This is a genomic window from Paenibacillus solanacearum (genome assembly GCF_910593845.1).
GTDB lineage: Bacteria > Bacillota > Bacilli > Paenibacillales > NBRC-103111 > Paenibacillus_G > Paenibacillus_G solanacearum.
On record NZ_CAJVAS010000011.1, the window covers coordinates 1 to 211303 of the forward strand.

Annotated in this window: 189 protein-coding genes and 1 riboswitch; of the genes, 128 read left to right on the forward strand and 61 right to left on the reverse strand. The window is 56.0% G+C overall.

What is annotated here, in order from left to right:
* Window positions 1-276: 276 nt before the first annotated feature.
* Window positions 277-2046: a B12-binding domain-containing radical SAM protein gene (locus tag KXG62_RS14010; RefSeq protein ID WP_218092606.1), complete on the forward strand. Its 1770-nt coding sequence runs from the start codon at window positions 277-279 to the stop codon at window positions 2044-2046.
* 61 nt (window positions 2047-2107) lie between these two features.
* Here KXG62_RS14010 and KXG62_RS14015 read toward each other — a convergent pair whose 3' ends face one another.
* The 4 genes from KXG62_RS14015 to mnmL form a co-directional block, all read right to left on the reverse strand.
* Window positions 2108-3073 carry a type I phosphomannose isomerase catalytic subunit gene (locus tag KXG62_RS14015; protein ID WP_218092607.1) on the reverse strand — a complete coding sequence of 322 codons (966 nt, stop codon included), beginning with the start codon at window positions 3071-3073 and terminating at the stop codon, window positions 2108-2110.
* A gap of 106 nt (window positions 3074-3179) precedes the next feature.
* Window positions 3180-3758: a tRNA 5-(aminomethyl)-2-thiouridylate-methyltransferase MnmM gene (mnmM, locus tag KXG62_RS14020; protein WP_218092608.1), complete on the reverse strand. Its 579-nt coding sequence runs from the start codon at window positions 3756-3758 to the stop codon at window positions 3180-3182.
* Window positions 3759-4021: 263 nt separating this feature from the next.
* The gene (locus KXG62_RS14025; protein WP_218092609.1) at window positions 4022-4606 is read right to left on the reverse strand and encodes a hypothetical protein; all 585 of its coding nucleotides are present in this window, start codon (window positions 4604-4606) and stop codon (window positions 4022-4024) included.
* Window positions 4607-4645: 39 nt separating this feature from the next.
* Window positions 4646-5611, reverse strand: coding sequence for a tRNA modification radical SAM protein MnmL/YtqA (mnmL, locus tag KXG62_RS14030; RefSeq protein ID WP_218092610.1), 966 nt, complete (start codon window positions 5609-5611; stop codon window positions 4646-4648).
* Window positions 5612-5812: 201 nt separating this feature from the next.
* Between mnmL and KXG62_RS14035 the strand changes: the two genes are divergently transcribed.
* The 3 genes from KXG62_RS14035 to trmB all read left to right on the forward strand — a co-directional run bounded on the left by KXG62_RS14035 (window position 5813) and on the right by trmB (window position 7451).
* The gene (locus tag KXG62_RS14035) at window positions 5813-6355 is read left to right on the forward strand and encodes a WGxxGxxG-CTERM domain-containing protein (RefSeq protein WP_218092611.1); all 543 of its coding nucleotides are present in this window, start codon (window positions 5813-5815) and stop codon (window positions 6353-6355) included.
* A gap of 51 nt (window positions 6356-6406) precedes the next feature.
* Window positions 6407-6610 carry a hypothetical protein gene (locus KXG62_RS14040; protein WP_218092612.1) on the forward strand — a complete coding sequence of 68 codons (204 nt, stop codon included), beginning with the start codon at window positions 6407-6409 and terminating at the stop codon, window positions 6608-6610.
* A gap of 130 nt (window positions 6611-6740) precedes the next feature.
* Window positions 6741-7451: a tRNA (guanosine(46)-N7)-methyltransferase TrmB gene (trmB, locus tag KXG62_RS14045; RefSeq protein WP_218092613.1), complete on the forward strand. Its 711-nt coding sequence runs from the start codon at window positions 6741-6743 to the stop codon at window positions 7449-7451.
* Window positions 7452-7591: 140 nt separating this feature from the next.
* Here trmB and KXG62_RS14050 read toward each other — a convergent pair whose 3' ends face one another.
* Together KXG62_RS14050 and KXG62_RS14055 are read right to left on the reverse strand one after the other, a co-directional pair.
* Window positions 7592-8725: an MGDG synthase family glycosyltransferase gene (locus tag KXG62_RS14050; protein WP_218092614.1), complete on the reverse strand. Its 1134-nt coding sequence runs from the start codon at window positions 8723-8725 to the stop codon at window positions 7592-7594.
* Between the two features lie 56 nt (window positions 8726-8781).
* Window positions 8782-9309: a phosphatase PAP2 family protein gene (locus KXG62_RS14055; protein WP_218092615.1), complete on the reverse strand. Its 528-nt coding sequence runs from the start codon at window positions 9307-9309 to the stop codon at window positions 8782-8784.
* Window positions 9310-10073: 764 nt separating this feature from the next.
* Here KXG62_RS14055 and KXG62_RS14060 point away from each other — a divergent pair.
* The 13 genes from KXG62_RS14060 (at window position 10074) to ilvC (ending at window position 23981) form a co-directional block, all read left to right on the forward strand.
* On the forward strand, window positions 10074-11309 hold the full coding sequence (locus tag KXG62_RS14060) for a glycosyltransferase family 2 protein (protein WP_218092616.1): 1236 nt from the start codon (window positions 10074-10076) through the stop codon (window positions 11307-11309).
* A gap of 289 nt (window positions 11310-11598) precedes the next feature.
* Complete coding sequence (infC, locus tag KXG62_RS14065) at window positions 11599-12099, forward strand: translation initiation factor IF-3 (protein ID WP_218092617.1); 501 nt, start codon at window positions 11599-11601, stop codon at window positions 12097-12099.
* Between the two features lie 26 nt (window positions 12100-12125).
* Window positions 12126-12326, forward strand: a complete 201-nt coding sequence (gene rpmI / locus KXG62_RS14070; protein ID WP_218092618.1) for a 50S ribosomal protein L35 — start codon at window positions 12126-12128, stop codon at window positions 12324-12326.
* 45 nt (window positions 12327-12371) lie between these two features.
* The gene (rplT, locus tag KXG62_RS14075) at window positions 12372-12731 is read left to right on the forward strand and encodes a 50S ribosomal protein L20 (protein ID WP_218092619.1); all 360 of its coding nucleotides are present in this window, start codon (window positions 12372-12374) and stop codon (window positions 12729-12731) included.
* Window positions 12732-13084: 353 nt separating this feature from the next.
* Entirely contained in the window at window positions 13085-14395 is a 1311-nt protein-coding gene (locus KXG62_RS14080) for a sugar phosphate nucleotidyltransferase (RefSeq protein WP_218092620.1), read from the forward strand.
* Between the two features lie 13 nt (window positions 14396-14408).
* Window positions 14409-14663, forward strand: coding sequence for a hypothetical protein (locus KXG62_RS14085; RefSeq protein WP_218092621.1), 255 nt, complete (start codon window positions 14409-14411; stop codon window positions 14661-14663).
* Window positions 14636-16996 carry a cyclic di-GMP-binding domain-containing protein, MshE-related gene (locus KXG62_RS14090; RefSeq protein ID WP_218092622.1) on the forward strand — a complete coding sequence of 787 codons (2361 nt, stop codon included), beginning with the start codon at window positions 14636-14638 and terminating at the stop codon, window positions 16994-16996. Before KXG62_RS14085 ends, KXG62_RS14090 begins: the two co-directional genes overlap by 28 nt.
* A gap of 7 nt (window positions 16997-17003) precedes the next feature.
* Window positions 17004-18647 (forward strand): ArnT family glycosyltransferase, encoded by a 1644-nt coding sequence (locus KXG62_RS14095; protein ID WP_218092623.1) that lies wholly within the window; start codon window positions 17004-17006, stop codon window positions 18645-18647.
* A complete protein-coding gene (locus KXG62_RS14100; protein WP_218092624.1) occupies window positions 18598-19608 on the forward strand; it encodes a glycosyltransferase family 2 protein in 1011 nt (336 codons plus the stop codon). Before KXG62_RS14095 ends, KXG62_RS14100 begins: the two co-directional genes overlap by 50 nt.
* Window positions 19605-20018, forward strand: coding sequence for a GtrA family protein (locus KXG62_RS14105; protein WP_218092625.1), 414 nt, complete (start codon window positions 19605-19607; stop codon window positions 20016-20018). Before KXG62_RS14100 ends, KXG62_RS14105 begins: the two co-directional genes overlap by 4 nt.
* Window positions 20019-20625: 607 nt before the next feature.
* Window positions 20626-22368, forward strand: a complete 1743-nt coding sequence (ilvB, locus tag KXG62_RS14110; RefSeq protein WP_218092626.1) for a biosynthetic-type acetolactate synthase large subunit — start codon at window positions 20626-20628, stop codon at window positions 22366-22368.
* Window positions 22365-22853, forward strand: a complete 489-nt coding sequence (gene ilvN, locus KXG62_RS14115) for an acetolactate synthase small subunit (RefSeq protein WP_218092627.1) — start codon at window positions 22365-22367, stop codon at window positions 22851-22853. The genes ilvB and ilvN overlap by 4 nt, the downstream gene beginning before the upstream one ends.
* 135 nt (window positions 22854-22988) lie before the next feature.
* Window positions 22989-23981, forward strand: a complete 993-nt coding sequence (gene ilvC / locus KXG62_RS14120; protein WP_218092628.1) for a ketol-acid reductoisomerase — start codon at window positions 22989-22991, stop codon at window positions 23979-23981.
* 233 nt (window positions 23982-24214) lie between these two features.
* Here ilvC and KXG62_RS14125 read toward each other — a convergent pair whose 3' ends face one another.
* Complete coding sequence (locus tag KXG62_RS14125; protein WP_218092629.1) at window positions 24215-25423, reverse strand: aminotransferase-like domain-containing protein; 1209 nt, start codon at window positions 25421-25423, stop codon at window positions 24215-24217.
* A 214-nt stretch (window positions 25424-25637) separates the two neighbouring features.
* The gene (locus KXG62_RS14130) at window positions 25638-26654 is read right to left on the reverse strand and encodes a sialidase family protein (protein WP_218092630.1); all 1017 of its coding nucleotides are present in this window, start codon (window positions 26652-26654) and stop codon (window positions 25638-25640) included.
* A gap of 602 nt (window positions 26655-27256) precedes the next feature.
* Here KXG62_RS14130 and leuB point away from each other — a divergent pair.
* The 4 genes from leuB (at window position 27257) to KXG62_RS14150 (ending at window position 30674) form a co-directional block, all read left to right on the forward strand.
* The gene (leuB, locus tag KXG62_RS14135; protein ID WP_218092631.1) at window positions 27257-28336 is read left to right on the forward strand and encodes a 3-isopropylmalate dehydrogenase; all 1080 of its coding nucleotides are present in this window, start codon (window positions 27257-27259) and stop codon (window positions 28334-28336) included.
* A 429-nt stretch (window positions 28337-28765) separates the two neighbouring features.
* Window positions 28766-29149, forward strand: coding sequence for a glycine cleavage system protein GcvH (gene gcvH / locus KXG62_RS14140; RefSeq protein ID WP_218092632.1), 384 nt, complete (start codon window positions 28766-28768; stop codon window positions 29147-29149).
* A gap of 117 nt (window positions 29150-29266) precedes the next feature.
* On the forward strand, window positions 29267-29848 hold the full coding sequence (locus KXG62_RS14145; RefSeq protein ID WP_218092633.1) for an RNA polymerase sigma factor: 582 nt from the start codon (window positions 29267-29269) through the stop codon (window positions 29846-29848).
* Entirely contained in the window at window positions 29841-30674 is an 834-nt protein-coding gene (locus tag KXG62_RS14150; protein WP_218092634.1) for a DUF4367 domain-containing protein, read from the forward strand. Before KXG62_RS14145 ends, KXG62_RS14150 begins: the two co-directional genes overlap by 8 nt.
* Before the next feature lie 103 nt (window positions 30675-30777).
* Here the strand turns inward: KXG62_RS14150 and KXG62_RS14155 are convergent, their stop codons facing one another.
* Window positions 30778-31251, reverse strand: a complete 474-nt coding sequence (locus KXG62_RS14155; RefSeq protein ID WP_218092635.1) for a hypothetical protein — start codon at window positions 31249-31251, stop codon at window positions 30778-30780.
* 245 nt (window positions 31252-31496) lie between these two features.
* Between KXG62_RS14155 and KXG62_RS14160 the strand changes: the two genes are divergently transcribed.
* Window positions 31497-31760: a hypothetical protein gene (locus tag KXG62_RS14160; RefSeq protein ID WP_218092636.1), complete on the forward strand. Its 264-nt coding sequence runs from the start codon at window positions 31497-31499 to the stop codon at window positions 31758-31760.
* A 100-nt stretch (window positions 31761-31860) separates the two neighbouring features.
* Here KXG62_RS14160 and KXG62_RS14165 read toward each other — a convergent pair whose 3' ends face one another.
* The 5 genes from KXG62_RS14165 to KXG62_RS14185 all read right to left on the reverse strand — a co-directional run bounded on the left by KXG62_RS14165 (window position 31861) and on the right by KXG62_RS14185 (window position 40348).
* Entirely contained in the window at window positions 31861-33837 is a 1977-nt protein-coding gene (locus tag KXG62_RS14165) for a glycoside hydrolase family 15 protein (protein ID WP_218092637.1), read from the reverse strand.
* Between the two features lie 281 nt (window positions 33838-34118).
* Window positions 34119-34331 carry a KTSC domain-containing protein gene (locus tag KXG62_RS14170; protein WP_218092638.1) on the reverse strand — a complete coding sequence of 71 codons (213 nt, stop codon included), beginning with the start codon at window positions 34329-34331 and terminating at the stop codon, window positions 34119-34121.
* Between the two features lie 106 nt (window positions 34332-34437).
* Entirely contained in the window at window positions 34438-36837 is a 2400-nt protein-coding gene (locus KXG62_RS14175; protein ID WP_218092639.1) for a sugar phosphate nucleotidyltransferase, read from the reverse strand.
* 64 nt (window positions 36838-36901) lie between these two features.
* Window positions 36902-39832, reverse strand: coding sequence for a 1,4-alpha-glucan branching protein domain-containing protein (locus KXG62_RS14180; protein ID WP_218092640.1), 2931 nt, complete (start codon window positions 39830-39832; stop codon window positions 36902-36904).
* A gap of 12 nt (window positions 39833-39844) precedes the next feature.
* Entirely contained in the window at window positions 39845-40348 is a 504-nt protein-coding gene (locus KXG62_RS14185) for a DUF4912 domain-containing protein (RefSeq protein WP_218092641.1), read from the reverse strand.
* 252 nt (window positions 40349-40600) lie between these two features.
* On the opposite strand from KXG62_RS14185, the gene KXG62_RS14190 reads away from it, so the two are divergent.
* The 4 genes from KXG62_RS14190 to KXG62_RS14205 all read left to right on the forward strand — a co-directional run bounded on the left by KXG62_RS14190 (window position 40601) and on the right by KXG62_RS14205 (window position 44930).
* On the forward strand, window positions 40601-41026 hold the full coding sequence (locus KXG62_RS14190; RefSeq protein WP_218092642.1) for a hypothetical protein: 426 nt from the start codon (window positions 40601-40603) through the stop codon (window positions 41024-41026).
* A 300-nt stretch (window positions 41027-41326) separates the two neighbouring features.
* Window positions 41327-42136 (forward strand): RNA polymerase sigma factor SigI, encoded by an 810-nt coding sequence (gene sigI, locus KXG62_RS14195; RefSeq protein ID WP_218092643.1) that lies wholly within the window; start codon window positions 41327-41329, stop codon window positions 42134-42136.
* On the forward strand, window positions 42129-43697 hold the full coding sequence (locus KXG62_RS14200) for an anti-sigma-I factor RsgI family protein (protein WP_218092644.1): 1569 nt from the start codon (window positions 42129-42131) through the stop codon (window positions 43695-43697). Before sigI ends, KXG62_RS14200 begins: the two co-directional genes overlap by 8 nt.
* Window positions 43698-43907: 210 nt before the next feature.
* The gene (locus tag KXG62_RS14205) at window positions 43908-44930 is read left to right on the forward strand and encodes an aldo/keto reductase (protein ID WP_218092645.1); all 1023 of its coding nucleotides are present in this window, start codon (window positions 43908-43910) and stop codon (window positions 44928-44930) included.
* An 81-nt stretch (window positions 44931-45011) separates the two neighbouring features.
* On the opposite strand, the gene KXG62_RS14210 is transcribed toward KXG62_RS14205, so the two are convergent.
* Window positions 45012-45587: a hypothetical protein gene (locus KXG62_RS14210; RefSeq protein ID WP_218092646.1), complete on the reverse strand. Its 576-nt coding sequence runs from the start codon at window positions 45585-45587 to the stop codon at window positions 45012-45014.
* A 239-nt stretch (window positions 45588-45826) separates the two neighbouring features.
* Between KXG62_RS14210 and KXG62_RS14215 the strand changes: the two genes are divergently transcribed.
* The 4 genes from KXG62_RS14215 to KXG62_RS14230 all read left to right on the forward strand — a co-directional run bounded on the left by KXG62_RS14215 (window position 45827) and on the right by KXG62_RS14230 (window position 53566).
* The gene (locus KXG62_RS14215) at window positions 45827-46420 is read left to right on the forward strand and encodes a sulfite oxidase-like oxidoreductase (protein WP_218092647.1); all 594 of its coding nucleotides are present in this window, start codon (window positions 45827-45829) and stop codon (window positions 46418-46420) included.
* Between the two features lie 298 nt (window positions 46421-46718).
* Entirely contained in the window at window positions 46719-50534 is a 3816-nt protein-coding gene (locus tag KXG62_RS14220) for an S-layer homology domain-containing protein (RefSeq protein WP_218092648.1), read from the forward strand.
* Window positions 50535-50721: 187 nt separating this feature from the next.
* Window positions 50722-52470: a sensor histidine kinase gene (locus tag KXG62_RS14225; RefSeq protein WP_218092649.1), complete on the forward strand. Its 1749-nt coding sequence runs from the start codon at window positions 50722-50724 to the stop codon at window positions 52468-52470.
* Window positions 52451-53566 carry a response regulator gene (locus KXG62_RS14230; protein WP_218092650.1) on the forward strand — a complete coding sequence of 372 codons (1116 nt, stop codon included), beginning with the start codon at window positions 52451-52453 and terminating at the stop codon, window positions 53564-53566. Before KXG62_RS14225 ends, KXG62_RS14230 begins: the two co-directional genes overlap by 20 nt.
* Window positions 53567-53613: 47 nt before the next feature.
* On the opposite strand, the gene KXG62_RS14235 is transcribed toward KXG62_RS14230, so the two are convergent.
* Window positions 53614-54162, reverse strand: a complete 549-nt coding sequence (locus KXG62_RS14235) for a hypothetical protein (protein ID WP_218092651.1) — start codon at window positions 54160-54162, stop codon at window positions 53614-53616.
* A gap of 226 nt (window positions 54163-54388) precedes the next feature.
* Here KXG62_RS14235 and KXG62_RS14240 point away from each other — a divergent pair, with 226 nt between their 5' ends.
* Together KXG62_RS14240 and KXG62_RS14245 are read left to right on the forward strand one after the other, a co-directional pair.
* Entirely contained in the window at window positions 54389-56584 is a 2196-nt protein-coding gene (locus KXG62_RS14240) for a sensor histidine kinase (RefSeq protein ID WP_218092652.1), read from the forward strand.
* Between the two features lie 5 nt (window positions 56585-56589).
* The gene (locus KXG62_RS14245) at window positions 56590-57219 is read left to right on the forward strand and encodes a response regulator transcription factor (protein WP_246627455.1); all 630 of its coding nucleotides are present in this window, start codon (window positions 56590-56592) and stop codon (window positions 57217-57219) included.
* 151 nt (window positions 57220-57370) lie between these two features.
* Here KXG62_RS14245 and KXG62_RS14250 read toward each other — a convergent pair whose 3' ends face one another.
* The 4 genes from KXG62_RS14250 to KXG62_RS14265 form a co-directional block, all read right to left on the reverse strand.
* Window positions 57371-57541, reverse strand: a complete 171-nt coding sequence (locus KXG62_RS14250) for a hypothetical protein (protein WP_218092654.1) — start codon at window positions 57539-57541, stop codon at window positions 57371-57373.
* Window positions 57542-57786: 245 nt separating this feature from the next.
* The gene (locus tag KXG62_RS14255) at window positions 57787-59028 is read right to left on the reverse strand and encodes an MFS transporter (protein WP_218092655.1); all 1242 of its coding nucleotides are present in this window, start codon (window positions 59026-59028) and stop codon (window positions 57787-57789) included.
* A 14-nt stretch (window positions 59029-59042) separates the two neighbouring features.
* Window positions 59043-59504 carry a MarR family winged helix-turn-helix transcriptional regulator gene (locus tag KXG62_RS14260; RefSeq protein ID WP_218092656.1) on the reverse strand — a complete coding sequence of 154 codons (462 nt, stop codon included), beginning with the start codon at window positions 59502-59504 and terminating at the stop codon, window positions 59043-59045.
* A 471-nt stretch (window positions 59505-59975) separates the two neighbouring features.
* Window positions 59976-61202 (reverse strand): MFS transporter, encoded by a 1227-nt coding sequence (locus tag KXG62_RS14265; RefSeq protein ID WP_218092657.1) that lies wholly within the window; start codon window positions 61200-61202, stop codon window positions 59976-59978.
* A gap of 302 nt (window positions 61203-61504) precedes the next feature.
* Here KXG62_RS14265 and KXG62_RS14270 point away from each other — a divergent pair, with 302 nt between their 5' ends.
* From KXG62_RS14270 to KXG62_RS14285, 4 genes are all read left to right on the forward strand, one after another.
* On the forward strand, window positions 61505-63550 hold the full coding sequence (locus tag KXG62_RS14270) for a molybdopterin-containing oxidoreductase family protein (protein ID WP_218092658.1): 2046 nt from the start codon (window positions 61505-61507) through the stop codon (window positions 63548-63550).
* Between the two features lie 185 nt (window positions 63551-63735).
* Entirely contained in the window at window positions 63736-63951 is a 216-nt protein-coding gene (locus KXG62_RS14275; protein ID WP_218092659.1) for a hypothetical protein, read from the forward strand.
* Window positions 63952-64006: 55 nt separating this feature from the next.
* Window positions 64007-66682, forward strand: a complete 2676-nt coding sequence (locus tag KXG62_RS14280; RefSeq protein WP_218092660.1) for a YhgE/Pip domain-containing protein — start codon at window positions 64007-64009, stop codon at window positions 66680-66682.
* A 168-nt stretch (window positions 66683-66850) separates the two neighbouring features.
* Window positions 66851-67306, forward strand: coding sequence for an NUDIX domain-containing protein (locus KXG62_RS14285; RefSeq protein ID WP_218092661.1), 456 nt, complete (start codon window positions 66851-66853; stop codon window positions 67304-67306).
* A 115-nt stretch (window positions 67307-67421) separates the two neighbouring features.
* Here KXG62_RS14285 and KXG62_RS14290 read toward each other — a convergent pair whose 3' ends face one another.
* The 3 genes from KXG62_RS14290 to KXG62_RS14300 are packed head-to-tail and all read right to left on the reverse strand — an operon-like array spanning window position 67422 to window position 68905.
* The gene (locus KXG62_RS14290) at window positions 67422-67940 is read right to left on the reverse strand and encodes an SRPBCC family protein (protein ID WP_218092662.1); all 519 of its coding nucleotides are present in this window, start codon (window positions 67938-67940) and stop codon (window positions 67422-67424) included.
* A 17-nt stretch (window positions 67941-67957) separates the two neighbouring features.
* Window positions 67958-68380, reverse strand: coding sequence for a DoxX family protein (locus tag KXG62_RS14295; RefSeq protein WP_218092663.1), 423 nt, complete (start codon window positions 68378-68380; stop codon window positions 67958-67960).
* Between the two features lie 42 nt (window positions 68381-68422).
* Window positions 68423-68905 carry an SRPBCC family protein gene (locus tag KXG62_RS14300; protein ID WP_218092664.1) on the reverse strand — a complete coding sequence of 161 codons (483 nt, stop codon included), beginning with the start codon at window positions 68903-68905 and terminating at the stop codon, window positions 68423-68425.
* A 353-nt stretch (window positions 68906-69258) separates the two neighbouring features.
* Between KXG62_RS14300 and KXG62_RS14305 the strand changes: the two genes are divergently transcribed.
* Complete coding sequence (locus KXG62_RS14305; RefSeq protein ID WP_218092665.1) at window positions 69259-70116, forward strand: hypothetical protein; 858 nt, start codon at window positions 69259-69261, stop codon at window positions 70114-70116.
* 201 nt (window positions 70117-70317) lie between these two features.
* Here the strand turns inward: KXG62_RS14305 and KXG62_RS14310 are convergent, their stop codons facing one another.
* A complete protein-coding gene (locus tag KXG62_RS14310; RefSeq protein ID WP_218092666.1) occupies window positions 70318-72525 on the reverse strand; it encodes an Ig-like domain-containing protein in 2208 nt (735 codons plus the stop codon).
* 214 nt (window positions 72526-72739) lie between these two features.
* Here KXG62_RS14310 and KXG62_RS14315 point away from each other — a divergent pair, with 214 nt between their 5' ends.
* The 3 genes from KXG62_RS14315 to KXG62_RS14325 all read left to right on the forward strand — a co-directional run bounded on the left by KXG62_RS14315 (window position 72740) and on the right by KXG62_RS14325 (window position 74763).
* Window positions 72740-73225 (forward strand): GNAT family N-acetyltransferase, encoded by a 486-nt coding sequence (locus KXG62_RS14315; protein ID WP_246627447.1) that lies wholly within the window; start codon window positions 72740-72742, stop codon window positions 73223-73225.
* Window positions 73226-73391: 166 nt separating this feature from the next.
* Window positions 73392-73907: an NUDIX domain-containing protein gene (locus KXG62_RS14320; protein WP_246627448.1), complete on the forward strand. Its 516-nt coding sequence runs from the start codon at window positions 73392-73394 to the stop codon at window positions 73905-73907.
* A gap of 100 nt (window positions 73908-74007) precedes the next feature.
* Window positions 74008-74763 carry a metallophosphoesterase family protein gene (locus KXG62_RS14325; RefSeq protein WP_218092667.1) on the forward strand — a complete coding sequence of 252 codons (756 nt, stop codon included), beginning with the start codon at window positions 74008-74010 and terminating at the stop codon, window positions 74761-74763.
* 76 nt (window positions 74764-74839) lie between these two features.
* On the opposite strand, the gene KXG62_RS14330 is transcribed toward KXG62_RS14325, so the two are convergent.
* On the reverse strand, window positions 74840-75598 hold the full coding sequence (locus KXG62_RS14330) for an IclR family transcriptional regulator (RefSeq protein WP_218092668.1): 759 nt from the start codon (window positions 75596-75598) through the stop codon (window positions 74840-74842).
* Between the two features lie 241 nt (window positions 75599-75839).
* Between KXG62_RS14330 and KXG62_RS14335 the strand changes: the two genes are divergently transcribed.
* The 5 genes from KXG62_RS14335 to KXG62_RS14355 are packed head-to-tail and all read left to right on the forward strand — an operon-like array spanning window position 75840 to window position 80876.
* Window positions 75840-76946, forward strand: a complete 1107-nt coding sequence (locus tag KXG62_RS14335) for an ABC transporter substrate-binding protein (RefSeq protein WP_218092669.1) — start codon at window positions 75840-75842, stop codon at window positions 76944-76946.
* An 11-nt stretch (window positions 76947-76957) separates the two neighbouring features.
* Window positions 76958-78061: an ABC transporter ATP-binding protein gene (locus KXG62_RS14340; RefSeq protein ID WP_218092670.1), complete on the forward strand. Its 1104-nt coding sequence runs from the start codon at window positions 76958-76960 to the stop codon at window positions 78059-78061.
* The gene (locus tag KXG62_RS14345) at window positions 78058-78915 is read left to right on the forward strand and encodes an ABC transporter permease (protein ID WP_218092671.1); all 858 of its coding nucleotides are present in this window, start codon (window positions 78058-78060) and stop codon (window positions 78913-78915) included. Before KXG62_RS14340 ends, KXG62_RS14345 begins: the two co-directional genes overlap by 4 nt.
* Window positions 78912-79715, forward strand: coding sequence for an ABC transporter permease (locus KXG62_RS14350; protein ID WP_218092672.1), 804 nt, complete (start codon window positions 78912-78914; stop codon window positions 79713-79715). The genes KXG62_RS14345 and KXG62_RS14350 overlap by 4 nt, the downstream gene beginning before the upstream one ends.
* 18 nt (window positions 79716-79733) lie before the next feature.
* Complete coding sequence (locus KXG62_RS14355) at window positions 79734-80876, forward strand: M20 family metallopeptidase (RefSeq protein ID WP_218092673.1); 1143 nt, start codon at window positions 79734-79736, stop codon at window positions 80874-80876.
* A 187-nt stretch (window positions 80877-81063) separates the two neighbouring features.
* Here KXG62_RS14355 and panD read toward each other — a convergent pair whose 3' ends face one another.
* The gene (gene panD / locus KXG62_RS14360; RefSeq protein ID WP_218092674.1) at window positions 81064-81471 is read right to left on the reverse strand and encodes an aspartate 1-decarboxylase; all 408 of its coding nucleotides are present in this window, start codon (window positions 81469-81471) and stop codon (window positions 81064-81066) included.
* Window positions 81472-81652: 181 nt separating this feature from the next.
* On the opposite strand from panD, the gene KXG62_RS14365 reads away from it, so the two are divergent.
* On the forward strand, window positions 81653-82876 hold the full coding sequence (locus KXG62_RS14365; RefSeq protein ID WP_218092675.1) for a threonine synthase: 1224 nt from the start codon (window positions 81653-81655) through the stop codon (window positions 82874-82876).
* A 144-nt stretch (window positions 82877-83020) separates the two neighbouring features.
* Here the strand turns inward: KXG62_RS14365 and KXG62_RS14370 are convergent, their stop codons facing one another.
* Genes KXG62_RS14370 through KXG62_RS14385 form a run of 4 tightly spaced genes read right to left on the reverse strand, consistent with a single transcriptional unit; the run spans window position 83021 to window position 87260 of the window.
* Window positions 83021-83230, reverse strand: coding sequence for a CLC_0170 family protein (locus tag KXG62_RS14370; protein ID WP_218092676.1), 210 nt, complete (start codon window positions 83228-83230; stop codon window positions 83021-83023).
* Between the two features lie 44 nt (window positions 83231-83274).
* Complete coding sequence (locus KXG62_RS14375) at window positions 83275-84519, reverse strand: Ger(x)C family spore germination protein (RefSeq protein ID WP_218092677.1); 1245 nt, start codon at window positions 84517-84519, stop codon at window positions 83275-83277.
* A 4-nt stretch (window positions 84520-84523) separates the two neighbouring features.
* On the reverse strand, window positions 84524-85609 hold the full coding sequence (locus KXG62_RS14380) for a GerAB/ArcD/ProY family transporter (RefSeq protein WP_218092678.1): 1086 nt from the start codon (window positions 85607-85609) through the stop codon (window positions 84524-84526).
* On the reverse strand, window positions 85557-87260 hold the full coding sequence (locus KXG62_RS14385) for a spore germination protein (RefSeq protein WP_218092679.1): 1704 nt from the start codon (window positions 87258-87260) through the stop codon (window positions 85557-85559). The genes KXG62_RS14380 and KXG62_RS14385 overlap by 53 nt, the downstream gene beginning before the upstream one ends.
* A gap of 209 nt (window positions 87261-87469) precedes the next feature.
* Here KXG62_RS14385 and KXG62_RS14390 point away from each other — a divergent pair, with 209 nt between their 5' ends.
* The 5 genes from KXG62_RS14390 (at window position 87470) to KXG62_RS14410 (ending at window position 93977) form a co-directional block, all read left to right on the forward strand.
* Window positions 87470-89233 (forward strand): sensor histidine kinase, encoded by a 1764-nt coding sequence (locus KXG62_RS14390; RefSeq protein WP_218092680.1) that lies wholly within the window; start codon window positions 87470-87472, stop codon window positions 89231-89233.
* Window positions 89234-89235: 2 nt separating this feature from the next.
* Window positions 89236-90804 (forward strand): response regulator transcription factor, encoded by a 1569-nt coding sequence (locus tag KXG62_RS14395; RefSeq protein WP_246627456.1) that lies wholly within the window; start codon window positions 89236-89238, stop codon window positions 90802-90804.
* Between the two features lie 101 nt (window positions 90805-90905).
* Window positions 90906-92186: an ABC transporter substrate-binding protein gene (locus KXG62_RS14400; RefSeq protein ID WP_218092682.1), complete on the forward strand. Its 1281-nt coding sequence runs from the start codon at window positions 90906-90908 to the stop codon at window positions 92184-92186.
* Window positions 92187-92268: 82 nt separating this feature from the next.
* Entirely contained in the window at window positions 92269-93147 is an 879-nt protein-coding gene (locus KXG62_RS14405; protein ID WP_218092683.1) for a carbohydrate ABC transporter permease, read from the forward strand.
* Window positions 93144-93977: a carbohydrate ABC transporter permease gene (locus tag KXG62_RS14410; protein ID WP_246627449.1), complete on the forward strand. Its 834-nt coding sequence runs from the start codon at window positions 93144-93146 to the stop codon at window positions 93975-93977. Before KXG62_RS14405 ends, KXG62_RS14410 begins: the two co-directional genes overlap by 4 nt.
* A gap of 32 nt (window positions 93978-94009) precedes the next feature.
* Here the strand turns inward: KXG62_RS14410 and KXG62_RS14415 are convergent, their stop codons facing one another.
* Window positions 94010-94762, reverse strand: a complete 753-nt coding sequence (locus KXG62_RS14415) for a 3'-5' exonuclease (RefSeq protein ID WP_218092684.1) — start codon at window positions 94760-94762, stop codon at window positions 94010-94012.
* 115 nt (window positions 94763-94877) lie between these two features.
* Here KXG62_RS14415 and pdaA point away from each other — a divergent pair, with 115 nt between their 5' ends.
* The 3 genes from pdaA to KXG62_RS14430 all read left to right on the forward strand — a co-directional run bounded on the left by pdaA (window position 94878) and on the right by KXG62_RS14430 (window position 97246).
* Window positions 94878-95666, forward strand: a complete 789-nt coding sequence (pdaA, locus tag KXG62_RS14420) for a delta-lactam-biosynthetic de-N-acetylase (RefSeq protein ID WP_218092685.1) — start codon at window positions 94878-94880, stop codon at window positions 95664-95666.
* 241 nt (window positions 95667-95907) lie between these two features.
* Window positions 95908-96750: a helix-turn-helix transcriptional regulator gene (locus KXG62_RS14425; RefSeq protein WP_218092686.1), complete on the forward strand. Its 843-nt coding sequence runs from the start codon at window positions 95908-95910 to the stop codon at window positions 96748-96750.
* Window positions 96751-96952: 202 nt separating this feature from the next.
* Window positions 96953-97246, forward strand: a complete 294-nt coding sequence (locus KXG62_RS14430; protein WP_218092687.1) for a DUF3817 domain-containing protein — start codon at window positions 96953-96955, stop codon at window positions 97244-97246.
* Between the two features lie 159 nt (window positions 97247-97405).
* Here the strand turns inward: KXG62_RS14430 and KXG62_RS14435 are convergent, their stop codons facing one another.
* Window positions 97406-98788, reverse strand: coding sequence for a dipeptidase (locus KXG62_RS14435; RefSeq protein ID WP_218092688.1), 1383 nt, complete (start codon window positions 98786-98788; stop codon window positions 97406-97408).
* 226 nt (window positions 98789-99014) lie between these two features.
* Here KXG62_RS14435 and KXG62_RS14440 point away from each other — a divergent pair, with 226 nt between their 5' ends.
* A complete protein-coding gene (locus tag KXG62_RS14440; protein ID WP_218092689.1) occupies window positions 99015-99449 on the forward strand; it encodes an NUDIX hydrolase in 435 nt (144 codons plus the stop codon).
* Between the two features lie 123 nt (window positions 99450-99572).
* Here KXG62_RS14440 and KXG62_RS14445 read toward each other — a convergent pair whose 3' ends face one another.
* Window positions 99573-101540: an ABC transporter ATP-binding protein gene (locus tag KXG62_RS14445; RefSeq protein ID WP_218092690.1), complete on the reverse strand. Its 1968-nt coding sequence runs from the start codon at window positions 101538-101540 to the stop codon at window positions 99573-99575.
* Between the two features lie 213 nt (window positions 101541-101753).
* Between KXG62_RS14445 and KXG62_RS14450 the strand changes: the two genes are divergently transcribed.
* The 13 genes from KXG62_RS14450 (at window position 101754) to KXG62_RS14510 (ending at window position 118884) form a co-directional block, all read left to right on the forward strand.
* A complete protein-coding gene (locus KXG62_RS14450) occupies window positions 101754-102875 on the forward strand; it encodes an ABC transporter ATP-binding protein (protein WP_218092691.1) in 1122 nt (373 codons plus the stop codon).
* 29 nt (window positions 102876-102904) lie between these two features.
* Window positions 102905-105901, forward strand: a complete 2997-nt coding sequence (locus KXG62_RS14455; protein WP_218092692.1) for an extracellular solute-binding protein — start codon at window positions 102905-102907, stop codon at window positions 105899-105901.
* Window positions 105891-106880, forward strand: a complete 990-nt coding sequence (locus KXG62_RS14460) for a carbohydrate ABC transporter permease (protein ID WP_218092693.1) — start codon at window positions 105891-105893, stop codon at window positions 106878-106880. The genes KXG62_RS14455 and KXG62_RS14460 overlap by 11 nt, the downstream gene beginning before the upstream one ends.
* Complete coding sequence (locus KXG62_RS14465) at window positions 106880-107782, forward strand: carbohydrate ABC transporter permease (protein ID WP_218092694.1); 903 nt, start codon at window positions 106880-106882, stop codon at window positions 107780-107782. Before KXG62_RS14460 ends, KXG62_RS14465 begins: the two co-directional genes overlap by 1 nt.
* 17 nt (window positions 107783-107799) lie before the next feature.
* Window positions 107800-109944, forward strand: coding sequence for an SMP-30/gluconolactonase/LRE family protein (locus KXG62_RS14470; RefSeq protein WP_246627450.1), 2145 nt, complete (start codon window positions 107800-107802; stop codon window positions 109942-109944).
* On the forward strand, window positions 109941-112262 hold the full coding sequence (locus tag KXG62_RS14475) for a DUF5696 domain-containing protein (protein WP_218092695.1): 2322 nt from the start codon (window positions 109941-109943) through the stop codon (window positions 112260-112262). The genes KXG62_RS14470 and KXG62_RS14475 overlap by 4 nt, the downstream gene beginning before the upstream one ends.
* Window positions 112259-113128, forward strand: coding sequence for a carbohydrate ABC transporter permease (locus KXG62_RS14480; protein WP_218092696.1), 870 nt, complete (start codon window positions 112259-112261; stop codon window positions 113126-113128). Before KXG62_RS14475 ends, KXG62_RS14480 begins: the two co-directional genes overlap by 4 nt.
* 18 nt (window positions 113129-113146) lie before the next feature.
* Entirely contained in the window at window positions 113147-114118 is a 972-nt protein-coding gene (locus KXG62_RS14485; protein ID WP_218092697.1) for a carbohydrate ABC transporter permease, read from the forward strand.
* Window positions 114119-114351: 233 nt separating this feature from the next.
* Entirely contained in the window at window positions 114352-115059 is a 708-nt protein-coding gene (locus tag KXG62_RS14490) for a response regulator transcription factor (RefSeq protein WP_218092698.1), read from the forward strand.
* Between the two features lie 6 nt (window positions 115060-115065).
* Complete coding sequence (locus tag KXG62_RS14495) at window positions 115066-116433, forward strand: sensor histidine kinase (RefSeq protein WP_218092699.1); 1368 nt, start codon at window positions 115066-115068, stop codon at window positions 116431-116433.
* A 227-nt stretch (window positions 116434-116660) separates the two neighbouring features.
* A complete protein-coding gene (locus tag KXG62_RS14500; RefSeq protein WP_218092700.1) occupies window positions 116661-116888 on the forward strand; it encodes a 3-dehydroquinate dehydratase in 228 nt (75 codons plus the stop codon).
* Window positions 116889-117012: 124 nt separating this feature from the next.
* Window positions 117013-117786: a sugar phosphate isomerase/epimerase family protein gene (locus KXG62_RS14505; protein ID WP_218092701.1), complete on the forward strand. Its 774-nt coding sequence runs from the start codon at window positions 117013-117015 to the stop codon at window positions 117784-117786.
* 78 nt (window positions 117787-117864) lie between these two features.
* Window positions 117865-118884: a Gfo/Idh/MocA family protein gene (locus tag KXG62_RS14510; RefSeq protein WP_218092702.1), complete on the forward strand. Its 1020-nt coding sequence runs from the start codon at window positions 117865-117867 to the stop codon at window positions 118882-118884.
* 147 nt (window positions 118885-119031) lie between these two features.
* Here the strand turns inward: KXG62_RS14510 and KXG62_RS14515 are convergent, their stop codons facing one another.
* Complete coding sequence (locus KXG62_RS14515; protein ID WP_218092703.1) at window positions 119032-119523, reverse strand: CcdC family protein; 492 nt, start codon at window positions 119521-119523, stop codon at window positions 119032-119034.
* 129 nt (window positions 119524-119652) lie between these two features.
* Between KXG62_RS14515 and KXG62_RS14520 the strand changes: the two genes are divergently transcribed.
* Window positions 119653-119817 (forward strand): hypothetical protein, encoded by a 165-nt coding sequence (locus KXG62_RS14520; protein ID WP_218092704.1) that lies wholly within the window; start codon window positions 119653-119655, stop codon window positions 119815-119817.
* Between the two features lie 134 nt (window positions 119818-119951).
* Complete coding sequence (locus KXG62_RS14525) at window positions 119952-121400, forward strand: ATP-binding protein (protein WP_218092705.1); 1449 nt, start codon at window positions 119952-119954, stop codon at window positions 121398-121400.
* Here the strand turns inward: KXG62_RS14525 and KXG62_RS14530 are convergent.
* From KXG62_RS14530 to KXG62_RS14540, 3 genes are all read right to left on the reverse strand, one after another.
* Window positions 121397-122197: a nucleotidyltransferase domain-containing protein gene (locus tag KXG62_RS14530; RefSeq protein ID WP_246627451.1), complete on the reverse strand. Its 801-nt coding sequence runs from the start codon at window positions 122195-122197 to the stop codon at window positions 121397-121399. The genes KXG62_RS14525 and KXG62_RS14530 overlap by 4 nt on opposite strands.
* Before the next feature lie 108 nt (window positions 122198-122305).
* A complete protein-coding gene (locus KXG62_RS14535) occupies window positions 122306-123031 on the reverse strand; it encodes a class I SAM-dependent methyltransferase (RefSeq protein WP_218092706.1) in 726 nt (241 codons plus the stop codon).
* A 73-nt stretch (window positions 123032-123104) separates the two neighbouring features.
* Window positions 123105-123860 (reverse strand): polysaccharide deacetylase family protein, encoded by a 756-nt coding sequence (locus KXG62_RS14540; protein WP_218092785.1) that lies wholly within the window; start codon window positions 123858-123860, stop codon window positions 123105-123107.
* Window positions 123861-124038: 178 nt separating this feature from the next.
* Between KXG62_RS14540 and KXG62_RS14545 the strand changes: the two genes are divergently transcribed.
* Window positions 124039-125169, forward strand: coding sequence for a hypothetical protein (locus tag KXG62_RS14545; RefSeq protein ID WP_218092707.1), 1131 nt, complete (start codon window positions 124039-124041; stop codon window positions 125167-125169).
* A 9-nt stretch (window positions 125170-125178) separates the two neighbouring features.
* On the opposite strand, the gene KXG62_RS14550 is transcribed toward KXG62_RS14545, so the two are convergent.
* The 3 genes from KXG62_RS14550 to KXG62_RS14560 are packed head-to-tail and all read right to left on the reverse strand — an operon-like array spanning window position 125179 to window position 128716.
* On the reverse strand, window positions 125179-126270 hold the full coding sequence (locus KXG62_RS14550) for a Ger(x)C family spore germination protein (RefSeq protein ID WP_218092708.1): 1092 nt from the start codon (window positions 126268-126270) through the stop codon (window positions 125179-125181).
* On the reverse strand, window positions 126240-127361 hold the full coding sequence (locus KXG62_RS14555) for a GerAB/ArcD/ProY family transporter (RefSeq protein ID WP_218092709.1): 1122 nt from the start codon (window positions 127359-127361) through the stop codon (window positions 126240-126242). Before KXG62_RS14555 ends, KXG62_RS14550 begins: the two co-directional genes overlap by 31 nt.
* Window positions 127358-128716, reverse strand: a complete 1359-nt coding sequence (locus tag KXG62_RS14560) for a spore germination protein (RefSeq protein WP_218092710.1) — start codon at window positions 128714-128716, stop codon at window positions 127358-127360. Before KXG62_RS14560 ends, KXG62_RS14555 begins: the two co-directional genes overlap by 4 nt.
* Before the next feature lie 201 nt (window positions 128717-128917).
* On the opposite strand from KXG62_RS14560, the gene KXG62_RS14565 reads away from it, so the two are divergent.
* Genes KXG62_RS14565 through KXG62_RS14580 form a run of 4 tightly spaced genes read left to right on the forward strand, consistent with a single transcriptional unit; the run spans window position 128918 to window position 132979 of the window.
* Entirely contained in the window at window positions 128918-130465 is a 1548-nt protein-coding gene (locus tag KXG62_RS14565; protein WP_218092786.1) for a spore germination protein, read from the forward strand.
* Window positions 130466-130474: 9 nt separating this feature from the next.
* Window positions 130475-131587, forward strand: coding sequence for a GerAB/ArcD/ProY family transporter (locus KXG62_RS14570; protein WP_218092711.1), 1113 nt, complete (start codon window positions 130475-130477; stop codon window positions 131585-131587).
* Window positions 131574-132803: a Ger(x)C family spore germination protein gene (locus KXG62_RS14575; protein WP_218092712.1), complete on the forward strand. Its 1230-nt coding sequence runs from the start codon at window positions 131574-131576 to the stop codon at window positions 132801-132803. The genes KXG62_RS14570 and KXG62_RS14575 overlap by 14 nt, the downstream gene beginning before the upstream one ends.
* 17 nt (window positions 132804-132820) lie before the next feature.
* Window positions 132821-132979: a hypothetical protein gene (locus KXG62_RS14580; RefSeq protein WP_218092713.1), complete on the forward strand. Its 159-nt coding sequence runs from the start codon at window positions 132821-132823 to the stop codon at window positions 132977-132979.
* 116 nt (window positions 132980-133095) lie between these two features.
* On the opposite strand, the gene KXG62_RS14585 is transcribed toward KXG62_RS14580, so the two are convergent.
* A complete protein-coding gene (locus tag KXG62_RS14585) occupies window positions 133096-133776 on the reverse strand; it encodes a hypothetical protein (protein ID WP_246627453.1) in 681 nt (226 codons plus the stop codon).
* 417 nt (window positions 133777-134193) lie between these two features.
* On the opposite strand from KXG62_RS14585, the gene KXG62_RS14590 reads away from it, so the two are divergent.
* Window positions 134194-135666: a protein adenylyltransferase SelO gene (locus tag KXG62_RS14590; protein ID WP_218092714.1), complete on the forward strand. Its 1473-nt coding sequence runs from the start codon at window positions 134194-134196 to the stop codon at window positions 135664-135666.
* Between the two features lie 189 nt (window positions 135667-135855).
* Here the strand turns inward: KXG62_RS14590 and KXG62_RS14595 are convergent, their stop codons facing one another.
* From KXG62_RS14595 to KXG62_RS14610, 4 genes are all read right to left on the reverse strand, one after another.
* Window positions 135856-137271: a hypothetical protein gene (locus tag KXG62_RS14595; RefSeq protein WP_218092715.1), complete on the reverse strand. Its 1416-nt coding sequence runs from the start codon at window positions 137269-137271 to the stop codon at window positions 135856-135858.
* A 260-nt stretch (window positions 137272-137531) separates the two neighbouring features.
* A complete protein-coding gene (locus tag KXG62_RS14600) occupies window positions 137532-138332 on the reverse strand; it encodes a Cof-type HAD-IIB family hydrolase (protein WP_218092716.1) in 801 nt (266 codons plus the stop codon).
* Window positions 138333-138389: 57 nt separating this feature from the next.
* Complete coding sequence (locus KXG62_RS14605; protein ID WP_218092717.1) at window positions 138390-140144, reverse strand: methyl-accepting chemotaxis protein; 1755 nt, start codon at window positions 140142-140144, stop codon at window positions 138390-138392.
* Window positions 140145-140163: 19 nt separating this feature from the next.
* Entirely contained in the window at window positions 140164-142308 is a 2145-nt protein-coding gene (locus KXG62_RS14610) for a sensor domain-containing protein (RefSeq protein ID WP_218092718.1), read from the reverse strand.
* A gap of 285 nt (window positions 142309-142593) precedes the next feature.
* On the opposite strand from KXG62_RS14610, the gene KXG62_RS14615 reads away from it, so the two are divergent.
* From KXG62_RS14615 to KXG62_RS14665, 11 genes are all read left to right on the forward strand, one after another.
* A complete protein-coding gene (locus KXG62_RS14615) occupies window positions 142594-144051 on the forward strand; it encodes an MDR family MFS transporter (protein WP_246627454.1) in 1458 nt (485 codons plus the stop codon).
* Between the two features lie 81 nt (window positions 144052-144132).
* Window positions 144133-144807, forward strand: a complete 675-nt coding sequence (locus KXG62_RS14620) for a response regulator transcription factor (RefSeq protein ID WP_218092720.1) — start codon at window positions 144133-144135, stop codon at window positions 144805-144807.
* Window positions 144804-146627 carry a sensor histidine kinase gene (locus KXG62_RS14625; protein ID WP_218092721.1) on the forward strand — a complete coding sequence of 608 codons (1824 nt, stop codon included), beginning with the start codon at window positions 144804-144806 and terminating at the stop codon, window positions 146625-146627. The genes KXG62_RS14620 and KXG62_RS14625 overlap by 4 nt, the downstream gene beginning before the upstream one ends.
* A 102-nt stretch (window positions 146628-146729) precedes the next feature.
* Complete coding sequence (locus KXG62_RS14630) at window positions 146730-147404, forward strand: GDSL-type esterase/lipase family protein (RefSeq protein ID WP_218092722.1); 675 nt, start codon at window positions 146730-146732, stop codon at window positions 147402-147404.
* Window positions 147405-147440: 36 nt separating this feature from the next.
* Complete coding sequence (locus KXG62_RS14635) at window positions 147441-148847, forward strand: MBOAT family O-acyltransferase (protein WP_218092723.1); 1407 nt, start codon at window positions 147441-147443, stop codon at window positions 148845-148847.
* Window positions 148848-148863: 16 nt separating this feature from the next.
* Complete coding sequence (locus KXG62_RS14640) at window positions 148864-150003, forward strand: DHHW family protein (protein ID WP_218092724.1); 1140 nt, start codon at window positions 148864-148866, stop codon at window positions 150001-150003.
* Between the two features lie 5 nt (window positions 150004-150008).
* Window positions 150009-150485, forward strand: coding sequence for a DUF4358 domain-containing protein (locus KXG62_RS14645; protein ID WP_343223476.1), 477 nt, complete (start codon window positions 150009-150011; stop codon window positions 150483-150485).
* A gap of 65 nt (window positions 150486-150550) precedes the next feature.
* Entirely contained in the window at window positions 150551-151345 is a 795-nt protein-coding gene (gene thyA / locus KXG62_RS14650) for a thymidylate synthase (protein ID WP_218092725.1), read from the forward strand.
* Window positions 151346-151395: 50 nt separating this feature from the next.
* Entirely contained in the window at window positions 151396-151902 is a 507-nt protein-coding gene (locus KXG62_RS14655) for a dihydrofolate reductase (protein WP_218092726.1), read from the forward strand.
* Window positions 151903-151995: 93 nt separating this feature from the next.
* Window positions 151996-152316 carry a hypothetical protein gene (locus KXG62_RS14660; protein WP_218092727.1) on the forward strand — a complete coding sequence of 107 codons (321 nt, stop codon included), beginning with the start codon at window positions 151996-151998 and terminating at the stop codon, window positions 152314-152316.
* Between the two features lie 188 nt (window positions 152317-152504).
* A complete protein-coding gene (locus KXG62_RS14665; protein ID WP_218092728.1) occupies window positions 152505-153932 on the forward strand; it encodes an MATE family efflux transporter in 1428 nt (475 codons plus the stop codon).
* An 86-nt stretch (window positions 153933-154018) separates the two neighbouring features.
* Here the strand turns inward: KXG62_RS14665 and KXG62_RS14670 are convergent, their stop codons facing one another.
* Complete coding sequence (locus KXG62_RS14670; protein WP_218092729.1) at window positions 154019-154321, reverse strand: hypothetical protein; 303 nt, start codon at window positions 154319-154321, stop codon at window positions 154019-154021.
* 134 nt (window positions 154322-154455) lie between these two features.
* Between KXG62_RS14670 and KXG62_RS14675 the strand changes: the two genes are divergently transcribed.
* The 4 genes from KXG62_RS14675 to KXG62_RS14690 all read left to right on the forward strand — a co-directional run bounded on the left by KXG62_RS14675 (window position 154456) and on the right by KXG62_RS14690 (window position 157727).
* Entirely contained in the window at window positions 154456-154950 is a 495-nt protein-coding gene (locus KXG62_RS14675; RefSeq protein ID WP_218092730.1) for a DinB family protein, read from the forward strand.
* Window positions 154951-155092: 142 nt separating this feature from the next.
* A complete protein-coding gene (locus KXG62_RS14680; protein ID WP_218092731.1) occupies window positions 155093-156151 on the forward strand; it encodes an ABC transporter substrate-binding protein in 1059 nt (352 codons plus the stop codon).
* 4 nt (window positions 156152-156155) lie between these two features.
* The gene (locus KXG62_RS14685) at window positions 156156-156932 is read left to right on the forward strand and encodes an ABC transporter ATP-binding protein (protein WP_218092732.1); all 777 of its coding nucleotides are present in this window, start codon (window positions 156156-156158) and stop codon (window positions 156930-156932) included.
* 3 nt (window positions 156933-156935) lie between these two features.
* Complete coding sequence (locus tag KXG62_RS14690) at window positions 156936-157727, forward strand: ABC transporter permease (RefSeq protein ID WP_218092733.1); 792 nt, start codon at window positions 156936-156938, stop codon at window positions 157725-157727.
* Between the two features lie 188 nt (window positions 157728-157915).
* On the opposite strand, the gene KXG62_RS14695 is transcribed toward KXG62_RS14690, so the two are convergent.
* Window positions 157916-158857 (reverse strand): aldo/keto reductase family protein, encoded by a 942-nt coding sequence (locus KXG62_RS14695; RefSeq protein WP_218092734.1) that lies wholly within the window; start codon window positions 158855-158857, stop codon window positions 157916-157918.
* 231 nt (window positions 158858-159088) lie between these two features.
* On the opposite strand from KXG62_RS14695, the gene KXG62_RS14700 reads away from it, so the two are divergent.
* Window positions 159089-160534: a PAS domain-containing sensor histidine kinase gene (locus KXG62_RS14700; RefSeq protein WP_218092735.1), complete on the forward strand. Its 1446-nt coding sequence runs from the start codon at window positions 159089-159091 to the stop codon at window positions 160532-160534.
* 22 nt (window positions 160535-160556) lie between these two features.
* Here the strand turns inward: KXG62_RS14700 and KXG62_RS14705 are convergent, their stop codons facing one another.
* The 3 genes from KXG62_RS14705 to KXG62_RS14715 all read right to left on the reverse strand — a co-directional run bounded on the left by KXG62_RS14705 (window position 160557) and on the right by KXG62_RS14715 (window position 164549).
* The gene (locus tag KXG62_RS14705) at window positions 160557-160835 is read right to left on the reverse strand and encodes a YkgJ family cysteine cluster protein (protein WP_218092736.1); all 279 of its coding nucleotides are present in this window, start codon (window positions 160833-160835) and stop codon (window positions 160557-160559) included.
* 183 nt (window positions 160836-161018) lie between these two features.
* Window positions 161019-162737, reverse strand: a complete 1719-nt coding sequence (locus tag KXG62_RS14710) for an ABC transporter ATP-binding protein (protein ID WP_218092737.1) — start codon at window positions 162735-162737, stop codon at window positions 161019-161021.
* 21 nt (window positions 162738-162758) lie between these two features.
* Window positions 162759-164549 (reverse strand): ABC transporter ATP-binding protein, encoded by a 1791-nt coding sequence (locus tag KXG62_RS14715; protein ID WP_218092738.1) that lies wholly within the window; start codon window positions 164547-164549, stop codon window positions 162759-162761.
* A gap of 314 nt (window positions 164550-164863) precedes the next feature.
* Between KXG62_RS14715 and KXG62_RS14720 the strand changes: the two genes are divergently transcribed.
* Both KXG62_RS14720 and KXG62_RS14725 read left to right on the forward strand, forming a co-directional pair.
* Entirely contained in the window at window positions 164864-165049 is a 186-nt protein-coding gene (locus KXG62_RS14720; protein WP_218092739.1) for a hypothetical protein, read from the forward strand.
* A gap of 172 nt (window positions 165050-165221) precedes the next feature.
* On the forward strand, window positions 165222-167216 hold the full coding sequence (locus tag KXG62_RS14725; RefSeq protein WP_218092740.1) for a Na+/H+ antiporter: 1995 nt from the start codon (window positions 165222-165224) through the stop codon (window positions 167214-167216).
* 107 nt (window positions 167217-167323) lie between these two features.
* Here the strand turns inward: KXG62_RS14725 and KXG62_RS14730 are convergent, their stop codons facing one another.
* Window positions 167324-168055: an HNH endonuclease gene (locus tag KXG62_RS14730; protein ID WP_218092741.1), complete on the reverse strand. Its 732-nt coding sequence runs from the start codon at window positions 168053-168055 to the stop codon at window positions 167324-167326.
* Window positions 168056-168260: 205 nt separating this feature from the next.
* Window positions 168261-169097 carry a phytanoyl-CoA dioxygenase family protein gene (locus KXG62_RS14735; RefSeq protein ID WP_218092742.1) on the reverse strand — a complete coding sequence of 279 codons (837 nt, stop codon included), beginning with the start codon at window positions 169095-169097 and terminating at the stop codon, window positions 168261-168263.
* A 139-nt stretch (window positions 169098-169236) separates the two neighbouring features.
* Between KXG62_RS14735 and KXG62_RS14740 the strand changes: the two genes are divergently transcribed.
* Window positions 169237-170127 carry a helix-turn-helix transcriptional regulator gene (locus KXG62_RS14740; RefSeq protein WP_218092743.1) on the forward strand — a complete coding sequence of 297 codons (891 nt, stop codon included), beginning with the start codon at window positions 169237-169239 and terminating at the stop codon, window positions 170125-170127.
* A gap of 270 nt (window positions 170128-170397) precedes the next feature.
* Here the strand turns inward: KXG62_RS14740 and KXG62_RS14745 are convergent, their stop codons facing one another.
* A complete protein-coding gene (locus KXG62_RS14745) occupies window positions 170398-171615 on the reverse strand; it encodes a glycosyltransferase family 2 protein (RefSeq protein ID WP_218092744.1) in 1218 nt (405 codons plus the stop codon).
* A 165-nt stretch (window positions 171616-171780) separates the two neighbouring features.
* Here KXG62_RS14745 and yyaC point away from each other — a divergent pair, with 165 nt between their 5' ends.
* The 3 genes from yyaC to KXG62_RS14760 all read left to right on the forward strand — a co-directional run bounded on the left by yyaC (window position 171781) and on the right by KXG62_RS14760 (window position 174941).
* Window positions 171781-172359 (forward strand): spore protease YyaC, encoded by a 579-nt coding sequence (gene yyaC, locus KXG62_RS14750; RefSeq protein ID WP_218092745.1) that lies wholly within the window; start codon window positions 171781-171783, stop codon window positions 172357-172359.
* A 32-nt stretch (window positions 172360-172391) separates the two neighbouring features.
* Complete coding sequence (locus KXG62_RS14755; protein ID WP_425517344.1) at window positions 172392-174296, forward strand: ABC transporter ATP-binding protein; 1905 nt, start codon at window positions 172392-172394, stop codon at window positions 174294-174296.
* 357 nt (window positions 174297-174653) lie between these two features.
* On the forward strand, window positions 174654-174941 hold the full coding sequence (locus tag KXG62_RS14760; RefSeq protein ID WP_218092746.1) for a hypothetical protein: 288 nt from the start codon (window positions 174654-174656) through the stop codon (window positions 174939-174941).
* 141 nt (window positions 174942-175082) lie between these two features.
* Here the strand turns inward: KXG62_RS14760 and KXG62_RS14765 are convergent, their stop codons facing one another.
* Window positions 175083-175850: a sulfite exporter TauE/SafE family protein gene (locus tag KXG62_RS14765; RefSeq protein ID WP_218092747.1), complete on the reverse strand. Its 768-nt coding sequence runs from the start codon at window positions 175848-175850 to the stop codon at window positions 175083-175085.
* A 200-nt stretch (window positions 175851-176050) separates the two neighbouring features.
* On the opposite strand from KXG62_RS14765, the gene KXG62_RS14770 reads away from it, so the two are divergent.
* The 4 genes from KXG62_RS14770 (at window position 176051) to KXG62_RS14785 (ending at window position 178953) form a co-directional block, all read left to right on the forward strand.
* The gene (locus KXG62_RS14770; RefSeq protein ID WP_218092748.1) at window positions 176051-176437 is read left to right on the forward strand and encodes a VOC family protein; all 387 of its coding nucleotides are present in this window, start codon (window positions 176051-176053) and stop codon (window positions 176435-176437) included.
* A 171-nt stretch (window positions 176438-176608) separates the two neighbouring features.
* Window positions 176609-177244: a DUF3298 and DUF4163 domain-containing protein gene (locus tag KXG62_RS14775; RefSeq protein WP_218092749.1), complete on the forward strand. Its 636-nt coding sequence runs from the start codon at window positions 176609-176611 to the stop codon at window positions 177242-177244.
* Window positions 177245-177356: 112 nt separating this feature from the next.
* Window positions 177357-178028 (forward strand): Rossmann-fold NAD(P)-binding domain-containing protein, encoded by a 672-nt coding sequence (locus KXG62_RS14780; RefSeq protein ID WP_218092750.1) that lies wholly within the window; start codon window positions 177357-177359, stop codon window positions 178026-178028.
* A gap of 49 nt (window positions 178029-178077) precedes the next feature.
* Window positions 178078-178953 (forward strand): phosphotransferase family protein, encoded by an 876-nt coding sequence (locus KXG62_RS14785; protein ID WP_218092751.1) that lies wholly within the window; start codon window positions 178078-178080, stop codon window positions 178951-178953.
* A 175-nt stretch (window positions 178954-179128) separates the two neighbouring features.
* On the opposite strand, the gene KXG62_RS14790 is transcribed toward KXG62_RS14785, so the two are convergent.
* From KXG62_RS14790 to KXG62_RS14805, 4 genes are all read right to left on the reverse strand, one after another.
* Complete coding sequence (locus KXG62_RS14790; RefSeq protein WP_218092752.1) at window positions 179129-179824, reverse strand: class I SAM-dependent methyltransferase; 696 nt, start codon at window positions 179822-179824, stop codon at window positions 179129-179131.
* A gap of 79 nt (window positions 179825-179903) precedes the next feature.
* Window positions 179904-180218 carry a dehydrogenase gene (locus tag KXG62_RS14795; RefSeq protein ID WP_218092753.1) on the reverse strand — a complete coding sequence of 105 codons (315 nt, stop codon included), beginning with the start codon at window positions 180216-180218 and terminating at the stop codon, window positions 179904-179906.
* Window positions 180219-180290: 72 nt separating this feature from the next.
* Window positions 180291-180752 (reverse strand): cupredoxin domain-containing protein, encoded by a 462-nt coding sequence (locus KXG62_RS14800; RefSeq protein WP_218092754.1) that lies wholly within the window; start codon window positions 180750-180752, stop codon window positions 180291-180293.
* A 190-nt stretch (window positions 180753-180942) separates the two neighbouring features.
* On the reverse strand, window positions 180943-181425 hold the full coding sequence (locus tag KXG62_RS14805; protein ID WP_218092755.1) for an HPP family protein: 483 nt from the start codon (window positions 181423-181425) through the stop codon (window positions 180943-180945).
* 182 nt (window positions 181426-181607) lie between these two features.
* On the opposite strand from KXG62_RS14805, the gene KXG62_RS14810 reads away from it, so the two are divergent.
* From KXG62_RS14810 to KXG62_RS14825, 4 genes are all read left to right on the forward strand, one after another.
* Window positions 181608-182525, forward strand: a complete 918-nt coding sequence (locus tag KXG62_RS14810) for a LysR family transcriptional regulator (RefSeq protein ID WP_218092756.1) — start codon at window positions 181608-181610, stop codon at window positions 182523-182525.
* Window positions 182526-182588: 63 nt separating this feature from the next.
* Window positions 182589-183200: an undecaprenyl phosphate transporter UptA gene (uptA, locus tag KXG62_RS14815; protein ID WP_425517345.1), complete on the forward strand. Its 612-nt coding sequence runs from the start codon at window positions 182589-182591 to the stop codon at window positions 183198-183200.
* Between the two features lie 156 nt (window positions 183201-183356).
* Window positions 183357-183923 carry a thioredoxin family protein gene (locus tag KXG62_RS14820; protein ID WP_218092757.1) on the forward strand — a complete coding sequence of 189 codons (567 nt, stop codon included), beginning with the start codon at window positions 183357-183359 and terminating at the stop codon, window positions 183921-183923.
* A gap of 40 nt (window positions 183924-183963) precedes the next feature.
* Window positions 183964-184602: an MBL fold metallo-hydrolase gene (locus tag KXG62_RS14825; RefSeq protein ID WP_218092758.1), complete on the forward strand. Its 639-nt coding sequence runs from the start codon at window positions 183964-183966 to the stop codon at window positions 184600-184602.
* Between the two features lie 203 nt (window positions 184603-184805).
* Here KXG62_RS14825 and KXG62_RS14830 read toward each other — a convergent pair whose 3' ends face one another.
* Window positions 184806-186134, reverse strand: a complete 1329-nt coding sequence (locus KXG62_RS14830) for an ABC transporter substrate-binding protein (protein ID WP_218092759.1) — start codon at window positions 186132-186134, stop codon at window positions 184806-184808.
* 216 nt (window positions 186135-186350) lie between these two features.
* On the opposite strand from KXG62_RS14830, the gene KXG62_RS14835 reads away from it, so the two are divergent.
* The 9 genes from KXG62_RS14835 to KXG62_RS14875 all read left to right on the forward strand — a co-directional run bounded on the left by KXG62_RS14835 (window position 186351) and on the right by KXG62_RS14875 (window position 196935).
* Window positions 186351-187247 carry an AraC family transcriptional regulator gene (locus KXG62_RS14835; protein WP_218092760.1) on the forward strand — a complete coding sequence of 299 codons (897 nt, stop codon included), beginning with the start codon at window positions 186351-186353 and terminating at the stop codon, window positions 187245-187247.
* Between the two features lie 230 nt (window positions 187248-187477).
* Window positions 187478-187744 (forward strand): hypothetical protein, encoded by a 267-nt coding sequence (locus KXG62_RS14840; RefSeq protein ID WP_218092793.1) that lies wholly within the window; start codon window positions 187478-187480, stop codon window positions 187742-187744.
* A gap of 761 nt (window positions 187745-188505) precedes the next feature.
* Window positions 188506-188775, forward strand: a complete 270-nt coding sequence (locus KXG62_RS14845) for a hypothetical protein (RefSeq protein WP_218092761.1) — start codon at window positions 188506-188508, stop codon at window positions 188773-188775.
* Between the two features lie 259 nt (window positions 188776-189034).
* Window positions 189035-189123: riboswitch (cyclic di-GMP riboswitch) on the forward strand.
* A gap of 409 nt (window positions 189124-189532) precedes the next feature.
* Window positions 189533-191632, forward strand: a complete 2100-nt coding sequence (locus KXG62_RS14850; protein ID WP_218092762.1) for a methyl-accepting chemotaxis protein — start codon at window positions 189533-189535, stop codon at window positions 191630-191632.
* Window positions 191633-191683: 51 nt separating this feature from the next.
* A complete protein-coding gene (locus KXG62_RS14855) occupies window positions 191684-192736 on the forward strand; it encodes an ABC transporter substrate-binding protein (RefSeq protein ID WP_218092763.1) in 1053 nt (350 codons plus the stop codon).
* 19 nt (window positions 192737-192755) lie between these two features.
* Window positions 192756-193580, forward strand: coding sequence for an ABC transporter ATP-binding protein (locus KXG62_RS14860; RefSeq protein ID WP_218092764.1), 825 nt, complete (start codon window positions 192756-192758; stop codon window positions 193578-193580).
* A complete protein-coding gene (locus tag KXG62_RS14865) occupies window positions 193577-194413 on the forward strand; it encodes an ABC transporter permease (RefSeq protein WP_218092765.1) in 837 nt (278 codons plus the stop codon). Before KXG62_RS14860 ends, KXG62_RS14865 begins: the two co-directional genes overlap by 4 nt.
* A 55-nt stretch (window positions 194414-194468) precedes the next feature.
* Complete coding sequence (locus tag KXG62_RS14870) at window positions 194469-195806, forward strand: UbiD family decarboxylase (RefSeq protein WP_218092766.1); 1338 nt, start codon at window positions 194469-194471, stop codon at window positions 195804-195806.
* 343 nt (window positions 195807-196149) lie between these two features.
* Window positions 196150-196935 carry an alpha/beta hydrolase gene (locus tag KXG62_RS14875; RefSeq protein ID WP_218092767.1) on the forward strand — a complete coding sequence of 262 codons (786 nt, stop codon included), beginning with the start codon at window positions 196150-196152 and terminating at the stop codon, window positions 196933-196935.
* Window positions 196936-197158: 223 nt separating this feature from the next.
* Here the strand turns inward: KXG62_RS14875 and KXG62_RS14880 are convergent, their stop codons facing one another.
* A complete protein-coding gene (locus tag KXG62_RS14880; protein WP_218092768.1) occupies window positions 197159-198445 on the reverse strand; it encodes a glycoside hydrolase family 18 protein in 1287 nt (428 codons plus the stop codon).
* A 575-nt stretch (window positions 198446-199020) separates the two neighbouring features.
* On the opposite strand from KXG62_RS14880, the gene KXG62_RS14885 reads away from it, so the two are divergent.
* The 11 genes from KXG62_RS14885 to KXG62_RS14935 all read left to right on the forward strand — a co-directional run bounded on the left by KXG62_RS14885 (window position 199021) and on the right by KXG62_RS14935 (window position 208187).
* Window positions 199021-200745 carry a serine/threonine-protein kinase gene (locus KXG62_RS14885; protein WP_218092769.1) on the forward strand — a complete coding sequence of 575 codons (1725 nt, stop codon included), beginning with the start codon at window positions 199021-199023 and terminating at the stop codon, window positions 200743-200745.
* 336 nt (window positions 200746-201081) lie between these two features.
* The gene (locus tag KXG62_RS14890) at window positions 201082-201972 is read left to right on the forward strand and encodes a CpaB family protein (protein ID WP_218092770.1); all 891 of its coding nucleotides are present in this window, start codon (window positions 201082-201084) and stop codon (window positions 201970-201972) included.
* 3 nt (window positions 201973-201975) lie between these two features.
* The gene (locus KXG62_RS14895) at window positions 201976-203220 is read left to right on the forward strand and encodes a CpaE/TadZ family protein (protein ID WP_218092771.1); all 1245 of its coding nucleotides are present in this window, start codon (window positions 201976-201978) and stop codon (window positions 203218-203220) included.
* A gap of 24 nt (window positions 203221-203244) precedes the next feature.
* Window positions 203245-204657 (forward strand): ATPase, T2SS/T4P/T4SS family, encoded by a 1413-nt coding sequence (locus KXG62_RS14900; RefSeq protein WP_246627458.1) that lies wholly within the window; start codon window positions 203245-203247, stop codon window positions 204655-204657.
* 7 nt (window positions 204658-204664) lie between these two features.
* Window positions 204665-205645 carry a type II secretion system F family protein gene (locus KXG62_RS14905; protein WP_218092792.1) on the forward strand — a complete coding sequence of 327 codons (981 nt, stop codon included), beginning with the start codon at window positions 204665-204667 and terminating at the stop codon, window positions 205643-205645.
* 24 nt (window positions 205646-205669) lie between these two features.
* Complete coding sequence (locus KXG62_RS14910; RefSeq protein ID WP_218092772.1) at window positions 205670-206548, forward strand: hypothetical protein; 879 nt, start codon at window positions 205670-205672, stop codon at window positions 206546-206548.
* Window positions 206549-206574: 26 nt separating this feature from the next.
* Window positions 206575-206715 carry a hypothetical protein gene (locus tag KXG62_RS14915; protein WP_218092773.1) on the forward strand — a complete coding sequence of 47 codons (141 nt, stop codon included), beginning with the start codon at window positions 206575-206577 and terminating at the stop codon, window positions 206713-206715.
* A gap of 30 nt (window positions 206716-206745) precedes the next feature.
* Window positions 206746-206922 carry a hypothetical protein gene (locus KXG62_RS14920; protein WP_218092774.1) on the forward strand — a complete coding sequence of 59 codons (177 nt, stop codon included), beginning with the start codon at window positions 206746-206748 and terminating at the stop codon, window positions 206920-206922.
* A gap of 11 nt (window positions 206923-206933) precedes the next feature.
* Entirely contained in the window at window positions 206934-207095 is a 162-nt protein-coding gene (locus tag KXG62_RS14925; RefSeq protein WP_218092775.1) for a hypothetical protein, read from the forward strand.
* Window positions 207096-207106: 11 nt separating this feature from the next.
* Window positions 207107-207571: a hypothetical protein gene (locus KXG62_RS14930; protein ID WP_218092776.1), complete on the forward strand. Its 465-nt coding sequence runs from the start codon at window positions 207107-207109 to the stop codon at window positions 207569-207571.
* 61 nt (window positions 207572-207632) lie between these two features.
* Window positions 207633-208187 carry a hypothetical protein gene (locus KXG62_RS14935; protein ID WP_218092777.1) on the forward strand — a complete coding sequence of 185 codons (555 nt, stop codon included), beginning with the start codon at window positions 207633-207635 and terminating at the stop codon, window positions 208185-208187.
* A 201-nt stretch (window positions 208188-208388) separates the two neighbouring features.
* Here the strand turns inward: KXG62_RS14935 and KXG62_RS14940 are convergent, their stop codons facing one another.
* Complete coding sequence (locus KXG62_RS14940) at window positions 208389-208793, reverse strand: DUF6223 family protein (protein ID WP_218092778.1); 405 nt, start codon at window positions 208791-208793, stop codon at window positions 208389-208391.
* A 329-nt stretch (window positions 208794-209122) separates the two neighbouring features.
* Here KXG62_RS14940 and KXG62_RS14945 point away from each other — a divergent pair, with 329 nt between their 5' ends.
* Both KXG62_RS14945 and KXG62_RS14950 read left to right on the forward strand, forming a co-directional pair.
* Window positions 209123-209809, forward strand: coding sequence for a response regulator transcription factor (locus tag KXG62_RS14945; RefSeq protein WP_218092779.1), 687 nt, complete (start codon window positions 209123-209125; stop codon window positions 209807-209809).
* Window positions 209806-211155 (forward strand): sensor histidine kinase, encoded by a 1350-nt coding sequence (locus tag KXG62_RS14950; protein WP_218092780.1) that lies wholly within the window; start codon window positions 209806-209808, stop codon window positions 211153-211155. The genes KXG62_RS14945 and KXG62_RS14950 overlap by 4 nt, the downstream gene beginning before the upstream one ends.
* Window positions 211156-211303 lie beyond the last annotated feature (148 nt).

The following is a 211303-nucleotide window of genomic DNA, read 5'->3' on the forward strand; positions in this document are numbered from 1 at the left end:
ACATTTTGCAGAGGCTCACGAGATGGTATGCCAAGAAGAGGCAACGCGCAAGATGGATGAGTTCGCTACAAGAAGTGAGGTTCCTAGCTAGTCAATATGGACTTAAAACGCTCTTGTAATCTGCATGCACATGAATGACGAACATCGGAAAGCCGTATGAGGGAAAACCTCACGTACGGTTTGATGAGGAGGGGCAGAAATTCTCTGCCCTTTACTCTAGATTCGGTTTCCGTGTAGAATAGGGTTATTATTTTGCATAAAGAAGGGTTTCACCGGATGAACAATATTGTACTGTCTACGTTAAACGCCAAATACATCCACACGTCGCTGGGGCTTCGCTACTTGAAAAGCTACAGCGAGCGGGATTTTCGCAACATCCAGATTGCGGAGTATACGATCAAGGACCCGGTGATGAACATCGTATCCGATTTGTACCAGCGGAAACCGGAGCTGGTCGGTTTTTCGTGCTATATCTGGAACATCGAAGAGACGATCGTTGTGATCGGCATGCTCAAGAAGATCATGCCCGAGCTGATCATTGTGCTTGGTGGGCCCGAAGTGTCCTATGACACCGAATATTGGATGAACCGGCTGCCTGAAGTCGATTACATCGTTATGGGCGAAGGGGAGGAGACGTTCCACCATCTGCTGACGGAGCTGAAGGGCGACCGGGCGCTGTACAGCGTGTTTGGGGTCGCGTACCGCAAAGAAGGCCGCGTCATTCTCAACCCGCCGAGGCCGAAGCTGAATTTGAACGACATTCCGACGCCGCACCGGTTTGCCGAGGACGTGCCGAGTCTCGCCAACCGGGTTGTCTATTTCGAGACGAGCCGGGGCTGTCCGTTCAGCTGCCAATTTTGTCTTTCTTCTATAGAAGTAGGCGTGCGTTACTTCGATATGGAGCGGACGAAGAGCGACCTGCTCTACTTGATCGACTCCGGCGCCAAGCTGATCAAATTCGTCGACCGGACGTTCAATATCAAGCGCGATTATGCGATGGAAATCTTCGAATTTCTCATTCAGAACCATGGCGGGTGCGTGTTTCAATTTGAGATCACGGCCGACATTATGCGGCCGGAGGTGCTCGATTACCTTGCGGAGAACGCACCGCCGGGCATATTCCGGTTCGAGATCGGCGTACAGTCGACCAACGATTTGACGAACAGCCTTGTGAAGCGCCGGCAAAATTTTGCCAAGCTGACGCGGACGGTAACGAAGGTGAAGGAAAGCGGCAAAATCGACCAGCATCTCGATTTGATCGCTGGGCTGCCGGAGGAAGATTACCATTCGTTCCGCCAAACCTTCAATGACGTGTTCGCGCTGGGGCCGGAGGAATTGCAGCTCGGCTTCCTGAAAATGCTGCGCGGTACCGGGATGCGTCACGACGCGGAGAAGTACGGCTATATTTACATGGATCATGCGCCTTACGAAATTCTCGGTAACCGGATTTTGCCGTTCTCCGACTTGGTGCGCATCAAGCGGGTGGAGGATGTGCTGGAGAAATATTGGAATGCCCATCGGATGGACCATACGGTGAGCTATCTCATCAAGCGGGAGTTTGCGTCGGCGTTCGATTTTTTCCAGGAGTTCGGCGATTATTGGGAAGAGCGGGGCTGGCAAAAGATCGGCCATCAGCTTGAGGATTTGTTTACCCGGCTGCATGCCTTTCTGAAGCACAGGGAGACGGAGGGCATGCAAGTGATCGAGGGGCTGATGAAGCTCGATTATTTCATGAACCACAAGTACAAGCCCCGCAAAATTTGGTGGGACTTCACCCTGGACAAGCAGCAGCAAGGGAGCTATATGCGCCACTTGGCAGAGCGGCCGGAGGACGTGTCACTGCAGTTCGCCGCGCTCGGCATCGGAGAGAAGGAGCTGCATAAGCATGCGATGATCGACGTCGTCCCGTTCCGGCTGGATCATTACCTGCAGACAGGAGAAGTCGATGCGGCGGGCGAGCAGCTGCTCATCGTCTATTTCTCCCCGGATGCGTCCGGTGCACGTCCGGCTCCGTTCACGATGGCGTTGGAAGCAAGCCAAGTATAGTGCGAAGCAAAAAAAGCAGGCATCCGATGGATTCGGAATGCCTGCTTTTTTGAAGTTGGAACTAAGGCAAGTAGCTGCGGAGCACGGTCATGCGGCCCGTTAGCTCATAGCTGCCCAGATGGGCCGGCAGCAGGTAGCATTCGCCCGGCTTCACCGGAAGCTCGCCGTCCGCGTAACGGATCGACCCGGTCCCTTCGCAAATAATATGTATAACGAAGCTATCGGCATTCGTACTCAAGCTCCACTTGCCGTCGACTTCGCCTTTCTCCGTAACGAAGAAGGGGGAGCGGGCAAGCGTCAGCCATTCGCCTGCACGGGGAAGATCCGTCTTCATATAAGTAGCGCCCGAGCCCTCATAGGCGATGACGTTGAGCGAATCTTCGATGTGCAGCTCGCGGGGCTTCCCGTCCAGACCGAGCCGGTCGTAATCGTACAGACGGTAGGTGCTGTCGGAGTTTTGCTGAATTTCGGCGACGAGGATGCCTGCGCCGAGGGCGTGGACCGTTCCCGCCGGAATGTAGAACGAATCGCCGGGCACCACTTCAATCTCGTTCAAGCAATCCATGATCCGGTTCTGTTCGATGGCGGCGGCAAGCTGCTCGCGGTCGACGCCGTCTTTGAGACCGTAAATGATTTTGGCGCCAGGCTTGGCGTCCAGCACGTACCACATTTCCGTCTTCCCCAGCTCGCCCTCCGGCAGCCGGTCGTAATGATCGTTCGGATGAACCTGCACCGATAGATCGTCCTGGCAATCGAGCAGCTTGATCAGCAGCGGGAACCGGCCGTTTTTCTTGGAAAAGCCTTTGCTGCCGAAAAAGGTTTCGCCGTACTGCTCGCGAATTTGGTCGAGCCCCATGCCGGCCAGCTCGCCGTTCACGACCGAAGTTGTGCCGTTCGGATGATCGCCGATCATCCAGCCTTCCCCAATCTGTCCTCCGGGCAAATTCAGTCCGAACCGTTCCAGGGCTCTGCCGCCCCAGACGCGTTCTTTAAACTCGGGTTTGCATTGCAGCGGATATGGTTTCAACGTCTTCCCTGCTTCCTTGGTTGATTTTGCGCTCCGCGCGCCTGTCCCATCTACAGTGGATTATAGCAAGCCGGTCTCTGTATTTCTATAGCGGAACGAAGCGGTGCTACAGTCTTTTCTCAATGGCGAGCAAATAAGGCGGACTGTTTTTTTGATTGAAAAATCGATACTGGAGCACCTGGTAACGATTTTGCGGCAGTGCGGCCGCCCACGCCTCCACCGCATCCGCTTCTTCCCGGCCGCCAGGGTGGCCGGTGTACAGCACGATCGTGATGATCCCGCCGGGCCGGATCGCTTCCGCCGCAGCCGCCAGTGCGGTGAGCGTGGATTCGGTCAGTGTGACGGTGGCGTGGTCGTCTCCCGGCAAGTAGCCAAGATTGAACATGACGGCCGCTACTTGTCCCCACTGGTCAGCCGGTACGATGTCCGCCAGCTCGGCATGACTGCGGTGATGCAGCACCGTCCGATGGGCCGCCGGCAGCGCCGCATCCAGCCGCGCGGCGGTATTCCGCAGCGCCTGCTCCTGAATATCGACGGCATGCACGGTACCGTTCTCGCCGACGAGCTTGGCGAGGAACAGCGTGTCCACGCCGTTGCCCGCCGTCGCGTCGACGGCGGGGTCTCCGGGCTGAACGCGCTCTTTCACGAGTTGATGCGTGAAGCTTAAGATCGATACGAATCCCACAGCGATGTTCCTTTCCTTTATGAAGAGAGATTGAGAGGTACAGTCGGCAAAACCGTAGAGGCGATCAATAAAGAACCGCCGGATATCCGGCGGTATAACAAGCGTGTCATATACCCGCGCTTTCCACAGCGCGGGAGGTCCGAAGGTTTCGACCGGTTGCGGCGCTGGAGTGAAAGTCACACCAGTATGGCAAAGCGCGTCTGGATTCACGCGCGCCGGAAAGCTTGTGTCGGCGCGGGACAGCGGTCTTACACACGGCACGGCTAAGGGCGGGGCGGCTTGCCGCCTTCGAGCTTTCCACCCTGGCACACCGCGCAGGTCGATTCGAACAGCGCGGCCGCATCGGACGAAGAAGCGGCGCTTGACGATTCGAGCTTCGGCGGCGCGATCAGATCGCCTGGCATCGGCGCTACCGCTCCGCCGCCGCTGTCCTCCGGCTTCGCCGCCGCGGGAGGCGCCGGGGTGACAGCCGCGGGCTCCTGCAGCTGCGGCGCGCTGCTCGTGGGCGCTTGTGGCGCCGTGGGCGACTCCGCGGCGGGCGCTTTCGGCGTCGTCACCGCCGGTGCCTGCGTCTGCTGCTGCGTCTGCGGGGCTGCCGCCACCGGCGCCGTCGGCTTCGCCGCCGGTGGCGAAGCCTCGCTGCCGCGTCCGGCTTCGCTGCTTGCACCGCTCTCCGGCGCGGAAGCGGCCGCTTTGGAAGCGTCCGCCTCCGCTTGAGGCGGCACGCCCAGCCCGACCGGCTCCGTCGCGGCGACGACGGGCTTCTCCGGCGCCGGGTTCGGTGCCGCCGGCCGATTGCCGCAGCCGGCGGCAATCAGCAGCGCAGCTACGATCAACATTCGTTTCACCCGTCATCCCTCCTTGAATTCAGCCGTGATTGTAAACGTCTATCCGTTGTGGGACTGCGGTGTCCAGCGCTTGCCCTGCCATGTATTTCTTCGTTTCAGCTCCGCATCGAAGGCATTCAGCACTTCCCACTTCTTTAAGCTCCACATGGGTCCGATCAGCGAGTCGCGGGGCGCGTCGCCCGTCAGCCGGTGAACGATCATCTCCGGCGGAAGAAACTCCAGCGTATCGACGACCAGATTGACGTACTCGTCCTTCTCCAGAAATTGGAGCAGACCGGCTTCGTACTGTTTGACCATCGGCGTCTTCCGCATGAGATGCAGCAGATGGATCTTGATCCCCTGCACGTCCATCGCCGCGACGGCCCGGCCGGTCGCCAGCATCATGTCATGGGTTTCCTGCGGGAGCCCGTAAATGATGTGGGCGCATACGCGAATGCCGCGCGCTCTCAGCCTCGCCACGGCATCCGTATAGCAGGCCGTGTCATGCGCCCGGTTGATCAGGGTGGAGGTGCTTTCGTGAATCGTCTGCATGCCCATCTCCACCCACAAATACGTGCGCTCGTTCAGCTCGGCCAAATAATCGACCACGTCGTCCGGTAAGCAGTCCGGCCGGGTGGCGATCGAGAGACCAACGACGCCGGGCTGCTGCAGGATCGCTTCATAATATTCGCGAAGCTCTTCGACGGGCGCATACGTGTTGGTATACGCTTGAAAATAACCTATATATTGCGCTTCCGGCCATTTCTGATGCTGCAGGTCGCGAATTTTGTTGAATTGGGTTACGAGGTCGTCCCGGCGGCTTCCCGCGAAATCCCCGGAGCCCCGCGCGCTGCAAAAGGTGCAGCCGCCCGTCGCAATTTTACCGTCGCGGTTCGGGCAAGTAAACCCGGCGTCCAGCATCACTTTGAACACCTTGGCGCCGAACTGTTCCCTCATTTCGTAATTCCAGGTATGAAACCGTTTATCTCCCCACAGGCGGGGGGAAGCTGTATCCAGCAGTTGCATGCGAATTCCTCTTTTCAAAAAGGCGAATATGCTACTATTTTACCGAAAAATCGCGATAAAAGCGAACTTTTGTCTCTAACAAAACCCTCCAGAACGTGCACGGGATAAGAACTTCCTACGGAGATCATGCTATGACTGCAAGCCGCTGCATTTATTACATTGCACCATCATAACAGGATCCGAAAGGAGAAACTTCAACCCATGAATAAGTTTGCAAAATCGGTTCTGGCATTGGCGTTAACGGCGACGATCGGTTTTAGCGGTCAGGCATTGGCCGAGACGACGGCTACGGCAGGTACTATGGGGGCAACGTACGGCACGACAACCGGTAACACGGGAACGACCGCTGCCGGTACGACGGGGACGGGCACCGGAACGGTCGGCAACTACGGAACGTATGGAACCGGCGCCGGCACGTACGGGAATACGTACGGTACGGGCACTTACGGCACGACGACCGGTACCGCCACCGGCGGGTACAATGCCACGACAACCGGTACGACGGGAACAACGGCGGGCAATACGGTCCGCAACTACAGCGACCATATGCTTGACCGGATGAACACTTATACGAACGCCAACGACAGAACAGGCTATGGCTATGGCGGCAACTACCATACGACGTCTTACCGGACCAATGCTGCGACCACGACCGGTTCGAACTGGGGATGGCTTGGTCTGATCGGGCTGCTTGGTCTTGCAGGCATGCGCGGACGCAACCGGGACGAGCGCGAAGTAAGATAACATGGCCTTGTGGCCGAGACCCGGGCATTTGATTGGATGAGGTGATGTGCGATGAATGACATGACACTTCGTCATGGCGAAGAGAAAGTGATGCTGGAGCTTTCATTAAAAGAAGCGATGGCGCTGGCAGCCGGCGTTCGCTTCAATAATGACCTGCGCATCGCTGCGGAGGCCAGAAAGAAAGTACGGAAGACCATCGAGACGATGCTTCTTCCGGAAACGGGAAAAATCCATTATCAACTGCTCGAAGCCTGACCGAGAAGTCGAGCCGGCTGATCGCGCCTTTGCGGGCGGTTAGCCGGTTCTTTTCTTTCGATCCGATTCAGAGTATAATCAAAGCCTGAAGCGGTACGAAAATCGGTTAAAGGAAGGTTTGCGTGTTATTATGCGTTTAAGAGGTCGGAAAGGGATTCTGGAAGCGCTGGAGGCGCAGCCGGAACTTGCAATTTTACAGCCTGAACAATTTAAAGGAAAGTGGTCGAGCGTATTCGGCAATGACCGTCCCATTCATGTAGAGCTCGGAATGGGGAAAGGGCGCTTTATAAGCCAGCTCAGCGCGCTCAATCCGGATATCAATTACATAGGCGTCGATATGTACGATGAGCTGATCCGCCGCGGCTGCGAGAAAGCCAGAGAGTCGCGGGAAGAGCACGGAGGAGATCTGAGTAATTTGCGTCTTGTCCGGTACAATATCGAATCGATCGAGAACATGTTTGGCGACAATGAGATCGAGCGGATTTATTTGAATTTCAGCGATCCGTGGCCGAAGAAGAAGCATGCCCGCCGCCGGTTGACCCACGGCGGATTTGTGAAGAAATATGAGGACATTCTGAACGATAACGGGCAAATTCATTTTAAGACGGATTCCCGTTCTTTATTTGAGTTTTCACTCAACTCGTTCGCCGATCTTGGGCTGCGCATGCGCAACATTTCACTCGACCTGCATGCGGAAGGGCCGAGAACCGATCTGATCATGACGGAATACGAGACGAAGTTTTCCGAGAAGGGCATGCCGATTCACCGCATGGAAGTGGTTATTGGCAAGCAGGCGTTGGCCGACCATTTGCAGGCGCTGGCGAATACCGAAGACAAGTAACGCAAATAAAAACACAAATAAAACCATGGAACCGCCTGCGGGACGGACCATGGTTTTATTTTTTTTCACACGCGCCAATTCCGTGCCGCGGCTGGCGGCATCTCGCTCTGGGCCGCGGACACTTACCTCGACGCAGGCTGCTAAGCCTTCGCGCCGATTTGCTGGAGCACCTCGACGATCGCCTGCGAGCAATGGGCCGGATTATACGGTGCGATGCCGCGGCTTAGCTCTTCCCGCCGCTGAAGAACATCGGGGTAATGATCGATCAGCAACTGGAACCAGTGATCGATCGTTTCCGCCGATTTGATTTGCTCCCCGAGCCCGTGCTGGGCAAAGTACTGCAGGTTCTCCTCTTCCTGGCCGGGAATCGGCTTATAGAACAGCATCGGAATGCCTTTTGCCAGCCCTTCCGTGCAGGTCATCCCGCCGGGCTTGGTGATCAGCAGATCGGAGACGTCCATCCATTTGTCGATCTCCTTCGTAAATCCGAGCAGCCGAATATGCGGGTGCCGGAAGCGCTCGTCCTCCGCAAGCTCAAGCATCGCCTTGTCGTTATGCCCGAGACAGATCGTAAGCTGTATCTTCTCCCGCCAGCGGGTCAGGTGGCCGAGAAACGATTCGTCGTCCACAAGCCCGAAGCCGCCGCCCATAACGAGCACCGCCGGAATCGGCTTCAGGCCGAAGCGGGCGCGAAGCTCCTCGCGGTTATGCGCCTGCCAGAAGTTCGGGTGGACCGGGATGCCGGTCACTTTGACCGCATCGGACGGCACGCCGCGGTCAAGCAGCTTCTCCTTGACGTCGGCCGTGGAGACGAGATACGTATTGACCTCCGGGCTGACCCAAGCGCCATGCGCGTCATAATCGGTAATGACCGTGCACAGCGGCACGTTCAGCCCGGAGCGCTTCAGTCTGGAAATGACGGCGCTTGGGAACGGGTGCGTGCACACGATGGTGTCGGGGCGAAGCTGCCGGATGACCTCGGCGGCTTGCGCATAAAAAATGCGGTGAAGCGCCAGCCGGGCGAAACGGTTAATCGATTTTTTATATTGAGACCGATAAACGATGCCGTATAATTTCGGTTGATTGGATACCGTCTTGCGGTATGCGGTAAAAATCCATCTGGCCAGCGTCGGATGCAGGAAGCTCCCGAGCTCGAGCACGCGCGTCTGGACTTCGGGAGAGATGATGCGGAGGCTTTCGGACAGGGCATGAGCCGCTTGCGTATGGCCCGCGCCGAAGCCCTCGGATAGCAACAAGACTCTCTTCTTACGCATGGGCGGTTCACCACACCTTGTACCGAGTGAATTGCACAAATTTAACATTAATGCTTTTATCCAAAAAATGCAACGGCCGATAGGCCCGTCACGGCGCCGATCACGCAGCCGGCGAGGCAGTCGGACGGATAGTGCAGTCCTAAATATATACGCGACAAGGCGACCAGACATGCCAGCGGAATCATTACGGCGGCCAGGAGCGGATGAATCAGTGCCAGCGGCACGGCGATTGAGAAGATGGCGGTTGTATGGCCGGACGGAAACGAGGGATCGGTCAGCGGATTTTTGCACGTATGGGCGTCAGGAACGACGAGATAAGGACGAAGCCGCGGAAATTTCTTCTTCATGACGGCGACGGGAACATGGCTTGCGGCCAGCGCTACGCAGCTTTGGATGCCGGCCTGGCGCAGACTGCCTTCGGCAAATACGGCGCAGCAGAGCGCCAGCATGATGCTGAGCGCGGCGCCTCCCAAATGCGTCACGGTGCCGAACAAATAATCGAGAGTCCGGTGGTGTATCTTTTGGTTGAAGAAGCAAAACAAACGTCTTTCATGCAGCAGCAGCCATGCCGCGACACGGTTCAATGCGGATGCACCTCCTTGCCGGGAATATACAATTCCGGCGATCTGCTTCTAACTATAACACGGTTTTGTTACAGCCGTATCAACGCCGTATGAACGCTATGTTTAAGCGGCTGTTTCAATGCGTGCATTCATGTTTATTTACTTATTACATCACGCTGCAGTCCTGTTACCATTGTATCACCATTGTATCCGGTGGGGCTGCCGCCTAATCCGGCTTTCGCGCCGGGCGCGGCTGGCCGCTTCGTTCGGCCGTCATCGGCTTGTGCTGCGCAAGCGCGCAGCGGCGCAGCATGTCTACTCAAGATACGTCTCCCGGAGGGCGAATTGCGGCATGTGCAACCTTTTGAGCCGGCGTTACGTTTATTACGGTGTATGCCGGGAAACATTTACCGGTGCGTGTCACGCTTCGTGTCGGATTTTGTGGAATGGTACATCCGGTTGTATAATAGGCTACGTCGGCGGGCGCGGACAGTAGAAAGTTTTTTCCAGTCGGAACTTATAAAAGTTGTGAAAAACGATGAAAATAAGACTTAAAAAGATGGATGATGAGAGTCCGAGTGTTATTGCCGCCGTTTTCCCGAGAAAAACGTTCGTTCTGGCACAACAGTGAGCTTTGGCGCTTTTGACAAAACGGAGCAAAGAGAGGAAAATCATATTCGGCTACCCTCGCAATCCAATTCACACCATCGAATCAGATTTTATGAGGACAATAAGATACGCTAGAGAGACAACCAGGGGTACATACAAAAAAAGGGGGATGTTTCATGCTGGACAATATCCTGTTAGGCCTCCAGATCATTATTGCTTTGATCGGCGCCTATCAGTTGGTTCTAACATTTTTTGGTTGGTACCGCCGCAAGAACCGAGTTAATCACGCACCGCAAAAAACGTTCGCCGTCCTCGTAGCCGCGCATAACGAAGAACAAGTGGTCGGGGCGCTCATCGATAATTTGAAAAATCTCGATTATCCGAAAGAACTTTACGATATTTTCGTCATATGCGACAACTGCAGCGATCAGACGGCGCAAATCGCGCGCGATATGGGCGTTCACGCCTGCGAGCGCCATAATCCGAAACTGAGAGGCAAAGGCCACGCCATCGAGTGGATGCTCAAGGAATTGTGGAAGATGCCGCGCCAGTACGACGCGGTCGTCATGTTCGACGCCGACAATCTGGTCAGTCCCGATTACTTGAAGCATATGAACAACGATCTGTGCAATGGCTCGAAAGTGATCCAGGCTTACCTGGATACAAAGAATCCGCACGACTCCTGGATTACCGCCGCCTATGCGGTGACTTACTGGTACTGTAACCGTCTGTGGCAGCTGCCGAGAACGAACCTCGGGCTGGCGAACTATCTCGGGGGAACCGGGATGTGCTTCGACACGGACCTGCTCAAGGATATGGGTTGGGGCGCAACAAGCCTCGTGGAAGACTTGGAGTTTACGATGCGCTGCGTGATGCGCGGCATCAATCCGACTTTCAACTATGACGCCAAAGTATTCGACGAGAAGCCGCTCACGTTCAAAGCATCGGCACGGCAGCGTTTGAGATGGATGCAGGGCCATTTTAACGTGGCCAGACGCTACTTCTTCCCTTTACTCTGGAAAGGGCTGAAGGAAGGCAACTGGGCCAAGATTGATACCGCGATCTATGCAGCCAACGTCTACAACCTGTTTATCGGCTCGATTCTGACGGTCGTGCTGTGGATCGACTTATCGATTCCGGGCGTTCCGAAGTTTACGTCGCTGTTCCAGATTTCGCCGAACTTCTTCGCTGTCTTCTCCGTGCTGACGTACGCGCAGTTCGTCATCGCACTGGTATTGGAAAAGGCGCCGTGGCGTTCGTACAAATATTTGGTCACATTCCCGCTGTTCCTGCTGTCGTGGTGGCCGATCACGTTCTACGCTTTCTTTACGCAGAACAACAAGCAGTGGAGCCATACGGAGCATACGCGCGTCATTCGGCTCGAAGACGTGCAGAGCAAGCAGGCCAGTTGATCGCTTGATTTTGAAAGCAGTTGACATCGACTTGGAAAACATGTATATTAGTTTGGTGCGAAAGAAGAAGCGCCCGCTTCTCACCTGACCGACCTTGGGTTGGCTGGTTACGAACTTGAGTGAACGAGCAACGATTTCTGATACGATATCAGAATCTGTGATTATCACTTGGACTAACGGACGTGGGCGTTTCGCGCCTACGTCTTTTTTTGTTGATAAGAACTATAAGTTCTTGGAAACTTACTTGGTTACAATCCTTTGGAGGTGGCAGGTCATAAGTACAGAGCACATGATTAATGATGAAATTCGGGCGAGGGAAGTTCGTTTGATTGGTGCGGACGGAGAGCAACTCGGGATTAAGCCGATTCGCGAAGCGCTGCAAATTGCGCTCGATCTGAATCTGGATTTGGTCAATGTGGCTCCGACGGCGAAACCGCCGGTCTGCCGTGTTATGGATTACGGGAAATTCCGTTACGAAACGCAGAAGAAGGAAAAGGAAGCCCGTAAAAATCAGAAGATTGTGGAACTCAAGGAAATTCGCCTTAGTGCGACCATTGACGAGCATGATTTTCAAACGAAGCTTCGCAACGCTCAGAAATTTTTAGGCGAAGGCGACAAAGTGAAGCTGTCGGTACGATTCCGCGGACGGGAAATCGCCCATGCCGAGATCGGGCAGCGCGTATTGGAGCGTATGGCCGCTGAAGTGGAGGAGCTGTGCGTCGTAGAACGCAAGCCGAAGCTGGAAGGCCGCAGCATGATCATGATCTTGTCTCCGAAGCAGCAGCAATAATTCAATTCTAAAGGAGGAACCATTCCATGCCTAAAATGAAAACACACAGCAGCTTGAAAGACCGTTTCAAAATTACAGGTACCGGTAAAGTAAAACGTTACAAAGCATATAAAAACCACCTGCTGTCCCATAAATCCGCTCGTGCGAAGCGCGTACTCGGCACGAACCCGGTTATGGCTCCCGGCGATGTAAGACGCCTGAAGCAGCAGCTCGCCAACATCAAGTAATCACCGTTCACGCGATATACTTAACATTTTTGGAGGTAGATACTCATGGCAAGAGTGAAAGGCGGTTTCATCCGCACGCATCGTCGCAAGAAAGTATTGAAGCTTGCTAAAGGTTATTTCGGTTCGAAACATAGATTATTCAAAACAGCAAAAGAACAAGTAATGAAGTCCCTGATGTACGCGTATCGTGACCGTCGTCAGAAAAAACGCGACTTCCGCAAATTGTGGATCGTACGGATTAACGCGGCTGCCCGTCAAAACGGCTTGTCCTACAGCAAGCTGATGCACGGCCTTAAGCTTGCAGGCGTAGAAGTAAACCGCAAAATGCTGGCCGATCTGGCTGTGAACGACATCAGCGCGTTCAACTCCTTGGCGGCTGCGGCAAAAGAAAAAGTAAACGCCTAATCCATCAAAGCAATCGCGAAACCGTCGGTGACCCGGCGGTTTTTTGTTTATACTCGCAAGGCTCGCGTATGCGCGGGTGGTTTTGAATATTTCCGCATAGAATTCGACACCATTCGACGAAATTTCAGAAATTGTTGAGAAGCAGGCTTTATAATAGAGATAGGCAGCTATGTTGCTAACACCGTCTTAACAATTCCACAGAACCGGGCCGTAACCTGACAAATCGCTAATATTAACCAAAGAGAATTATAAAAGCGTTGTGGTATGCTTGAACCAAATAAAGCCTTTATATTGGGGCAGTGCTAGTAGGCGGCGTTTATAATTTGATCATACACATAGGTCGGGTGAGCGAGATGAACATCATTGTATTATCCGGAGGATCGGGAACAAGGTTATGGCCTTTATCGACGGAAGCGAAGCCGAAGCAGTTTCTGCAAATATTTGCCGATGAAACGGGCGAACCGATCTCCATGCTGCAAAATGTATGGCATCAGCTTACCCGGCGAGGTTTGCATACGCGTACGGTTATTGCTACCTCGGCAAGCCAAAGGGAATTGATTCTCGACCAGATCGGACCGGCAGCGGATTTGGTGCTGGAGCCGGAGAAGCGGGACACGTTTCCTGCCATCTTGCTGTCCGTCGCTTATCTGGTAACGCACCGCGGCATGTCGCGGGAAGAGCCTGTCGTCGTTCTGCCAGTGGATAGCCGGGCGGAAGACCGGTTTTACGACTTGCTGGAGCAGTTGCCGGATGTCCTGGAGCAATCGGGAGCGAACTTGTCGCTGATCGGGGTGAGGCCGACCAAGCCGTCGGATAAATACGGATATATGCTGCCCAAGGGGCCGGCCTTACCTGGAGAAGCGGTCGGCATAGACCGGTTTCACGAGAAGCCGTCCTTTGAAGAAAGCGCACAGCTTATGGCGCAGGGTGCTTTATGGAACTGCGGCGTTTTTTGCTTTCGCGCAGGATATTTGCTCGATATGCTACAGCAGATGGGCATTGCGGGCACGACGTATGAAGAGCTGCTGCTATCCTACCATCGGCTCGATCCCCGCAGCTTCGATTATGCCGTAACCGAGCGCGAGCCGCGCGTCACGGCGATTGTCTACGAAGGCCGATGGAAAGATCTCGGCACGTGGTGCGCGTTGACGGAAGAGATGAAGGAGCCCGGGCCGGGCCCCGTATATATATCGGAAGGAAGCCGTAATGTGCATGTCGTCAACGAGCTTGATATTCCCGCCGTCGTTGTCGGCTTGTCCGATGTGGTTGTCGCGGCCAGCCGGGAAGGTATTCTCGTTACACGCAAGGATGCCGGAGCGGAGTTGAAGGAGACGCTGCGGACGATGGCCGGCAAGGAGCTGCGCGGCGGTTCATCCGAACAGTGGTCCCGTCCGCTGGATAGCGCCGTGTTTGCCGACGGCGTCGAGGTCGAGACACGCCGCCTTCATATGAGCAAAGGGCAGGAGACGGTCATCGATGCTTCGGAAGCCAGCGGCCGCAAGGTGACCTGGATGGTTCTTCACGGCTCGGCGTTCGTTCGTAAGAATGAGGAAACGTTTACGGCTGCGGCGGGCCAGACATTTCTGCTGCAGCAGCCAGATCGGGCCGTCGTTTGTGCGCTGGAGCCGCTGGATGCGATCGAAATTACTACAGAGTTCCGGTAAGGAGGGTATTTGCTTGAGAGTCAGGAAAAAGTCGAAGACGAGAGACGTGCTATTCGGGTATGACGCAAGAGAAGCTCGCCGATACTTTTCCGAACTGGATGAGCAACTGGAGCAGACGGCACGGCAGCGGGAGCAGCAGCGCATGCATTGCGAGCGGGAGCAGGCGCGGCTGATGCAAGAGGTGGCGGCGATCCAGACCGAACTGGCGGAAACGGAGAAACTGGAAGCGGGATTGAAGCAATGGATTCGAAGAAACCGGAATCCGTAGTCCCGTTCCGCCGCGCCTTGTTCGGCTATCCGCTGCAGTGGACCCGGCAGCAGGCCGCCGAGCGGGAAGAACGGCTGAACCGTGAACGGGAGCTGCTGCTCCGGGAAGAACGGGAAGGGCAGAACCGCGTTCGCGAGCTGGAGGAGCAGCTCCGCTATCTGAAGGAACAGCTGGAGCAAACGAACCGCTCCGTCGATTTGCTGCTGAATCAAAAAATGCTCATTATGAACCGGGAAGACTACCGTATGCGGCTGGATGACCCGGTGGATAACGGCAAAATCAAATTAGGCGACCTGCTGCTGACGGAAGGCCTGCTCACCGAGGAGCAGTTAAACCAGGCTATCCAATACCAGGAGAAAGTCGGCGGCCGGCTCGGGGATATCGTCGTTGATCTGGGCTTAGTGACGAAGGAACGGCTCGAGCCTGTTGTTGGCCGGCAGAACGAGAAGGGCCGTCTCGGGGACCTCTTGGTTGAAGCCGGGGCGATCACTCCCGAACAGCTGGAAACGGCGCTCGAGTTTCAGCGCAAAAGCGGCGGTTTGCTTGGAGATATTTTGACCTCGCTGCGCTTCATTGAGCCGGAGCTGCTGTACCGGTATATCGCGAATCAGAACAATCTGGGCCGAATCGGCAACGAGCTGTCATTCGACGATTTGATCAAGCTGCCCGAGTATTTGGCCCGGGAACTGAACGCCGTCGTCATCAATCAGGATATGAACCGCTTCTTGGTCGCCGTGGGCAACCCGCTGACGGATCGGGCGCTGAAAGAGATCGAGCATCACCTTGGGATGCCCGTTGAGCAGGTCATGGCGACACATGAGGAAATGGAGTTTTTCTGGAAAAGGGTTTACCCGGCCGAGCTAATGGAGGAGAGCACGCAAAAGCTGGTGAACGAGCAGCCGCAAAACTCGGCGCACGTCACTTTTACGACGCCCCAGCTGGCCGTCGCCGGCATATGCGCCTTTCTGTTTGTCGTCGCGCTGGGACTGGACTGGTTTCACACGCTGATCGTAGTCAACATAGCAATCCAGCTTTTTTACTTTGCCATGACCCTGTTCAAATTTATGATCGTCATGTACGGTACGCGCGATTTTGCGCAATTCCGGTTCAAGCAGGAAGAGGTTGACGCGGTTGATGAGCGGACGCTTCCGGTGTACACGATCCTCGTGCCGATGTATAAGGAGAGCGAGGTCATTCCGTACCTGCTCGGCAACATTGAGCAGCTCGATTACCCGAAAGCGAAGCTGGACGTGCGGCTGCTGATCGAAGAAGACGATACGGAGGCTCAGGAACTGTTGGGCAAGATGAAGCTGCCCCCGTATTACACCACGATCGTGGTCCCGCATTCGCTGCCGAAGACGAAGCCGAAGGCTTGCAATTACGGGCTCATCCGCGCGCGGGGGGAATATGTCGTCATCTACGATGCGGAGGATCGCCCGGACCCGGACCAGTTGAAAAAGGTGCATTTGACGTTTTTGAAAAGTCCGAAGGAGTGCGCCTGCGTTCAAGCGAAGCTGAACTACTTCAACAGCGAGCAAAATTTGCTGACCCGCTGGTTCACGCATGAATACAGCATGTGGTTCGAGCTGCTGCTGCCGGGCGTCATGCAGCTCGACATTCCGATTCCGCTCGGCGGCACGTCGAATCATTTTAAAATGGCGATTTTAAAAGAAATCAATGCGTGGGACCCGTATAACGTTACGGAGGATGCGGATTTGGGCATTCGGCTGTACAAATCGGGCTATTCCACGGCAATCGTTGACTCCCGCACGTGGGAGGAGGCGAACAGCCGAGTAGGCAACTGGATTCGTCAGCGGTCCCGCTGGATCAAGGGATACATGCAAACCTGGCTCGTGCATATGCGCAACCCGGTGCAGCTGTACCGTGAACTGGGCTTGAAAGGCTTCCTCGGCTTTCAGGTGATGGTGCTGTCCACGCCGCTGCTGCCGCTGCTGAACCCGTTTTACTGGGTCATGCTTGTGTTGTGGTACGGATGGAAAATGCACTGGATTCCGCAATTTTTCCCCGGCGTCATTTATTATTTGGCCGCGGTTGAATTTTTGATCGGCAATTTTTTGTTCGTATTCAGCAATGTGGCTGGCGTGTATTGGGTCATTCACGATCTGGAGAAGCGCAAGGAAAATGTATTCTCTTACGGTTTGGTCAAATACGCCTTGCTGACGCCAATCTACTGGGTCATGATGAGCATTGCCGCTGTGAAAGCGGCCTGGCAGCTGATCACCAAGCCGTTTTATTGGGAAAAAACGACGCATGGACTGGCGAAGCACAAACCGCCATCAACAGGGGGAGAAACGATTCAGGAGGGAGGATAGGACGCAGATGGCTAAGCTTCACCGGAGCATCTACTGGATGCTGTTTCTGCTGCTGTTCGGGATGGAATTTGCGGCCGGCTATTATGTCAGCCACGTGATCGGCTACGTTCACTCCGACACGATGAGCCGGGTCGCCAATGCGTTCTACGTCCTGTACAGCCGGGACCCCCACCTGGCGGCGATCGGTTTCGTCTGGAATCCGCTGCCGAGCTTGATCGAGCTGGTGTTTCTGCTCCCGTACCGCTGGTTTCCGGCGCTGGCCTCCTCCGCGCTCGCGGGCGTGCTGATGAGCAGCCTGTTTGCCGGCATGACGGCGGTCACGCTCGCGCGGGCCGCCGTCCAGTTCGGTCTGTCGCGGTGGTTTGCGGTCTTGTTCAGCCTGGCGTTCAGCTGCAATCCGTTTATGTTTCTGTTCGGAGCCAACGGGCTAAGCGATGCGCCGTTTATTTTCTTTACGATGTATGCGGTCGTGCATCTATCGCTTTGGGTGCGCAGCCGGAGGGTCGGAAGCCTCATCAAGCTCAGCTTTGCGCTGGCGATGGCGTTCTGGACGCGTTATGAGGCGGTGCCGTTCGGAGCCGCCGTTGCGCTCGGCATCATCCTCATCGTCATGCTAATCCCGCCGAGCGATCCCGACATCGAGCCGCTGCCGCGGCGCAATTTCGCGTTTCGCTGGTTTCAGATCGAGGGGACCTGGGCGCTCGCACTGTCGCCGGTCATCTACTCGGGGCTGCTGTGGATCTGGTTTAACGCCTTGATTATGGGCGATCCGCTTTATTTTCTGCGCGGAGAATATTCCAATGTGGCGCAGGCGGAGGGGCTGGCGAATGAGCAGCAGTTCGTGGAGATGATCGGCAATCCGCTGCTCGGGCTGCTGTTCGTCGCCAAGAAAACGGCGTATTATTCGATCCCGCTCGCTTCGGTGCTGCTGCTCCGGCTGTGGAACCGCCGGTTTTTCGTGTGGGACCTTATCGTGCTGCTGTTCCTGTTCGTGTCGATTCTGGCATTGCAGTTCCTCATGCTGATGAAAGGCTCGTCATACGGATGGTTCCGCTATTTCATGTACGTCTTCCCGATTACGGTGGCATGGCTGCCTTATGAGCTGTCGCGGGTGAAACGATCTGTGATCAACTACGCTATAGTGCTCGTCGGCATGGCGATGAGCGCCGTCATCCTGACCCAAGCGCTGCTTGATCCGGTGATCGCACCGGACGAGAACAAGTTTTTGCATGCGAGGCAATATGCGGCGTCGCAGCAGATCGAGAAGGAAGTAGCCCGTTACTTGGATACGGAGCTCAGTGGGCAGCAAATTTTGATGGATTCATACTCCGCCTACTCGGTCATTCTGAACAGCCGCCATCCCGAGAAGTTTCTGATTACGAGTGATTTGGAATTCGCCGATGCGCTGAAAGAGCCGGTAGAAAGCGGCATCGATTATATTTTAAGCCCGAAGCCCGACAAGAGCTCGGCCAAGAGCGCCGAAGAACGCACGTACCCCGGGTTTTACGAGCACGGGACGTCATGGGCCGTTCTTGATAAAGAATTTGGCGGCAAATGGCGCCTGTACAAAGTGATACGCACGCCCAAGGAGGTGAACGCCGGTGGAACGAACGCAGCCCGAAATATCGATCGTCATTCCGGTGTACAATGAAGAGAAGCATATCGCCGATTCGCTTCGCCAAATCGAGGAAGAGCTCCGCTCGCTCGTGTCCTCGTACGAGATAATCGTCATTGACGACGGTTCGAAGGACGGCACATGGGAACAGCTTGCATTGACGGCGCGGCGGTCGGGCTCTTTCACGGCGTTGAAGCTCAGCCGCAATTTCGGCAAGGAGCTTGCGCTGTGCGCAGGCCTCGAGCACGCCCGCGGCCGCGCGGTCGTCATTATGGACTCCGATCTGCAGCATCCGCCGGCCCTGCTGCGGGAGATGATCCGGCTGTGGCGCGAGGACGGCAAGGAAATCGTGGAATGTGTGAAGGAAGACCGGGGCAGAGAGCCGGCTAACAAAGCGCTCGGCTCGGCGATGTTTTACAGCATCCTGAACCGGCTGTCCGGGTATGATCTGCAAGGCGCCTCCGACTTCAAGCTGCTCGATCAGCGGGTCGTGCAGGCATGGCGCGAGATGCCGGAACGCAACACGTTTTTCCGCGGCATGACGGCATGGCTCGGCTTCGACCGGGCGCAAGTATCGTTTGAGGTGCCGGAGCGTGCGGGCGGCACAAGCCAGTGGAGCTTTCTCAGCCTGCTGAAGCTGGCGGTGAATGCGATCGTCGCCTTTTCGACCATTCCGCTTCGCTTCGTCAGCCTGTTCGGCCTGATCTTCTTCTTCGGCGCGGTGCTGCTCGGGATCCAGACGCTTTACCTGAAGCTCACGGGCAGCGCCGTTACCGGGTTCACCACCGTCATCTTGCTGCTGCTCATCGTCGGGAGCGTCATTATGATATCGCTGGGCATTATCGGGGAGTACATCGCCTCGATCTATAACGAGGTCAAAGGGCGGCCGCGGTATTTGGTCAGCCGCCGTCTGGAGAGCCAGGCGGCGCCGGCTGCGGCGGCAGACCGTCAGAACGCCCGCTCCGCGCTGCCGTTTCACCCGGGAGAAGTTTCATGATCCGGCTGATGGTCAAGTACGGCGTTGTCGGCGCGCTCGGCACCGTGCTTCACTTTGCCTCCTTGTATGCGCTGGTCGAATGGTTGAACGTGCCGCCGGTCGCCGCTTCGGCGCTCGGCTTCCTGCTCGTGCTGCTCGTATCATACGTGCTGAACAAGCGATGGACGTTCCAATCGACGCCGTCCGGCTGGGGGCCGCTGCTCAAATATTGCGTCGTGTCCGTCACAGGGCTCGGCCTGAACGTTGCCCTCATGTACGTATCGGTCGAGCTCTTGCACTGGCATTACCTGATCGGCCAATGCACGGTCGTCGTTGCCGTGCCGCTGTCCAATTTTATTTTGAACTATTACTGGACGTTCCGTCCGGTTCCCGCATCCGAGTCCGGGCAGGCCGATCCGGGCCGCAGCTAGGCATCGGCTCAGCGGAGAGGATCACCGCGAGCGCGTTGTAATTCGCGGTGGGACCGGCGGCCTTCGGCGCTGCCAGCAGGAACGATCCGGTCGGAACGGACGGACCGGATTAACGCTTGACTAACGCTCCGATTCGGCATATAATAGCTAAAAAGTACAACAGATGTTAACGGCTGTGATGAGGACGAAGTTATAGGGGCTCTTATGAACCAGAGAGCAGCGGAGATGCTGAAACCAATGCCTTAATCCCTTATGAACGAGCTCACCTCGGAGCTGTTTTCCTGAAAAGTATGGTTGCACAAGCATCGGTTTTATCGCTTGAACGCACCATAGCTAGTAGGGAGAATCGGAATGGCACACGTTAATGTGCCGAAGGTAATCGTCACGTTATTGTGGAATTACGGACATCGTCGCTAGCCGATGCAGCCGTCTCCATAATGCTAGCGGCGTACGTTACCTGCTAAGGTTATTTGCCGCGAGGCATTTAACAAATCTGGGTGGTACCACGGAAGCATAACCCCTTTCGTCCCGTCAGACGCATTCCATGCGTCGGGGATGAAAGGGGTTTTTTGGTATATTCCCGAGCTTTGAGAGGAGGCCCATCGAAATGATCGTTCAAACTCAACAAAAATCAAAAGAACAGCTTCGCCAGGAGCTGCTGAAGCCGGACGTCATTACCGGTTCGGAAGCACTGCTGAGAAGCTTGCTGCTGGAGGATGTGGATTGCGTCTTCGGTTATCCGGGCGGAGCGGTTTTATATATTTACGATGCGATGCATGGCAATCCGGATTTCAACCATTTGCTGACCCGGCATGAGCAAGGCGCCATTCACGCGGCGGACGGCTATGCGCGCTCAACCGGCAAAGTCGGCGTCTGTATTGCCACTTCCGGGCCGGGAGCGACGAATCTGGTCACCGGCATCGCGACGGCTTACATGGATTCGGTACCGCTCGTCGTCATTACCGGCAACGTAGCGAGCACGCTGATCGGAACGGATGCGTTCCAGGAGGCGGACATTACGGGTATTACAATGCCGATCACGAAACACAGCTACCTGGTGCGCGACGTGAAGGACCTTCCACGGATGATCAAAGAAGCGTTCCATATCGCATCGACCGGCCGCAAAGGACCCGTATTGATCGATATTCCGAAGGACGTGTCCAACACGAAAGAAGCGTTCGTTTACCCGGATAAAGTGGACATTCGCGGATACAACCCGACGGTGCAGCCGAACAAGCTGCAGGTCGACCGACTGCTCGAGGCAATTGCCGAAGCGGAGAAGCCGGTCATTCTCGCCGGCGGCGGCGTCGTATACGCCGACGCGTCGAAAGAGCTGATCGAGTTCGTTGAGAAGACGCGCATACCGGTCACGACGACGCTGCTCGGACTCGGGGGATTCCCGAGCGCGCATGAGCTGTGGATGGGCATGCCGGGCATGCACGGCACGTACACGGCGAACCACGCGCTGCAAAACTGCGATTTGCTGATCAGCATCGGCGCCCGCTTTGACGACCGCGTCACCGGCCGCGTCAGCAGCTTTGCCCGCAGCGCGAAGAAGATCGTTCACATCGACGTCGATCCTGCCGAAATCGGCAAGATCGTTCCGACGGCCATCCCGGTTGTCGGCGACGTGAAAGCGGTGCTGCAGATCGCGAACCAGAAGGCGAAACCGGCGAAGTCGGAGGCTTGGATTCAGTGGGTGCAGGAGAGCTGCCGCAATAACCCGCTCGGCTACAAGGATTCGGAGACAGAGCTGAAGCCGCAGTACGTGATCGAGATGATTCACGAGACGACGAATGGCGATGCGATCGTAACGACGGACGTAGGCCAGCATCAAATGTGGGCGGCGCAGTATTACAAGTTCAACAAGCCGCGTTCGTGGATCACTTCCGGCGGACTTGGAACGATGGGCTTCGGCTTCCCGTCGGCCATCGGGGCGCAGGTAGCCAACCCGGACCGTCTGGTCGTTTCCATCAATGGCGACGGCGGCATGCAAATGTGCTCGCAGGAGCTGGCCATTTGCGCAATCAATAACATTCCGGTCAAAATCGTCGTAATCAACAACCAAGTGCTCGGCATGGTGCGCCAGTGGCAGGAGCTCATTTACGACAACCGTTACAGCCATATCGACCTGGCGGGCAGCCCCGACTTCGTCAAGCTGGCGGACGCTTACGGCGTGAAAGGACTGCGGGCTACCAATAAGGAAGAAGCGCGCAGCGCATGGCAGGAAGCGTTGGATACGCCGGGCCCGGTACTCGTCGAGTTCGTTGTCCGCAAGCACGAGAACGTGTTCCCGATGGTGCAGCAAGGCGCGGCCTTAGATGAAATGTTAATGGGGGATTCGGAATGAACCGCAAACACACCATTTCCGTTCTAGTCAATAACCAGCCCGGTGTGCTGCAGCGCGTGTCCGGCCTGTTCGGACGCCGGGGCTTCAACATTGAAAGCATCACCGTCGGCGAATCGGAGGAGAAAGGATTGTCCCGGATGGTCATCGTGACAACCGGAGACGATAATACGCTTGAGCAAATTTCCAAGCAGCTCTACAAATTGATCGACGTGATCAAAGTCGTCGATTTGAGCGCCAATCCGATGGTCGCCCGCGAGCTTGCGCTGATCAAGGTGAGCGCCGAACCGAGCGCGCGCCCGGAAATTCTCGGCATCGTCGAGACGTTCCGCGCCGCTGTCGTCGACATCGGACCGAACTCGCTGATCGTGCAGGTCGTCGGCGATTCGGACAAAATCGACGCCATGACGGAGCTTCTCAAACCATACGGCATCAAAGAACTGTCCCGCACGGGCGTCACCGCCATGATTCGCGGCGCAGTGAAATAAACGTTTATAGATGGATGGAATCGTAGTAAAATGAACCTGTGAGCGGGAGTTCAAGCGGATTCGAACAGGACGTAAGCGCAGTCCGTTTGAACACCCGCTCACAGGGTTTTAAATCAAAGGAGGAGCTATTATACCATGGCAGTAACAATGTACTATGAAAAAGACGCTGATTTGAACGTATTGAAGGGCAAAACGATCGCAATTATCGGGTATGGCAGCCAAGGTCACGCGCAAGCGCAAAACCTTCGCGACAGCGGCTTGAAAGTGGTTATCGGTCTTCGTCAAGGCCGTTCCTTCGAGCAAGCGAAAAACGACGGTTTCGAAGTGTTCTCCGTTGCGGAAGCGACGAAGCTTGCTGACGTGGTTCAAATCCTGATGCCGGATGAAACGCAAGCCCGCGTATATAATGAAGAAATCGAACCGAACCTGAAGCAAGGCGCAACAATCATGTTCTCCCACGGCTTCAACGTTCACTTCGGCCAAATTACGCCTTCTGCGGACAAAGACGTATTGCTCGTCGCTCCGAAATCGCCGGGCCACATGGTTCGCCGCGTATACGTTGAAGGCTTCGGCGTACCTGGACTGATCGCCGTAGCGCAAGACGCTACGGGCAAAGCCAAAGAAATCGGCCTTGCTTATGCGAAAGGGATTGGCTGCACGCGCGCAGGGGTTATCGAAACTTCGTTCCGCGAAGAAACAGAAACCGACTTGTTCGGTGAGCAAGCTGTACTGTGCGGCGGCGCTTCCGCTCTCGTCAAAGCCGGCTTCGAAACGCTCGTGGAAGCGGGCTATGCACCGGAAATGGCTTACTTCGAGTGCTTGCATGAGCTGAAACTGATCGTCGACCTGATGTATGAAGGCGGTCTGGCGAGCATGAGACATTCCATCTCCAACACGGCGGAGTATGGCGACTATGTCACAGGCCCTCGCATCATCACCGACGAAACGAAGAAAGAAATGAAAAAAGTGCTTGAAGATATCCAACAAGGTAAATTCGCTCGCGACTTCATCTTGGAAAACCAATCGGGCCGCGCCTTCCTGACGGCTACTCGCCGCCTCGAAGCCGAGCATCCGCTGGAGCAAGTCGGTTCCCAACTTCGCGAACTGATGCACTGGATCAAGAAGTAATACACAGCAACTGTAGAGTTGATGCGCATAAGGTCGGTTTGAAGACGCGCGCAGGCGGACGGGTTTCCCGTTCGTCTTGTGCGCCTCGCTTCGGACCGTACCTTTTTGTGCTTTATGCAGCACGCGGACGAGATAACGTGACGTTGATTTAATATAAAGCGAAAGCTCCCTGAGGCTCGTGATCGAGCCGTCAGGGAGCTTTTTTGTTCTTTGACCTAATGCGTTGCGGGCCCTTATTTGGCCAAGGCTTGTTCCATGCGTTCCAATGCGCGGCCCAAACGGTCAAACGCAAGAACCATGTCATCCGCACTCGTATGCGTAAAGTTAAGGCGCATCGTATTTTTTTGCGGCTCGTCCGCATAGAAGCTGATGCCGGGAACGAAAGCGACCTCTTCTTCGACGGCAAGCTTGAGCAGCTCCTGCGTATCGATATGCTGCGGCATTTCAACCCAGACGAACATGCCGCCTTTCGGCTCGATCCACTTGACGCCTTCCCAGTTTTTCGCTTGCAGCAGCGAAATCATCTGCCGCATCCGCGCCTCGTATTCGCGGCGAATCAGGTCAATATGCGCGTTTAGATCGAAATGCGCCATCAGCTGGTACAGCGCCTGCTGGTCCATCGAGCTGGAATGCAGATCGGCCGCCTGCTTCGCGCGTGTCATATGCATAATAACTTCCTTGTCGCCGACGATCCATCCGGTGCGAAGCGCCGGCGCTACGATCTTGGAGAACGTGCTCGTATACAATACGGCGCTGCCGTCCGCGCCTTCGTCAAGCGAGAACAGCGATGGGAACGTCTCCCCGTTCTCTCCGCCGAAGCGAAGTTCGCCATACGGGTCGTCTTCGAGAATCAGCACATTGTTGCGCTTGCAGATAGACAGCGTGCCTTGGCGGCGTTCCAGACTCCATGCTTTGCCTGAGGGGTTGGAGAACGTAGGAATGACATATACGAGCTTGGGCGCGTACTGTCTGATCTTACGTTCCAGATCTTCCAGATTCATGCCGTCGGCGTCACACTCGACCGACACGATGCGCGCCTTGCGCGATTGGAACACTTGAATGGCGGCCAAGTAGGTAGGCCGTTCCACGAGAATGACATCGCCCGGATCGATATAGACGCGGGTGAGCAGATCGATGGCCTGCTGCGAGCCGGTCGTCAGCAGCATCTGGTCCACACCGGCCTGAATGCCTTTGCGCGCCAAATGCTGCGAGATGCGCTCACGCAAAGGCGTATAGCCTTCGGTCAAGCCGTACTGCAGCACTTGCGGACCTTGCTCGAACACGCGTGCGAACGCTTCTTTTACCGCTTCCGTCGGAAAATATTGCTCGTTGGGCAAGCCGCCGGCGAGCGAGATGATCGAGCGTCCTTGCGTCAGCTTGAGGATTTCGCGCACGGCGGACGATTTGAAGCTCTCGATAGTATCGGAAAAACGGTAATTCATAGCGGCAGAACTCCTTTTGAGTCTCATTGGACATATTTCGTGTTAAAACTATTTTAATCTTTTCATTGGGGCAACACAAATCATAGGCTAACGGAAGAAGCCGCGCACCCGATCTCAAGGCTTGCCGATCAAGCGAATGATGACGGAAATCGTGTTGACGCTCGCCCCTAAACCTTTAAAATACAGCCGATAAGGCGACGCGAAGGCAATGGAGTTACGCGATGACGGTAATTTTGCGAAATGCAATGCGCTCGCGCTTCCAGGTATATGTAACGTACAAGTCGCTGCCATCCGAAACCATGGCGGGGTAGGCGTAGCCGCCGGGCTCATGTTCCAGCACGAACTCGTTGTCCCACGTCAAGCCGTTGTCCGAAGACAGGCGGATCACGAGCGGCGTTCTTTGCCCCGCAGTCGAGCTTACCGGGTTATAGACTAGCGCCAACAGTCCGCTATCCATCTTGACGAGGTCAATCCCGCTGTTATTGTTGGGCAGCTCGGTCGGATACGCTTCGCACCAGGTTTCCCCGTAATCGTTCGAATCGCTGCGATAAATCCGTCCAGCCGTGCTGCGCATCAGCATATGAACGCGACCGCCGTCCGATTCCCATAGTGTAGGCTGAATCACGCCGGTCGCTTTCACTGGCTTGTCATGCTTTTGGGCGACCGCTTCATGATCCAGAGGGACATGGCTTCGTTTCCAGGTGAATCCGTTGTCATAAGAGATATCGGCAAATACATTCCACAGCTCCGTGAAGCCATTCCATGGTACCGCCGCTTCCAAAGAGGCCGGGGCCAACATCGCTCCGCTGCTTAACACGATCGGTTTGTTTTTGACCGGTCCTCGGCCTCCGACATCGCCCGCCACCAACTCCGCAGAAGGTGTCCATGTACGCCCGTTATCTACTGATCTGATGATTCTCGTATGCCAGTCCGTTATCTCATGGCCTACCTTGTAGAAGAGCAGCAGGGTGCCTGCCCGACCCCGGAAGAGGACCGGGTTCCAATGGGCGATGCCTTCTTCATCGGCCAGCTTGACCGGGGGCGCCCATACGCCGCCAGAGGATCTTCGCGATGACCAAATCGCGCAATCGCTGTCTTTTTCCTTCGTCCCGGCAAAATAGGCAGCGAGAACTTCGCCGTTCGGCAGAACGACGAGCGTAGAGGCGTGGCAGCTTGGAAACGGGCGGTCGTCTTCAAACAGATACTCTTTCGGGCAGTCGTTGTATCTCATTGCCATGGACTCCTCTTTTCCGTATATAAAATGGTAGAAATGGGGGCTTGCCGTTTGCAAAGCGCATGACAGCATGAGCGTATAAGCAGACAGTCCATTCCGTTGATGGTAGCTCTCTGAGCCGCACGGATCCGCGCTGACAATACAGCAAGGGGCTTGCACAGGCATACTCTTTTTAAAATATATGCGTCATTCATGATCGCATTAATACTATTCATACGGAATGTTCGCACTCGGCACACATAACGGTTTTAACTCGGAATTAGCGACGATCATCGTCGTTCTCCTTCGATCCGTCCGATCGCAGGAAAGTTGAAATCTTGGACCGGATGTTCTCCATGAATGTAATCGTTAGGCGTTCTTTGACGGCTTCAATACGAGCTGTACCGTAAGAATTCAACCGGAAATTATTGTAATATAGCCAGATGAAGTCAGTATGCAGCATCTACCAATCTTCGTTGTAGGAGTACGAGTGAGACCGTTCATGCTGGACTTGGGACGAGTTATAGGAAATAACTATCGCGATGATAGATTTTATATCTTTGTCATTACAAACCAAATATGCTACAAATGAGATAATGAAAATCAGAGGAGTGAACTGCGTGGCTGACGTGAAAAAAATTGCCGTCATCGCCGGGGACGGCATTGGTCCCGAGGTTGTGGCGGAAGCGATTAAAGCAATGAAGAAGACCGAGGAAGTATTCGGTTACGGTTTCGAATTCGAGCACGGCTTGTTCGGCGGCATCGCCATCGATGAGAAAGGAACGCCGCTTCCGGAAGATACGCTGGCAATGTGCAAACGCTCCGACGCGGTACTGCTCGGGGCCGTCGGCGGTCCGAAGTGGGATAACAATTCGAAGGAGCTGCGTCCGGAAACGGGCTTGCTCGGCATCCGCAAAGCGCTCGGCTTGTTCTCCAACATTCGTCCGGCCAATGTATTCGACTGTTTGAAGGAAGCGTCCACGCTGAAGCCGGAAGTGCTGGAAGGCACTGACCTGATCGTTGTGCGCGAGCTGACAGGCGGCATCTACTTCGGCGAGAAATTCCGCCGCGAAGGCGAGAACGGTCAAGAAGCGGTAGACACTTGTGTATATAACGTAAACGAAATCGAGCGCATCGTGCGTCAAGCGTTCGAAATCGCCAGAACCCGCAGCAAGCGCCTGGCATCCGTCGACAAAGCGAACGTGCTGGAAACGTCCCGCTTGTGGAGAGAGACAGTAATCCGCATCGCAACGGATTATCCGGATGTCGAACTCGAGCACGTGCTCGTAGACAACTGCGCAATGCAGCTGCTCCGCCGTCCGGCCAGCTTCGACGTCATCGTGACGGAGAATATGTTCGGCGACATCTTGAGCGATGAAGCGGCGATGCTGACCGGCTCCATCGGAATGCTGTCTTCCGCATCGCTGGGCGAAGGCGCGTTCGGCTTGTACGAGCCGGTACACGGTTCGGCGCCGGATATTGCGGGACAAGGCATTGCCAACCCGATCGCGACGATCTTGTCCGTAGCGCTCATGTTCCGCCTGACGTTCGGCTACCATGATGCAGCGGAAGCGATCGAGCGCGCCGTGAAGGAAGTATTGGATGCAGGACACCGTACGGGCGATATCGCCGTAGACAAGAGCAAAGCGATCGGCACGACCGCAATGGGCGACCTGATCGTGAACGCGATTCGTAAATAGGCTTGAAGGCAGACCGTAAGGGGAAAACTCTTAAGATGGCTCTAGTGGCTCATCTTAAGAGTTTTTTCGCTAGAGAAAGATGCAATGTTGACTTGACACGGGACGTTTGATACGATCGATCTCGTAATCGACCCGCAGGATGATGAGGGGAATCTTTCCGGCCGACAGCAGCTGTTCGGATGAAGAAGGCTGAAGGGATTATCCGGCCGTAAGCGCCCGATTGACGGGATGAACGACTGAAGAAGGCCAGGGGCGTATCCATAGGGAAATGTTCGGAATGGCCCGGGAGACAGTAAGAATGGGCATCATCCGCCGCAAGGCGTCTTCGCCATTCGATTAAAGCATAATAAATAACCTGTCGATCCCTCGGGCTTGCGCTGCGCAGGCATGAGGGTTTTATCACGTTGGGGAAAGGGGCCAACCGTCATTATGGAAGTGATTCAAGGCTTGAAGTACAGTGAAAATCATCATTGGGTACGCGTGGAGGGCAAGCGCGCCGTTATCGGTATGACCGATTTTGCCCAGGAAGAATTCGGCATGGTCATGTTCGCCGAATTGCCCGAGATTGGCGATTCGCTGCTGGCTGGCGAACCGTTCGGCAGCATGGAATCGGTCAAGACGGTGACGGAACTGTATGCGCCGGTATCCGGAACCGTTGTCGATATCAATGCCAAGCTGCAGAAGGAACCGAACTTGATCAACATGTCGCCGTACGGGCAAGGATGGCTATTGGTCATCGAAATGAGCGATCCGGCCGAGCTGGAATCGCTGTGGGATGCGGATCGATACAAGGAAACATACATACACGAATAGCGGCAGCGCGTAATGATTCACAAGATTGGTAGACAGCGTCCGGGCCTCGGTTCTATAATAGGATACAGAATGGAATCAAGTCCCAAATAAGGAAATCGTATCCCGGAGGACTGTATCTTGTCGGAGTCATTATTTTTTTTGTTCCGCAGCAATTTCTATGCGCTTGATGAACAGACGCAGCGGAACCTGTTTCTCTCGTTCCGGGAGCTCGTATATCGCGACGTATTGTTTTTGCTGAACGATCCCGGTCTTGCGGAGGACTCGATCCAGAATGCGTTCATGAAAATTATCGAGCATGGGCCGAAGACGCGTGCGGATTCGAATATGTCCGCCTGGTTAAGAAGAGTGGCGCGCAATGCGGCGCTCGATTTGCTTCGCAAAAATAAAAAGTACCGTCAGATGTTTGACCTGGAGCGCGTTAATACAAATGAAGAGCTTTCGTGTGCGTCCGCCGTCGATACGGCGATCGACGAGAGGGTAGAGCGGGCCATTCGCGACGAAGCGCTGCATCAAGCGATCGGAGAGCTGAGTCCCGACCATCGTACGGTCATACTGCTTCATTACATTATGGAGAAGCCATACCAGGAGATCGTACGGGAGCTCGGCATTACCGAGCAGGTGCTGACGCAGCGGCTGGCCAGGGCAAGGAAGCGGCTGGCGCAACTTTTCAGACTTAAATGGAGTGACGGCCATGAGTGACGGACGGGAAATGAATAGGATGGCGCCGGAGCAAGATGCTGCGATGAAGGAAACGGTGAGGTCCCTATATGAAAGCTTGCAGGTGCCGGAAGGGGAACCGGCCTGGCGCAAGCTGCAGGCACGGCTGCAGGCGGCGCAGCGTCGGCGCAGAAGATGGAAGTCGGTCAAGATCGGCTCGGCCATCGCGGCGTGCTCCATGCTGATCGGTTTGTCGTTCGGCGGCTTAAGTCCGACCTCTGCGTTCATGAACTGGTTCGCGATGGTGCGGCAAAACGACGACGGTATGGTCAACGTCTTCTTCGGCTCGACGAAGAAGATCGATACGACCGGGGCGAAGACGCCGCCCCCGCCGGAATATGCCAAGGCCGGCAGCGGCTCCGTGCCGACGCCGATCGGCGGACCGTCTGCAAACGGAGGCGTCGTCCATCCGGAGAAAGTAACGGTGGAGGAAGCGAAGAAGAAGCTGGATTACGCGCTGCAGGTTCCTGCGGCGCTGCCGGAAGGCTACGGGCTGGACCGCGTGGAGATTTATAAAGACGCCGACGGCGTGTACCGCTTGTCCGATTTGACGTATCTTCACGCATCAGGGCATATGCTCGATATTTCGCAAAAAAAGCTGAGCACGGACAGCTCCGGCGCCAATACGACCGTGAATCAAGCGGCCGGTACGATTAAAGAGGTGGACGTCAACGGCTATAACGCCATCCTCGTGCTGTATACGGTCGGGGGCTCCCGGCTGGAATGGCTCGTTCAGGACGTGAAGATCGAAATTTACGGCAAGCTCGGCGAGGAAGATATGATGAAGCTGGCCCGGTCGATGAAATAACGGAAAGCCTGCGGTTATCCCGCAGCAAAGCAAAAGAACCTCCAACATCCGCGGAAAAGATCCGAGCGGATGTGGAGGTTCTTTTGGCGTGCAAGCCGTGCGCCTAGTTCACCAGGACGCTGGACGATGTCCGGTACCCGGATTCCGTCACGCCGCCTTCTATGGCCCAATGCTTCGTCACCAGGCGGTAGTAGTAGCCGCTTTCCACTTGCCGCGTGTCCGAAGCATAGACCCGCTTGCTGTCCGCATTCGTATAATCGCTTCCGGTGTTCACATCGACCCACCCTGACCCGGTATAGCGCTGAAGCGTCATCTGTACGCCCAACGTATCGACGTATTGGGTAGCGTGAGATTCGCCGGAGATGGCGACCTTGCCGCTGCCTTGCGCCGATATGTAGCCGTAACCGTTCTCCAAATAATTGAAATAAGGGTCGAAAGTAGATTCGACATGTGCTTCTTCCGGAGGGGCTGCGGTTTTTGCTCCGGTGTCCTTGTTCTCGGAAGCCATAGCATGCACCGGTGCAGAGAGAAGCAGCAGGAGTGAGAAGAAGAAGAGCCATTTCCATTTTTGTTTCATACGCGTCCGCCATCCTTTATTTGGAGTATTGGGCTTTCACTCCTATAAACGAGCCGTCCGAAGGAAATCTGACGAGGGACTGGAAAAAAATACATGAAAAAATTCCTGAAAAATGATGTGCCCCATAAATATCTCCCGTCAGGAAATGGTCTGCCGCATCGTTAATGGAATAGAAGAGGTGAAGCGAGGAAGGCGGGAGCGGTGAAGGAGGCTTGAACCGCGCTGCCGGGAGCGGGGGCAGGGAGATGGAACTGAAGGACAAGGGAACCGTACTCAAATCCTACGAGACGTTATGTTACCGGATCGCTTACGTGCTGCTGCAGACGGAGGCGACGGCCGTGGACGCTGCGATGTCAGCGCTTAGGGAGCTGCTGCGCGACGACGAATTTTTCGGCTGCGGCGAGGCTGTGCAGCGGGAGCGGATTCAAGCGGCGACCATCCGGCATTGCCTCGGGATAAAGCGAAGCTTGGCCGAGGCGGCGGGCAGCCGCGCGCTATTGAAGATGTAGCCGCACAAGCGAGCGGCAAGTACAAACACCCTCTGCGCCGCCGGCATGTGCTAGCCGGACAGCGTAGAGGGTGTTTCATGCTAATGGCGGCCGGGACGGTTCAGCCTTGCCCGCCGGCGGTCCGCAGCTTGTTGTATTTCTCCGTGTACTTCACGACGGCAAGCACATACGTGGCGTGGGACCATGTGAGCGGCGCCACCGAGACGGGGCCGCCATCGAACGGATCGAGCTGTTCGGGGAGAATGCCGCTCTCCATCGCATGGGAGACGACCCATTCCAGCGTCTTCCGCGGCGAGTCGAGGTCGGCGAGCGTCTTCGCCGCTTCGATCTCCCACTCGGCAAGCCAGAGCGTGCAGATGATCCAAGGGTTGCCGGGGACATTGCCGATATCGGACGAGCGCTGGAAATAATAGTCGTGATGGTACCGGGCGACGCCGCCGATCTCGGTCTTGATGGACAGCCCGGCGCGATTCGCGTTCATCGTACGGACAACGCGAGGATCGTCGGCCGGCAGTACGCCGAATTCGAAGATGCCGTAAACGCTGCTCTCCAGCGTCTTGTCTTTCACCCATACGCCGTCGTCCAGATACAGCCCGCGGACGAAGCGGCCCTCGGTTTCATCCCACAAATGCTTCAGAATGCCGCTCTTGATTTTTTCCGCCGTATGGCGGTAGCGGCTTGAGCGCTCTTCATCGCCGAACAAGGCGCAGAAGTTGGCGGCTGCGATAAGTCCGCCGTAGACGGCCGAAGCGGTGAAGGTGAAGATGCCGTACCGCTCTTCCCACAAGTCGTAGCTCGGCTTCGGCAGGCTGAGCTCGTGTTCGATGTAGCTTGACATGAACCGGGCTGAGCGCCGGATCAGGTTGCTGTAGAGCGACTGCGGCAATTCGATATCGCCGTGCCGCACATAATCTTGCCACAGGGCGAACAGAACGAGCGCTGTTTCGTCTTCCTGAATCGGCAGCTGCATGCTGCCGCCATTGACGAACGGGTGCCAGCTCGAGCCGACCGTGCCGTCCGGGTTGTATTTGTGCTGCAGATAGCCTTCGGGGGACAGCGCGCGGGCGCAAAATTCGAAGAAAGGCGTAATCATGCCTTGATACCCGGCCATCGACATCGCATAGGCGATCAGCGCACCGTCGCGCGGCCACATGTAGCTGTAATGGTCGCGGTTCGACTGCATGATGTCGGAATCGTTGGCGGCGATGATCGCGCCGTTCACATCGGTCTGCGTCCGCACGATCAGCAGGCTGTGCTTGAAGAGGCGGATACAGGCCTCGCTCAGATTGCCGTAGTCGCGGTTGGCTTTGTTCACCCAGCGCTGCCAGTAAATTTTCGCCCGGTCGAGCAGCTTGCCCGGATCGCTCTCTTTGACATAGGCGTCGAGCTTTTTGACTTCCTCGAGGTTTTTGCCGGCGCTCATCCAGTAATAGAGCGTGTCCTCGGAAACCGGCGGCACATGCAGCCGGAACGAGATGGTGCTGTCGACGGAGCCCTGGGCGATCGGGTTGCCCGACAAGTGGCCGTCCTCCGCATCGCGCCAAGTTCCCTCGGCATTGTAAAACCGTTTGACGCCGGTCGTAAACTGGTAGATGCCTTCACTGCCGGCGGAGCCGTTGAACATGAAATACTTGTCTTTTTTATAATGAAATACCGTATGGTTTTGCGGATAATAAGCGGCCGTATCGCCGACTTCGGTTTCGTTGATCACCAGATCCTGGTTGAAGAACAAGCGCACCTCGCGAACCGTGTCCCAGTGGTTGTATACGCGAACCCGCTTCAAATAAATATTTTCGCGCTGGTGCACCCCGTCATTGATCGTAAGCGTGATGCCCAGATGGTAATGGGAAGCATGCACTTCGGTCACGAGCGAGTCCTCGGTATAAGATAGCTGCCTGTTCCATTCCGGGTCGGAGAGCCAAGTGAAGGAGCCGTCCACCCACAATCCGATTCTGCATTGATAGCCGCCGACATGATTCAGTTGTCCGACATAAGGATAGTATAAGTCCCGCATGCATGTGTGCTGATCCAGGTTGATCAAGAACTTTCCGTTTCCGATAACGAGTGGTCTGGGCAATCCTCTCACGTCCTTCCAACCGAATGCTTGCTCTGTACGGCCCGCAGCCCGCGCTTTACGTCTGCGGAACCTTGTTTACTAGATTATAGTGAACGTTGGGGCAGGTCAATCCATTATTTCACATTTCTATTAATCTGGTATTCCCACATTCGTAGATTGTATACGGCCAAAAAAATAATCTCCGCCCGGAAGCTGCATCGGGACGTCGCTTCCATCACGCGGCGCGGGATGCACTTGGAAGTGGAGATTGTGGCGGTACTGCGCGAATCTGTATCGATGCGTCAAGCTTGCGTCGGAACGTGCGCTTCGCTGGCGGTCAGCTTCATAATCATATCGTACCGGTTCGGCGATTGCAGCAGCAGCCGGTACTGCTCTGGATTGATGCCGTTGCAGGTGCAGGTTTGGCCCGTATGGTATTGAATATGCATTTGCGAGGCTTGATCGTCATACCGGATAAAAGCAATCTGCTTCGATCCGATCGATAACAGATTCATAAGGTATCCTCTCCTTCCAAGTGTGGGGCGGGAGAACCGTTCGCAGTACGCAGTATTTCGATACGGCGGCGGAACTCCCGTTTGTCATCGACAATTCAATGTATGCTTATTGCAAAAAGTTTAGAATTTGTTCGCGGTATTGATGCACGAGCGTCGCGAGACGTTCCGGCCGGTCGCCCTGGGCGATCAGGTTGAAGATCGGATCGTCGGAGTCGGGCAATAGCAGCACGGACGCGCCGTCATGGCAAAATTTGATCCCGTCGAGCAGCTCGACCTGCCGGTCTTGCGCCTGCTGCATCAGTTTGCGCATGACGAGTCCTTTGCGGTCCCAGGGGCAGTCGATCCGTTCGCGCTGCAAGTAAAAGGAAGGGATGAGCGCCAGCAGGCGCGAAACGGACAAGCCGCTTCGGTTCATATTTTGCAAAATAAGGCCGGTCGCCAGCATCCCGTCAAACAGCGGATGAAAGGCCAGGTCGCACGAAGCTTCCATAATGCTCCGCATGCTTTCTTTGGTGCGGATCAGCGTGCAGCCGAGACCTTCGGCCAAGCTGTCGAGCAGCTGCGGCGCGCTGCCGGGTGCGCCGATACGCGCGCCCGGGAAGCTGTGAAAGAACGAAATATATTGCAGCACGGTCAGCCGGTCGTCTGCGATGCATTCGCCTTCGGGGGTATACAGAACCAGGCCCCGGCCGTCGTCGTCGAGCCACAGCCCCAGGTCGGCCCCCAGCGCCCGGGTCGTCGCGCCAACCTGGTCGCGCTGGAGCTCCGCGGGCAAATGCACGAGCTCGCAGTGCAGCTGGTGCAGCAGCGGACGAAGCAATCCGAAGACGCCCGGATGCGCGCTGACGACTACGCGGAAGCGGCGTTCCTCCGAAGGGGCGAATGCCGCGACGGCAAGCACGGCTTGAAGATACGCTTCGGTCAGCTTGTCTTCGGCGCGGAAGCTGCCGACCGCGCCTGCGGGAGCGCGGCCGTAGTCTTCTTGCCAGTAGCTGTTCTCGACTTTGCGCTCCGCTGCCTTGCTGATCGGCAACCCTTGCCCGTCGTAGCATTCGAACCGGCATTCGGCGCGGGCGTCCCCGAGCTGCACATGGAGCCCTCCTGCCGCTTGCTGCTTGCGCACGGCGAAGCGGGCGACCGGCGGCAGCACGTCGCCGATATCGACAACGTGCACGCCGACCGATTGCAGCGCGGCGGCGGCGGTGCGCTTCAGCATGCGCGCGAACTCATGATGCGACGAGCTGACGGTCATCGTCTTGCCCGCGGCGAGCGTGGCGCCATAAGCCGTCGCGAAGCGGGCGGCGAACTCAGGCGTGATTTCCACATTCGGCATGCCGGCTACGCCAAAGCTTTTGTAGAGCGTCTTGCCGGCGTGATCGCCCCAGATGAAGGAGGCGTTCAGCCGGGCATGCTCGCGGATGTGCTTCTTCGGCCATATTTTGACGCCGGGCTGCACGACGGTTCTCGGCCCGAGTACGCAGTGGCTGCCGACGACAGTGCCGTCGGCGAGCTGCGAGCTTTCCTTGCACAGGATGCGGCTGGCCAGCGTCGAGCCGAGCAGCTCGTTTTTTTCGGCGATGTGGTTATGGTCCCATAAGATCGCCCGGCCAAGCACGCTGTCTTGGGCCAGCACGTTATGCTTGCCGACGATGCAGTATTCGCCGATCTCCACGCCGTCGCCGATCCGGCAGCCGTCGCCGATATAGGCGGGGCCGACCCATTTGACGCCGGCCCCGGCCGTCACGTCGCTGCCTACATATATACCGGGCTGCACCTGCCGGCCGGGGATAGTTACTTTTACCCGCCCGTCCAGCATGTCAAACTGCGTCTGCCGGTACTGCTGCAGATTGCCGATGTCCGACCAGTAGCCGGAGGCGACGTAGCCGAACAGCGGCTGCCGCTCGCTCAGCAGGCCGGGGAACAGGTGCGTGCTGAAGTCGTATTCATCCCCCGGTTCCATACGCTGCAGGATGTCCGGCTCCAAAATGTAGATGCCGGTATTGACCGTATCGCTGAACACTTCCCCCCAGCTCGGCTTCTCGAGAAAACGAACGATCCGGCCGGCCGGGTCGGTCATGACGACGCCGTACTCCAACGGGTGTTCGGCCTGCGTGAGCACGAGCGTCGCGAGCGATTCGTTATCGCGGTGGAAGCGGACCGCGTCCGCCAGGTCAAAGTCGGTCAACGCATCGCCGCTGACGACAATGAACGTTTCGTCGAGAAACGACTCCGCATTTTTGACGCTGCCGGCCGTGCCGAGCGGAGCGGTCTCTTCGAAATAGTGAAGACGGACGCCGAACGCGCTGCCGTCTCCAAAATAATCGCGGATCACATCCGGCAAGTACTGCACGGTCACGGCAATGTCGGTAATGCCGTGCTTTTTTAACAAATCGATCATGTATTCCATACAAGGGCGGCCTGTCAGCGGCACCATCGGCTTCGGTACATGACAGGTTAAGGGGCGAAGTCTCGTTCCTTTGCCACCGGCCATGATAACGGCTTTCATGCGCAACACTCCTCTTGTAGTTAGAAAATGAACCGGGCGGCAGACGGCAGGATGAAGCGCAAGCTTAGACGCTTCCTGCCAGCACCGGAGCCTGTTCATGCGTCAGCTTGCGGTATTCACCCGCCACGCCTTCGGCGATCCGCTCCAGCAGATACCGTTCCCGGAGCTTGCGGAATGCCGCCTCCGCCATGCGATGGCCGAGCTGCGGCTGCAATAGCAGATCGCTGACGTGCCAGGCCAGCGATTCGACATGGCCGGGCAGCGCCTTGTAGCCGTCGACGCCATGCTCGACCATCTCCGCCAGCCCGCCGGTGTCGGAGATGACGACCGGTCTTCGGTGCTTCATCGCCTCCAGCGCTACGATGCCGAACGGCTCGTACAAGCTCGGGATGACGCAAACATCGGCCGCGCGGTACAGCGCCGCCTTCGTCTCGTCGTCCACGAAGCCGGTGAAGCGGACGCGATCGCCCAGCGGAGCGGCGAGCTGCTTGAGCTCATCGGCCATCGGGCCGGAGCCGCCGATGAAGAGCACCGCGTCCGGGGCGTAGGCCGCTATGCGCGGCATCGCGTGAAGGAGCGTCTGCACGCCCTTCTCGTAGACGAGCCGGCCGATGAAGAACAGCACGGGGCGGTCTTCGACACCGAATCGCCGCTTCGCATCCCGAGCGGCTTCCTCTGAATGCTGCGGATCGAAGTCGCCGCTGTCGAGCCGGATGCCGTTAGGGAATACGAGCACTTTAGGCTCAGGCAGCTGGAACAGCGTCTGCACCTCGCGCTTCATCGACTGGCTGCACACGAGTACCCGTTCCGAGTCATAAGTAAGACGATACTCCAGATGATGAATTTTGTTCGACAGCGCGGAGTGGAGCCGCCCTTGATGGCGGCCCCATTCCGTCGCGTGAATCGTACTGACGAGGGGAACGCCATAGCTCATTTTCAGCTCGCGCGCCGTATGGTACACCATCCAGTCATGGGCATGCAGCAGGTCAATGCGGCCGCCATGCTCTTTCCAGCGCACCAGATGGTCGGTCATCGCCAGGTTCATCTCGAAGGTCCAATGGTAAAAGTCCGTATCGTACGAATGAAGCACCGGGATTCGGTGCACATAAACACCGTTGCGGCGTTCGAAGTCGGGCGCGCCTTCATGCGCGCTTGTGACGACATGCACAATATCGCCGCGGGCGGCCAGCGCCTCCGCCACATCGCAGACGGCGCGGGACAAGCCGCCGACATACTTGGGCGGGTACTCCCAAGCGAGCATTACATGGTTCGGCCGATGCGCCGTTTCCCGCAGTACCTGCTGCCACGGGTCCGCGTCCCGGATGATCGGTATCGGCGATGTGCGCTCGATCGCCACATAGTCCCGATAGTCGATCGCCGGGAAGCAGGAATCTTTGGCTTCGAGCTCGGCGACGAACGCTTCGTCCAGCTGCTCCGCCTCGATCTGATCGCACAGCATCCGAAAGCAGCCCAGATGGTCTTTCGTGCGCCGACAGGCGTATTCGACGACCGTCTTCGAATCCATGATGAACGCCCAGTCGCTGCTCTGCGCCAGCATTAGCTCGCGCGCCGCCTGATTCAGCGCGCGCTTCAGCAGCGAAACGGGGATACGGCCGGCAGCCAGGGTCAGCTGCTCATGCTTCGTCGCCAGGCGGATCATTCGCAGCTCGGCTTCGTGGAGATGCCGGTAGATCCAGTCGTTGTTCCCCTGCAGCCATACTTCCACAGTGGACCCGCGTCCCCAGCTAGATTCGTTCAGCTTGCCGGTATCGGCGACGGGATATTCGTTCAAATACGCCGATGGCGTAATCAGCCCGATGTCATGCTGATCGAATCCGATTTTGCGGAACAGCATTTCGATCCAGAGCGGCCCTTCGTACCACCAATGGCCGTACAGCTCGGCGTCGTAAGGAGAGACGACGATCGGCTTGCGGTCCAGCTGGGCGGCCCAGTGGCGAATTTGATGCTGCCGGTTGAACATGAAGTGGCCGGCATGCGCCGCCGCCTTCGCTTTCGCCCACTCGGGGTTATACGGCTCGCGGTGAGTTCCTTTCCCCGTGATGCGGTAATATTTGATGCCCGTGTTGACCCGCTCATGCGTCGACAGCACGTACGGGCGTATATGCTCCCAGTCCCGCACATCGTTCCAGCCCAAGTCCCAGCCGATGTCGCGGTAATATTCGCGGTAATCGCAGTCCCCCGGGTAGCCCTGCTCGGCGCTCCACACCTGCTGCGACGATTCGGGGTCCCGCGGGAACGCCGAAACGCCGTAGGGCGTCATCAGCGGCGCATACAGCCCCCGGTTGGGGCGGGGCGTCGCATAGGCGACAGCGGACGCATCGGCGATAAAGTAATCGATGCCGAGCGATTTCAGGATGCGGTCGACGCCCGGCGTGAAGCCGCATTCCGGCAGCCATATGCCGCGCGGCTTGCGGCCGAGCAGGCGTTCATGCTCCCGTACGGCCGTCGCCAGTTGGGCGCGGATCGCTTCCTCCGTCTTCATCAAGGGTAAAAATCCATGCGTCGCCGCACAGGTCATAATCTCCAGCTTGCCTTCGTCCTGGTAATGTCTGAACCGGGAAACGACGTTCCGTTCGGCGGCTTCGTACAGCTGCTTCAGCTTGCGAAACCGCTCCGCGTACATGCGGGCGAGCGGAAGAAGCCGGGCGTCCCGGCGAAGCCGGACTATCTCCTTGTCCGCCAGCTCGATCAGCTTGTCCAGATGGGCGGCGAACCGATTCTGCATCAGCGGGTCGGTGCATAAGGAGAGCAGCGTCGGCGTCAGCGACATCGTGATCCGGAAGTCGACGCCATCCGCGGTCAAGCGGTCGAACACTTCAAGAAGCGGAAGATACGTTTCGGTCATCGCTTCATAAAACCAGCGTTCTTCCATGTAATCGTCCCTGTCGTAATGGCGGATATAGGGCAGGTGGGCATGGAGAACCAAAGCCAGATACCCTGAAGGCTCCGGCTTTGGCTGTACGCGATGTAACATAAAAGGACGACCTCATTTCATACAGTTGGAGTACAGATTGAAATTTTCAAAATCCATCGGTGCCATACGGCCAACCGCTTGATGCTGCACTTGCGGTGCGACCGGCACGATCGGGGCGCCCCAGGGCGCTTCGGCGTCTCGCGGCGTTTGCGCCGGGGCTGCGCGAAGCAGCGGGACGAACTGTCTTTCCAGCGTATACACGCCGAGGTCTGCCAAGTAGACCGCGCCCGGAATGAGGCCATGGATATACCAGCTTCCGGCGTCCGGCGTCGTTTCGATATCGAAATAACCGTTCGCGTTGTGACCGTTAAAATACACCGTCGTCACATCGTAGATCCGCAGCACTTTCGGCAGCACCCCGTAATCGCATTCGAAATGCTGGGAGCAGAGCCACCGCTTGCGGTTGCTTACTTCCCAGTACGCATACAGCGTGCGAGGACCTTGCACCATGACATGCAGCAGGTCCTTCTCATACCGGTCCGGCAGCTCGCAGCCGGATGTCGGCCATAACTTCACGGATACGCCTCCTCGCCCGAGATATCTATTACATAATTTGCAGGAAGCGGCGATGCTATGCATTTTCCGCAGGAAAGGGAGCAGGAGGAAACATTTAACTGGCACATTTCGCAGTGAAAAAAGAGGATTTTTGTGAGCTGAGGTCGAATAAAAGTTGGGATAGCGGTCTGCGCATTCTTTTTTAGAAACGACAATACTGGCATGGAATATATATAAATGAGAAGACAAGATAGGAGACAGGGGGACATGTCGATGAGTTTTTGTTGCGGGGCAAGCATGATCGGAACCAAGGGGACGTTAAAGCATATCCGGACGCAAATTCATAATGTGCCGCTGTTGTTTTGTCCGGTATGCCACCGGGTGGAGGTTCACCATCTGGTGGAGAACGAATATGAAATATTGGCCGAATACGCGCATGGCGACGGAGCGCCGGAAGTGGATTTCCAGGAGTATGTGGAGAGCCGCGACCAGGCCGAGCTGTTCGAGAACTGCGTCAACAACGAGAACGAAGAGCCGCTGGACGTGGTGCGCAGCCAGATCGACATGGCGCTGGACCTGCTGATGGTGGCCAAGCAGATGAATGACGCCGAGTGGGAGCAGCAGCTGAAAGAGCGGCTGAACGTCTTGAGCAAGCGGCGCCACAAGCTGAAGAGCAAGAACACCATGCGAGGCCGTTAATACGGAACTTTCCTTTCGTCCCTTCCCCGCGATACGTTTAGCAGGGGCAATGCGTCGGACCTACGACGCTTGCACATAAGCCGCATTGGCGATGCCGGAGCAGATGCTTTCCCCCGGGTACGCCGTTATTTCGGCCTGTCTAAAAACAGCGGATTGAGGGACGTTTTTTTGTAAAAACGGGCGTTGGCAGCGATATCCTTATTTTCCGGGAACCCCCTTGAAAATAACGTTTCAATCGCGCGTCTCTGACCCCCGTAATTCCAGTGATTATAGCGAAAATTTTAGTGCGAGGTGGAACGATTGCTGCTTGTTTTATTTAAGAAGTTTCTCGGGAAACGACAGTCACACCACCCCGATTCGGGGAACACGCAGACCCCGGAGCAAATTGTAATCTGTATCCAGGAAGGTGATTTACGTCTGCGCAACCAGTTCATTACGGATTATCAGCCGTATGTAGCCAAGGTGACCAGCAGATTTTGCAAACGATATATCGACCCCGCTCGCGACGATGAATTCAGCATCGCGCTTGGTGCTTTCAATGAGGCGATTAACCAATTTTCGCCCCAAGCCGGGAGGTCTTTTCTGGGCTTTGCCGAGCAGGTGATTCGCCGTCGGCTGATTGATTATGTCCGCAAAGAGCAGCGCTTCTCGCAGCAAATCCCGTACAGCACCTTCGAGGTGGAGGACGAGGAAGACAACGCGGTGAATCCGATTGAAATTCACCAGGCGATCGAGGAGTACGAGAAGGAGAAGAGCGCCGAGGAACGCCGCGGTGAAATTATCGATCTGAACCGCTGCCTGACCGATTTCGGCATCCGGTTCGGCGATTTGGTCGATGCTTCCCCAAAGCATGACGACTCCAGACAGGCGCTGTTCGGTATTGCCCGCAAGCTGTCGCGAGACCCGGAGTTGATGCGGATCATGGTCGCCAAACGGATGCTTCCGATTAAAGAATTGCTCGATCAGGTGGAAGTGTCCCGCAAGACGCTTGAGCGCAACCGTAAGTTTATTATTGCAGTCGCTCTGATTTATAACGGGCCATACCCGTATCTCAGAGAGTATTTACATATCAGAGACGACTCGGAAGAAGGGGGGGTTGCGAGTGAATAAAGGGGTTGTCATGGAAGTTTCGGACAAAAGCATCATTGTGATGCGGCCGGATGGCAAGTTCGAACGGGTATCCCGCAAAAAGAGAAAATGCGAAATCGGCGAAGAGATTACATATGCCGAACCCGGAATTAATTGGCGAAGCCCGTCTGTCGCAGGACGCTCCGCGATTGCGGCGGCGGTGATCTTCTGCCTGGTGCTGTTCGCCAGCTTCAATGGCAAGCTGGGAAGTCCCGAAGTCATTGCTTACATATCGATGGATATTAACCCGAGTATCGAGATGGGCATCGATATGAACGAGAATGTGCTTGAGCTTCGCGGACTGAACGATGACGGCAACGAATTGGTACAGGATGTCAGCTACAAGGGAGAGAAGCTCGAAGCGGTCGCATCCCGCCTGCTGGATAAGGCCGAGGAAAAATCGCTTGCGAAAGGAGAGGCGGAGATCGTCATCGCCAGCACCGTCGTTCAGGAGAACGCCAAGGTCAGCGATACGCAGCTCGCCGCCAAACTGCAGGAGCAGGTCACCAAACACATCGAGAAAGCGCATCCGGCCGAGGCGAGCTCTTACCAGGTTGCGGCATTCGCCGCACCGCAGGAGGTACGCCAGGCAGCGGTTCAGAACGGTGTTTCCATGGGCAAATACACCGTGTATTTGAATGCCAAAAACAGCGGGACGGACGTGACGCTGGATGAGCTGAAGAAAGGGTCGGTATTGCAGCTTTCGAAGGATAAGCCGGAAATATCGAAGGTCATCCAGAAGGGCTCCATCCCGAGCAAATCGGATATCAAGAAGCTCGTGGAAGAAGAGAAGTCGGGGCAGCTGGACAAGAAGCTGGAAGAGAAGCTCAAGGAAAGAAAAGACAACAACGGCAAAGGCTCCGCGACCACGGGCAGCCAGCCGGGTAAAACCAACGGGCAGACGAATCAAAACAACCAAGCCGTGAAAAACGGCCAAGGCAGTCCGATGAACCAAAACGGACAAAACGGGCAAAATGGCAAAACGGATCCGAAAAAGCCTGGCTTTTCCCTTCCCGGCAAGCCGACAGACAATAAAGGCAACAACCGGGACGACAAGGACGATAACAAGAAGGATGACCGTAAGGATAATAAGTCGACGCCGGTCATCACTAGGCCCGGGACGAATCCTTCGAATCCGCAGACCAAGCCGGGAACGCCGAATCCCGGAACCGTTCGGCCTGGAGACAAACAGGACGATCGTAAGGAGCAGGATAAGAAGAAAGAAGAAGACCGGAAACGGGAAGAAGCTCAAAAAAATGAAGAACAGCGCCGGAAGGATGAAGCCGCCCGGCGCTTAGAGGAGCAAAAAAAGAAAGCGGAAGAGCAGAAGCGGGAGCAGGAGAAGAAAGAACAGGAAAAGAGAGAGCAAGCGAAGAAGGAACAGGAGAAAAAAGAGCAAGACAAGCGCGAGCAGGACAAAAAAAATCAGGATAAGCGGGATCAGGATAAAAAAGATCAAGATAAAAATAACGATCGCAAATCCGACGATTCCAAAAAGAACGACGGGAATGACAACGACAAGTGGAGAAGCGGCGGACGGTGAATTAGCGCCGTCCAAGCGATATTTGTTGTCACCCGTCGGAGCGCAGACAGCCGTTAACCGATCGGCGGTCTGCGCTATTTGTTTGCGCCGCGTCTCTGATTATATCGGGGCATGTCTGTTTTTTTGCAGACGTTTGCACTATAATGATCACATACTTACCGTTCATTGATTTAAACCGAATTACGCATGGGAAAAGGGAGATGGAGCTACGTGCGATACACGATGTTTGGCCAGACGGGCAGCCGGGTTTCTTCGCTTGGCTTTGGCGCGATGAACTTGCCGGGCGTACCTTTCGAACAGGCGAAGGCGGCGCTGAACTATGCGCTGGATGAAGGCATCAACTATATCGATACGGCCGCAGGATACCGGAACAGCGAGGAGATTATCGGGGACAGCATCTCGCACCGCCGTTCCGAATATTTTCTCGCCACCAAGACGAACAAGCGCGACTACAAGTCGGCGATGGAAGAGATGGAGCGCAGTTTGACTCGCATGAAGACGGATGTGATCGACCTGCTCCAGGTTCATTATGTCAACACCGTTCAGGAGTTTAAAGCGGCAATGGAAGAAGACGGCGCCTATCAGGCGGCGCTGGAGATGAAGCGCAAAGGGCATGTCCGGTTTATCGGCATTACCGGCCACCGTCCGGAGCTGCTCGCCAAGTGGATCAGCAAAGGACAGTTCGACCAGGTGCTCTTCCACCTCAACCTGGCGCAGCCGTTCGCGCTGCAGGAGCTGATTCCCGAAGCGACGCGCCAGAACATGGGCAAGACGGCAATGAAGCCGCTCTCGGGGGGCTTTATTCAGCCGGTTTCCAAGGCGATCCGCTACCCGTACAGCCAGGATGTGCACACGATCATCTCGGGGATGGTCAGCATCGATGAGGTGAAGGAAAATATCGCGGCGATGCGTGAAGAAGTGGGCGACGAGGAACGGCATGAGCTGGAGCAGCTGGCGCTGGAGCTTGGAAGCCATAACTGCCGGCGCTGTAACTATTGCTCCTGTCCGATCGGGGTTACCATCCCGGATATTATGATCTCGAGCCAAGTTCGCCAGACGTTCGGCCTGCTGCCGAAGGGGGACGGATTTTATGAGCGGCAGAAGGATAAAATTTTGTCCTGTGCCGACTACGAGCCCTGTAGGGAGAAGCCGCTGTGCGAGGAGAAATGCCCATACCATTTGCCGATGCAGCAGGTGGTACAGCAAGCGGCCGGATATTTTAACGCCGGGTAGGTCGCTGCCCGGACATCAAAAAAGTGGATTTTCCGGAAGCTTGCTAACGGAAAATCCACTTTATGTTTTATTGGCGCAGCGCTAGGCCTGCATGGTCGTGTTGCCGCCGGCAACGGAGGAGGCTTCTGCATTCGGAGCGGTGCCCATCAGCTGCATACCGACATTCTCCAGATCGTTCACCCGGATAACGAGCCGGGTTACTTCCTCGGTGGTCACCGACAAATTCCGGGTCCGCTCGGCGAGCTGCGGCAGGTCGATGCCGACCCAGCCCCGCTTGCGCGGATGCACGCACAGATCGAAAGGCAGTACTCCGAGCGACACGGCGTCGTTGTCGGTCGCGGCGTCGGTCTGATCCGATCCGGCGACGGATTCGAGCCGGAAATACAGTTTGTTTCGCTTCCACTGCACATAGCCGGGAGCGAACGTAATGGCGACTGCCGCTTCGTCCCCTTCGCCATGCTTGGTAAATCGGGCTTGCTTCTTCTTACTGGAATGAATGTATTGATTTTGAATATCCGGCAGCAGCAGCACAATTACGATCGGCAGGCCGCTGGCCGCGTACAAATACTGAGTCGATTCGAATACAATCGCAAGCGCTACCAAGGCTAGGAACAGCACGATAGACACGCTCAGCCATAGTCCCTTCGGTTTGGACATGAATGAAATCCCCCAGATGATCATAAAATCAGTCAATATTCTTATTCTATCATAAGATGCAAAGCCTTTGAAGATGTTTGCTTTGGTCGGCTTACCAATAATTATTGTAAATAATGCCTGTCCGTCTGTCTTCTGCGGCGGGAGGAAGTAATAGGCGAGCTTAGGCGAACTGGAACAATGGCGCCGGTTGCGGTTATACTAGAGAGTAAGCATAACAAACCGTAAGGGAGAACAGAAGGATGCCAGCAGATCCTAAAGATACAGGAATCAATCATCGCATTCCGCCGGGCCAGACGCTGACGGAAGGCTTTCCGGTGCTGCATTATGGAAGCGTGCCGTATTACAACGATATGGGCAAATGGGACTTGCGCCTATTCGGATGGATTGAAGAAGAAGTCACGTTCAGCTACAAGGATTTCCTGGCGCTGCCGCGGAGAGAGTTCAAGAATGACATTCACTGCGTCACCACCTGGTCCAAGCTGGACAATGTGTGGGAAGGCGTCGCGGTCTCGACGCTGATGGAGCATGTGAAGCTGAAGCCGGAGGCGAAGTTCGTCATGCTCCACGGCGAGCACGGCTGGAGCACGAACTTGCCGCTGGACGATTTTTTGCGGGACACGACGTTCCTCGGCATCAGGCATAACGGGCAGCTCTTAACCCCCGAGCACGGCTATCCGGTACGGGCGGTCGTCCCGCATCTGTATTTCTGGAAGAGCGCCAAGTGGCTGCGCGGCATCGAGTTCATGGAGAAGGATAAGCCGGGTTTTTGGGAGCGGAATGGATATCACATGTATGGAAATCCCTTTAAAGAGCAAAGGTACGATTTTGATTAGTTATTAGAGTGTTAGAGCGATAATGGCGTTTCATTAAAATAGAGCGACCTCCTGATAACCTCCTGATGGGCATTTTGAGGCTAGGACCTCGTGTACAACCCCCATCGTGCGAGGCGCTCATTTTTTGTTTACGCTTTGAATTTTTTCTGCGATCTGTCCGTTGAGTGCTGCGATCTTCCCCCGCTACCTTTCATAATTCTTTCATTCCGCTCTGTTAAACTGTTTACGGGTCATACTTATTGGCCGTTGGCGAGGCGGCTCGCCGAGGTAAGCGAACAGGAGCAGAAACGGAGATGAAATGTTGAAAAAGCAGCTAGTCATAGGGTTGATCGTGTTACTTGTCGGAATGCCTTTATGGGTCGCCGAGCCCTTGCGGGTCGAAGCCGCCTATACGTTTAGCGGGGGGAATGGCAGTCTGGGGAATCCCTACGTCATTATGACGGCGGACGATCTGAATCACGTCCGGGATAGCCTGAACTCGCACTATAAGCTTGGTGCGGACATCGATCTGTCTTCGATAGCCAACTGGGTGCCGATCAGCCCTTTTGGCGGGAATTTTGATGGCGGTCATTATACGATCAGCAACCTGACCATCGATTCTTCTTTGCCCGAAGTAGGTTTGTTCGGGTTTGTTAATTCCGCTATTGCAGGTCCGACTCTAACCGTGATCAAAAATGTGCAGTTGGAGAATGTGCAGATTACGAGCAGATCTTTAATTGCTAAGGTTGGAGGATTGGTAGGGGCAGCCGATGCCTGGACCGCGCTGGATCGTATTTCTGTGAGCGGTGAAATAACCGGAGTAGGTTCTTGGGCAGGGGGCATATCAGGGCAATCGTTCAATATTGTGTCCAACAGCGAAGCGCATGTTCATTTAAATGGCAGTTTCAACTATGCAGGGGGATTAACCGGGTATAATGTATACGGCATTTCAACAAGCTATGCAACCGGCGATGTGACAGTGACCGGCAACGGTAATATGGCCGGGGGGCTGCTCGGACATGGGACAGGGGAAATATCCAACAGCTATGCAACGGGCCGCATTGAAGCTAGTAACCCTAGTAGTTTTGTAGGTGGGCTAATAGGGTATCCTGGGAAAGCCATTACGAACAGCTATGCGTCGGGGGGGCTCGTTAAAGCTGCAGGAAGCGGAAAAATCGGGGGCTTGATTGGTAATAGCAACAATCCGCCCTATACCATTACTAAATCTTACTGGAATATAACCGATAATCCGGGTATAACCACCTTGGGGACGATGCCAGGAACGGACGGGGCTGTACAGAAGTCCAATATGAAGGAATTGATTACTACAGGGGGATGGGACCCGGCGATTTGGGGCATGCAGGAAGGGATCAGCGCTCCTTACTTGAAGACATTTTCGCCGGTGTTAAGGGTCGCGCCTATTTCAACTACATACTACACAGAGCCGGCCGGCAATGTGCTTCAGGTTTCGGGTCATATCCGGGATGGAAGCATCGGCGAGCCCTTGACGATCCGCATAGCGATACAAGATCATATGGATGCAACCGTGACCGATTATGTATATGAAATGCCGGCTACAGGCGACAAGCAGACTTTTAGCTGGTCAACGCGAATCGATGATCAACGCTACCCGGAAGGAACGTATACGCTGAATATAACGGTGGAAGATACGGTTGCGGGACATGAACAACAGCAGTCCTTCTCATTCGATGTGCAGGATGTAACCGCTCCGCCTGTGCCGATCGTGACGAACCTAATGCCTGAACAGGTGCTGGGACAGTCCACACCCGCGGTCAGCGGCACGGCGGAGGCTGGAAGCACGGTGACCGTTGTAATGGACGGGACTGACGCAGGAACGGCAACCACAGATGCAAGCGGGAACTGGACGTGGACGCCGCCATCGGCTCTGAGCGAAGGAGCGCACACGGTGCAGGCGCGAGCGTCAGACACAGCGGGGAATGCGAGTGCGCCTTCGGCAGCACGTACGTTTACGGTGGACACCATCGCGCCGACGGCAGCTGTTTCCAGTGCGGGAAGCGGCACGGTCAACGGATCCTTTCCCGTAACCATCACTTTTAGCGAAGCGATTCAGGGCTTTACGGAGCATGATTTGGAGATCGAGAATGGATCCGTATCGAATTTGGTTATCGTGACTTCGACGAAATATTCCGCCACGGTTAGCCCGACGACTAGCGGGCGAGCTGTGAAAGTAACCGTAGCTCCAGGGACCGTAACCGATGCCGCAGGCAACGTTAATCCTCAGTCGAATACGCTGCTTGTCCAGTATGATACGACCAAGCCGGTCGCCGTCTTCGGTAATTTTACGCCTGGCGAGCTGTTTCAAGTACCGCCAGCAGCGGTTACCGTTTCTGTCTACGAAGCGGTATATTGGATTGCCGGAGGAGCCCAGTTAGATGCCGGGAATGCATTGCCGCTCATCAGCATGGACAAGGATGGTGCAGCTTTTACGGCCTATATGGCAAGTTTTGATGCACAGTCCCATGTATTTACTATAAGTTGGAATGGTCCCGTGCAGGATGGGGAGTATGGGGTGCTGGTGGCCGGGAATGTGGTGAGAAATGTATATCACAATATTCTCGATGCAGCGCGTGCGAGCTTTATAGTTGACCAGACTCCGCCTGCGGCGCCAGTGCTCGTAACGCGAACGAATGGGGAGTGGACGAATGATGCTGCACCGGTGATCGGCGGAACGGCGGAGCCAGGATCAGCGGTGACCATCCGGCTGGATGGAACGGCAGCAGCGACGGTAACGGCAGCAGGTGATGGGAGCTGGAGCTGGACGCCAAGCTCACCACTGTCCGAAGGTGCGCATACGGTGAGTGCAAACGCAGCGGATGCGGCAGGGAATACGGGCAGCTTCTCGACCGAGTATACGTTCATGGTGGATACGCAGCCTCCGGTTATAACACTTGTAGGTGATGCTTGGATTGTTCTTACGGCGGGTGACCCATTTATTGATCCCGGCGTGACTGTGACGGACATGGAAGAAAGCATTCCGGTTATGATTACAGGCAGCGTAGATGATCAGGTTACAGGCACTTATATCCTGCAATATGATGCGCAGGATCGAGCGGGGAATGCTGCAGTACCAGTGATGCGTACTGTACAAGTGAATGTGAGGAGTACAGATCGTACGGATAGTACGGATAGTACGGATAGTACGGATAGTACGGATAGTACGGATAGTGGTGGCGTCCAGCTACCTGGCAATGCGAACCTTGATCAGCTTAACGTGAAAGCCGGCGGAGATGAACTGGCGTTAACGCCGGTATTTGCAGCAGAACAGGCAAGCTACCGAGTTGAAACATCAGCAGATGAGGTATGGATCGAGGCAGTCGCTTCAGATGCGAATGCCATTGTAAGGCTAGGGGAAGCAGCGCTTACCCAGGGGACAACAGTCTCCCTTACAAGGGGTGACAATGTGTTCGAGCTTATCGTCGAAGCGGAGAATGGCGCGGTCAAATCGTACAGCTTGACCATTCAACGTCAGACAGGGACAGCACCATCACCATCACCATCGCCAGTGCCCGTACCAGCGGAGAAGCCGGCTTGTACGTTCCTTGATATCAAGGGGCATTGGGCTGAGAAGAACATTTGTGAAGCTGCAAGGGAAGGGATTGTGAACGGGAAATCGGATACTGAATTTCACCCCGAAGGGCTCGTTACACGCGTAGAGTTTGCGGCCATGCTGCTTCGCACATTTGGAGCTGTTTCTGGACCTGCTGCGGATAAGGTATTTACCGATCAAGGCCATATCCCCGCTTGGGCAGCAAATACGGTAAGCAGGGCAGTGGAAATCGGCATCTTGCAGGGATATCCAGACGGTTCGCTTCAACCTATGCAGACCGTGAGCCGATCAGAAATGGCTGTCATGATGGTAAGGGCCGCGAAGTGGGATGTCGAGCAAGGGCAAATGACTTCCTTTGCCGATGAAGCCGATATTCCGGCTTGGGCCAAAGGATTCGTCTATACCGCTGCAAAGCGGGGGTTGTTGAATGGACGTGACGGCAATCGATTTAGCCCATCCGAGCCGGCGACCCGGGCGGAAGCGGCCACAATCCTGCTGCAGTTGCAGCGTGTTCTTGACGATATGTCCGGTGAATTGACAGATTAGAAATCGCCAATGATTTGACAAGGCAATAGATTCAGGCCGGTCCGGTACGTCATTGTTAATGACCTATCGGTTCGGCCATTTTTTGTCCTTGCACAAACCTGGGTAAACCTTACAAAAGCTGACTCCATGGTCGATATATAATAGAAAGAGTCTTAGCGCTTTAAGTCAAACATAAGGGACCTATTTTATGACTACAACAACGCAGCTTATCTTTATGATTGCATCCGTGACTATGACATGCATCATCTTTATTTTTGTATACGGGTTTAGAAAAGAACGCGGTATACATTATTTGCTCGGTGTGATCGTTTGCCGCATTATTTATGTAAGTGGCGTTATTATGGAGAGAAGCAGCGATACCTTACAGGAGAAGCTTTTTTTTCGTAATATCCATCAAACCGCTTTAGACCTAATGGTCCCGTTCTTTGTCTTGTTCGTACTTGAACTGGTCGCCTACGATAAGCTATTAAGGATACGTGGGAAAATGATGCTGATCGTAGCATTCGCGCTCTGGTCGATGCTGATGTGGTTCGATTCAGATCTTCATGTGATCTATCGTAAGATTGAGCTCCATGACGGTCATCTGGTAGTGGCCAAAACGATCTATTCGATCACATTCTCTATGATTTGCTACAGTATGTTGGCTGTATGTTTTTATTTTTTATTTCAGTATGTACGGAATATCCGTAAAGATATGCGCAGCCCGGGGATGTGGGTTCTATGTCTGATCTCGATTTCGGGTATCATAGAGATTGTCAAATTAATCAACCCCGGGTGGTCATCATGGCTGCTTCCCATGTCGGTTTACTGTAGTTTCTTAGGGATGTTGGTGCTAATCATCTTATTGCGATATAAATTTTTCTCGCTCGTTCCTTTTGCCAGAAACATTGTGCTGGATACGCTTCAGGAAAGTATTCTGATTGCGAATGCCTCAGGCAAAGTGATCGATAGCAATAAGCAGGCTTCCCAGTGGTTTTCAAAGATGGGCTATGCGAGCCTTTCCGGCCGGAATATCTCGGAACTATTGGAGCGTTGGCCCCATTGGAATACGTTGTGCCAGTCTATGCAGCAAGGCAATGTAGAGATTGACGCTTGGCTGGATGGTGGAAGAAACGTTTACAGCGTGAACGTATATCCGCTGCAAACGCTGCGCAGGAAGGAACAGGGAAGTATTTCGCTTATCTTTGATATTACGGAGAAGCAGCGCCATCTGGATCAAATTGCTCAGCTTAACCAGTTGAAGGACCAGTTGTTCACGATCGTATCGCATGATATTCGTAGTCCGTTGGCATTGCAATTTCAACTCGTTGAATTGCTGGAGGAAGAACGAGACCGTTTCGGTACGGATCACCGGGAAATTGTTGAAATGCTGGGCGACCAGATTCGGAATACACTCGGAATGGCTACTAATTTGTTGGAATGGTTTCGCAGCCAGCGGGAAGACATGGCTCTTCGTCCACAGTTACTGGAGTTGTCTGAGGTTGTGGAGGAATGTTGTCATGTGCTTCATATTAAAAGCGAGGCCAAGCAGATTAGGGTGCATCATCACATTGCTTCAGGCACTCGTGTGTATGCTGACCGGGAAGCGCTTGGATTAATTATTCGTAATTTGGTATCCAACGCGATTAAATTTACCGGATGGGGCGGTTCAATCCATGTACATGCTCAGTTATCGGGAGATAAGGTGATCGTTTCTGTCCGCGATAATGGAGTTGGTATGGAAGAGGATCAGGCTCGCCAGTTATTTAGCGAGAATCAGCTCCATTCATTGCCCGGCACGATGGGAGAGAAAGGCGCGGGACTTGGTCTTCTCGTTAGCCAACAGTTCGTACAACGAAGCGGCGGAAGGATATGGGTGGAAAGCAAAGCAGGCCAAGGAAGCGTATTTTACTTCACCATGAGAGGGGAACAGCGTGATGAAAGTTCTCATAGTTGACGATGAGCCAGCCATGCTGTTTGCTATGAGGCGAATGCTATCGACTATGACAGGCGTGGAGCTTGTTGGTAGCTTCCAGAATGCGGCAGGGGTACTGGATTTCGTCCGGAACGGGGACGCGGATCTAGCATTTCTGGACATCAAGATCGCTGAGGATAACGGATTAGAGCTGGCCCGCCGCTTGCGTTCGCTGCGCGCGGAGCTTGATATCGTGTTTACTACCTCGCATTCAGAATTTGCGCTCCATGCTTATGATGTTTATCCATTGGACTATATGGTTAAGCCCATTTCCCAAAAACGTCTAGCCCAGACGATTACTCAAGCATCTAGCAGACGGAATGCTTCTTCTGGTGGCGCTAGCGGCCTCACGCTTCATCGGCTGACGGTTCGGAGTCTGGGCTGCTTTGAGGCCAGTAGTAAGCAAGCGGGTGCTGTAAAATGGATCTCCAAAAAAAGTATGGAGTTATTCGCCTATTTGCTCGTTCACCGGGGGCGAAGCGTAACCAAAATTCGAATTTTGGAGGATATTTTCCCGGAGAGGCCTCTTAAGAATGCGGAAGCGTACCTCAATACGGCGGTGTATCAACTTAGGAAAGCATTGTCGCCGCATGGGTTCAAGGAAATGGTCATTTCAGCGCAAGAACAGTATCGTGTGGACTTGGATCAGGTAGATGTCGATTTTATTCAATTTGAGCGCGACGTGAAGGAATTATCCGAAATCGACGCAGCGAATGTAGCAGCGGCAATCGACCTGGAGAAGCAGTTTGCAGGCGAGCTGTTCGAGAATCATTCCTTTGTATGGGCCACTGCGGAACAGGAGCGTTTGGCCATACTATACGATTCCTTTGCCAAGCGTCTCGCAATGTGGCTGCTGGATCGGAGGCAATATAGAGAAGCAGTGCAAATTGCGAGAAGACTTGCGTCTCGTAATGAATTTGAAGAAGAATCCAATCTGCTTCTGTTGAATTTATACGGAGCCGCAGGAGACCGGCAGTCCCTGCATAACCATTATGAGCATTATAAGCAGTTGCTGCTTCAAGAGCTTGGCCTTCAGCCTTCGTTGATGGTACAACAGCTATATGAACAATATCGGTGAGCACAAAGGCTGATAGACCCGTTAAGCTGAGCCGAGTTTGAACCCTTTTAACTTTTCGACAAATTTAACCTTCCTCCCCAGATCGTATAACCCATGCCTACATAGGCCAATCCCCAGAAGAAAGCAATATACTTATTGTCCTCTACCGGCAGCGCCATGGATAAGAGCATCATGACCAGCAGAGCGATGACCCAGCGGGGGAATACGTTCGCCCGATAAGAAAGAAATGTGAATACCGGCGTTCCTCCTGTCAATCCAATCAGAACGAGCATGCGCATAAAGGCAGGCGCTACGCCGCCGGGATGAAGTGCCGGATCAGCGGATTGGAGCATAGTCCACAGCATGCAGGCTGTCGCGATGTTGCCGATAATCAGCGCGAGAATGGTGATAAACCCGACTATTCCCGTTTCCCTCGATTGAACCATAAAGACGGCAATGGTGCCGATAGACATAAGAATGCTTGCGACGAATCCGAAGACCAGCTCCGGGAGGCTGTCCGTCCCCCAGATCATGGAGCTTGGCGTCATCCCCATACGGCAGAGGCCGGCCAGCAGGCAAATGAGGCCCAGCCATTGAATCGCTCGTGCTTCATTCATTGTCAGTGCAACCTCCTCCCGATCCATATCGCTTATGTTAGCTAGCTCGAGTATAGTCGACGGGAGATCATGGTAAACAGAGCAAGGAGCTCACGATGTTCGGGGAACGAAAAATGGGATGCTTTTCGGGAAATTCGGGAACGATCCGGGAAGTTGCGTATTCTCCGTATTCAGGCTGCAGGCCGGTCGCTATAATAGAGGTAGATTTCCAATCGGAGGGGGTTCCATGCAGCAAATGCAAGAGGAGAGCGCCGATCGAGCAGCGGAGCCCGCAGCTCGGAAGCCGCAAAAAGTGCTCCTTGTCGGTCTGCAATGTTTTGCCGCTTTGTTCTCTCTGTTTACGGCAGTATTATATTGTACGGGGATCCCCAAGTACTACCAGAAGCTCGTTGCCACTTGCATTGTAGACGGATGCGGCCGTTTCGTACCCGCCATGCCGCTTGAGAATGCGGGAGCGATTCACCTGTCCCTGGAAACTTATGCCGTCCTGTTCGTATTTATTGATGTGTTGTTTACATTTGTGTATTACGGGGCTGCGCTGCTTCTTTTGTGGAAAGGCTTTCGCGAACCGATGGCCCTTCTGGCCTTCTTGGCCTTGGTTGCGTTCGGCACTTCGTTTCCTTCGTTAACTTCCGTCGCTTTTCAAGGGTTATTCGCCCAGGAACGGTGGTTTGAATTTGTAGCGACGCTCGGCTGGGTGGGATTATCGCTATTGTTTTTGCTTTTTCCCAACGGTTCGTTTGTGCCGCGATGGACGGCGGGCGTGTTTATCTTGATTGTGGTTGTGAATGTCAGCAGTTTTTACAATCGCGGCCTCATCTGGAACGAGATAAGCGGTTCCGCCTATCTTCTGGTGTTATGGCATGTAGGCTTGACGGCGATTCTGATTTATTCGCAAATATACCGGTATGTCAAAGTATCCTCGGCGGCGCAGCGCCAACAGACCAAATGGGTTGTGTACGGGCTTGCCGTCGGCATGACCGGGTTTATCGGCATGAGCATTTTGTTCGACCCTCGTCTGAATGACGGGAGCGCCCTGACTTACGTGTATCTCAATGCGATTCTTAATGTAAGCCTGCTTGCCATCCCGCTCACGCTTACGATGGCCGTACTGAGGCGCCGGTTGTGGGATATCGACCCGCTCGTCAACAGAACGCTGGTATACGGCGCCCTGTCTTTTTGCGTGGCTGCGATCTATATTGTGTCGGTTTATTACTTGAGCCGCTTATTCGAGACCAAACATAATCTGTTCATCTCCTTAGCGTCGACGGCCATTGTGGCGGTCGCCTTCGCCCCGTTAAAGGAAAAGCTGCAGCGGCTCATTAACCGGATGCTGAAAGGCCGCCACGACGATCCTTATGCGGTATTGCTGGAGCTGGGAAGCCAGCTGGTCCGGCCGATGGCGCCGGAGTCGATGCTGGAGGCGCTCGCTTCTACCATTCGGGAATCGCTAAGGTCGCCTTACGCAGGCATTGCTATCGGCGTGGGAGGACAGGACGCTTTTGTCGCCTCGTCCGGGGCGCCTCATCATGAGGTGCTGTCATTTCCCATCATCCATCTCGGGGAAAAGCTCGGCACGCTCTACTTATCCCCTCGTTCGCCGGGGGAGGCGTTTTCGTCGGAGGACAACAAATTTCTGGAGGTGCTCCTGCACCAGGCCGGCCCGATCGTTGAAAATGTGAATATGACTTTAGGCATGAAGCTGCTGGCAAAGGATTTGCAAGAATCCCGCGAACGACTGGTCTTGGCCAGAGAGGAGGAACGCCGGCAAATACGCAAAAATTTGCATGACGATTTAGCCCCGCGTCTTGCCGCGCTGGCGCTCAATGCGGCCACGGCGGAGAAATATGTCATGAAGCAGCCCGATATTGCCATAGAGATGCTGGGGGATCTTCGAAAAGTGATACGTGCGACAGTGGATGAGATTCGGACGCTCGTTCATGATTTGCGTCCGCCGTCTCTGGATGAGCTCGGAATTATCGGTGCGGTTCAAGAAAGAATCAACGAGCTGAATAAGCCGGCGAGGCTGCTTGCGGATGAGCAGGGAACGACGCCGATTCACATCCGGCTGCATGAACCGCCGCTGCTGCCGGTTTTGCCGGCGGCGGTGGAGGTGGCCGCGTACCGCATTGTTACGGAATCGCTGACCAACGTGATTAAACATAGCCAAGCTACCGAATGCACGGTCAAGCTCGATGTGTCGTCTCTACAGCAGCTGATCATCGAAGTTGCGGATAACGGCGCGGGTCTGCAGTCTTCTTACACGCAATGGCTTCCGGGCAAAGGCGGCATCGGACTCCAGTCGCTCCGAGAACGGGCGGCGGAACTGGGCGGACATTGTTCGATTGAACCAGCGGAGCATGGCGGCACGCGGGTGCGGGCTATATTGCCGATTTATTCGAAGGAGGCGCAAGAACATTGAGAATCGTGATAGCAGAGGATCATCCGTTATTCCGCAGCGGTGTGCGTAATTTGCTGAGAACGACGGATGATCTCGAAGTGGTGGGAGAAGCGGCATCCGGGGAGGAGGCGCTGGCGCTTGTGGAGCAGCTGCAGCCCGACCTGGTGCTGATGGATATCCGCATGCCCGGTATGAACGGGATCGAAGCGACGCGGCTGATCAAGGAAACGCATCCGGCGGTCGAGGTGCTGATCTTGACGATGTTTCGAGACGACCAGTCGGTTTTTACCGCGATGCGGGTAGGGGCCAAGGGCTACATCCTCAAAGATTCGGACGAGGAGGAGCTGCTGCAATCCATCCGGATGGTAGGCAATGGCGGCGCAGTATTCAGCTCGGATATTGCAGGCCGGATGATGCATTATTTTTCCCAACCCCAAACGGTGCCCGCGCAGGATCCCGCCTTTGCGGAGCTCACCAAACGCGAGATGGCGATTTTGGAGCGGATTGCGGAGGGAGACAGCAACGCCGAAATTGCCGCTCGATTGCATATTAGCAGCAAAACGGTAGCCAACTATGTCTCGAACATTCTCAATAAGCTGCAGGTCTCGGATCGCCATGCCGCGAAACGATTGGTTCAAAAAGCGCGCGAGGAATAGGCGAGGATACGCTTCAGGGGAACCCTGACAAGAAAAAGGCCGCTATCTGCATGTTTTTACACGCGGATAACGGCGTATTTTCTCTGCTCTGCAGAAGATTATTTGTGTAGTCCATAAGCGCTTCGGTTTGGAGGGGATAAAGCTTTCCCTTTTATCTCAGGAAATACCACCAGTAAGCCATTTCGAGTGTTTCTCCCATGCCGTTAGGCACATACCCGTAATACATCGCGTCCGCCTCGCCCGAGGTTCCGAGTCCCGAGACACCCAGGACCACCAGTGCCGCTACCGCAAAAGCCATGGCTGCAAAACGAAATTTCTTCATTCAAGTTCTCCACCTTTATTATAAAATGGTTGCCGTTGTTACTTCTACATCTTACCAACCGGATCATCCTTTGTTGTAGAGTAAGCCACTCCTTCTTTTCTATGAATTTTTGGCAGGATGAATTGGGAAATGCATGTGAATGTCGGGAATATTATGAGGGAAATAAAGGAAAGGAAGCCTCCGTCTCACTGCATAAAGTGGCTGATGGAGGCTTCTTTGCGTATGACGGGCTTTTCATGCCCTCTTTACGAAGCGGTGGCCGGTTTGTTCTTCTTCACGCTGACCAGCTGGAATATGACGTATACGATGAGGAATAAGACCATGAACAGTGCGGAGTACCGGTACATCATCGCATAGCTTGTCCCGGAAGCGACAAGCCCGAGCACCATGGCGCCGATCGCGACGCCGAAGTCGAGCGCGTTGTAGTACAGGCTGTTGGCCGTGGCGTGTTGTTCCGGCGCTGAGTCACGCAGCATCCACGCCTGAAGCGTCGGCTGAATGGCGCCGAAGCCGAGGCCGTACAGCAGCGCGGAGGCGATCAGCAGCGGCAGGCTGGTCGTGAACGACAGCAGCGTCAGGCTGGCGAAGATGATCAGCGCGGCCGGAATGAGCACGGCGGAGTGGCCCTTGCTGTCGAACAAGCGCCCTGAGATCGGGCGGATAATGAGCACGGTAATCACGTTGAACAGGAAGAACAGCCCGATATGTTCCAGATGCACTTCTTTGCCGTACAGCGCGAGGAAGCTCAGCAGCCCGCCGTACGTCACGGAGAACAAGGCGTTGAGCAGCGCCGGCAGAAGCAGCTTGACGTTGAACGGCGTCTTGCGCTTCGTTCCCGCCGAAGCTTGAGCGGCCGGCCGGGCTTGTCCGCCGGTCTGCGGCGGAATGGAGCGGAAGCCGAGCAGCAGCGGCACGATCAGTACGATGGAAACGGTGCCGAGCGTCGAGAGCGGACCGAAGCCGTATTCGCTCAGCACCGACAGGCCAATCATCGGGCCGAAGGACATGGCGAGACTGGTCGACAGTCCGAAATAGCCGATTCCTTCTCCAAGGCGGCTGGAAGGGATGATTTGAGAGACGAGCGTCGGCATGATCGTGCTGGTCATCCCGAAGCCGAGCCCGAAAAGGACGCGCATGGCGAGCAACGCTTCGATGCTGCCGGCTATCGCATAGGCGGCGGTGGCCGCGGCGGCGATCGCGAGGCCGCAGAACAGCAGCGCCGTCCGGTGCACGCGCCGCATCAAGGCGGCTGTCAGGAAGCGCGAAGCGATGGCGGACAGCGCGAAGACGCTGGTCGTCAGGCTGACAGTAAAGTCCCCGGGGTGGAACCGTTCCTTTGCGTAAGTGGGAAGCGGGGACAGCAGCATTTGCAAACAAAGAAACAATAAAAAATAAGATACCGTCAGCACAATGAACGAGGTGGTCCACAGGTTTTGCGCCGACGGTGCGAGCTTAAGCGGTTGTGATGATTCTGGTTGTACGGGCATCTGGAAGTACACTCCTATTCTTTGTCGTTGAGGCGATCGATATTGTCGCCGATGCGGTGCAGCAGCCCGATCAGCAGCTCGTACTCTTCGGCGTTTATGCCGGCCGTGGCGTCCTCGACGGCTTTCCGCTCGATGGCTTCCGTCGCTGCGATCAATGCCTTGCCTTTGTCCGTTGCGTGCACGACAAAGGAACGGCGGTCGCTTAAACCCGGCTGCTTCGTGACGAATCCTTTGGATTCAAGCATATCGAGAATGCGCGTCGTCGTCGGCTTGTCCTTGGACGATTTGGCGGCGATATCCTTCTGAATCATGCCGTTGTGCTCATGCACGCAATACAGGACGAGCCACTGCTCGGGCGTAATGTCGTATGGCTTCAGCCGCTGCAGGAACAGCTGCGATATTTTACGGTAAGTGGCGCCCATAAGAAAACCGGCTGAGCCGTCCAATATACTCCGAGGGGGTGCTTGCTTGGTCATGGCGAATCACGACCTCCGTTAATTAGTTGTTACGACAATTATATTTAAAACAATTAAATTTGTCAAAAATAAAAGTTCCGTCCCTTTTATCCACAGGATTATCCACATAATAAACAGCCCTTCACTTAAGTTTGTGCATATGTTCCTGGTGCAATGTCAACATATCCACAAGAAAGATTGTCCACAGCAAGGTAAGCGCCGTGTTATTCCGAATTTATGCCCGTGGCTTGCAAAATTAAGCAAAGCAAGCCAAGCGAAACCAAGTTAAGAAAACCAAGTTAAGAAAATCAAGTTAAGGGAACCCAAACCAATCGAAGATTCTAATCGAAGCCTTACGAAGAGATAGTGCGTGTTACAGCAGGGGCTTCTTGAAGGCCGAGCCCGGTCCAGATTCGCCGGAAACGTATGGATACGCATGACCGCATAAAAAAGCCGGCCTTGCGGCCGACTCCTGGTCTGTTGAACTTCAATTTACAGCTGTGACGTTTCTTTTGCCGCGGAAGCGGACGCGCTGGGCTGCATGGAGAATTTGGGAAGCTTGAGCAGCAGCGCTACGAATAGAAGCATGCTGCCCGTCATGACGAATACAATCGGGATCGACAGCTGGGTCGCCAGGAAGCCTCCGGCCAGCGGGCCGATCAGCAGCCCGAGCTGGTTGGCCGACTGGTTCAGCCCGAAGGCGCGGCTGCGAAACGCGGGATCCGTATGCTGGGCGATGAATGCATTGAGCGCGGGAAATACGGCGGCGAAGAACAGCCCGTAGACGAAACGCAGCGAACCGAAGCCGACCAGGCTGTGGAACGCGATCTGGAGCAGGTTGCCGATTCCGCCGCCGAGCAGGCCGATGAACAGCACCTTCTCATATCCGATCCGCGCGCCGTATTTGCCCCAGAACGGCGCCGAGATGAGCGTGGCGATTCCGACGGCGGAGAAAATGATGCCCGCGTTGAGCGAGGCGGACGATTCGCTGGAGCCGAGCTTCAGCACGTACACCGTAAGCAGCGGTTCGAGCAGCATCGTCGCGGTGGACGTAATGAACACGACGACCAGCGCGCCCATCAAGACCCGGTTGGAGGCGGCCGCCTTCAGATCGCTGATGACCGATGATCGCCGGGCCTCCGATTTTTTGAACGAAGGCTCCTTCACCCAGAACAGAGCGATCAGGAACGCGATAAATACCATGCTGCCCGCCACAAAAAAAGTATCGCGGGGTCCGATCATATGACTGACGACCCCTCCGATTAACGGGCCGATGACGGACGCCGCGGCGCTGGCGGTAGAAATGATGCCGAGTGCGTAGCCGACATGTTTATCCGGCGTATTGGTGGCCACGAGCGCAATGGCTGACGGGATGTAGCCGGCGAGCAAGCCTTCGAGAATCCGGGCCGCGATCAGTTCATACGGATTTTGCACGATGAAGTACAAGAAGTAAGCAAGCGACAGGCAGATGCCTGCGCGCAGCATCATCGGCTTGCGCCCGTATTTGTCCGCGACGGAGCCCCAGAACGGCGCGATCAGCGAGCTGGCCAGGAAGGTGGCGGAGAAGATGATTCCCGTCCATGCTTCCAGATGGTCCGTAACCCCCAAGTCTTCCTGCAAGTAGATCGACATGAACGGGATGGACACCGAGTACGCCATGCTGACCAGAAAGGTGCCGATCCATAAGAAAAATAAATTGCGCTTCCACGAGTAAGCCAACTGAGCTGCACTTCCTTATTGAACATAGTCATAAGCTGTAAAACCGACGCGCATTACATACCGTTCGCAGCACAAAACGAAGCGGCACGCGGCCGCTTTGCCATTTCTACGGGTGTTGAGACGAAGAACTGCCGCCGGACAGGCCGTCGCTCGCGCTGCGAGGCTTTCGATGCTCCAAGTATAACACAACGGTGCGGTCCGGGGAGCCGTTTCATCGCTCAGCCAAATATTGCAGGGCCTCTTGTATTGTGCGGAGCCTTTCAATATGATGTGGGTAACGGAATGGATAGGGGGAGGGCACCATGAAAAATACATTGATCGATCGGCATACGGGCGTCGTTCCCGCCGTCTGTTCGCTGGACTGTCCGGACCAATGCGGGCTGCTCATTCATAAAGAAGCGGGAACGATTGTGAAAATTGAAGGCGACCCTGCGCACCCGGTGACGCAAGGGGCGATCTGCAACAAGGTGAGGCATATGGCCGAGCGGATATACGATGCGAAGCGGCTTCGCTACCCGATGAAGCGGGTGGGCGAGAAGGGCGGGGACCGGTTCGAGCGCATCACGTGGGAGGAAGCGATCGAGTCGATTACATCGAACTGGAAGAGACTCATTGCCGAAGACGGGGCGGAATCGATACTTCCCTACAGCTTTTACGGCAATATGGGGCTGCTCGGGACGGAAGGAATGGACCGGCGTTTCTTTCACCGGTTGGGGGCCAGCCGATTGATGTATACGATCTGTCAGGCCGCGGGAACCGAAGGTTACCGGTATACGATGGGAGGCGGCTACGGAACCGACCCGGAGGATACCGTTCACGCAAAGCTGTTCATCTTCTGGGGAATTAACGCGGTCAGCACGAATATGCACCAGGTCATGCTCGCGGAGAAGGCGCGTAAGAACAGAGCGCAGATCGTGGTCATCGACGTCCACAAAAATCAGACCGGCCGCTGGGCGGACTGGTTTATTCCGGTGCGGCCGGGTACGGATACGGCGCTTGCGCTCGGACTGATGCATGTATTATTCGCCGAACAGCTGACCGATGAATCGTTCCTTCGCGAATATACGGTCGGCCACGAGGAGCTCCGGCGCCATGTGCGCTCGTACGATCCGCAGACCGTTTCCGCCATTACGGGCGTGCCGGTAGACGATATATACAAGCTGGCGCGCATGTACGGCACGATCTCGCCGTCCTTTATCCGGATCGGCAACGGCCCGCAGCACCACGACAACGGAGGCATGTGCATCAGGACGATCGCTTGTCTGCCCGCGCTTACCGGCGCGTGGCTCTACAAGGGCGGCGGCGCGATCAAAGGGAACAGCGCCTACCTGGATCATAACGTCGCGGCGCTGCAGCGTCCGAGTCTGATGAAGAAAGGCACGCGTCGCATCAATATGAACTTGCTTGGGAGCGCCTTGCTGGAGCTGGAGCCGCCGATCAAGTCGCTGTACGTATACAATTCCAATCCGGCCGTCGTCGCGCCAAACGCGAGTAAAGTAAGACAAGGATTGGCGCGGGACGATTTGTTCACGGTCGTGCATGACCTGTTCCTTACCGAGACGGCCAAATACGCCGATATTGTGCTGCCGGCGACGTCGTCGTTCGAGAATACGGACTTCTACCGATCGTATTGGCATCATTACGTACAAATTCAGCAGCCCGTGATCGAGCCGTATGCGGAAAGCAAGTCCAACGTGGACGTGTTTCGCTTACTGGCACGCGCCATGGGCTTCGAAGAGCAGGCGCTTCAGGATACGGAGGAGGACATGATCCGTCAGGCGCTGGATCATCCCGGCAATCCGGTACTCGAGGGAATGACCTACGAGCGGCTCGTAGAGAAGCAGTTTCTCAAGGGGAAGGTGAAGCCGCTGTTCCCCGGCAAGCTGCGAACGCCCAGCGGCAAGATCGAGCTGTACTCTAAGCAAATGGAACGCAGCGGTTATCCGCCGCTTCCGACGTATGCGCCGCTGGCTGAGGAAGAAGGCGATCTTCCGTTTCTGTTCATCCCCGCGCCGAATCACAATTTCTTGAATTCGACGTTTGCTCACAACGAGAAGCATGTCCGCATGGAAAAAACGCCGCGTCTGCACATGAACGCGCAGGATGCCGCCGCGCTCGGCATTGCCAGCGGCGACCGGGTGCGTGTATGGAATCGCCGAGGCGAGTGCGAGCTTACCGCCGCCGCGGGAGATGATGTGCTGCCCGGTGTCGTCGTGAGCCAAGGGCTGTGGGCGGATGCGCCGGGACGCAAGCAGCTGGTCAATGCGCTGACGCCGGATCGGGTGGCGGATATGGGCGGTGGGGCGACCTTTTTCTCCGGCAGGGTGCAGGTAGAGAAGCTTCCCTGAACGGCGCAGAGCGGTTCGCCTTTGTCGCGACTGCTCGGGGGAGAATCGGATGGGCCGCCGCGAGGGGTTCGATCGACTGCCATGCAGCGCCGCAACGCGCGCATTGGCTTCGTGCGTGTCGGAAAGCCGGACGCCCGGCGTGCGGGGACGACCGCGGCTGAGGCTGTCGGCGAAGGGCTTGTCGCATGAAGCGAGAGCTGAGAGCTGCAAGTCCAACGGGAAAGAAAATGGCGGAGTCGCTCCGTCTTGAGCCTGTCACCGGACGCTTGATGCGTACGGCGACGGGCTTCTTTGTTTCCGCGGTTAGCGATCAACTGGCTGTCCGTCCGCGCAAGATCTCCGTGCAAAGCGGCTGCTCGCGCGTCACGCCCTGCGGAATGGGACGCCAATGGCATGGATAAATTAAGAAGCAATGACCTTATGAACCGGCAACCGCCGGATGCAGGAGCGTGCGCAATGAAACAAATATACAGCATATATAGAACGGACCTGCGCAATATTGCCCGCGTGCCTACCGGACTTCTGCTCATGGCTGCGCTCGCCGTGCTGCCATCGGTATACGCCTGGATCAATCTGTTCGCGATGTGGGACCCGTACAGCAACACGTCGGGCATTAAGATTGCCGTGACCAGTCTGGACGAAGGGGCGACGTTTCAAACGCAATCGTTCAATATCGGCACCGAAGTCGTGGAAAGCTTGAAAACCAACCATCAGCTCGGCTGGACGTTTGTGGATGAAAACGAAGCGCTGCAAGGCGTCGAACGCGGCCGGTACTACGCCAGCCTGCTCTTTCCGGCCGACTTCTCTCAGAAGATAGCCGCTAGCGTGAGCGGCAATACGCAGAAGCCGGAAATCGTATACACCGTGAACGAAAAGCTTAATGCGGTCGCCCCGAAAATTACGGAAAAAGGCGCAACGAACGTGACCGCGCAAATCAGCGAAAATTTGATTCGCACCGTAAGCGAGACGGTGCTGACCCGCATGAAGGAGCTCGGGATGGAATTCGAGCAGCAGCTGCCGACGATTCGCCGTATCGAAAGCCGGATTCTGGAGCTGGAGAAGCGGCTGCCCGATATCGAAGCAGTCGGGGAACAAGCGCTAGACCTTGAGCAGAAGCTGCCGCAAATTCGCGAGAAAGCCGATAAAATCGTCGCGCTGGAGCAGCGCATCCCCGAGATCGATCGAGCAGGCCAAGCGCTGCTGAACGTCGAGGAGCGGTGGCCCCGCATCAATGAAGCGGCGCAGGATGTGCTGCTGCTTCAAGAGAAGCTGCCCGACCTTCAGCGCGTGGCGAGCCGGGTGACCGAGCTCGATCAGCATTTCGATCAAGTCGAGGCGGCGCTGAAAAAGGTCATCCAGGATACCGGCAAGGCGAATGAAATCGTGGAAACGGCGCTAGCCGCCATCCCGAAGCTCGAGGCTATTGCTGCGGACGGTGGTGCATTTGCCGATCAGCTCAGCCGTTTCCTGCAAAACAATAACGCCGCATTCGAGGCGATGATTCCGGTCATCCGGCAAAACTTGATCCTGCTGCAGCAGACGGCGGATGCGGTTCAGCAAGTGACTGCGCTGCTGCAAAGCGCGAACATCGATCCGAAGCCGGTGCTCGCGGCGCTCGCGTTCGCTGCGGACCGGGCGGAAGGCGCGGCCCGTATCGCCGGAGCGATAGCCGATTTGTTCGCGAGGCTGGATGACTATGTGCCAGGCGCTTCGCTGAGCCATGCCGAGGAACGGCTCGGCGCAGTGAACGTGAACATGAAGGAGCTGGCGCAAACGATGCGCTCGATCGCTTCGGCGATCGAGCGGGGAGAGCAGCCGGCCAAGACGGTCGTCGACCGGCTGAACACGCTGTCCCGGGAAGCGAGCGCGATTCTCGGCGACATCTTATCTCGCTACGATACGGAAATCGTGCCGAATATGAAGACAGCACTGAACCGGCTCCAGTCCGTCGCGCAGAATGCCACGGATGTATTGCAGACGGCCAAAACGAAACTGCCGGACTTCCAAGCGATCCTGCAGGATGCGCAGCAGGGAATCCGGTTTGTCCAAGCGGGCTTGGACGCGCTGCAGGGAGACATGCCGCAAATTCGCTCGCGCATCCACGACACATCCGTTTCGCTCCAACAGCGAATGAGTGAAGTGACGCAAGCTGTGAACGCGGCGGCGGCCTTCGTCCGTGACGATTTACCGGGAGTAGAACAAAAGCTGCACCGGGCCGCCGATTTCGTGCGCAACGATTTGCCGGCTGCGGAAGCGGAGCTGCGCCGCGTGTCCGAGCTGTACCGGACGCATTTCGCGGATGTGGAGGGCGTCATCCATCAAACCGCCGATTTCGTGCGCGACGATTTACCCGCCTTTGAAGCGGCCGTCCACAAGGCAGCCGATCAAATCCGGCGGCTCGAGGGCGAGAACAATATCGACGCGCTGCTCGATTGGCTGCGCAGCGATACCGGGCGGGAAAGCGATTTTTTGGCCAATCCGGTGCTGATCAAGGAAATCAAGAAGTTCCCGATCCCGAATTACGGCTCGGCGATGTCGCCCTTCTATACGACGCTTTCTTTGTGGGTGGGCGCAATGCTCCTCGTATCGTTAATGAGGGTGGATGTGGAGGACGTGGAGCGCATATATAAAAGTCATGAGGTGTATTTCGGAAGAATGTGCATCTTCCTGACGATCGGCTTATGTCAGGCTGTAATCGTTTCGCTCGGCGATTTCTTTATTCTCGGTACGTATGTCGCGAGCAAATTCGGCTTCGTGCTGTTTGCCTGTTTGATCAGCGCGGTATTCGTGACGATTACGTACACGCTCGTATCTGTGTTCGGCAATATCGGCAAAGGGCTGGCGATTATATTTCTGGTGCTGCAGTTCTCAAGCTCCGGCGGTACGTTCCCGGTCAGCACGGCGGCGCCGTTCTTTCAAAAGCTGAATCCCCTCGTGCCGTTTACGTATGCGGTCGGGTTGATGCGCGAGGCCGTGGGCGGCATGCTGCCGGGCGTCGTTGCTAAGCAAATCTTATTTCTGCTCGGGTTTATAGCGGTCTGCTACATCGTGGCGCTTGCGCTCAAAAAGCCGCTCAGCGGTTACACGGAACGCGTAGCCAAGAAGGCGAAGCAGACGAAGCTGATCTCGTAGCACTCTAGCGAAAACAACTATACCCAAAAATTACCTTGCCGATGCAAACGCCGCGAACCTATCGTTAAACAAGAAGAACTTGAGACGAATGGGGGAGCCGGCATGAACGTTGAAGTGAAACGACGGCTGCCTTCGCATAGAATGAAGGAAGGGCGAGGAGGTGCTCCAATGACGCTGCACAAGTGGTTGTATCGGCTGGCGCGCATGTACTGGAAAATACGGCGTCCGGTTACGATGGGCTGCCGAGCGGTCGTCGTGCAGAACGGCAGCGTGCTGCTGGTACGCCAGACGTATGTGGAGGGTTGGTATTTGCCGGGCGGCGGGGTCAAGCGGGGAGAGAGCTTCCAGGAAGCGGTTGTGCGCGAGGTGGCGGAGGAATGCGGCTTGGCTGCGGCCCATCCGCGGCTGCTTCAGCTGTATACGAGCCGGAACGAAGGGAAGATCGACCATATCGCATTGTTCGAGATTAACGAATTCACCGGAATCCCCCGGGCCAAGCCCGACAAGGAAATTGCCGAGCTCCGTTTTTTTGCGATGGACCGTTTGCCTGACGGCACGTCGCCGGCTACACGAAGGCGCATCGGGGAATACGCGGCGAACCAGTTCCGCGCCGAGCGCTGGTAAAGGGATGGCGAAGCCCCCTTGCATGGTCGCCGCAGCTGGATGATCGGTAACGAGGCGGCTACCGATGATCTGCCGCGGGCTGCCCGGCAAGGGGACTTCGTCGAACGGCTGCTCGTTAACCGAGGGCAGCCAGATAGGCGTCGAGCTTGTCGAACGTTCCGCCGAATCCTTGGTGCATGGATTCGTGCATCGAACCGAAGAAGCGGATTTCTTCCTCCGTCGCGTTGTAAGGACGTCCTCGCAGCGTCAAGATCGTTATGCCGTCCTGCTCCTCGAACGTGAACGTGTTCATCACTTCGAGCGGAAAGGACTCGCTGAAGGGAGGTCTTACCGTGTCGCCTTCGGTATTGGAGAAGCTGTTGGCGAATACGAGCTTTTCCGGCACGACGATTTCATAGAATGTGAATTTGCCCCAAAGGACATGCCCTTCCGGAGAAACCATGCTGTAATGGAACAGGCCGCCGGGGCGAAGATCGAGCTTGGCGGAAGTGAATGTGAAGCCGACTGGCCCCCACCAATGCTTCAAATGCTCCTCTTTCGTCCACAATTCAAATACGAGATCGCGAGGTGCATTGAACGTGCGAGTAATGACCAGCTCGGCCGCCTCCAAATGTGCCGATTTGTTTTCGGACATGAACCATTCCTCCTAATTTACAATGTGTTTTGCGATGGCCGGATGAGGCTGCTCGTTACAAAATCCTGACTGGAACGTGCGCTGCGTCTTCTATGATAGAGAATGTACGAACCTGCGGCAAACACGTAGAACAGCACGAAGAATATCCAACTGCTGGCCGGATCGCCGACAGCAATGACGGAATACATGGCGCCGCTCAAATCGAAGACGAGACCGGCGTAAGCCCATTCCTTCAATCGCGGAAATCCGGGAGTGACGATCGCAATGGAGCCCAGTATTTTGGCGATCCCGAGAAAAGGAAGCAGGTAGGCCGGATACCCCAAATGAGCGAAAATTGCTACAGAGTCCGAAGATGACATCAGATTCGGAATCGCTCCAAGAAACATGAACGCCGCGAAGGGCGCGGTGAAAGCCCAGTATAAAATGTTAATTTTCCTCATAACGCATCCATCCTTCGTTATAGTTTGAACGTTCCCGATTCCTCACATGCACGCGAGCTGCGCCTCCAGACGATCCAGCGTCTGCTTGGCACCCTCGATCGCTCCGTATTCCTTAACGACTTTCTCCAGCTCCGCCGCGGACTTGAATTGCATTCGCATCGACAGACCGGTCGCGAAGCCCTGCTCCGCGAACGTCACCGTCACCCGAAATTGCTCGTCATCTTCGTTGTCGCCGTGAGAATAGACAAGCCGTTCGGGCCGCTCCACCTCGCGGTATGTAATCTTGTTGTCGTAGTCGGTGCCATCCGGACCGTGCATCACATAGCGCCAGACGCCGTCCGGTCTTACGTCGATTTCAAGGACGGTTAGCGTGAATCCTTTCGGTCCCCACCAATGGGGCAAATGCGCGGGATTGGTCCACGCGTCATACACCGTCTCGCGCGGCGCTTGAAACACCCGCTGAATGATAAGTTCCCGATCTTGTACCTTCGTTACGATGCTTCCTGTCGCATTCTCTGCCGGCATCACTTCGTTCCTCCAATCGGTTAATAGGTTCACGTTCTTACGGCAAGCAGGATGTTTGAACAGGCTGCCTCGCGTTCATCGCCGTAGCTTATATAAGCGACGGTATCGCGGATCTGCTTTCGTTGCCGGCCGCATCGTCTGATCATGATTATGTCTGAAGTATACCTCAGTCGGAATATTCCTGTCAAGGAATATTTAAAAAAAGGAATTTCGCACATTTGGTTCCATTCGGGCAAGCGGATTGTCGCGGATCCTATGGCGCCGTCTTAGAAGACGCGCTCTCAGGGAAGTATCGCGGAACGGACTGAAATGCGCCGCAAAATGGAATCATAATGCAGGAGGGAGGGATGGCCATGTATGAATCGTTGCGTTTGGAGCTCGAACAGCTGATTGCGGAGTTAAAGCAAAAAGAAACAGCGGCGGTCTATACGGTCCCGCAAGAAGCGATCCATGCGGTCAAAAAGGCGAAGCATCTGGAGAAGCTATTGCTGGATCTGCTCGACGTCGTCGCCGGAGGCGGCGGGATCGACATCCGCGGTGTGATCCGCCGGGAGTTCGGATTGAGCAAGGAGCTGATCGACCGCATGGACCGCTGGACGGCCTACGGCAAGGAGCTGTTCGAGGACGAGCTGCATGAAGCGATCGATCGCGCGGATATTCGCGCGGGCAAGCAGCATTTGTTCTTCGCCGGTCCGGTGAGCAAGCAAGTGCTGGCTGAAGCGCTCGAACGGCTCAAGCAGCTCGCGCATGCGGCGATACGTCGCCAGTTTCGCCCCGATTCGGCCGGTTCCGACGTCTACGTGACGATGCTGGAGCAAGCGCTGCGCTTTTATAAGCTTCCGGCAACGCAGCCGGATAGCGGAATGTCGAGGTACCGGCTGCTGATCGCTTCCGGCCGGCTGTACGCGATGGCGGGCGGCGACATCGCGATTGCGGCCGACTTGAAGGCTTGTGTCAAGGCGTGGTATCAAAGCGGCCCGCACACGTTCCTTGAACAACGGGAATGGTATTTGTCTTACGAGCATGTGCCGGAATATTTGTACGCGCTGACCACGGATCAAATACGGCGGCTGCAGGAGGAATTTATCGCGCAGATCAGCGAGGCGTTCGCAGCGGTGAAGGCAGTGCCGACCCTGGATCGGGCGGAGCTGCTCAAGAAGACGCTGGAGGCGGTCATCAGCTGGGCGGATGCCGCCGGACCCGAAGGTTGAAGCGTCCGCCCGGCTTGGGGCAAGTGCCGTGCCCCCAAGCCGGGACTCGCGCGCGTTGGAAATTGGAAATTCGGCGGTACGGCTGCGTCACTAGCGGTTCTACAGCAGCGTGCAGGGCGATGGACTTTCCGCAGTGCGAGCGTCCACCCGCCGTGCAGCGTTTCACATGACCGGTTACTCTGTTTCATTTTGTTAGCAGGATCAATGACTGACGATGGAAACGCCGGATAGCTTCGCAGTCGTATAGTTGTCGATTCGATTGGCTGTCTTCACGGCATCCGCCGCCAAACCGGCGTACACGGTAGCGCCAAGCTCTAAGTCGGCCGTGCCGTATGGCTTCCATTCCAGCCCGTCAGGCGACATGTAGCCTGTCACTGTGCTTCCCCGCCGGCTTAGCTTCACCCAGTAAGGGAACGTGCCGTCCTTGTCGGCCGTCGATTTCAAGTCGGCTCCTGTGGCGGTGCGCGCTTCGAACGCGCCGCCCGTCCCCAATTTGACGTAAGAGACGCGCATTATCGCCGCGGCCGCCTCAGGTTCCAGACCGGCGCGTATCATGACGCCGGCCCCCGTTCCTTCGGCTACGGCGGTGATGCCCTCCACCTTGGCGATGATGTCGCCGTCCCCGTCGAGGGAGCGGTACACGAACCGGAACGCATCGGATTTGCCTCCGATCGTACCGGCCGACTTCAGCGTGAACTGTCCATCCTGCAGCGCCGCGAATCCGCGGATGCCGGGCTGTCCGATATCCGCGGTCAGCCATCCTTCAAGCGCCGTCGCTGCATTCACATGAACGGGCACTGCATCCGATTGCGCTGCCATGCCTTTGTCATCGACGGCATAAGCGGAGAGGAAGTACGTGCCGTCCGGTACCGCTCTCCAGGTAAAGCGATACGGCGCTGCGGCGGATTCGCCGAGCAGCACGTCATTGCCGTAAAATTCCACTTTGCGAATGTTCGCGCCGGATACCGGCTTTACGTCGGCTTCGATGGCAATGTCTGCATTCCCTTCGTAGATTGCGTTCGCCTTCGGCGAAGTAAGTGCGACGGACGGGTTCGCCACATGACCGGCAATCGAATTCAAGTAATGCTCCAGCATCGTATAGCCGCCTTGGCCGATCCGGTTCCGGTCATCCGGGTTGCCCGGATCGAGCCGTTGCGTCTTCTCCCAGCTGTCCGGCATGCCGTCATGATCGGCATCGGTCGGCGCTTCCGCCGGCCCGTTGATCCGAAAGCCGCCGACTTCGGCCGGCGTGTTGATCTGCCGTCCGGTTCTGTTCCGTACATCGGCGACGAGTCTGGCATCCACCGCGTCGCGCCTCGGCGTAATCGCGCCCGCCTGCTGCAGTACGGCCTCATAGGCTTGCTGGGCTGTCTCCGCCTTCACTTCCTGCTCGAACGGGATCGGCTGTGTCCGCTTGATCATGGAATCGTCCGCGCCGGATACCGCTTTCCAATTGTCCTTGGTTACCTCGGGGAAGCCGTCGATGTCATTGCCGGCCACGTACCACTCCCCGCCCGGACCCGCCGGGTCGAGTATGAACGATTTGGCCCGCTCCCGCGTATTCGGTCCCCATTTGTAATAGTTCCCCACCACATTGACGCGCGCATTTTCCCCGCCGTACGATGCTTTGAAGCCCCAGTTGTAAATGACGTTGTTGCGGAAGTCGATGACATTGTCTTTGACCGGAAGCTCCCCGGGAAACCGCGGGTTGCGGCTGGAATTATGCACGATCAGGTTATGGTGGAACGTGGCGTTTTGTCCGCCCCAGATGCCGCCGTATCCGTGCGCGCCTTTCTGGTGTACCGACATCGTCAGGCTCTCACCGAGCAGCGACCACTGCACCGTCATATTGCGGATGGCATATGCGGACAGCACCTCATCGACCGCCCAGCTCGTCGAGCAATGATCGATGACGATGTCGCGCCGGCTTCGTCCGCCGAAGGCATCGGCCTCCCGTTTGGCGGCTTCGCCCAAGCGGAAACGCATATACCGGATGATGACATTGTCCGCGTCAATGTTCGTTTCGTACTTGGCCACTGTGATGCCGTCGCCGGGGGCGGTTTGGCCGGCAATCGTCAAGTTGGACCCTTTGATACTGAGCGGCGCCACCAGCTCGATCGTCCCGGATACGCGGAAGACGACCGTCCGGTTGCCTTTGCTGACCCCGTCGCGAAGCGATCCGGGGCCGCCGTCGCGCAGCGTGGTTACCTCGTACACCGCGCCGCCCCGGCCGCCTGTCGTATACATGCCCGCGCCCTCGGCTCCAGGGAACGCGGGCAGCCGTTCCGGCACCGCTTCGGGTGCGCCGACGGACGTCGACCTGCGGTCATGGATCAAGGCTGCCGCCGTAACTGCGGCAACGGCCGCCACTATGCAGCAGGCGAGAAGCCGCCGTTGGATCGGTTTCATGCTTTGAACACCACCTCACCTAGAAAGTACGGTTACAGATTATCACAAGGGACGCAAGGCAATCTTTATACGGCAATGCTATTTTTGACCCAAAATAAAAGTTATTTGTCCAACTTCGTGAAGAAACGTCCGCCAAGCTGCCAAGCGGGCGGGTACAACGCATGCTTCGCGCGGAACCGGAGCTGCCGGCGGCGCGTCTGCCTGGAGGAGCGTAATGATGTATAATAAGCGGGAAGCCAACAAGCCTAGCACAGCGCATGGAGGAATGATGATGATTAGAGAAGCGGAAGCGAAAGACGCAGCGGCCATCGAACGGTTATACCGGCTGCTGCTGCCGGACGATAAGCGTATCCATGTGCTCGGGCAGCGGCTGGAGGAGATCCGCCGCGAGCCGTACCACTATTGTTTTGTATACGAGGACGAGGGGCGTGTGGCCGGAACGGTCCTGCTGCATCTATGTCTCGATCCGATGTACGGAAAGAGACCGTTTGCGCTGATCGAAAATGTCGTGGTCGACCCGGACATCCGGGGGAAAGGCGTCGGGAACCGGCTGTTCGCGCACGTGGAGCAATGCTGCCGGGAGCGGGACTGTACGGAGATACTGCTGCTCAGCAGCGCGTACCGGACGGAAGCGCACCGGTTTTTCGAGCGGCAAGGGTTTCGCGGCACGGAACGCAAAGGGTTCGTGAAGCGTCTGTAAGTGAGCCGGAGGCGATGCGGTGTCGTGGGATTCGGCTGATCGCCGCGCCGTGCCGAGACGCGCGCCAGAGGTTCGCGCACGTTGGAAATATCGTCCGGCGCCTTTGCCGCGTTAACGAATGTAACGCGAAGCCTACACAAGTCAATCGGAGAGGAGAGGCTCTATTATGATGCATGTACTGAGCGTTGCGGCCAATGTCCCAGGCATCCCGCTGCCGAATGAAACGCGCCTCGTGCTGTCGGACACGCTTCCCGAACGCGAGCGAATCACCAGCGCATTTGTGCTCGCATTTCGGCAGGGCCGGTTGCTGCTCACGCAGCTGCACAAGAGAGGCTGGGATATTCCCGGAGGGCATATCGAACCGGGAGAATCGCCGGAAGAAGCGGTCATCAGGGAATTGTACGAAGAAACTGGCGCGGTCATCGGAGCGCCGGAGCTGCTCGGCTATAAGCAAATCCGGCTGCTTGGCGAGAAGCCGGAACGGTACCCGTATCCGTATCCCGACAGCTATATGGTGTTCTACGCTGCGGCGGTCGCCAGACTGGACGCGTTCGCTGGCACCGACGAAGCGGCGGGGCGAAACCTGTTCGAGCCGGAGCAGGCTTACCAGGTGCCATGGGTGAAGGAGCACGGCGCATTATACGAAGAAGCGCGGAGACGAACGGCGGCTCAACCGGAGTAGCGATAACGCAAGTGGGAACCCTTGTTCCTATGATGGGTATTCGCTATAATGGAGGAATAATGATCGATATCGATCAACCTAACGTAAAGGATGTTTCGACATGCGTCTAGCCATACTCTCGGATACGCACGGGAATGCCGTAGCGTTCGAAGCGGTTGTTCAAGACTTGCGCCGGCAAAGCCCGGATGCGGTTGTTTTTTTGGGGGATTTGGCAATGCGCGGTCCGCAGCCCGCGGAGTGCGCCGACTTGCTCCGGTCGCTCAATCCGCTTGTTGCGGTCAAGGGCAATCACGACCATTATTTTGCCCTTTATCCGGATGCGTCGGCATGGGTGCCAAGGAACGCCAAGGAGGAAATGAACCGGCGGCAGCTGCAGTATAACCAGCAGCTGCTGTCCGGCGGAGAGCAGCGCTGGATCGGTCATTGGCCGTCGGAACATATGCTGCGCGCCGAAGGCATCCAGGCCGAGCTGTACCATGCTTCGCCGGCATCGCTTGCAACAATCATATGGCCGTGGGCGGCGAACGACGAACTCGATGCGCTTGGCAAGGATGCGTCGACGCAGCTTGTGCTGTACGGGCATATTCACCACGCCTTCATGCGGAACGCGGGCGGCCGCCTGATCGTCAACAGCGGCAGCGTCGGTTTGCCATTTGATGGCGACAACCGCGCCAGCTACGCGATCATCGACGTAGAGGGGCGGGATATCGCCGTGCAAATTCGCCGCATCGCCTACGACATCGAGCGGGTGATCCGTATCGCCAAGGACCGGCGCATGCCGGATACTGAACGGTTTGAAGAGGCGGTACGCAGGGCGGTGTTCACTTATAATGTCGCAGCGACGAAGGCCGTGTAGAACGACAGAGGATATCAGACCAATAGAAAGCAAGGCTTCTCTCCCGCTCGGGAAAGAAGCCTTGCTTTTATTGTTGTCATTTTCCCCGGTATCCCATCTGATGCGAGATGTCCAGTGTCGTCGAGACGACATGTTGGATGAACGTATCAAGCAAGGGCTGCACCCGGTCGGTCGGGCCGATCATGCTGATCGCGGCGTTGACCGAGCCGTCCGCATCGTAGATCGGCGCCGCAATGCCCGTGACGCCGACGTTTCGCATGTTGGAGCTGACCTCGTAGCCATTCTCGCGGATGCGGGCCAGCCGCTCCTTGATTTCCTCCGGCTTCTTCATGGAATACGGCGTGAATGTGCGGATGTCCTCGGATAGCACATGATCGATAAAACGCTCGTCCCGAAACGCCAGAATCGACCTTGCGGCCGAAGTCGCGTAGAGCGGAAAGCGGCGGTAAGCGTCGACGTTGAACCGGATCGGATATTTGGATTCAATTTTGTCGACGTAGATCGCCTCGTACTGGTCCCGGGCACATAGGCAGACGAACTCCTGCGTGGCATCCGAAAGCTTGTGCAGGAACGGTTTGGCGAACTCCGCCAGGTTGTGGTTCGTCAAAACCTTGTTTCCGAGCTCTAATAGCGTATATCCGAGGGAATACTGTTTATTGGACGGATTTTGCTTGATAAATCCTTCGCTTTCGAGCGTCATCAGCAGCTTGTGGACGGCTCCCTTCGAGAGCTGAAGCTGTCGGCTCAGTTCGCTGACACCCAGCTCTTTCTCGGAATCGAGAAACAGCTTCATCAGCCTGCAGCTGTTTTTGACGGAGGATAAATGATTGTCCATACCGATTGTAGCTCCTTACTTGTTGGGAAATCATGTGGCCGAATGACGTTTTTTAGAAGGTAGTTTACCACAGATACCGTTTTTTTCCTAGAATGAAATTCATTGTGTTAGATAATGTGACATGGGCCGAAAAAACTTATTGCACTGTTGTGCGATCCCGTGCTAATATTTTATCATATTCACATATAGTAAACAATGTTCACGTATAGTGAACGTTCTAACAACGTTAAGGAGGATTTATATGAAAAAATGGGGTACTCTTCTTTCCGTCGCTGCACTGTGCAGCTCTTTGCTTGCAGGCTGTGGTTCCGCTTCGAAACCGGCCGATAACGCAGGCGCTGCCGGAGGCACGGCACCGGCGAACACTGCACCGGAGAAGCAGCTTGTCATCGCGGGCAACGGGGCCACGGTGGAGCAGCTGATGAAGGACGAAATTTTCAAAAAGTTCAACCAGAAATATCCCGATGTCAAGCTGACTTACGTATCCGGCGTATCCACTGAAATCGTAGCCAAAGTGAAAGCGCAAAAGGCTTCTCCGCAAATCGACGTGACGGTGATCGAGGGCGGCGAGCAGGAAGGCGGCCGCGTAGAAGGATTATGGGATACGCTTTCAGACAAAGACATCCCGAATATGAAAAAAGTAGGCTCCGAGCTGAAAGTGAAAGACAACAGCGGCGTTGCCGTCAACTTTACGCCGATGGGCATTTCCTATAATGCGGAGATCGTGAAGGCAAAAGGCTTGCCGGTTCCCCAGTCGTGGAACGATCTGGCGAAGCCTGAAATGAAGGGCAACCTGAGCATCGCTGAAATTTCGAGCAACTTCGGACGCTCCGCCTTGATTATGCTCGCTTATGCGAACGGCGGTTCCGAGAAAAATATGGATCCCGGCTTCGAGAAGCTGAAAACGATCGCAGGCTATATGCCGACCTTCGCCAAAACATCCGCGCAGTTGCAGCAAGACATGCAGAACAAGACGGCGGCTTACACGACTTGGACGATGGCAAGAAGCCTAGTGCAGAAGGATGCGGGCCTGAATCTCGAGTTCGTCATTCCGAAGGAAGGCGCGAACCTCGTTCCGAACGTGGCGACGATCGTCAAAGGCGCAAAAAGCCCGAACGCGGCGAAGCTGTTCATCGACTTCTTGTTGACCGACGAAGTACAAACGTTGTACGGCAGCAAATTGTATTACAACCCGGCGGTAAACGTGAAACTTCCGGACGATCTTGCCAAGAAGCTGAGCTTCGACCGCAGCAAAGTCGTCAATTTCGATCTGGAGGTTGTCGGGCAAAAGACGCCGGAGTGGCTTGACCGTTTCAATAAAGAAGTTGCACCGAAAGTCGGAAAATAAGGTGATGCCCCGTGAGCAAAAACATTGACGTTGAACTGAAAAACATCCAGAAAAAGTTTGGCTCGAACGTGGTCGTGGATCATTTTAATTTGCAAATCGAGCAAGGCGAGTGCGTCTCCTTCCTTGGTCCTTCCGGGTGCGGCAAGACGACGACGCTCAATATGATTGCAGGCTTTCTGGATCCCGATGAAGGCGAGCTGATCATCAAGGGGAAGCGGATGAACGGCGTTCCGTCCAACAAACGGGACCTGGGCATGGTGTTCCAGACGTATTCGCTGTTCCCGCACATGACGATCTTCGAGAACGTCGCATACGGGCTGAAGCTACGGAAGGTGCCGAAGGCGGAAACCGCGGCGCGGGTCAATAAAGTGCTGGAGCTCGTCAAGCTCCCGCACATCTCGGACCGGTACCCGAGGCAGCTGTCCGGCGGGCAGCGGCAGCGGATCGCGATTGCGCGGGCGCTCGTGACCGAGCCGACGCTGCTGCTGCTTGACGAGCCGCTCAGCAACCTGGACGCGAAGCTGCGTGAGGAGCTGCGGGACGAGATGAAGCGGCTGCAGCAGGAGATCGGCGTCACGACGATCTTCGTGACGCATGATCAGGAGGAAGCGCTCTATTTGTCCAACCGGATCGTCGTGCTCGACCACGGCAAGGTGGAGCAAATTGGGACGCCATGGGACATTTATAACCGGCCGGCTTCCGAATTCGTGCATACATTTATCGGCAAGTCGAACCGGATGACGGGTGTCGTCGAGCAGTTGTACGACGGCCGCATGCTGCTCCGAACGGATGCGGGCTTCAACCTGTTCGGTGACATTCGCGACAAGCAGATCGCGCCTAGAACGAACGTCTCCGTCTATGTCCGGCCGGAGAAAATTACGCTCCATACCGAAGACCGCGGGACGCAGGACGTGAACCGCGCGAAGGGGACGGTCAAGCTGACCTCGTTCCTCGGCGCGCATACGGAATGCGAGGTTGAGGTAGGGCGCTATACCGTCACGGTGCGCATCCAGAGCGCGGCACAGCTCGAGCCTTTACAAGCGGGCCAGACGGTGTACCTGGAATGGAAGGCGGAAGATGTATTCGTATTCCCTAGAGAGGGGCAAGACGAATGAGGCAGGGTCGTAGCCGTTTCAAGCAAGCTGCCCCGCTGCTGCTCGCTCCCGCGCTTATCGTATTGTTAGGCGTGTTTCTGCTGCCGATGCTGTACATCTTGCTGCTCAGCTTCCAGGATAAGCACGAGCAGTTCACGTTCGACAATTATATGCTGTTCGTGAAAGACCCGTACTACGTGCAAATACTGTGGCGTACGATCAAGCTCAGCTTGTACACGGTCGCCGCTTGCTTCCTTCTCGGTTACCCGGTTGCGATGTATATGGCACAGGCGTCGAACAAGATGCGGGGATTCATCACGTTCCTCATCATCGCTCCGCATCTCGTCAGCGTTGTCATCCGCAACTTCGGATGGGTGATCATCCTCGGGGAGAAAGGGCTGGTCAACAACGCCTTGCTGAAGATTGGCATGATCGACAAGCCGATCCGGCTCATGTACAACGAGCTCGGCGTGGTTATCGGCTTGACCGATTCATTGATCGTCTATATGATCCTGGCGATCGCCACCAGCCTGTACCAGATCGACGGCTCGCTCTACAAAGCGGCAGGCATTCTCGGCGCCGGCAAAGTGCGGACGTTCTTCACCGTCGTCGTGCCGCTGACGCTGCCAGGGATGCTCGCCGGGTCGACGCTCGTGTTCAGCTTGTCCATGAGCTCGTTCGTCACGCCGGCCTTGATGGGCGGCACCTCGGTGAAAGTGCTGCCAGTCATCGCGTACGAGAAGATTATGACCCAGCTCAATTGGCAGGTAGGCGCTGCGCTGTCCTTCCTCCTGCTCGCTTCGACCGTCGCCTTGGTGACCTTGTTTACGAAGCTTGTGGAAACGAAGCGGTACAAAGAGGTGTTCTCCTCATGAAGAAAAAAAATTGGCTGCTCGGCACCATTACGTTTATTGTCGTTCTGTTCGTCATTTCGCCGCTGCTTGTCATCATCCCGACCTCGTTCACGTCGGTCAAATATTTGTCGTTCCCGCCGGTCGGCTTCTCCGGCATGTGGTATGCGAAAATTTTCGACCGTCCCGAGTTTACGGAGTCGTTCGTTTTCAGTCTCGAGCTGGCTGCCTTGACGGCCGTCATCTCGACGCTCGTCGGCACGCTGGCCGGGCTCGCACTGCACAAATACAAATTCCGCGGCAGAGGCGTCATTAACGGTCTGCTGCTGTCGCCGCTGACGGTGCCCGCGCTTATTATCGGGATCGCGGTGCTGTTGTTCTTCACACGCATCGGCATCGCCGGCACGTTCCTCGGTCTGCTGCTGGCGCATATTCTGATTTCCATCCCGTATGTTGTCCGTTTGGTCCTGACGGGGCTCAGTTCCTTCGATTACACGCTGGAGCGGGCGGCCTATATTATGGGCGCGAAGCCGATCAACGTGTTCTGGGATATTACGATGCCGCTGCTGAAGCCGGCGATCATGTCGGGGATGATCTTCGCCTTCCTGACGTCGTTTGACAACGTAACGGTATCGCTGTTCCTCATTTCCCCGTCGACGACGACGCTGCCGCTGGCGATTTTCAGCCATATGCAGGAATCGCTCGATCCGCTCGTCGCTTCGATTTCGTCCGTCGTCATTTTGCTTAGCTTGGTTTTCATTATTATTTTGGAACGCGTGTATGGTTTGGACCGTCTGTTCGGCTCCAATTCGCAGTCCCACTAACGGAGATGCATTGCAATCATGTCACACAACTTAACCGAACACATCCAATCCGATCTCCCCGAGCTGCTTCGGCTGCTCGAGGAAAGCGTCAATATGGACTCACCGTCCAAAAGCAAGGAAGCCGGCGATCTGATCGCCGGCTGGTATGCGCAGCAGTTCACGCGCTTGACCGGGGGACGCGTCACCCGCGTTCCGCACCCGGTGGCCGGCGACCGGCTGCTGTGCGAAGTGGGCGATGGGCCGGAGCAGGTGCTGCTCATCGGCCACTACGATACGGTCTGGCCGCTCGGTGAGGCGGCCAAACGGCCGTTTCGCATTGAGGGCGGCAACGCCTACGGACCTGGCGTCTACGATATGAAGGCGGGCCTGCTGCAGGCGATGTTCGCGCTGAAGGCGCTGCAGGACACCGGCCGGTTTCCCTCAGGGAAACGGGTGGTACTGCTGATCAACAGCGACGAAGAGATCGGCAGCCCGACGTCCCGCGGCTTTATCGAGGAAGCGGCGCGGCAATCGGCGGCTGCCTTCGTGCTGGAGCCGCCGATGGAGCCGAACGGCGCGCTCAAGACATCGCGCAAAGGGAGCGGGCGATACAAGCTTACGGTGAAGGGCGTATCCGCCCATGCCGGCGTTAATCCACAGAAGGGCGTATCGGCCATTCTGGAGATGGCTTGCCACATTCAGCGGCTGCATGCGATGACCGATTACGCGAAGGGAACGACCGTTAACGTCGGCATCGTGCACGGCGGCATCGGCAGCAACGTCGTCGCCGAGCATGCGGAAGCGGAAATCGACGTGCGCGTCGCGACGCTGGAGGAAGCGGAGCGCATCGAGGCGGAGCTCGCATCGCTGCAGCCGGTTCTCCCGGGAGCGGCCATCGAGCTGACCGGCGGGATGATGCGGCCGCCGATGGAGCGCACGGGCGCGATCGCCGGGCTCTACGCGCTGGCCCGCGAGGTGGCGCGCACGGAGCTGGCGATCGCGCTGGAGGAGACGGCCACCGGCGGCGTCAGCGACGGCAACTTCTCGGCCGCCGTCGGCACCCCGACGCTGGACGGTCTCGGCGCCCGCGGCGATCACGCGCATTCGCCGCTCGAATACGTGCGCGTCGATGAAATCCCCGCGCGGACGGCGCTGCTGGCGCGCTTGATTGAAAGCTGCTGACGGCTTCACGCCGCATGTGCCGGACCGCGTCTGCCGACCGGCAGGCCAAGCCGTTCGGCCGGCGTTAGCGCAATGCTCCTGCTTTCGATGCCGCATGTCCCTTCCGGACACGGCCGGCTTCGAATATTGCATCCGATAGACCTTCATAACGAAGTATAACGACCGGTAGGCCGCTCGCAAGAGCGGCCTACCGTTTTTCGTCGAGCTTCGCGTCCTGCTCGGAGACGACCAGATCGTGATGCTCGACTCCAGTAATGCGATTGTCCGCGTCGACGAACACGACCGACGGCTTGAGCTCGTCGATTTCTTGTTCCGTGCATAAGCCGAGGCTGAGCACGATGACAAGATCTCCGGGCTGGAACAGATGGGCAGGCGGGCCGTTCAGACACACTTTGCCCGAGCCTTCGGGAGCGGGGATCGCATACGTTTTCCAGCGCGTCGCATTGCGGAGACTGGTGATTTGCACCATTTCGTAAGGCTTGATATGCGCCTCCTTCATCAGCAGCGCATCCAGCGTAATACTTCCGACGTAATCCAATCGGGCCTCCGTGACGGTCGCCCGGTGAATTTTCCCTTTGCACATTAAGCGGAGCATGCCATTCCTCCTTCATGTAGGTACACCACATCGTATGGGCGGGACCGCCTAAAGTTTCCATATTTCCGCCAACTTGGGCCGCTGCCGTTCGCAGATTGCCGCCGGCAACGTATCGTATAACGAATATCCGCTTCGGTCTATGGACGAAGTATGCATCTCATGACAGAACGGAGGTCCGGCTGTGGATAGGTTTTGGCAAAAGTGCGCCCGATGCGCCCGAACCGTCCGTTTCTCGTTGAACGGGCGATGCGCATGCGGCGGGACGCTGCTGGTGCAGTACGATCTGGAACGAATCCGCGCAGCGGTGCGCAAATCTGCGCTGAAGGATAGGCCTGCCGCGATGTGGCGGTACAAGGAGCTGCTTCCGATCGCCCGTGAGCGATCGATCGTTACGCTGGGCGAAGGATGGACGCCGCTGCTGCGGATGAAGCCGCTGGAGCGGAAGCTGGGGATAAGGTATATAGGGGTGAAGCGGGAGGAACAGAACCCGACCGGCAGCTTCAAGTCGCGCGGGTTCGCATCGACGATTTCGCTGCTGAAGGAGCATGGAATCGATTACGTGGCCGTGCCGTCCAATGGCAATGCGGCGTCGGCCATGGCGGCCTATGCCGCACGAGCCGGAATGAGGGCGGCGGCGATCGTCCCCCGCGACTGTCCGGGCATCATCATCGAGGGATGTTTGCGGTACGGCGCGGCAACGTATGTGGTGGACGGACTGATCCACGATGCGAGCCGCATCATCGAAGAAGGAGCGGCGGAGCAAGGCTGGTTCCATGCCGGTACCTTGAAAGAGCCGGGGAGAGTGGAAGGAAAGAAGACGATGGGGCTGGAGCTGGCGGAGCAGCTCGATTGGAAGCTGCCGGATGTCATCATCTACCCGACGGGAGGCGGCTCGGGCATGATCGGCATGTGGAAGGCGTTCCAGGAGCTGCTTGAGCTCAAGTGGATCGGCGGCAAGCTGCCCAGGATGGTCAGCGTGCAGGAAGCGGGCTGCCAGCCGCTGGCCGACGCCATGCGCACGGGCGCCTTCGTGCCGCCGGCTGCGGAAGAAGTGACCTCCAAGCCAACCGGGCTGCGGGTACCGAATCCGCCGGACGGCGAGCTTGTCGTTCACATCATCAAGCAATCGCAAGGAACGGCGATCGGCGTGACCACGGAGCAGATCGACGAAGCGCAAAAGCAGATGGGGCGTCTGGGCATCTCCAGCTCACCGGAAGGGGCGGCCACGCTGGCCGGGCTCGTTCAACTGCGCGAAGCGGGCTGGATTCGCCCCGGGGAATCCGTCGTGCTGTTCAACACCTCTCACGCGGACAAATATGTGTCGTGGACGCCTTCCGCAGCGGTGCCCGTCGTCAGGAGCTATAGCGAGCTGCGCCAGCATCAGCAGCAAACGGGCGGCAGTTAAGCCGGCCCGGGCTTGCGCTGGCAGCCCGATTCAATCGAGCGGCTGCAGCGGGAGATGCGCCCGCAGCCGGGCCCGGATGCGCCGCTCCAGATTGGGGCGGCCTGCCGCTTACCGGCGCGGTGCACCCCCGAGCGGCGGCGGGCGCTAGTACATTTTCTGATACAGCCAATTTCCGATATAGACGAGAACCGCCAGCACCAGGCTCATCCACCCCATGATGCGCGAAGCGAGCTGTTCCTTGTGCATGCCTTCCCTGGCGTAGCCCTTCACGTCGATCGACAAAATCATGATGCCGCTGAACAGAAACAAAAACATGGTGAAGTTCATATAGCCGATCGAAAAACCGGAAACCATGCCCATCCCTCCCCGAACGTTTCATGCCGTACACGGCCTGACGTTTATCTCGATTTCATGCCAACGCGGCGAATATAAATCTGAACGTCGATATCGAAAGTCATTTCTTTGTACATTTTTTGCCAGTTTTCCTTCGTTTTGATTTCCTTGTTCCAATATCGCCATTCTTTGGCACGGATTTGCTCGCCGAATCCGAAAATGTCCGAGCCTTTGGCCATCGTCTTTCGAATCAAATTTCCGTAGCCTTCGATTACCCGCTTGTTCAGTTCCTGCTCGATTTGAAGGAGCACTTCCCGCGTACTCCGGACATGTTCGTTCGATTTTTCCAGAATGTTGCCCTCGATATATACTTTGATCTTCATATGCGGTTTGCCGTTACGGATTTCCGGGGTAATGACCGCCTTTCGATTGCGCGCGCCGAACAAGAAATGCGTGTCGGAGTTCGGGTATTCGACGAACGCTTCGCCGCCGGCAGGATTGAGCCCGACGATGCCCATGTACATCGTGATTTCGAGCGGCTTGGTGGTGCCGACCATCTTGTCGTCGCGGAAAAACGCGAGACCGCTCAGCTCTACAGTGTCTTCCGGCTTTAGCGTTATATATGGCAGGTATCCCTCGCGCCCCTTCGCCGAAGACGCGCTCCAGAAAATGCCGAGAAAGTCGTTCGGGAACCGGCCCATCTTCACCGACTGGTCCATCGTATTCATGAGGTACAGCGTAGGAACCCGTTCCAGCTGCGGAGAGGCTTTCATCAGCTCTTCTGCATAGCCCTTGCAGATGAACATCCAGTTCATGCGGCGAATATCCGGATTACGGTGGAAGAAATCGTTTAAATTCGTAATTCCTTTTTGTGCGACGTTCTCCGATATGACGATAATGCGCAAATGACCGAAAAATAAAGGCGGGGATATGCGCTGCTGCAAATTATTGATCGCGTCGTTGAGCGTGTAGCCGACACCGTTGACGACCCAGACCGTATTTTGCCCGCCGCCGCCGCCTTCTCCTCCTCCGCCGCCACCGCCTCCGGGACCGAGCGGGATGCGCCCCGGCACGGCAATTTGCACGGTGACACGAAGCAATCCCGTTTTGGGCGGAGGAATGGTGCCGTGAAGGAACGAGATTTCGTTTTCTTCTTTGGCGGCGCCTTCGCCTGCGTCGTCGATGCCGATGCCGAGCACGATAGCCCGTTCCTCGATTTCCTGCCGGTCCCAGCAGCCCGTCAGCAGAATGCCGACAAACGGCAGGAAGACGAACAGCTTCCATAGCAAGCGTACGTTTCCGAATCGCATGGAATCACCCCTTTTTGCGGCGAATGAAAGCAACGATCAGCAGCAGCATCGGGTAGGCGATCGTGACAAGCAGCCCCATCCGTCCGACAGCTGTAATAATTTCGTACATATGCGTTATGTTTTCCGGGTACATGGCCGCCGCGAACAGAAAAGGTAGCACGAACAGCGACAGCACCTTGTGGTCCCGCAGACGGATCAGCTTGGAAAACGTATGAATCGTGAAATAGTATGTCGAGAATAACGTTGTGAACACCGCGGTCACCCATACGGCAAGAAACGCCGCGTCGAGCCGCTCCAGAATATTGCCGGGCAGTGTCGTCGTTTTGGCCAGTTCCAGTGTCGGCCACAGCAAATTGCTCGTTTCTTCGGAACCGAATACGCCGACAGAGGCGATGACGATGGACAAGTAGAGCCCGCCGGCGATAAACATGCCCCAGAAGCTGGCTCTCATCGCCCGTTTCGGATTGCGCATGGCCGGGATCACCATCGTATAGACGAAAGAAGCCTGGAACAAGGCGGCAACAACCAGCACGCCTTGCGCCATCGAGGGGGGATTGTTGCCCCAGATCGGCAAAATGCTGACAACCTGCGCGTTTTTGAGCGACAGCGCCACGATGAGGATGGCGGGAAACACGATAATCGGCAAATAAAAATGATGTAGATATGTAAACGTCGTAATATCGCTGCGCGCGGAAAGCGTGGCCAGCAGCAGCATGACGATGACCGTCACTTCCAGCGGCGTTTTTTTCAAGACAGCGGTAATGACGACTTCTCCGAATTCCCTGGCGGCCAGCGACGTCAGAATGGCAAAAAACAGTATCACGAGCACTGTGCCGATCACGGCCAGCCATTTGCCCAGGATAACCTCGCTGTATTCGCCGAACGACAGCGTGGGAAACCGCATGCCGAGCTTCGTGATCAGCCATAGGCCAAACGATGCGAGCAGAATGGCGAGTATGGTCACGAGCGTAGCGCCGGTATTCGCTGCCCGAACGGCAAACAGAGGCAGGGGAAGCACCCCGACCCCGATGATGCTGCTAATCAGAACTGCCGCCGCCTGAATCGCCGTGATCTGCCGAGGATATTCCATGGTCCATATGCTCCTTTCGATTACCTACTTTTAACGGATCGAGCGTATTGACGGGCGGCTCTTTCAGTGCTTCGAATACGCGCTTGCCTACGCGGGTGTCGTTGGGCGTGTGCAGCATGGAAGGTCTTTTTTTCATGCTCCAGAGAGGTGCGCGGAACAGCGTATCTTTCATTCCCTCGAAGTTTCCGGGTACGAGCGGCGAAATATAAGGAACGCCGAACGATTTCAGCGACAGCAAATGGTTGGCGATCAGAATGAGACCGACCATCACCCCGTACAGCCCGAACATGCCGGCCAGGAAAATGAGCGGAAAGCGAAGCAGCCGGAGCGCGAGCGCGGCATTGTACGCCGGCGTCGCGAACGAACCGATCGTTGTCAGCGCAATGACGACGACGGTGATCGGACTGACGAAGCCGGCCGATACCGCCGCCTGGCCGATGACCAGAACGCCGACGATCGAGAGCGCGCCGCCGATCTGCTGCGGCAGACGGATGGTGGCCTCGCGGAGCACCTCCATCGATGCTTCCATGATCAGCACTTCGACTGCGGAAGGGAACGGTACGCCCGCGCGTCCCCCGGCCACGGCCACGGCGAATTCGGTCGGAATGAGCTCCGGGTTGAACGAGATGATCGCGACATACAGGGACGGGGTTATCAGAGAGAAGGCAAGAGCCAGCAGCCGGGCGACCCGAATGAAGCTGACCATCAAATACCGTTCCGAATAGTCCTCCGCCGTCTGATAAAATTGGCTGAATACGGTCGGCACGATGAGCGCGAACGGCGAGCCGTCGACGAGAATGATGACCCGGCCCTCGAGCATATTGGCGACCGCTTTATCCGTCCGTTCCGTGTTTTGCGTTTGCGGGAACGGCGAGTGATGATTATCTTCGATGTATTGCTCCAAATATCCGACGTCGAGCACCCCGTCGATGTCGATCATCGACAATCTTTTTTCGACTTCGCTGACCAGTGCGTCGTTGGCGATGCCCTTCAAGTAGCAGATCGCCACCTTGGATTTCGTAATGCGCCCGATCTGCATCGTTTTGACGTGAAAGTCGGTAGTCGGCAGCCGGTAACGGAGCAGCGAAATGTTCGTGCCGAGCTGTTCGATAAACCCTTCGCGCGGGCCGCGGATGACCTGCTCCGTATCGGGGTGCTGAATGGCGCGCTTCTCGACCTGTGCGGTGTCGAGGCCGATCGCTTCGCTCAGCCCATTCACAACGACCACGGTCCCGCCGCGCAATATATGCTCGACCAGCACGGAGCGTTTGGTGATCGAAGCGATTTTATTGAAATAGAGCGTTTCGTACAGCAGGATGTCTCTCAGCTTGCCCGGCGGAATCGGCTTGCCTGCCAAATGGTCCGGCGTATACATGAGCGGCTTTAATATATCCGCATTCATCGTCTGCTTGTCATTCATATTGGTCATATAGAACATGGCTGCGGGGTACTCGCCGAATACGTGCAGCCGGCGCAGCGTGAAGTCTTCGGAGCTGCCCAGCAGTTCGGTGACGAACCGGATCGTTTCCTCCAGGTCTGCGGTGAGCAGCTCTTCAGGAGCTTGATCCAGATAGGAGTCGGGCACACGAGGCTGCTGCTGTTTTGCTCTTTGCTGTTTCGATCGTTTTTTTAACCAGTCCCAAATCGTCATGGGCACACCTCCGCACCGCCAATGATTCCTTATTTCATTGTTTGCCGAACGCTGTCTAATTATGTAATGAGAACGATTCCGATGCCGGGGTCTGCCCGATTCGCTCCGCAGCGAGCCATGGCATGATTTGATTTTGCGGGCGGCAGAGGACATTGTTATGATGAAGGGTAAACAAGATGGAAGCGATCATGGCGGTAAGGAGAAAAGCGATGAACTGGTTTAAGCGAAGTTTGCTGGCGAAATTGCTCGTGGGAATGCTCATTTCGACGGTGATTCCGTATACGTTGTCCAATATCATTGCATACAAGACGACGTCCGATTCGGTCAAGAAGCAGGTGATCGAACTGAATTTGGATCAGATGAGCCTGAGCATGGAAAATATGAAACGGTACATGCAGGATTTGAACCGGCTATCCGTTTCTTTTTATTACGATCAGACCTTAATGCAGTATTTGCGGACCAAAGAGGCGAGCGCGGCCCGGACGCTGTACATTACGACGCAGGTGGACAATTTGTACAACACCCGCTCCGAATTTCGCGCAGCCCGGTTTATGAGCGCGTGGAACGGACAGACGTTCATGAAATACAACAACAATCAGGTCGGGACCAACGTCCATATGCCGCCGATGCCGATTCCGGCGAGAGAAGATCCGGAATGGAGCAAATCGCACCGCTACGAGGTCGCCTATGTCGATAAAGAAATCGTGCTGGGTCTGCACCAACTGCTCGTCGATTACCCGAGACGGGATTCGCTCGGCGTGCTCTCGCTATATGTCGGCATGGATGAAATCAACACGATGCTGCGTACGGGGCTTTCCGAAGGAAACGACGTGTTCCTGTATATCCAGGATAGCTTGAACCTGCTGTACGACTCCGCAGGAGGCGCGGCGATGGAGCCGGACGCTGCCCGCAAGCTGGTCGAGGGAGGGGCGCAAGGCTCGTTCAAGGGCGATTTCAACGGACGAAGCGGGGTGTTCGTATACCGGAAAGACCATTATATGGAGCTGCCGCTGACCTTGGTCAAATTTGTCCCTACGGCGGCCATGAACGAATCCGCCAACCGCACGCTGGGTCGGTCTTTGATGATTCAAATCGCGGCAATCGCCTTCGTGCTCGTAACGGCCTTGCTGCTGTCGTATTTCACGATCTCGCCGGTGAAACGGCTGCTCCGCAGCATTGCCCGGGTGGAATCGGGCAGCTTCCGCATTGAGCGGCCGTCGGGACGGGTGGACGAGCTCGGCATTCTCGAGCAGCGGTTTCAGACGATGATTCATAATTTGGACGATCTGATGAACCGCGAATACCGCAACCGGCTGGAGCTGTCCCATGCGCAGCTGAAGATGCTGCAGGCGCAAATCAATCCGCATTTTTTGTACAACACGCTGCAGTCCATCGGGACGCTGGCGCTGCGCCACGGCTCCGAAGAAGTCAGCGACAAAATCGGCGAGCTTGGCGCCATTCTGCGCTACAGCATGGATTTGCGGACGGAGACTGTGCCGCTCAAGCTGGAAATCGAGCATATTGAGCATTATTTGTCGCTGCAGACGGGACGGTTCAAAAACCGGCTGTCCTACACGCTCACTTGCCCGAACGAGGCGCTTTCCATCGAGGTACCGAAAATGATTTTGCAGCCGCTCGTCGAGAACAGTATTGTACACGGGATGGAAAAAGGGCGCGGCACCGGGACGCTGCATATCGGCGTCGAATGGAACGAAGCGCTCGTCATCCGCGTGATCGATAACGGAAAAGGCATGAGCCAGGACGTCATGGACGGCATCCGGGAGCAGTACGAGGAGGACCGCCTGCATTACGGCAAGGACGGCGGCGGCATCGGGCTGCTCAACGTACTCAAGCGGCTGCGCCTTTATTACGGCGACCGCTTCGCATGGACGATGGAGAGCGTGCCGTACGAAGCGACGGAAATTGTTCTGACGGTGGATAGGGTGGCTGCCGAGAAGGAGGGATCGCATTGAAAGTGCTGATTGCTGACGACGAAGAGCATGTAAGAGAAGGGATCGAGCTGTCGATCGACTGGGCCAAGTTCGGTGTTGAGCAGCGGCTCATGGCGGAGAACGGAGCCGAAGCGCTGCAGCTGCTGCGGGAGCATAAGCCGGCTGTGTTGTTTTGCGACATGAGCATGCCGGAGATGAACGGGATGGAGCTGCTCCAGCGCATTCGCGAAGAAGGCTGGGATACGCAGATTATCGTCGTGAGCGGATACGACGATTTCGTCTATACGAAGGCGGCGATCCGCGCGCAAGGCGTCGACTATATTCTCAAGCCGTTCCGCAAAGCCGATCTGGAGCAAGCGCTGGAGCGGGCCATCGCGGCCTGGAGCCGCAAGGAGAACAGCTTGCGCGATGAGCGCGAGACGGAGCACCGCCTGCGCCAGGCGGGCGCGCTGCTCGACGAGCAGAAGCTGGCGTTGTATTTGAAAGGGGAAGCTGCGTATCACGAAGGCATCCGCAGTCTGATCTACAAGACCGGCCTTTCCGCGGAACGCATGTCTGCGGCGTTTCTGCTGCCCCAAAACCGGATGGAGCTGGTGGACCGGCGGTTCTCGGGGGACGGGGAGCTGTTCTGGTTTGCCGTCAACAATATCGCCCACGAAGCTTTGCGCCGGTACGGCTCTCACTATTTATGCCGGATCGACGAGTACCAGTGGGTGCTGCTGACTTCCGCGGAGCAGCAAGGCTCCCCGGACCTGCACCGCAGCTATATCGGGAAGGTGACCGGCGCCTGGGAAACAACGCTCGGCCTCCAAGCATTGGCGGGGCTGTGCGCGAAGGAGGCTGCGGTGGAATCACTGCCTTCCGCGATCCAGGAAGCCCGCGCGGCGCTGCTTCAGCTCAGCGTCTTTCGCGCTGCGGGCGGAGCCGGGGCTGCACATCCGGCGCAATCGGCCAAGCTGCCGGGCTTTGCCGCTCAGGAAGTGCTCCTGCTGAACGCGCTGAAAAATAAAGATAAGCTGTATATAGCCGAAATTATCCGGTCGTTCGTCCAGTCCTTGCAGCGTCGCGGCTCGCTCAGCTTGAAGGAGCTGCAGCTTTGCACCAGCGAAGCGAATCTGATGCTGGAGAAGGAGGCCCGGCAGCTTACGCAGAAGCATGCGACGGACTTGTCCGTTCCGCTATGGATCAGCGACTTGGGCGAATGGGAGAAGTCGGTCGTCCGGCAGTGGTGGGCGCTGATCGAGGAAGAAGGGGGCGAAGCGTCCGGCACCCGCGGCATCCAGCCGATCCGCGATTATATCGACAAGCATTATCATGACAACATTTCGCTGTCCGATCTATCGGAATTGTTTCATTTCAGTCCGCAATATATCGCCAAGAAATTCAAGGAGCTGTACAACACGACCGTGATGACGTATATGACGGAGCTGCGCATGGAGAAGGCCGCCTCGCTGCTGACGCATACCGAGCTGTCCGTGTCCGAGATCGCCGGGATGATCGGGTACGCCGACGAGAACTACTTCAGCAAGGTGTTCAAGAAACAAAACGGGGTACCGCCGCTGTCGTACCGCAAAATGCATCGAGGTTCATAAATTCCTTATTTGGGCGAAAATTTTCTCTGCCTTTTTGACCTGCGCATCCTTACAATAAACACATAACCACAAGAAAACACGATGCAGGGGGACGAAAGCATATGAAAAAATGGCTTTCTACGTTATCTGTCAGCACACTGCTTTTGTCGTCGCTTGTCGGCTGCGCCGGCGGGGATGAGCCAAGCGGTCAAGCCGGTTCGAACAAGACGGCGGGCAATGCGGCCGGCGGTAAAGTCACGATCAAATTGATGCAGTTCAAAGTGGAAATTACAGATAAAGTCAAGGCGATGGCCGATGAATACATGAAGCAAAATCCGAACGTCATCATCGAAGCGCAAGTGACGAAGGATTACGAGACGCTGCTCAAAACGCGGTTTGCTTCCGGGGACGAGCCGGACGTATTTATGACCAAGGCGTACACCGACATTGCGGACTGGTCCGATAAACTGGCAGACCTGTCGAATGAGCCGTGGATGTCCAAAGTATCTCCTTCCGCTGTGCAGGGGATGACCGTAGGCGGCAAGAAGCTCGGCTTCCCGATTGCATTCGAGGGCTACGGCTTTATTTACAACAAAGACTTGTTCGCGAAGGCCGGCATTGACAAAGTGCCGACGACATTGACGGAATTGAAGCAGGTCAACGAGAAGCTGAAGGCGGCGAATATTCCTTCGTTTGCCGAAGGCTACAAGGAATGGTGGATTCTCGGGCAGCATTTGTTCAATCTGCCGTTCGCTTACGAGAAAGATCCGGTTGCGACCATCGATAAGATCAACAAGGGCCAGGCGAAAGTCAGCGACGTCGCGGCGATGAACGGATTTTTCGACGTGCTGGACGCCACGCTGAAATACGGAAAAGGCGCGGAATCGGTAGGCGTCAGCTATGACAATCAGGTCGCGGACTTCTCCTCCGGCAAAACGGCGATGATGCAGCAGGGCGTATGGACGATCGATTCGATCGTGAAAATCAATCCGAACCTCAAGATGGGCATGTTTGCGATCCCGCTCACCGATAATGCCGCCGACACGAAGATGCCGGTAGGCGTGCCAGGCTATTACGTCATTAACAAAAACTCCAAGAATCTGGAGGAGAGCAAGAAGTTCCTCAACTGGATTCACGACAACGGGCAAAAGTATTTGGTTGACTCCTTCAAGCTGATTCCGGCCTTTACGGACCTGAAGACGACACCGGATCTCGGACCGCTCGCTGAAGATTTGAGCGCGTACGTCGCGAAAAACCAGACGATTCCGTGGGCGCACACACTGTGGCCTTCCGGCACGAATCAGGAATTTGCCAAGCCGCTGCAAGCTTATGTGGGCGGCCAGATGAAGAAAGAACAGGCGCTGGCGGAAGTACAAAATATTTGGAATGCAAGAAAAAAATAGTCGGGTGCGTTGAAGGTGCATAGTCTCCATACGGCGGGCTGTGCGCCTTTTTTCATTCGCGCCTCCATGAAAGGGGAAGAACATGATAAAAACCAGAACCCGGCAAAATCTCGTTTATATCGCCTTTGTCGCCCCTGCCGTCCTGTTCTTTACGCTCATCATTCTGGTTCCGTTTGTCCGAGCGATCGTATTTTCGTTCCAAGACTGGAACGGCATCAGCAGCAATATTCGCTGGGCGGGCTGGAGCAATTACGCGAAGCTGATTCAAGATACCGGCTTCATGAAATCGTTTGCATTTACGGCGAAATTTGTCGTCGTCACCACTGCGCTGCTCAATTTGTTCGGGCTACTGCTCGCGCTCGTGCTCAATATGGCGTTCAAAACCCGCAATGTGCTGCGCACGGCATTTTTCCTGCCCTATGTCATCGGCCCTGTCATTATCGGGTTCATCTGGCAGTTTATTATTACGCAGCTGTTCGGTGAGATCGGGGCTGCAACCGGCTGGACGCTGTTCATGAAAAACTGGCTCAGCTTGCCGAATTATGCGTTCTGGTCGCTCATTCTCGTGACCGTGTGGCATTCCGTCGGGTATTTCATGATCATTTATTTGGCGGCGCTGCAGGGTGTGCCGAAAGATATGCTCGAAGCGGCGCAAATCGACGGCGCCAGCAAGTGGAAGCAATTATGGCATGTCGTGCTGCCGCTCATTCGTCCGGCGATGACGATCAACTTGTTTCTGGCGATCTCGAACGGTTTCAAAGGCTTCGATCTGAACTTCGCGCTCACGCGGGGCGGTCCGTTCGGCGCGACCGAGTCGCTGGCACTGCATATTTATTTGGACGCGTTCACGAAGAACTTGTTTACGTACGCATCGGCCAAGGCCGTCGTCTTCTTCCTTGTGCTCGCATCCGTCACGCTCGTTCAAGTCGCGGTCATGAAACGCAGGGAGGTGGAGATGTGAATCGGGAACGTTACAGAGCCGGCAAGCTGCTGCTTGAGCTCGGCATGATTGTACTGGCGATCGCTTTCTTTTTCCCGCTATATTTGACGTTCATTAACGGGATGAAAACGTACAACGAGGTCGTTACATCGACCGTGGCGCTGCCGCATATATTCCAGTTTAAAAACTTCGCGATCGTCTGGAAGCAGATCAATTTTCTCGGCGTATTCATGAATTCATTGATCATTACCGTATTCTCGGTTGTCGGCATTTTGCTGATCAGCTCCGCGGCGGCGTACCAGCTCGTTCGCTGGCCGGGGCGCGTAAGCCAGGCCATCTTCCTGATCATTTTGTCGTCGCTTGTCATTCCGTTCCAGACGATGATGATCCCGCTCGTCAAAGTAGCCAAGGATCTGCATCTGATCAACACGCTGTACGGCATCGTGATGATGTACTGGGGATTCGGCATTCCGCTGGCGCTGTTCCTGTATCACGGCTTCATCAAGTCGATTCCCCGCGAGCTGGAGGAGGCGGCGCATATCGACGGCAGCGGCCCGGTTGGCGTATTTTTCCGGATTTTGCTCCCGCTGCTCAAGCCGATTACGACGACGATCGCCATTTTGCATTCGCTTTGGATATGGAACGATTTCCTGCTGCCGCTCATTACGCTCAGCTCCAAAAAAAATCAGACGATTCCGCTCGCCTCATCCGTCTATTTCGGCCAATATACGAATGAATGGCATTTGGCCATGGCGGCGCTGACGATGGCGGTTATTCCGGTCATGCTCTTTTTCCTGCTGATGCAGCGGTATATTATTCAAGGCATTACCGCCGGCGCGGTAAAGGGTTAAGGCATAAGAAAAAAGCTGCGGCTCCTGAGCGATCAGGAGGTCTGCAGCTTTTTCCATTTGCGTCCGTATTTCATGTTCGACAGCTTGACGAACAACTGCTCGACGAGCAGAATTTCGTCGCCGGTCAGACGCATGACGCTGAAATACAATTTCGTTTGCGGCTCCGCCTTGAATTCGTTCCAGGACAGCACTTTATTTTGTCCGGCCGCTTCGTCCAGCGATAGCAGTATCCGTTTTTTGATGCCGCCGGTACATAGTTTGAATGGATCGGGAACAAAATATTGATCAGATTGGATGATATCCGGTTGATGCTTGACCAGCTGCGCCGCGTTCAGTGCATCGTCCAATGCCGAATGATGCTGGCCGATCGCCTCGAGCTGATGGTCGACCAGCGCCTGCTGCAGTCCCCCTTCGTAAAAGCGGGTCAGGTCGACCAGCTTGTCCAGCCAGTCGGAGCGAAGCCGATTCACCTTGCAGTCGACGAACAGATGAAAGAAATCGCCCGCGCCCCAGGCGAATAGCTTGAAGGACTCGCCGCAGAACTGCTGGAAACGCCCGATCACCTCGTCGAACGAATCGCTTTGCAGCAGCGTCTCCTTCGAGATGCCGCAAAATTGCAGCGCAAACCGGTTAATCGAAAAGTTGGGCCGTATATACGACTGGAACGTGTCTGTAATTTCCAGTTGCTCGTTTAACTTGACCGCGCCGATCTCGATGATCTCCATCGGCCTGACATCGTAATGCTTGCGTCCGTTGAACTCCAGATCAATGACGACATAATTCATGAAGTCTCACCTCTCACTCTACAATACCATAGCATGACCGCATTTTCCTATAGTAGCTCGCTGCCACATGCCACATTTTCATTCTCAGACTTACTTGAAAGGAGACGATATTTGCATGAAGCGCCGCTTATTCATCATGATGGCCCTGCTCGTAAGCGTCACCGTGCTGCCTTGGACCGCAACGGCCGGCGGCAGCGCGGATCGTCCTTATCACTTCGGCTTCAAGAAGAGCCGCAATGGTTCGCCGGCCTCGATCAATGAAGAAGGCTTCCGGGGCATTGTAGAAAAGCATGGGGCGGTCTTTCTCGGCAATACGGCGAATAAAGAACTGTATCTTACGTTCGACAACGGCTACGAGAACGGCTTCACGCCGCAAATTCTCGACGTACTGAAGGAAAAGCAGGTTCCGGCGATCTTCTTCGTCACCGGCCATTACATCAAGGAACAGCCGGAGCTGATGAAGCGCATGGTTAACGAAGGACATCTGATCGGAAACCATTCGTGGAGCCATCCCGACATGAGCCAGATTTCCTCCGCCCGTATCAAGGAGGAGCTCGACAAGGTGAGGGAAGGCGTCGCTCAAGTGACCGGCCAGCAGGAGATGCGCTATCTTCGCCCGCCGCGCGGCATTTTCAGCGAACGGGTATTGGAGACGAGCGGCAAGCTTGGGTATACGAGCGTCTTCTGGTCGATCGCGTACCGTGATTGGGACACGAAGGAACAGAAAGGTGCGGACTATGCGTACCGGCAAGTGATGCAGCAGATGCATCCAGGCGCCGTCATTTTGCTGCATAGCGTCTCGAAGGACAATGCGGAAGCGCTGGGACGCATCATCGACGACGCCAAGAAGCAGGGGTATGAATTCAAGAGCCTCGATCAGCTTGCCACCAGGCAGTATGAATGAAGGAAGTAAGAAGCTATGCCCCGGCGTGGCTTCTTTTTTGCCGAATAGGCATATCGGATTTGTCCATCCCCGGCATGTTATTTCTCCATGGCGCCCGGATTCGGCAGCGTGTAGAATAAGCGTAGCGACGGCGCTTCGAAGCATAATCATGCGCCGATTGATGCGCAGGCAGCCGCAGCTTTGCATTTAGCAGGGCGAGGGGCCAAAGCGCAATTCGTTTATCGTAAAGGGAGTTTATGAGATGAATGCGATCCAGCTTGCCGACCATCTGCACCGCTCTGCCTTCTCGATCAGCTTCGCGGGAAATACGATTCTGCCGGCGGGTACATACAATGAGCCTTATGTACATGGTATTCATTCGCTTCATTATATTGTCAGCGGCAGAGGCACCTATGTGATGAACGGGGTAGAGCATGCGATCGGCGCGGGCAAGGTCATGATCTTCGTTCCCGACACCTTGTTTGAATGGCGGATAGCGAAGACGGAGGACGTCGAGATCTACCACATCCGGTACGATTACCAGATGGTGTTCAAGGACAAGCAGCATTGGCTAATGCAGCCCCCCGGCGACGGTCTGGCATCCTTGCGGGGAATGCTTGCACTCGAACGGCCGCAGGAAGTGCGCATGCTGTTCGATAAGGTGTTCAAGCTGTGGAAAGCGTGCGACTCGCTCTCCCAATACCGCTGCGATCTCGCATTCCGGGAGCTGTGGCTGCTGCTGGCCGAACAAGTGCGCGATCAGCAGTACTGGAGCGATACCGAATCGGCGATCCAGTTCACCTTTGAATATATTACGGAGCATTACCGTTCTCCGCTAACGATAGAGCAGCTCGCCAAACAGGCGGGAATCAGTGCAGGTCATTATTCGCGGGAGTTCAAACGGCTGTTCGGTGTCGGTCCCAAAGAACATATCATTCGTGTGCGGATCAATCATGCCAAGGAACTGCTCGTTACGACCGGGCTCAACTTGACCGATGTTGCCAAACGGGTCGGCTATGACGATGAATTTTACTTCAGCCGCGTGTTTAAGCGGATCACCGGCATGACGCCTTCTTCCTATGCCAAGCAAATGCGGGCGCAATAAAGATGCCCGAATCGGCCTCTACCGCCTTAGAGACGAGCTGCGGGAGGGGGCTTCTTTGCTTTTTTGCGAAAAACGCCACAATTGCGTCCGGGACATGTATTGAACGCCAGGATGGGAGCCCTTACAATGGTATGAAAAGCGCGGTTTCGAATAGGGCTGCCGTTATTGTCCGGCAAAGACATGTATCGAATGGAGGAGCGTCATGGGGAAGTCTGTTATGGGCATTTTTCGCAGTGTAGGGATCATCGAAGGGTTTTCATACTTGATTTTGCTGTTTATCGCGATGCCGCTCAAATATTATGCCGATATGCCGGTTTATGTTCGGGTTGTCGGCATGGCGCACGGCGTCTTGTTCGTCTTGTTCCTGCTGCTGCTTCTGATCGTATGGATCAAGCACCGCTGGACGCTGCTTCAGGTGTTTTTGGCCATCGTAGCCGTGCTGTTGCCGTTTGGCACCTTCATCTTGGAAGCGCGGCTGCGCAAAACGATTGGATAGCCGTACAAGGCAGCAGTAAGGTTTTCCGACGCGCACGAATCCCAAGTGCGGACTGCGGCGCGGCGCGGCGGTCGGTCGAACCCGGCAGGATGCCGCTTGATGCACGACAAACGAAGAACCCTCCGAATCGCATGCTGCGATCGGAGGGTTCTTTCGCCGTTACGCCTGCCCGGGCAATGATTGCAATTCGCGCCAGTAGCGGCACAGCGTCGCGATGCCTTTGTCGAAGTTCTCGAGATGGAAATGCTCGTTCGGGCCGTGCATGTTTTCGCCCGGCAAGCCGAAATCCATCATCACGACGGGAGCGCCCAGCACACGGGAGAATACTTCGACGATCGGGATGGAACCTCCGCTGCGGATGTACACCGGCGCTTTGCCGAAGCCGTCGGTATACGCGCTGGCCGCGGCCTGGATGTACGGATGGTCCGGCGGGATGAAGAACGGCTTGCCGCGGTGCGATTGCTGTATGGATACTGTGACGCCTTGCGGCTTATGCTTGTCGATATGGCGTCGAATCAGCGCCATGATTTCATCAGGGTCCTGCTCGTCGACAAGACGGCACGATACTTTCGCCCCGGCCGATGCCGGTACGATCGGCTTGAGTCCTTCGCCTTGGTAGCCGCCATAGATGCCGTTAATTTCGAGCGTCGGTCGTGCGGTCGTGCGTTCGAGGAACGTATATCCCTTCTCGCCATACAGCTCGGGTACTTGAAGCTCGCTGCTGATTTTGGCGTCGTCCAGCTCCAGCGGTTGCGACGCTTCCCGGTCGGCGTCCGTCAGTGGGCGCACCTTGTCGTAGAAGCCCTCGATCGTAATTATGCCGTCCGCGTCTTTCATGGAAGCGAGCAGCTCGACGAGCGCCGAGACCGGATTGGCGACGCCGCCGCCGTACAGCCCCGAATGCAGATCGTTCTTCGGCCCGGCGATATCGATCTGGAATCCGCACAGACCGCGGAGTCCGCAGCAGATGGACGGCACGCCCTCGTCATGCATCGGGCCGTCGGAGATGACGATCAGGTCGGCGGCCAGACGCTCCGCCTGCTGCTCCAGAAACGGCGCCAGATTCGGGCTGGCGATTTCCTCCTCGCCCTCCAGGCAAAACTTGATGTTCACCGGCAGACGCCCTTCCGTTTGCAGGAACGCCTCCACCGTCTTGATGTGCGTGTACAGCTGCGCCTTGTCGTCCGTTGCGCCGCGCCCGTACAGCTTGCCGTCGCGGATGACCGGTTCGAACGGCGGCGTCTCCCATTCGCCGGACGGTTCGGCCGGCTGCACATCGTAATGGCCGTAGACGAGCGCCGTCGGCTGGCCGGGGGCGTGAAGCCAGTCGCCGTACACCACGGGATGGCCGTTCGTCTGCATGACTTCGACATGCTCCAGACCCGCCTTGCGAAGCGAATCGGCCAGCCATTCGGCGGCCTCCTTCATATGTACTTTATGCTCCGAGCTGGAGCTGACGCTTGGAATGCGCACGAATTCGATCACTTCTTCCAGATGCCGGGCGCGTTCCTTCTCCAAATACGATTTCACTTGATCGGTCATAAGCGGTCTCCTGTTCCCGCTTGCCCAGACGGCAGCGTGAGTTAGTATTTACCTAGTGTAGCATATTTGGCCGCTGAATATGATAGGCCGAAGAGGACTGCGCGGGAGGATGAAATGGATGTTATGAAGGAAGCGTGCTGCGAATATAGCTAGTATTATGACGGCCATGTGGTAAAATAGGCCCTGTAAGGTTTATGCCACAATTCGTTTTTTCCCAGGAGGTGATGTGTTGAAAAGAGTCGATGTCGCCAGTGCCCTCATATATGACCGATCGAAACATAAGCTGTTAATGGTGAAAAACACGAAAAAAGATTCGTCTTATTGGAGCCTCCCCGGGGGAGCGGTCGAAGCGAATGAAACGCTGGCACAGGCGGTCGTGCGAGAGACGAAAGAGGAGACCGGCTACGAGATCGAATCGGCCGGTATTTATTCGGTGAGGGAAGTATTTTTTGCGGGAAGCGGTCATCATGCCATCATCTTTACGTTTCTGGCCCGCATCACGGGAGGCGCCATGGAGGTCGACGATCCCGACGGCGACATCACGGAAGTCCGGTGGATGGATCTTCGGGAAGCGAATGCGCTCATGCCCGGCCTGCCGGATATAACGATAGCGTCGCTCGATACGTTATCGGCCCTGTACCGCTTCGAGGCGGGAGGATAGTTTCCATCTTATTTGAAAGCGCTTGCTACTGGAGGTAAAGCAAGAGCCCCTCGTCGAGGGGCCCCTTGTTTGGCAACACTTGGTTTCTTTCCTTGTTCATCGATCGGGAGACCGCTTGCAGCATTATCCCATCGATTGCCGCAGCATTTCTTCCGGGTTCATTGCCTTTAACTGCTTCGAGTACAGGTCGCGGTATAGTCCTCCAGCCGCAAGCAATTCGCCGTGGCTGCCTTTCTCGACGATGGCGCCGTTCTCCAGCACGAGAATCTGGTCGGCGCGGACGACCGTCGCCAGGCGATGCGCGATAATGAACGTCGTGCGTCCTTTCATGAGCCGCTCCAGTGCCTCCGTCACCAGCGATTCCGATTCGGCGTCGAGCGCGGAGGTCGCTTCGTCGAGAATCAGGATGCGCGGCTTTTTGAGCAGAGCGCGGGCGATGGCGATCCGCTGCTTTTGCCCTCCGGACAGGCGTACGCCCCGTTCGCCGACGATCGTGTCGTAGCCTTGCTCCATATCCAGGATGAAGTCGTGCGCGTTGGCCGCTTTCGCCGCTTCCCTGACATCGGCTTCCGTCGCGTCCGGATTGCCGTAGGCGATATTCTCGTACAGCGTACCGGAGAACAGCACGTTATCCTGGAGCACGACCGCGATATGTTTGCGCACGTCGTACAGGTTGTAGTCGCGAAGATCGACGCCGTCGATCCGCACGCTGCCTTCATCCGGATCGTAGAAGCGCGGGATGAAGTTGACGAGCGTCGTCTTGCCGGCGCCGCTCGGGCCGACCAGCGCAATGACTTCGCCGGGGCGTGCTGTGAAGCTGATGTTTTTCAGGGCAGCGCGAAATTCCGTGACTGTCGGCGGCGGCTCGACCCGCGTGTTCGGCGGTACGAGGTAGAACTTCTTCGCCGGCTTCACGAGTTCCACCAGATCCGGGTCGTACTCGCCCTTCTTGTCATCCTGCGCCGGCCGTTCGGGACGTTCCATCACGTAGTTGAACGAGACGTTGTCGAATTGTACGGCGCCGCGGCAATGGTTGAGCGGCTTTGCATTTTCCTTGATCGTCACCTCGGGCTCGATATCGAACACTTCGAAGATCCGCTCGATGTTGCTGAGCGAGTTCTGGATCGTCGCATTCGCTTCGGCGAACCGCTGAATCGGGCCGTACAACTGCCCGAGGTACGCTTGGAACGCCAGCAGCGAGCCGATCGTCAAATTTCCTTTCAGCACAAGAGCTCCGCCGGCAAACCAGATGATAAGGTTTCCCGCCTGAGTGAACGTTTGGCTGAAGCGTCCGAGCGAAGCGGCAAGCATCTGCGCCTGATTGGCGAAGCCGATATGATGCTTGGCTTGCTTCTCGAACCGGGCCATCTCTTTATCTTCTTGATTGAACGATTGCACTACCTTCATTCCGCTGATCCGTTCCACCAGCACGCCGTTGATGCGTTCCATCTGGCGGTGCACCGATCGCCAGGTCAGGCGGATGCGCACGTTCATGTTCGTAAAGGTCAAATAGTAGAGCGGCAGCAGCCACAAGGAGAGCAGAGCCAGCTGCCAATGAAGCGTGAACAGCATGAATCCGGCGAACAGCACGAGCACCAGATCGATGATCAGATTGATGACGCCGCCGTTAATGATGTTTTGCGCGCCGTTGACGTCGTTGATGATCCGCGATACGATGCTGCCGACTTGCCGGTTGTCGTAGAACCGCTGCGACAACTGCTGCATGTGGCGGTACAGCTGGTGGCGGATGTCGTACACCATCCGGTTTCCAAGCCGGAACGTGGTCGTGCTTCGCAGAAAGTTGATCCAGATGCCGAACAAGTAGACGGCTCCCAGTACGCCGATGACCCGTCCGAGCGTCCAAAATCCCGGTTTGCCCGGCAGCACTTCGTCAATCAAAATTCTGGTCATTTGCGGGGTGGTCATCGGTACCGCGAATTGCAAAATGCCAAGACCGATAATGCCCAGCAGCCGAAGCCGGTACGGCTTCAAAAATACGAGATAACGCTGGAAAAGCTTCTTCTTGCCTGCGGCTGATGAAGTGCCCGCTTCCTTTCGCGCCCCTGCTTGCGGCGCCGTCTGCGTCTCCATTTGCCCAAACCCTCCCTTGGATAGAACACAACTTCAATACAGGTTACTATCGTTAACCTTTACAAAAATTAACACAAAAAAAACAAAATAAAAATGAACGATTCCCTCAATAAACATGGACTATATTGCTTAAAGGAAAACTTCACACTATCTTCACACTAAATGAGCTACTATATAAAAAAGATAGTGTAAATTGCGCGTGGAGGCGATTACATGGCCAAGATTTTGATCAATCACTTATACAAGCGATACGGGAAAGATAAGCACCCGGTCGTGAAGGACTTCCATCTGGAAATTCAGGACAAGGAGTTTCTTGTTTTCGTCGGACCGTCCGGCTGTGGCAAGTCCACTACGCTTCGGATGATCGCAGGACTCGAAGATATTTCCGAAGGGGAAATATACATCGGCGACACGCTGGTGAACGACCTGCCGCCGAAAGACCGCGACATTGCCATGGTGTTCCAGAACTACGCCCTGTACCCGAATATGAGCGTATACGAGAACATCGCCTTCGGCCTTCGGTTGCGTAAGCTGCCGAAGCACGAGATTGACCTTGCCGTTAAGAAAGCGGCCCGCGTACTCGAAATCGAGCAGTATCTCGACCGCAAGCCGAGACAGCTCTCCGGCGGTCAGCGTCAGCGCGTAGCGCTCGGAAGAGCGATTGTCCGTAACCCGCAAGTGTTCCTCATGGATGAACCGTTGTCCAACCTCGACGCCAAACTTCGCGTACAAATGCGTACGGAAATTATCAAGCTTCACAAGACGCTCGGCGTTACGATGATCTATGTAACGCATGATCAGATTGAAGCCATGACCATGGGTGACCGGATCGTCGTCATGAAGGACGGGATCATCCAGCAGGTCGATACGCCGGAGACGATCTACACGACGCCAAGCAACACGTTCGTTGCCAGCTTCATCGGGTCGCCGCCAATGAACTTCATCGACGGCCGCATTCAGGAGAATGTGCCGGGCAAGCTGGAATTCCATACGCAGCGCTTTGCGATTGAGATTCCCGAAGGAAAGAAGCATGCGCTGATCAAGAACAAACAAGTGAACAAGACCGTAACGCTGGGCATTCGGCCGGAGAACGTCAGCTTGGAAGAGATCGTATTCGAAGCGTTCCCGAACGCTGTCGTACCAGGCACGTATAAGCTGGACGAATTAATGGGAGCGGACCGGTTCCTGCATCTGGATATCGGCCAAGACCGCATGCTCGTAGCTCGTGTGAATCCGCGTTATCGCTTTGAAGAAGACGATAAAGTGAAAGTTGCGATTGACATGTCCAAGGCGCTGTTCTTCAATTATGAAACCGGCGAACGTTTTATAGATTAACTCCATTGATTAGGAAAGGAGTGACACGATTGTCTTCCGTTCAATCCTCGAAACACCCGTGGAAACGCTTACTAGTATTATCGTTGGCCGGAGCGCTCGGGCTCACTGGACTGGTTCCACCGGGTCAGCCTGTTGCGTCGGCGGCGGATGCAAAGGCGCCTACTGCGCCTGCGAACGCAGCACCGGCGGTTAAGACGCCGAATGCAAGCGCCGTGCAGCTGTCGGAATCGGAGCCGTATTATGCGGATACGCTCAAGGCCTGGATCGGCAAGGGTGCCAAGCCGGCCACCTCGACGATCGAGATTAAAGGTTCCGCTCCGTCAGCCAAGTCGGAGAACCAGAATATTACGGTCGGCAATTACGAAGGGAAAAGCAACGTGCTTGTTTGGAACGGCGGCAGCGGCGAGGGCTTCGTCGAATACCGCGTGGACGTTCCTGCTGACGGTTTGTACGAGATGCAAGTCTCCTATCGCCCGCTAACGGGCAAAGGGTTGCGCCGCCCGATCGTATGGGATATGTTCGTGGACGGCAAGCGCCCGTTCCGGGAAACGTCTTCCATTACGCTGTACCGTCAATGGAAGGATGCCCGTCCGATCAAGACGGATGACGAGGGCGACCAGATTCGTCCAAAGTCCGAAGAAATTACGACGTGGATGACGATGCCGCTGTTCGATTCCGGCGGTGCTTATGCGGCTCCGCTACAATGGTTCTTCTCCAAAGGAACGCATACAATCCGGATGCAGGGCTACGAGCCGATAGCGATCGAATCGATTAAGCTGACCCCTCCGCAAAAGCTGCAATCGTATGCGGATGTGGCGAAGGCTTACCCGCAATCGAAGCCGGCTGCGGCCGAAGTGATCACGCTGCAGGCGGAAGAACCATCGATTAAGAGCGATTCCGCAATCCAGATGGCTTCGGACACGGATCAGCGCACGGTTCCGCTCGCCAAAGGGAAAATTACGTTCAACAGCATCGGCGGCAAGAAGTGGTATAACCAGACGCAAGAGCTGACATGGACGATCGATATTCCGGAGTCCGGCAAGTACAAGGTCGCGACTCGCGCGCTTCAAAATACGATCTCGCAAAAATCTTCCTTCCGTACGATCCGCATCGACGGAAAAGTGCCGTTCCAGGAATTTTTGACGTATCGCTTCCCGTATTCGACCGGCTGGGAAGGCCTGGCGCTTCAGGATGACACAGGCAAGCCGTACGAGTTTTATTTTGAGAAGGGCAAGCACACGCTCTCGATGAGCGTCACGCATGATCCGTTCAAGCCGGTAATCCGCGGCATCGAGGAAGTTTCCGACCTGCTGCAGGAAGTGGCTTGGGACTTGAAATCGCTCACGGGTAACGTGGACGACAAGAACAGAACGTACCGGATCGCTCAAGATTTGCCCGACCTGCCGAAGCGGATGGAAGTGATCGAGCAGCGGCTCGACGAGCTCTCCAAGCTGACGGCGCAAGTCAACGGTCGTGTGGATAACATCAGCCAAGGCTTTGAGTCCTCGGCGCAAGATATTGCCAAAATGCTGAAAAAAATAGACGATGTTCCGTATAAGGCGGACCAGATTTCGTCCATGCAGGAGAAAGTCAGCAAGTTTATCGACACGCTCATTCAGCAGCCGCTGCAGCTCGACGAAATTTATATCGCACCGGTGGAGAAGAGCTTTCCGAAGATGGAAGCTTCGATCTTCTCCAAGATGAAGGGTATGGTCGTCAACTTCTTCTATACGTTCCGTTCCAAAAACCGTCTGAGCGAGATGGATCCGAACGTGCTTAACGTCTGGGTGCACCGCGGACGCGACTATGTAACGCAGCTGCAAGAATTGACGGACGAATTGTTTACACCGGAAACGGGAATTAAAGTCAAGGTCAACCTGCTGCCGAATACGCAGTTGCTCGTCTTGTCCAACGCGGCAGGCATCCAGCCGGACATCGCGCTTGGATTGTCGCAAGACTTGCCGGTCGATTACGCGATTCGGAACAGTATCGTCGATATATCGCAGTTCCCGGACTTCAAGGAAGTGTACAATCGTTACAGCCCGGGCTCGTGGCTGCCGTTCTACTATAACAAAGGGTATTACGCAATGCCGGAGACGCAGTCGTTCCAGCTGCTGTTCTACCGCAAGGACATTTTGAGCAAACTGGGCATCGCGCTGCCGCAAACGTGGGATGACGTATATGACATCTTACCGACGCTGCAGCAGAACTACATGAACTTCTACGCGAACCCGAAAGAATTCATGATGTTCGTATACCAGAATCAGGCGGAGTTTTTCTCCAAGGACGGGTCGAAGACGGCGATGGATACGCCGGAAGGCTTCAAAGCATTCCGTCAGTGGGCCGACCTGTTCAACATTTATGCAATGGACCGAGAAGTATCGAGCTTCTATCAGCATTTCCGCAAGGGCGACATGCCGATCGGTATTGCGGACTACAATATGTACATTCAGCTGTCCGCTGCGGCGCCGGAGCTGAACGGACGTTGGGGAATCGCACAACTTCCGGGCACGAAGCAGTCGAATGGCACGATCGAACGATGGGCTGGCGGCGGCCAAACAACCGGCGTCATTTTCAAACGTTCGAACAAACAGGATCAGGCATGGGAGTACTTGAAATGGTGGAACTCCGCCGACGTTCAGGAGCGTTACGGCTCTGACCTTGAAGCGTTCAACGGGGTTGCCTTCCGTTGGAATACGTCGAACCTGGAGGCATTTGTCAACCTGCCATGGAAACGCGAAGATGCCAACGTCATCCTGAATCAATGGCAATGGTACAAAGATATGCCGAACGTACCGGGCGGCTACTTCGTAACACGTGAAATTAACAACGCATGGAACCGTACGGTCGTCGATGGAATGAACTATAGAAACTCGCTGGAGCTGGCCGTCATGGAAATCAATCGGGAGCTCAGGCGTAAGCAGCAAGAGTTCGGCTTTGTCGATGGCGAGGGCAATATTTTGAAATCGATGGAACTGCCGATCGTAACCAAACCTTGGGAAGGAGTGAAGGCATATGTTAAGTAATCAGGCGAACGCAACGGCGGGAACGGTTCGACAGCGAATCGCCCCTGCTAAACCGACGCTCACGGAAAAGTTCAAACGCCTCCTTTCCGAGATATGGTCTTATCGGCTGTCGTACTTGTTCATCGCCCCGTTTATGTTTTGTTTTATCGCATTCATTTTGATTCCGGTTATTGCGGCCATCGGGCTTAGCTTCACGTATTTCAATGCAATCGAGCCGCCGCGTTTCATTGGCTGGACGAACTACGCGAACTTGATCTCACAGGACTTGACGTTCTTGAAATATGCGCTTCCGAATACGTTCAAGTTTGCGCTTATCGTAGGTCCGGGCGGATATATTGCGGCCTTCATGCTGGCATGGCTCATTTCCCAGCTGCCGAACGCGGCAACCCGCTGGTTCGCGCTGGCGATGTATACGCCGTCGCTGACAGCAGGGGTAGCGATGTCTGTCGTATGGCTGCCGCTCCTTACCGGTGACCGGATCGGTTACCTGAACAGTATTCTTCTTGAACTTGGCTTTATCGACCAACCGCTTTTGTGGGTAACCGACAAAGCATACTTGATGAACTCGATGATCGTAGTTACATTATGGTCCAGTATGGGCGTCGGCTTCCTTGCGATGCTCGCCGGGATTTTGAATGTCAACCAGGAGTTGTATGAGGCTGGCCGGATCGACGGTATGAGCAGCCGACTTCAAGAAATCTGGTACATTACGATCCCGTCCATGAAACCGCAAATGCTGTTCGGTGCAGTCATGGCGATCGTATCGACGTTTAAAGCGGGTGCGATCGGAACGGAGTTGTCAGGTGTGAATCCGACGCCGCAGTATTCGGGTCATCTGATTATCAACCATATCGATGACTACGGCTTTATCCGATTTGAAATGGGATATGCCGCCGCCATCTCGGTATTCCTTCTGCTCATCATGTATTTGTCCAACAAATTAAGCTGGGGCTTGTTCGGCCCGAAGGAGGGCGAATAATGCAAACTGCGCTTGCCAAATGGAAAGGGCTCATTCCATGGAGAAAGAAGTCGAAGCTGAACTCGATGGACGGCTTTCAGAAAGTGCTCGTCTTCTTTCTCTTTGTACTCGCCATCTTCATGCTGCTGCCGCTGGTGTTTATTTTTAACCATGCGCTCAAGCCGTACCAGGAGCTGTTCGTTTATCCGCCGAACTTTTTCGTACGGGAACCGTCGTTTCAGAACTTTACGGAGCTATTCCTGGTAGCTTCCTCCTCGACGATCCCGGTAACGCGTTACTTATTCAACAGCTTGATCATTTCCGGCGGGGCGGTCGTTTGCGTAACGATCGTCAGCGCGCTTTGCGCCTACCCGATCTCGAAACACAAGTTTCCGGGTCATCAAATCGTTTTTGGCACGATCCTGCTGACGCTCATGTTCGCGCCCGAGACGGTGCAGATTCCGCGGTATCTCGTGGTCAGCCATCTCGGCATTATGAATACGTATTTAGGTCATATCCTGCCGATGGTCGCCATGCCGGTTGGCGTGTTCCTTCTGAAGCAGTTTATCGACCAGCTTCCGAACGAGCTGCTGGAAGCGGCGCGGATCGACGGGGGAAGCGAATTTTTCATCTTCATGCGCATCGTCATTCCGGTCGTCATGCCGGCGGTCGCTACCGTAGCGATCCTGACGTTCCAAGGCGCATGGGGGAACCAGGAGACGTCGACGCTGTTCATGCAGGATGACGAGATGAAGAACTTCCCGTTCTTCCTGTCAACCTTGACGAACAACCTGGCTAACAGTGTAGCCCGCCAAGGGGCGGCAGCTGCGGCGGCGCTCGTCATGTTCGTACCGAACCTGCTGATCTTCTTGTTCTTCCAAGGCAAGGTTATCGCCACGATGGCGCATTCCGGTATCAAATAAGGAAGGGGGACTACCATTTGTTAACTCAATTTCGGCGTAAGCCCCTCCTCCTTATGTTGGCGGTCATCGTGTTGGCCGTCTCCTTGTGGCCGGCAGGTGCAATGGCTTACGTACCTTATGATACGAACTACAGAGATAGCTACAAACGGCTTGTATGGACCCAATCGGCCTACAACCCGGTAGAAGTAATGGGCAGGGAAATCTACATCCCGGATCCGAAAGATCCGAGCAAGCAAGTGTTTTCCCCGCTCGTACAACCGAAAGATTTGTTTATCGATGAAAAAGACAATATTTATATCGCGGATTCTGGCAACAACCGGATCGTTCAATTGGACCCGGACGGAAAGTTGGTCCGCATCCTGGACGTAAAGGAAAGCCCGATGAAGAAGCCGGAAGGGCTGTTCATCGACGGGAAAGGCGACATTTATGTTGCGGATACCGGCAACAAGCGAGTTATCCGCCTCGATTCCAACGGCAAGCTGTTGAAGGAATACAAAAGGCCGGAATCCAAGTTTTTACCTGAGGCGTTCAAATATGACCCGATCAAGCTGGTCGTAGACAAACGCGGCTTCCTGTACATCGCCACACTGGGCGGCTACCAGGGACTTCTGCAGCTCGACCCGGAAGGCAATTTCCAGAGCTTCTTCGGCGCCAACAAAACCGAGTTTTCGGTCATGGATGCATTCAAACGCATGGTGTACACACGGGAAATGTACTTGCGCGAAATCAGCAAGCTGCCGGGCTCCGTCGCAAGCGTAACGATCGACAAAGGCGGACTTATTTACACGGCGACCAAAGAGATCGCGACCGGACAAATCAAGAAGCTGAACATTGCAGGCAAAGACTTGCTGTCGGCTAAGGATGAGTATACGGATAAAGTCACGACAAAAGCGTTCGGTGAAGTTCGTTTTCCTCCGAGCGACAAAAACCAAAAGCCGCAGCTGAGCGACTTGACGGTTGACAGCGACGGCAATATTACGGCAATCGACTCGACACTGAAATACGTCAACCAATACGATGCGACGGGTAACCTGCTGTTCTACTGGGGCGGCGACGTATCGGCGTCGGCCACCAAGCTTGGCGTTGTCAAGACGCCGTCGGCCATCGCCAACAACTCGAAGAACGAGCTGTTCATTCTCGACGAAGAGAACAACGCCGTTCAACGGTTCCGCCTGTCGGAGTTCGGCGCGCTGGTGCATCAAGCGAACCAGCTGACGCAGGAAGGCCGATACGAGGATAGCGAGAAATATTGGCAGGAAGTACTTCGCCTCAACGCATACTACACGCCTGCGGTTCTCGGCCTGGCTAAAGCCGCCTACAAAAAAGGCGAGTTCGAAAAGGCGCAGGCGCTCTTTAAGGAAGCCGGCTTCGTACAAGGCTACTCCGATGCGTTCTGGCAAATCCGGTTGATCTGGTTCCAGAAGCATTTCGGATTGCTGATGAACGTCGTTATTTTTGGCCTTATCTTATTGTTGTTGTTCAATCGCTTCACGCGCAAAGCTGCCTGGAGACAAAAATGGCGCAAACGCGAGCGTTCCAAAAACAGACTGGTTATTCAGTTGAAGCACGTATTTTATATTTTGAAACATCCGATCGACGGCTTCTCGGCGATTCGTTACGAGAATAAAGGCAGCATGGCGAGCAGTATGATTTTACTGCTGGCCGGCATGATCGCCTTCGGCATCATGCGCGTAGCGACCGATTTTACGTTCAACCCGAACGTCGTGCTGGAGATCAGCATGATCACAGTGTTTACTCAGTTTGCGGTCGTCTGGGTCGGCTGGGTTGTCGCCAACTATTTGATCAGCACGATTTATCGTGGTGAAGGTCGTTTCCGCGACGTTATTTATGGCACATCCTATGCGGTCTTCCCGTTTGTGATCGTCGGCTTACCGCTGACGTTGCTCTCCAGCGTCATGACGCTGAGCGAAGGCGCAATCTACAATTTCCTGGAGAACGCTTTGTACGGCTGGGTATTCCTGCTGGTCTTCTGGAAAGTGCAATCAATGCAAAACTACGGCGTTGGCGAAACGGCAGTCAACATTGTCCTTTCGATGATTACGATGACGATTCTGGGCGTTCTCATTTTCATTACGTTTGGTCTCAGCAATGAGCTATGGGACTTCTTCTATTCCGTGTACCAGGAGGTGACGATCCGATGAGACGCATAAGCAAAAAATTGAAGCTGAGCGCTCTGGCGGTAGTCGTCGGTACGACGCTGGTCACGCTACAGAGCGGCCCGCTGCTGAACGCGGCCGAGAATACGCCGGCGGCGAATGCCCCGGCAGCCAGCACGAACGCAAATGCGCCGGCAGCCGGGCAAGGGGCTCAAGCACCCGCCCAGGCTGCTGCGCCAACGGCGGCGCAGCAGGCCGCTGCGCAGAAAGAAATGCTTGACGAAAGCAAGTTCCAGGTCATGGCGGAAAATGCGAATTTCAAGCTGTGGGTAGACAGCACGACGGCTCATTTCAAGCTTGAAGACAAGCGCAGCGGACAAGTGCTGAGGTCTTACCCGGATCCCGAGCAATGGCCGAATGAAACGATTACAGGCACTTGGAGAAATAACCTTCGCTCGCCGGTCATGCTGGAATATATCGACATGGCGAACTACAAGTCTCAGCCGAAAATCATCAGCTGGATGGAGGACAAAGGAACGCTGGAAGGCTTCCAAAAAACAGCCGATGGCTTTAAGGTGACGTTCAATTTTGCCGGAACCCAATTTAAAATTCCGGTGGAAGTGAAGCTGACGACAGATTACGTCGAGACGAAGATTATCGATAAAGATATTAAAGAAGGCAAGCTGAGCCTGCTCAACCTGAAGCTGTATCCGCTCTTCGGAGCACAGCCTTCCTTGGGCCAGGACGGATATATGGTACTGCCGGACGGTTCCGGCGCGCTGATTCATTTCAAGCCGAACCGGACCAACGATAAATCGGTGTACCGCGAAAATATGTACGGCAACGACATCTCGTTCTTTGTTGAAAGGACGAATCGTCAAAAAGTGACCATGCCGGTATTCGGCATGAAATCGGGCAGCCAGGCATTCGTATCGGTCATTACGGCGGGCGAAGAATATTCGAAGCTATTCGCTTCCCCGGCGGGCGCCTTCGGTACGTATAACTGGGTAACGCCGGAATGGCAATACCGGATCAAGTTTTTCCAGAATACGAGCAAGAAAGGCAGCGCCGGCTTCTACACCTACAGCAAGCAGATGTATACCACAGAGCAGCGCGCCGTGCGGTACTATATGCTTGAGCCTGCGAAGGCTGACTATGTCGGCATGGCTTCGAAGTATCGGGAGTACCTGATGAAAGAGAAGGGGCTCAAACCGATCAAGCCGGAAAGCACGAAAGTTCCGTTCTTCCTGGACATCTTGGGTGCGGACCTTAAAGAAGGCCTGCTGTGGGATAAGTACTTGAAGGGCACGACGACATCGGAAGCGATGGAGATGGTCAAGCGGCTGTATGGGCTTGGCATCGAGAATATGGCGATCCAATATTCCGGGTGGCAGAACGGCAGCTACAGCTCTTACGGCGGATTGTTCCCGGTCGATAAGCGGCTTGGCGGCAACGACGGAATGAAGCAGTTCATCGATTATGCGCACTCACTGAAAATTCCAGTGCTGTTGAATGCCAACTATTCGTACAACAATACGAACGGCGACGGCTTCAGCCCGAGATATGACGGATCGCGGAATTTGGCGGGCCGGTTGCTGCAGGAGGAAAACTTCAACAACCGTGCGAAGATCACGCTTGTCAGCCCTAAGTTTAGCGCCAAAACGCTGGCGAAAGATCTGGAGAAATACAAGCAGCTTGGCGCAGACGGTCTCTTTTTCGAAGACGGTACCGGCCGCTTCCTAAACAGCGATTTCAACGACCGCTACAAAACAAACCGGACAGAATCCATGGGTGTACAGCAAGAGATGCTGAAGGAAGCCAAAGAAACGCTGGGACACGTCAGTATTGACCGGCCGAATTTCTACGGCATTTCCAATATTACGCATCTTCATCGCTTGCCGCAGGACTATTCGTATGACTTGTTCGTAGACGAATCGATTCCGTTCGCGCAAATTGCGCTGCACGGATTGGTAACTTATACGTCCAACTGGTCGAATCTGCGTGACCAATATCAAGGCGAGTTTTTGCGGTCTATCGAATATGGGGCTTATCCTTCGTTCATTTTCACCAACTCAAAGTCCGGAGATATGAAAGGCGCTTATTCGATCTGGTATTACAGCATGAATTACCGTGACTGGGAAGCCAAAGCGGTGGAGGAATACCAACGCTTCAACCAGGCACTTGGCGATGTGCAGGACAAAGCGATCATCGGTCATCGCACGCTCGCCCCGAACGTCATGGAGACGGAGTATGAAGGCGGCAAGAAGGTCATTGTCAACTACAACGCGCAGCAATATACGAACGGCAGCCTGAAAGTTCCGGCACAGGACTTCATCGTGGTAACGGGAGGGAAGACGTCATGAACCGTAAATTTAGACTCAGCTCCGTTGCCCTTCGCAAGATGGAAGGCTCGCTGTTTATTGCACCTTGGGTAATTGGCTTTCTGTCCTTCATCGCATTTCCGTTAGGTTATTCGCTTTATATGAGTTTTCAACGGGTAAAAATCACGGCTAGCGGGATCGAGTATACGCCCGTCGGCGTTCAGTATTACCGCGAAATTTTGCTGGCGGACGGCGGGTTGTTGTATAACGACCTGCTGCCGTTCCTCCGGCAGTCGTTGCTGATGATTCCGGTTATTATCGTATTCTCGATGATGGTCGCGATCTTGCTGAACCAGAAGTTTGTCGGCCGCGACTTTTTCCGGGTCATTTTCTTCCTCCCTGTTATTTTCTCGACAGGTCAGATCATTACTGAGTTTATCGCACAAGGCGAAGGTACACTCGCCTTTACGACGGAATTTGAAGTCGGCAGATTTATATCCACCTATTTGCCGGCGACATGGGCGAATCCGATTAACAAGATTGTAAGCTCATTCGTACTCGTGCTTTGGTCTTCCGGGGTGCAAATCCTGATCTTCCTGGCTGGCCGCCAAACGATCTCCGCTTCGGTTTATGAAGCGGCACGCATCGACGGAGCCGCTCCATGGGAAACGTTCTGGAAAATTACGCTTCCGGGCTTGTCGCCGTTTATTTTCCTGAATCTGATCTATACGGTTGTCGATTTGTTCACTTTCCCGCAAAACCCGATCATCTCGAAAGTAAATACGACAAACTACGGTTTGTCGAGCGCGCTGGCGTGGATCTACTTCGTCATCGTTATAGCATTCTTAAGTATAGCGATCTTTGTTTTCAGTAAGGTAGCGAAAGCGACAAGCGGACAACAACGGTAGAAAGGAGGCAATAAGCATATGGAGCGTATTACGGAAATTATCAAATCGCGCAAGTTCGGCGGGAATACGAATCCCCGCAACTTGCTGCTGCTGACGCGCAACGTATTAATCGGGAAAGAAGCGAATCAAGGTTTCATTTTCCGGTTGTTCATGTACTTGATTTTGATCGATGTCGCATTCATTTATATTAAGCCGATCATTTACATGGTCGCGACGATGATCAAGGATGCGGGCAACCTGCTCGATCCGGCGGTTATCTGGGTACCGCGGTCCGTCTACTTCGGACATTTGAGCGAAGCATTTCGACTGCTCAAGTATCCGACGGCCGTCTCGATCAGCGCGACGGTATCGCTGTCCGTTGCCGTACTGCAGGTCATCACATGCGCTATCGCAGGCTATGCGTTTGCAAGACTTGATTTTCCATTCAAAAAGTTTTGGTTCGTATGCCTGATCTTCACGTTCGTCATGCCGCCGCAGGTGACGATTTTGCCATCGATCCTGCTGTTCAAAGAGCTCGGATGGATTAACACGTACTATCCGATGATTATCCCGGCCTTATTCGGACACGGTCTCAAGGGAGCCTTGTTCGTCATCATCTTCCGTCAGTTCTTCTCCACCCTGCCGAAGGAGCTGGAGGAGGCGGCCAAGATCGACGGAGCGAGCGTCTTCCGCGTCTTCTTCCGGGTTATGCTGCCGATCTCTTCGTCGGCGATTATCGTCGTGTTCCTGTTCTCCTTCGTATGGAACTGGAACGACTTCTATTACCCGTCGATGTACATGTTCGGATCGAAGGAAGTTCCACTGTCAATCAGCTTATCCAGGCTTGCCGCGGCGATGTCGTCGGAGGCCGAGCAGGCGGGACCGAGTATTTTTGCGGAGCCGATCAAGATGGCGGCGTCGTTCCTCATTATCATGCCGGTTCTCGCCGTTTATGCCTTTACGCAGCGATGGTTCGTCGAAGGCGTCGAGCGTACTGGCCTTGTAGAATAGTGTCGACATATCTCGAATCGATGAAAGCCCAAAAAACCGGCCGACGCGCCGGTTTTTTTGCTTTCAATAGAAAGACGTGCGGCCCGATGGGCAATTTTTCTATGAATTCAAGGGACTGGAGAGCGAAAAAAGTCGAATCGTATCGCGTTTCCCTAATAAATCTTCTTGAGCAACCCGGGCGGACAAGGTATCATAGAATAAAAAGATTCAGCAGCACCGGGAGGTGAGAACGAATGCAGATCTTATTGGTGGAAGACGAACCGAAAATTCGTGAAGTATTGATTGCCTATTTGCGTAACGAAGGATGGAACGTCGATTTTACGCCGAACGGTTTGGAAGCGGTTGAAATGTTTTCGAATCGTCCATATGATCTCGTCATTCTCGATCTGATGTTGGAAGGAATGCCGGGAGAAGAAGTATGTCGAACGATCCGGCAAACTTCGACAGTGCCGATCGTTATGCTGACATCCAAATCAAGGGAGAGCGATACGATCGAGGGGCTGAAGCTGGGAGCGGATGATTATATTTTCAAACCGTTCCGGGTAAAGGAAGTCATTGCCCGCATCCATGCGCTGCTGCGAAGAGTCAAGGCGTTCGTACCGGAGAAGCAGAAGACGTCCGTACTAACGTTCGATAAAGGAAGGCTTGTACTGGACATGGAAGCGAAGACGCTGCTTGTCCGGGGCGTGCACGCCAACTTGACATCGACCGAATTCAAGCTGTTGACGGTTTTTGTCGATAAACCGGGAAAAATATTCAGCCGTCTGGACTTGTCCCATCAAGTGCTCGGTTACCGGTTTCACGGTGACAGCCGTTCCATCGATACGCATGTGAAAAATCTTCGCAAAAAAATCGAAGAAGACACAAAAGAGCCGAAGTACATTTTGACCATGGTCGGAGAAGGCTACAAATTTACCGCGGAAGCGGACAAAAAGGAATAGACGGTCATGATGTCCAAGCTGCGCAGAACGAATGTCATTTTATTTATAACGCTGCAGGGCTGTTTTCTCATTATTCTGTGCATTATTGCTTATGGATATAACTACAACTGGGAAAATGTCTTTACGCGTTATCAAGAGGAACAAGTCAAGGTAAACGCTTTCAAAATGATGGACGATATCCGCAATGAGGATTTAAGCGTCGGCCCGTACACGACGGAGCAAAAAGCATGGCTGACCCGCAGGGCGACCTTGTACGGCGTGATGATCCGTTACGGGGCGGATCGGCAGGACATATGGTTTGATATGTTCAACCGGATTCAAAACCCGAAAGAAGTCGAAATTCAGGAATATCCGGTCGTCGCCAAGGGGCAAAATCGCGGGCTGCTTCAAGTTGCGTCATACAAGCAGATGAACAAGCTCGATCCCAGCTTCCTCGCTTACCAGAAAATGATGCATGAACGGGCGGCGCTGCTGTTTGCGATTGCGGCGCTGCTGTCCATCGCGGTCAGCATTACAGTATCGCGCATGCTCTCCGTGCATATGCAGCGCTTGCGGGAAACGGCGGGCAAAATTCATGCCGGCGACCGCCAGGTTCGCGCGCCGCTGAAAGGGCCGGAGGAAGTGCGGCAGCTCGCGCTGACGCTTAACGAGCTGTCGATGGAGCTGAAGAAGCAGGAGGACTGGCGCCACCATCTCATGGAGGATTTGACGCACGAGCTGCGTACGCCGCTCACTTCGATGCTGTCCCAGCTCGAAGCCATGATCGACGGCATTTACGAAGTCGATGTCGAATGGCTGCAGCAAATCTACGAGGAGCTGATCCGGCTCACGCGGCTGATGACGGATATGGAGCGGCTGTCCGAGGCAGAAGCGGCAAGGTTCACGGTCAGCGTCAAGCGGGTGAACATGGTCAAGCTGGCCGAGCAAGTATGCCGCAATTTCCAGCCGATGGCGAGGAACAAAGGCATCCGGATTCGCTTCAACAATCCGAACGTTCCGTGCTACGCCGAGGTGGATCGCGATAAGATGGTGCAGGTCGTGTCGAATATTGTCTCCAACGCAGTGAAGTATACGAACGAAGGCTCCATTACGGTAGGGATCGACTGGCAGCCGGAAGCGACGATTATTTATTGCCAGGACACAGGGATCGGCATCGGTCCGCAAGATCTGCCTTACGTGTTCAACCGGCTGTATCGGGTCGATAAATCGCGATCCCGGTTTAGCGGCGGCGTAGGGCTCGGGCTCAGCATCGCCAAGGCGCTGGTCGAAGCCCATGACGGCCAGATCGATGTGGAAAGCGAGCTCGGATCCGGCTCGATCTTCCGCATTACAATCCCCAACACATACAAGTCCATGGCTAACAAATTGGCGTAAGGCCGATGGTTCATATGCCGCGAACGTAAGCTACCCGCTACCGCGCGGGCGCGCGTAGTACTGCCGAACCGCCGATTACATCGTGAAGATCTGTCCCAACACAGGGGCAGGTCTTTTTTTTGAAAAGTTGTTGACAAATTGTAATAATATTTTAAGCTTATATTAATAATCGTAATTTATTCTATTAATAAAACGTTGATTCAAATGATAGAGGGAAGGTGTTTAGGATGAAGGCTTTTGTAACGATCCAAAATAAACAAATCCCCGTGTTCGCCGACAACTTGAATAAAAAGACCTTGAAGCTGCTGAAGTCGGCTTTGGACAAAAAGGTGGAAAACGGCAGAAATGCGCTGAAGAAATGCCTGCATTCCTTAATCAGTATCGAAGTGATCGGATGCGAAGCCATCCTTCACTCGCTAAATGAAAAAGATTCGCTCGCTCTGTCTCTCTATTAAGAGAGGCTTTTTTTTATCCAAAAAAATAGCAAGATAGTTCATATGCCAATGATATCGAGTATGTTCATTTCCGCCTCCATGCTGTTACTATGAAAGTATAAACGACAACAATGGAGGTCATAACGTGAGAAGAATGGGAATTGGCTTGCAGCTGTACACGCTGCGCAGCGAAACGGCTGCCGACTTTGAAGGGACGCTGCGGAAAGTGGCGGAGCTCGGCTACGAAGGCGTGGAATTCGCCGGGTACGGCGGTTTGCCGGCGGAACAGCTCGGCGCGCTGCTCAAAGAATTGAATTTGAAAGCCATCGGGGCGCATGTCGGCCTGAAAAATTTACGCGACAATTTGCAGGGAGAGATCGATTATTTGCGTGCCATCGGCGGCACGTACTTGATCTGCCCATCCATACCGAAGGAAGAGCGAGAGGATGCGGAAGGCTGGAAGCGGCTGTTTGCGTTTTTCGAGCAAGCGGGCGCCGAAGCAAGGAAGCAAGGACTCGTGTTTGCATATCATAACCACGCGTTTGAATTCGGGCAGGACGTAGACGGCCAGTTCGCGTTTGACGCATTGTATTCCCACACGGCACCGGACTCGGTTCAAGTGGAGATGGACGTGTGCTGGGTGCAGTTCGCCGGGCAGAATCCGCTGGAATACATCGCTCGCTACAACGGCAGATTGCCGCTGCTCCACTTGAAGGACTTCAGCAAGGATGAAGAAGGCAAGATGAAGACGCTCGAGCTCGGTCAGGGCGACGTGCAGCTGTCCGGCGTAATCGAAGCCGCGTCCGACGCTGGGGTCGAGTGGCTCATCGTCGAGCAGGACCACTGCCAGAACCCGCCGCTGCAAAGCGTGGCGAACAGTTACGGCTGGGTCAAAAAGCATTGTTTGGAGCAGCTGTAGCTAGAGCCCTGCAGGACAGGTCTGTCCTGGTAGGAGCAGCATGAATACGAACTTTCAAGATAAAGGAGCTAACTTTCCATGAGTAAAATAAAAGTAGCTGTCATCGGCTGCGGCGCGATTGCGCAGCGCCGTCATATTCCCGAGTATGAAGCGAATCCGCATGTGGAATTGGTCGCCTTTGCCGATCCGGTGATCGAAAGAGCGCAAAAGTACGCCGAGAAGCACGGCGCGCTTGCGTTTGCCGATTACCGCGAGCTGCTCAAAGAGGTGAAAGTGGACGCGGTGAGCGTATGTACGCCGAATGCGCTGCATGCTCCCGTAGCCATCGCGGCGGCGAATGCCGGGGCGCATGTACTGGTCGAGAAGCCGATGGCGGCAACGGCCGAAGAAGGCCGCGCGATGATCGAAGCGGCGCAGCAGAACGGCGTGTACCTTATGGTCGGCCACAACCAAAGGCTGATGCCGCCTCACGCGAAAGCGAAAGAAATTTTGGATAGCGGACGGCTGGGCAAAGTCATTTCGTTCCGCACGTCGTTCGGTCATCCGGGACCGGAACGGTGGAGCGTGGACGGGAAGGACAGCTGGTTTTTCCGCAAAGACGAAGCGATCATGGGCGCGATGGGCGACCTGGGCGTACATAAATCCGACCTGATTCGTTATTTACTGAGCGACGAAGTGGCCGATGTTGCCGGGTTCGTCAACACGCTCCACAAGGAAGGCACGGATGTGGACGACAACGCCACTTGCCTGCTTCGGATGAAGAGCGGCACGATCGGCACACTGGTCGCAAGCTGGACGTACTATAAGGGTGAAGACAACAGCACGGTGCTGTGGTGCGAGAACGGCGTCATGAAGGTCGGTACGCATCCAGACGATCAGGTGATCGTTGAGCTGCGCAACGGGACGGTGGAGCGTTACAAAGTTGGCGCTATCGCGACCAACGAAAAACAAACGTCGAGCGGCGTCATCGATACGTTTGTGAACAGCATCGTTACGCAGACGCCTCCGAGCATTTCCGGGGAAGAGGGACTCCGCTCCTTGGAAGTCATCTTGGCAGCATTCGAATCCCAAGCAACCGGCAAAGTCATTTCGCTATAATCTCATATCGGTTCGGCAAGGAAAAAAGCAGCCTGCCGCATGAACGCCTCCGCAAGTTAGCGATGTCTAGCTTGCGGAGAAGGTTCGCGCGGCAAAGCTGCTTTTTGATTATTGCCGGATGGCTGCTCGCCGTGATGACCAGTTTCTTCACGCCGCAGCCCGAGGAGCCGTCAGACGGCGGTACTGCATCAGCATGGAGGCGCGCCACGGAAGGAGCATGCCGAAGGCGAGCAGGAAGAACAGCGCACCGGTCTGCGGGATGGAGACGAACTGTTCGATATAGCTATGAAGGGCGATTCGCAGCGCGAGCAGGCCAAGCAGCACGAATGCAAATGCTTTCGACCGTTTCATATACACCGCTCCGTCCTTGAACTCGAGCTGGGAGCTGCGGATCAGCGGATAAGACAAGCACAACAGTCCGGCGGCGAGCGCGATCACCGCCCACAGCAGCGGAATGCGGCATGCCGGAACGACAAACATAAGAAAACCGGTGCTCATTCCTAACGGAGGCATGACGATCTTGGCGGGCGTAATCGGCCGGCAGCCGGCCCGGGTACGGACGACAATGGCAAGCAGCGCCATGATTGCCATGCCGATGCTGGATACCGTCTGCAAATGAAGCGTTCCGAAATGGACCATAACAGATCCCTCCTGAAGTAATATAATAATAGTATACCACATGCGATGAGCGCATTTCACAAGCAGACGATTTCCATGCCATAATGTGAGCTCATCTGCAGGGACGATTACGGACAGGAGGATTGCGCAATGGAAGAACAGGAAGAGCAGCGGCCGGTGACCGATTTATTTGTCGAAGATTACGAGGAGTTTCTGGAGGAAGAAGAACGGTGGCAGCCCGGCGCGGTGGAATATTTCCGAAGGAAAAGAACGAGAAATCCCGAACGAAGGCCACAAGAAAGGAGAATCAGGTAAACAAAACGTCTGGTATATTTGGAAAGGCTAGGGATTTTTTGTCGAACGGGCAGGAAAATGATGACAGTTCATCGAATAGGTGTTAGATAGAAGTGGCATCTAACGAACCTGATTGACGGGGTATGGAGGGAACTATGGCAATCCAGCACCAACTCGCAGCGCATCCCTTATTTTTTCGGATGTTCCAGCATATTCCGATCGGAATGGCGATTTTATCCGAGACGGGGACTTGGCTGCAGACGAATCCCGTACTGCAACAGTGGCTAGGTTGCACGGGCGAGGAATTGCATAATCGAACTCTGTTTGAATATACCCATCCTGAAGAGACGGAACCGTTGTATATGCTCCTGCTCCAGCTTCGAATGAATCCGGCATCCGATATGAGCCGCGAACCGCTCTTGATCCATTACCGGTATATTCACAAGAACGGCCAGGAAGAGCTGTTTCGGATTCTAGCCGTAAAGGAGACGATCGGCCCTGAAAACAGCAATGTGCTCGTCCTAACGTTCGACAAACGGAAGCAGACGGAATCCCCCTTCGCCAAAAGCGAAGAGCAGTACCGCGAGCTGATCGAGGAGCTTCCCGTTGCTTTCCTGATTCAGCAGGAGTGCCGCTGGGTGTACGCCAATGAAGCAGCGGTGAGACTGCTCGATGCGTCGGACAAGAGCCAAATTCTCGGCATGGATGTGTTCGGTTTCATTCATTCGGATTTTCATGATTTGCTGCAGGAGCGGATGAAGCTGATCCGGGGAGGCGAATCGGTTCCGCCGTTAAAGCAGAAATTCATAACCGTTACCGGACAACTGGTCGACGTTGAAGTATCGGCTTGTCCGTTTCAATACGAGGAGCAATTTGCGATTTTTATCATATTGCGGGATATTAGCGAATCTCAGAAAGCACAGGAGCTTCTGCAGGCATCGGAGAAGCTGAGCCTCGTCGGGCAGCTGGCCGCCGCCTTCGCGCATGAGATCCGGAACCCGCTGACGGCGGTCAAAGGCTTCATCTCCCTGATTCAGTCTTCCGGCGGAACCAAGCCGCACTACTACGATATCATTACCTCGGAGATTACGCGGATGGAGCAGATCCTAAGCGAGATGCTGCTGCTCGCCAAGCCGCAGGCAGCCCGGTTTATGCCATGCGACATTCGGGTGCTGCTCGCGCACGTGACGACGCTCATCGAAATGCAAGCGGTCATCAACCGTGTCGAATTTGCCACCGAATACGAGAACGGCATCCCGAACCTGGAATGCGATGAGAACCAGATGAAGCAGGTTTTCATTAATTTATTGAAAAATTCGGTCGAAGCGATGCCGGGCGGCGGCCGCGTGAGAATCGAAGTAGGCAGCAAGGGCTTCGATCATATCGTCGTCCGGATTATCGACGAAGGGTGCGGCATACCGAAAGACAAGCTGCCGCGAGTCGGCCAGCCATTTTTTACGACAAAAGAAAAAGGAACGGGACTCGGGATGATGGTTACTTTCAGAATTATTGAAAATCACCGCGGTACGGTTCATATTGCAAGCGAGGAAGGGAAAGGAACGACTGTGGAAATTACACTGCCGGTATCGGCGCAATCGGCTTAATCCGGCAGTACCGTCTTCCAATCGATGAGCGGCAGGAACGGATGAACTGTGTCCTTCTCCGTTTCCGGGGCTTCTTCATCCGCCTCATCTTCCCATAAGCCCTCGCTATACCCTTCCGTCAGCCGACCGCCATACGGTTCGAGCAGACGATGAGCAAACGAAAGAAGCGGCTGCTTCGCATCGTTGCGGTAATAAGCCTCGAGCGCGGCCGCCAGCTCCGCGCTGCCCTTGGCGTCATAGCGCTGAAGGCAGCGCCACAGCCATTTGCCGTCGCCGATCCACTGCCCGCCGCAGCGCAGCATGAACTCCGCCAGCTGAGCTGACAATTTACGGACGATGAAGAGGCTCTCCGCCCGGCTTGCGGACCCTTCCCAATCGTCCAGCGATTCCCCGATCTCGTACCTTGCTTTGTCGCGCTCCTGCGCCGTCCAGGCCGGCGGACCTGCCTGCATCTCCTGGCGCGCTTCCTCTACGATATCGTGAATGGCGGAAGCGCCGTGAACGACGATGCCCTCCGCACACATGCGCTGCAATGAAGGGATTGCGATATCGACCGCTTGGTCGAAGAAATAACGGTATGACGATCGCGTCAGGATGAATGCCTCGATCGTCCACCCGTAGGCCGCATAGGTTTTGCGGTAAGGGCCGTGGCCCGACTCGTCGAAGATGACAAGATCCAGATCCGAATGATCCGTAGCATCGCCCCGTACGACGCTTCCCGCTACAATCGCGGCCTCGCATTCGGGGAAATACGCTGCGATGAACTGCGCCGCGGCTTCCATGGCCGGCAGGTTCATAGGTACTCACTTCCGCTCCGTCGGTTTGCGTATCCAAGACGACTGTCCTCCGTCGTCGTGATTAGCATATGCGATTGCCCGGAAATCGGTGTTCGAAGCCGGGCGAGCCTATGATTTGGTGCCGATCAGCAGCGCGTACCCCATATTCAGCCGGTTTTTATGAATGAGCTCATCGTGCTCCAGCGACGTTTTCCATATGGCCGGATCCATAAACACCCCGCCGTCGATGACCTGCAGCATATCGGGGGTTTGCTCCGACTCCGCCGCCAAATGCTCTTGGAACATGGAGCGGTTTTTCGTCGCCGTTTCGGCAAATCCGGCTGCCGTAAGCGCCTCCAGCCAGCCTTCTACGGACAGCAGCTGATGGAAGCCGAAGAACCGCACCACCTCTGCATAATCTTCCTGCGCCATATCGCCCATGAGCATCACTTCCCGGTCGTATAAGACGCCGCCCGGCTTCAAGACGCGGAAATATTCGCTCAAAGCGATCGAACTGTCGGCAAAATTCGTAACCGATTCCGCAAGTACGATATTGAACGAACCGTTCGTAAACGGCAAAGCGTCGATACTTCCCTGAACAAACGTGACGTCCAGCTTTTCCGCCGCCGCCCGCTGCCTCGCTTTGGCCAGCATTTCTTCGCGGATGTCCAGACCGGTCACCGTGTGGCCGTTTCTCGCCAAATGGCAAGCTGTCCGTCCGGTCCCGCATCCGACCTCGAGAACGCGGCTGCCTGCGGGCAGGGGAAATTCGCTAAGCTGCTGCAGCGTAGCGGCAAATCCGCCCGGGTGCGCACTACCGACCCCAAGGCGCGTAAGCATATCCAAATAACTCATCGGCATCCCCTTCCTTCTCCGTATGGTCTATTTTATGAGAAGAAAGGAGATGGGTTATAGTTAAATGTCCATGTTACGGTACGTTTTTTGCATCGGGGCTGCGCACCGGCTTCAGCTTGCTGTACGTGAGCAGCTCCGATACCGTGACGAAGCGGAAACCTCTCTTTTGCAGCTCAGGCAAAATGATCTCGAGCGCCTGTACCGTCTGGCTCTTGCCTTCGACATAGTCGTGGAAGAGGACGATATCCCCGTTACGCGGGTTGCGCAGCACCCGGTCTACGATCTTCTGAACGCCGGGGGTTGCCCAGTCTCGCGTATCTTGATGCCAGGACCACATGACGACGGTGTAGCCGTTGCCCTTAGCGGTTTCTACAAGCTTGTCGCTGTAAAAGCCGCCGGGCGGACGAAACAGATGACAATGCTTGCCTCCGACCGCATAGATGACGTCTTCGGCCCGCTCCAAGTCTTTGGCAAACTTGTGGACGGACAAGTTTTTGCCGAAGTAGGCATGGCTGTACGTATGGTTCGCCAGCTCATGGCCTTCCGCGATCTCGCGTCGGACCAGCTCCGGGAATCGCTCCACTTTGTTCCCGACGACAAAGAACGTTGCTTTCGCCTGATATTGCTTCAATAAATCGAGAATCAGCGCCGTATCCTTCTCGTGAGGACCGTCATCGAAGGTGAGAGCGACGACTTTCTCGTTGGTCGGCACCTCCCAGACCACCTCACCCCGGCTCTCGTAATAGTCTCTGCCTTTCTTCGGACCGGCGATCGCCGTACTGCCCAGGAGCAGCGAGCCTGCGCATAATAAGGCCGCGCTTCGGATCATCAGCTTTTGCAACAGAGAAACCTCCCTAATAGATTAAATCCGCGTATAGATGTAGGATGGCTTACTGCTCTTGGAATATTCGGAGCGCCGTGACACCATTTACCTGTCATGCCCGCCGGCCCGGTATGAAATGCTAATGAAGGTGCAATCTCATGCGAATGAGGAGCGAAAACTTTCGATGAATAAATGGATCATACTCCCGCTGGCGCTGCTGTTAGGGATCGGCGGGCAGAACGCGGCGGCTTCGGCCAAACCGAAAAAAGAAATCATGACGGAATTTCTTGTCGTCGTCAAGGCGTCGAACGAAGCGGAGCTTCGGACTGAACTGCGGCTGCAATCAACCGAACTGCAGCGCAGCTTGAAAAAAAACGAGCCGGTCTCAGCCGATGAGGCCGTACCGGTGATCGCCGATACGCAAATTATTGCGCGCACGGGACAGACGGAAACGGTGTATGAGGTAGGGCGGGGCCTGGAGCTGTACGATCGGCAGCACAAGCAAATGCGGCTGCTGCCGGAGTCCGCGAAGCATAAGCTTGATCTGTATGTGCGCGCCGCAAGGCAGGCGCATTACGGGAAGCTGACCCCGTGGAAAGAAGCGGAGCGGATCGTCGCGAGAAAAGCGATATGCCAGGTCACCGATCTGGAGACCGGGCTGTCGTTTCAGGTACAGCGGCGGGCGGGAAGCAGCCACGCGGATATGCAGCCCCTCACCAAGGCGGACACGGCGATCATGAAGCAAATTTATGAAGGGAAATGGAGCTGGCGGCGGCGGGCGGTGCTCGTCTCCAAGGAAGGTCAGGTGCTGGCCGGATCGATGCACGGCATGCCGCATGGCGGAGACGGCATACCGGACAATGACTTCTCGGGTCATTTTTGCATCCATTTTCTCGACAGCACGACGCACGGCTCCAACCAGGTCGATCCGGACCATCAATGGATGATTTACAAAGCAGCAGGTCAACTGGACGAGAAGCTGGCGAAGGCATCGCCTTACGAGGTGATCGACAGCTTTCTCATCGGGTTGAACCAGCAGGACCGGGAGCTGGTCCGCCGCGGCTTCGCCGACCAGGCGAGTCCGCAGCTGGCCTTTTACCTGGATGGGCTTGCCCGCATGAAGGCAGTTAAGAAAGCGAAGCCGTTCGACGGGAAAGACCCGGGCGAAGCGTCCACCCTCGAAATCCCCGTTCCGGTCACCGTCTGGTTCAACGGCCAGCAGCCGGAGCGCCAAGTGTTCGTTTTTACGATGAAACGCTCAGGCCGGGATACCCCTTGGAAAATCGACTCGTTGCACCCTATCTCCGGTAAATAAGGACAGGCGTTAATTAATGACGCCTGTCCCTTTCAGCTTCACCGCTACATTCGCGCGAAACTCGAGCTCCGGGTAAAGCGCATTCCATTCCTCCCAAGCGTTCGGCTGGCTGTGCATAGCCCGGTAGCGCAGCCCGAATCCGATCGGATCGACATGAAGCTTCTGAAGCTTAGTGAGCAGAAGTACGATACGCCTGGAAATGCCCGCTGCTACAGCCTGCTCCGCCTTTTCCCAATCGGTGTGATACAAGGGCTTCTTCGATTCTTCGGCAATGCCTGTCATACTGACGCGATAATCGATTCGCGGCTTGCCGTCAGGCCGAGCGACGATCCGATAACCCGCCTTGAAGCGGTCTACCGCCAGTACGAACTCGAAATCATTCGAGTTCGTGTTGATATCGACTTTATCGAAGCCTCGCATCAGCTCGTTAAGCACCCGGGTTTCTCCCGGATTGAGCGTGCCGACCATGCGCTCCTTATCGAATAAGGCGATCCGGTTGATCATATACGTCTCCTCGTTCAGCGGTTCGATGATCGGCATATAAGGGTCAAGTCCCGGTTCGTTCAGCCTGCGGTAAAAGTCGAACAAATATTCCGTGATGATGTAGGATGACTCGGTGCCCTCCTGGTCGAAGGTGAGAAACAGCGCATTGGCGGGCAAGCGTTCCGATTTGGGGCTCAGCGCAAGTACCGACTCGGCCGAAGGGGCGGAGACGGCGAAATAAGCGATGCTCTGAATATCCCGGCGCCGGAAAAACCAGTCCAGCGGCTCGCGGACGCCCGATCGGGCCAACGATTCGCCGATTAAAACAATTTTGGCGTGCCCGAAATCGAGCTCCTTGTCAATCTTGGATTTGAGCAGCCGAACCGCCTCCGCGATCGTATTCGATTCTTGCGAAATGATTTGATATTTGCTGTTGCCTGGCTCGATCTTCGAGCTCGGGATGCCGAGCTTCAGCGTTACTTTGAACGGCGTGCTCTCGCTGCCTGTACGGTCGATGCCGACCCCAAGCACGAAAAAGCGTTTGTCCAAGTCTTTAAAGCCGCATCCGGTCAACAGCACAACGGCCATTAATGCGAGGAAACAGCGGAATCGCGGCATACCGGTTTCTTCCTCCTTGCAAGCAGGACAATGAGAAGCACAAGCAGGATTTCGCTGGCAAACCGCAATTCGAGCCATTTTGCGGCCCATTCGATGATCGTTTTCTCGCTAAGGACGACCAGAAAGCCAACGATACCGCCCCCCATGACAACACAAATCATCCAGCGAACGAGCATCGCGCTGCGGGATGACCGGTGTTCCCGTACGGAGAACAGAGAGGAGACGAGTTCCGTCCCGACGTGCCACGAAACGATGCCCAAAATGATGGAAATGTTCAAGTACAGCAGCAAAAATACGAAAGCGACGCGCTCGACAGGCCCAAGCTCCATTCGCATCGAATCGGCGGTCGAGACCCACGAATACATATATTGCTCTACGCCGGTTGTCCCGTGAAAGCCGATGGGGATGAAAAACGTGGTCGCCAGCACACCCGCTCCCAGCGCCGGTATGAGCCAGATCCATTTGGGGACAAACGGTTTGTCATTGAGACGGTTGAAAATCAGCATATTGCTGTATCCGCTGAAAATGTACGATGCTGCCGACAGGCCGGACACGGAGGGAGCTTTGTCCCAGTAGCCCGCGACGACGCGAATGGCGTCCCAGTTCATATATTGATTGCTCATCGCCTTGAACAAAATGAGCGCAATAAACGGCGTGCTCATGAGCAGCACGATCTCAAGGGCGAACAGCACGGAGGAAGAGGGCCGTGTCGCTCCGAGCGTGACGACGAACAAGAAGGCCAGCATAATCGCAGTGAGCGGCATGTCCGGGTTAATAAAGCTGCGGGTAATCGCTCCGAAAGTGACGAGGACGAGCGCTCCAGCCAAAAACCACATAAGCGACAAATACAAAAGGAGCGGAATGCGGAGCCAGGCGGGCATCCATTGCCGGAGCAGCTCCGGCAGCCCCATGCCGGGGAATCGACGGAGCGTTCGGGTGAGCATGATAACGAGTCCCGTCCCGAGCGGGATACTGATCAGGATAGACATGAGCGCGCCGTTGTAACGGCCGATGATCAACGTGCGCGGAACAAACAAAATCGTGTTCACCAGCATATTCATCACAATCAAATAGTAAAAGTACCGGTTCATTCGAAACGACCGCCTCTTTTCAAACCATTTTCACGTTCATTGACAAATACTTTGAAGTACGGCTTGCCGAAACTTCGCAGATCGGACAGAACGATGGTGTACGTCAGCAGCCCGAGCATGATGCCGACCAGTCCGCTCAAGCTGGCCAGCAGAATAAGCGGATACTTGGCGATGCGAACCGCCAGGCTCATCGGGCTGATCGGAATAACGAAGTTGGAGATGGCGACCGCTGCCGAAATAATGATCATGATGCTGCTGACAAGCCCGGCTTGCTGCGCCGCCTGTCCCAGAATGAGGCCGCCTACAGTTGTGGCGGTAGAGCCGATATATTTAGGAAGCCGCAGACTTGCTTCGGTGAGCGCTTCCGTCATGAACATCATGAAGATCACCTCCATGTACGACGGATACGGCACGGCTGCGCGGCTGCCGGCGATGGATAGCGTCAGCTGCACGCGGAAAAACTCGGGGTTATAGGAAACGACCGCTACATACAGGGCCGGAGCTGTTAACGTAATAAAAAGCGCGATGAAGCGCAGCCACAGGAAAGGGCGGGCTACCCAGAACGGCTGGTACTGATCGTCCATCGAAGAGAAGAAGTCATAAAAGACAGCGGGCACGATCATGGAGAACGGCGTGCCGTCCAATAAAAAAATGACTTTCCCCTGCGACAGGTTGAGGGCGATCCGATCCGGTCTTTCCGTTGTCATCATCGTCGGCAGCAAGCTGCGCCGGGGCGGGGAGAGCAAGATTTGAAGCTGTGCGACCGCCGTAATGACGCGGGCTTTCAGGCAGGAGAGCCGCTCTCGGATTTCTTTCAGCACGGCAGGATCCGCTAACGTTTGATCGTATACGATGATGAGCTTCGTCTTGGACAGCGTACCGACGGTCAATTCTTGAACGACAAGGTCAGACGAAGGGTAGCGGCTGCGAATCATAAGCATGTTCGTCTTCAGGTTCTCCGTCAATGCCAGCTGCGGTCCCTGCAGCGTCGTCTCGATTGTTGTCGTGTTGGCTTGGCTGTTGATCGTGCTGGCGATGTCCAGGAGCAGCAGCTGGCCGTTCAAGCTGATCAGAGCGCAGCCCGACAAAATGCCGTCCATCGCCTCCTGCTCGGAGGCCGCAACCGAACAGTCCGGATGGGAGGCGAGATAGGCTGCGAGCGATGTCTCGCTGCCGCTTTCGAAGCAGGGGCGCAGCAAGCTGCCTTGGAGCTTGTTCTCGTCGCACAAGCTTGTTAAATACATCAGCTCGAAATGCGTGGTGCCGGAGTGAACTGGAGCGCAATGAAAATCCGAGGCATGCCGAAACCGTTCCTTCATGCGCTGTTGTACATCCGGCGAAGTTGTGGTCGTCATGGGGCTGCTCCTTCCATTATTCTCTGCGGCTTCCATGGCATAGGCTTCATTTTGCGGCAAAAAACAGGATATTATTCCTGACCTTTGCAGAACATAACTGAAGTAATAAACATTTTTTACATGCAGACGCTTTGCAGCGGACGGGAAGGAAGGCGATGTGCATTGTTCCGGTTCTTATTTCAGCAAGCGCAGCGCAAGCGGATGTTCGGTCAAAGCCATAGCGGCGGATCGGATTCGGCGTCCTCCCCTTCGGGCGGAAGGGCGATTTCGTCGTCGGTTGCCGCCAATACGGCTTACATTCAGCAGCTTCTCGGATCTCCCACCGATTTGCTGATCAGGGAATTCGGCGCCGGCCCCCGGAAGCATCGGCTTGTGCTTGTTTCGATCGACGGTCTGGCCGATAAAACCGTGTTGAATGACGATGTGCTCGGCGTGATCCAATCCGGCGACTGGCTGCAGCAAACGAGCCTGCCTGACGCCGGGGAAGCGGTACTGGATGCGCTGCATCACGAAGTGTTGGCCATTAACGGGATTGAGCGCATCGCAACGATGGACGAGGCGGTGCTGAACATTTTATCGGGAAATTCCGCCTTGTTTGTGGAAGGCGCGACCCAGGCACTCGCGCTCAGCAGCCAGGGATGGAAGAGCCGCGGGGTGGAAGAGCCGCAAACGGAGGCGCTCATTCGCGGTCCGCGGGAAGGCTTCACGGAGGACATGCGGGTTAATACGGCGCTGCTCCGGCGCCGCCTGCGCGATCCGAACCTGCGCATGGACAGCATACAAATCGGGCGCAGAAGCAAGAAAGACGTTGTGATCGCCTATATCCAGGGCATTGTTCATCCCGGATTGGTGAAGGAAGTGAAGCGGCGCATCGGTACGATTGACGTGGACGATCCCGAAGGATCCGGCTTTATCGAGCAGTGGATTATGGACAGCTTTCTCAGTCCGTTTCCGCAAATTCTGAACACGGAGCGCCCGGATAAAACAACCGCGGCGCTCACCCAAGGTAAGGTCGCCATAATTGTCGATGGGACGCCGTTTACCTTAGTACTGCCGATCACGATCGGATCGCTGGTGCAGTCGCCGGAAGACTATTATACGGATTGGATCATTTCTACCTTGATGCGGATATTGCGGTTCATTGCCGCCTTTCTGGCGACTTTCCTGCCGGCTTTATATATTGCGCTCGTCGAGTACCACCAGGGGATGATCCCCTCCAAGCTGGCGTTCTCCATTGCCGGCTCGCGCGAAGGGGTGCCGTTCCCGGCCGTAATCGAAGCGTCGCTGATGGAGGTCACGCTGGAAGTGCTGCGCGAAGCTGGGGTGCGACTGCCGCGGCCGATCGGTCAGACGATCGGTATCGTAGGGGGCCTTGTCATCGGCGAGGCGGCCGTTGCAGCCGGGATCGTAAGCCCGATCATGGTTATCGTCGTGTCGATTACGGCGATTTCTTCCTTTGCGCTGCCGTCGTATGCGTTCGCGACCTCGCTGCGCATCATCCGTTTCGGCGTCATGATGGCAGCCGCCGCGTTCGGGTTGTACGGCATCGTGCTGGCGTACATCATGATTAACATTCACATCGTGAATCTGAAGAGCTTCGGCATTCCGTTTTCCACCCCGTTCGCGCCGTTTTTTCGCGGCGATTGGAAGGACTTGGTGGTGCGGGCCCCAGTTACATTACTGACCCGGCGGCCGCAAATGATGCAGACTACGGATGAGGTTCGTATGGATACCCATGAGGGGAAGTGAGTCGGTTTCATGAAAGTATTCGAATACGGAGATCGGGAAATTAACGCGTCGGAATTGTTTTTCTCCGTATCGTCGATGATTCTGGGTATGGGCATCCTGACGCTTCCCCGAGGGCTTACCAAGACGGTGCCGTCTTCCGACGGATGGATGACGATCGTCCTTGCCGGACTGCTGTCGATCGGCTTCGTATGGGTATTGATGACCCTGGCTACGCGGTTTCCGAACGAGACGATCGTGGAGTTTTCCCGAACGCTCGTCGGCAAGCATGCAGCGTGGGGCTTATCGGTGCTGCTGTTTATCGCTTTCTTCATGTTCACCAGCTATGAAGTGCGCGGGGCGGCGGAGGTGGCGAAGCAATATTTGTTCCGAAGAACGCCGGTGGAAGTCATCGGACTGGCCTTTTTTCTTGTCGTGATCTATGCCGCATGCGGCACGAGGGTCGGGGTCATCCGGCTGAATGTTCTTTTTTTGCCGTTTGTGCTGGGCGTGTTCGTGCTGGTTATTGTCATGAATCTCGGATCTGTCCGCCTCGAGCATCTGCAGCCTGTATTCGTCAGCAATTGGAAGCAGATGTTCAGCGGCATATGGGAGAGCTTGTTTTCGTTTTTCGGCTTTGAAATCGTGCTCTTCTACGCCGCGCTGCTCAACCGTCCCGCCAAGGCGGTCAAAGCGGCGATATGGGGCGTGACGACGCCGATGCTTTTGTACGTTCTTTTATTTTTGTTCGTGATCGGCGTATTTTCGCCGGCGGCGACGGCTGAGCTGCAATATCCGACGGTGGAGCTGGCCAAGGAGATCGAGGTGCCCGGAGCCGTGCTTGAACGGTTCGAGTCGTTTTTTTTTACGATCTGGCTCATGACGCTGTTTAATTCGGCGGCGATGTCGCTTGACATCTGCTCGTATATCATGTGCAGGCTGGTCGGGGCCCGGAAGCGGCTCAACGTCATTCTCAGCCTCGCACCGGTCATGTTTGTATTATCCTTCATTCCACGCGATCTGCATGAATTCAGCAGTTTCGGCAAGTTGACCAGCTTGGTCGATCTAACGGCTTGCATCATGATTCCGTGCATGCTCTATGTCGTATTTCTTATCAAGGGAGGGCGGCGTCGTGGCAAGGGGTAGCAGCGCATGGTTCAAAGGGGTGCTGGCGGCCTGCGTGCTGCTGCTGGCGACCGGCTGCTGGGACCGGGTGGAGATCGATGAGCGAGGCTTTGTGATCGGGATTGCCGTCGATAAGCCGCGATCCCCCCGGGCGGAGACGCGAAGCCGGAGAGAAGCGCCGAATAAGCCGACCGGGAAAAACCGGTATGCCGCAACGTTCCAATTCGTCATTCCGGGCAAAATGCAAAACGGAGGGGGTAAAGGCTCGTCGTCGGCTGGAGACGAGTCGTTTCTGAATTTAACGTCCGAGGGAGATACGATATTCGACGTGGACCGGCAAATTTCCGCACGAGCGAGCCGTTCCCCGTACTATGAACATATGAAAGTCATTATTATTTCGGAGCATGTGGCGAAGGAGTCTGGGGAATTCGCACGGATTATGGACTTTTTTTTGCGGGAGCCGGAGATGCGCAGAAGCGCCAAAGTGCTCATATCTAACGGCGAAGCGCGGGGAGCGCTTGAAATCACGCCGAAAAACGAGAAGCTCCCGGTCATGTACATTAACTACATCGCCGAGAACAGCCCGAAAAATTCGCGCATGCTGCGGGAGACGAAGCTCGGCGATATTCATGAATTTTTGCTGCGGGGCCGCAGCTTTGCCGTACAGCGGGTTCTAAGCGCAGGCGGCGTGGAGGTAAAGGTCGTAGGTGCGGCGATTTTTCGCGGCAAGGACACCCGCTTGGTCGGATCGCTGGGCTCGGACGAAACCGAGGGATTGAATCTGCTCACGGGAGAATTCGATACCGGCATCGTCAAGTCGGAGGTCGATGGCGAGCTGGTCGTATTCGAGGCGCTAGCCGCAAAGAGGAAGATAAAAGCGGATGTATCCGATCCGCAGCATATCCGGTTCACGATTTCGATCGACACGGAAGGCACGATCGGGGAAACGTTTAAACAGCTCGACTACGGGAAGGAAGCGGTCTTGGCCCGGGTCGAACAAGCGGTTGCAGCCGAAATGGAGCGGATGGAGCGCGAGGCGATTCATAAGCTGCAGAACGAATTCCAGACGGATGCAATGAGGCTGGGCGCCTTCTTGGAGCAAAAGCATAACAAGGTGTGGAAGCAAGTGAAGAACAACTGGGAAGAAAGGGAGCGGCTGTTCACCACTTGCGAAATTAAGCTGCAAACCAACGTGAAAATTCGGCGTCTGGGAACGGTCAACCGCTCTCACAAATAAAGAAGGAGTGCATTCCTATGTGGCAAACGATCCATAGCTATATCCCGTCCGGGCTGACGTGGATTTGCGCAATGCTAAGCTGGCTTATTCCTTACGGCATGTATCGGATCAACAAGAAGCTTCATCAGCTCGGGGATCCGCCCTGGAAAAAGGACGGTACATGCGGAAGCGAATAGCAAAATGAGCGGGATTGCCAGCCGATCCAACGTCTTATGCGGAAGCAACAAACACTGATCCAGCTAAAAGATGCCCGGAGGCGAGGACTCGCTTCCGGGCATCGGTTTCGGCAGCCTTAATAGCAAAAAAATTGGTTGACGCGGCGCAGGTCAAGGCCGAAGTAAATCCAGAAACCGAACGGACCGCGGCCGAACCAGCGGTATCCGGCGATCGAGTCGCGACCGACGAACGTAAGGTAGATCCAATATTGTTCGCCGTTCGATTGCCAGATGTATACGTAGCGGAACAAACAGTTGCGAATGCTGCCGGGAGCGACCGACTGCGCCTGTATGGACTGCGTAGGGATGAACGACGGCGGTCCCGATGGCGGCGCTCCTACCTGTCCCGGGGCAGTTCCGCCTGGCCCGCCCGGTCCGCCGGGGAAGCCGCCGCCCGGGATGCCCGGCCCACCGGGGAAACCGCCGCCCGGGATGCCCGGCCCGCCGGGGAAACCGCCGCCGGGGATACCAGGCCCACCGGGGAAACCGCCGCCGGGCATTCCCGGCCCACCAGGGAAGCCACCGCCGGGGATACCAGGCCCACCGGGGAAACCGCCGCCGGGAATGCCCGGCGCACCGGGGAAACCGCCGCCGGGAATGCCCGGTCCTCCAGGGAAACCGCCGCCGGGAATGCCCGGCCCGCCGGGAAAGCCGCCGCCCGGAATACCCGGTCCTCCAGGGAGTCCCCCGCCCGTAGTGCCGCCGCCGGGCATGCCCGGAAGGAAACTGCGCTGCTCGCTATCAGACGGATATGTCATATCCACTCTCCTCTTCACCGATATGTACTGCGTGCTTTTACACGTCAAACGCCTATTTACTATACCAATATATGTTCCGATCGACTAAAGATGACCGGTTTCGAGCCCGTCCATTTCCCGTCCCGAGGCAATAATTTTCCGCGGTTTCGACTCCCGGGCTCTGTTCCTTCACATGACGAGATGCGCATATGGCGAAGCCTAGGTAGTGATTATGAAAAAAGAATTTCGCAGCGCTTTGCAGTGTAAAATCGGATTTGCTATGCTACTAAATATAGTTGCTGCTTTTGTTCTGGCGCATATGCCAGAAGTAGATGCGGCAAGAGACTGCCTGCGTTCACGAGAAGCGGGAGCGAGGCACATCTCATTTCTGCGCTAATAACAATAAACAATACCGGATGAACGGATAAAGGAGCCGCAATGACGGAAAACAATACGATTGAAACGGGATGGCATTTCGATAACAGCTACGCTGGGTTGCCGACATCGTTTTTTACGAGAATCAACCCTACTCCGGTACGCTCACCGCAGCTGGCCGTGCTAAACGAGCCGCTTGCGGCGGCGCTGGGGCTGGATGTCCGCGCGCTGCGCAGCAGCGAAGGAGCCGCGGAACTGGCCGGCAACCGGATTCCCGAGGGCGCTGCGCCGCTTGCGCAAGCGTATGCAGGACATCAATTCGGGTATTTCACGATGCTCGGCGACGGCCGTGCGGTGCTGCTCGGCGAGCAGGTGACCCCTGCCGGCGAACGGATGGATATTCAGCTGAAGGGGGCGGGCCGAACGCCATACTCCCGCGGGGGCGACGGCCGTGCGGCGCTCGGACCGATGCTGCGCGAATATATGATCAGCGAAGCGATGCATGCGCTCGGCATTCCGACGACCCGCAGCCTGGCGGTGGTATCCACCGGCGAGGCGGTCACCCGAGAGCGGGAATATCCCGGTGCCGTTCTGACCCGCATAGCGGCCAGCCATCTGCGCGTCGGTACGTTCCAGTACGCTGCCAATTGGGGCACGCTAGAGGAGCTTGCGCAGCTGGCGGATTACACGCTGCAGCGGCATTATTCTGAAGCCGACACGGGGGAGAACCGTTATTTGGCCCTGCTTCGGGAAGCGATCAAGCGCCAGGCTGCGCTCATCGCCAAATGGCAGCTCGTTGGGTTTATTCACGGCGTAATGAATACCGACAACATGGCGCTGAGCGGCGAAACGATCGATTACGGGCCTTGCGCCTTCATGGATGTTTACGATCCGGCGACGGTGTTCAGCTCCATCGACAGTCAGGGACGCTATGCCTACGGCAATCAGCCGCATATCGGCGCATGGAACCTTGCGAGATTGGCCGAAAGCTTATTGCCGCTGCTGCATGAGGACGAGGAGGAGGCCGTCCGGCTGGCCGAGGGCGCAATAGCTGGCTATGCGGAGCTGTACCGGGAGCACTGGCTCGCGGGAATGAGGGCGAAGCTGGGCTTGTTCGGCGAAGAACCGCAGGATGAAGCGCTGGCGGAAGACCTGCTTCGTCTAATGCACCAGCATCGCGCCGACTACACGAATACGTTCTGCGCGCTCACGCTTGGCAAGCCGGAGGATACGGCGCTGCACGGCAGCCCGGCCTTCGGACAGTGGCAGGAGCAGTGGCAGGCGAGATTAAGCAGGCAGCCGCAATCCACGGCCGACGTGCAGCAGCGGATGCGCAGCAGCAACCCTGCAGTCATCCCGCGCAATCACCGGGTGGAAGAAGCGCTGGATGCCGCAGTGCAGCAAGGCGATTACAGCGTCATGCAGCGGCTGCTGGCGGCGCTGACGCGCCCCTACGCGTATGCGCCCGAGCAGGCGGAATACGCCTTGCCGCCGGAGCCGTCCAACCAGCCGTACCGCACGTTCTGCGGGACGTGATACAGCGCAGCGGTCATCAGCCAGGTTCGAGGCGGCTGGCCCTATCGAGCCCAAATACAAAGAGCGCCTCTCGCCACGCATCAGCGGGAAAGGGCGCTCTTGTTGCGTTATCGTACCGGCGAAGCCGTGCCCGCATGAGGGGAAGGCTGGCCGAGGACGTGGATGCCGCGAGCTGGCGCACCGCGGAGATCAAATCAAGAAGATGGCCACGATGGTCGTCACGACCAGGCCGATGATGACCGGCTTCAAATTGCGGCGTGCCAGCTCGAACGGATCGACGCCGCAAATGGCGGCCGCCGGGATGAGCGCCCAAGGCACGAGCGTTCCGCCGCCGACCCAGATGGCGGCAATTTGCCCGAGTGCGGTCAGCGTTGCGATGCCGGAGCCGATGGCGGCGGCGAACAGATGCGCGATCGATCCGGCCAGCGAGATGCCGGAGAAGCCGGAGCCGTCCAGGCCGGTGATGGCTCCTACGACGGTGAGCGTAACCGCGCCGATCGCCTGATTGATCGGCACCGTGTTCGCCAGGGCGAAGCCGAGGTCGTTCACGAGGCCGTGCGAGCCTTCCGGCAGCACCTTGCCGAAGATGTCCGTAAACGCCGAGTCGCCGAGATAGAAGAAGGCGGCGATCGGAATGACTGGACCGAACACGCGGAAACCGAACAGAAAACCATCGATCAAATAGCCGGTCGCCTGCTCCAGTCCCCGCCCGCGATGGGCCAGCAGCGAGATGAGCAGCATCGCGAGAAGCGCCGTGCCTCCGACGAGGGCGGTAGCGTCGCCGCCTTGCAGGTTGAAGGCGTACATCGCGGCCACGTCGGCGAGAAACAGCACCGGAACGAGCACGGCGAGTACCCGCCTGACGCCGCGAGAGAGCAGAGACGGCGCTGCGGGAAGCGACTCATGCTCGGCGCGTTCCGTCAGGACCGCATCGGTCCGTCCGGTGGCGGCGGTCAATTTGCCGCTGCGCATATCGCGTCGCATCAGCCAGAACGCCGATACGGTCGTAACGGCGCCCATCACAATCACGAGCGGCACGCTTGCTTCGATGACGGCGCCGACGGGAATGCCCGCCGCATCAGCCGTCAGCTTCGGTGCGCCCTGAATGACGAAATCGCCCGACAGCGCAATGCCGTGTCCGAACAAGTTCATCGCCATCGCCACTGCCAGCGCCGGCAGCCCTACGCGCAGCGCGACGGGCAGAAGTACGGCGCCGAGCAGCGCTACGGCTGGCGACGGCCAGAAAAACCACGAAATGATCATCATTACAATCCCGATGATCCAGAACGCCAGCGCCGGCGTCCGGATCAGCTTCGCCACGGGGGAAATCATCGACTCGTTGATCCCTGTCCGCTGCAGCACCTTGCTCATCGCCACGATGATGGAAATGATCAGGATGGTGCCAAGCAACTCCTTAATGGCATAAATAAAGCTGTTGAACACGCCGCTGACGGATGCGTGCAGCGACTGCGTCGAGAGAATGCCGAGAACAAAGATGCCGACGATGCAGAGGATCGTCGTATCCCGGCGCATGACCATGAACCCGATGATCAGCAAAATACAGAGCAGATACACCCAGTGCAATGAAATTAACGTTACTTCCATTCCGCTCACCTCCAGTGGGGCGCAGCCTGCGGCATGCGCCGTCACTCCATTAGACAAAAGCCTAATGCTTTTGTAATACAACGTATGCAGCGGCCGGCGTTTGGTGAGAACATGCTTTAGGCTTTTGTTCCAGAGGAGCGGAAGGCGCGCGGTCTGCGGGCGGACAACAACGAATAACCCTCAGCAGGGCTGAGGGTTATTCGGGAATACGTATTATCCATATCTATCAGGCTTGCCTGGCGGTGCAAGCGGAATGACGATTACGCGTTCTGCAGCACGAATTTATCGACGACGTGCTTGACGCCGTCTTCGTTGTTGCTTAGCGTAACGTAGTCGGCGATTTCTTTGAGCGCGTCGACGGCGTTGCCCATCGCCACGCCAAGCCCGGCGACTTCCAGCATTTCGCGGTCGTTCCAGCTGTCGCCGATGGCGACGACTTGATCCAGGCCGAGTCCGAAGTGCGAAGCCAGGTACGTGAGCGCATGGCCTTTCGTGCCTTCGAAATGGGTAATCTCGAGGAAGTGAGGCTTCGATTTCGTAATATGTACCTGCTGTCCGAGCAGGGCCCGCAGCTCTTGAGCCACGCGATCCAGCTTGACGGGCTCGTCGATGATCAGCAGCTTGGTCGACGGCTTCATTGCGAGCTCCGCGAAGTCCGGATATACCGTGAACGGGATTTTCGACAATTCGGCATAACTGATGGCCTTCTCGTTGCGTTCCTTGACGTACAGCACATCGTCGAAGTACGTTTGCAGATGCAGCTCGTTGTGCCGGCAATAGTCGAACAGCAGGCGAGCAGCGGTTTCCGGGACGGTGCGCTCGTACAGCACCGCGCCGTCGATCGCATTTTTCACAAGCGAACCTTGATACGTGATGAGCGGTACGTTCAGCTCGAGCTGATTGGCGAGCTGTTGGGCCGACGCGTACATGCGTCCGGTGGCGATGGTGACGATGACGCCTTGCGCCATGGCTTGGGAAAGCGCTTGCTTGGTGCCGGGCGTAATTTGTTTGTCGTCATTGATCAGCGTATCATCGATATCGATAGCTAGCATTTTATACATACAGTTTCTCCACTCCTGTCTCTCTGCTCAAATTGACCTCATTATAACGTAACCCGTTTATTTTTCAACCCTGCTGCTCAAATGCAGCTCGGCTTCCAATTGACTCAGCAGCGCGATGACCCGGTCGGATTGCTGCTGCAACTGCTCGAACGCCTCGTAGGCTTCCGCTATGCTGCCTTCCTCGTACTTCTTCGCCGCAAGCCTTGCACAGTCGTGCACCGCCTTGTGAGGGGCTTCCAGCTGCACGAACGCAGGGTGACTTTTGATCTGCGCGGGTAGATCGCCGTAATACCACAAGCCAAGGCGGCAATCTTCGTGAGACGATACTTGTTCGGCCGTCATGGCGTCCAGGCCGAGCAGCATGTTATACACTTTCCATTTCCATAAGTGATGGTCCGTCTTGGCCACACGAATCGTATCTTTATAATCAAGCTTGACGTTGATGGTGAAGAAGGTGCGCCGGTACTCGTCGATCCGCTTGCTCAGCTCCAGCACGGTTGCGGCCGTTTGCCGGGCAATCTCTTGCGAATGGGTGCTAAGGTCGAATATGACCGAGTTGCGGCTCGCGATATCAATGACCGAAGACGTCTGCTCCTCCGTCATGGCGGCGATCTGCGTAGTTGACTGGTTGATCTCCTGAATGGTCTCCACGATCTTCTGCAGCGCTTCATCCGCATGATGGGCTTCGGCGGCGCTTTGCTCGACGAGCTTGCCTGTGTCGCCGATTTGCTGCGTGACCTGACCGGACACCTGCTGCAAGGAAGCGATGCTCGTCGTAATTTGCGAGATTTGCTCCTTCGTATGCTCCGCCAGCTTGCGCACCTCGCTTGCGACGATGGCGAAGCCCCTGCCTTGCTCTCCGGCCCGGGCGGCCTCGATGCTTGCGTTCAAGGCCAGCAGATTCGTCTGGTCGGCGATATCTTTAATGATCTGAACGACTTCCTGCGTATGCTCGATCTCCTGATTGAGCCGCTGCACCTGTCCCATGATTTCGTCATATACGCGGCCGACCTGCTGAATGTCGCCGAGCGCTTTATTGATCACCTGTTTGCTCCGCTCTGCAGTTTCCACCGCATCGTCGGTTCCTTCGGCAACGGTCAGCGCATGGTCGGCGACCTCCTGAATGGAGGCGCTCATCTGTTCCGTCGCCGCCGAGACGCTGTGGCTTTCCTCGATCTGCTTCTCCATCCCTTTGATAAGCTGACCCGTCGTATCGAGCTGCGTCATATGGTTCAGCATGTCGGAGACGCCAAACAGGAACGATTTGAACGTTTCCTCCATATACACTTCCACGATCAGCTGCTGGTCGAACGCGGCCAGCTTTTGAACGGCCAGGACGGCCTGCATCATACGGTCCGGCTGGCCATGCAATTGTTCCATCAGGATCGAAGTCATGATCTGAAGCAGCAGATGATGAGCCGATATGAAATGCTCCGCCGTCAAATGAATGCGGCTGTGCACATGGCCGATCACGACCCGGGTTCGAATATATTCGTGATGCACATCCGCTTGAAGAAACTGCTCCACATACGTTTCCATCGTCACTTTCAATCGATCGACGGTGGAGTGCTCCTCGATAATTTGCCGCAAGTGCGGAACCGACGTGATTGAGCGGTAAAATTGACTGACGATGTCCGCTTTGTGCGGCAGCAGCAGATGCGCCGATTGCTTGATCGCCTGCAGCGTTTCCCGGGTAATTCCCATAAAAGCCAGCCGCTCGATGATGGCTTCGCTGGCCTCGCACAGGTCAGTGGAGCGGGAGTGGCTCATGTAGTCCGACCACGGTTTCGTTTTCTTTTTAAAGATATTCACTTGAAGCCTCCGATGATGGTTAGGTTGTGTTTTGCAGCATTTTTTCGAAGTGTTCGCTGGAAATCGGCTTGCTGAACAAATACCCCTGCGCCTGATGGCATCCGCCCTCGCTCAGGACGGCGACCTGTTCCGTGCTTTCCACGCCTTCGGCAATGACGTTCAAGTTTAACGTTTGGGCCAGCGACAATATCGCCCTGACGATCGCATGACTTTCCTTATTCTGATGGATATCCCGGATGAACGAGGCGTCGATCTTCAATGTATCGATCGGCAAATGCTTGATATAGCTGAAAGAACTGTAGCCGGTTCCGAAATCGTCGATGGACATGTTGACGCCCAGGTTTCTAATTTTTTGCAAAATGACGGCCGCATCGTCGATGTCGGCAAAGATGCTCTCCGTTACTTCCAGCTCGAGCCATTGCGGCTCAAGGCCGGTCTCGTCCAAGATGTCGCGGATTTGATCGAGCAGATCGGCTTGATAAAACTGCCGGGCTGACAAGTTGACGGACAGCTTGAGCGGCGGATAGCCTTGATTTTGCCACACTTTGTTTTGCGCGCAGCCTTTGCGGAGAACCCATTCCCCGAGCGGGATGATCAGCCCCGTTTCTTCGGCGATCGGAATGAACTTGTTCGGCGCGATCCGGCCAAGTTCCGGATGAATCCAGCGGACGAGCGCTTCCATGCCAGTCAGCTGGCCCGTCGCCAGATCGACCTTCGGCTGGTAGTCGATATGAAACTGCTCGAGATGGATCGCCTTTTGCAGCTCATTTTCGAGCAGGCTGCGTTCCAGGGAGCGTTCCTCCATCTCGTGATGGAAGAAGGAGTAGCCTTTGCGCCCGCGTTCCTTGACCGCATACAGCGCCATATCCGCCCGCTTCAGCAGTTCGTCCGGATTTCTGCCGTCCGACGGATACATCGCGATGCCGAGGCTGCACGAAATATGCTGCGATTGCGCGCCCAGTTGGAACGGCACCTGCAGGCTGGCCTGAATGTGCTCGGATACCGTTTCGACTTCGCTTACGCTCATCAGATCGGTCAGCAAAATGATAAATTCGTCCCCGGCAAAGCGGGCGACCAAATCGTCCGGCCGAACGCAATCGCGCAGGCGCTTGGCGGTTTCGATGAGAATCAGGTCGCCCATTTCGTGGCCGAGCGAATCGTTGATGTTCTTAAACCGGTCCAGATCGAGAAACAGAACAGCCAGGAGCGTTCCGATTCGCTTCGCCCGGCCCGTTTCCTTGCGGAGCCGGTCCATGAACAGTCGGCGGTTCGGCAAGTCGGTCAGCGTATCGTGGTACGCCAGATGATAGATCGCTTGCTCCGACTTTTTGCGTTCGGTAATATCCCTTGTGATCAGGACGAGACGCTGCACATCGTCGGCAGCTTGCGCGACGATCGGGTTGATCGTCGTCTCGACGCAGTAATATTCCCCGTTCAGGGCGCGCACCCGGTACTCCAGCGGAGAGACCGCCTGCCCTTCGGCCAAGAGGCTCCGAAAGCTGTCGTACACGTTTTGGCGGTCCTTCTCGTGAATCCATTGCAGCATGTCGCGCGACGGCATAGCCGTCGGATCGTAGCCGAGCAGGTCTTTGTGCGACGGCGAGCAGTATGCGAAGCTGCCGTCGGCATGAATGACCGAGATCAAGTCCGACGAATTTTCCGTAATGAGCCGGTACTTTTCTTCGCTTTGCCGCAATTCCTCCTCTACTTGTCTGCGAAAGGTAATGTCGTTGCGAATCGAGATATATTGATAGGGAATGCCTTTATCGTTCATAAACGGCACGATGGTGGTGTCTACCCAGTAGAAGGAGCCGTCCTTCGCCCGGTTCCGCACCTCTCCGCGCCATACTTCGCCCGAACCGATCGTAGCCCACATCGTTTTGAAAAAATCGCGGGAATGATAGCCGGAATTGAGAATGCGGTGGTCCTGGCCGACCAGTTCCTCCGCCTCATATTTGGAAATGGCGCAAAATTGGTCGTTGGCGTATAAGATGATACCTCGCTGATCCGTAATGGCGATAATGGAGGACTGGTCCAAGGCGTATTTGACATCGGCCAATTCTTTCATCACGTGTTTTAGTTTTTCATCGTTCGCGGTTAATAGTTTCTCTAGTAAAGGATATGGATGCGCGCCGATCGCTTTGCGTCTCTCCGCACGGTTCATTAGTCATCACCTGTGATGTTAAGTTTTGATAGGACTATGAAAATAAAACCGACCCTCTATGGCGCACAGGGCCGGCTGTACTATACTCCTAACCATTCAAGCGTCCGCATTCGCATAAAACATGCTTTCGTCCCGAATCCTAGGTGAATAAGAGCAGTATAATCGTACCTGAACCTATCTTACTAAATTTAACTGTTTCTGAAAAGCATGGGTTCATTGTCCCGGACGATTGAAACAAGATAGCTCATGTACGAAAATACCGCTGGAACAAAGGAGGAATATGACGTGCAACATTCCGATCACGCGGCAGCCGAGGCGCCTCAGCCGCATGACCATGTAAAAAGGCTGCCGATTTTGATTTCGCTGATCATCGGGGCGTTTTTCTCGATATTGAATGAAACGCTGCTCAACATCGCTTTTCCCGAATTGATGGTGGAGCTGAACGTCACCGCGCCTACGCTTCAATGGCTGGCGACAGGCTACATGCTCGTCGTCGGCGTACTGGTCCCGGCCTCGGCGCTGCTGGTTCAATGGTTTACGACCCGGCAAATGTTTCTCGGGGCGATGACGCTGTTCTCGATAGGCACACTGGTATGCGGCGCCGCGCCGCACTTCTCCGTCCTCCTGATCGGCCGTTTGCTGCAGGCGGCGGGCACGGGGCTGATGCTGCCGGTAATGATGAATACCATTCTCGTGCTGTATCCGCCGGAGAAGCGGGGCGCCGCCATGGGCAGCATCGGCCTCGTCATCATGTTCGCTCCGGCGATCGGACCGACGCTGTCGGGGCTCATTCTCCAGACGCTGGAGTGGCGCTGGCTGTTTTTTATGGTGCTGCCATTTGCGATTTTCTCAATCGTGTTCGCGTTTATTTATTTGAAAAATGTTTCGGTGCCGACCAAGCCGCGAGTCGATGTCGTATCGATCATTTTGTCCACGATCGGCTTCGGCGGCATCGTGTACGGATTCAGCAGCGCCGGCGAAGGGAACGGCGGCTGGTCGAATCCACTCGTCTATGGCACGGTGCTCGTCGGTGCGGTGTCGCTGCTGCTGTTCGCCATTCGGCAGCTTCGGGTGGACGAGCCGCTCATGGATTTGCGCGCGTTCCGCTATCCGATGTTTACGCTGACCGTGATCCTGCTCATGATTATGATGATGACGCTGTTCTCCACGATGGCGCTGCTGCCGTTCCTGTTCCAGGGGGCGCTGGGACTCACCGTGTTCATGTCGGGCCTGCTTCTGCTGCCCGGCAGCTTGCTGAACGGACTGATCTCCCCGATCACGGGCAAGCTGTTCGACAAGTTCGGCCCGCGGGCGCTCGTCATCCCGGGAGCGGCGTTTCTGGTCGTCATTATGTGGTTTTTCACAAGGGTATCGACGGAGACGACCAAGCCGACATTCCTCATCCTCCATATATGCCTGATGGTGGCCATATCCATGATCATGATGCCGACCCAGACGAACGGCCTCAACCAGCTGCCGAGCCGGTATTATCCGCACGGCACGGCGATCCTGAACACCTTGCAGCAAGTGGCCGGCGCCATCGGCATGGCGCTGTTCATCGGCATCATGACGTCGGGGCAGCGCGGCTTTCTGGAACACTCGGCCGACCCGACCTCCCCGGCGCAAATGTCCGAGGCGGTTGTGACCGGCGTGCATAACGCCTTTATGATCGGCCTCGGCTTTGCCGTGATCGCCCTGGCGCTGGCATTGTTCCTGAAGCGGACGCAAGGGGCTCCGTCGTAACGGAGGCGTAACACTGTCAAATTGAGGCACCCTCCTAAACATGGTAACATCGTGTTTATACAATCGAATCGAGGGGGACACATGCCGAAAACGATCTTGATCGTGGAGGACCAGCAGGTACTGCGGGAAATCATGAAGGACTATTTGTCGGATGAAGGATACCGGGTGCTGGAGGCGAGCGAGGGAAGCCAGGCTTTGAAGTTGTTTCAAGAGCATGAAATTGACCTGATTATACTGGACGTTATGCTGCCGGAATTGGACGGGTGGTCCGTCTGCCGGCGGATTCGCAAGACGTCGAGCGTTCCGATTCTGATGCTGACAGCCCGGTCGGACGAGGATGATACGCTGTTAGGCTTTGAGCTAGGGGCGGACGATTACGTTGTCAAACCATGCAGTCCCCCCATCCTGTTGGCGCGGACGAAGCGTCTGCTGGAAAGCCGGCAAATCGGTGATTCGGGGGATAGGCTGTCCGGCGGGGGGATCCTACTTCATCTCCCTTCCCGAACCGTCACGCTAGATGGCAAACCTTGCAGCCTGACGCATACAGAATTTGAAATTTTGGCCTGTCTGATGAGGAACAAAGGGATCATTATGACAAGGGAGCAGCTCATTACGAAAATCTGGGGCTACGATTTCGATGGTGACGAACGTACGCTCAGCAGTCATATTCGAAATCTGCGTTCCAAGCTGTGCGAGCATGCGGCAAGAATTGTGACCGTCGTACGTTCGGGCTATAAATTCGAGGAACAGCCATGAGAAAGAGCATCGTCACCAAGCTGTTTCTGCTGTCGATGGGTTTATGCTTGTTCGTGGTCGCCAGCATCTTCGCCGGGCAAACCTTGTTTTTCAAGCAGTTCTACGTGCATAAGAAGGTCGACAATGTCCAGACCGCCCTGCGCATCGCGTCTCAAGAAGATGGGGTTCATACCGGGAATGCCCGCAGCGCGTTCCGGAATGAGCAGCAATTTTATGAAAAATACAATACTTGGATCGCCGCGCTGGACTCCGAAGGCAATTTGAAATATTCGGACGACTTCGAAGCGGAGGTGCGCTTGGAGAACGCGGCGGACGCTCCGGTTCTTTCCGGCAAGTCGATCGCCATTCCCTTATACATGGTGATGAATGTGGAAGATCTAAGCGACGGCAACCGGCTTCGGCTCGATACCTTCGTCAAACCTGGGGAGCGCATCGCTATCGAAGGCATTCTGATCGGCAGCCAGCTGTACCCGCAGCGAATCGGGCGGAACGCTTCCAACCTGCGGGAGGAAAATCGCCTGGAAAACGGACAGCTCGTCCGCAAGGAATACGAAGTCGTTCCGAGGTTCAAGAGCCCGACCGAATATCACAAACGGTACCCGAGTGTACTGGTATACGGTACGCTGACGCAAGTCCGGACGCCGGAGGGAGCGAGCGAATCGCGGTACATGAACCATTTGTTTTTGGAACGGGTGAAAGCTTTTCAAGCCGATCTGCTCTACGGGGATCTCAGCGGCAAAACCTATACCGTCAGCGATTACGAGGAAAATAACGTCCCTTACAAAATATTCGTGAAACAGTTAATGGGTCCGGCAGGAAACGCAGAGTACCTGTTTGCCATGACGTCGCTCCAGCCCGTGAACGAAGCCGCAGGCGTGATGCGTCATTATTACGGCTATATCGTGCTCGGCACATTGCTGCTCGTCCTGCTAGCCTCCTTTTATTATAGCCGCCGCATTGCCCGTCCGCTGCTCCGCATGAACGACGCAACGCAAAGAATGGCCAGCCTTGACTTTTCCGTCCGAATTCCGGTTGTGACCGAGGACGAGATCGGCAGCTTGTCCCGCAACATTAACCGGCTTTCGAGCTTGCTGCATGACCATATCGTCCGGCTGGAGCAGGATATCGAGCAGGAAAAGCGGCTGGAGCAGACGCGAAAAGAGTTCATCGCCGGCGTATCTCACGAATTGAAAACCCCGCTCAGCGTCATCGAGAGCTGCCTGTATATTATAAAAGACAAGCCCGAAAGCCAGAAGCGGGAGTATTACTTCGCGGCGATGGAAGACGAGGTGAAGAAGATGAACCTGCTCATCGCGGACATGCTGGAGCTGGCGAAGTACGAGTCCGGCACGTACAAGATGGAAATGGACTCGTTCCGAATCGACGCCGTCCTGGAGCGGGTTTGCACGAAGCTGGCCCCGGATATCACCGGCAACCGGCTTCGGCTTCACACGCATTTCGTCCCTGTCGAAGTCTTCGCCAATCCGCTGCGCATCGAACAGGTCATTGTGAACTTCCTGACGAACGCGATCCGTTACACGCCGGAAGGCGAGAACATCTTCGTAGAGGCTGTCGAGGAACGGGAGACCGTCAAGGTATGCATTGAAAACAAGGGGGCCCACATTCCCGACGATCAGATGGAGAAAATATGGGACCGCTTCTACCGCGGCGACCGCTCCCGCCATCGTTCGACGGGCGGCATCGGGCTCGGGCTTGCCATCTGCAAGCAAATTTTGGAGCTGCACGGAGTGCCTTACGGGGCCGTGAATACCGGAGATGGCGTCCGATTTTTCTTTGAACTGAATAAGAAGAAAGCGTAGAACCCCGGTTCTGCGCTTTTTTTTATCTGCATTTCGTCTGCACACGATCTTTATGTATATAGCGTAATCTTCTCCTTGACCCATAGGAAAGGGGAATGAACGATGCTTACAAAAATGCCGGGCGCGCTGCTAATCGGAATCGTCGCCTTATCGGTTGCGGCGTGCGGGAATCAAGGCGGCAATGGACAAGCTCCAGCTTCCGGGACTTCGAGGCCGGCGACGGCGGGTACGGAGGTTTCGCAGCCGTCTTCGTACAAGCAGCTGTATCGTACAAGCGTGTTTCTCGGGGATTCGATAACGGAGGGATTGTCTTATCACGATGTGCTGAACGAGGAGAACGTACTGGCCGGCGCAGGAAAGACGGCCCAATTCGCGCTGAAAGACGTCGGCGATCTGGCCGGACGCAAGCCCGAGCGTGTGTTCATCCATTTGGGATCGGACGATATCTTGTGGCCGACGGACGATCCGAAGCAGTACTCGCTGTCACATTATGCCCGCTTGATCGACAGCATCAAAGCGAAGCTTCCGAAGGCGAAGATTACGCTTCTGACGGTAACCCCGGTTACGGCTGAGGCGGAGAAGGCGGAGCCGCGCTATCGCAAGATCGGAGACTACAATGAAGGGCTCAAAGCGCTTGCGGCCAAAGAGCAGGTCGGATGGATCGATTTGACACCGCTCGTTACCGGGCATTCCGATTTGTACGACAATGACGGTATTCACTTCCAAGCGGCGTTTTATCCCCTGCTGCTCGATTTCGTAAAGGGTCGTGAGAACTGAACGGTGTGACCCCAACTGACCGGGAGGTAATAAGCGTTGGTCTTCAGCAGTCTGATCTTTCTATTTCAATTTTTGCCCGCGGTGCTGCTCGTTTATTACGTCTCGCCGAAGAAGTGGAAGAACGCCGTTCTGTTCGCCGCAAGTCTCGTCTTTTATGCCTGGGGTGAGCCGCTGTATATTTTCCTGATGATGTTCTCCACCGTCTTCGATTATGCCAACGGTCTGCTGATCGACAAGTTCAGGCACCGGCAGGCGATTGCGAGGGCGGTCTTCATTGGCTCCCTTACCGGCAATTTGGCGATACTTTGCTTCTTCAAATACGCCGGATTTGTGGCCGACAATCTGAATCGGCTGTTCCACCTCCAACTGCAGGCTGCCGATCTCCCGCTGCCGGTCGGCATTTCCTTCTACACGTTTCAAACGATGTCCTATGTGGCCGATGTTTATGTCGGTAAGGTGGCGGCGGAGCGGAATATCGTCGCATTTGGCACGTATGTAACGATGTTTCCGCAGCTCGTTGCCGGTCCGATCGTCAAATATACAGACATCGCCAGGCAACTGGTCTTGCGTAATGTAACATTCGAACGGTTCGGCGAAGGCGCGGGATGGTTCATTCGGGGCTTGGCCAAGAAGGTGCTGCTCGCCAACCAGATCGGAACGCTATGGACGAGTGTGAAAACGGCGCCTGCGGAGGACGTCACCGTGGTGTCCGCCTGGCTCGGCATCGTGGCGTTCACGTTCCAAATTTACTTCGACTTCAGCGGCTATTCGGACATGGCGCGGGGGCTCGGCAAGATGTTCGGGTTTGAGTTGCCGGTGAACTTCAATCACCCGTATATTTCCCGAAGCGTGACGGAATTTTGGCGGCGGTGGCATGTTACCCTGGGCTCCTGGTTCCGAGAATATGTGTATATTCCGCTCGGCGGCAATCGGAGGGGGTTGCGCAGGCAGCTTCGGAATGTGCTTATCGTTTGGTTCCTAACCGGATTATGGCATGGAGCCAGCTGGAACTTTGTTGTCTGGGGCTTATATTTCGGGCTGCTCGTGACGATCGAGAAACTGTTTCTTCTTCGATGGCTGAAGCGCTGGCCACGCCCGGTAAGCCATCTGTATACGCTTCTGGCCATCATCGTCGGCTGGGTGTGGTTCGAATTCGACCGCTTGGCCTCCGCAGGGACGTTTATCGGAATCATGTTCGGCTTCACCGCGCACGGATGGGCGGATCGTCAGGCGCTTTACGATCTGTCGACGAACGGAATCCTGCTTGTCCTGTCCGCGCTTTGTGCCACGCCGTTTCCGCGCAAGGTGGCCGCGCGGCTCAGGGGCAGATGGCGCATAGGAGGTGCGGTAGCCGTTCCGGCGCTTTACTTCGCTGCGCTGGCTTTGTCTACAGCTTATCTTGTCACGGAGACGTACAATCCTTTTTTATATTTTCGGTTTTGAAGGGAGAGGGGCTGCCTTGGACGGATACGATCTGAAACGCAGGGCTCTTACGGGCCTCTTGCTGCTGCTGTTTGTCGGCGGGCTGGCTGTGGCGAATGCGCTGACACCTGACAAGCTCTTCTCGGAATCGGAAAATCGGGTGCTGGAAGAGCGGCCAACCTTCTCGCTGCATTCGCTCATGTCTGGACAATTCGCTTCCGATTACGAAAGGTATACGTTGGATCAGTTCGCCTTTCGAGACGCTTGGGTCGGCGCGAAGACCGACGCAGACCGCGCTTTAGGCAAAAAGGACAGCAACGGCGTCTTCCTGGGCAAAGACGGCTACCTCATAGAGCAGTATACTTCGCCGCCGGATGCAGTACTGGAAGACAGAGTCCGGGCGATTCAGGCTTTAGGCCAAGCCACGCCTGGTCTTCGCAAGTATATCGCCCTGGCGCCGACTGCCGCGGCGCTGCTTGCGGACAAGCTGCCGGCGTACGCTTCCGTCGACGACGAAAAGGCCGATCTTGACCGGTTTCGCCGGTTGCTGCCGCATGATATTCACTTCGTCGATGTGTATTCCGCGCTGGATGCCGAACGGGGACAGCCGGTGTTCTATCGAACCGATCATCATTGGACATCCAAGGGCGCTTATTATGCGTACAGGGCGCTTTGTCGGCAGATGGGGCTCGTTCCGCAAGAGGAAGATGCGTTTGACATCCGCCGGGTGACGGACGAGTTCTACGGCTCGCTTTATTCGAAAAGCGGATTTCGCCATCTGCAGCCCGACGGGATCGACCTGTACGCGCCGAAGAAGGACAGCAAGATCAAGGTGTCGTACGTGGACGAAGGCCGTATATCGGATTCCTTCTACGAGCCGGATCAGCTGCATAAGAAGGACAAGTACGCGTTTTTTTTGAATGGCAATCACGCCTTGATCCGAATAAAGACGGGCGGTCCCGCGGGCAAGAAGCTGCTGGTGGTCAAGGATTCGTTTGCCAACAGTTTGCTTCCGTTTTTGGCAGTGCACTTCGGGGAGATCGACGTCGTCGATCTTCGGTATTACGACGAATCGCTCATAAAGCTCGTGCAAGAACGCGGCATCCGGGACCTGCTGATCTTGTACAATATTCATACCTTTTTCGAAGACTCTTCTATTCTGAACGTCATGGAGTGAATATAGTGAACCAGCGATGGATCGTACTGCTTGTGTTTGTTGTTGCCATGGAGCTCTTGACCGGATGTGTCAGCCGCAACAATTCCCAAGAGCTGTTGTCGGTTACCGAGTTGGTCGGACGGATGAAGCAGCAGATAGGGAGCTTTAGCGAGATGAAGCAAGGGGACGCAGAGAAGCTGCGAAAGCTATACCATATCGAAGCGAGCGATGTGGCGGAATTTGCTCTCTATACGGCGTTATCGAATGTGAAAGCGGATGAACTCGCCATCATCAAATTAAAGGATGCGCGTGACATCGAAGCGATTATGGATCAAGTGCGGCAAAGGGTTGCGACCCAGTCGGTCAAGTTCAAAGACTACCGCCCCCAGGAGTATTATTTAATTGAGAAGCATGTACTCTTATCCAAAGGCCCGGTTATCTTCTTCGCGATTTCGAAGGACGCCGATCGCATGAAACATGCGTTTGACGATGCTTTGAAGTAAGCTGTATTATATAATGAAATTTATTCGATGCGCTGCAGCGAAGAAACGATCATACGAGGTGAACCATGAGAGCGTATTTAGATTTGCTTAAGGATATATTGGACCACGGCGTGCAGAAAGAAGACCGTACCGGCACCGGCACTTTATCCGTCTTCGGCCGGCAAATGCGGATGGATTTGCAGCAAGGCTTTCCGCTTCTGACCACAAAGAAGCTGCATATGCGATCGATCGTTCACGAGCTTCTCTGGTTTTTGAGCGGCAATACGAATATCCGCTATTTGCAGGACAACGGCGTCACGATATGGGACGAGTGGGCGGACGAAGAGGGGAATCTCGGCCGGGTATACGGGGCGCAGTGGCGTACGTGGCTTGGACCGAACGGACAAGCCGTCGACCAGATCGCGAACGTGATCGCGCAAATCCGGAACAATCCCGATTCGCGGCGGCATCTGGTCAGCGCATGGAACCCCGCGGAGGTGGACGGCATGGCGCTGCCGCCCTGCCACTATGCGTTTCAATTTTATGTAGCGAACGGACGCTTGTCCTGCATGTTCCAGATGCGGTCGGTGGACACGTTCCTCGGCCTGCCGTTCAATATCGCCTCGTATGCGCTGCTGACTCACATGGTGGCGCAGCAGTGCGATCTGGAGGTCGGCGAGCTCGTCTGGACGGGTGGCGATGTGCATATTTATGCCAACCATATCGAGCAGGTGAAGCTGCAACTGACCCGGGAGCCGTATCCGCCGCCGCAGCTGGTGATCCAGCGGAAGCCGGATTCGATCTTTGACTACCGGTACGAAGATTTCGAGTTCGCGGGCTATGTCGCGCATCCGGGCATTAAAGCGCCAATTGCGATTTGATGAATGAGACTTCGCCGGGGGCTTGACCACCGGCAGATCGAGGTGCAGGAATGACGGTATCTTTTATTTTTGCGATGGACGAAACGCGCGGCATTGGAATCGACAATAAGATGCCTTGGTATTTGCCGAACGATTTTGCTTACTTCAAGAGCAAGACGTTGGGGCACACGGTGCTGATGGGGCGCAAGACGTTTGATTCGCTCGGCGGCAAGCCGCTTCCGAAGCGCCGCAATGTCGTACTGACGCGCGACCCGTCTTTTTCTGCGGAAGGCATCGAGACGGTTCGCACGGTGGAGGAAGCGATGGAGTACGGCCGGGGCGAGGAGGAGCTGTTCGTCATCGGAGGGTCGGAAGTGTTCCGGCTGTTCCTGCCATATGCGGACCGGATGTACGTGACGGAGATTGCCCATCGCTTCCGCGTCGACACGTATTTTATGGAAGTGGACATGCAGGAGTGGCGGGAGGCGTCGCGCGAACGCGGGCTGAAGGACGAGCGCAACCCGTACGCTTACGACTTTGTCGTGTACGAGCGGATCGGGAAGCCGGATCTCGGCTAGAAAAAACCGGAATGAAGCGGGCGAAATTCGCGCATCTTATAGGTTGAATCAGGTCAATGCTTGCTCAATTCATTACCGAAGGAGATGCAGAGGATGACACAGGTCAACCAACATCAGATGCCGCTTCGCCACGTGATCGATAATGCGGAGAAGGCGCTGCAAATTGCCAAAGACGCGGAGATGGCGGTACGCCATGCCGAGCTGGAATCCAATCCGCATAAGCTCCAGGCCGCCATCGCGGAGATGGAAGGTGCACAGCGCGCCTTGCAGAAGGCGCAAAGCCAGATGGAAGCCCATCTGGATGACAAGCGCGAGCATCAGGAGCTGGTGCAGGTTCAGGACCAGCTGAACCAGGCGCTGCAGAGCATCGATGTGGTCGCGTCCAATACGCAGCAGCCGAAGCAAGTACGCTAAAAAACGTACAGCGTATCGCAGCAGCAGGGATCTCCGAATATCGGCCCGTGAGGGCCGGGGAGATTCCTGCTTTTTTGTCATGTCCGAAAATTGCACCCGCCGTATGAACATTTTCCAAGCGAAATATGTTACGATGAGGAGTACTGGCAGCTTGTTTCCAACATGAACCGTAGAAAGCGGGTGACTCCGTGAGTGAGAATTCGCAAGCCGAGCCGGAGGAACGGCGTTCTGCACCGGCTCGCGAGAACAGCGGCGGCGCCGGCATATCGCTGGTCGATGCCACGGACCTGAAGGCTGTTCGCAAGACGATTTTTACATTGGCCGGGCCGTCCCTGGTGGAGATGCTGCTGATCAATTTCATGCAGATGCTCAACATGGTGATGGTCGGACGAGTCGGCCCGGAGGCGGTCGCCGTCGTTGGCTTGACGAGCCAGCCGTACTTGCTGCTGATCGCTGTCTTTATGACGCTGAACGTGGGGACTACGGTCATTGTGGCAAGATCGGTCGGGGCCGGCAAGCCGGACGAGGCGAATCGCGCCGCGAGCCAGGCGTTTGCGCTCAACATCGGGCTCTCCGTTGTCGTGGTTGCCATCGGCTACTTCTTCGCAGAAGAGCTGCTCCGCATCATGGGGGCAACGGACGAGGTGCTCGCGCAAGGACTGACGTATGCCGAAATCATATTTTTATCGATCGGGTTTAGCACGATATCGATGGCGCTGACGGCCATTCTGCGCGGGGCGGGCGATACGCGCACGCCGATGAAGATCAACGTGCTGTCCAACATTTTGGTCGTTGCGCTGGGCTTTCCGCTGATTTATGGCCTGTTTGGCCTGCCGGTCATGGGGGTTACGGGAGCGGCCGTCGCTTCCATCGTCGCGCAGATGATCTCCATGATCTGGGTCATCGCCGTCATGTTCAGCGGGAAATATACCGTGCATCTGAGGCTGCAGGGTTTATCCCGGCTCGACCGGGACATGATCGGCCGCATATTGAAGATCGGTCTGCCGACAGCGCTTGAACAGATCGTCATGCGTCTGGGCATGCTCGTATTCGTGAAGGTGGCGGCCAGCCTGGGAACGATCGCCCTGGCGGCAACGCAAATCGCGTTCAACGTCTTCGGGCTGACGTTCATGCCGGGGATGGCATTCTCCATCGCCGCATCGACGCTGGTAGGGCAGGCGCTCGGCGCGGAGAAGCCGGATCTGGCGGAAAATTACGGCTGGCAGGTGCGGAAGATCGGAATGATCGTGGCGGGTGCGATGGGCATCGTGTTCATCGCGTTTGCGCCGTACATCATGATGATCTACACGCCGGACCCGCTGGTCATTCAGAAAGGCGCGGTCGGGTTGCGCATCATGGGCTGTATTCAAGTGTCCCAGGCGACGCAGTTCATCCTCGGCGGCGCGCTGCGCGGAGCGGGGGATACCCGGTACCCGCTGTACTCGACGTTTGTCGGCGTATGGGGCTTCCGCGTGCTGCTCAGTCTCGTATTCGTCTATGTGCTGAAGTGGGATATCGCGGGCATTTGGGTCGCGGCGGCCGCCGACCAGTTCACCCGGTCGGTGCTCATTTATATTCGGTTCAAGCAGGGCAAGTGGAAGACGGTTCGCGTTTGAGCGAAGAGCAGGACAACCGAATAACCCGTTCCCTTGGCATGCTGAGCCGGGGACGGGTTATTCGACTTGCTGCGGGGCTTCACGGGCTACAGCAGCTTGAACCGCTTCAAATGGTCCCACAGCTGTTCTTTTTGCAAAATTTCTTTTTGCTTCTCGCCGATCAGGTCATAATGAGGATAGGGAAGACGCCGGTGGATGTAGCGGGGATTCAGTCCGTTCGCGACGCACCAGTCGGTCAAGCGCGCCATATCGGCGCATCCGACCTTGGTGACCGCATGGATGCCGGGAAACCGCGGCTCCAGCCAAAAGTGGGTCAAAAAAGCGATCTCGCCGCAGGAGACCGCTCGTTTCCATTGCGTAAGTTCTTCTCTCGTAATCCCGAACGCCATCGTTTGCTTCAGCCTCGACTTTCGTCAAATGAATCGGTGCTTCGCTTTATTATAACAAGGAACAGGAACGAGTACACGGGCAGCTGCGCAGGATCGGCGGGTGCGGTGCTGTGTACGAGAACAGGAGAGTGGATATGTTTACGATCATGACTTTGCAACTGCTCGATAATGAGCTGAATAAAATCCAATCGGCATTGGCACGGCTTTCGGATGAGGACGTATGGTGCAAAGGGAAAGAGGGCATGAACAGCATCGGTAACCTATGCCTTCACCTCGCCGGCAACGAGTATCACAGCATTGCATGCAGCATCGGCGGGCATCCGTACGTGCGCGAGCGCTCGGCGGAATTTCTGGCCGCGGACGGGCCTTCCTGTCAAGAGCTTGCGGAGCGGCTGGCAACCGTCAGAAGCGTGTCCCGCGAGGTGCTGTCGGGCCTCAGCGAGGAAGATATGAAGCGGATCGTGCAGGTGACGTATTCGCCCGGCGCCGGCATTGCTTCCTACGCGAAGCCCGTCGGGGAGCTGTTATATCATGCGACGGTGCATTATGCGTACCATACAGGGCAAATTGTATATATGGCGCGGCTGCTGCAGGAGCGGGATAGCCATATTTTGAAATGGAGACATTAATCGGGAATTTCATCTAAATAAACCAATGGTATAAACCATTGTTTAAAAAATATAGGGAAATAGGGAGGAAATATACGGATAATGTCGAATATATATAAGATTTGATCCATAATACTTAGAAAAAACTGGAGGGTTTGTCACAATGAAGAAGGTTTCACTACTCGCATTAACGGCAGTGCTGTGCGTTTCCACCGCGCTGGCCGGTTGCGGAAAAAAAGAACAGGCGGCGCCGCAAAGCGGTGGAGCGCCCGCCAAGGCGGAAGCGGCTACGATGGATATCGGGATGCTGAAGCTGACGAGCTCCGCTCCCTTGTTTATAGGGATTGAGAAAGGATTTTTCAAGGAAGAGAACATCGAAGCCAAGCCGAAATGGTTCGACGCGGCTCAGCCGATTGCGGTCGCTACGGCCGGCGGCAGCGTAGACATCGGCGCAACCGGGATTACGGCAAGCTTGTACAACATGGTCGCGGGCGGCCAGAAGCTGGTCATCGTCGCGGATAAGGGCCGAGAGCAGAAAGGATATTCCTCGACGGCGCTCATGGTACCGAAAGATTCGCCGGTCAAATCGATCGGAGAGCTGAAAGGCAAGAAGATCGGCATCACGCAAACCGGCTCCACCTATCACTACATGACGGGACGTTTGCTCGAGAAGCACGGCTTGACGCTGAAGGACATCGAGCTGGTGCCGCTGAACAGCATCAAAGGGTTGATGGAGTCGCTCAAGAGCAAGCAGGTGGACGCCGTCATGCTGAACGAGCCGAACATTACGGCCGTGCTTAAGGAAGGCTACGGACGCGTCATCTCCCAGGTTGGGGACGAGATCGAATACCAGACCTCCGGCTTGTTCTTCTCGCCGAAGCTGGCCAGCAACAAAGACTTGGCCGTTCGCTTCCTGAAGGCTTATGCGAAGTCGACGCGTTACTACTATGACGCGGTGCTGGTACAGAAGGACGGCAAAGTCGTGCCTGGCGCCAACTACGACGAAGTTGTTAAAATTATCGCCAAGTATACCGATCAGCCGGAAGAGAACGTGAAGCAGGGGCTTCCGTACATGGACCGCGACGGGAAGCTGCTCGCCAGCGACATCAAGACGCAAGTCGACTGGTATGCGAAAGAGAAGCTGATCGATAAAGCGATCGATACTAAAGGGATCGTCAATACGGAGCTGCTGGACGAAGCGCTGAAGCAGCTGGGGAAGTAACGTCATGAGAATCGTGGTCGACCAAGTAGAGAAGCGGTTCGTTGACTCGAAGAAGCGGGAAGTGACCGCGCTGAAAAACATTAACTTCGCCATCGAGGAACAGGAATTCGTCGTGCTTGTCGGCCCGAGCGGCTGCGGCAAATCGACACTGCTCAATATTGTCGGCGGCTTATTGTCTCCCTCGAGCGGCGAAGTGTACTTCGAAGGGCTGGCTTCGGAGAAGGAGCCCCGGCTCGGCATCGTCTTTCAGGAAATTGCGCTGTTTCCGTGGCGCACTGTGTACGAGAACGTCGTATTCGGCCTGGAGGAGCAGGGCGCAAGCAAGCAGGAAATGCAGGAGAAGGGCCGGCATTATATCGAGATGGTCGGCCTGACCGGCTTCGAATCCGCGTATCCGAAGCAGCTGTCGGGCGGCATGCGGCAGCGGGCGGGCATCGCCCGGGCGCTTGCCGTAGAGCCTGACCTGCTGCTGATGGACGAGCCGTTCTCCGCGCTGGACGCCCAGACGCGTACGCTCATGCAGGAGGAGCTGCTCGCCATCTGGAGCCGCACCCGACTGAGCACGCTGTACGTCACGCATAATATTCAAGAAGCGGTTTATTTGGCCGATCGGGTCATCGTGCTGTCGCGTCACCCGGGGCAGATCAAAGCGGAAATCCGCATCGATCTGCCGAAAACCGGCCGTGATCAAGAAGAGCACCGTGCCGCTTTCGAGCGCTACTCGAATGAAATATGGCAGTTGATCCGCCACGATGCCCAGGAAGCGCTGAAGGAGGGATAACGCATGAGTTCGTCAAAGCATACGATTCGCAACCGCGTCTCGTTCATGGAGCAGCAAATTCCGGCTTACGCCCCCATCCTCGGCATTCTGGGTATTCTGATCGTCTGGGAGGTCGCCTGCCGGCTCGAAATCGTGCCGCCGCTGTTTCTTCCGGCGCCATCACTCATCTTGTCGGCGGGGTGGGAGATGCTCAGCAGCGGTGAGCTGCACCAGAACATCTTGGCAAGCTTGTACCGGATCGCGGTCGGATATGCGATCGGCGCCGTGTGCGGCATTGTTTTCGGACTGATTCTCGGCTTCTCCCGCTGGGTGGACGCCATTTTGTCGCCGATCGTCTATTCGATTTATCCGATCCCGAAGATCGCCCTGCTGCCGCTCATCATCTTATGGCTTGGCATCGGGGAAACGCCGAAATTTACGATGATTGCGCTGGGCGTCTTTTTCCCGGTCGTCATCAATACGTTTTCCGGCGTTAAGAACGTCGATCCGATCTGGATCAAAGCGGCCGTCACGTTCGGCTCGAGTCATTTCAGCGTCATCCGTAAAGTCATTTTGCCTGGAGCGCTGCCGATGATTTTTGCCGGCTTGAAGCTGGCCGCGGGCACTTCGCTGCTTCTCCTTGTCGCAGCGGAGATGATCGCCGCGCAGCAAGGGGTCGGGTCGATGATTCTCCATTACGGGAACTTGATGATCACGACGAAGCTGATGGTTGGCGTGTTGATCTTGTCGATCCTGGGCCTGCTGTTTAACCGGGGGCTCGGATGGCTGGAGCGGAAGCTGCTGCCTTGGAAATAAACGTAATAAGCAAAGGCACGCCTCGCAGGGAAGTTCCCTCGGCGCGTGCCTTTTTTGCGTGGCCGCTTCGCCGCGGCAAATGAAATGGAGCCCCTCGCACCGCTATAGAAGCGGCGGGAAGGGCTCGTTCATGCTGCCGCATACGGCATCATAGCTTGCGTCTAATAGGGAGCATCCCTTGTTAGCTGTTAGCTTTGCAGGATATCCTCGATCGCATTCAGCACGTCGCCGGACAGCTTCAGGCCGACCGCGCCGCAGTTTTCCACAACTTGCTCCGGACGGCTTGCCCCGACGAGCGCGCTGGCGACGTTATCCTGCCGGAGAATCCAGGCGATCGCGAGCTGGGACAGCTTGACGCCGAGCTCGTCTGCGATGGCGGACAGCCGCTCGACCTGTTGCAGCGACTTCTCATTCAGCCGCTTCTCGTCCCAATTTTTGCTGGCGGCGCGGCTGTCCTGCGGGATCGGCTGGCCGAGGCGGTATTTGCCGGTAAGCAGCCCTTGCGCGAGCGGCGAGAAGACGACCTGGCCGAAGCCTTTTGCCTTGCCGACAGGGATGATTTCCTTCTCTATGTAACGGTTGAACATGTTGTATACCGGCTGATTGACGATGATCTTATCGAGCAGCAGCTTGTCGGCGATAGCGTACGCTTCCACGATTTGCGCCGGCGTCCATTCGCTCACCCCGATGTACAGCACCTTGCCCTGAGTGACGAGATCGTCGAGCGCGCGCATCGTTTCTTCGAGCGGCGTCTCCGGATCGTAGCGATGGCAGTAGTAAATATCGATATAATCGGCGCCGAGCCGTTTCAGGCTGGCGTCGCATTGCTCCATGATGTGCTTGCGCGACAGACCGCGGTCATTGGGGCCGTCGCCCATTTTATTGAATACTTTCGTAGCCAGCACGTACGATTCCCGGGGGTACGAAGCCAGCGCCTTGCCCATGACCTTCTCCGCTTCGCCTCTTTCGTACATATTGGCCGTGTCAAAGAAATTGACGCCGAGCGCATAGGCTTGTTCAATCGATCGGACGGCATGGTCTTCGGCTACGTAGCCGCCGTAAGTCAGCCAGCTGCCCAAGCTGATTTCGCTGACTTTGAGTCCGCTGTTTCCGAGCTTTCGATACTGCATGTGGACGCCTCCCTGAATTATCGATTTTCATTCCACTCTCCATTATAAAAACAATCCGATGCAATGGGAAGCGATGAGCCGAAGTTTATTTAGGAGGACTAAGTATTAATAAAAATTAATATAAAAAAATTGCAGTTTTGTGCTGTGTCATGGAGGGAATGCGCGCTGCGCGGTGAACTACTAAAACTATGAAGCAGCTATAAAAAAATAACAACCAGACGGTGAAGACGAATGGACTTCCAATTAACCAGAGACGAGACCATCGGATTGTTGAAAACGAAGCGACTGATGGATTCCTTCATGAACCTGACATCGGATAGCATTGTCGTCGTCAATGTGGACGGAACGGTATTGGATGTGAACAGGAAATTTGAAGAGCTGCATGGCTGGACCAAGGATGAAGTCATCGGCAAAGTGCTGCCCATGACGCCCGAACATCAGAAGGAGGAAGTGTTCCGGCTCTACAAGCGCATCGCGGCGGGTGAACCTTATGCGGGCGTGGAAACGATCAAATTGAAGAACGGCGGGACTACCTTTTATGCAAGCGTGACCATTTCTCCGATTCAGGACGAGCAGGGGAATGTGGTGGCGTTTGTTGGCGTGGAACGGGATATTACGGACCGCAAACGGGCCGAGCTGCGGCTGATGGAGCGGGAGAGACAATTCCGGCGCGTGCTGAAGCTGTCGCCGGAGGCGATCGTGCTGCACCGGGACGGCATTATCCATTTCGTGAACGACGCGGGTTACAAGCTGCTGGGCGGAAACTGCGCCGAAGATATTATGGGAAGGCTGCTGACAGATTTTTTCGATCCCGCCGATATTCCAGTGCTGATGGATCGTTTCAACCATATTGTCCAGTCGGACGAATGCTCGGAGTTTTTGGAAATCAAGATGAAACGCATCGACGATACCATGCTGGATGTCGAGGTGTCGTCGATCTATGTCCATAAACAGATGGGTTTTCCGCTCATTCAAACGGTCATTCGCGACATGACCGAGCGAAAAAAAGAGGAGGAATGGGTGCGAAGATCGGAGAAGCTGTCCATCATCGGCCAACTGGCTGCGGGCGTAGCGCATGAAATTCGTAACCCGTTGACTGCGCTGAAAGGGTTTATTCAGCTGCTGCAGGCGAAAAATACGCCTTACACGGAAATTATGCTGGAAGAGCTCGATCGGATCAATTCGATCGTCAATGAATTCATGACGATCGCGAAGCCGCAGGCCTTAACGTATACAGCCTGCGACCTGAAGCCGCTGCTGGAGAGCGTGATCCAGTTCATGCAGCCGCAGGCGCTGCTCTGCAATGTCGATATCCGGCTTGAAACTGAAGGGGCTGTACGGCCCATTTCGTGCGAACCGAACCAGATCAAGCAAGTGCTCATCAATCTTGTCAAAAATGCGATCGAAGCGATGTTCAGCGGAGGCGTCGTTACTGTGACGCTTGACGGTACAGACGAGGAGTGGGCGGTCGTCCGGATCACCGATGAGGGCGAAGGCATTCCCGAAGACAAGCTCCCTCAATTGGGCGAGCCGTTCTTTTCTACGAAAAGCATGGGAACCGGGCTGGGCTTGATGGTATGCCAGCGCATTGTGGAGGCGCATAAAGGGACGTTATCGATCGCCAGCATGGTTGGGCAAGGCACGACGGTGACGATCGTGCTGCCATACCACCGCTGACGCGTCATGGCCGCCTGTGGACCTATTGTCGCGGCCTGCTGCATGGGGAGGGGGCGGTCGCCTGCTCGAGTGCGGAGAGGGCCGCGAACGCTTCCTCGTTCGATGCTCCGCACATGTCGGCCGACGGAGCGAGGCTGCCGCACACCGCCGGGCGCTCGGGCTTGCCGAACAAGCCGCATCGGCCTTCCGCGGTCAGTTGAATGCAAGGGACGCCGGCCGGCTTGCCTTCCGGCATGCCGGGGATGGGCGAAGAGATGGAGATGACAATACAGCAAGCGGCACAACCGATTCGGCAATCCATGAATATTGTCCTCCTTGTGAGTGGTATGGCGCGTTGTTGGATCGGCTGCGTGCCGATCCGCACAAGCAGCCGCTTGATTTACATTATACCAGCGCTTCGCGCTCCCCGCACCGCAGGCAAAGGGGCGATTCCGGGCAAAGCCTCGTCAGGCCGTGCCGGGAGTCGCCCCTTCGGTCATTGTGTTCAGGAAGCTTCCGCAACGGAAGCGACCAGTCGCTTGTAGATATCGCCGGTTGCCATCAATTCCTCGTGGGTTCCCTGCTCTGCCAGACGCCCTTGATCCATGACGAGAATATGATCGGCATTACGGATCGTGGACAGCCGATGCGCAATAATGATCGTGGTGCGGCCCTTCCGAATCTGGTCCAGCTCCTCCTGCATGCGCCGTTCCGTCTCCATATCCAGCGCCGACGTCGCTTCGTCGAGCAGCAATATTTCCGGGTCGCCGACGATCGCCCGCGCGATGGCGAGCCGCTGGCGCTGACCGCCCGACAGCGTATAGCCGCGTTCTCCGATGATCGTTTCGTACCCTTGCTCCAGCGACTCGATGAAATCGTGGATTTGGGCGATCCGGCACGCTTCGATCAGCTGCTCCTCGGTAATATGCTCCCGTCCGAGCAGCAGGTTGCTGCGGATCGTATCCGGCAGCAGGAACGGCTCCTGGAACACGACGGAAATGCGGCTCATCCAATCGTCGAGGCGAATTTCGTTCAACGTCTTGCCATTGACCCGGATCGCGCCTTGCGTAGGCTCGAAGAAGCGGAGCAGCAGCTGCGCAATGGTCGACTTGCCGCCGCCGCTCGTGCCGACGATGGCGATTTTGCGGCCCGTCTCCAGCACGAGACTGAGACGGTTCAGCACGCTGCGGCTTTCCTCCGAATAAGCGAAGGACACTTGATCGAAACGGATGCTGCGGACTGCGCCCGTCAGTTTCTTCGTTCCGGCAGGCGTCTGCTCCTGCTCGAACAGCCCCTTCACCCGGTCGACATAGGCCATGCGGCCGGATAAGTTCATGAAGAAATTAAACACGTTCTGGAAGCTCGAGAACAGCTGGTTCGAATATTGGTACACGACGACGAACATCCCCAGCGTTGCGCTGCCTTGAATGACCTCGTAGCCGCCGATCACGAGGACACCGAGCCTGCCGATCCATTGGATGCTGTTGCTGAGCAGCAGCTGCGTGTTCGACATTTTGCCGTTCTCCATGACTTTATCGAAGAAAGCGGCGAAGGCGCTGCGGAAATTTTTCTCTTCCCATGCCATCCGGTTGTACGCAATGACTTCGCGGGTGGAGGCGATGCCTTCCTCGATCTTGACGAGCAGATCGCCGCGCTTCTCCTGCATTTCCCGCGTCTGCCTGCGCATGATCGGGCCGAAATAACGGCCGAGCCCGATATAGAAGACGCTGAAGACGACGACGAGAATGAGGATCATCGGGCTGGCCCAGGCGATGATGCCGATCAGGAACAACGTCGCGGCCACCTGCTGCACGCCCTTGGCCAAGTCGCGGGATAAGAAATCGGCGACCTGCTGGATGTCGCTCGTGAAGTACTGCACCCACTTGGCTGTGCGCTGGTTTTGGATTTCCGCTACCGGCTTGCGCTGAATGACAGCCATCAGGCTGCTGCCCATGCGGCGGTGCAGCGTCAGCTGATTGAGACGCGTCAAGTAGTTGCCCCACCAGTTCAGGCCGTAGCTGACCAGACTCGTGGAGGCAAGGTAGAGGAGCACCCAGGTGAGCTGTCCGTACTGCTTGCCGATCAGCACGTCGTCGATCAAAAACTTTTGTGAGCCTTGGGCCATAATTTGTACGAGCTGCTGCAGTGCAAGCACGCCGACCCCGAGCAAAATCATGCCCCGGGTCTGATAAAGATAACCCCATATCCATTTGAATGTATTCATCGGCCGCTCCTTTCTCCGTTGTTATCCGCCGGTCATCATTCGGCCTTCCAGCTCATACAGCCATCCTCTGCCGCCAAGCAGCTCCAGATAGGTGCCTTCCTCGGCTGCGATGCCGTCCTTGACCACCACGATGCGGTCGTAGTGCCGCACGGTGGAGATCCGGTGCGCGACGGTGACGGTCGTGCGCCCCTGCATCAAGTTGTCGAGCGCCTTCAGCACTTCGATTTCGCTTACGTTGTCCAGGGCGGACGTCGCTTCGTCGAGCAAAATGATTTTCGGATTTTTTATGAACATCCGCGCAATCGAGAGGCGCTGCCGCTGGCCGCCGGACAGCTTCACGCCGCGTTCGCCGACGAGCGTATCGTAGCCGTCCTTCAGCTTCATGATGAATTCGTGGGCATTGGCCGCCTTGGCTGCTTCGATGACCTGCTCCTCGGTAGCGTCGGGATAACCGAAACGGATGTTTTCGCGAATGGAAGCGCCGAACAAATACGTTTCCTGAAATACATAGCCAATGCTGTCCCGAATTTGCGATAGCGGCAGCTGCTTAAGCGGCACGCCGTCCAGCGCCACCTCGCCGTCGCACGGATCGTAAAACCGGCCGATCAGCTTGAGAATCGTCGATTTGCCGTTGCCGCTCGGTCCGACCAGGGCAACCCGTTCCCCGGCGCGGACGCGAAGCTCGAAGCCTTGCAAGATGTCGCTGCTGCCGTAGCCGAAGCGGACGTTGCGGAAGCTGAGCTCTCCGCGGACTTTGCGCAGCGGGACCGGCGATGCCGGCTCCTTCACATCGGGCTCCAGCTCCATAAATTCCTTGATTTTCTCGCCTTGATGCAGCAGCAGGCTTTGATCGACGAGAATCGATACGATCTGGGCCGATTGCTGATTCATCATTTGATAATACATGACGAACGCGACAAATTCGCCGACCGTCAGCGAACCCATTCGGTTCAGGTAGGCGCCGTACGTGAACATGACCAGCATGCCTGCGAGCGAGGACAGCTGCCTGGCGATGACGCGAACGCTGCGGTAGGCGTACTGCTTTTTCTGGCTGACGTTGAAATGCTCGTGCTTCGCTTCATACCGCTCCAAGTCCCACGCTTCCCGCTGGTGGGCTCTCATTTCCGTAAGACCCGAGATGCTCTCGTATATTTTCCGGTTCCATTCCGTCCGCCGGTCCTTGCTCACTTTTCCCCAGTACGAAGATTTCTTCGTGAAGTACGGTCCGATCAAGTAGTAGAGGAAGACGCAAGGGACGCTCACCAGAAACAGCTTCGCATTCGTGTGGACGACGAAGCCGAGCGCGACGAACATCATCAGTCCGTTGTTGACGAGGCTGGGAAAATGCTTCTGGTATATCCCCTGCACCGAAGAGACGTCCGTATTGAGCAGCGACAGCGTCTCGCCGACGCCGTGCTTTTCGTAATAAGAGAAGCCGAGCCGTCGGAGCTGCTTCATGCACGCATACTGCAGGTCGCGGGACGCCTTCTCGCGGACGAGCCGGGAGAGCAGGTTATTGGCGGCCATCGCGCCGAACATGCAGATCAGCACGCCGATCAGCACGAGAACGATAAAGCGGAACTTCTCCAAATCTTTGGCTGTAATGATATGATCGATAATATACTGCAGTACGCGAAAAATGCCCATCTGCGACAAGGAGATGACGAGGCCGAACACGATAAACAGCGTCATCTGCCAGGCGTACGGCTTCATGAACGAAAGCAGCCAGGCATAGACGCCGAAATAGTGCCACCGGCTTTTTTTCGATTCCGTCTCATCGGTCCAATCGCGATCCCGATCGTCTTGTTCCAATCCCATTCCCTCTTTCTGTCTTTCTGTCAATGTCTTCCCCCATTATCCATGTCTTTCCTTGTACTGTCCAACCGGTAAATGGCAAAAAATAACCCGTTACGGCCCGTATGAAGTCGTTTACATAATGTTTCGGTTGCTTTTTATGTGAAACCCGATTATTTCGCATTCGAAATCGATTTCATCTCCTTGCAGCGCATTCGGAACGTGCAGAGGGGGGCATTTGAACCGAATTTATGCAACTTGGAGCTTTGTCCATGACCGCTCTCGTTCTTCTGTCATATCGTATTACTATAGAAGGATAGGAGGTGGCGAATATGGATAAATTTTTGACCTACTTGGGCGGAGTTCTCGGCGGCTACGCGTTGATTGAAACTCCGGTTGCCGACACGATTTTGTCCAGCTTGGATCCGGTCCTCGATTTGCTAGGCGTGCTCTCGATGATTGTATTCTCCGGAGCTTTCGTAGTCCACGGCGTTCGTACCATGTGGATGAATAAATAATGGCGCTTAAGGTGAATGGCCTCCGTCCGTCTCTGCGGGGGCTGTTTGCCGTTGGCGGGCGCGGTTCGGCCGTCCGGAAGGAAGGCCGGCTTTTTTTTGCATTTTTGGATATGCTAACGAATCATGGTGCCGTTTGACCCGGAAATATCCGTATAAGGAGCTGGATCGCTGTATGGAGCTGCTCATCATGGTGCTGGTGCTGCTCGTGCTTATCGCCCTTTCCAATGTCATTCAACGTTTCGTGCCGTTCATTCCCGTGCCGCTGATCCAGATTGCGCTCGGCGTCATGGCGGCGTATTGGCCCGGCCTGCACCACGTGCCGTTGAATCCCGAGCTGTTCCTTGTGCTGTTCATTGCGCCGCTGCTGTTCAATGACGGGAAAATGACGCCGCGCGAGGAACTGTGGAAGCTGCGGGCTTATATTTTGCTGTTGGCACTGGGACTTGTGTTCACCACTGTACTGATCGCCGGGCCGTTCATTCACTGGCTGATTCCCGCCATCCCGTTGTCGGCGGCCTTCGCACTCGCGGCGATTTTGTCGCCGACTGATGCGGTAGCCGTAGGCTCGCTATCGGGGCGGGTGAAGCTGCCCGGCAAAATCATGCATTTGCTGGAAGGCGAGGCGCTGATGAACGACGCTTCCGGTCTGGTCGCCTTCAACTTTGCCATCGCCGCGACGGTGACCGGTTATTTTTCGCTGCCCAAAGCGGTCGGCAGCTTCGTGGTGATCGCCGTCGGGGGGATTGTGATCGGAGCGCTGCTCGGCTTCGCCGTCATTTGGCTCAGAGTCTTTCTACGCCGGCTCGGGATTGAAGATGTGACCCTGCATATGCTCATTATCATCGTTACGCCGTTCGTCATCTACCTGGCGGCGGAAGAATGCCATGTATCGGGCATTCTCGCGGTCGTCGCGGCCGGTGTCGTTCACGCGATCGAGCGGGACCGGATGGAGGAGTCGGCGTCGCTTCGTCTGAGGATCGTCTCCGACAGCACCTGGTCGGTCATCTTGTTTTCTTTGAACGGTCTCGTGTTCATTCTGCTCGGCCTGGAAATCCCGGGCGTCGTGACGACGATATGGGAAGATCCTTCGTACCGGAACGGACAGGTGATCGGGTACATCGTGATCATTACGCTCGTGCTCATGCTGCTGCGCTTTGGCTGGGTGTGGGTCACTGACCGGCAGGTGCGTTCGGCGCTGCTGACGGCACTGTCCGGCGTGCGCGGCGCCTTGACGCTGTCGGCGGCGTTCTCGATCCCGATCGTGATCTCAGGCGGCAGCCCGTTTCCCGAACGGAGCCTGATCTTGTTCATTTGCGCTGGCGTCATCCTGCTCACGCTCGTATCGGCGAGCGTCTTTCTTCCCATTCTTACGCGCCGTCCGGAGGAGGCTGGGGCTCGCGCCCATCGGAAGAAAGATGAGCGCTTGGCGCGCGTCCGGGTACTGGAGGCCGGACTGCGCACTGTCCGCGAAGAGACGAACGACGAGAACAAGCGAGAGGCGCTGGAGCTGATCTCGAACTATACCCGGCGCCTGCAGCACACGAAGCTGGAAGGACAATCGAATATTGCGGAAGCTTGGCGGGCGGCGGTCGCGATTCGGCTGGATGCCTTGCAGGCGGAACGTGAAGTGGCGGAGAGGTGGCTGGACGAGGAACGAATCACGCCCGCGTTCGCGGAACGGTACTTAACGTCGCTGAACCGGATGGAGCTGATCTTGACGAACCGGTTCAAGCTCAAGCTGCTGCTGATTGTGGCTTGGTCGGCGGTAAGCCGGCTCTTCAAGGGGCGGTTGGTCAATGAAGGCTTCTTGACGCCGTCGCATCCGGATTGGAGTACATACAAAGCGCTGAAGCTGGAAGCGATCGACGCGGCCATTCGGCGCATCAAGCAGAAGGAAATGGAGGATCATCGGGGGACGGCGCTGGCCGTTATCGCCGATTACCGGGAGATGGAGCTTGACCTGCAAAGCGACAGGCATTGGAGCATGTCGAAGATCAAGCCCGGCGTGAAGCGCAGAGAGCTGGAGCTGAAAGCGATCCAATCGGAGCGCAACGAAATTCAGCACATGTACGAAGAAGGGGACATCGACCGCAATCTTGCGGGCAAGCTTCGGCTGGATGTCAATTACCGGGAGTCGAGCGTGTTCGAAAGTCAAAAGAAATTATAAGCAGAGGCGTAACGGACGTAACCGCCGGGACAGGCAGCCCAATACACCGGCGTTGCCGCCCCCATAGCCTGCTTGTACAAGTGCGGGTACGGGTGGCCGCTCAAGCGCTACGGCTCGGATACGATGAAATCTTCCAGATTGCGGTCGGCCTTGCTCTGGTTGCACTCGTTGCAGGCGCAGACGCAGTTGACGGGCGTCGTATGACCGCCCTTGGCACGCGGAAGGAGATGATCGATCGTGTCGCCGTATTCCCCGCAATAATGACACGTATGCTGATCCCGGGTCAGAATGTAATTGCGGAACGAACGATTCGTGTAGATGCGCCGGATTATGTGCCGATTGACGACGACGGCGGCATGCTCGCGGACGAGCGTGACCGCGGTTTCCAGATCGGTTTCCTGCTGCCAGCGGCGGCCCTTGTCCGTCTTGCCGCGCATGCGGAGGATGCCTTCCCGGTTCGGCCGCAGAATCGACTCGCTCGGGCCTTCCGGTCTCGGCGGCGGTACCGGCAGCGGCCGCCGTATGCGGCGCTTCGGCGGGGGCGTGTCTGCATGCAGCGGCTCGGTATCGCCGCTCTCCGCAGCCTCCCGCGAATGGGAAGACACGGACAAGCTGTGGTCCGGGTCGAGTGAGTCTTCCTCGCCCGCAGAGGGCGCCGGCTGTTTCCGCAGCTTGCGGCAAGCCCGGCACGCGCCGCGGCGGGACGATTTGCCGGAACGGCGCCCGGTGCGGCGCAAAAATTCGGCAAGCAGCTTCTGCTCCTTACAGTGAGCGCATTGCTTATATTGCGGTACTTGTTCTGCCGGTTGCGGCTCCTGCGCGGCATGCTGCTGCTCCAATCGGTTCACCTCATTCGTTATCGGTCCATATTCTGTATTGTACCTCAAATCGTTCGCGCAATCATCCTGTAAAGGTGCCCAGCTCCTCAGCTGCGGCAGGGAACCGGTTAATCCATGCAAACAAGAGCTTGAAGCCGCGTCCCGCTGCCGGGGTTCATCGGTTCAAGCTCTTGGTTATGCTGCTGCGAATTCCACTCAGGGAAGGTTACCCTCTGCCGAAGACGACGGGAAAGTGCTCGCCGGCGAGTATTTCGCCTGGCTTGACTTCGACGTAGTCATGCATCACGTGCTTGGAAGTCGGCTCGTAGCGGGTATGGCCCGGCATATAGTGTACGGCGATCGCGCGGCGCTTCAGCTGCGAACGGTTGTGCGGGCTGCCGTGCCATGTCATGCAGTGATGGTATCCGACCTGGCCTTTCTTGATTTCGAACGGAACGGCCTCGACGACGGCGCCTTCCGGCAGCAGCTCCGGCTGCTTGTGGTACGGCTTGAAGTCCGGCGTGCTCGCCAAATATTTTTGGTGGTTGCCCCATTTGTGGCTGCCGGGAACCATCCACATGCATCCGTTCTCGATCACGGCGTCGTCCAGCGCAACCCAGGCGCTGACGAGCTCAGCCGGCTGAATGATCGGCCATAGCGGATGATCCTGATGCCATCCTGTCGGTCCGCCGGATACCGGAGGTTTGTATTGGATCTGATCGTGCCAGATGCGGACGGTGTCCGTATTGCACAACTGGGCGATCTCCTCGGTCAGTCGCGGATGGGAGGCATGCTTGAAGAATGCGTCGCTGGCCATCCAGATGTTGACGATTTGCACGACCTTTTCATTGACGCTCATTTTCATATTATCGTACAAGGAGCCTTCGCTCTTGCTATCTCCGTCTTTCAGGTTGCGGTTCAGCACGGGCCGCTTCACCGACTTGCCTTCCATGACCAGATCCAGCTCGTCGCGAAGCGATTCCACTTCTTCGTCGCTCAAGATCACATCGCCTTTTAAAAAACCGTTCTTTTCGAATTCTTCCAGCTGCGCAGCACTTAACATGCCGTTGCACCCCTTTTCTCGGATGTTATAATGAATTGAATTGCTTATGGACTTATCTTACCGGACGAGAGCAACGGAGTATTTAGAATAATTCAAACGGTTTGTTGCGATTTTTCGAGATTTCGAAGGGGATATCGGAGTGAATATCGGACATTTGTATGACATCCGGCCGGCCGTCCATTTTGCCGCGCGCGCATCGGCCGGGGCGGGGAACGCATGGGGGCCCCGGCGCATTCCGGATTGCCAGTTGTTTTATGTAATCGCGGGCGAGGCCACGCTGCAGCTGGGGCCGGATCAGTTCAAAATCAAGGCGGGCGAGTGCGCGTTTTACGGGCCGGACAGCCCGCATATATTGAAGACGGACGCGCCGACGCAGTACTACAGCCTGCATTTCGGCTGGGATGAGCCGACTCCCGTGCCGCTGCATCCGGCGTACGGCATACGGAACGTTCCGGACAGTGAGCTGGCGCGGCTGCCCGAGCCGGTCCACTTGACGGTGGACGGCTACGGCGAGCTGACGCTACCGCATCATATGGCGATCGGCGGCATGGAGCCGGTCATGAGCTCCATTGTCAGCGAGTACCAGGCGCCGCAGCCGCAGCCGCTGCTGCTGCGGGCGCGAATGATGGAGCTGCTCTCCTCCATCGTCGGCCAGTTGGTGAACCGGGAAGCGACTATGCATGTCAGCAAAATCGAAGCGGCGCTTCGCGCGATGCGGGAGCATCCCGGCAATGCCTGGTCGGTTGCGGAGCTGGCGCAGCTGTGCGGCTACCACCCGAGCTATTTTACGAAGCTGTTCTATCAGGAAGTGAAGACGAATCCGAAGCAATACCTCATTGCGGAGCGGATCCGGCAGGCGAAGCAGTCGCTGCTGCGCGGAGAGAAGCTGGATGAAATCGCGAACCGGCTCGGCTATACGAGCATCCATTATTTCAGCAGCAATTTCAAGAAGGAAACGGGCTTGAGTCCGAGCGAATACCGGCAGCAGGGGAGAGCGGACAGCGGAACCTTGGGGACGCAGCCGGACTGACGGGGAACGGCAAAAAAAGCAGGCGTACAGCCTGCTTGCGCAAAGGGCATGGAGAAGCGCGAATCTCTCGTCTGCCGGTCTTTTGTCAGGTTAGGCCTGCGTGCGTGCAGTGATACACAATGACCAATGCGAAAGTGAGCAGCATGCTGGTCACAGCATACTTCATTTGTCTGAAGGTAAGGTTCATATGCCTGTTCACCTCTCCTATCGTGGATCTGGTTTTATTGTAAAGCAAACCGGGCCGGCGCAGTGTTAAGAAACGATGAAGGTTCAGTCGTCCGGCTTGGTCATTCGCTTCAGTTCCTTTAAGGAGTAGAACGTACCCCGCCAATAAATGCCGCGCTGCCGGAGCGTCAGCCAGGTGGAGCGGATCACGGTGTAGCCAAGCAGACAAACCGTGAGCGGGAAGGCGATGATTTCCGGTCCAACGGGTCCGGTAATTGAACGCGCGAGGAGCACGTAGACGACGAGCATCAGCGCAATATCGAGGCCGAACACGAGAGCGGGCCAGCCCTGCACGGCGAACAGGCCGATGAACGGAAACAGGAACATCGCCAGCAGCCCGAGCACCCCAAGCGCCGCCACAGGCAGCCGGTAGCCGAAGCCGGAGAACAAGTTTTTCTCCAGCCCGCGGACCGCTTCGGACAGGCTGCGGTACCATTCGATCGCGATATGCCGGGAGCCGAGTGCGAGTCGTTGGCGCAGTCTCGCCGCCTTGACCAGCCGCCCGAGATGCAGGTCGTCGTCTGGGCGCAGCGCGAACGCCCGGTGCGTGCCGATTCGCTCGTAAGCGTGCCGGGTCAGCAGGTTGAACGCGCCGATCCCCATGCCGCGGCGATGCTGGACATCGTCATTCGCCCGCCACGGCCGAATATATAAGCTGAACGTGAAGAAGAAAAAGTAAACGAACGCGCGCAGCCAAAAGCCGTTTACTCGCATTTGCGGCGCCAGCGTCAAGTGGTCCGTCTGCTCATCGCGCATGTACCGGACGGCATCGGCAATGGTGTTCGGCTCGAACAGCACATCCGCGTCGGTGAACAGCAGGTAGGAGCCGCGAGCTTGCAAGTAGCCTTGGTACAGGGCGTGGTTTTTGCCGAGCCAGCCGGACGGCAGCGCCGTAATGTGGATGACCCGCAGCGGCACGTCGATTGAACTCCGGCCTTCCGACCAGCGGCGAAGCTCGTCCAGCTTGCGTCCCGTGGCGTCCTGCGACCGGTCGTTGACGGCGATAATTTCCAGGCGCGGATACGTTTGGCTCAGCAGATGCTTGACTGTCTCCGTGATTGAAGCTTCTTCTTCCTTGGCGGCTACGATGACGGAGACGAGCGGCGTCTCGGTGCCGGCGGCCGGCCGTTCGCGGTCGGCGCGAGAGGCGGAGCCGCCCGGCGGATGCAGTGTCAGCATCCATTTGCGCGACTGCAGCGTATCCCACAGCATGAACAGCCAATAGACAAGTGCGGCCAGCGACCATACGGCCATGATAAGCATTGCAGCGGTACCGCCTTTCGTCTCGCAAGATGTCGGTTTCCAAGATAGATTTTTTAAAAATTATAGCATGGGCGAGAAGGCGGCAACAAATGTTGCGCGATGGAAGCGCTCGCAGTATGCTACTTAATGAAGGGACATACGGAGAAGAAGGAGGAGAAAACGACCATGCCGGATCATTCGGTTCCGCCGCTGTATCGCAAAAAAATTAAAGCAGCCGAGCTGCCCGATTTTCTCCTTCACATCAAGAATGAAGGGGTCACTTCCGCCGATCTGCTGTTTCTGTGCATCGGCACAGACCGTTCTTCGGGAGATGCGCTCGGCCCGCTGATCGGCACGATGCTGACAGAAGCGGGTTACCCGGACGTGGTCGGCACGCTGGCCTATCCGTTCGATGCGAGCAATATGCGGGAGCGTCTTGCACAGGAGCTGCCGTCCGGCAAAAAAGTGCTTGCCATCGATGCTTGTCTCGGCCAGGCGTCGTCGCTTGCGTGGTATCAAGTATCCAACCGCCCGATTGAGCCGGGCAAGTCGGTCGGCAAGCAGCTTCCGATGGTCGGGGATTATTCGATAGCCGGCATCGTCAATGTGGATACGGGGCAAAAGTATGCGATCTTGCAAAGCACATCGCTGTATCGGGTCATGACGATGGCGGGCGAAATCGTTGCGGCGATCCGCAGCGTATTTCCGCCAGGGCAGGAACATGGCGGGGCGGCGGCTGACGGCCGCGGCATCGGACCGCGCTAGCTGCGCCGCCGCTTAAATGGGGAGGAATCGCAATGAGAGACATGCGCTGGGGAGAAGGCGGTGGAGGAGGAGGCAGATCCTCCCTGCAGAACAGGGGAAGAGCGACACTCAAGGACGTCTCGCTTTCCCGGATTTACGGCTTGTTCAAGGGATACCGCTGGCAGCTCGCGGCGATTCTGGTGCTGGCGCTTGTCGGATCGGCCATCGGCTTGGTCCCGCCGCTCATCATGAAGGACATTATCGACAAAGCGCTGCCAAGCGGCGATACGAAGCAGCTGTTGCACCTCGTGCTGCTCATGGTGCTGCTGCCGCTCGCGAGCGGACTGCTCGGCGTATGGCAAAACCATGAGAATACGAAGGTCGGGCAGGGCGTCATGCGCGACTTGCGCCAGTCGCTGTATGCCAACTTGCAGCGCCAGTCGATGAGCTTTTTTACCGACGCGAAGTCGGGAGAGATTGTACAGCGCCTGACCGGCGATGTGCAGGCGGTGCAGAGCGTCGTCACGTCGGTCGTCGTCTCCGCCGTAACCCAATCGGTGGTCGTGCTGACGACCGTCGTCATTTTGTTCGCGCTCGATTGGCGGCTGGCGATTCTCGCAACGGTCATTTTGCCGCTCTTTATTTTGCCGGTGCGTAAAGTATCGGAGATGCGCAAGCGGCTGCGCGGCGAGACGCAGCGGGTACGCGGCGAAATGTCCGGACAGCTTGGCGAAATTTTCGGCGTGTCCGGCGCACTGCTGACGCGGATCTTTCAGCAGGAGCCGTCCCAGCAGAAGCAGTTCACCGCACTGAACCAGAAGGTGATGGATCTGGAGCTGCGCCTTAACCTGGTAGGACGCTGGTATATGATGGTGCTCGGCCTGCTCGGGCCGCTCGGTACGGCGATCATCTACTTGTACGGCGGATACAACGTGATCCACGGCTCGATGACGATCGGTGCGATCGTCGCCTTCACCGCCTATCTCGGCCGGCTGTACGGACCGGTCAGCACGCTGCTGAACCTGCACGTGGAGCTGGGTACGGCGCTGGGCGTGTTTCAGCGGCTGTTCGAGTATTCCGACATGGAGCCGGAAGTGGCGAACCGCAAAGACGCCGCCGTGCTGCCGGAGTCCAAGGGACATGTCGCGTTCCGGCACGTGCACTACAACTACGAGCCGGGGCAGCTCGCCTTGCGGGACGTCACCTTCGAGGCGAATCCCGGGGAGGTGGTCGCCATCGTCGGGCCGAGCGGCGCCGGCAAATCGACGCTGATCGGCATGCTGGCGCGGTTGTACGATCCGACGGAAGGCGAGGTGCAGGTGGACGGCCACGACGTGAAGGGGGTAACGCTGGAGAGTCTGCGCAAGCAGGTGGCCTTCGTCACCCAGGAGTCGTTCATGTTCCATGCGAGCGTCCGCGATAACTTGCTGTTCGCCCGTCAGGACGCGTCGCAGGAGGAGATTGAGGACGCGTGCCGCAAGGCTTATATTCACGATGTGATCGCAGCCCTGCCCGAGGGCTACGATACGACCGTCGGCGAGCGCGGTCACCGGTTGTCGGGCGGCGAGCGGCAGCGCCTCGCGATCGCGCGGGCGATTCTGAAGGACCCGCGCATCCTGATTCTCGACGAGGCGACCTCGCATCTGGACTCGGCTTCGGAAGCGTTCGTGCAGGCGGCGCTCGACGAGCTGATGCGGGGGCGGACGACGCTCGTCATCGCGCACCGGCTGTCAACGATTCGTACGGCCAGCCGCATCGTTGTGCTGGAAAACGGCCGAGTTGCCGAAACCGGTTGTCACGAAGAATTGTTGGCCAAGGAAGGGCTGTATGCGCATCTGTACCACACGCAGTTTGCCGAGTCGGAGCAAGGGGACGGTGAGGCGGCAACGGCGGCCGAATCCTACGACCGCCAGGCCGGGAAGCAGCGGCGGTCCGGCATGCGGCGCGAGGGCAGGTAAGCGGGTACAGGAAAGGGAAGGAACGGGTAAGAGAGCGATGTCCGGCTGCCGGAAGGCGGAGGGCATCGCTCTTTTTTGCTTCGCAAACCCTCAGGCCTGGCTGCTTTGTAGGATAACGGCCATGTTGTTTAAAGAGTGAAAGAGAGGGGAGAAGCGACTTCATGAGGAAAAACCAATTGATATTTGGGCAAACCACACTAATTTTGCTTCAAATGAGTGAAAGCCGCCCAGATGATGGGTTTCGATAAGGACCGGGCTGCAGAGTATAGAAATGCTCACATATTGATGTTCGTCCGCATATATAATGAATATTACCTTTTTAAGGATTCATGGGACAGCGGGAAAGGAGAGGCTGGAGTGAAACCGGTACTTCATATCAATATGGCGGACGAGGGCGGTAAAGTATACTGTTGCCTTCGGAATCGTGTCGTGCTTTTGAACGAAGCGCAGAAGTCCCAATATTGCGGCGGCTGCGGTATGTTTGCGGGATATGTCGGGGACACCGGCGTTAAGTGCCAGTGGGCGGACGTACGGCTGGTGAGCGATCCGCATGTGGTGGCCGATCCGGCTGCCGAGTTCGCCAGCAACCAGATCAAGCCGGTGCCTGCCGATTATTTGAGCACATACAGTGCGCTGGAGCCGTAACCTTGTGAACGGCAGCGTCATTCGTTTGTTTTTGCAAAGGCGCAAAAAAGAGCACGTACCGTATGAAGCGGGTCCCCGGTCAAAATGATGGCGGGAAACCGGCTGATGCGGTTCGGTGCTCTTTATGGGTTCCTTCTGCGTTTATCCGTGGAATACATCCCACAGCTGTTTGCCGATCAAGAGCGTCGTCACGCCGATGAACAGCGGTTTGACATATTTCGAGCCTTGGCGGATGGCGACCTGGGAGCCGACGATCGCCCCGGCGATCATCGCCAGGCCCATCGGGAGCCCATAGCCGATGTGGACCGATTTAAAGTAGAAGAACGAGCCCAGACTCGCGACATTGCTCGCGAAGTTGAGCACCTTGGCGTTGGCCGACGCGCCGACGAAGTCGTAACCGAGCAGCAAAAACAGAAACAGCAAAAAGGAGCCGGTGCCGGGACCGAAAAAACCGTCGTAATAGCCCAGCGCCAAGGCGCAGAAGCCGATGGCGGCGATGCGGGCCGGCGTGAGCGGGAGCGGTTCGCCGGCCCCGTTCCAGTTCTTTTTGAACAGCGTGTAGATCAAAATAACGACGAGCATGCCTACTACGATCGGGCGCAAAAAGGAAGAAGGCAGCAAATGCACGGTATATGTGCCGAGCGCCGAGCCTGCAAATGAAAGCGGGAACAGAGCGAGCACGAGCTTTCCGTTAATTTTGCCTGACGATAAAAAAGATATCGTACTCGTTAAGGACGACAGTGTGCCTCCGAGTTTGTTGGTGCCGAGCGCCATGCTTGGCGGCAGGCCGGTCATCATCAGCGCGGGCAGCGCGATGATCCCTCCTCCGCCGACGACCGAGTCGACGAATGCGGCGACAAAGCCGATGGCGATCAAAAATAACAATATATCCAATGAGGGCAGTTCCATGGCGCAATTCTCCTCTGAAGTCAGACTGCTTGTCCGGGAAAGCAACAGATCAAGTATAAAGAAATCGGCAAGGTTCGACAATCCCAAAGTTCGCCTTCCAGCGGTTCCCTTCCCTTCCGATTGCAATCGGGACGGGCCCATGGTATGTTCAAGGAAGAGTCGCCGTTTGACAATAAAAGGATGAAGGGTGTGGAGAAGGCATGATACATAAATTGGAGCATATCGGCGTGATGGTGAACGATATGGACGCTTCCGTCAAGTTTTACACCGAGGTGATCGGCTTGCAGCTCGTGAACCGGGCTAAGCTGGATGACGGCGTGGAGCTCGGATTTTTGTCTTTCCCGGGTTCGTCCGACATTGAGCTGGAACTGATCGGCCGGGGCTCGGACGGGTTGTCCGACAGCGGCAAGGTGCATCATATCGCCTTCACTGTAAGCGATATCGAAGCGGAAGTGGAGCGGCTCAAAGGTCTGGGCGTGCGCATGATGGATCAGGCGCCTCGCGTCATTTTAAACGGCGTCAAGATCGCTTTCTTTTACGGACCGGACGGGGAGCGCCTCGAGTTTTTCCAACCTGCTGCGAAATAGCACGGAGGTTCGTCGCCGCGTATGTACTCAGTGCGTATGAATCTTAGGAACACGATTACAGCTCCGTACGACGGTCGGCCGCACCTTGCGCGGATCCGCCCGAGTCATGGCTCGCTTCCCCTCGGCATATATTTCATAGCATCCTAGGGAAAAAATGAGGGGGCGGGTGCAATGGACAGGGCGTACGGCGGGGAAGTCAGGGCGGGACAGGAGAAGATCGTAACGCGGACGCTCGTGAAGCCGCGGCTGGACGTGAAGTATCCGCAGGTGGAGGGCATTCGTGACAGCCTTGTCCAGCGCATGATCAACAGTGCGATATTGGACGCGCAGTATGACTTGATCCGTCAGCAAGGGTATGTCGGCGATCCGACCAAAACGGTCACGGGCAATTACAGCGTCAAGCTGCACAAGAACGGGCTGCTCAGCCTGCTGTACGAAAATTTCGGGTATGCGCAGGGGGCTGCGCATGGGATAACGTACCAGAGCTCGCAAACGTTCAACCTGAAGGACGGGACGGAATATAAGCTGGCCGATTTGTTCAAGCCCGGCAGCGACTATATTCGCAGATTGTCCGAGATCATCAAGCGGGAATTTCAAGCGAGCGACATCCCGATGCTGACCGAGTTTCACGCCATCCCGCCGGATCAGCCGTTTTACTTGAGGGACCGGGCGATCGTCATATATTTTCAACTGTACGAATACACACCGTATGCTTACGGGTTTCCGACATTCGAAATTCCGTTTGCCGAAGTACAAGACATCATCGACCCTGCCGGCCCGATCGGGAAGATTCAGGCGTCGCGGTAACGATAGCGGACGCTTCGCCTGGTGCGGAGGGTCCGTTTTTATGTATGCCGAAAAAAAGACAAGCCGGCCAGTTCTGACGTCTTTCAACAACGATTGCGAAGGAGGATACGCCATGAGAAATCGCGTAGCGATTGTTGCCGGCGCGACGGGCCTGATCGGCCGGGAGGTCGTTAACGAGCTGCTTGCTCGGCAGAACTACGGGAAAGTCATCGCCTTGGTCCGTATGCCGCGGGAGGAATGGGACGGAGCATGTATTCAATTGCAAACGGATTATTCGTTCGAGTCTTTGGAAGTGCAGCTCGAACCTTATTTGCCGGGGGCGCATCTGTTTTGCTGCCTTGGCACGACGATTAAGACAGCGGGAACCCGGGAGCGGTTCAAGGCGGTTGATTACGAATACCCGATGCGGCTCGGTCGGGTGGCGGAGTCGTACCAAGCTTCGCAATTCGCCATCGTCACGGCGATCGGAGCGGATGCGCGGTCCGGCGTATTTTACAGCAGGGTAAAAGGGGAGGTCGAACAAGATCTCATGCGTCTGCGTCTTCCCGCCCTGCATCTCTTCCGGCCATCGCTGCTGCTGGGCAGCCGCGCGGAATTTCGGCTCGGGGAACGGGCGGCCATGGGACTGCTGCTGATGATATCTCCGCTGCTGGCCGGACCGCTTCGCCCGTACAAGCCGATTGCGGCCGAACGGGTAGCCCGGGCAATGGTGAGGGCGGCGCTGTCGGAACGGCAAGGGAGCCATGTGTACACGTATGATCAAATGATCGCTTTGAACGAGTGAAGCATCGTTCCAGTGGCAAGGCGATGACGGAACGGAGGAATGGCAGCCTATGTATGAACCATATATCGACAGGATTACCGAAGTGTACCCCGATCTGCGCATTGACGACTGCGTGCCGAGCGACATCGGGCAAAACAACGACGTGTTCTTTATTAACCGGTCGTTGGTGTTCCGGTTTCCGAAGTATGAAGCCGGGATTGACGCCTTGAGTAAAGAAAAAACGATCCTTGAACGTATCTCATCTTTCGTGACGCTGCCGATACCGCTGCCGCAATACGAAGCTTTCGAGAAACGGGAAGCAGGACACGTATTTATCGGTTACCCGCTTATTCCCGGAGAGCCGCTATGGAAAGAAAGCCTTAACGGGATTGCGGACGGCCGTGTTGTCAACCGATTGGCTTCGCAGCTTGCTGCGTTTTTGACGGAGCTTCATTCGGTACCTGCGGAAATCGTACAGGCCGTTCGCCAGCCCGATGACCGGGACCCGTTGGATGAAATGAGCGAGCTGTTCAACCAAATACGACATCTGCTGTTCCCTTATATGCGAAAAGACGCCCAGGCAAGCGTGACTGAGACGTTCGAAGCGTTCCTGAACGGCGAAGCCGGCTCCGGGATCGAAACGACGCTGATTCACGGCGACTTCGGGGCGTCCAATATCATATGGCAGCCGGTAACGGGTGCGGTTTCGGGCATTATCGATTTTGGAGGCTCCGGCTTGGGCGACCCGGCGTATGATTGGGCAGGCATAAGGGCGAGCTACGGCGAACATTTCTTTGACATGTGCATGGAGCACTACCCGAACGGACCGAAAGTGAAGGAACGCGTGACGTTTTATCAAAGCACTTTTGCGCTGCAGGAAGCGCTGCACGGGCTGCTGCATCACGACAGGCAGGCGTTTGAAGCCGGGATAAAAGATTACAGATAAAGCAGGGCAGTCGATACCGGCATGCTGCATCGGCATCTGTTAACGCTAAGCTGTCCGCTGCACAGCGGGAAGAGCGTCCTCGCGTCAGCGTGGATCGGAATCGTCGCGGCTGCGGCTCGGGCGCTCTTGGCATGACCGGAATCGTACTCGCTCGCGCGGGCGGGTGCGCGGGCAACTATTTTTTTCTAGCGATCAGCATACTGGAGAAGGGAAGCGCGTATCGGTAGCGCTGGACGATCATGTCTTCCGTGAGCGTCGACACGATCTGCTCGTACGGCTTCGTCTGGCGGCAATCGGACAGCACGAGCACGCCGCCCGGCCGGAGCACGCGCCACATCTCCAGTACGGCCAGCTCCCGGTCGTCTGCGGTCGGAAGGCGGTGCACGAAGGCGTGGGAGACGACGGCTTCGAACGATTTGTCGGCAAAAGGCAGTCGCTGCGCATCGCCGTCCATCACCCGGACGCTCGGTGTGCGTTCCAGCTCGCAGTTGCGCAGCAGCGCCTGCCGCTCCTTGTCCGCTTCGGCCTCCTGGGAACGCTGTGCGATCGCCGTCACCTTCGCGCCCTTCTGCGCCGCGGCGATTGCGAGCAGCCCGCGGCCTGCGCCCACGTCGAGCACCCGCTGTCCGCTGCGCACCTCAGCCGCTTCCAGCACAGCCTTGCGGTGCCGCAGCTTGATCCAACCGGAGTAGAGCAGCATCCAAGCTCCAGCCAGCAGCGTGACGGCGGCTGCCGCAGCGATGCATGCTCTGAGCCACAGCCACGGCATATCGACCGTGAACAGCAGCCCGAGCAGCACTGCACCTGCCCCCCATTGCAGCGCCAGCAGGCGCGGCGCATCAAGACCATACCTCAAATGAAAGCTTCCCATCTTGCATTCTCCTTTCGATCGCTGGGCTTGTCCGCAGCGCCGGCCTGCCGCGGGGGAAAGACTGACGCGGGAATCCGCGTCAGCCCCCGAACGCATCGCGGAACGCCTTGGCGAGCGCTTCAGGCTCGACGTTCCACAGCTCGGCGATATCTCCGCATACATTGGCGTCGAACCAGTCCGCCAGCAGCTTGCGATTGCTGCGGTTTTCCACAATGTACGGCAAGTTCAGCAGCACCTTCTTGTAATAGAGCTCGTCGGCTTTCGCCACGAGGTCCGCGGCGATATAGCCGCCCAGCTTCTTCCTCGCCCGATACAGCTCTTTGCTGCATGCGCGCCGTATGCCGCGCGCCGTAGGCAGGGGCTGGCTGTGCTTCATGTGATTTCCTTGATTCATCTTCGCATCCGCACGCTCCTTCCTGCTATATGCTATGCGCAAGCAGGGCGGGTGGTACGGATGAATTGCAGCTTACTCGTCTACCACAAGGTAACCGACCATCGGTCCGTGATGGGCGATATCCGGATGGGTCAGGCAGATGATGCGGTAAATGCCCGGCCGATCGGCGCGGAAGCTGACGACCGTCTCCTGGCCTTTCTTCACTTCTCCCTTGATGTTCAGGCCGTCGATGATAAAAGGGTGGCTGGCCCCGTTCACACCGAAAATGCTGAGCCGGATGCGCTCGCCCTTTTTCACATAGACGGTCCCCGGGTCCCAGCGGTACGCTTCGATGGTGCTGCCGTCCGGCCCCGTCGATTTGAATTCGCCGGTCACGAGGTGAATCGTCCGCTCCTGTCCCTGATTGGCGGAGAGCGTCGCCTGCGCTTCGTCCCGGCCGAAGTAAAGGAGCACCGCCGCCGTGAACAATAGCGCCGCAAGGCCAAGCTTCAGTAAGCGGAGCTGTTTTTTGCTGACAACGAGAACTTGGATCATGTCATGAAGCATTCCCTTCGCCATGAAGACTGGTTTGTACCAATCTATGCGGCAGCTTGTCAGCGCATGCCTTGGTTTGATCGGAAGGAACGGATGAGGCCGCGGGGTTCGATAGGCGGCCATGCTTCACGGCTGCACGCACTTGAGATGCGTGGGCGGGGAGAGCAGGCTTCGGCAATGAAGCGCTGCGTTACAGCCACCGCTGCGGATAAGCGCGCCGGCACAGCCGGTGAAAGACGCATGCGGAGGCGACGATCACGATGGAGCCGAGCAGTGCCGGCGTCCATAGGAAGCTCCAGCCCGCGCCGCCGAGCATGACGACGAGCGGATCTGCCCCGGCCGGCGGGTGCAGCGTGCGCGTCAGCTGCATGCCCACGATGGCGAGTCCTACGCTGAGCGCGGCGGACCAGACGCCGGAGCCGACCGTATGCAGCAGCAGCAGGCCGATCGCCGTGCTGAGCGCATGGCCGCCAATGATGCTGCGCGGCTGAGCCAGAGGGCTATCCGGCAGCGCGAAGGCGATGACGCAAGAGGCGCCGAACGGAGCCATCAGCAGGGGAAGACCGGCCGCATGCCCGACGGTCATGCAGACGTAGATGGCGAGGAAGCCGCCGGCCCCCGGCAGCAGCAGCGCCAGCACTTGTTTCCAGAACGGGTTCAACTTTATTTCCATAGAAGCTCATCCTTTCGAGTGCAGGCGGTTGCCTTGGGATGAGAGCTATGCTAGCATATGAGTATGCTATTTGAAAAATGAATGTTATAAATAATAACCATTCGAAATATCGATGGATATAAACGGATGCAGGTGCAACCGTCATGGGATGCACATCGTATTGGGAGGGGGAGAGCGGCTTGATGATTGACCGATTGGAAGGCCGGACGTTCCGGACGCTGCTCGTCGTGATGGAGGAGAAGAGCATCAGCAAGGCAGCGGAGAAGCTCGGCTATGTACAGTCGACGGTCACGACGCAGATTCGGCTGCTCGAGGAGGCGTTCGGCCGCAAGCTGTTCGACCGGCTGCCCCGCGGCGTCATGCCGACGGAAGCGGGCCGGATAGCGGCCGCGTATGCCCAGCGGTTTCTCCAGCTTGGCTCGGAGCTCGAGGCGGAGCTGCGGGAGACGGGCGAGCCGTCGGGCCCCGTTCGGCTGCGCGTGCTCGAGTCGTTCGGCGCCGCGATGCTGTGGGAGTCGCTGCAATCGTTCCTGTCCGCTTATCCGAACGTGGAGCTGCGGCTCGACACGGGCTTCCAGTCGGACACGGTCGAAGCCGTCGTGAGCGGACAGGCCGATCTCGGCCTCGTGCCGGAGGACCCGGACGAAGCGGAGCTATCGTTCGAGCCGCTGCTGGCGGACGAGCTTGTCTGGATCGCTTCCCCGCAAGCGGCGGAAACGATCGGCGCGCTTGGCTGGGAAGCGTTGAAGCCGCTCAAAGTGATCGGCTTCGGCCCGCGCTGCCTCTATACGAGGCACGCGTCGGAGCGGCTGGCCGAGAATGGCGCCGGCTGCCGCGGCATGATCGAGTTTGCCTCCGCGGAAATGATCAAGCGTTCGGTCGAGAGCGGCTTGGGTCTGGCCTATTTGCCCCGGCTTAATGTGGCGAAAGAGCTTGCGGAAGGGAAGCTGGCCGAATGCGCCGCGCTCGGGCGGCAGCCGATCCGCTACGGCCTAATCTCGCTGCGGAGGCGGGAGCTCCTGCGAGCTGCGAAGCTGCTGCGCGAGCAGCTTCGCAGCGATTTTGCTGGTGGGCGGCAGGATGAGGTTGTGATAGAATAAAATGAGTTTGCGAGACGGACAAGACGACATTACTTATTGTGGAGAGGAAGAGGCTGGAATATCATGGGTGAGCTGCTGCATGGCTTGATTCAATCGGCGCTTCATTTTATCGAAGGGCTGGGCGTTTGGGGGATCCTGCTGGGGCTGATGCTGGAAGTGATCCCGAGCGAAATTGTGCTTTCGTACGGGGGGTACCTCGTTTCTCAAGGCCGGATATCGCTGGTCGGGGCGATTGTGTTCGGCACGATCGGCTGCTTGCTGCAGCAAGTGATTTTGTACTGGATCGGACGCTACGGCGGCCGGCCGTTTCTGGACAAATTCGGCAAATATTTGCACCTGAAGAAGAAGCATCTGGACATCGCCGAAGGCTGGTTCAACCGGTACGGCGCCGGCATGGTGTTTACCGCCCGCTTCGTGCCCGTGCTGCGGCAGGCGATTTCGATTCCGGCCGGGATGGCGCGGATGCCGATGCTGAAGTTTTTGTTCTATACGCTGCTCGGCACGATCCCTTGGGCGGTCCTCTTCGTCTACTTCGGCCGGGCGCTTGGCGATAACTGGGAACAGATCGACGAAGTGACGCGTCCTTATGTGAAACCGTTCATCTTTGCAGCTATCGTGTTAACGGCATTATACATTTTGTGGAAATATTTTAGAAAAGACAAGTCCAAAGCGTAATGCGCTCATGCCTCCCCCTCCGGCCCACTGGTTGGAGCGGGGGCTTTTTTTTGGTACAATAACCCATAGGAAGGATGGGGCAAGCGATTGCATGCGGCATCCTTCGCGAAGCGCGGCAATCAGGGGCTGTTACCTTAAAGAGGAGGATGGATATACATGGCTAACAATTTGGCCGATAAACTGCGTAAAGGGCTTTACCCGCAGCAATTCATCGACGGGATGACCAAAAATCAGGAGAAATTTCTCGACTGGTTCAATCAATTTTCGTGGCAGAATGAAGACGATAAGGAATTTTTCGAATCGCTGAACAATCGCGACGATTTGCGCTGCCTTATCTTGGCGGCGGATTGGTGCGGCGACGTCGTGCGCAATATTCCGGCGGTTTTCCGCGCATTGGAAATTTCCGGCGTTCCGACGGAGGTGCTGATCAAGGAAGAGCATCCGGACGTGATGGCGCAGTTTTTGACCGGAGGCGGCGAAGCGATTCCGATCGTCATCTTCACCGATTTCAGCGGTCACGTGCTCGGCCACTGGGGTCCGCGCCCGGCGCATGTGCAGGCGGTCATGAACCAGTTCAAGCAGGAAAACCCGGATCGCGAAGCGCCGGATTATCAGGATAAAATCAAAATCGCCCGTGAGGAAATGGGGCGTCAATACGGCGAAGGCGCCGGATACCAGGCGGTCATCGTGAAAGAATTGCGCGAGCTGCTGTCCTCGTTCTAACGCGGCAGCCCGCATCAGCCAAAGGAGACGCGCGAAAACGATGGATGGGAAAGAATTGAAGGTAGAAGCATTCTCGCTCGGTCCGCTGCAGACGAACGCTTATCTCGTATCGCTGCCGGGCGAGAACAGGGGGATCGTCATCGATCCCGGCATGAACCCGCAGCCGCTGCTGAAACGAGTCGGCGACATGGAGATCGAAGCGATCCTGCTGACGCACGCGCATTTCGACCATATCGGCGGGGTGGAGCAGCTGCGCAAGCTGAAGGGCTGTCCCGTCTATTTGCACGATGCCGAAAGCGACTGGCTGACGAACCCGAAGCGCAACGGCTCGGCAAACTGGCCTGAGCTTGGCGGGCCGATCGTCACGGAGCTGGCCGAATACGCGCTGGATGAAGGACAGCGGCTTAAAGTGCTGGACGACGTCGTCTTCCGCGTGTTCCATACGCCGGGTCACTCGCCGGGCAGCGTCAGCTTCCTGTATGGCAAGCATCTGTTCAGCGGTGACGTCCTGTTCAAGCTGTCCGTAGGACGCACGGACTTGACGGGAGGCAGCGAGCGCGAGCTGCTCGAATCGATCCACGGCAAGCTGTTCGATCTGCCGGACGATACGATCGTCTACCCGGGCCATGGTCCGCGCACGACGATCGGATTTGAGCGTGAGAACAACCCTTACGTCTAAATGCAAAGAGAATCCCCCTGAATACGGGCGATTCTCTTTTTTTGATTCGGATGGCACCGGGCAGCGGCAACGGGCGGCTTCGGTTCTTGACCGATGAGACGGTGCGCGTTCGTTTGCGCTCCTCTCACACCCGTCGATCATGCGATGGACAACGCGCCGCCGAGGCGCTGCATCCGCTGTTCATCTCGGAACGGACCGCCCGGTTACTTGGGCCGGTTCGTCTCGATATATTTGTTGATCGCCTCTTCCGATTCGCGAAGAATCGTATTGATGTCTTTCTCTCCTTTGACGACGGGCGTAATATTGGTAGACATCAAGCCTTCGGCGTAGGAGTCGTATTTGCTCACGGGCAGCGCCTTGGCGGCGGACGATTTGAAGGCGGCTTGCACATTTTTGCCTTGCAAATAAGGCAGGTTCGTTCCGAACGATTGCTCGATGCTTTTGCCCTTGAGCACCGGCAGGCGGGCGTTTTTGGCGATCTCCGTCTGCACTTCGTCGGAGAGGATCGTGGCAATAACCTGGAATGCTTGATCCTTATACTTGCTTTGCGCCGTCACGTGAAGAATCCAGGCGTCGGTCTGCATGCCGACGTTGGGACGCTCGGAGAAGGAGGGGTACTGCGCCAGATCCCAGTTCAAATCTTGGGCGACCTTCAGGTTCGGCAAAATGTTGTTGGTCGCGAACATAGCCAAATTGCGTTCCTTGATGAATTGGTCGGAGCCTCCTCCGGCCAGACGCACCTGGTTGTTGCCTGGAATGTCGTATATGCTCTTCAGCAGCTCGAATATTTTTTTCCAGCTGTCATTATTGACCGTGGCCTTCTCTGTCTTCGGATCGACGAAGCCGTACGAGAGGACGGAGGCGACGCGGGTCGATTTGTCCGGCTCCAGCCCGCGATACTGGACGCCGCCGTCGATGCGCGTCACGCTCTTGGCCAGTTCCCTTACTTGCTCCCACGTCATGCCGTCCTTCGGATAGGCGACGCCGAATTTATCGAAGATGTCCTTATTGTAATACAGACCGCTGAAATGCATCGTCCAGGGAAGACCGATCAAGTGGTCCTGCAGGCTTGCCGTTTTGACGGATTCGACGGCAACCGGATCCAGTTTGGAAAGATCCAGATTGAATTTTTTGATAAGCGGCTCGATGTTTTCCTCCAATCCGGTACCCATGAAGCGGTAGATGATCGGGGAAGCCGTCATGACCAGATCCGGTATGTTTCCGCTGGCCAGCAGCTTGTCGAGGGCGAGCTCCGGTTTCGTCATATCCAATATTTCGAATGAAAGGTGAGGGTATCGCTTTTTGACCGGCTCTTCAAAATATTTCTGAAATTCGTCGGGTCCGAGCCAGCCGATGTTGATGGCGAGCTTCAAGGTGACAGGCTCGGTGGACACTTGCGGCACCGTGGTTTTGCCTGTGTCCGCGGGGGCGGTTCCGCCGTTCTCGCCCGTGCCCGTGCTGGAGCTGCACGCCGCTGTCCACAGCATCAGCGAACAAACGGTTGCAGTCATACATACTCTCGTTAATTTCATAGGCTATACCCCTTTCGATAAACCATTTATAATACAATGTATGCGGTTGCAAAAAATGTGGTCGACATGTCAGTCAAATCGCTCTGCTGCGGATACCGACGGCGGGGAGGAAGCGTTCATTTTCGTTCTGACTTCTTTTCATTGTAAAGAAATTGGCAGGATCGCGTAGGACATAATTTCGCAAAGGATCCCATTTTTTCGTGAGGAGTGAACAAGATGACATTATTTCCGATCAACAAGCAGCTGACGGATTACCCTCATATTCCGCAGTCGTTTCCGCTCGACATGACGATCAATCAAATATACCGCCATTTTCCCGCGCACCGGCACGATTTTTTGGAGTTTTCGCTCGTGATCGAAGGCAGCGGCTATGAAGTGATCAACGGGATCAAGCACCCGATGCAGCCGGGGACTTTCACTTTTTTGCTGCCGTATCAAATCCACGAAATTTTCGTCACGTCGCCGCAGCCGCTGCGGCTGTACAACTGCATGTTCGGCATCGATCTTTTGCAGGCCCCGATGGTACGGATGGATTTTCGGGAGCTGTTGTTCTCGAAGGAGCCGCTGCCTTCCTTCATGCATCTGGACGGCGGGGAACTGGAGCAGATGGCCGGCATGCTGATGCAGCTGCATCAGGAAGCGCGCAGCCGAAGCGGGCTGTGGAGGAACAGCCTCATGCTGGCGAAGCTGACCGAAATTCTCGTCCGCTTCGACCGCTTGCGAAGGAGCGGAGGCGTCGCCAAGCCGAAGGAAGAGTCGGGGATGAGCTCGGTATGGCCGATCATCCAATACATACATCATCATTACCGCGAACCGATCTCGCTGTCGGGGATCGCGGTGCTCTTCCGTATGAGCAGCTCGCATTTGAGCGAAGAAATTAAAAAGCACATCGGCATGAACTTCGTTCATTTTCTTCATCGGGTCCGAATCAGCCATGCTTGCGGCTTGCTTGCATCCACGAGCATGAGCGCGTGCGATATTGCCGAGGAAGTCGGCTTCGGCTCGCTGAAGTCGTTCTCGCGCATCTTTCGCGCGATGAAAGGCGTAACCCCCGCGGAATACCGCAAGCGTTGTCACAGCGAGGAAACGATGGGACGGGAGAGCGTACGCTAACCGCGATGGCGGCACCGCGTCCAGCATGTGCGAGCCTGCTTGGACCGTTGCAGCGGGCGGGAGTCCAATTTTGTCGATATATGGGTGAATACCGTGTTCAAGGTAGGTGGATCTCCATAGACTGATGATGTGTTCGATGGGAACACACACAGTCGAAGCGACTGCGGGTTGCCCGTTCGGCGGGTCGACGCGGCGTGCAGCCTGCCTATCTCATGGAGGTGCCTAGTTTAATGGAAAAGTATCAACCGATGGTAAGCCCGATGGCCAATCCGATGCCGGCAGCATATCCTACGGCGGTTTCTCCGGCTGCAGCAGCGCCGCAACCGATGTATGCTTCTCCGGTTAACGTGCATGCCAGCTACGAAGAAATCAATATTTATGCGCCGAAAAAGCATCACCATCATCATGGCATGCATGGCGTATGGACGACGACAGGAGCAATTCTGGTGCTGTACATTTTGCTCGTCATCATCCTGCGCAGCTCGCATCGCCTCTGATGCATCGCCGAGGCCGGCGGTCCGTCCGGTAGCCTAGCATAATGCCGGCTCCGCCATAAGCCGCGACCGGGGCTCCCTGCGTTCGTACAGCTTGCTATTGCGCGACAGCGTTAGCTGGCAGGGAGCCTTGCGAAGGTGGTCAGAAAGGAAGGGCAGCCCACACGGTTTCGCAAGGTTACATAACGCTGTTGGCCGCTCGGCGATGGCCACGACAAGAAGCAGTGATGAAGCCGGAGGTACCGCGCCGGAATAGATAAACCGCTTTCGCATTGGAAGCGGATTGTTGCGCGTTGCTTACTGTTCTTAGAACAACTACAGCGCATTCGGATGGAAGAGAGCGCTACCATATTATAATAGAAGGAATGTAGTATAGCGCATACAGCTTCAGAGGTGAAAAAACGCATACGATGCCGTTAAGGAGCTTTGCCGAACAAGGGTGGCGTGACGAGCGTCCGGTACATGGGATAGGAAACCGGCGCCAAAGGTGCACAGTTCTCATGTGACTTCGGAAGCAAGGAGGACCTTGTTTCATGCCGTATTCGGCTATTTATTTCCCAACTGGCGGATTGCTGCAAAAGAGAGGAAACGCTTAACCCTCCGGCAGCGAGTTTGCGGCTGACCGTAAGCCAAATCAACCTATGCGGCATGACGGTTACGGAGCAGGTCGGGGAAACATCACGGACACGGGACATTCGCCCACACCGCCCGCCCGGATGGCTGCATACTATGCATTAACTAGATTCCAGAGGGTGATCCGTATCATGAACCGATTTCCAATGATGATCCGCAGCGTCAATGAAAGTCTGGATGAGATCATCACCGCTATTGATAAAGTGAATGCCATCTATCAGTCGGCGGAGCAAATGTCTCCGATAGTAAGACAGGTCTCCAAGCTGCTGGCCGACGCGAAAGCGGGGGAGGCCGGACCAGTGCAAACGAACGGAGGCCGCACCAAAGCGGGGCACGTCCGAGCGGTCCGCGGCAAAAAAAGAAAGTCGTCCTCCAGCCGGGGAACCAAACGCGTTTGGTAGCCCCAGTAGACGAAAAAAGCCAGGTTACGGGCGAACTGGCTTTTTTTGGGTTGGCAAACTCTACCAAATCGTTTATACTGAAATCTGTCGAATTGAATTTCCATAATTAAACAATAGATTGCCCCGATTTTTGACCCCAGCAACAAAAAGTAGTTCTTTCGTAGGATATATCTCGTTTCATACGTCCTAACAAATTCAAAAAATGTTGATTGTTGTAAAATGCTGTGTTATGTTATTGGGGAATATTGACTATCTACTCTACTGAAAAAGGCAGACTCTTCGAAAGAAGGGGACGCAAAACCACAGGCCTAAGGAATCATAGGATTTTATGGCGGCTGGGTTTCCAAAGGAGGTAGGACGAATGATCGCTGCTCAATCTGTCCGTTGTTGACCGGATGGTTTTTTATTATGCCTATTTTTGAAAAAATGCTGCGTTATTTTATTCGCCAAGCTCCAGCAGAGGGCAAGGGACGATATGAATCGGCACAATGTCGGAACCTGTCGAGCGAGCGTCATCCTGCGTCGAATGATGCGGATGTGGTCCCGAGGACGGTGTATCGAACGCAGCGCGTGTATCGACATGATCAGAATTAGAACTTATACCACGTCTCCGTTAGGGTTTTCAATCCCTGATCCATTTCATTAGACCGGAGGACCTTGTCATGCAAGGGCACCATCACAGCAGCGAAGTTCACGCTAGTTAAGCACATCACTTTGGTGCGGCGTGTGTTGGGACAAGAAGAGAGGACGAGCATTCATGAAATCTATCAAGCTGCTGACGACGATGTTTCAACCGGTCGTTTTTGCGATGAACAGACTCAAATTTTCGTTGAAATTTGCACTGATCGGTCTGTTTTTAATTATACCGGCGATTGTCATCAGCCTACTGCTTAGCAAGCAAATTTTGGAGCAAATCCGCCTTGGAAACGAAGTCGGGCGGGGATTAAGCTATGTGAAATCGATTCAACAGGCCGTGAACGAAACGATATCTTCCCGCGAAGCGTTACTGTCCTCCGATGCAGGCAAGGCGGACGAGGCCAAGAAACGGTTGGCGGCGGCCATGGACGAATTGTCGGCAAGCGACCGCAAATACAGCAGCGGAGAAGCAACAGGCGAGAAGCTGGAGAAAGTGCAGGAGCAGTACGCCAAGGTGAAAGAAGCGCCGCTTAAAGACAAAAAAGAAATTGTCGACCTGTTCGCGGTTCTCGTGACCGAGCTGAACAACTTGATTACGGCGGTCGGAGATACGTCCAACGTCAACTTTGACGGATATGAGGGCACCTCTTATCTCTTTAATGCGTTTGCCAGCCAAATGCTGCCGCAGACGAACAATACGTCGGTAATGAAAAGCATTGGACCTGACGTGCTGGCGCGGGGCTCATTGACTGAAGATGAAAAGTTATGGCTGCGCACAGCCTCCGTAAAGACGCGCATGAACGCGCTGCAGACGTCCATGGATACGTTTTTCCGGGCCAATCCGAAGTATGCGGAGCAGCTTCAGAAGCCGACGGAGCAGGCGATTTCGGCATCCAATGCCTTTTCCGATCTGGTTGGAACCAAGATGCTGAACGCCGCCGAAATGATGAGCCAGAAAACGGAATTCGACACCGTCGTCTCCAAGACGGAGGAGGCGAACACCGTGCTGTTGAGTGCCCTTTCATCCACGCTGGACGAAATTACGAAGGAGCGGATGGACAGCAGCCGGAGCACGATCGTATGGGTGATGCTGCTCGTCGTATTCGTCATTGTTTTGTCGATTTATTTGTTCTCCGGGTTTTACATTTCGGTCATCCGATCCATTCGCCAGCTGTCGGAAGCGTCCGCCAAGCTGGCGGCCGGGGATTTGCGCACGCAAATTCGGCTTCAGACTAAGGATGAGATGAGCTATATCGCGCAGTCGTTCAACGAAATGGCGGCCTCGCTCGAGAAGCTGATTACGATGAACAAGAAGGTCGTCGATCAAGTGGCGGAGTCCTCCACCATTCTGCTCGAAACCTCGAACGAGTCGGCTTCCTCGACGGAGCACTTCAATCAGGTGATCGGGGACATTGCGCAGGGATCGTCCACGCAATCCGAGGCGGCACAGCAATCATCCACGGCCATGGTCGAAATGGCGGCCGGCATTCAGCGTATCGCGGAGTCTTCTTCGACCGTCTCGGAGGCGGCCATCGTCGCATCTACCAGGGCGGAGAACGGCAATACGCTCGTGCAGACGGCGATCACACAGATCGATTCGATTCATCAAACCGTACAGTTGGCGGCGCAAATCGTTCACACGCTCGGTCAGCGGTCCAGCGAGATCGGACAAATCGTAGGTATGATCAGCGAAATCGCGAACCAGACGAATCTGCTTGCCTTGAACGCTTCGATTGAGGCGGCGCGGGCCGGGGAGCACGGCAGCGGCTTTGCCGTCGTCGCAGCTGAAGTGAAGAAGCTGGCCAATGCCAGCAAGGACCAGGCGCAAAGCATCGACGGGCTGATCAAGGACATTCAGGACAGCGTGGGACAAGCCGTACAAGCGATGAATCAGGGCGTAGATGACGTCAATGTCGGATCGGGCATGATGAAAGAGACGGAAGCCGCCTTCCGTCAAATTATGGAGTCGGTGCAGGAAGTTGCGGTGCAAATTCAGGAAATTTCCGCTGCTGCGGAAGAAATGTCGGCCGGTTCCGAGGAAGTGTCCGCGTCGCTGGAGGAGATGGTCGATATCGCCGCCGTCGCCAGGGACAAGGCGTCGGACGCCAATACTTCGGTTTCCGTTCAGCTGAAATCGGCAGAAACCATTCAATCGTACGCACGGAAGCTGAACGAGCTGGCGATGAACCTGCAAACCGATATGGGCCGTTTTAAAGTGTAGCGGCAATGCATGGGAAGAGCACTTAAGAAACCATTGGGAGGGAATTTATCGATGTTGGGCTGGACAGGAACGAAACGAATTTGGGTAACGGGGATGCTCGTCATGGCGCTGGCTTTGACGGGCTGCGGAGGGAAAGCGACGCCGACGGCCGGAGGCAAGGACGGCAAAGCGGAGGCGCAAACCCAGCAGGAGCTGGTCAAATGGAAGCACGGAATCGTCAAAGCTAGAGGTGACGCTTCGTACCAGCTGATGGCCAAGGAGAAAAACTTCTTCAAAAAACACGGCGTCAATATCGAATATATGGAGTTTGAGAGCGACGTGACGATGCTGCAGGCGCTCGTTGCCGAGCAAATCGATTCCATGGAAGCGAACCCGGCTTCGGCGCTGACGGCCGTACAGCAAGGCGCGAAGCTCAAAGTTATCGGTTCCACGCTATCGGTCAACCCGTTCGTGCTGTACGTAAGAAACAACATCAAGAGCTTCGATGATTTGAAAGGGAAAACGATGGGTACCTCCGCTCCGGGCTCCATGCCGGAAATGTCGGCCAAAGCGATGCTCAAAGCGAAAGGCATCGACGTCAACTCCGTGACGATCGTCAATGCAGGCGCGGACGCGCAGCGTTACCAGGCGCTTGTAGCCGGCAAGCTGGACGCGACGGCGGCCAACAGCGACTACGTCGTGAACGCCGCTTCCGACGGCATCAAAGTGCTGGCTTATGCGTCCGACGTTATCCCGGATTACCCGCGTTTTGTCGTCATTGCCAGCGAGAAGTCGCTTAAGGACAGACCGCAAGGAGCCGTTGGATTTTTGGCGGCGCAAAGCGAAGGCTTGACCTATGCGCTGGAACACCGCAGCGAAGCGATTGCGCTGGCGGCCAAGACGATGAACGTGCCGACGGATAACGAAGGCATCATCCAAGTGTACGATGAGTTTAAAAACAAAAACTTCGTATCCCCAAACCTGGAGATCCCGGTCAAAAAAATCGAGTGGCTGCAGGATTTGCAAGTCGATCTTGGCCGCATGAAAGGCAAGATCGATGTCAATTCCATCGTAGACGGATCGTACCGGGAACAGGCGCTGAAAAAAGTATCGGGCTCCAAATAAGCTGAAAAGGGGCGATCTCATGGACACGAGAGTACCGAAGGTCAAGGTCAGTAATATCAGCAAGCAGTTTACGGTATCGGTCGAGGACAAAGAACAGACCATCCGCGCCTTGGACAACGTTTCCTTCAGTGTCCATGCGGGCGAGATCGTGGCGCTCGCCGGAACGAGCGGCTGCGGCAAAACGACGATGCTCCGGATCTTGATGGGGCTGGAGCAGGCATCATCCGGTACGGTTGAGATCGACGGCAACAAGGTGAACGGCCCCGGGTTCGACCGGGGTATGATTTTCCAGCATGCGGGTCTGCTGCCTTGGCGCAGCGCGCTGGAGAACGTAGAGTACGGGCTTGAGGTCAAGAATATGCCCAAGCAGCAGCGGCGCGTCGTTGCAGAGCATTACCTGGAGCTGGTCGGGTTAAAAAACTTTATGCACCATCGTCCGAATCAGCTTTCCGGCGGGATGCAGCAGCGCGTAGGCATCGCCCGGGCGCTTGCAATCGATCCTGAAGTGCTGCTGATGGACGAGCCATTCGGCGCATTGGACGCGCAGACGCGCGAATCGATGCAGGAGGAGCTGCTGCGCATCCAGCAGCAGACATCCAAGACGATTCTGTTCGTCACGCACGACTTGGACGAAGCGGTGCTGCTCGCCGATAAAGTGCTTGTCATGTTCCCGGGACCGGGGCGCATTCACGAGATTGTCGATATTCAGATTCCTCATCCGCGAACGGATACGATTGCGATTCGCGGGTCTGACGAATTCAACCGGAAACGATATCATATTTGGAAAACGCTCAAGACGTCAAGCGCATTGCAGACGAATTTCATCCCGGCGGAGGTGCGATGATGAACGATTTTCCCGAGGCGCTCGCCAGCCGTGTCGACACGGCATCCGCGCACAAACGGCGCGTCAAGCGCAAGCCGTTCAAGCTAGGCTATGTTACCGTGCTTTCCGTCATTATCGTTTTATTGTGCTGGGAATATTTTGGACGGCAAATTTCCCCGATTTTTTCGTCGTATCCGTCTGCAATCGCTATCGCTTTCTGGGAGTTGCTGCGGTCCGGCGTGCTCGCCAAGGCGTTCTTCCAAAGCATTCAGCCGCTGGCGGCCGGTTTTTTCCTTGCGGCGGTCGTGGGCATTCCGGTCGGGCTGCTGATCGGACGTTACCGCGTCGTGGAAGCGGCGATCAACATCTACGTGCTGGCCGGCTACGCCACGCCGCTTGTCGCGTTAATGCCGCTGTTTACGCTGTGGTTCGGTCTCGGGTTTACTGTAAAAATGGCGATCATATTTACGCTGACCGTCTTTCCGATCATTATCAATACGTCGGATGGCGTTAAGCAGGTGCCGAAGGCGCTGATCGAAGTGGGCATCGCTTTTGTCGCGACGCAATCGGGCATCATGTGGAAAATTATTATTCCGGCGACCATTCCGTATATTATGACCGGACTGCGTCTGGGCGTCGGGAAAGCGATCATTGCGATGATCATCGCCGAATTTTTCTCCGCCATCAGCGGTCTTGGCGGCGTTATTATCAACGCGGGCAACAGCTTTCAGACGGCAACGATGTTCGTGCCGGTCATCGTGCTCATGATTCTCGGCGTCGCGCTCACTAAGCTGGTAGGCATGCTTGAGAAGAAAATCGCCCCTTGGCAAAACGGCAGCGTCGGCCGGGAATAAATTATCGTCACGCACCATCGGGATCAGTCAGGAAGGAAGCAAAGGAGGAATGGTTGTGGAGCAAAGCTTGCGGGCAGCCTTGGAGGCGTATGAGAGGCAAGGAGATGTGCTGCGGTTCAGCAAGGAAGTCGATTGGAATTTTGAAGCGGCTGCGTATTTGTGGAAGCACAAGCATGGACCGGCCGTCATTTTCGATAAAGTGAAGGGCTACGACGTTCCGATTATCGGCAATCTGCTCAATGAGCGCCGCAAGTTCGGCCACGCCTTCGGTCTGGAAGAGAAGCAGATTCAGCCGTATATATTGGAAGCGATCGAACACGGGATTCAGCCGGAGCTGGTAGAGACAGGGCCGGTGCAGGAAGTCGTGACGACCGACGTCGACCTGCTGCGGGACTTGCCGATTCCGATTATTTCGGAAAAGGACGGCGGACGTTATATTTCGGCCGGCGTGTTTATTGCCAAGCATCCGGAGACGGGGCGCCGGAACGTGTCGATCTGCCGGATTCATGTACTGGAAGGCAACAAGGTCGCCCTGCATATGGCGCCGACGCATTTGTTCAGCTTCTACCAGCGCTGCAAGGAGCTGGGCCGGGACTTGGAGGTCGCGGTGCTGATCGGCAACCACCCTGCCATTATGGTAGCTTCGCAAATGCTCGTGCCGAACGACGAAATGGAAATCGCCGGCGGCTTGTTCCGGGAGCCGGTGCGCATGGTTCGCTGCAAGACGATCGATCTGGAAGTTCCCGCCGAAGGCGAAATTGTGCTCGAGGGAGTCATCCGTCATGACGAGCGTGTCATGGAAGGCCCGTTCGGCGAATTCCCGGGCACGTATTCCGGTTCGTCGATGAATCCGGTGCTGCACATTCAAGCGATGACGACGCGGAAAAATCCGCTGTTCCAGATGATCGTGGGGAGCAATCATCCCGAGCATTTGTGGACGGGCGCGATTGCCCGCGAAGCGACGCTGCTGCGGTCGGTGCAAGCGGTTGTTCCGACAGTGCAAGCCGTGTCCATGCCGGAGGGCGGGGTCTGCAGGTTCCATGCGATCATTTCGATCAAAAAACGGACCGAAGGCGAAGGCAAGCTGGCCGCTCTGGCGGCCATTACGGCGCAGGACTTACTTAAATATATTATTGTCGTCGACGACGACATTAACATTCTGAACCATACCGATGTGGAATGGGCGATGGCGACGCGTATGCGGGCGCATGACGATGTGCAGATCATTCGCGACGTGAAGTCGAATCCGATCGATCCGATGGCCATCAACCGTACAGTCAGCAAGATGATTATTGACGCCACCTTGCGAATGGACGAGCGGGAAGGGCGCTACGGCGCAAGAGCCGGCGTTCCGGAGGAAATCATGAAGCGCGTGCTGGGTGAAGCGGAATAAGCCGGTTGAGACGGAATAGTTGGCAGACTTCGGTTCGATGCCAAACGGTCCGAACGTTATAAGATAAGATGATTCCTGCGGTTGTGCGGGGGTCATCTTTTTTTAGGAAGATCGCGTCTGAAACAGGACTAGGTTTCTTGGCGGGACCGTTTGCTGACGGCTGACGGATTGCAAAAAGAGACAAAGCCGGTGTCCGGCGGCCACGCCGTTCGTACGGCCATGCGGTTATACCCGGTTCTGTTTTTTGTTGGAATTTAATACAGATCAAGATATGATAGATTTGCTGGATCATATGAAGTACACCAAGCCTTATACCGGATCAGAAATAAAGGAGGATTCTCGCATGGCATTTATCGATTGTCATTTTTTCTCCGAAACGCTGGGGTTATCTACAGCGATGTACGTCATTTTGCCGCAGAAGACGACCGGTCAAATTGGCATGAAAGGCCACGTCACCGGAGACAAGCATCCGGTGCTGTTTTTGCTGCATGGCATGTCGGACGATCATACGATTTGGCTGCGCCGCACATCGATCGAGCGCTACGTCGCGAATCTGGGGATTGCGGTCGTGATGCCTTCGGTACACCGAAGCTTTTATGCGGACATGGCGCACGGTCCGAAGTATTGGACGTTTGTCAGCGAGGAGCTGCCCCGGATCGCCCGATCCTTCTTCCCGCTGGCGGAGGAGCGGGAGCGAACGTTTGTGGCCGGGTTATCGATGGGAGGATACGGTGCGCTGAAGCTCGGGCTGACGCATCCGGAGCGCTATGCGGCGGCGGCCAGCTTGTCCGGCGCGACCGACGTATTCGAGTTCGCGACGAAGCGAGCGTCGAGCACCGAAGCCGTCAACATCTTCGGTTCGACCGGACTCATTCCGGGCAGCGGCAACGATCTGTTTCATTTGGCAGATCAGCTTGCGGCTTCCGATCAGCCGAGGCCGAAGCTGTATCAATGCTGCGGAACGGAAGATTACTTGCACGGAGCCAACGCCCGGTTTCGCGACCACTGCCGGAGCGCGGGCCTTGAGCTGACATACGAGGAAGAGCCGGGAACCCATGAATGGGGCTATTGGGATAAAAAAATACAGCGCGTGCTCGAGTGGCTGCCGTTAAACGAGGCAAAAGGTTGATCGACAGCGACCTCTCGGTTAGGGTGCAGTCTTTTCGCAGGCCAAACCGAATTGAAGCATTTTCTAAAAAGTCGTCCCTGTGCGCTGCTGCGTCTGCGACGATTTTTTTTTAAAAAGATCGTTGGCGTCTTCCGCAATACGATATGTTTTTGCAAATGCGAAGCAAAAAGAGCACTTTCACGCCGTTGTACGGGAGAAGCGCTCTTTTTGATGCTGCCGACCGTTACCGTTTGACAATTTTGAAATTGTCTTCAAGCAACAACCAGTTTTGCGGAAAACTAAGGCCGAGCTTCCAGTAGCTAATGCCGCGCAGGCCGAGCTCTTTGATCAAATTGAATTTGGCTTGAATGGACCTTGCGTCCTCGAACCATACCGTGTGGCTCCGGCCTTCGTCATCCTTGTAATTAAAATGAGGCGCTTGAGCGGTATAGTCGTACAAAATTTGTACGTTACGATCGCGGGCGAGCGCGATGGCCGCTTGCGGGCTGAGCGCTTTGGCGAACGGGCCGCCCGGAACATAAGGGAGCGTCCAGTCGTAGCCGTACAGATTTTGCCCCATCATAATTTTGGAAGCGGGCATTTCGCTGATCGCATATTCAAGTACCTGACGCACCGGGCCGATCGGCGACACCGGCATGGGCGGACCTCCGCTGTATCCCCACTCATACGTCATAATGACGACGAAATCGGCGACTTCCCCGTGCACCTTGTAATCGTGAGCCGTATACCAGGCCCCGGTCTGGCTTGCGCTCGTCTTGGGAGCAAGTGCCGTCGACATCAGGAAGTTTTCCTGGTGAATCCGTTCGGCGGCTTTTCGCAGAAAACGGTTATAAGCCTCCCGATCTTCCGGTCGCAAATGCTCGATATCGAAGTGAATGTCCCGGAAACCGAGCCGTTTGGCCGTTTGGATGATGTTTTCGAGCAGCCGATTTTGCAGTTCTTCGCTGTTCAAAATCAATTCTCCAAGCTCGGCACTGAACTGGTCGCGCTCCAGGTTAGTGACGACCATCATCAAGGTGACGCCGTTGTTGCCGGCGATCGTACTCAAATCCGTTAACGCCGGGGCTTGCAGCGAGGCGTCGCGCTGAATGCGAAAGCTGAACGGAGCAAGATACGTCAAATGCGGCGCCGCCTCCCGGGCTGACTCCAGCAAAGCGGGCGCAATCGTCGTTCCTCTCGGCTCGATATAAGCGTTCACTTCGGCGTTTCGGCGTGGACGCTGCGGAATAAGCAGCCGTTGACCGATCTGCAGCGTGCTGTTTGCGCCAATATGATTGGCGGCAGCCAGCGCTTGTACCGTAGTGCCGAATTTGCGAGAGATCGTGTATAGGCTGTCACCCCGCTGTACCCAGTAATAATTGCCGGTAATCGGAATGACGAGTGCCTGTCCTACGACCAGCGCATCATCGGTTGAAATTTGGTTGGCTTCCGCAATCGTTTGTACGGGCATTTCGTACGTTTGTGAGATGCTGTACAACGTTTGGCCGGACTGCACAACGTGAATCTGCATCGGTTGTTCCTCCTTACGTTATTGCATTCCAAACATGATGCGCGAGAGCTTCCGTATAGCGGGCTCGACAGTATGGAGACAGAAGACTTGACGCGCTTATAACATATGGGAATGGTAGCTGATATTTCGGTTTTGCTCGGTTGCTTTCTTCTAATGTATGCCGCTCCGGGATAATGGGTGTCTGTCTCGGTCAACGGGCCGCCCAAGATGGCAATTAGGTAAGTGGAAGGGCAGCAGTTGCTAAGCGGAGGCGGCTTGCCGCTCCCACGTCTTGTTCGACGAGGGCATTCGACAAGCAGCAGCACACACCTACAGCCTGTAAAGCGGCAAGTTCATCCGAATGCGGCGCACGGTCGAAACGATAATTGCGTTAAGGAAACAATAAATTGTAAAAAATAGTGTGAATATGTAAAAAGATGTTGCAACATTAGGAAAATTATGCTAATTTAATAACAAATCGATCGACAGAGCGGAAGAACCGCCTTATGACACGCATGATTTGCGTGAGCATAAGGCGGTTTTTGTCGTTTCGACTCGAAACCAAACATACCGCAATGTCATGAGGAGGGGGAACGATGTCGAATCGGGATGTGACGGGAAGCGGGCTGGGGCGTGGCGACATCCTTGCGGACCGCTATCGAATCGTATCCGTGATCGGCAGCGGCGGCATGAGCCGCGTGCTGCTGGCGGAGGATATGAAGCTCGAAGGGAAGCGATGGGCGGTTAAGGAGATGTACGCAGGGGGCGCGCGGACGGAACGAGACGGAGCGGATGCGGCGCTGCGGAGATCGATGCTGCTGGCGGAAGCGGAGATGATGAGCCGTCTGAGCCATCCGAATCTTCCGGATATCGTCGACGTGTTTCCGGTAAATCGAGAAGGCTACTTGTATCTGGTGATGGATTATATCGAAGGGGAAACGCTGCTGGAACGTTTTGAGCGGCAAGGAAGGCGAATGGCTGCGGAACAGGTGGCCGAAGTGGCGCAGCAGCTGTGTGAGCTGCTCGACTACTTGCATACCCTGCGCCCGGAGCCGATCGTTCACCGCGACCTGAAGCCGTCCAATCTGATGCTGGACGCGGGGGGCCGCGTGCGGCTGATCGATTTCGGAACGGCTCGGCGGTATAAGGCGGGCCGGGATGCCGACACCGTCGCGCTCGGGACGGTCGGGTTCGCTGCGCCGGAGCAGTACGACGGCCGGCAGAGCGATCCGCGCACCGATCTGTATGGGCTCGGGGCGCTGATGTATTATTTGCTGACCGGCGGCGCGTACTATGCCGCCGGTCAGCTGTCCCGCGAAGCGGCTGCGCTGCCCGAAGGGCTCGCGCCGCTCGTGCTGCGGCTGCTGCGCGCGAGCCCGGAAGAGCGCTACGCCAGCGCCCGCGAGGCAGGCGAGGCGCTGCGCCGCTGGCTCGCCTCGCGGCAGCCGCAGCCTGCGGCGGCTGTCCCGGGAGCGGCGTGGACGCCGCCGCTCCTTGTGGCTGTCGGCGCCCTGTACCCGGGCGCCGGGGCCACCTTCGCCGCGCTGGCGCTCGCGCGGCTGCTGCATGATCACGGCGTGCCGCATGCCGTGATCGAGCCGCCGACAGCCGGGGCGGAGCTTGCCGCCCTGCTGTTCGCTGTCAAGAACGCACCGCCGGGCTACCGGTGCTACAACACTCCCGCCGCCGTGCCAGGCAGCGGCATCCGCCAAGATGAACGAGCGTGGACCGAGGGTCACACGCTCTGGTTGCCGGCGGAGGAACCCGCGCCGAGGCAGCAGGCAGCCACCGGCGAGACGGCGGAGGCGTTCGGCTCCGCCTACTGGCTCAAGCTGCTGCATGCCATGCGCCGCCCGGTGCTGATCGCCGATGTTGGCGCCGCATGGGAGCATCCCGCGGTGGCGGGGCTGCTGGAAGCGGCGACCGACATCGTCTACATTGTCGACCCGCAGCTGCACAAGCTGGAGCTGGTCGCGACGCGGCACCGGCTGCGCGAGCTCGGCGAATGGAGCCGGGCTCCCGGCCGCCGGCTCCACTGCTTCGCCAACAAGCGCCCGCGTTCGGCGCAGTCGGCGGTGTGGCTGCAGCTGCTGCCGCAGCCGCCGGCCTGCACGCTCCCGGCCGTGGAGGCGGCGTTCATCGCCGAGGCCGGCTGGGCTGGCCGGCTGCCGCACGACATGCCGGCGATCCGGCAGTCGCTGCGCCAGGCGATCCAGCCGTGGCTAAAGGCATGGCTTCGCGACAATGCCGTATCCGGGGCGAAGAAGCAGCGGTCGGAGCGGCAAGGATTGGCGACGAAGCTGCGCAGCATGTTTCAATAACCGTCAGGATGACATAAGCGTAAGAAGGGAGAGGTTCGGGTTGATTCGCGCCAAATGGAGAAAAAAATGGAGAAGCTGGTTAAAGGAACTCCAATTTCCGATGCGAAACAGCTGGGCATAAGACAGATCGGAAGAGGAGGACGCGAAAGGCACGAGAAAGGTTCGACCACCGTCATGCGACGCGGGGTCACGCGCTCCGGATTCGCGAGCGTTGGAGCCTGGACGCAACGAGGGGAGGCCACGGCCAACAGCGGCGTCAATGTACCGATATGAGGGAGGGACAAGCGGTAACGGGAGGATATGATGATGCCGCTTGCTTCCGGGAAGGAGGAACGAATGCGGTACAGGACATGGGTTTTTGGTTTGACCGGCTGCCTGCTGATGGCAGGCTCGGTTTACGGCTTTGTCCTGTTCATGAAACGGGCGGAATGGAAACTGAACGCGATGGAAACGGTGATGCCCGTGCGCATGCTGCAGAGTGGCGAAGTGATCCAGACATCCATGCTGCGCAAAGTCGTGATCGCGACAGCGGCGCATCATACGGAAGGTCTCACCGATCCGAAGGAGGTTGTGGGCAAGACGGTCGTGGCGCCGATTGCGAGCAATGAAGAGATCGCAGCATGGAAGTTATCCGACGGGCCGTCGGTTCCGCTGAAGGGCGAGCGGTATTTCAGCTTCAAGACAGATGCCGTGGCCAATGTCAACAATATGGTTCGGCGGGGCGACCGCGTCGACGTGTGGGTCGAATTTGCGGCGCCCAAGCCGCTGCAGACGACAGACGGTACGCTGTGGAGCGTCGGCGCGGTAAAAATCATTGAAGGGCTTACTGTGAGCGCGGTCAAGACCGCCGAAGGCGCGGAAGTTTCCGATACGGGGGCACTGGAAGCCGTCGTTCAATCGAATCGGACGCAGCTGCACAATGCCCGGTCCAAGCCGCTCGGCAAGCCTGAACTTAATACATATATCATGAACGACGAAATTTACGACGCCTATGTCCTTGGAACCATCGGGGGAACGATTAAGCTGGCCCTTCCCGATCTTACCGCAGCACATGATGCGGGCGCCAGAGTCACGGGCTTGTTTCGCGAGCTGAAGGCGGCGGACGCTTTTACAAAAACGCCGAATGCCGTATCTGTGCGGGGCGAGATCAAACGCAGCGAGGTGAGCGGTCAGGAGCTGCCCGGATGGTCCGCCGCCCCGGAAGCAAAGGCAACGGAGGTGAAATGACGGATGAATGTATTGTTTGCGATGAGAGATTTCAATGGAGCCGCGATGGAGGCGCTGCAGCCGCTGCGTCTGACGGGGAACCATCTGGCGGCGGTCAAGACGCAGGAGCAATTTTTTGAAGCGATCGATCAGCCGTTTGATGTTATCGCGGTGCATACCGGCCTATTTCATGACATGTATCCTTGGGAATGGCTGCATGCGCTGCACCGGAAACAGCCAGCGGCCCGAATCAGTCTGGCGCTGGACGATGCCGTATATGACTCGTTTTTGCTTGAATTTATTGTCCGCCAGGCTGCCTATTACGGCTTTGCGGTGATCGACGTCGGCTATTCTGTCGAAGCAGTGCTGGCCCAGTGGCTTGCATTTGCGTCGGATGCGCCGTTGGAGAGCTCCCGGGCTGCAGTCGAGCCGGCGGGGAGTGGCGGGCAGGTCGTCGCGGTATGGGCGGCTGCAAGCAAAGACGGGGCGACGACGGTGGCGGTCAATACGGCGCTTGCGCTGGCGGCCGGCAGCAAGCTGAAGATCGGACTGATTGACGCCAATTTGCGCAACCCGGAAATTCGCTCCAGCCTCAATCTGGCCGGCGCCGGACCGAACCATTTCCGTCTGCGCTCGAAGCTGCAAACGCACTCGCTTCGTCCGGAGGAGCTTGTCGCGGCTTGCACGACTTACCGCAATATGCCGCGGCTCCACATCATGTCGGGCTCGCCGAGGCGGGACACCGCTTCCGATATGACGCCGGAGATGATCTCGCATTTGCTCGACGTCTCCCGTCAATCGTTCGACGTGACGATCATCGACTTGAATGCGTATCCGGATAACGCAGCTACCGTATGTGCGGTTCGGGGAGCCGATCAGCGGTGGCTCGTTTGTCAAAATAACTACGCTTCCTATAAAACAAGCTGGGGCGAATGGTATGAATGCTATTGGAAATATTGCGGCCTGCGTCCGTCGGATATGTCCTTGATCCTGAATCGCACATCCGCGGGAGAGAAGCCGGAGCGGATTGCCGAGCAGCTCCGCATGCCGCTGCGGGCGTCGATTCCCAACGTCGAAGGAGGGCTCGGGGTTCGATCCGTTCACGAAGGCGTGCCGTTATATTTTCAAGATCAGGCTGCCACTTTCGTGGAGGCGATCGGTCAGCTCGCTGCAACGGTTGCGGGCGATCGCGTGATAGAGGCGAACGAAACGGCGGCACTGCAGCGCAAGAGCGGCTGGCTGTCCCGTTTGACCGGGTTGTTTGCATAGGAGGGGAGTAATCCAGTGAAAGGGATGCCGCCCAACGAGACGAACCCGCCAAGCATGCGTCCCCGAGTCCGGTTCGACGCCGGGCAGTATTTGAAAGACTTGCTGCAAGCGCAGCAGCGGCTTCAGCGGGAGCAGACGACCGTCACGGAACGAACGAGGCGTATGCCGTTATCCGAAGCGGTCAAAGTGATCTACGAGCATTTGACGGAACGCTCGAAGAAAGATCAGGATTTGTACGAGGATATTTTGCAGGCAGGGCTCGGGGAGCCGCTCGCGCAAGTACGTATGAAGGCGGTAATCGACACGCTGCTGCTGGAATACCGGATCGATATCGATCCGGCGACGCTGGTGCAGCCGCTCAGCGCGACGGAATGCGTTTTTGCCGACACATGCGGGGCCGGTCTGATCGAGGATTTGTACCGGCTGCCGGACGTCGAAGAGGTTCAGGTCATTGGCTGCGATATTTTTTTGCTGCAGGGCGGGGAGATGACGATGTATCATCGCAAGTTCGCTTCGCTGCACGAGGTGCTGCTGCTGCAGGACCGGCTGTCCCTGTGCGGGAAAAAGCCGATCAACGAACGGCAGCCGTTCATTCAGTCGTATTTGTGGAATCGCTCCCGTCTGGTCATGACCCGGCCTCCCTATTCGGATCTGCCGAGCATCCATATCCGCAATTTTATCGTCCGCGACGTTACGCTCGATGTGCTGGCGGGTATGCGGACAATTAACGAGCCGATGGCCCGGCTGCTTCGGCTTTTCGTTACGTATCACGCCAGCTTTTTGATCGGTGGAGGGACAGCGACGGGCAAGACGACATTTTTGTTCGCGCTTGCGCAGGAGATCCCCGAGAACGAGCGGATTCGTACGCTGGAGAAGGAATTTGAGGTGGCACTTCGGGAACGGCTGCGGGGCAGCCGGAACATCTTGGCGGTCCGTGAAGTCGAAGAGCTGGGCTTATCGATGGAAGAATCGTTCAAACCGCTGCTCGTCATGAGTCCGCACTGGGTCATTGTCGGTGAAGCGAAGGGCGCGGAAGTTTCCCAGATGGTGCAGGGCGCGCTGCGGGGACATGACATGATGGGGACGATGCATACGAAATACCGCGATTCGTTTATTAGCGACGTCGTCGACATGATCAAGCAGGACGGGCGTCAGCATGATTCATCCGATACGATGCGGCGTGTCGCCCGGGCATTTAATTTGCTCGTGTTTTTACGGCTGGTCAAGATCGGCGGCAAGGCTTACCGCGTCGTGACGGAAATTACGGAATTGTTCGTCGACGCGCAGCAAGAAGTGCGGATCAGTCCGCTTGTCGTGTGGGATTTCGCGCAGCAGCGCTGGCAGTTTACCGGGCAAAAGCTAAGCGGACCGCTCAAGGACCATTTGACCGCCAACGGCGCAAGTGCGGAGCCCTTCCGCGCATTGGGGGTGTGGTAACGTGGACATGTTTTCGATGGCCATCGTGCAGTGGAGCGTCAAAGGCTTGCTGCTTGCATTCTGGATCGTCGGCTCGCTGATGCTCGTCCTGTTGTTCATTCGAGCGATGAATCGCTGGCTAACCCGGCGCATCCGGCTGCGGCTGTTGAATTATTTTTCGAGCATCCGGCGCGAGCCGCTCATCTCCCGTATCAAGGCGCTGCGCCATTTTGCCGATGAAATCGAGGTTGCCGACATTCGTCTCGGCCTGGAGCTGGTTTTGGCGTGCATGCTCATTTTGGCGCTTGTCGGCTTTTTCGGGGCGGATGCAGCCGTGCAAATGCTGCAGCAGCGCTTTGCCACCGGGACCGATCGGGACGCCGCTGCCCATGTCTGGGCTTTGAACGGCGTTATCGCGCTCCTGCTCGGGTCGCTTCCGTATTTTTACGTTCGTTTTCGCGTACAGCACAAGCGTCACCGGATCGCCTACCGGATGATTATGCTGGTGCAAAATGTTATCGGCCATTACCGGCCTCACCAGACGTTGGCCGACATGATCGTCAAAGCTTCCCCGACCATGCCGGGCGAGGTGCGCAGCGAATGGAGAAGGCTGGAGCTTGCGCTGCATATGCAGTCCGTGGACGAGGCGCTGTACGATTTTGCCCGCCGAATTCAGAATGAATGGGCCGACGATTTGGCTGACCTGCTGCTGATTGGGGCGCATTACGGCACGGACTTGACGGAATCGCTCCATCATCTCGTCGGCAAAATGCAGACGGCCAAGCGGCAGGAGGAAAACCGGCTTGCCATGATAACGGTATACCGGATCGGTACCTGCTTTATGGTCGCGTTCGCCTTTTTCGTCGTCGGTTTTAATATTTACGCGGACGGAGCCAACTATCGCCATTATTTCGTCGATCCTTCGGGTCAAATGCTGCTTCTGTTCTCGTTCATGGTTATGTTTATTTCGATGCTGCTGGTGATCCGGTCGGGGCAGCGCGCATTTTAGTTGAACGGGGAAGGCGGAATCAACATGTGGTGGCTGTATAAGCTGTTGTTCGTATGCCTGTTTGCCACGGGCAGCGCCATGCTGTGGCTATCGCTCGCCGGAACGTTTCGTTACGGACGGACAAGCCGCCTTGCGATGCTGCTCGAACGGGCCCGGAGCGCGGATCGGATTTCCTGGCTGCATGACAAGCGGCAGAAATCCCGGGAGGGGACAAGGGAGCGTGCTTTTCGCGAAAAGGCAAAGCTTGCCGGACTTCCTGCAGAGATGAGCTACGCACAGTTTCAGCTTTTGCGGCTCGCCGTGGCATTCGGTTTGCTGCTGATCGGTTTATGGACGATGCCTGCGGGGGGAATCGATCTGACGATGCTCCTTCGCATTCTGACTGCTGGTGTCTTCGGGTGGTTCATTCCTGTTCTGTATGTGTTAACGGCGGCCGCTCGCCGCAGAACCGGCTATATGATCGAAATTGCCAAGCTGTCTCACCGGCTCTCCGTTTGCGTGAGCGACAAAGCGGACATCCGGGAGCTGCTCATTCGCGCGAGCCGGACGTTGAAGCTGCTCAGGCCGCATGTGCAGGAACTAACGGTTCTGTGGGGGAAAGACCAGCGGGCCGCCATTTGGAGGTTCAAGGAAGCGGTCGGCATATCGGAGGTGTTCCCGCTGGTCAATGCGCTGGAGGCGATCAGCCAGGCGGATTCCAAGGCGGTTGTCACCGTGCTGAAGCAGCAAACCGCCGGCATTGAAGCGACATTGTCCTCCGAAATTAACCGCAAAATCGAAAACGCGCCGATCTGGATCAGCTTTTATATCATGATTCCGTTCAGCATCATCGTTATCTTGTTTTTGTACCCGTGGGTCGTGACGATTTCCAGCCAACTGCTGTCGAGCTTCCAGGGCTCTTGAGTTATGCAAAGGGGGGGGGGCAAACGATGTCCAAGATCGTGATTGCCGTGCTCATTACGGTCCTTATCGGGGGAGCGGCGCTGTTTGCCATTGGCAGACAGATCGTGCCCGCGACCGCTACGGCCGGCGTACAGACACGAATGCAAATCAACCAGGCGTTTCAATAAAACGAGTTCAGGGAAAGGAAGTCGATTGGAATGGGAAAATTAGTCGTTGCGTGCTTGCTCACTGTATTTCTCGGGGGCGTCGTCATTTACTTATCCGCCAACAAAATCGCTCCCGCTATCAGTTTGAAGGGTACTAACCTGAATACGAGCCTCACGACAGCCACCGTCAATCAGACCGACGGCACGATTTCTACGGCGGCGCCGTAAAGGAGAGCGGCATGAGTAAGCTGATCACACTTTGTTTGACCGTCGTTCTTATATTTGGCGTCTGTACTTATATTTTTAACCCCATGGGCGGGCAAGGCTTGAAGCAACAAGTTCGCGACGGACATACGACGCTGACGGGAACGGTGCGCAGCTTCGATTATGTCACGAATTGAAGGTGAAGCGGATGAATAGCGTTATTGCCTTTTGGCGGGAGGAGCGGGGGATGGCCAACGTGCTTGTCACCTTGTACGTTATGCCGGTCATGCTGTTTCTTTCGATGGCGATCGTTCCGTTCTTCGTGTACTCCATGAAGGCGGATCATCTGAATACGCTGGCGAACCATGCGCTGAAGGAAGCGGAGGCCGTCGGCTATGTAAGTCCGTCGATCATCGCAGCTACCAACGCGCGCTTAGCTCAACTGGGGATGGGAAGCGTGACAGTCGGTGGGACAGCTTATCCGTCCTATACGGGAAGTACCGATACGAAGGTGCTCCGGCATTCGGCGGACCCGACCATCAGGCTTGTACTGAAATACCCTGCACCCAATCTGACGCGTATATTGAGTGCCGTCGGCGGGAACGGAACGTCATCGACCCATGAAGGCTTTTACAATTTGGTTTTGTATGGAAAAAGCGAAGCTTACGAGTAGCGGTGCTGCAACAGAGTCGCATTGCAAGGTCGTCGGAAAGGGCGGTTGGTGTCCAGTGTCCATGAAAGGGTGGACAGGTTATTTGCTCAATGAGCGGGGCGGCGTGCATGTCCTCCTCTTCGGGTTGATGGGAATGATCTTCTCGGCTTTCGTCTGGGTAACGGCGTTCAACTGGATGCTCCAGACGAACAGCACCAACAAGACCAAATCGCTGCTGGATCACGCTACCCGTGCCGCAGCGCTCAATCTCATCCCGGCGGAGGCCGCCCTCGGGCGAATCGTGTGGGATCCGGGCAAAGGAACAGCCGATTTTTACCGTTATTTACAGTTGAATCTGAAGCTGGACGGCTCGCTGGTGCCTTTGCCCGGGAGCCACTTGAAAGAGCGGCTTATTGTCCATCGCCTGGAGCATGTGACAAACCCGTCTTATCCTTACGTCCTGTCTCGCTCGCTTACGCTGTACAGCGGCACCTCCGATGCGATCGTACGTCAGGTGCAGGTTACGATATACGGGCCGTCGATCGTCGCCATCATCGAAGTTCGGCAGCCCTTACTCGGCTACGGACGCCGCGAACCGATCGTATTAAGCAGCGTGGCCAGCATGAGATTCCGATAATATGGTTGAATAGGGGAGATAACCCACGTCATAATAAACCGGTTACAGAAGAATCGTATAATTGTTTCATGAACGAACACAATGGAAAAAAAGATAGGGTATGGCATGAATTTTCTCAGACGAATATTGAAACTGAACCTTCAAAAAGAAATATCGGGTCAATACACGAAAACTACAGATCGTTCCCCGCTATTGGTCGGGTCAGCCGGTGCGGCGGGAGCGGGCCAAAGTTATCCCAGCGAGGACTATGCCGAGCAGCCCCATCCCTATGGCCACGATGGCCCCAGCTCGCCCGTTGCCGGTGCCGAAACCACCGGTGGTTTTGACCAGATGCAGGCCAGCGAGGACTATACCGAACAGCCCCGCCCCTATGGCCACGATGGCCCCGGCTCGCCCGTTACCGGTGCCGAAACGACCGGAGGAACGGACCAGAGACAGCCCTCCAATGACCACGCTGATCAGCCCCACCACCGCGGCCACGAGGGTCTTGAGTCGACCGGGGGTTAATCCGTATCCGATATTACCGCTCGTCGCTTCAGCAGAGACAATAGTCGGCACAAGTAGAAGTGCACAAATCGTCACGAATGAAACTAGCTTCATTTTCATTTTTATTTGCTCCTCTTTTGTATTTGCAAACTGTGCTGATCCCAGCTAATCATTTTTCCTCTCCCTCCATCCATGGTTGGCTTGGATTAAAACTCCATTCGAACACTTCGTACCACCACGGTTTATACCTTGATTATTCATCTTTGAATCCCCTCCTTCGTTTGAGAATGATGTACACCATGCTGCCGCGTTCCTCTATGCTCAAACATACTTTATCAAGCTGATGTTAAGGACTTGTGGAGAACAGTTCCTTTTTACATGGTGATCATAATTTTGCTGGAAAAATAAGCTATAATACGAGTAAAACAGCAGAAAGAAGCGGGATTCAGATGGAAACGACGTTACTTCTGGTGGACGATGAAGTGAAAATGCTCGAGGCGATGGCTTCATATTTACAAAATGAAGGGTTTCGAATTGTAACCGCCACGACGGGCAAGGATGCGCTGACTGCAGCCCAAACGGCGTGTCCGGCTTTGGTTGTTTTAGACTGGATGCTTCCGGGAATGAGCGGAATCGATGTTTGCCGCGAGCTTCGGAATAAGGGCAATTATGGAATCATTATGTTGACGGCAAAAACAGAGGAGACGGATAAAATTGTCGGTTTGGAAGTCGGAGCCGACGATTACATGACAAAGCCCTACAGCCTAAGGGAGCTCACGGCGAGAATACGTTCCGTATTACGCCGCATTCAGGGTACATCCGAAGAAATTCAGATGATTATAAGGGGAGATTTGACGATTATCGAATCGAAATGCCAGGTCATGAAGGAAGGCGCGGAAGTTGTTCTTACTCCTACGGAATTCAAACTATTGATTGCTTTGGCCGCCAAACCTGGTATTGTATTCAGTCGGCTTCAACTGATGAAATCGGTCATGGAAGACGATTTCATCAACTACGAGCGCACGATCGACTCCCACATCAGCAACTTGCGGAAAAAGATCGAGAACGATCCGGCGATCCCCAAATATATTCAAACCGTGTTCGGATTCGGTTATCGATTCGGTGACAAGTTATGAACGTGCGGTGGTGCATCGGGGATAAACTGTTTGTCGCGATGGCGATTCTTGTTCTTTTTGTCACGGTGGGCTACTACGGAGCAACCCAAGGATACTTAAAGAATCGCTTTGAAGATTACTTCAAAGCAAAAACGACAGAGTTGGTTGAAATCTATTATAAGGAGCATAACAATTCTTGGGTAGGCATAGAGGAGCTGAAGATTTCAGACGAATTGGAGCAGCGAAATCCGGATCAACGCGAGATCGCGCTCTTGTCACCGGATGGCAGCACTTTATTTTTTAGAGGGTCGGGCGATCCCGAGTCGTTGATACGGCAGGGGAAATGGAATACCGTCGTGGTAAACGGAACAGTGGTCGGCACGATCTATGTAAATAGTTGGGAATCGTCCGAAGACCGTCTATTAAAAAAGTATATTCTGGACTCCATGCGCACCTCGAGTTTCAGAGTACCGGTCGTAACCGGGATCGTTGCATTGCTTCTTGGGCTGTGGTTAGTCAAAAAATTAACGCAGCCTCTGAATCGTCTCATCCCCGCCATACAAAAAATGGCAGACGGAAAGCTGCATAATCGCATTCCCGTGACAACGCGAGATGAATTCGGGAAAGTAACCGAAGCGCTCAATCATATGGCACAGCAGCTGCTTCGCGCAGAAGAGGCGCGGAAAAATTTGACGGCTGATGTGGCGCATGAATTGAGGACACCGCTTTCCATTATTCAATGTCAAATGGAATTGATGCAAGAGCGAGGGCGGGACATTCCTCCGGAAGCCTTATTGCCTTTGCAGGATGAAGTAATTCGTTTGTCCAAGCTTGTCGACGATCTCCACAAACTAACACTTGCCGAAGCAGGCAAATTGCAGCTGGACCGGTCGAAGGCCGATCTTGTTCCCCTTTTGGATCGGATCATCGATATGTTACATCCGGAAGCGGAAGAACGACATATCGACATTGTTCGTACATATCCGGTACAATCATTGAATGCGTTCGTCGATCCTAACAGGATGACGCAGGTATTTTATAATTTGCTGGTTAATGCCATGCGGCATACCTCGTCCGGTGGGAGGATTTCGATCCGTATTACGGATACTTTCCATCATGAGTTGCGTTATGCGGCCGTCGAAATTGCGGACACCGGGGTTGGCATTGCAGCGGAACGACTACCTTACCTTTTCGACCGATTTTATCGCGTTGAAGAATCACGTTCCCGTCATACGGGCGGCATGGGTCTCGGACTTGCCATTGCAAAAGAATTTGTCGAGGCTCATCAAGGCTTTATTTCGGTACAAAGTGAGGTTGGTCGTGTATGGTGCTACAAGATGTCAAGACAGTTATTTTGGTATAATTAAGGTGTGAATGAGTTCACAATGTTAATTAATGTTAATTGGTAAGCCTGTAAATCTTGATTCAGATCCAATCCTCGACTGGAAAAAATAAGAGGATAATCCCAGCGTCTCCGTACAGGAAGCTGTGGGCGTAGCCCAAGCGAAGGCGCGG

Coding starts and splice junctions, on each gene's coding strand:
- KXG62_RS14880 (WP_218092768.1), bottom strand. CDS start 198,445: ATGCAGATTCACGTTGTGCAGTCCGGCCAAACGTTGTACAGCATCTCA.
- KXG62_RS14260 (WP_218092656.1), bottom strand. CDS start 59,504: ATGACCAAGCAAGCACCCCCTCGGAGTATATTGGACGGCTCAGCCGGT.
- KXG62_RS14845 (WP_218092761.1), top strand. CDS start 188,506: ATGAACCGATTTCCAATGATGATCCGCAGCGTCAATGAAAGTCTGGAT.
- KXG62_RS14855 (WP_218092763.1), top strand. CDS start 191,684: ATGTTGGGCTGGACAGGAACGAAACGAATTTGGGTAACGGGGATGCTC.
- KXG62_RS14780 (WP_218092750.1), top strand. CDS start 177,357: ATGAGAAATCGCGTAGCGATTGTTGCCGGCGCGACGGGCCTGATCGGC.
- KXG62_RS14500 (WP_218092700.1), top strand. CDS start 116,661: ATGAAGGCTTTTGTAACGATCCAAAATAAACAAATCCCCGTGTTCGCC.
- KXG62_RS14335 (WP_218092669.1), top strand. CDS start 75,840: ATGAAAAAATGGGGTACTCTTCTTTCCGTCGCTGCACTGTGCAGCTCT.
- KXG62_RS14800 (WP_218092754.1), bottom strand. CDS start 180,752: ATGATCCAAGTTCTCGTTGTCAGCAAAAAACAGCTCCGCTTACTGAAG.
- KXG62_RS14480 (WP_218092696.1), top strand. CDS start 112,259: ATGAACCGTAAATTTAGACTCAGCTCCGTTGCCCTTCGCAAGATGGAA.
- KXG62_RS14695 (WP_218092734.1), bottom strand. CDS start 158,857: ATGCAGTATCGAAAGCTCGGAAACAGCGGACTCAAAGTCAGCGAAATC.
- KXG62_RS14950 (WP_218092780.1), top strand. CDS start 209,806: ATGAACGTGCGGTGGTGCATCGGGGATAAACTGTTTGTCGCGATGGCG.
- thyA (WP_218092725.1), top strand. CDS start 150,551: ATGAGAGCGTATTTAGATTTGCTTAAGGATATATTGGACCACGGCGTG.
- KXG62_RS14900 (WP_246627458.1), top strand. CDS start 203,245: ATGCCGCCCAACGAGACGAACCCGCCAAGCATGCGTCCCCGAGTCCGG.
- KXG62_RS14885 (WP_218092769.1), top strand. CDS start 199,021: ATGTCGAATCGGGATGTGACGGGAAGCGGGCTGGGGCGTGGCGACATC.
- ilvN (WP_218092627.1), top strand. CDS start 22,365: ATGAACCGCAAACACACCATTTCCGTTCTAGTCAATAACCAGCCCGGT.
- infC (WP_218092617.1), top strand. CDS start 11,599: ATGATTAATGATGAAATTCGGGCGAGGGAAGTTCGTTTGATTGGTGCG.
- KXG62_RS14465 (WP_218092694.1), top strand. CDS start 106,880: ATGCAAACTGCGCTTGCCAAATGGAAAGGGCTCATTCCATGGAGAAAG.
- KXG62_RS14095 (WP_218092623.1), top strand. CDS start 17,004: ATGGCTAAGCTTCACCGGAGCATCTACTGGATGCTGTTTCTGCTGCTG.
- KXG62_RS14670 (WP_218092729.1), bottom strand. CDS start 154,321: ATGGCGTTCGGGATTACGAGAGAAGAACTTACGCAATGGAAACGAGCG.
- KXG62_RS14630 (WP_218092722.1), top strand. CDS start 146,730: ATGCTTACAAAAATGCCGGGCGCGCTGCTAATCGGAATCGTCGCCTTA.
- KXG62_RS14215 (WP_218092647.1), top strand. CDS start 45,827: ATGCCAGCAGATCCTAAAGATACAGGAATCAATCATCGCATTCCGCCG.
- KXG62_RS14520 (WP_218092704.1), top strand. CDS start 119,653: ATGGAAGAACAGGAAGAGCAGCGGCCGGTGACCGATTTATTTGTCGAA.
- KXG62_RS14755 (WP_425517344.1), top strand. CDS start 172,392: ATGAGAGACATGCGCTGGGGAGAAGGCGGTGGAGGAGGAGGCAGATCC.
- KXG62_RS14160 (WP_218092636.1), top strand. CDS start 31,497: ATGGAACTGAAGGACAAGGGAACCGTACTCAAATCCTACGAGACGTTA.
- KXG62_RS14270 (WP_218092658.1), top strand. CDS start 61,505: ATGAAAAATACATTGATCGATCGGCATACGGGCGTCGTTCCCGCCGTC.
- KXG62_RS14230 (WP_218092650.1), top strand. CDS start 52,451: ATGAAAGTTCTCATAGTTGACGATGAGCCAGCCATGCTGTTTGCTATG.
- KXG62_RS14350 (WP_218092672.1), top strand. CDS start 78,912: ATGAAGAAAAAAAATTGGCTGCTCGGCACCATTACGTTTATTGTCGTT.
- yyaC (WP_218092745.1), top strand. CDS start 171,781: ATGCCGGATCATTCGGTTCCGCCGCTGTATCGCAAAAAAATTAAAGCA.
- KXG62_RS14850 (WP_218092762.1), top strand. CDS start 189,533: ATGAAATCTATCAAGCTGCTGACGACGATGTTTCAACCGGTCGTTTTT.
- KXG62_RS14130 (WP_218092630.1), bottom strand. CDS start 26,654: ATGAGATACAACGACTGCCCGAAAGAGTATCTGTTTGAAGACGACCGC.
- KXG62_RS14725 (WP_218092740.1), top strand. CDS start 165,222: ATGGAGCTGCTCATCATGGTGCTGGTGCTGCTCGTGCTTATCGCCCTT.
- KXG62_RS14875 (WP_218092767.1), top strand. CDS start 196,150: ATGGCATTTATCGATTGTCATTTTTTCTCCGAAACGCTGGGGTTATCT.
- ilvB (WP_218092626.1), top strand. CDS start 20,626: ATGATCGTTCAAACTCAACAAAAATCAAAAGAACAGCTTCGCCAGGAG.
- KXG62_RS14105 (WP_218092625.1), top strand. CDS start 19,605: ATGATCCGGCTGATGGTCAAGTACGGCGTTGTCGGCGCGCTCGGCACC.
- KXG62_RS14805 (WP_218092755.1), bottom strand. CDS start 181,425: ATGGAAATAAAGTTGAACCCGTTCTGGAAACAAGTGCTGGCGCTGCTG.
- KXG62_RS14150 (WP_218092634.1), top strand. CDS start 29,841: ATGAGTGACGGACGGGAAATGAATAGGATGGCGCCGGAGCAAGATGCT.
- pdaA (WP_218092685.1), top strand. CDS start 94,878: ATGAAGCGCCGCTTATTCATCATGATGGCCCTGCTCGTAAGCGTCACC.
- KXG62_RS14915 (WP_218092773.1), top strand. CDS start 206,575: ATGTCCAAGATCGTGATTGCCGTGCTCATTACGGTCCTTATCGGGGGA.
- KXG62_RS14810 (WP_218092756.1), top strand. CDS start 181,608: ATGATTGACCGATTGGAAGGCCGGACGTTCCGGACGCTGCTCGTCGTG.
- KXG62_RS14910 (WP_218092772.1), top strand. CDS start 205,670: ATGTGGTGGCTGTATAAGCTGTTGTTCGTATGCCTGTTTGCCACGGGC.
- KXG62_RS14860 (WP_218092764.1), top strand. CDS start 192,756: ATGGACACGAGAGTACCGAAGGTCAAGGTCAGTAATATCAGCAAGCAG.
- KXG62_RS14345 (WP_218092671.1), top strand. CDS start 78,058: ATGAGGCAGGGTCGTAGCCGTTTCAAGCAAGCTGCCCCGCTGCTGCTC.
- KXG62_RS14155 (WP_218092635.1), bottom strand. CDS start 31,251: ATGAAACAAAAATGGAAATGGCTCTTCTTCTTCTCACTCCTGCTGCTT.
- KXG62_RS14535 (WP_218092706.1), bottom strand. CDS start 123,031: ATGAGTTATTTGGATATGCTTACGCGCCTTGGGGTCGGTAGTGCGCAC.
- KXG62_RS14690 (WP_218092733.1), top strand. CDS start 156,936: ATGAGTTCGTCAAAGCATACGATTCGCAACCGCGTCTCGTTCATGGAG.
- KXG62_RS14835 (WP_218092760.1), top strand. CDS start 186,351: ATGACATTATTTCCGATCAACAAGCAGCTGACGGATTACCCTCATATT.
- mnmL (WP_218092610.1), bottom strand. CDS start 5,611: ATGCAACTGCTGGATACAGCTTCCCCCCGCCTGTGGGGAGATAAACGG.
- KXG62_RS14300 (WP_218092664.1), bottom strand. CDS start 68,905: ATGCCGGCAGAGAATGCGACAGGAAGCATCGTAACGAAGGTACAAGAT.
- KXG62_RS14275 (WP_218092659.1), top strand. CDS start 63,736: ATGAAGCGAGAGCTGAGAGCTGCAAGTCCAACGGGAAAGAAAATGGCG.
- KXG62_RS14450 (WP_218092691.1), top strand. CDS start 101,754: ATGGCCAAGATTTTGATCAATCACTTATACAAGCGATACGGGAAAGAT.
- KXG62_RS14620 (WP_218092720.1), top strand. CDS start 144,133: ATGCCGAAAACGATCTTGATCGTGGAGGACCAGCAGGTACTGCGGGAA.
- KXG62_RS14940 (WP_218092778.1), bottom strand. CDS start 208,793: ATGAAAATGAAGCTAGTTTCATTCGTGACGATTTGTGCACTTCTACTT.
- KXG62_RS14250 (WP_218092654.1), bottom strand. CDS start 57,541: ATGAAGAAATTTCGTTTTGCAGCCATGGCTTTTGCGGTAGCGGCACTG.
- KXG62_RS14540 (WP_218092785.1), bottom strand. CDS start 123,860: ATGATCCGAAGCGCGGCCTTATTATGCGCAGGCTCGCTGCTCCTGGGC.
- KXG62_RS14775 (WP_218092749.1), top strand. CDS start 176,609: ATGGACAGGGCGTACGGCGGGGAAGTCAGGGCGGGACAGGAGAAGATC.
- KXG62_RS14220 (WP_218092648.1), top strand. CDS start 46,719: ATGTTGAAAAAGCAGCTAGTCATAGGGTTGATCGTGTTACTTGTCGGA.
- KXG62_RS14595 (WP_218092715.1), bottom strand. CDS start 137,271: ATGGAAGTAACGTTAATTTCATTGCACTGGGTGTATCTGCTCTGTATT.
- KXG62_RS14765 (WP_218092747.1), bottom strand. CDS start 175,850: ATGGAACTGCCCTCATTGGATATATTGTTATTTTTGATCGCCATCGGC.
- KXG62_RS14170 (WP_218092638.1), bottom strand. CDS start 34,331: ATGAATCTGTTATCGATCGGATCGAAGCAGATTGCTTTTATCCGGTAT.
- KXG62_RS14325 (WP_218092667.1), top strand. CDS start 74,008: ATGCGTCTAGCCATACTCTCGGATACGCACGGGAATGCCGTAGCGTTC.
- KXG62_RS14510 (WP_218092702.1), top strand. CDS start 117,865: ATGAGTAAAATAAAAGTAGCTGTCATCGGCTGCGGCGCGATTGCGCAG.
- trmB (WP_218092613.1), top strand. CDS start 6,741: ATGCGTTTAAGAGGTCGGAAAGGGATTCTGGAAGCGCTGGAGGCGCAG.
- KXG62_RS14560 (WP_218092710.1), bottom strand. CDS start 128,716: ATGACGACCACAACTTCGCCGGATGTACAACAGCGCATGAAGGAACGG.
- KXG62_RS14705 (WP_218092736.1), bottom strand. CDS start 160,835: ATGGATTGCCGAATCGGTTGTGCCGCTTGCTGTATTGTCATCTCCATC.
- KXG62_RS14945 (WP_218092779.1), top strand. CDS start 209,123: ATGGAAACGACGTTACTTCTGGTGGACGATGAAGTGAAAATGCTCGAG.
- KXG62_RS14315 (WP_246627447.1), top strand. CDS start 72,740: ATGATGTATAATAAGCGGGAAGCCAACAAGCCTAGCACAGCGCATGGA.
- KXG62_RS14380 (WP_218092678.1), bottom strand. CDS start 85,609: ATGGAATATCCTCGGCAGATCACGGCGATTCAGGCGGCGGCAGTTCTG.
- KXG62_RS14565 (WP_218092786.1), top strand. CDS start 128,918: ATGTTCGGTCAAAGCCATAGCGGCGGATCGGATTCGGCGTCCTCCCCT.
- KXG62_RS14280 (WP_218092660.1), top strand. CDS start 64,007: ATGAAACAAATATACAGCATATATAGAACGGACCTGCGCAATATTGCC.
- KXG62_RS14920 (WP_218092774.1), top strand. CDS start 206,746: ATGGGAAAATTAGTCGTTGCGTGCTTGCTCACTGTATTTCTCGGGGGC.
- KXG62_RS14390 (WP_218092680.1), top strand. CDS start 87,470: ATGAACTGGTTTAAGCGAAGTTTGCTGGCGAAATTGCTCGTGGGAATG.
- KXG62_RS14415 (WP_218092684.1), bottom strand. CDS start 94,762: ATGAATTATGTCGTCATTGATCTGGAGTTCAACGGACGCAAGCATTAC.
- KXG62_RS14010 (WP_218092606.1), top strand. CDS start 277: ATGAACAATATTGTACTGTCTACGTTAAACGCCAAATACATCCACACG.
- KXG62_RS14285 (WP_218092661.1), top strand. CDS start 66,851: ATGACGCTGCACAAGTGGTTGTATCGGCTGGCGCGCATGTACTGGAAA.
- KXG62_RS14930 (WP_218092776.1), top strand. CDS start 207,107: ATGAATAGCGTTATTGCCTTTTGGCGGGAGGAGCGGGGGATGGCCAAC.
- KXG62_RS14890 (WP_218092770.1), top strand. CDS start 201,082: ATGCGGTACAGGACATGGGTTTTTGGTTTGACCGGCTGCCTGCTGATG.
- KXG62_RS14610 (WP_218092718.1), bottom strand. CDS start 142,308: ATGAACCGTGCGGAGAGACGCAAAGCGATCGGCGCGCATCCATATCCT.
- rplT (WP_218092619.1), top strand. CDS start 12,372: ATGGCAAGAGTGAAAGGCGGTTTCATCCGCACGCATCGTCGCAAGAAA.
- KXG62_RS14820 (WP_218092757.1), top strand. CDS start 183,357: ATGGCTAACAATTTGGCCGATAAACTGCGTAAAGGGCTTTACCCGCAG.
- KXG62_RS14905 (WP_218092792.1), top strand. CDS start 204,665: ATGTTTTCGATGGCCATCGTGCAGTGGAGCGTCAAAGGCTTGCTGCTT.
- KXG62_RS14385 (WP_218092679.1), bottom strand. CDS start 87,260: ATGACGATTTGGGACTGGTTAAAAAAACGATCGAAACAGCAAAGAGCA.
- KXG62_RS14210 (WP_218092646.1), bottom strand. CDS start 45,587: ATGTCCAAACCGAAGGGACTATGGCTGAGCGTGTCTATCGTGCTGTTC.
- KXG62_RS14240 (WP_218092652.1), top strand. CDS start 54,389: ATGCAGCAAATGCAAGAGGAGAGCGCCGATCGAGCAGCGGAGCCCGCA.
- KXG62_RS14895 (WP_218092771.1), top strand. CDS start 201,976: ATGAATGTATTGTTTGCGATGAGAGATTTCAATGGAGCCGCGATGGAG.
- KXG62_RS14405 (WP_218092683.1), top strand. CDS start 92,269: ATGATAAAAACCAGAACCCGGCAAAATCTCGTTTATATCGCCTTTGTC.
- KXG62_RS14720 (WP_218092739.1), top strand. CDS start 164,864: ATGGATAAATTTTTGACCTACTTGGGCGGAGTTCTCGGCGGCTACGCG.
- KXG62_RS14435 (WP_218092688.1), bottom strand. CDS start 98,788: ATGACCGATCAAGTGAAATCGTATTTGGAGAAGGAACGCGCCCGGCAT.
- KXG62_RS14580 (WP_218092713.1), top strand. CDS start 132,821: ATGTGGCAAACGATCCATAGCTATATCCCGTCCGGGCTGACGTGGATT.
- KXG62_RS14660 (WP_218092727.1), top strand. CDS start 151,996: ATGACACAGGTCAACCAACATCAGATGCCGCTTCGCCACGTGATCGAT.
- KXG62_RS14935 (WP_218092777.1), top strand. CDS start 207,633: ATGAAAGGGTGGACAGGTTATTTGCTCAATGAGCGGGGCGGCGTGCAT.
- KXG62_RS14530 (WP_246627451.1), bottom strand. CDS start 122,197: ATGAACCTGCCGGCCATGGAAGCCGCGGCGCAGTTCATCGCAGCGTAT.
- KXG62_RS14040 (WP_218092612.1), top strand. CDS start 6,407: ATGAATGACATGACACTTCGTCATGGCGAAGAGAAAGTGATGCTGGAG.
- KXG62_RS14445 (WP_218092690.1), bottom strand. CDS start 101,540: ATGGAGACGCAGACGGCGCCGCAAGCAGGGGCGCGAAAGGAAGCGGGC.
- KXG62_RS14515 (WP_218092703.1), bottom strand. CDS start 119,523: ATGGTCCATTTCGGAACGCTTCATTTGCAGACGGTATCCAGCATCGGC.
- KXG62_RS14585 (WP_246627453.1), bottom strand. CDS start 133,776: ATGACATATCCGTCTGATAGCGAGCAGCGCAGTTTCCTTCCGGGCATG.
- KXG62_RS14550 (WP_218092708.1), bottom strand. CDS start 126,270: ATGCCGCGATTCCGCTGTTTCCTCGCATTAATGGCCGTTGTGCTGTTG.
- KXG62_RS14840 (WP_218092793.1), top strand. CDS start 187,478: ATGGAAAAGTATCAACCGATGGTAAGCCCGATGGCCAATCCGATGCCG.
- KXG62_RS14080 (WP_218092620.1), top strand. CDS start 13,085: ATGAACATCATTGTATTATCCGGAGGATCGGGAACAAGGTTATGGCCT.
- KXG62_RS14125 (WP_218092629.1), bottom strand. CDS start 25,423: ATGAATTACCGTTTTTCCGATACTATCGAGAGCTTCAAATCGTCCGCC.
- KXG62_RS14790 (WP_218092752.1), bottom strand. CDS start 179,824: ATGGGAAGCTTTCATTTGAGGTATGGTCTTGATGCGCCGCGCCTGCTG.
- KXG62_RS14625 (WP_218092721.1), top strand. CDS start 144,804: ATGAGAAAGAGCATCGTCACCAAGCTGTTTCTGCTGTCGATGGGTTTA.
- KXG62_RS14495 (WP_218092699.1), top strand. CDS start 115,066: ATGATGTCCAAGCTGCGCAGAACGAATGTCATTTTATTTATAACGCTG.
- KXG62_RS14090 (WP_218092622.1), top strand. CDS start 14,636: ATGGATTCGAAGAAACCGGAATCCGTAGTCCCGTTCCGCCGCGCCTTG.
- KXG62_RS14400 (WP_218092682.1), top strand. CDS start 90,906: ATGAAAAAATGGCTTTCTACGTTATCTGTCAGCACACTGCTTTTGTCG.
- KXG62_RS14460 (WP_218092693.1), top strand. CDS start 105,891: ATGTTAAGTAATCAGGCGAACGCAACGGCGGGAACGGTTCGACAGCGA.
- KXG62_RS14180 (WP_218092640.1), bottom strand. CDS start 39,832: ATGTTACATCGCGTACAGCCAAAGCCGGAGCCTTCAGGGTATCTGGCT.
- KXG62_RS14290 (WP_218092662.1), bottom strand. CDS start 67,940: ATGTCCGAAAACAAATCGGCACATTTGGAGGCGGCCGAGCTGGTCATT.
- KXG62_RS14305 (WP_218092665.1), top strand. CDS start 69,259: ATGTATGAATCGTTGCGTTTGGAGCTCGAACAGCTGATTGCGGAGTTA.
- KXG62_RS14785 (WP_218092751.1), top strand. CDS start 178,078: ATGTATGAACCATATATCGACAGGATTACCGAAGTGTACCCCGATCTG.
- KXG62_RS14295 (WP_218092663.1), bottom strand. CDS start 68,380: ATGAGGAAAATTAACATTTTATACTGGGCTTTCACCGCGCCCTTCGCG.
- KXG62_RS14355 (WP_218092673.1), top strand. CDS start 79,734: ATGTCACACAACTTAACCGAACACATCCAATCCGATCTCCCCGAGCTG.
- KXG62_RS14735 (WP_218092742.1), bottom strand. CDS start 169,097: ATGTTAAGTGCTGCGCAGCTGGAAGAATTCGAAAAGAACGGTTTTTTA.
- KXG62_RS14675 (WP_218092730.1), top strand. CDS start 154,456: ATGTTTACGATCATGACTTTGCAACTGCTCGATAATGAGCTGAATAAA.
- KXG62_RS14050 (WP_218092614.1), bottom strand. CDS start 8,725: ATGCGTAAGAAGAGAGTCTTGTTGCTATCCGAGGGCTTCGGCGCGGGC.
- KXG62_RS14375 (WP_218092677.1), bottom strand. CDS start 84,519: ATGCGATTCGGAAACGTACGCTTGCTATGGAAGCTGTTCGTCTTCCTG.
- KXG62_RS14310 (WP_218092666.1), bottom strand. CDS start 72,525: ATGAAACCGATCCAACGGCGGCTTCTCGCCTGCTGCATAGTGGCGGCC.
- KXG62_RS14710 (WP_218092737.1), bottom strand. CDS start 162,737: ATGAATACATTCAAATGGATATGGGGTTATCTTTATCAGACCCGGGGC.
- KXG62_RS14685 (WP_218092732.1), top strand. CDS start 156,156: ATGAGAATCGTGGTCGACCAAGTAGAGAAGCGGTTCGTTGACTCGAAG.
- KXG62_RS14600 (WP_218092716.1), bottom strand. CDS start 138,332: ATGTATAAAATGCTAGCTATCGATATCGATGATACGCTGATCAATGAC.
- ilvC (WP_218092628.1), top strand. CDS start 22,989: ATGGCAGTAACAATGTACTATGAAAAAGACGCTGATTTGAACGTATTG.
- KXG62_RS14680 (WP_218092731.1), top strand. CDS start 155,093: ATGAAGAAGGTTTCACTACTCGCATTAACGGCAGTGCTGTGCGTTTCC.
- KXG62_RS14430 (WP_218092687.1), top strand. CDS start 96,953: ATGGGGAAGTCTGTTATGGGCATTTTTCGCAGTGTAGGGATCATCGAA.
- KXG62_RS14825 (WP_218092758.1), top strand. CDS start 183,964: ATGGATGGGAAAGAATTGAAGGTAGAAGCATTCTCGCTCGGTCCGCTG.
- KXG62_RS14865 (WP_218092765.1), top strand. CDS start 193,577: ATGATGAACGATTTTCCCGAGGCGCTCGCCAGCCGTGTCGACACGGCA.
- KXG62_RS14570 (WP_218092711.1), top strand. CDS start 130,475: ATGAAAGTATTCGAATACGGAGATCGGGAAATTAACGCGTCGGAATTG.
- KXG62_RS14330 (WP_218092668.1), bottom strand. CDS start 75,598: ATGGACAATCATTTATCCTCCGTCAAAAACAGCTGCAGGCTGATGAAG.
- KXG62_RS14525 (WP_218092705.1), top strand. CDS start 119,952: ATGGCAATCCAGCACCAACTCGCAGCGCATCCCTTATTTTTTCGGATG.
- rpmI (WP_218092618.1), top strand. CDS start 12,126: ATGCCTAAAATGAAAACACACAGCAGCTTGAAAGACCGTTTCAAAATT.
- KXG62_RS14700 (WP_218092735.1), top strand. CDS start 159,089: ATGGACTTCCAATTAACCAGAGACGAGACCATCGGATTGTTGAAAACG.
- KXG62_RS14655 (WP_218092726.1), top strand. CDS start 151,396: ATGACGGTATCTTTTATTTTTGCGATGGACGAAACGCGCGGCATTGGA.
- KXG62_RS14555 (WP_218092709.1), bottom strand. CDS start 127,361: ATGAACCGGTACTTTTACTATTTGATTGTGATGAATATGCTGGTGAAC.
- KXG62_RS14590 (WP_218092714.1), top strand. CDS start 134,194: ATGACGGAAAACAATACGATTGAAACGGGATGGCATTTCGATAACAGC.
- KXG62_RS14035 (WP_218092611.1), top strand. CDS start 5,813: ATGAATAAGTTTGCAAAATCGGTTCTGGCATTGGCGTTAACGGCGACG.
- KXG62_RS14190 (WP_218092642.1), top strand. CDS start 40,601: ATGAGTTTTTGTTGCGGGGCAAGCATGATCGGAACCAAGGGGACGTTA.
- KXG62_RS14745 (WP_218092744.1), bottom strand. CDS start 171,615: ATGCTTATCATGGCCGTATGGTCGCTGGCCGCACTTGTCTATTGGCTG.
- KXG62_RS14925 (WP_218092775.1), top strand. CDS start 206,934: ATGAGTAAGCTGATCACACTTTGTTTGACCGTCGTTCTTATATTTGGC.
- KXG62_RS14320 (WP_246627448.1), top strand. CDS start 73,392: ATGATGCATGTACTGAGCGTTGCGGCCAATGTCCCAGGCATCCCGCTG.
- KXG62_RS14425 (WP_218092686.1), top strand. CDS start 95,908: ATGAATGCGATCCAGCTTGCCGACCATCTGCACCGCTCTGCCTTCTCG.
- KXG62_RS14370 (WP_218092676.1), bottom strand. CDS start 83,230: ATGGTTTCCGGTTTTTCGATCGGCTATATGAACTTCACCATGTTTTTG.
- KXG62_RS14545 (WP_218092707.1), top strand. CDS start 124,039: ATGAATAAATGGATCATACTCCCGCTGGCGCTGCTGTTAGGGATCGGC.
- KXG62_RS14770 (WP_218092748.1), top strand. CDS start 176,051: ATGATACATAAATTGGAGCATATCGGCGTGATGGTGAACGATATGGAC.
- KXG62_RS14225 (WP_218092649.1), top strand. CDS start 50,722: ATGACTACAACAACGCAGCTTATCTTTATGATTGCATCCGTGACTATG.
- gcvH (WP_218092632.1), top strand. CDS start 28,766: ATGGAAGTGATTCAAGGCTTGAAGTACAGTGAAAATCATCATTGGGTA.
- KXG62_RS14475 (WP_218092695.1), top strand. CDS start 109,941: ATGAGACGCATAAGCAAAAAATTGAAGCTGAGCGCTCTGGCGGTAGTC.
- KXG62_RS14830 (WP_218092759.1), bottom strand. CDS start 186,134: ATGAAATTAACGAGAGTATGTATGACTGCAACCGTTTGTTCGCTGATG.
- KXG62_RS14235 (WP_218092651.1), bottom strand. CDS start 54,162: ATGAATGAAGCACGAGCGATTCAATGGCTGGGCCTCATTTGCCTGCTG.
- KXG62_RS14255 (WP_218092655.1), bottom strand. CDS start 59,028: ATGCCCGTACAACCAGAATCATCACAACCGCTTAAGCTCGCACCGTCG.
- KXG62_RS14485 (WP_218092697.1), top strand. CDS start 113,147: ATGGAGCGTATTACGGAAATTATCAAATCGCGCAAGTTCGGCGGGAAT.
- KXG62_RS14490 (WP_218092698.1), top strand. CDS start 114,352: ATGCAGATCTTATTGGTGGAAGACGAACCGAAAATTCGTGAAGTATTG.
- uptA (WP_425517345.1), top strand. CDS start 182,589: ATGGGTGAGCTGCTGCATGGCTTGATTCAATCGGCGCTTCATTTTATC.
- panD (WP_218092674.1), bottom strand. CDS start 81,471: ATGCTCCGCTTAATGTGCAAAGGGAAAATTCACCGGGCGACCGTCACG.
- KXG62_RS14795 (WP_218092753.1), bottom strand. CDS start 180,218: ATGAATCAAGGAAATCACATGAAGCACAGCCAGCCCCTGCCTACGGCG.
- KXG62_RS14175 (WP_218092639.1), bottom strand. CDS start 36,837: ATGAAAGCCGTTATCATGGCCGGTGGCAAAGGAACGAGACTTCGCCCC.
- KXG62_RS14060 (WP_218092616.1), top strand. CDS start 10,074: ATGCTGGACAATATCCTGTTAGGCCTCCAGATCATTATTGCTTTGATC.